Origin of the sequence: Nocardioides sp. NPDC004968, from assembly GCF_040608935.1 — a bacterium.
In the GTDB taxonomy this organism is placed as follows: domain Bacteria; phylum Actinomycetota; class Actinomycetes; order Propionibacteriales; family Nocardioidaceae; genus Nocardioides.
The window spans coordinates 1-175,450 of record NZ_JBEXJF010000009.1 but is presented as its reverse complement, the minus strand read 5'-3'; the positions used below and the strand labels follow the sequence as shown (position 1 = coordinate 175,450).

The 175,450-nt window shown below is 66.9% G+C and carries 151 protein-coding genes, 1 tRNA gene, 1 rRNA gene and 1 pseudogene; 77 read left to right on the top strand and 77 right to left on the bottom strand.

Annotated features, from left to right (window positions below; all coding sequences use genetic code 11):
- The first annotated feature begins 244 nt into the window (after positions 1-244).
- The 3 genes from rrf (at position 245) to ABZU72_RS12525 (ending at position 2,343) form a co-directional block, all read left to right on the top strand.
- Positions 245-361, top strand: a 5S ribosomal RNA gene (gene rrf, locus ABZU72_RS12535).
- Positions 362-474: 113 nt separating this feature from the next.
- Entirely contained in the window at positions 475-1,608 is a 1,134-nt protein-coding gene (locus ABZU72_RS12530; RefSeq protein WP_355019176.1) for a tetratricopeptide repeat protein, read from the top strand.
- 243 nt (positions 1,609-1,851) lie between these two features.
- The gene (locus ABZU72_RS12525; protein WP_355019179.1) at positions 1,852-2,343 is read left to right on the top strand and encodes a DUF3145 domain-containing protein; all 492 of its coding nucleotides are present in this window, start codon (positions 1,852-1,854) and stop codon (positions 2,341-2,343) included.
- Between the two features lie 91 nt (positions 2,344-2,434).
- Here ABZU72_RS12525 and ABZU72_RS12520 read toward each other — a convergent pair whose 3' ends face one another.
- The 7 genes from ABZU72_RS12520 to aceE all read right to left on the bottom strand — a co-directional run bounded on the left by ABZU72_RS12520 (position 2,435) and on the right by aceE (position 11,882).
- Positions 2,435-3,877 carry a carboxyl transferase domain-containing protein gene (locus ABZU72_RS12520; RefSeq protein WP_355019175.1) on the bottom strand — a complete coding sequence of 481 codons (1,443 nt, stop codon included), beginning with the start codon at positions 3,875-3,877 and terminating at the stop codon, positions 2,435-2,437.
- Positions 3,877-5,145 (bottom strand): beta-ketoacyl-ACP synthase II, encoded by a 1,269-nt coding sequence (locus ABZU72_RS12515; RefSeq protein ID WP_355019174.1) that lies wholly within the window; start codon positions 5,143-5,145, stop codon positions 3,877-3,879. The genes ABZU72_RS12520 and ABZU72_RS12515 overlap by 1 nt, the downstream gene beginning before the upstream one ends.
- A gap of 91 nt (positions 5,146-5,236) precedes the next feature.
- Positions 5,237-5,488 (bottom strand): acyl carrier protein, encoded by a 252-nt coding sequence (locus ABZU72_RS12510; RefSeq protein WP_091051955.1) that lies wholly within the window; start codon positions 5,486-5,488, stop codon positions 5,237-5,239.
- Between the two features lie 54 nt (positions 5,489-5,542).
- Positions 5,543-6,529, bottom strand: coding sequence for a beta-ketoacyl-ACP synthase III (locus ABZU72_RS12505; protein WP_355019173.1), 987 nt, complete (start codon positions 6,527-6,529; stop codon positions 5,543-5,545).
- Positions 6,526-7,716, bottom strand: coding sequence for an acyltransferase domain-containing protein (locus tag ABZU72_RS12500; RefSeq protein WP_355019172.1), 1,191 nt, complete (start codon positions 7,714-7,716; stop codon positions 6,526-6,528). Before ABZU72_RS12500 ends, ABZU72_RS12505 begins: the two co-directional genes overlap by 4 nt.
- A gap of 103 nt (positions 7,717-7,819) precedes the next feature.
- Positions 7,820-9,001, bottom strand: a complete 1,182-nt coding sequence (locus ABZU72_RS12495; protein ID WP_355019171.1) for a helix-turn-helix domain-containing protein — start codon at positions 8,999-9,001, stop codon at positions 7,820-7,822.
- Positions 9,002-9,080: 79 nt separating this feature from the next.
- Positions 9,081-11,882, bottom strand: coding sequence for a pyruvate dehydrogenase (acetyl-transferring), homodimeric type (gene aceE / locus ABZU72_RS12490; protein ID WP_355019170.1), 2,802 nt, complete (start codon positions 11,880-11,882; stop codon positions 9,081-9,083).
- Between the two features lie 124 nt (positions 11,883-12,006).
- Between aceE and ABZU72_RS12485 the strand changes: the two genes are divergently transcribed.
- Positions 12,007-12,900 carry a carbohydrate kinase gene (locus tag ABZU72_RS12485; protein WP_355019169.1) on the top strand — a complete coding sequence of 298 codons (894 nt, stop codon included), beginning with the start codon at positions 12,007-12,009 and terminating at the stop codon, positions 12,898-12,900.
- Here ABZU72_RS12485 and ABZU72_RS12480 read toward each other — a convergent pair.
- Both ABZU72_RS12480 and ABZU72_RS12475 read right to left on the bottom strand, forming a co-directional pair.
- Positions 12,897-13,856, bottom strand: a complete 960-nt coding sequence (locus ABZU72_RS12480; protein WP_355019168.1) for an FAD-dependent oxidoreductase — start codon at positions 13,854-13,856, stop codon at positions 12,897-12,899. The genes ABZU72_RS12485 and ABZU72_RS12480 overlap by 4 nt on opposite strands.
- A complete protein-coding gene (locus ABZU72_RS12475; RefSeq protein ID WP_355019167.1) occupies positions 13,853-14,965 on the bottom strand; it encodes a glutamate-cysteine ligase family protein in 1,113 nt (370 codons plus the stop codon). Before ABZU72_RS12475 ends, ABZU72_RS12480 begins: the two co-directional genes overlap by 4 nt.
- Before the next feature lie 67 nt (positions 14,966-15,032).
- On the opposite strand from ABZU72_RS12475, the gene ABZU72_RS12470 reads away from it, so the two are divergent.
- Positions 15,033-15,818 (top strand): siderophore-interacting protein, encoded by a 786-nt coding sequence (locus ABZU72_RS12470; RefSeq protein ID WP_355019166.1) that lies wholly within the window; start codon positions 15,033-15,035, stop codon positions 15,816-15,818.
- A gap of 191 nt (positions 15,819-16,009) precedes the next feature.
- Positions 16,010-17,203: a Cmx/CmrA family chloramphenicol efflux MFS transporter gene (locus ABZU72_RS12465; protein WP_355019165.1), complete on the top strand. Its 1,194-nt coding sequence runs from the start codon at positions 16,010-16,012 to the stop codon at positions 17,201-17,203.
- Between the two features lie 39 nt (positions 17,204-17,242).
- On the opposite strand, the gene ABZU72_RS12460 is transcribed toward ABZU72_RS12465, so the two are convergent.
- Positions 17,243-18,436 carry a glycosyl hydrolase gene (locus tag ABZU72_RS12460; RefSeq protein WP_355019164.1) on the bottom strand — a complete coding sequence of 398 codons (1,194 nt, stop codon included), beginning with the start codon at positions 18,434-18,436 and terminating at the stop codon, positions 17,243-17,245.
- 86 nt (positions 18,437-18,522) lie between these two features.
- Between ABZU72_RS12460 and ABZU72_RS12455 the strand changes: the two genes are divergently transcribed.
- The 6 genes from ABZU72_RS12455 to ABZU72_RS12430 all read left to right on the top strand — a co-directional run bounded on the left by ABZU72_RS12455 (position 18,523) and on the right by ABZU72_RS12430 (position 26,200).
- A complete protein-coding gene (locus ABZU72_RS12455) occupies positions 18,523-21,489 on the top strand; it encodes a glycoside hydrolase family 38 C-terminal domain-containing protein (protein WP_355019163.1) in 2,967 nt (988 codons plus the stop codon).
- Positions 21,490-21,642: 153 nt separating this feature from the next.
- The gene (locus tag ABZU72_RS12450; protein ID WP_355019162.1) at positions 21,643-23,202 is read left to right on the top strand and encodes a TIGR03767 family metallophosphoesterase; all 1,560 of its coding nucleotides are present in this window, start codon (positions 21,643-21,645) and stop codon (positions 23,200-23,202) included.
- A gap of 132 nt (positions 23,203-23,334) precedes the next feature.
- The gene (locus ABZU72_RS12445) at positions 23,335-23,748 is read left to right on the top strand and encodes a DUF3052 domain-containing protein (protein ID WP_355019161.1); all 414 of its coding nucleotides are present in this window, start codon (positions 23,335-23,337) and stop codon (positions 23,746-23,748) included.
- 69 nt (positions 23,749-23,817) lie between these two features.
- The gene (locus tag ABZU72_RS12440; RefSeq protein WP_355019160.1) at positions 23,818-25,482 is read left to right on the top strand and encodes an AMP-binding protein; all 1,665 of its coding nucleotides are present in this window, start codon (positions 23,818-23,820) and stop codon (positions 25,480-25,482) included.
- A complete protein-coding gene (locus ABZU72_RS12435) occupies positions 25,479-25,943 on the top strand; it encodes a peroxiredoxin (protein WP_091051975.1) in 465 nt (154 codons plus the stop codon). Before ABZU72_RS12440 ends, ABZU72_RS12435 begins: the two co-directional genes overlap by 4 nt.
- 184 nt (positions 25,944-26,127) lie before the next feature.
- Positions 26,128-26,200: transfer RNA gene (locus tag ABZU72_RS12430), tRNA-Val, on the top strand.
- A gap of 83 nt (positions 26,201-26,283) precedes the next feature.
- On the opposite strand, the gene ABZU72_RS12425 is transcribed toward ABZU72_RS12430, so the two are convergent.
- Positions 26,284-26,556, bottom strand: coding sequence for a helix-turn-helix domain-containing protein (locus tag ABZU72_RS12425; RefSeq protein WP_355019159.1), 273 nt, complete (start codon positions 26,554-26,556; stop codon positions 26,284-26,286).
- 656 nt (positions 26,557-27,212) lie between these two features.
- Here ABZU72_RS12425 and ABZU72_RS12420 point away from each other — a divergent pair.
- Positions 27,213-27,458 carry a hypothetical protein gene (locus tag ABZU72_RS12420; protein WP_355019158.1) on the top strand — a complete coding sequence of 82 codons (246 nt, stop codon included), beginning with the start codon at positions 27,213-27,215 and terminating at the stop codon, positions 27,456-27,458.
- A 293-nt stretch (positions 27,459-27,751) separates the two neighbouring features.
- Here the strand turns inward: ABZU72_RS12420 and ABZU72_RS12415 are convergent, their stop codons facing one another.
- On the bottom strand, positions 27,752-27,889 hold the full coding sequence (locus ABZU72_RS12415; RefSeq protein WP_355019157.1) for a hypothetical protein: 138 nt from the start codon (positions 27,887-27,889) through the stop codon (positions 27,752-27,754).
- Between the two features lie 282 nt (positions 27,890-28,171).
- On the opposite strand from ABZU72_RS12415, the gene ABZU72_RS12410 reads away from it, so the two are divergent.
- Genes ABZU72_RS12410 through ABZU72_RS12350 form a run of 13 tightly spaced genes read left to right on the top strand, consistent with a single transcriptional unit; the run spans position 28,172 to position 37,902 of the window.
- Positions 28,172-28,882 carry a hypothetical protein gene (locus ABZU72_RS12410; RefSeq protein ID WP_355019156.1) on the top strand — a complete coding sequence of 237 codons (711 nt, stop codon included), beginning with the start codon at positions 28,172-28,174 and terminating at the stop codon, positions 28,880-28,882.
- 30 nt (positions 28,883-28,912) lie between these two features.
- Complete coding sequence (locus ABZU72_RS12405; RefSeq protein WP_355019155.1) at positions 28,913-30,409, top strand: YHS domain-containing protein; 1,497 nt, start codon at positions 28,913-28,915, stop codon at positions 30,407-30,409.
- Between the two features lie 14 nt (positions 30,410-30,423).
- On the top strand, positions 30,424-30,678 hold the full coding sequence (locus tag ABZU72_RS12400) for a toluene-4-monooxygenase system B family protein (protein WP_355019154.1): 255 nt from the start codon (positions 30,424-30,426) through the stop codon (positions 30,676-30,678).
- Positions 30,679-30,688: 10 nt separating this feature from the next.
- Entirely contained in the window at positions 30,689-31,030 is a 342-nt protein-coding gene (locus tag ABZU72_RS12395) for an MmoB/DmpM family protein (RefSeq protein WP_355019153.1), read from the top strand.
- Positions 31,027-32,022 carry a toluene monooxygenase gene (locus ABZU72_RS12390; RefSeq protein ID WP_355019152.1) on the top strand — a complete coding sequence of 332 codons (996 nt, stop codon included), beginning with the start codon at positions 31,027-31,029 and terminating at the stop codon, positions 32,020-32,022. Before ABZU72_RS12395 ends, ABZU72_RS12390 begins: the two co-directional genes overlap by 4 nt.
- A gap of 4 nt (positions 32,023-32,026) precedes the next feature.
- Entirely contained in the window at positions 32,027-33,049 is a 1,023-nt protein-coding gene (locus ABZU72_RS12385; protein WP_355019151.1) for a 2Fe-2S iron-sulfur cluster-binding protein, read from the top strand.
- Between the two features lie 12 nt (positions 33,050-33,061).
- Complete coding sequence (locus tag ABZU72_RS12380) at positions 33,062-33,397, top strand: Rieske 2Fe-2S domain-containing protein (RefSeq protein ID WP_355019150.1); 336 nt, start codon at positions 33,062-33,064, stop codon at positions 33,395-33,397.
- A 30-nt stretch (positions 33,398-33,427) separates the two neighbouring features.
- On the top strand, positions 33,428-33,658 hold the full coding sequence (locus ABZU72_RS12375) for a tautomerase family protein (RefSeq protein WP_355019149.1): 231 nt from the start codon (positions 33,428-33,430) through the stop codon (positions 33,656-33,658).
- Positions 33,659-33,702: 44 nt separating this feature from the next.
- On the top strand, positions 33,703-34,434 hold the full coding sequence (gene pxpA / locus ABZU72_RS12370; RefSeq protein WP_355019148.1) for a 5-oxoprolinase subunit PxpA: 732 nt from the start codon (positions 33,703-33,705) through the stop codon (positions 34,432-34,434).
- 11 nt (positions 34,435-34,445) lie between these two features.
- Entirely contained in the window at positions 34,446-34,688 is a 243-nt protein-coding gene (locus ABZU72_RS12365; RefSeq protein ID WP_355019147.1) for an acetyl-CoA carboxylase, read from the top strand.
- Between the two features lie 5 nt (positions 34,689-34,693).
- Positions 34,694-36,067, top strand: coding sequence for an acetyl-CoA carboxylase biotin carboxylase subunit (locus ABZU72_RS12360; protein WP_355019146.1), 1,374 nt, complete (start codon positions 34,694-34,696; stop codon positions 36,065-36,067).
- A complete protein-coding gene (locus tag ABZU72_RS12355; protein ID WP_355019145.1) occupies positions 36,060-36,941 on the top strand; it encodes a carboxyltransferase domain-containing protein in 882 nt (293 codons plus the stop codon). Before ABZU72_RS12360 ends, ABZU72_RS12355 begins: the two co-directional genes overlap by 8 nt.
- A complete protein-coding gene (locus tag ABZU72_RS12350) occupies positions 36,931-37,902 on the top strand; it encodes a biotin-dependent carboxyltransferase family protein (protein WP_355019144.1) in 972 nt (323 codons plus the stop codon). Before ABZU72_RS12355 ends, ABZU72_RS12350 begins: the two co-directional genes overlap by 11 nt.
- 48 nt (positions 37,903-37,950) lie before the next feature.
- Here the strand turns inward: ABZU72_RS12350 and ABZU72_RS12345 are convergent, their stop codons facing one another.
- Both ABZU72_RS12345 and ABZU72_RS12340 read right to left on the bottom strand, forming a co-directional pair.
- Positions 37,951-38,940, bottom strand: coding sequence for a hypothetical protein (locus ABZU72_RS12345; RefSeq protein WP_355019143.1), 990 nt, complete (start codon positions 38,938-38,940; stop codon positions 37,951-37,953).
- Entirely contained in the window at positions 38,937-39,815 is an 879-nt protein-coding gene (locus ABZU72_RS12340; RefSeq protein ID WP_355019178.1) for a carboxyltransferase domain-containing protein, read from the bottom strand. The genes ABZU72_RS12345 and ABZU72_RS12340 overlap by 4 nt, the downstream gene beginning before the upstream one ends.
- Here ABZU72_RS12340 and ABZU72_RS12335 point away from each other — a divergent pair.
- On the top strand, positions 39,762-39,890 hold the full coding sequence (locus ABZU72_RS12335) for a hypothetical protein (RefSeq protein WP_355019180.1): 129 nt from the start codon (positions 39,762-39,764) through the stop codon (positions 39,888-39,890). The genes ABZU72_RS12340 and ABZU72_RS12335 overlap by 54 nt on opposite strands.
- 116 nt (positions 39,891-40,006) lie before the next feature.
- Positions 40,007-41,137 carry a helix-turn-helix domain-containing protein gene (locus ABZU72_RS12330; RefSeq protein ID WP_355019142.1) on the top strand — a complete coding sequence of 377 codons (1,131 nt, stop codon included), beginning with the start codon at positions 40,007-40,009 and terminating at the stop codon, positions 41,135-41,137.
- Here ABZU72_RS12330 and ABZU72_RS12325 read toward each other — a convergent pair.
- Positions 41,128-41,541, bottom strand: a complete 414-nt coding sequence (locus ABZU72_RS12325; protein WP_355019141.1) for an SRPBCC family protein — start codon at positions 41,539-41,541, stop codon at positions 41,128-41,130. The genes ABZU72_RS12330 and ABZU72_RS12325 overlap by 10 nt on opposite strands.
- 150 nt (positions 41,542-41,691) lie before the next feature.
- On the opposite strand from ABZU72_RS12325, the gene ABZU72_RS12320 reads away from it, so the two are divergent.
- Complete coding sequence (locus tag ABZU72_RS12320) at positions 41,692-43,008, top strand: hypothetical protein (protein ID WP_355019140.1); 1,317 nt, start codon at positions 41,692-41,694, stop codon at positions 43,006-43,008.
- 458 nt (positions 43,009-43,466) lie between these two features.
- On the top strand, positions 43,467-44,351 hold the full coding sequence (locus ABZU72_RS12315; RefSeq protein ID WP_355019139.1) for an alpha/beta fold hydrolase: 885 nt from the start codon (positions 43,467-43,469) through the stop codon (positions 44,349-44,351).
- 372 nt (positions 44,352-44,723) lie between these two features.
- Here ABZU72_RS12315 and ABZU72_RS12310 read toward each other — a convergent pair whose 3' ends face one another.
- Positions 44,724-45,413 carry a type 1 glutamine amidotransferase domain-containing protein gene (locus ABZU72_RS12310; RefSeq protein WP_355019138.1) on the bottom strand — a complete coding sequence of 230 codons (690 nt, stop codon included), beginning with the start codon at positions 45,411-45,413 and terminating at the stop codon, positions 44,724-44,726.
- Positions 45,414-45,723: 310 nt separating this feature from the next.
- On the opposite strand from ABZU72_RS12310, the gene ABZU72_RS12305 reads away from it, so the two are divergent.
- From ABZU72_RS12305 to ABZU72_RS12280, 6 genes are all read left to right on the top strand, one after another.
- Positions 45,724-49,038, top strand: coding sequence for a BTAD domain-containing putative transcriptional regulator (locus tag ABZU72_RS12305; RefSeq protein WP_355019137.1), 3,315 nt, complete (start codon positions 45,724-45,726; stop codon positions 49,036-49,038).
- A 704-nt stretch (positions 49,039-49,742) separates the two neighbouring features.
- Entirely contained in the window at positions 49,743-50,789 is a 1,047-nt protein-coding gene (locus ABZU72_RS12300; RefSeq protein WP_355019136.1) for a hypothetical protein, read from the top strand.
- Between the two features lie 144 nt (positions 50,790-50,933).
- Positions 50,934-52,007, top strand: coding sequence for an NAD(P)-dependent alcohol dehydrogenase (locus tag ABZU72_RS12295; protein WP_355019135.1), 1,074 nt, complete (start codon positions 50,934-50,936; stop codon positions 52,005-52,007).
- A 10-nt stretch (positions 52,008-52,017) separates the two neighbouring features.
- Positions 52,018-53,394 carry an NADP-dependent succinic semialdehyde dehydrogenase gene (locus tag ABZU72_RS12290; RefSeq protein WP_355019134.1) on the top strand — a complete coding sequence of 459 codons (1,377 nt, stop codon included), beginning with the start codon at positions 52,018-52,020 and terminating at the stop codon, positions 53,392-53,394.
- 2 nt (positions 53,395-53,396) lie between these two features.
- Positions 53,397-53,924, top strand: a complete 528-nt coding sequence (locus tag ABZU72_RS12285; RefSeq protein WP_355019133.1) for a YbhB/YbcL family Raf kinase inhibitor-like protein — start codon at positions 53,397-53,399, stop codon at positions 53,922-53,924.
- Positions 53,925-54,067: 143 nt separating this feature from the next.
- Positions 54,068-55,414, top strand: a complete 1,347-nt coding sequence (locus ABZU72_RS12280) for a low temperature requirement protein A (protein ID WP_355019132.1) — start codon at positions 54,068-54,070, stop codon at positions 55,412-55,414.
- A gap of 180 nt (positions 55,415-55,594) precedes the next feature.
- Here the strand turns inward: ABZU72_RS12280 and ABZU72_RS12275 are convergent.
- Positions 55,595-56,321: pseudogene (locus ABZU72_RS12275) on the bottom strand (DDE-type integrase/transposase/recombinase); the annotation flags it as partial.
- A 179-nt stretch (positions 56,322-56,500) separates the two neighbouring features.
- Between ABZU72_RS12275 and ABZU72_RS12270 the strand changes: the two are divergent.
- From ABZU72_RS12270 to ABZU72_RS12200, 15 genes are all read left to right on the top strand, one after another.
- The gene (locus tag ABZU72_RS12270) at positions 56,501-57,520 is read left to right on the top strand and encodes a membrane dipeptidase (RefSeq protein ID WP_355019131.1); all 1,020 of its coding nucleotides are present in this window, start codon (positions 56,501-56,503) and stop codon (positions 57,518-57,520) included.
- A gap of 47 nt (positions 57,521-57,567) precedes the next feature.
- Positions 57,568-58,731 carry an amidohydrolase family protein gene (locus ABZU72_RS12265; protein WP_355019130.1) on the top strand — a complete coding sequence of 388 codons (1,164 nt, stop codon included), beginning with the start codon at positions 57,568-57,570 and terminating at the stop codon, positions 58,729-58,731.
- 100 nt (positions 58,732-58,831) lie between these two features.
- Positions 58,832-59,779 carry a helix-turn-helix domain-containing GNAT family N-acetyltransferase gene (locus ABZU72_RS12260; RefSeq protein WP_355019129.1) on the top strand — a complete coding sequence of 316 codons (948 nt, stop codon included), beginning with the start codon at positions 58,832-58,834 and terminating at the stop codon, positions 59,777-59,779.
- Positions 59,780-59,919: 140 nt separating this feature from the next.
- On the top strand, positions 59,920-61,158 hold the full coding sequence (locus ABZU72_RS12255) for an acyl-CoA dehydrogenase family protein (protein WP_355019128.1): 1,239 nt from the start codon (positions 59,920-59,922) through the stop codon (positions 61,156-61,158).
- Positions 61,155-61,727 carry a flavin reductase family protein gene (locus ABZU72_RS12250; protein ID WP_355019127.1) on the top strand — a complete coding sequence of 191 codons (573 nt, stop codon included), beginning with the start codon at positions 61,155-61,157 and terminating at the stop codon, positions 61,725-61,727. Before ABZU72_RS12255 ends, ABZU72_RS12250 begins: the two co-directional genes overlap by 4 nt.
- Before the next feature lie 12 nt (positions 61,728-61,739).
- A complete protein-coding gene (locus tag ABZU72_RS12245) occupies positions 61,740-62,708 on the top strand; it encodes an ABC transporter permease (RefSeq protein ID WP_355019126.1) in 969 nt (322 codons plus the stop codon).
- The gene (locus tag ABZU72_RS12240) at positions 62,705-63,538 is read left to right on the top strand and encodes an ABC transporter permease (RefSeq protein WP_355019125.1); all 834 of its coding nucleotides are present in this window, start codon (positions 62,705-62,707) and stop codon (positions 63,536-63,538) included. Before ABZU72_RS12245 ends, ABZU72_RS12240 begins: the two co-directional genes overlap by 4 nt.
- Positions 63,535-64,344 (top strand): ABC transporter ATP-binding protein, encoded by an 810-nt coding sequence (locus ABZU72_RS12235; protein WP_355019124.1) that lies wholly within the window; start codon positions 63,535-63,537, stop codon positions 64,342-64,344. Before ABZU72_RS12240 ends, ABZU72_RS12235 begins: the two co-directional genes overlap by 4 nt.
- A complete protein-coding gene (locus tag ABZU72_RS12230) occupies positions 64,335-65,126 on the top strand; it encodes an ATP-binding cassette domain-containing protein (RefSeq protein WP_355019123.1) in 792 nt (263 codons plus the stop codon). The genes ABZU72_RS12235 and ABZU72_RS12230 overlap by 10 nt, the downstream gene beginning before the upstream one ends.
- Before the next feature lie 82 nt (positions 65,127-65,208).
- Positions 65,209-66,747 (top strand): ABC transporter substrate-binding protein, encoded by a 1,539-nt coding sequence (locus tag ABZU72_RS12225; RefSeq protein WP_355019122.1) that lies wholly within the window; start codon positions 65,209-65,211, stop codon positions 66,745-66,747.
- A 143-nt stretch (positions 66,748-66,890) separates the two neighbouring features.
- Positions 66,891-67,472, top strand: a complete 582-nt coding sequence (locus ABZU72_RS12220; protein WP_355019121.1) for a MarR family winged helix-turn-helix transcriptional regulator — start codon at positions 66,891-66,893, stop codon at positions 67,470-67,472.
- 1,791 nt (positions 67,473-69,263) lie between these two features.
- On the top strand, positions 69,264-70,061 hold the full coding sequence (locus tag ABZU72_RS12215) for a hypothetical protein (RefSeq protein ID WP_355019120.1): 798 nt from the start codon (positions 69,264-69,266) through the stop codon (positions 70,059-70,061).
- Between the two features lie 4 nt (positions 70,062-70,065).
- The gene (locus tag ABZU72_RS12210) at positions 70,066-71,157 is read left to right on the top strand and encodes an XRE family transcriptional regulator (RefSeq protein ID WP_355019119.1); all 1,092 of its coding nucleotides are present in this window, start codon (positions 70,066-70,068) and stop codon (positions 71,155-71,157) included.
- A 287-nt stretch (positions 71,158-71,444) separates the two neighbouring features.
- Complete coding sequence (locus ABZU72_RS12205; protein WP_355019118.1) at positions 71,445-73,433, top strand: AAA family ATPase; 1,989 nt, start codon at positions 71,445-71,447, stop codon at positions 73,431-73,433.
- Between the two features lie 3 nt (positions 73,434-73,436).
- Positions 73,437-75,002: a UvrD-helicase domain-containing protein gene (locus ABZU72_RS12200; RefSeq protein ID WP_355019117.1), complete on the top strand. Its 1,566-nt coding sequence runs from the start codon at positions 73,437-73,439 to the stop codon at positions 75,000-75,002.
- A 921-nt stretch (positions 75,003-75,923) separates the two neighbouring features.
- Here ABZU72_RS12200 and ABZU72_RS12195 read toward each other — a convergent pair.
- The 8 genes from ABZU72_RS12195 to ABZU72_RS12160 form a co-directional block, all read right to left on the bottom strand.
- Entirely contained in the window at positions 75,924-77,231 is a 1,308-nt protein-coding gene (locus ABZU72_RS12195) for a hypothetical protein (RefSeq protein ID WP_355019116.1), read from the bottom strand.
- Entirely contained in the window at positions 77,231-77,554 is a 324-nt protein-coding gene (locus tag ABZU72_RS12190) for a hypothetical protein (RefSeq protein WP_355019115.1), read from the bottom strand. Before ABZU72_RS12190 ends, ABZU72_RS12195 begins: the two co-directional genes overlap by 1 nt.
- Positions 77,555-77,690: 136 nt before the next feature.
- Positions 77,691-78,263: a hypothetical protein gene (locus ABZU72_RS12185; RefSeq protein WP_355019114.1), complete on the bottom strand. Its 573-nt coding sequence runs from the start codon at positions 78,261-78,263 to the stop codon at positions 77,691-77,693.
- A gap of 8 nt (positions 78,264-78,271) precedes the next feature.
- Entirely contained in the window at positions 78,272-78,694 is a 423-nt protein-coding gene (locus ABZU72_RS12180; RefSeq protein ID WP_355019113.1) for a single-stranded DNA-binding protein, read from the bottom strand.
- A gap of 298 nt (positions 78,695-78,992) precedes the next feature.
- Positions 78,993-79,364, bottom strand: a complete 372-nt coding sequence (locus ABZU72_RS12175) for a hypothetical protein (protein WP_355019112.1) — start codon at positions 79,362-79,364, stop codon at positions 78,993-78,995.
- A gap of 254 nt (positions 79,365-79,618) precedes the next feature.
- Positions 79,619-81,394 carry a TraM recognition domain-containing protein gene (locus ABZU72_RS12170; protein ID WP_355019111.1) on the bottom strand — a complete coding sequence of 592 codons (1,776 nt, stop codon included), beginning with the start codon at positions 81,392-81,394 and terminating at the stop codon, positions 79,619-79,621.
- Positions 81,391-81,747: a hypothetical protein gene (locus ABZU72_RS12165; RefSeq protein WP_355019110.1), complete on the bottom strand. Its 357-nt coding sequence runs from the start codon at positions 81,745-81,747 to the stop codon at positions 81,391-81,393. Before ABZU72_RS12165 ends, ABZU72_RS12170 begins: the two co-directional genes overlap by 4 nt.
- A gap of 134 nt (positions 81,748-81,881) precedes the next feature.
- Positions 81,882-83,006, bottom strand: a complete 1,125-nt coding sequence (locus ABZU72_RS12160) for an ArdC-like ssDNA-binding domain-containing protein (RefSeq protein ID WP_355019109.1) — start codon at positions 83,004-83,006, stop codon at positions 81,882-81,884.
- 254 nt (positions 83,007-83,260) lie between these two features.
- Between ABZU72_RS12160 and ABZU72_RS12155 the strand changes: the two genes are divergently transcribed.
- A complete protein-coding gene (locus ABZU72_RS12155; protein WP_355019108.1) occupies positions 83,261-83,800 on the top strand; it encodes a hypothetical protein in 540 nt (179 codons plus the stop codon).
- 167 nt (positions 83,801-83,967) lie between these two features.
- On the opposite strand, the gene ABZU72_RS12150 is transcribed toward ABZU72_RS12155, so the two are convergent.
- Positions 83,968-85,452, bottom strand: coding sequence for an ATP-binding protein (locus ABZU72_RS12150; protein ID WP_355019107.1), 1,485 nt, complete (start codon positions 85,450-85,452; stop codon positions 83,968-83,970).
- Positions 85,453-86,444: 992 nt separating this feature from the next.
- On the opposite strand from ABZU72_RS12150, the gene ABZU72_RS12145 reads away from it, so the two are divergent.
- Both ABZU72_RS12145 and ABZU72_RS12140 read left to right on the top strand, forming a co-directional pair.
- Positions 86,445-86,789, top strand: coding sequence for a metalloregulator ArsR/SmtB family transcription factor (locus tag ABZU72_RS12145; protein ID WP_355019106.1), 345 nt, complete (start codon positions 86,445-86,447; stop codon positions 86,787-86,789).
- Positions 86,790-86,801: 12 nt separating this feature from the next.
- Positions 86,802-88,244 carry a substrate-binding protein gene (locus tag ABZU72_RS12140; RefSeq protein WP_355019105.1) on the top strand — a complete coding sequence of 481 codons (1,443 nt, stop codon included), beginning with the start codon at positions 86,802-86,804 and terminating at the stop codon, positions 88,242-88,244.
- Here the strand turns inward: ABZU72_RS12140 and ABZU72_RS12135 are convergent.
- The 12 genes from ABZU72_RS12135 to ABZU72_RS12080 form a co-directional block, all read right to left on the bottom strand.
- On the bottom strand, positions 88,225-88,632 hold the full coding sequence (locus ABZU72_RS12135; RefSeq protein ID WP_355019104.1) for a (2Fe-2S) ferredoxin domain-containing protein: 408 nt from the start codon (positions 88,630-88,632) through the stop codon (positions 88,225-88,227). The two genes, ABZU72_RS12140 and ABZU72_RS12135, sit on opposite strands and share 20 nt — an antisense overlap.
- Positions 88,633-88,645: 13 nt before the next feature.
- Positions 88,646-89,434, bottom strand: a complete 789-nt coding sequence (locus tag ABZU72_RS12130; protein WP_355019103.1) for a CbtA family protein — start codon at positions 89,432-89,434, stop codon at positions 88,646-88,648.
- Positions 89,434-89,634: a CbtB-domain containing protein gene (locus tag ABZU72_RS12125; RefSeq protein WP_355019102.1), complete on the bottom strand. Its 201-nt coding sequence runs from the start codon at positions 89,632-89,634 to the stop codon at positions 89,434-89,436. Before ABZU72_RS12125 ends, ABZU72_RS12130 begins: the two co-directional genes overlap by 1 nt.
- A 23-nt stretch (positions 89,635-89,657) precedes the next feature.
- Complete coding sequence (locus ABZU72_RS12120; RefSeq protein ID WP_355019101.1) at positions 89,658-90,086, bottom strand: nitrile hydratase accessory protein; 429 nt, start codon at positions 90,084-90,086, stop codon at positions 89,658-89,660.
- Complete coding sequence (gene nthA, locus ABZU72_RS12115; RefSeq protein ID WP_355019100.1) at positions 90,083-90,682, bottom strand: nitrile hydratase subunit alpha; 600 nt, start codon at positions 90,680-90,682, stop codon at positions 90,083-90,085. The genes ABZU72_RS12120 and nthA overlap by 4 nt, the downstream gene beginning before the upstream one ends.
- Positions 90,679-91,383 carry a nitrile hydratase subunit beta gene (gene nthB / locus ABZU72_RS12110; RefSeq protein ID WP_355019099.1) on the bottom strand — a complete coding sequence of 235 codons (705 nt, stop codon included), beginning with the start codon at positions 91,381-91,383 and terminating at the stop codon, positions 90,679-90,681. Before nthB ends, nthA begins: the two co-directional genes overlap by 4 nt.
- On the bottom strand, positions 91,380-92,921 hold the full coding sequence (locus ABZU72_RS12105) for an amidase (protein WP_355019098.1): 1,542 nt from the start codon (positions 92,919-92,921) through the stop codon (positions 91,380-91,382). Before ABZU72_RS12105 ends, nthB begins: the two co-directional genes overlap by 4 nt.
- A 146-nt stretch (positions 92,922-93,067) precedes the next feature.
- On the bottom strand, positions 93,068-94,129 hold the full coding sequence (locus ABZU72_RS12100) for a phenylacetaldoxime dehydratase family protein (protein ID WP_355019097.1): 1,062 nt from the start codon (positions 94,127-94,129) through the stop codon (positions 93,068-93,070).
- 85 nt (positions 94,130-94,214) lie between these two features.
- On the bottom strand, positions 94,215-95,201 hold the full coding sequence (locus ABZU72_RS12095) for a helix-turn-helix domain-containing protein (protein ID WP_355019096.1): 987 nt from the start codon (positions 95,199-95,201) through the stop codon (positions 94,215-94,217).
- 679 nt (positions 95,202-95,880) lie between these two features.
- Positions 95,881-97,338: an SCO6880 family protein gene (locus ABZU72_RS12090; RefSeq protein WP_355019095.1), complete on the bottom strand. Its 1,458-nt coding sequence runs from the start codon at positions 97,336-97,338 to the stop codon at positions 95,881-95,883.
- Positions 97,335-98,648 carry a conjugal transfer protein TrbL gene (locus tag ABZU72_RS12085; RefSeq protein ID WP_355019094.1) on the bottom strand — a complete coding sequence of 438 codons (1,314 nt, stop codon included), beginning with the start codon at positions 98,646-98,648 and terminating at the stop codon, positions 97,335-97,337. Before ABZU72_RS12085 ends, ABZU72_RS12090 begins: the two co-directional genes overlap by 4 nt.
- Positions 98,649-98,651: 3 nt before the next feature.
- The gene (locus ABZU72_RS12080) at positions 98,652-98,960 is read right to left on the bottom strand and encodes a DUF6112 family protein (protein ID WP_355019093.1); all 309 of its coding nucleotides are present in this window, start codon (positions 98,958-98,960) and stop codon (positions 98,652-98,654) included.
- Positions 98,961-99,214: 254 nt separating this feature from the next.
- Here ABZU72_RS12080 and ABZU72_RS12075 point away from each other — a divergent pair, with 254 nt between their 5' ends.
- On the top strand, positions 99,215-100,795 hold the full coding sequence (locus ABZU72_RS12075) for a DUF4236 domain-containing protein (RefSeq protein ID WP_355019092.1): 1,581 nt from the start codon (positions 99,215-99,217) through the stop codon (positions 100,793-100,795).
- 105 nt (positions 100,796-100,900) lie between these two features.
- Here ABZU72_RS12075 and ABZU72_RS12070 read toward each other — a convergent pair whose 3' ends face one another.
- From ABZU72_RS12070 to ABZU72_RS12045, 6 genes are all read right to left on the bottom strand, one after another.
- Complete coding sequence (locus ABZU72_RS12070) at positions 100,901-101,383, bottom strand: hypothetical protein (protein ID WP_355019091.1); 483 nt, start codon at positions 101,381-101,383, stop codon at positions 100,901-100,903.
- A complete protein-coding gene (locus ABZU72_RS12065) occupies positions 101,364-102,548 on the bottom strand; it encodes a M23 family metallopeptidase (RefSeq protein WP_355019090.1) in 1,185 nt (394 codons plus the stop codon). Before ABZU72_RS12065 ends, ABZU72_RS12070 begins: the two co-directional genes overlap by 20 nt.
- Positions 102,549-102,560: 12 nt before the next feature.
- A complete protein-coding gene (locus tag ABZU72_RS12060; protein ID WP_355019089.1) occupies positions 102,561-103,235 on the bottom strand; it encodes a cell wall protein in 675 nt (224 codons plus the stop codon).
- A gap of 90 nt (positions 103,236-103,325) precedes the next feature.
- Positions 103,326-104,180: a helix-turn-helix transcriptional regulator gene (locus ABZU72_RS12055; protein WP_355019088.1), complete on the bottom strand. Its 855-nt coding sequence runs from the start codon at positions 104,178-104,180 to the stop codon at positions 103,326-103,328.
- Complete coding sequence (locus tag ABZU72_RS12050; protein ID WP_355019087.1) at positions 104,161-104,679, bottom strand: DUF6879 family protein; 519 nt, start codon at positions 104,677-104,679, stop codon at positions 104,161-104,163. Before ABZU72_RS12050 ends, ABZU72_RS12055 begins: the two co-directional genes overlap by 20 nt.
- A complete protein-coding gene (locus ABZU72_RS12045; RefSeq protein ID WP_355019086.1) occupies positions 104,660-104,881 on the bottom strand; it encodes a hypothetical protein in 222 nt (73 codons plus the stop codon). Before ABZU72_RS12045 ends, ABZU72_RS12050 begins: the two co-directional genes overlap by 20 nt.
- A 148-nt stretch (positions 104,882-105,029) precedes the next feature.
- Between ABZU72_RS12045 and ABZU72_RS12040 the strand changes: the two genes are divergently transcribed.
- Positions 105,030-105,788 (top strand): helix-turn-helix domain-containing protein, encoded by a 759-nt coding sequence (locus tag ABZU72_RS12040; RefSeq protein ID WP_355019085.1) that lies wholly within the window; start codon positions 105,030-105,032, stop codon positions 105,786-105,788.
- Positions 105,789-105,870: 82 nt separating this feature from the next.
- Here ABZU72_RS12040 and ABZU72_RS12035 read toward each other — a convergent pair whose 3' ends face one another.
- From ABZU72_RS12035 to ABZU72_RS12020, 4 genes are read right to left on the bottom strand one after another with little or no spacing between them, the layout of a single operon-like run.
- Positions 105,871-106,875, bottom strand: a complete 1,005-nt coding sequence (locus ABZU72_RS12035; RefSeq protein ID WP_355019084.1) for a ParB N-terminal domain-containing protein — start codon at positions 106,873-106,875, stop codon at positions 105,871-105,873.
- Entirely contained in the window at positions 106,865-107,716 is an 852-nt protein-coding gene (locus ABZU72_RS12030; RefSeq protein WP_355019083.1) for a serine/arginine repetitive matrix protein 2, read from the bottom strand. Before ABZU72_RS12030 ends, ABZU72_RS12035 begins: the two co-directional genes overlap by 11 nt.
- A complete protein-coding gene (locus tag ABZU72_RS12025; RefSeq protein WP_355019082.1) occupies positions 107,713-108,039 on the bottom strand; it encodes a hypothetical protein in 327 nt (108 codons plus the stop codon). The genes ABZU72_RS12030 and ABZU72_RS12025 overlap by 4 nt, the downstream gene beginning before the upstream one ends.
- The gene (locus ABZU72_RS12020; RefSeq protein ID WP_355019177.1) at positions 108,036-108,959 is read right to left on the bottom strand and encodes a bifunctional DNA primase/polymerase; all 924 of its coding nucleotides are present in this window, start codon (positions 108,957-108,959) and stop codon (positions 108,036-108,038) included. The genes ABZU72_RS12025 and ABZU72_RS12020 overlap by 4 nt, the downstream gene beginning before the upstream one ends.
- Before the next feature lie 327 nt (positions 108,960-109,286).
- On the opposite strand from ABZU72_RS12020, the gene ABZU72_RS12015 reads away from it, so the two are divergent.
- Both ABZU72_RS12015 and ABZU72_RS12010 read left to right on the top strand, forming a co-directional pair.
- Positions 109,287-110,840: an AAA family ATPase gene (locus tag ABZU72_RS12015; RefSeq protein WP_355019081.1), complete on the top strand. Its 1,554-nt coding sequence runs from the start codon at positions 109,287-109,289 to the stop codon at positions 110,838-110,840.
- Positions 110,815-111,693, top strand: a complete 879-nt coding sequence (locus ABZU72_RS12010) for an HNH endonuclease signature motif containing protein (RefSeq protein WP_355019080.1) — start codon at positions 110,815-110,817, stop codon at positions 111,691-111,693. Before ABZU72_RS12015 ends, ABZU72_RS12010 begins: the two co-directional genes overlap by 26 nt.
- A gap of 182 nt (positions 111,694-111,875) precedes the next feature.
- Here ABZU72_RS12010 and ABZU72_RS12005 read toward each other — a convergent pair whose 3' ends face one another.
- The 13 genes from ABZU72_RS12005 to ABZU72_RS11945 all read right to left on the bottom strand — a co-directional run bounded on the left by ABZU72_RS12005 (position 111,876) and on the right by ABZU72_RS11945 (position 125,161).
- Entirely contained in the window at positions 111,876-114,449 is a 2,574-nt protein-coding gene (locus ABZU72_RS12005) for a LysM peptidoglycan-binding domain-containing protein (protein WP_355019079.1), read from the bottom strand.
- Between the two features lie 422 nt (positions 114,450-114,871).
- Positions 114,872-115,300, bottom strand: coding sequence for a pilus assembly protein TadG-related protein (locus ABZU72_RS12000; RefSeq protein ID WP_355019078.1), 429 nt, complete (start codon positions 115,298-115,300; stop codon positions 114,872-114,874).
- On the bottom strand, positions 115,297-115,734 hold the full coding sequence (locus tag ABZU72_RS11995; protein WP_355019077.1) for a TadE family protein: 438 nt from the start codon (positions 115,732-115,734) through the stop codon (positions 115,297-115,299). The genes ABZU72_RS12000 and ABZU72_RS11995 overlap by 4 nt, the downstream gene beginning before the upstream one ends.
- Positions 115,731-116,090, bottom strand: a complete 360-nt coding sequence (locus ABZU72_RS11990) for a TadE/TadG family type IV pilus assembly protein (protein ID WP_355019076.1) — start codon at positions 116,088-116,090, stop codon at positions 115,731-115,733. Before ABZU72_RS11990 ends, ABZU72_RS11995 begins: the two co-directional genes overlap by 4 nt.
- 46 nt (positions 116,091-116,136) lie before the next feature.
- On the bottom strand, positions 116,137-116,337 hold the full coding sequence (locus ABZU72_RS11985) for a hypothetical protein (RefSeq protein WP_355019075.1): 201 nt from the start codon (positions 116,335-116,337) through the stop codon (positions 116,137-116,139).
- A 12-nt stretch (positions 116,338-116,349) separates the two neighbouring features.
- Positions 116,350-117,252, bottom strand: a complete 903-nt coding sequence (locus ABZU72_RS11980; protein ID WP_355019074.1) for a type II secretion system F family protein — start codon at positions 117,250-117,252, stop codon at positions 116,350-116,352.
- The gene (locus ABZU72_RS11975; protein WP_355019073.1) at positions 117,249-118,151 is read right to left on the bottom strand and encodes a type II secretion system F family protein; all 903 of its coding nucleotides are present in this window, start codon (positions 118,149-118,151) and stop codon (positions 117,249-117,251) included. Before ABZU72_RS11975 ends, ABZU72_RS11980 begins: the two co-directional genes overlap by 4 nt.
- Positions 118,148-119,644: an ATPase, T2SS/T4P/T4SS family gene (locus ABZU72_RS11970; protein WP_355019072.1), complete on the bottom strand. Its 1,497-nt coding sequence runs from the start codon at positions 119,642-119,644 to the stop codon at positions 118,148-118,150. The genes ABZU72_RS11975 and ABZU72_RS11970 overlap by 4 nt, the downstream gene beginning before the upstream one ends.
- Entirely contained in the window at positions 119,641-120,408 is a 768-nt protein-coding gene (locus ABZU72_RS11965) for a hypothetical protein (RefSeq protein WP_355019071.1), read from the bottom strand. The genes ABZU72_RS11970 and ABZU72_RS11965 overlap by 4 nt, the downstream gene beginning before the upstream one ends.
- A complete protein-coding gene (locus ABZU72_RS11960) occupies positions 120,408-121,073 on the bottom strand; it encodes an SAF domain-containing protein (protein ID WP_355019070.1) in 666 nt (221 codons plus the stop codon). The genes ABZU72_RS11965 and ABZU72_RS11960 overlap by 1 nt, the downstream gene beginning before the upstream one ends.
- A 25-nt stretch (positions 121,074-121,098) precedes the next feature.
- On the bottom strand, positions 121,099-121,566 hold the full coding sequence (locus tag ABZU72_RS11955) for a hypothetical protein (RefSeq protein WP_355019069.1): 468 nt from the start codon (positions 121,564-121,566) through the stop codon (positions 121,099-121,101).
- 482 nt (positions 121,567-122,048) lie between these two features.
- Positions 122,049-122,654 carry a hypothetical protein gene (locus tag ABZU72_RS11950; protein WP_355019068.1) on the bottom strand — a complete coding sequence of 202 codons (606 nt, stop codon included), beginning with the start codon at positions 122,652-122,654 and terminating at the stop codon, positions 122,049-122,051.
- A gap of 989 nt (positions 122,655-123,643) precedes the next feature.
- Positions 123,644-125,161: a hypothetical protein gene (locus ABZU72_RS11945; protein ID WP_355019067.1), complete on the bottom strand. Its 1,518-nt coding sequence runs from the start codon at positions 125,159-125,161 to the stop codon at positions 123,644-123,646.
- Positions 125,162-125,428: 267 nt separating this feature from the next.
- Here ABZU72_RS11945 and mobF point away from each other — a divergent pair, with 267 nt between their 5' ends.
- On the top strand, positions 125,429-128,959 hold the full coding sequence (gene mobF / locus ABZU72_RS11940; protein ID WP_355019066.1) for a MobF family relaxase: 3,531 nt from the start codon (positions 125,429-125,431) through the stop codon (positions 128,957-128,959).
- 198 nt (positions 128,960-129,157) lie between these two features.
- Here mobF and ABZU72_RS11935 read toward each other — a convergent pair whose 3' ends face one another.
- The 5 genes from ABZU72_RS11935 to ABZU72_RS11915 form a co-directional block, all read right to left on the bottom strand.
- Entirely contained in the window at positions 129,158-130,552 is a 1,395-nt protein-coding gene (locus tag ABZU72_RS11935) for an FAD-dependent oxidoreductase (RefSeq protein WP_355019065.1), read from the bottom strand.
- Between the two features lie 3 nt (positions 130,553-130,555).
- Complete coding sequence (locus tag ABZU72_RS11930) at positions 130,556-131,854, bottom strand: MFS transporter (protein ID WP_355019064.1); 1,299 nt, start codon at positions 131,852-131,854, stop codon at positions 130,556-130,558.
- A 118-nt stretch (positions 131,855-131,972) separates the two neighbouring features.
- Positions 131,973-133,610, bottom strand: a complete 1,638-nt coding sequence (locus tag ABZU72_RS11925) for a hydantoinase B/oxoprolinase family protein (protein WP_355019063.1) — start codon at positions 133,608-133,610, stop codon at positions 131,973-131,975.
- Positions 133,607-135,610, bottom strand: a complete 2,004-nt coding sequence (locus ABZU72_RS11920; RefSeq protein WP_355019062.1) for a hydantoinase/oxoprolinase family protein — start codon at positions 135,608-135,610, stop codon at positions 133,607-133,609. The genes ABZU72_RS11925 and ABZU72_RS11920 overlap by 4 nt, the downstream gene beginning before the upstream one ends.
- Positions 135,611-135,640: 30 nt before the next feature.
- The gene (locus ABZU72_RS11915) at positions 135,641-136,255 is read right to left on the bottom strand and encodes an XRE family transcriptional regulator (protein WP_355019061.1); all 615 of its coding nucleotides are present in this window, start codon (positions 136,253-136,255) and stop codon (positions 135,641-135,643) included.
- Between the two features lie 208 nt (positions 136,256-136,463).
- Between ABZU72_RS11915 and ABZU72_RS11910 the strand changes: the two genes are divergently transcribed.
- Positions 136,464-136,688: a DUF2630 family protein gene (locus tag ABZU72_RS11910; protein ID WP_355019060.1), complete on the top strand. Its 225-nt coding sequence runs from the start codon at positions 136,464-136,466 to the stop codon at positions 136,686-136,688.
- Between the two features lie 727 nt (positions 136,689-137,415).
- Here the strand turns inward: ABZU72_RS11910 and ABZU72_RS11905 are convergent.
- A complete protein-coding gene (locus ABZU72_RS11905; RefSeq protein WP_355019059.1) occupies positions 137,416-137,637 on the bottom strand; it encodes a UBP-type zinc finger domain-containing protein in 222 nt (73 codons plus the stop codon).
- Positions 137,638-138,319: 682 nt separating this feature from the next.
- Between ABZU72_RS11905 and ABZU72_RS11900 the strand changes: the two genes are divergently transcribed.
- Positions 138,320-139,984: an FAD-dependent oxidoreductase gene (locus ABZU72_RS11900; RefSeq protein ID WP_355019058.1), complete on the top strand. Its 1,665-nt coding sequence runs from the start codon at positions 138,320-138,322 to the stop codon at positions 139,982-139,984.
- A gap of 100 nt (positions 139,985-140,084) precedes the next feature.
- Here ABZU72_RS11900 and ABZU72_RS11895 read toward each other — a convergent pair whose 3' ends face one another.
- Entirely contained in the window at positions 140,085-140,708 is a 624-nt protein-coding gene (locus ABZU72_RS11895; protein WP_355019057.1) for a TetR/AcrR family transcriptional regulator, read from the bottom strand.
- Between the two features lie 127 nt (positions 140,709-140,835).
- Between ABZU72_RS11895 and ABZU72_RS11890 the strand changes: the two genes are divergently transcribed.
- Together ABZU72_RS11890 and ABZU72_RS11885 are read left to right on the top strand one after the other, a co-directional pair.
- Complete coding sequence (locus tag ABZU72_RS11890; RefSeq protein WP_355019056.1) at positions 140,836-144,159, top strand: BREX system ATP-binding domain-containing protein; 3,324 nt, start codon at positions 140,836-140,838, stop codon at positions 144,157-144,159.
- A gap of 732 nt (positions 144,160-144,891) precedes the next feature.
- Positions 144,892-145,911 (top strand): alcohol dehydrogenase catalytic domain-containing protein, encoded by a 1,020-nt coding sequence (locus tag ABZU72_RS11885; RefSeq protein ID WP_355019055.1) that lies wholly within the window; start codon positions 144,892-144,894, stop codon positions 145,909-145,911.
- Between the two features lie 712 nt (positions 145,912-146,623).
- Here the strand turns inward: ABZU72_RS11885 and ABZU72_RS11880 are convergent.
- The 3 genes from ABZU72_RS11880 to ABZU72_RS11870 all read right to left on the bottom strand — a co-directional run bounded on the left by ABZU72_RS11880 (position 146,624) and on the right by ABZU72_RS11870 (position 150,849).
- The gene (locus ABZU72_RS11880) at positions 146,624-147,877 is read right to left on the bottom strand and encodes an MFS transporter (protein WP_355019054.1); all 1,254 of its coding nucleotides are present in this window, start codon (positions 147,875-147,877) and stop codon (positions 146,624-146,626) included.
- A gap of 268 nt (positions 147,878-148,145) precedes the next feature.
- Entirely contained in the window at positions 148,146-149,474 is a 1,329-nt protein-coding gene (locus tag ABZU72_RS11875; protein ID WP_355019053.1) for a tyrosine-type recombinase/integrase, read from the bottom strand.
- Positions 149,475-149,523: 49 nt separating this feature from the next.
- On the bottom strand, positions 149,524-150,849 hold the full coding sequence (locus tag ABZU72_RS11870) for an MFS transporter (protein WP_355019052.1): 1,326 nt from the start codon (positions 150,847-150,849) through the stop codon (positions 149,524-149,526).
- 84 nt (positions 150,850-150,933) lie between these two features.
- Between ABZU72_RS11870 and ABZU72_RS11865 the strand changes: the two genes are divergently transcribed.
- Positions 150,934-151,857 (top strand): LysR family transcriptional regulator, encoded by a 924-nt coding sequence (locus ABZU72_RS11865; protein WP_355019051.1) that lies wholly within the window; start codon positions 150,934-150,936, stop codon positions 151,855-151,857.
- Here ABZU72_RS11865 and ABZU72_RS11860 read toward each other — a convergent pair whose 3' ends face one another.
- Positions 151,858-152,760, bottom strand: coding sequence for a LysR family transcriptional regulator (locus ABZU72_RS11860; RefSeq protein ID WP_355019050.1), 903 nt, complete (start codon positions 152,758-152,760; stop codon positions 151,858-151,860).
- Between the two features lie 211 nt (positions 152,761-152,971).
- Here ABZU72_RS11860 and ABZU72_RS11855 point away from each other — a divergent pair, with 211 nt between their 5' ends.
- The 7 genes from ABZU72_RS11855 to ABZU72_RS11825 all read left to right on the top strand — a co-directional run bounded on the left by ABZU72_RS11855 (position 152,972) and on the right by ABZU72_RS11825 (position 161,878).
- Positions 152,972-154,081 (top strand): PrpF domain-containing protein, encoded by a 1,110-nt coding sequence (locus ABZU72_RS11855; protein WP_355019049.1) that lies wholly within the window; start codon positions 152,972-152,974, stop codon positions 154,079-154,081.
- A gap of 58 nt (positions 154,082-154,139) precedes the next feature.
- Positions 154,140-155,339 (top strand): hypothetical protein, encoded by a 1,200-nt coding sequence (locus tag ABZU72_RS11850; protein ID WP_355019048.1) that lies wholly within the window; start codon positions 154,140-154,142, stop codon positions 155,337-155,339.
- Between the two features lie 10 nt (positions 155,340-155,349).
- Positions 155,350-157,413: a tripartite tricarboxylate transporter permease gene (locus ABZU72_RS11845; protein ID WP_355019047.1), complete on the top strand. Its 2,064-nt coding sequence runs from the start codon at positions 155,350-155,352 to the stop codon at positions 157,411-157,413.
- A gap of 46 nt (positions 157,414-157,459) precedes the next feature.
- On the top strand, positions 157,460-157,834 hold the full coding sequence (locus tag ABZU72_RS11840) for a universal stress protein (RefSeq protein ID WP_355019046.1): 375 nt from the start codon (positions 157,460-157,462) through the stop codon (positions 157,832-157,834).
- 95 nt (positions 157,835-157,929) lie between these two features.
- The gene (locus tag ABZU72_RS11835; protein WP_355019045.1) at positions 157,930-160,017 is read left to right on the top strand and encodes an MMPL family transporter; all 2,088 of its coding nucleotides are present in this window, start codon (positions 157,930-157,932) and stop codon (positions 160,015-160,017) included.
- Positions 160,014-161,264: a sensor histidine kinase gene (locus tag ABZU72_RS11830; protein WP_355019044.1), complete on the top strand. Its 1,251-nt coding sequence runs from the start codon at positions 160,014-160,016 to the stop codon at positions 161,262-161,264. Before ABZU72_RS11835 ends, ABZU72_RS11830 begins: the two co-directional genes overlap by 4 nt.
- Positions 161,261-161,878: a response regulator transcription factor gene (locus ABZU72_RS11825; RefSeq protein ID WP_355019043.1), complete on the top strand. Its 618-nt coding sequence runs from the start codon at positions 161,261-161,263 to the stop codon at positions 161,876-161,878. The genes ABZU72_RS11830 and ABZU72_RS11825 overlap by 4 nt, the downstream gene beginning before the upstream one ends.
- Positions 161,879-161,893: 15 nt before the next feature.
- On the opposite strand, the gene ABZU72_RS11820 is transcribed toward ABZU72_RS11825, so the two are convergent.
- Positions 161,894-162,553, bottom strand: coding sequence for a response regulator transcription factor (locus ABZU72_RS11820; RefSeq protein ID WP_355019042.1), 660 nt, complete (start codon positions 162,551-162,553; stop codon positions 161,894-161,896).
- Positions 162,550-163,800, bottom strand: a complete 1,251-nt coding sequence (locus ABZU72_RS11815; protein WP_355019041.1) for a histidine kinase — start codon at positions 163,798-163,800, stop codon at positions 162,550-162,552. The genes ABZU72_RS11820 and ABZU72_RS11815 overlap by 4 nt, the downstream gene beginning before the upstream one ends.
- Positions 163,801-163,978: 178 nt before the next feature.
- Here ABZU72_RS11815 and ABZU72_RS11810 point away from each other — a divergent pair, with 178 nt between their 5' ends.
- Positions 163,979-164,851 carry a type II CAAX endopeptidase family protein gene (locus tag ABZU72_RS11810; protein ID WP_355019040.1) on the top strand — a complete coding sequence of 291 codons (873 nt, stop codon included), beginning with the start codon at positions 163,979-163,981 and terminating at the stop codon, positions 164,849-164,851.
- Here the strand turns inward: ABZU72_RS11810 and ABZU72_RS11805 are convergent.
- Positions 164,848-166,107 (bottom strand): MFS transporter, encoded by a 1,260-nt coding sequence (locus tag ABZU72_RS11805; RefSeq protein ID WP_355019039.1) that lies wholly within the window; start codon positions 166,105-166,107, stop codon positions 164,848-164,850. The two genes, ABZU72_RS11810 and ABZU72_RS11805, sit on opposite strands and share 4 nt — an antisense overlap.
- 104 nt (positions 166,108-166,211) lie before the next feature.
- Here ABZU72_RS11805 and ABZU72_RS11800 point away from each other — a divergent pair, with 104 nt between their 5' ends.
- From ABZU72_RS11800 to ABZU72_RS11780, 5 genes are read left to right on the top strand one after another with little or no spacing between them, the layout of a single operon-like run.
- On the top strand, positions 166,212-167,651 hold the full coding sequence (locus ABZU72_RS11800; RefSeq protein ID WP_355019038.1) for an aspartate aminotransferase family protein: 1,440 nt from the start codon (positions 166,212-166,214) through the stop codon (positions 167,649-167,651).
- Positions 167,648-168,985, top strand: a complete 1,338-nt coding sequence (locus ABZU72_RS11795) for a SidA/IucD/PvdA family monooxygenase (protein ID WP_355019037.1) — start codon at positions 167,648-167,650, stop codon at positions 168,983-168,985. The genes ABZU72_RS11800 and ABZU72_RS11795 overlap by 4 nt, the downstream gene beginning before the upstream one ends.
- Complete coding sequence (locus ABZU72_RS11790; protein ID WP_355019036.1) at positions 168,982-171,234, top strand: GNAT family N-acetyltransferase; 2,253 nt, start codon at positions 168,982-168,984, stop codon at positions 171,232-171,234. Before ABZU72_RS11795 ends, ABZU72_RS11790 begins: the two co-directional genes overlap by 4 nt.
- A complete protein-coding gene (locus ABZU72_RS11785; protein WP_355019035.1) occupies positions 171,231-173,228 on the top strand; it encodes a penicillin acylase family protein in 1,998 nt (665 codons plus the stop codon). Before ABZU72_RS11790 ends, ABZU72_RS11785 begins: the two co-directional genes overlap by 4 nt.
- Positions 173,219-173,716, top strand: a complete 498-nt coding sequence (locus ABZU72_RS11780; RefSeq protein ID WP_355019034.1) for a GNAT family N-acetyltransferase — start codon at positions 173,219-173,221, stop codon at positions 173,714-173,716. The genes ABZU72_RS11785 and ABZU72_RS11780 overlap by 10 nt, the downstream gene beginning before the upstream one ends.
- Before the next feature lies 1 nt (position 173,717).
- On the opposite strand, the gene ABZU72_RS11775 is transcribed toward ABZU72_RS11780, so the two are convergent.
- On the bottom strand, positions 173,718-174,053 hold the full coding sequence (locus tag ABZU72_RS11775; protein WP_355019033.1) for a DUF1048 domain-containing protein: 336 nt from the start codon (positions 174,051-174,053) through the stop codon (positions 173,718-173,720).
- A gap of 128 nt (positions 174,054-174,181) precedes the next feature.
- On the bottom strand, positions 174,182-175,450 hold a 1,269-nt coding region (locus ABZU72_RS11770; protein ID WP_355019032.1), incomplete at its 5' end, for a DUF222 domain-containing protein.

Here is a 175,450-nt window from a genome sequence, read left to right as displayed (position 1 = left end):
GTTGATAGGCCGGAGGTGTACAGCAGTGATGCCCAGCCGACCGGTACTAATAGGCCGAGGGCTTATCTTTCATAAACCCTCAACAAAAACAACAACCATCGAAGACTGCATCTTTGATGAGACTGTTCGCGTCCACACCAACTAGCAACAAATGCTAGAACTGAACAATGGCTTGGCCACCCCAAGCAGCTCTGCACGGCAGTGAAAGCGCCGGCAGATGAGTGCGGGGGTGAGTCGATAGAGTTACGGCGGCCATAGCGAAGGGGAAATACCCGGTCCCATCCCGAACCCGGAAGTCAAGCCCTTCAGCGCCGATGGTACTGCAACCGAGAGGCTGTGGGAGAGTAGGACGCCGCCGGACAAAATTTCAGGTAGAGGCCGCCCTTTTGGGCGGCCTCTACTGCTTTTACTGGCGAATTGATCTGCGGATCGTTCGAATTCGGCTGCGGGTACGCAGCAGTGAGGAAGGCAGCTATGGCTGACGAGCGCCGTAGCAACAGAGGCGGAAAGCCCGCCGGACGCCCCGGGCGTCCGAAGAGCTCAGGGTCGTCGTCCGCCGGCGGCCGTGGCGGCCGATCGGGTGACGGCAAGCCGAGCGCTGGTCGACCGAGTGGCGGTCGGCCGGGTGCTGGTCGGAGCAGCGATCGCCGTGATGGCGCCGCTGGCGGCGGAGGTCGCGGAGGCGACCAGCGTCGTGACGGTGGCCGCGGAGGCGACGAGCGTCGCGACGGCAAGCCATCGACCGGACGCAGCGGCCCCCGCGCCGGCGGCCGCCCTGACGGCCCGAAGCGCTCTGACGGCCCGAAGCGCGGTGGCAGCAGCGACCGCAAGGGTGGCTACTCCAAGGACCGTGGCGGCAAGCCCGGTGGCAAGCCGCAGCGTCGCTTCGACGAGCCGCGCGAGGAGCGTACGGCGGATCAGCGGATCTACGACGGTCCGGAGCTGCCGGAAGAGGTGACCGGCAAGGAGCTGGATCGTGCGATCTCGGCTCAGCTGCGAGGCCTCCCTGAAAAGCTGGCGGCACGGATCGCCCGCCACCTGGTCGCTGCCGACATGTTCATCGACTCCGACCCCGAGCTTGCCTACCAGCACGCGAAGGCGGCGAAGTCGCGTACGCAGCGGATCGCTGTGATTCGTGAGGCGCTGGGCGAGGCTGCGTACGCTGCCGGCCACTACTCCGAGGCGCTCGCCGAGCTGCGTGCGGCGAAGCGGATGAACGGCGCGACGGCGTACCTGCCGATCATGGCGGACTGCCACCGCGCGCTCGGTCAGCCCGAGCAGGCGATCAAGCTCGCACACAGCCCGTCGGTGGCGAACTTCGAGGCGCCGGCGAAGGCCGAGATGACGATCGTCGAGGCCGGTGCTCGTCGGGACATGGGTCAGTTCGACGCTGCCCTGCGGATCCTCGAGCAGTCGCCGCTCAACAACAAGGGCCGCGAGGCCTGGGTCGTGCGGTTGCGCTACGCGTACGCAGACACGCTCCAGGACGCCGGCCGGGACAAGGACGCGCTGACCTGGTTCCACCGCACCTACGCGATCGACTCCGAGGAGATCACCGACGCCGCGGCGCGGGCCGAGGTCCTCGAGAAGACGGTCGAGAGGGACTGAGGTCCGCCTCAAACGCGCAAATCAGTGGCGATCGGCAGCAATGCCGGTCGCCACTGGCCGTTTTGCTCCGATACTGGAGATCCTGGGCGCGGTAGGTAAGAATAGAAGTACAACTACATCCGTGTGATCACCGAAATGTTCCTTCACGCATGATCGAGCCCGCTGGGGAAGGCGTAGCTCGCGCCGCAACGAAGGAGATATTCGGTGACCACTCAGATCAAGGACCCGAGCGCCTCGCGTGGCATCGCACGAGGCGTAGTGTTCGTGCATTCGGCTCCCTCCGCGCTCTGCCCTCACATCGAATGGGCCGTCGCGGGGGTGCTAGGTGTGCCGGTGAACTTCGACTGGACGGCGCAGCCCGCCCAGGCCGGCACCTACCGAGCCGAGCTCTTCTGGTCCGGTGCGGTCGGCTCCGCAGCGGCGATCGCGTCGGCGCTGAAGGGGTGGACGCACCTGCGCTTCGAGGTCACCGAGGACGGCACGTCGACCTCTGAGGGTGCGCGCTACTCCTTCACCCCCGACCTCGGCGTCTTCCATGCCGTCACCGGGATGCACGGCGACATCATGATCCCGGAGGACCGGCTCAAGGCCGCGGTCGTCAAGGCGGCCCTCGGTGACACCACGCTCGAGCTCGAGGTCGACAAGCTCCTCGGCAAGCCGTGGGACGACGAGCTGGAGACGTTCCGTCACGCGGGGGAGGGTGCCCCCGTACGCTGGCTGCACCAGGTCGTCTGAGCGACCCCGTCGGCCGCAGAGCACGGCCGACGACGACTGAGGCCCCGGAGCGCGAGCTCCGGGGCCTCAGTCTGTGTCTGAACGGTGTCGGTCAGAGTGGGATGTTGCCATGAGCACCGCGGCGGACGCCGACGGTCTGGATCGCTTCCTCGAAGGCGGCCGCGATGGCGCCGCGGGTCGCCGACGGCTCGATGACTTCGTCCACGACACCGATCTCGACAGCCCTGTCGACACCGCCGGCGAGACGCTCGTGCTCGGCCGCGAGCTCCGCCTCGACCTGAGGACGGAGGTCGGGGGCGACCTCGGCGAGCTTGCGGCGGTGCAGGATGCGGATCGCGGCGACCGGGCCCATGACCGCGACCTCCGCGCCCGGCCAGGCGAAGACCTTGGTCGCACCGAGGGAACGCGCGTTCATGGCGATGTAGGCGCCACCGTAGGTCTTGCGGGTCACCAGGGTGACCCGGGGGACCACGCACTCCCCGAAGGCGTGCAGGAGCTTGGCGCCACGGCGTACGACGCCGTCCCACTCCTGGCCGACGCCCGGCAGGTAGCCGGGGACGTCGACGACGACGATCAGCGGGACGCCGAGGGCGTCACAGAGGCGTACGAACCGGGAGGCCTTCTCCGCGGAGAGGGAGTCGAGGCAGCCGCCGAGCCGCAAGGGGTTGTTGGCGACGACGCCGACGGTGCGGCCGCCGAAGCGACCGAGGGCGGTGACGATGTTGGGGGCCCAGCGGGCGTGCAGCTCCTGCGCGGTGCCCTCGTCGAGGATGTTCTCGACCAGCGGGTGCACGTCGTAGGCGCGCTTCTTCGACTCGGGCAGCTGCTCGGCGAGGTCCTTGTCCTCGACCGCGGCGACGTCGAGGCCACCCTGGGAGCCGAGGAGAGAGGCGACCGTGCGGGCCTTGTCGAGCGCCTCGCGCTCGGACTCGGTCAGGATGTGCACGACGCCGGAGCGGCGGCCGTGCGGCTCGGGACCACCGAGGCGGAGCATGTCGACGTCCTCACCGGTCACGGAGCGTACGACGTCGGGACCGGTCACGAAGATGCGGCCTTCGGGGCCGAGGATGACGACGTCGGTGAGGGCCGGACCGTAGGCGGCGCCGCCGGCTGCCGGGCCGAGGACGACCGAGATCTGCGGGATCTTGCCGCTGGCCTGCGTCATCGCGTGGAAGATGCGGCCGACCGCGTGGAGGGAGAGTACGCCCTCGGCCAGCCGGGCGCCGCCGGAGTGCCACAGGCCGATGATCGGGATGCCGTCGGTCATCGCGCGGTGGTAGGCGTCGACGACCACACGGCAGCCGAGGTCGCCCATCGCACCGCCCATGACGGTGGCGTCCGAGCAGAAGGCGACCGCCCGGGTGCCATTCAGCTCGCCGACGGCGGCCAGCATGCCGGAGTCGTCGTCGGGGGAGATGAGCTGGACGGTGCCCTCGTCGAAGAGCGCCCTGAGGCGGGTCAGCGGGTTCCGCGGGTCCTGGTCGCGAGGAAGCTTCTGCTGCTTTCTCGCGGGAGCAGGCGCCGTGATGGTCATCAGATGCTTCCGTAGACGACCGCTACGTTCGCGCCACCGAAACCGAAGGAGTTGTTGAGGGCCGCGATGTCGCCGACCGGCAGGTCGCGTGCCTTGGTGGCGATGTCGAGCTCGACCGCGGGGTCGAGGTTGTCGAGGTTGATCGTCGGCGGCGACTGGCGGTTGTGGATCGCCAGGACGGTCGCGACGGTCTCGAGGGCTCCGGCGCCACCGAGCAGGTGGCCGGTCATCGACTTGGTCGAGGTGACCACGACGTTCTCGACCTGCTTGCCGAGGGTGGCGTGGAGCATCAAGCCCTCGGCGATGTCGCCCTGAGGGGTCGAGGTCGCGTGGGCGTTGACGTGGACGATGGTGTTCGGGTCGATGTCGCCGTCCTCGAGCGCGCGCTTGATGGCGCGGCTGCCGCCACGACCCTGGGGGTCGGGCTGGGCGATGTCGTGGGCGTCGGCGGTCACGCCGGCGCCGAGGACCTCGGCGTAGATCCGGGCGCCGCGGGCCTGGGCGTGCTCGAGCGTCTCGAGCACGACGATGCCGGCGCCCTCACCGAGTACGAAGCCGTCGCGGCCGGTGTCCCAGGGGCGGCTGACCGCGGTCGGGTCGCCACCATCGGGACCGGAGGCGGTCTTGGACAGGGCCATCATGTTGGCGAACGCGGCCATCGGCAGCGGGTGGATCGCTGCCTCGGTGCCACCGGCGAGGACGACGTCGGCGCGGCCCAGACGAATCTGGTCGGCGGCCAGGGCGATCGCCTCGGAGCCGGAGGCACAGGCAGAGATCGGGGTCTGAGCCGCGGCGCGGGCGCCGTAGATCAACGAGATGTTGGCTGCCGAGGCGTTGGCCATCAGCATCGGGACGGCAAGCGGGCTGACCCGGCGCGGCCCCTTGGCCAGAAGCGTGTCGTAGTTGTCGAGCAGGGTGGTGACGCCGCCGATGCCGGTGGCGACAGCGACACCGAGGCGCTCGCCATCGAGGCCGGCCTCGGTGGCCGTGCCCTCGAAGCCGGCGTCCTTCCAGGCCTCGGCCGCGGCGACCACGGCGAACTGCGCGGAACGGTCCAGGCGCCGGGCCTTGACCCTCTCCAGGACCTCGGACGGCTCGACGGCGACACGGCCGGCGATGCGTACGGGAAGGTCCTGGGCCCACTCCTCGGTGAGCTCGCGGATGCCGGAGCGGCCGGCGATCAAGGCATCCCAGGTGGTGGCTACATCTCCGCCTACCGGGTTGGTGGTGCCCAGTCCGGTGACGACGACTCGGGTGCGGCTGCTCATGTGGTCTCCGTGTGAGGTGTTGGCGCGTTGGGTCAGGTGAAGCAGATCCGGCGGCTCGGCCTGGGAGGGTTGGCCGAGCCGCCGGGGCGCGTCAGGCGTTCGCGGAAGCCTTCTCGATGAAGCTCACCGCGTCGCCAACGGTCTTGAGGTTCTTGACCTGCTCGTCGGGGATGGAAACGCCGAACTTCTCCTCGGCAGCGACGACGACCTCGACCATGGACAGCGAGTCGACGTCGAGGTCATCGACGAACGACTTGTCGAGCTGAACGTCGGCGACATCGATGCCGGCGACCTCGTTGACGATCTCGGCGAGGTCGGAGCGGATCTCTTCGGTGGTGGCCATATGTGGTGCTTCCTCTCGGATTTTTGTGTGGTGAAACTCTGGGGTGGTGCGAGACTACGGAACGACGACGACCTGGGCTGCGTAGACCAGTCCGGCGCCGAACGCGATGAGCAGGGCGGTGTCGCCCGACTCAGCCTGACCCTCCTCGATCATCCGCTCAAGGGCAAGCGGGACCGAGGCGGCCGACGTGTTGCCCATGGTGGCGATGTCGCGGGCGATCTTGACCGACTCCGGAAGCTTCATGGAGCGGGCCAGGGCGTCGACGATGCGCATGTTGGCCTGGTGCGGGACGAAGCAGTCGAGCTCGTCGGCGGTGATGCCGGCCTTCTCGAGCGCCTCTTGACCGACCTTGGCCATCGCGAAGGAGGCCCAGCGGAAGACAGCGTTGCCCTCCATCGTCAGCCAGGGAGTCTCCTTGGCTTCGTTCGCCTCGAACCAGTCGGGGGTCTGGATGTGGTTGGCCTTGTCGCCCGAGGAACCCCACACGACCGGGCCGATCCCGGGCTCATCGCTCGGGCCGACGACCGCGGCGCCCGCGCCGTCGGCGAAGATGAAGGCGGTCCCACGATCGTGCGGGTTCGTGATGTCGGAGAGGCGCTCGACACCGATGACGAGTACGTTGCGGGCGCTGCCGCCGCGGATGAAGTCGCTCGCCATCGCGATGCCGTGACAGAAGCCGGCACAGGCCGCCGAGATGTCGAAGGCGGCCGGGTGTTCGGCACCGAGCTCGTCGGCGACCAGCGCGGCGACTGCGGGCGTCTGGCGCATGTGGCTGACGGTGGCGACGATGACGCAGTCGATCTGATCGATGCCGATCTTGGCGTGCTCGAGCGCCTTGCGGGACGCGGCGACCGACATCATCTGTACGGTCTCCTCCTCGCCCGCCCAGCGACGCTCGGTGATGCCGGAACGGGTGCGGATCCACTCGTCGGAGGAGTCGATCAGATCGACGATCTCGCTGTTGGGAACCACCCGGGTGGGGCGATAGCCGCCTACGCCGAGGATGCGGGCGTGCGGGGAACCTGTCGGGGCTGAGATCACGAGTGCTGGACTCCTGTCGGGTGCAGACGCAGCAGCGGCTGACCGGGGGAAACGAGGTCGCCGTCCTCGACGAGCCACTCTATGACCTCGCCGCCGTGGGCGGACGTGATCGCGATCGTGTCGCGGAGGCTGGCGATGGCGCCGATCTCGGCGCCGGCCGGAATCACGTCGACCCCGGACACGGTCTTGGAGAGCTTGAAGGTGCCCTTGGACGGGGAGACGACCATGCGCCAAGTCGGCGTGGTCTCGATCGGGTTGGCCTCGCCGTGCTTCTCGACGAACGCGCGGGCGTCCTCGAGTTGGTCGGGAGTCTTCAGGGCGAAGGTCTCGACACCCTTGAGGGCGCGCTTGGCGATCCCGGTCAGGGTGCCGGCCGGCGGCATCTCCAAGATGCCGGTCACGCCGATGTCGGACATGGTCTCGAGGCAGAGGTCCCAGCGCACCGGGTTGGCGATCTGGCCGACGATCCGGTCCAGCGCCTTGGCGCCGTCGTGGACGATCTGGCCGTCCTTGTTGCTGATCAGGCGCGTACGCGGGTCGTGGGTCGAGACGCTCTGGGCCAGCCGCGCGAGGTGGCCGACGGCGGGCTCCATGTGCTTGGTGTGGAAGGCGCCGGCGACACTGAGCGGCATCAGCCGGGCCTTGGCGGGCGGATCGGCGGCGAAGGCCTCGAGCTGCTCGAGGGTGCCCGCGGCGACGATCTGGCCGGGGCCGTTGTCGTTGGCGGGGGTGAGGCCGTGCTTCTCGATCGCGGCCAGCACCTCTTCGCGGACGCCGCCGAGGACCGCGGTCATGCCGGTCGGCGTCTTCGCGGCGGCCTCGGCCATGGCCTTGCCTCGCTCGCGGACGAGCACCATCGCCTGCTCGGCGCTGATCGCGCGTGCGCCCGCGGCGGCGGTGATCTCACCGACGCTGTGGCCGGCGACGGCCCCGATCTTGCCGAAGGCGTCCGCGGGCTGCGGGAAGAGCTCGAGTGCCGCGACCAGGCCGGTGGCGACCAGCAGCGGCTGGGCGATCTCGGTGGCGCGGATGGTCTCTGCGTCGGCATTGGTGCCGTAGTCGATCAGGTCGATGCCTGCGACGGTTGAGAGCCACTCCATACGAGCGGCGAAAGCGGGGTCCTCCAGCCACGGGGTGAGGAATCCTGGTGTCTGAGCACCTTGTCCTGGGGCGACAATGACGAGCACGCAACGATAGTCCCGTCTGGAGGGGGGTCGGTTCACCTTCAGCGGCAACGAATATCTATCACGCAATCTTGTAGGGGTTCTACAACTTGCGTCGCTGCCAGACTCAGTGGTCCTGTTGCCGGCCGAGAATCAGGGCAACCTGGAGGGCGAGAGCGTCGCGGGAGTCGGTCGGGAGGAACCCGGTGAGCTCCGCGACCTGCTTGAGCCGGTAGCGCACGGTGTTGGGGTGCACGAAGAGCGTGCGCCCGGTGGCCTCGAGGCCGCCTCCGGCGGCGAAGTACGCCGCCAGCGTCTCGATCAGGGTGCTGCGGGCCTCCACCAGCGGCCGATAGAGATTCTCGATCAGGTAGCGGTGGGCCCACGCGTCGCCGGCCAGGGCACGCTCGGGCAGGAACGACTGGCTGCGTGCCGGGCGAGGCGCGTCGGGCCAGCCGGGCGCGGCTCGGTAGGCGGAGAGCGCGGCCCGGGCGGACTCGGCTGCGGTGGCGAGCCCTGCCGCCATCGGTCCGACCACGACGGGCCCGTCGGCGAAGAGGTCGGCGATGCGCTCGGCGGCCTCCAGCGGGTCCTCGATGCCGCCGAGCAGAGCGACGAGGCGGTCACCCTGGACCGCGCACAGGGTGTGCAGGTCGTGGGCGCGGGCGCGGCGGCGTACCTCCTCCATGGCGGCGTCGAGACGGACGCCGTCGGGGGCGTGGCCCAGCACCGCGCACAGCGGCAGGTCGGCGTCCCATCCGAGCGCACTGGCCCGGGAGAGGACGACCTCGTCGGTCTCGGCACGCAGGACCGCGTCGACCACGAGCGCCTCGAGCCGGGCGTCCCAGGCGCCGCGCTGCTCGGCGGCGCGTGCGTAGACCTCGGCGGTGGCGAAGGCGACCTCGCGGGCATAGCGGCCGATCGCCTCGTGGACGTCGGCGGCGTCCTCGGGCCCGAGGAGGTGGTCGATGTTGGCCTCGACCACCTCGATGGAGAGGCGGACGAGGTCCACGGTCTGCTGGAGCGTGATGATGCCGGTCAGCGCACGGGGCGCGACGCCGAACATCGACGCTGCCAGGTCGGGCTTGGCGGTGTCGGCGGAGGCACCACCGCCATACCAGCCCACGAACTCTTTGATGCCCGCCTGCACGATCAGGCCGACGAGCGAGCGGTTCTTCGCGGAGAGGTCCTTGAACCACGGCATCGCGTCGTCCATACGCGACGTGGCGGCCGTCGCCAGCCGGCCGGTCGCGCGCCGCAGCGCCGTTGCCGTCCGCCGACGCGTATCGAGGGTCGCCTGATTGGTCACACTGCTGATCCTTCCACCTGGAGATGCGGCTGGGGGCCCGGAACAGTCGCTCCGAGCCCCCGACCTGACGGACTGACGCTCAGGCGTCTCCGCCCTCCTGCATGATGCCCTTCGTCGACGTAGGGTCGTCGATCCGGTAGGTGTCGAAGGCCTTCTTCACCAACGCGGCGTCGATCTCGCCGGCCTCGGCCAGCGCCTGGAGGGCCTGGACGACGACGGACTGGGCGTCGATCTGGAAGAAGCGACGCGCGGCCGGGCGGGTGTCGGCGAAGCCGAACCCGTCGGCACCGAGGACGCGGTAGTCGTCTGGCACCCAGCGGGCGATCTGCAGCGGGACGGCCCGCATGTAGTCGGAGACCGCGACGACGGGGCCGTTGGACGCCGAGAGCTTCTCGGTCACGTACGGCGTGCGCGGGGTCTCACCGGGGTGGTTGAGGCTCCACTGCTCGGCCTCGATGGCGTCGCGAGCGAGCTCGTTCCACGAGGTGACCGACCAGGTGTCGGCCTTGACGCCCCAGTCCTCCTCGAGGATGCGGGCAGCCTCCTCGACCCACGGGAACCCGACGCCGGAGGCCAGCAGGCGGACCTTCGGGCCCTCGCCTTCGGCGGTCGAGACCTGGTGGATGCCCTTCAGGATGCCCTCGAGGTCGACGTTCTCGGGCTCCTTGGGCTGGCTGACCGGCTCGTTGTAGACCGTCAGGTAGAAGATGACGTTCTCGCCGTGCGGGTGCTCCTCGGAGGTGCCGTACATCCGCTCGAGGCCGCTCTGCATGATGTGCGAGACCTCGTAGGCGAACGCGGGGTCGTAGTGCACGACCGCCGGGTTCGTCGCCGCCAGCAGCGGCGAGTGACCGTCGGCGTGCTGGAGGCCCTCACCGGTCAGCGTGGTGCGACCGGCGGTGGCGCCGACCAGGAAGCCGCGGCCCATCATGTCGGCCATCGCCCAGATCGAGTCACCGGTGCGCTGGAACCCGAACATCGAGTAGAAGATGTAGAACGGGATCATCGGCTCGCCGTGGGTGGCGTACGCCGTGCCGGCAGCGGTCGCCGAGGCCATCGCCCCCGCCTCCGAGATGCCCTCGTGCAGCATCTGGCCCTGCGCGGACTCCTTGTAGGAGAGCAACAACTTCCGGTCGACACTCTCGTACTGCTGACCACCCGGGTTGTAGACCTTCGCGCTCGGGAACATCGCGTCCATGCCGAAGGTGCGGTACTCGTCCGGCGCGATCGGCACGATGCGCTTGCCGATCTCCGGGTCACGCATCCAGTCCTTGAGGAGTCGGACGGTGGCCATGGTGGAGGCGATCTTGTTCTTGCCGGAGCCCTGCTTGAGCTCGGCGTAGACCTTCTCGCCCGGCAGGGTGAGCGGCTTGAACTCGACCCGGCGCTGGGGGAGCGGGCCGCCGAGCTGCTTGCGGCGCTCCATCATGTATTCGATCTCGGCCGACTCGGGACCCGGGTTGAAGAACGGCGCCGCGCCGGTCTGCTCGTAGGTCGCCTCGAGCTCCTTGTCGGAGATCGGCAGGAGCAGACGGTCGCGGAACTTCTTCAAGTCCGCCATGGTCAGCTTCTTCATCTGGTGGGTGGCGTTCTTGCCCTCCAGAGCGTCGATCGTCCAGCCCTTGATGGTGTGGGCCAGGATGACGGTCGGCTGCCCGACGGTCTTGGTGGCCGCGTCGAAGGCGGCGTAGACCTTGCGGTAGTCGTGGCCGCCGCGGGGGAGCTTGCGGATCTGCTCGTCGCTCATCTGCTCGACCATCTTGCGCAGGCGCGGGTCGGAGCCGAAGAAGTTCTCCCGGACGTAGGCACCGGTCTCGACCGAGTAGGTCTGGAACTGGCCGTCGGGGGTGGAGTTCATCTTGTTGACCAGGGTGCCGTCGACGTCCTTGGCGAGCAGCTGGTCCCACTCGCGGCCCCAGATGACCTTGATGACGTTCCAGCCGGCGCCGCGGAAGTTGGACTCCAGCTCCTGGATGACCTTGCCGTTGCCGGTCACCGGGCCGTCGAGCTGCTGCAGGTTGCAGTTGATCACCCAGACCAGGTTGTCGAGCTCCTCGCGGGCGGCGACCCGGATGGCGCCGAGCGATTCGGGCTCACCCATCTCGCCGTCGCCGAGGAAGGCCCACACGCGCTGGTCAGAGGTGTCCTTGACGCCGCGGTTCTGCAGGTAGCGGTTGAACCGCGCCTGGTAGATCGAGTTGATCCCGGTCAGGCCCATCGAGACCGTCGGGAACTCCCAGAAGTCGGGCATCAGACGCGGGTGCGGGTAGGACGAGATGCCCTGGCCGACGCCGTGCTGCACCTCCTGCCTGAAGCGGAAGAGCTGCTCCTCGTTGAGCCGGCCCTCGAGGAACGCACGCGCGTAGATGCCGGGGGAGGCGTGGCCCTGGATGAAGACCTGGTCGCCGCCACCGGGGTGGTCCTTGCCGCGGAAGAAGTGGTTGAAGCCGACCTCGTAGAGGCTCGCGGAGGACTGGTAGGTGGCGATGTGGCCGCCCACCTCCAGGCCCTTGCGGTTGGCGGAGGAGACCATGACGGCGGCGTTCCAGCGGATGAAGGCCCGGATGCGTCGCTCGATGTCCTCATCGCCCGGGAACCACGGCTCTCGGTCGGAGGGGATGGTGTTGATGTAGTCGGTGCTGCGCAGTGCGGGGACCCCGACGGACTTCTCTCGGGCTCGCTCCAGCAGACGCAGCATCATGTAGCGGGCTCGCTCGCGTCCGCTCGACTCGAGCATCGCGTCGAACGAGCCGAGCCACTCACTGGTCTCTTCGGGATCGATGTCCGGAAGCTGGGTCGGTAGACCCTCGTGGATTACGGTCGGCTGGGCGGGGGTCGGGCCCTGCGGACCACCAGTCGTCTCGGTGGATTCTTCGGTCACATCCTCAATGGTCGCACGCGGTCGAGAGCGGTCACCCACCCGCGGTGGGTTACTGGACAGTAGGCGATTTCTGCTGGTCAACCCCGGAAAATTCGTTCGTACGCCGAGTTGCTAATCTGCCGCCGTGACTAGCCTGGATCGTGACAATGCCGCTGCTGACGTCTTGGTGGTAGGTGAGGCACTGGTCGACGTGGTCACGACGGCCGATGGCGTGACCCGGGACCACCCCGGCGGGAGCGGCGCCAACGTCGCGGTCGCGCTGGGCCGGCTCGGCCGTCCGGTCCGCTACGTGGCCTCCTACGCCGACGACGCCCGTGGGCAGGCGCTGGCCGCCCACCTGGCCGACTCCGGGGTCCGGATGGCGTGCGACCCGCACGTGCTGACCCGCACCTCGACCGCGCAGGCCACCATCACGGCGGACGGGTCAGCGACGTACGTCTTCGACCTGGAGTGGAAGCTCGGCGAGATCGCGGTGGGGACGCCGCGGTTCGTCCACGTCGGCTCGCTCGCGCCGGTGCTGTCGCCGGGCGCCGAGACGGTCTTCGCGCTGCTCGACGGGCTCCCCGACTCCGTCCGGGTCCTCTACGACATCAACATGCGCCCCACGCTGACCGGAACCGGCCAAGAGGTCGTCTCGCGGATCGAGCGGGCGGCGGCGTACGCCGATGTGGTCAAGGCGAGCGACGAGGACCTGGAGACGCTCTACCCCGGGGTCGGGCTCGACAAGGCGGCCGCGCGGCTGCTCGAGCTCGGTGCCGGTGCGGTCGCGGTGACCCGCGGCGGCGACGGCGCCAGCTGGATCACCGCATCCGAGCGGATCGACGTCGCGGCCGAGAAGGTGACCGTCGTGGACACCATCGGCGCCGGCGACACCTTCTCCGCGGGCCTGGTCGACGCGCTCTGGGACGACTTCGAGCGCGACCGTCGCGAGGTGCTCGCCCACGGCGTCCGGGCGGCGGCGGTCACCGTCTCGCGCGCCGGTGCCAACCCGCCGACCAGGGCCGAGCTCGACGGTTAAGCCGCGAGCCGCTCGGCGAGCGTACGTCCCAGCCAGGCCGCGGAGCGGATGGCGCTGCCGCAGTTGGCGACGAGGACGCCTGGGCTGGGCTCGTCGACCACCAGCGTCTTCTGTGCGGTGTCGACGCCCCAGAGGATGTCGTCGACGCGGGCATCGCGGAGCCAGGGGAGCGTCGTGGCGAGCCCGCTGTCGAGGATCTGCTTCCAGTGGTCGACGGGGCCGGAGGTGTCCTCGTCCTCGACGATGTCCTCCTGCCCGACGACGACGCGCAGCTGGCCGTCGATGAGCTTCACGAAGACGTAGCCGAAGCCGTCGCCGATCGGCACGATCGTGTGGGGCAGCTGCTCCCGTTCGGGGGGAACCGGGAGGTCGAGCACGAACAGCTGGCGCTTCTCGGCCTCCGCGCTGACCTGCGGGAACATAGAGGCATTCGCCGCGCCCATCGCGCCCAGGACCCGGCGGGCGCGGATCGCGCCGCGCGAGGTCTCGACCACATGACCGCTGCCGTCAGGGCGTACGCCGGTGACGAGCGCGTCGACGAACGTCGCTCCAGCTTCCTGCGCCTGGTCGCGCAGGAGCCCGACGAGCCCGGTCGCGGAGACGTTGAGCGCGGGGATGTGCTCTCCGGTGTGCAGCAGGTGGTAGGTGTTCTCGATCATGTCCAGCTCCGCGCCGGCCGCGGCTCCACGGATGAACTGCTCGGTCTGGGTCGTCATCTCACGCTTCACCGGATCGGGCCACGTCCACCGGATGCTGCCGCCCGCATAGCGGTAGGTCGCGACATGGGCGGGGTCGTCGGCGGGGTCGTGGTCGATGAGGACCACGCGCAGGTCGGATCGGGCCAGGAAGGTGGCTGTCGCAGCGCCGATCGGGCCTGCTCCACAGATCGCCACGTCGGCCTCTGCGGGCTGAGTCATGAGTTGGTCAGCGGTCAGGTCGGCGGGGAGATCAGTCAACGAAGTCCTTCCGGGAGGTACATCAGGCCTGTGCGCGAATATTCGTCCAGAAGGCTATCGGCTGGGGTGCGCCCCGCGCTCAGCAACTGGTCCAGACAGTCGAGGTGGCCGGCCTCCGGCATGCCGGCGAGCGCTCGGCGTGCGGCCGCGAGCACGTCGCGCGCACCGGCGGCGATCTCCGGGTCGGCGAACGCGTCGGTCGCGGAGCGTTGGTGCAGGTCACGGCTGGGTTTGTCGGCAAGTCCAGGCAGGTCGCCGGCGAGGCAGACGCCGAGCGTCAGCGCCGCGCCGGCAAGTAGAAGGTCGCGGGAGAGGAAGGCGTCGTAGGCCTTGAACTCGATGCGTCCCTCCTCGCGCGGGATCCGCGGCGGGTGGACCATGGTGGGCTCCGCGCCGGCGGGCGGTTTGACGAAGCAGCGCGCCGCGACGCGCCGCCAGGTGCGCTCGTAGGTGCGCTTGCTGGGGCCCCGCCACGCCCGCCCGGCGTGGAAGGGCGAGCTGAAGCTGAACGGCACCATGAAGGGGCTGTAGTAGGTCAGCCGACGGGTCACCTCGACGACCTGTTCCGCGGAGAGCCCGGGAAAGGAGAGGTTGATGTCGGGGCCGTAGCTCAGGTTGGAGACCTCGGCGTGGTCGTACTCACGATGCTCGGCCCGCATCTTCTGCTCCCACTCGTTGAGCGGCGGGTCGAGGACGTACGCCTCGCGGATCGGGTTGAAGCCGACGATGCCCAGGTGCAGGCCGATGGGAGCGAGGCGCTTGGAGATGTCGTCCTGCAGATCGATCAGCCGGCCGGCGGCCTCGGTGGTGCTCGAGCAGACCGGGGTGCGGATCTCCACCCCCTTGACCAGCATCGACGTGAAGGTGCCGTCGGCGTCGAACCGCTCGTCGCCCTCGAGGTACCAGTAGCCGCTCTTGATCCCCAGGTCACCGCGGACGAGGTCCTCGTCGGTGGTGCCGGAGCCGTCGGCAAGGGCGCGTTGGAGGGTGTCGAAGTCGAGATCCACGAAGTCATGGAAGGTGCCCATGTCGCGAAACGTGCCCGCGCCTACGTCGGGTGACTCCGTCACCAGGGCATACTCGAACTCGAACCCGGCGGAGTAGAGCACGGCGCAACTCTAGGGTAGTGCGCGGGCCGGCATCCGCATTTCTCGGAAATTAGGTTAGGCTCCCCTCATGTTTCGCGCGGTGAAGCCGGAGTCAAAGCCGGAGACGAGGGTCGTGGTCACCTCGACCCGGCGTCTCAGTGCTGGGATGACCCGCGTCCACTTCCGCGCCGAGGACCTCTCCGCGTTCGAGGGCAGCGTGTGCACCGACCGGTTCGTGCGTCTGGAGATCCCGGTCATCGACGGCTCGACCGTCTGCCGCACCTACACGGCGCTGGACCCCTCGGTCGCCGAGGGCACCCTGGCCATCGACTTCGTGCACCACGGCGACGAGGGCGTCGCCGGCCGGTGGGCGGCGACTGCCGGCCCCGGTGACGTGCTCGCCGTGCGCGGGCCGGGCGGGACGTACGCTCCGGACCCGGCCGCCGACTGGCACCTGCTCGTCGGTGACGAGTCCGGTCTGCCCGCGATCCGGGCGGCGCTGGCGGCGCTGCCGGCCGACGCGGTCGGCTACGCGGTGATCGAGGTGCCCTCCGCGTCGCATCTCCAGCAGGTCGAGGCGCCGGCCGGGGTCGAGGTGCGCTGGCTGGACGCCACCGTCGACCCGCCCCTGGATGCCGTCGTCCGCGAGCTGCCCTGGCTGCTCGGCCGGGTGCACGCCTTCGTGCACGGCGAGGCCGAGGTCACGATGCAGCGGATCCGTCCCTACCTGCTGCGCGATCGTGGGGTGCCACGTGGCGACCTGTCGACCTCCGGCTACTGGCGACGCGGGAACAGCGAGGACAGCTTCCGTACGTGGAAGCGCAGCCAGGCTGCCGACCGCCAGGTGGCCTACGCCGGCCGGGCGCTGCGGTAGCCTGCGGACCATGACGAGCCCTGAGGCAGACACCGTGGGGGCTTTCGGTCACGCCGTCAGCCCCCTGAACCACTGAGGTTCTAGCTTCCCGCCCTGCCGCTTTTTCTGGCGTGGGCGATTGATCTGCATCCCTGGGGTGCTGGCCGTGGTGACGAGACGCCTTCCGTCCGTTTCTGCCTCGGAGTTCTCTCATGCCTCTCGCGCTCTACCTGCTTGCCCTGGCGGTCTTCGCCATGGGCACCTCTGAATTCATGCTCGCCGGCCTCGTGCCGGACATCGCCGCCGACCTCGACGTCTCGGTGGGGACCGCCGGCCTGCTCACATCCGCCTTCGCCGTCGGGATGGTCCTCGGCGCGCCGGCCATGGCCACCTTCGCCCGCCGGTGGCCCGCACGGGCCACGCTCCTCGGCTGCCTGGCGCTCTTCGCCGCCTGTCATGTCGTCGCCGCGACCACTCCGTCCTTCGCCGTGCTGTTCGGAACCCGGGTGGTGGCGGCGGTCGCGAACGCCGGGTTCCTGGCGGTCGCGCTCAGCACCGCGACCCGCCTCGTGGCCCCCGACCAGAAGGGACGCGCGCTCGCGGTCCTGCTCTCCGGTACGACGCTCGCCACCGTCGCCGGCGTGCCCGCCGGCGCGCTGCTCGGCGCCGCTCTGGGGTGGCGTGCGACGTTCTGGGCGGTGGCGCTGCTGTGCGTACCTGCGGCGTTCGGGATCGCCCGCGGCGTACGGTCCCGCACTCGGGGGACACCTGATGGGCCTGGTCCCTCCTTGGTCTCCGAGCTCGCCCAGCTCAGAGCGCCACGCCTGCTCGTCGCGATGCTCCTGGGTGCTCTGGTCAACGGTGGAACCTTCGCCGCGTTCACCTTCTTGGCACCGATCGTGACCGGGACTGCCGGGCTGGACGAGGTGTGGGTGTCGCTGGCGCTGGTGCTGTTCGGCGCCGGCTCCTTCGTCGGGGTCGCCGCTGCCGGGCGGCTCTCCGACCGGTACCCACGTCTGACCATCGGCGTGGCTTCGCCCGCCCTGCTGCTGGGCTGGCTGAGCCTGGCGCTGCTCGCGGACCATGCGGTGCCACTGCTCGTCCTGGTGTTCGTCCAGGGCGCCCTGGCGTTCGCGGTCGGAAGCAGTCTGATCGCGCGGGTGCTCTACGCGGCCTCCGATGCGCCGACCATGGGCGGCTCTTACGCGACCGTGGCGCTCAACGTCGGCGCCGTTGTGGGTCCGGCGATCGGTGCGGCAGCCCTGTCTGGCCACGGCGACCTGGGGCCGGTGTGGGTGGCAGCCGCGCTCACCGGGGTCGCGCTGCTCGCCATGGTGCCGTCGCTGGGTCGCGTGACGGGTTTCGCGGATACGACGGGACGTTCCTGTCGCCCTACCTATCGGTAACGGACAGAAACGTCCCGTCGTATCGCCGCGGGACGACGGTCAGTTCGTGACCGATGGCGGGACTATCTCGACCGGACCCTCGCACCGCGCCCGTACCCAGGCGCGGTGGAAGTCGCTGCCGGGGGCGACCTCGGCGCGGCGCTCGGGTTCGCGGATCAGGTCGACGGGGCACTCGAGCTGCTGTCGCGGCGTGGGTGTCGGGCGAGGGCCGCCGTGCTCGGCGATCGCCTCGGCCAGCGCTTCGGCGACAGGCTTGCGCCGGTGGTCGACGGTGAAGAGACCGAGGTCGTACTCCCGCTCGGGGAAGTCGACCAGCGATCGGTCCAGGTCGTGGGAGCACCACCAGGTGATGCCGTACAGGGCCGGGTTCCGCACGACGTGGTCGACGGTGCCGGTGACGAACTCGCGCACGCTGTCGGGTCCGATCTCCGGCAGGGGAGCGCCGATCTCCTGGAGCCAGACCGGACGCCCGGGCTCGGCGGCGTACGCAGCGGCGAGCTCGACCAGGTAGTCGGCATGCGTGAGCGTGGCCGGCCCCAGGGGCGCGTCGATCGCGCCGACGCCGTTGAAGACCCAGGAGTGCACGGTGCTGAGGTCGCCGAGCGTGGTGACGTCGGCGGGCCCGAAGGGGTGGTCGGGTGCGTAGAAGGCGTCGTCGAAGAGCGAGTGGAGGCAGAGCAGGCTAGGGGCGGCCTTGCGGGCGGTCTCGAGGAGCTCCTGGGCCCAGGAGCGGGACTCGGCGATGGTCGTCGGGTTGGACGGCCACAGGTTGTTGACCTCGTTCCCGAGGGTCAGCGCGAAGACGTTGTCCCTGGAGGCGACCGCGCCGGCGAGGGCGTCGACGTAGGTGCGCAGACCCTCGCGCACCTCGAGGTGGCTGAAGAGCGAGCGCTGGTGGTGGGTGAGCACCCAGGAGGGCAGGAAGTCGAAGCTGGACAGGTGGCCCTGGATCAGGTCGACGCAGACGTCGAGCCCGCGGGCGGCAGCCAGGTCGATGGTGGTGAGCACGTCGTCGACTGCCGAGGACCGGATCAGCGAGCGGTTGGGCTGGATCCACGGCCAGACCGGGAAGATGCGTACGTGGTCGAGGCCGAGACCGGCGAGGTCGTCGAAGTCGCGCGCGATCTGGTCGGCGTCGAAGTCGAGCCAGGAGTAGAACCAGCCGGATGAGGGCACGTGGTTGGCGCCGAAGCGCAACGGGGCAGTCGTCGAGGGTGTCGGAATCGCTGGCACCCGCGCAATATATGGACCTCGACGCTGCGGCGCGAGGTTGAAGACGACCGTGAAGTGAGAATTCTAGTGAGCGAGGACGAGCACTGATGCACGACGACGTACACCTCACCGAAGGCCGAGTGAGCCGGGTCCTCAAGGAGCGCCTGTGGCCGGCGGTCCACACCATCGCGGCGCCAGTGAGCGTTGAGTGGCACGAGCTGCCGGGGGAGCCGATCCCTCCCACGGGCGGGTTGGCCCTTACGTACGAGAAGGTCGAGGTCGGCACCGACTGGGGGCCGGCCTGGGGGACGACCTGGTTCCGGATCACCGGAACGGTGCCCGCGGAGTGGGCCGGTAGGCGGGTGGAGCTGGTCTGCGACCTCGGCTTCGACGTCAACAAGCCCGGCTTCCAGTGCGAGGGGCTGGTCTACACACCCGACGGCGAGCCGATCAAGAGCCTCAACCCGCGCAACCAGTGGGTGCTGGTGGCTTCGGAGGCGGTCGGTGGTGAAGAGGTCGAGCTCTTCCTGGAGGCCGCGGCCAACCCGGTGCTGCTCGACTACCACCCCTTCCTGCCCACCCAGGAAGGCGACATCCGGACCTCCTCGCCCAAGAAGCTCTACACGACCCGTCGGATCGAGCTGGCCGTCTTCGAGGAGGACGTCTTCGAGCTCTGCCTCGACCTGGAGGCGCTCCACGAGCTGCAGGTCGAGCTGCCCGAGGGGCCGCGGAAGTCCCGCATCCTGCAGGCCATCGACGACGCCCTCGATCGGGTCGACCTGCAGCAGGTCGCGGAGACGGCGGCTTCGGCCCGCTCGGCTCTCACTGGGGTCCTCGAGGCGACCTCGCACGACTCCGCCCACCAGATCGCCGCGATCGGCCACGCCCACATCGACTCGGCCTGGCTGTGGCCGGTGCGCGAGACGATCCGCAAGGTCGCCCGCACCACCTCCTCGATGACCGAGCTGCTCGGCGAGGACCCCGACTTCCGCTACGGGATGTCGTCGGCCCAGCAGTACGCCTGGCTCAAGGAGCACCGCCCCGAGGTCTACGCCAAGGTCAAGGCCGCGGTCGCCGAGGGCCGCTTCATCCCGCTCGGCGGCATGTGGGTCGAGTCCGACACCACGATGCCGTCGGGGGAGTCGCTGGTACGGCAGTTCCTCTACGGCCAGCGGTTCTTCGAGACCGAGTTCGGGATCCGCTGCCGTGGCGTCTGGTTGCCGGACTCCTTCGGCTACTCGCCGGCGCTGCCGCAGCTGATGAAGCGGGCGGGGTTCGAGTGGTTCTTCACCCAGAAGATCTCCTGGAACCAGGTCAACAAGTTCCCCCACCACACCTTCGAGTGGGAGGGCATCGACGGATCCCGCATCCTGAGCCACTTCCCGCCGATGGACACCTACAACTCCCGGCTCTCCGGCCAGGAGGTCGCCAAGGCGTCGCGCCAGTTCCGCGAGAACCGTCTCGCCACCGGGTCGATCGCCCCGGTCGGCTGGGGCGACGGCGGTGGCGGAACCACCCGCGAGATGGCCGGCAAGGCCCGCCGGCTCCGTGACCTGGAGGGCTCCGCCCAGGTGTCCTGGCGCCACCCCGACGACTTCTTCTCCGAGGCTCGCGACGAGCTCACGGAGCCGCCGGTGTGGGTCGGCGAGCTCTACCTCGAGCTCCACCGTGCCACCCTCACCTCCCAGCACCTCACCAAGCAGGGCAACCGGCGCTGCGAGCACCTGCTCGTCGAGGCCGAGCTGTGGTCGGCCACCGCCGCTCTGCGCGGCCTGGCCGACTACCCCTACGACGAGCTGGACGCGCTGTGGCAGCAGATCCTGCTGCAGCAGTTCCACGACATCCTCCCGGGCACCTCGATCGCCTGGGTCCACCGCGAGGCAGCTGCCCAATATGCCCGGGTCGCGGAGGCGGCCACGGCCCTGATCGAGCGTTCCCTCACCGCCCTTGCCGGGGAAGGCACGGTCGCGCTGCGTGCCGACGGTCGCTCGGGTGCGGTCACGGCGGCCGAGCCCGTGGCGGCGGCCTCCGTGATCGAGCAGGACGGGACGTACGTCTTGGGGAACGGCCTCGTCCAGGTCACGGTCTCTGCCGAGGGGCTGATCACCTCGGCGCTCGATCTTGCGACCGGGCGCGACGCGATCCCGGCCGGGGCCGAGGCCAACCTGCTCCAGCTCCACCAGGACTTCCCGAACATGTGGGACGCCTGGGACGTGGACCGGTTCTACCGCAACCGGGTCACCGACCTGCGCGAGGTCACCTCGATCTCGGTCACGCCCGACGGGCTGGTCATCGAGCGCCCCATCTCCGCCGACTCCTCGACCACGCAGGTGCTCTCGCTCGCTCCCGGTTCGCGGGTGCTCGACATCTCCCAGAGCACCGAGTGGCACGAGACCGAGAAGTTCCTCAAGGTTGCCTTCCCGCTCGACGTCAAGGCCGAACAGACGCTCGCCGAGACGCAGTTCGGCTACCACCGCCGCCCGACGCATACCAACACCTCCTGGGAGGCGGCGAAGTTCGAGACCTCGATGCATCGCTGGGTGCTGGCTTCGGAACCTGGGTTCGGCGTCGCGCTGGTCAACGACTCGACGTACGGCTTCGACGTCACCCGTCCTACTGCGATGACGACGGAAGTACGGCTCTCGCTACTGCGCGCGCCGCGCTTCCCCGACCCGGAGACCGACCAGGGCGTGCAGACCCATCGCTACGGCCTGGTCATCGGGGCCTCGGTCGCGGCCGCGACCGAGGCGGGCGCTGCGCTGAACACGCCTCCCCGTCCTGTGTCGGGAGCCCGTGCGGTCGAGCCGTTGGTGACCGTCTCCGGCGAGGGTCTGGTGATCTCGAGCGTGAAGCTCGCCGCCGACCGCTCCGGCGACCTGGTCGTACGTGTCTACGAGTCGCTCGGTGCGCGCACCAGCGGCGAGCTGAGAGTTTCGGCTGCGTACGCGACGGTGAGCGAGGTCTCCTTGCTGGAGGACTCGATTACCGCTGTGACCAGCCAGGATCGTGTCGTCCCGCTCCGGCTGGACGCCTTCGAGATCCGCACGTTGAGGTTCCACCGGGTAGAGGAGTAGGTGCGCGAGCGCCTGTGTCTCCGACGTCACCTGCGACATCCACGGCAAGAGACCGTCTGCACCGGCTGACCCGTGGTCCGGCCGCCGCGTTCTGGGAGTATCGTTCGCCCACGAACCGCGGCGGCCGGTCGTGAGGGAGAAGAGGCGGCTTAGATGGGTGTCACGAGCGAGAGCGGGCGGATCGTCGCGGGTGGCCGGAAGGGCACCTACGTACGTCTGGCCGAAGGGCCGCAGGAGCGCCACGTCTCGCGCACCGATCTGGCGCGGAGGCCCGAGGATCTGGGCGACCCGGTGCTGACCGTCGCGCACCTGTCCGACATGCACATCTGCGACCACCAGTCGCCGGCGCGGGTCGAGGTCCTGGACAGGCTCATGGACCCCGACGCCACGACCCGCGAGCTGATCGACGAGATCGGGACGTACCGGGCCCAGGAGCTGCTGACCGCCCAGGTCGGCGCGGCGATGGTCGAGGCGGTCAACGAGATCACCGAGGGCCCCATCGGCGGCGGCCCGCTCGACCTGGCGATCGCGACCGGCGACAACACCGACAACGGGCAGTACAACGAGCTCGACTGGTATCTGACCCTGCTCGACGGCGGCCGGCTGACCCCCGACTCCGGCGACATGCTGCACTACGAGGGCGTCGCAGCCCTGCCGGACAAGCGCTTCTGGCACCCCCAGGGCGAGACGTACGACATGCGCCGGGGAGACCACGGCTTCCCGCTCGTCCCCGGGCTGCTCAAAGCCGTGCGCAAGGCGATCGACTCACCCGGGCTGGAGGTGCCCTGGCTGGCGGTCAACGGCAACCATGACGGGCTGCTGCAGGGCACCGTGCCGGGCAGCTCCGCCATCGGCGAGATCGCGGTCGGCGACCTGAAGGCGATCGCCATGCCCGAGCACTGGACCGACGAGGCCAAGGCGAAGCTCATCGCCGGGCTGATCTCCGGCGACCCGGTGGCGCTCGGGATGCTGGCCGAGCTCGAGCCGTACGAGGTGACCCCCGACCGGCGCCGCCGGCAGACGACGCTGCAGGAGTTCGTCGACTCCCACGTGCACGACGAGGCGAAGCCGCCGGGCCACGGCTTCAAGGCGGGCGGCAAGCCCTACTACCGCTACGACGTCAACGACGAGGTCACCTTCGTCGTCCTCGACACGGTCAACCCGGCCGGCGGCTTTCAGGGATCGATCGATGCCGAGCAGCTGGAGTGGCTCGATGCCGTGCTCGCCTCCACGGACTACGACGAGCGGCTCGCGGTGATCGCCAGCCACCACGACGTGGCCTCGCTGGTCAACGACATGAGCGGCGCCGGCGGCACCCGCCGGGTGCTCAGCGACGAGGTCGAGCAGACCGTCTCACGTCATGAGAGCGCTGTGCTCTGGCTCAACGGGCACACGCATCGTACGTCGGTGAAGCCTCGTGGCTCGTGGTGGGAGGTCACCGCTCCGTCCCTGATCGACTGGCCGCAGCAGGGCCGGATCGTCGAGCTGATCTCCGACGGAGACGTGCTCACCATCGCCACCACGATGCTCGACCACGCCGGTCCCGCCCGCTGGAGCGGCTCGATCGAGGAGGTCGGCCACCTCGCTTCGCTGTCTCGTGAGCTGTCCGCCAACGATTGGCAGGGACCGAAGGTGCGCCTCGCCGAGCACCCGTCGGCAGGGACGGCGCAGGATCGCAACGTACTGCTCCATCTGCTCGATCCGAGGGCCTGAAAGGCCTCCGACACGCCGTTATCTAGCGTATGACAGGCGGGTGGGGTTGCGTGGACCAGCGTTCTCCGCTGGACTACCACCAACCAAGTTCATGCAAGCGGCGTGGACATCAAGCTTTTGGAGGAACGACACGTGAGCTCGACCGCAGCCACAGGGCCTGCGGACCGGCTGGGCCTCAAGTCCGGCATGGTCATCCAGGAACTGGGCTGGGACAACGATACTGATGACGAGCTGCGGGTCGCCATCGAAGATTCCGTCGACGCGGACCTGGTCGACAGCGACTACGGCAACGTGGTGGACGCCGTGCTGCTGTGGTGGCGCGACGACGACGGCGACCTCGTCGACGGTCTCGTCGACGCGCTGACCGACCTCGTCGGAGGTGGGGTCATCTGGTTGCTGACGCCGAAGGTGGGCCGCCCTGGCGCGGTCGACCCGGCCGACATCGCCGAGGCCGCGCCGATCGCCGGACTGTCCCAGACCACCACCGCATCTGTGAGCAAGGACTGGGCCGCGACGCGTCTGCTGGCGCCGAAGACTCCGGTCTGATGCCGGCGAGTCTCGGTGCCTCTGGACACCCACAGGAGACCTAGCGTGAGCCTGGCTACACTCCCAACGGTGTTCTCGACTACGGCTGCCAAGGCGCGCACCGCCGGATCCGCGGCGAAGATCCTGGCTGGCTCCGGCATCGTCCGGCCGGTCAACCCCCTCGGGCTCGCCCGGACCGGCCTGGCGCTGGCGCGCTGGGGCACCGGGCCGGCTGGCGGTTTCATCGGACTCGCCCACCGCTACCCGCGGCGCACCGCGCTCATCGACGAGCTCGGCTCGTTGACGTACGCCGAGCTCGACCGCCGCTCCAACGCGATCGCCCGGGCCCTGGCGGCCCGGGGGGTCGGTGAGGGCGACGGGGTCGCGATCATGTGCCGCAACCACCGCGGGTTCGTCGACGCGACCTTGGCGGTCGCGAAGCTGGGCGCCGATGTGCTCTACCTCAACACCGCCTTCGCCGGTCCGCAGCTCGTCGGGGTGCTGGAGCGGGACAAGCCCGCCCTGATCATCCACGACGAGGAGTTCACCGGGCTGCTGTCCTCGGCGGCCTCGGCCGAGCGCCTGGTCGCGTGGGTCGACTCGGCCGATCCTGGGGAGACCCTCGAGTCGCTGGTCTCCGGCGACGCGCGACCGGTGGCGCCGCCGAAGCGGCACGGGAGGATCGTGATCCTCACCTCCGGCACGACGGGAACGCCCAAGTCGGCGCCGCGTCCGGAGGCTGGGTTCGACGCCGCCGTCGCGCTGATGTCGCGGATGCCGATGAAGGACGGGTGGCGGTGCTTCATCGCCGCGCCGCTCTTCCACACCTGGGGGCTCGCCCACCTGCTCTTCGCCGAACTGCTCGGCACCACGATGATCCTGCGCCGCCGGTTCGACCCCGAGGACGCGCTGGCGACCCTCGCCGAGACCCATGCCGACTCGTTCGTGGTCATCCCGGTCATGATGCAGCGGATCCTGTCGCTGCCGGAGGAGACGCTGGCTGCGTACGACCTGGAGGGGATCGCATCCCGGCTCAAGGCCGTCGCGTCCTCCGGCTCGGCGCTGCCGGGCGATCTCGCGCTGGAGTGGATGGACCGGTTCGGCGACAGCCTCTACAACATCTACGGCTCGACCGAGGTCTCCTACGCCTCGATCGCCGACCCCGTCGACCTGCGGGAGGCGCCGACCTCGGCCGGCAAGATTCCGTGGGGCACACAGATGAAGATCCTCGATGGCGACGGCGTCCCGGTGCCCGATGGTGAGGCCGGCCGGATCTTCGTCGGCAACGGGCTCCTCTTCGAGGGCTACACCAGCGGCGGCGGCAAGGAGGTCGTCGACGGTCTGATGGCGACCGGCGACGTCGGGCGGTTCGGGCCCGACGGTCGGCTCTACGTCGAGGGCCGCGACGACGACATGATCGTCTCCGGCGGCGAGAACGTCTTCCCGCAGGAGGTCGAGGACTGCCTCATCCGCCACCCGCTCGTCGCCGACGCTGCCTGTGTCGGGGTCGACGACGCCGACTTCGGCAAGCGGCTGCGCGGGTTCGTGGTGCTGGTTCCTGGCGCCGAGGGCGACGTCGATGCGGCGTTGAAGGACTGGGTCAAGGAGAATCTGGCTCGCTTCAAGGTGCCGCGCGAGATCGTCGTGACCGACGCTCTGCCGCGCAACGCGACCGGCAAGGTGCTCCGGCGCGAGCTGGCCACCTGGGACAACGAGGCGGCAGAGTCGAACGGCGAGAGGGCGGCAGGGCAGTGAGTGGACTCGAGATCGGTGGTCCGGCTCCGGACTTCACGCTGCGCGACCAGTTCGGTGCCGACGTCACCCTCTCGGACTTCCACGGCAAGAAGGCGGTGGCGATCTTCTTCTTCCCGTTCGCGTTCTCCGGCGTGTGCACCGGTGAGATGAGCGGCCTGCGTGACCGGCTCGACGAGTTCGTCACCTTCGACACCGAGGTGCTGGCGATCTCGTGCGACCCGGTGTACGCCATGCGGCAGTTCGCCGACACCGACCGGCTCAACTTCTCGGTGCTCTCCGACTTCTGGCCGCACGGCGAGGTCGCTCAGGCCTACGACGTCTTCAACGACCGCACCGGCGCCCCGCGGCGCTCCTCCTACATCATCGACAAGTCGGGTGTCGTGCGGTGGGCCGTTCACAACGACAACGCCGACGGCCGCGACCTCGACGAGCATCTCCGGCAGCTCCACGCCGCGGTGTGACGAAGTAGTTTACGGGTCATCAAAGGTCCGTTAACAGGCTGGTTACATGGCTTTTCCTATGCCCTGGGTGGGATCTACTCTTTAGATGTTGAGCCGCTGATGACCCGAGACGTCAGCGGCTCAACTTCCATTTACGGCCCGGTTCGTCGGGCCCGCCCCTGATCGCGTACTCTTGGGGCGCTTCGGACGCATAGCTCAGTTGGTAGAGCGCCTCCCTTACAAGGAGGATGTCGGGGGTTCGAGTCCCTCTGCGTCCACCGCCATCGAAATCGCCATCTGACCTCGGCATAGGCGAAATCCCGGTGGCTGATCTCGGTACCGTACTGCGGATTCTCCCTACTCAGTCCCTACTGGGTTGGGAGTTTGTGTCCAACTTCGTCCCTCTCAGTTGCCGACCGTCCAACGTAGATGGCGTCCGTGCGTTTGGGATTCTTTCGGCGATCGCGTCCAGATCGTGCAAGCGGACTCGGATCAACCGAGGGCCGAAACGGTAGGCAGGTAGGGCTCCGGCTGCGATCCTTCGCCGCAACGTCTTGACCGACTGTCCTAGGTACTCAGAAGCCTGGGCGAGGGTGAGGTAGGGGTTCGAAGTTGTAGCGTCGGTCGGTGCCATGATTGTGTCCCTCTTCTCGTGATCTCCGCGCGAAAGGTCGGTTGCCCATAGGTGGGCACGGGTGTCCAGATGCGTGTCAGTCGCCGATTGCCGGAGCGCGCAGGTCGGTGCAGTGTCGGCGGCCGTCGAGGGGGCGTGGCGTACGCGTGCGGGCGTGATGAGACGTGGGCTGCTTTCGACGCCGCGTGGGACATGGGCTCGCGGCGGTTCCACCGCATGGCGAGGGTCGTTGACGGGCGCGGATTGCAAGGTCCGCGCTGAGCACCCACTGGGACACTCAACGACTCGTTTGAGAGCCTCGGGCTGGGAAGGGCTCGAGCGCTTACGAGGATGTTGTGCTCTGCCTGACGAGAACGCCCATGAGTCCGGCCGGGGCTGGGCGTGAATTTAGCGCGCGGGCGGTCGCCGGCTACGTAGGCCGAAAACTGAAGTGGGTGGTTCGAAACTCGATTCCAGAGCGGTCGCTATGGCGGCCCACGCGAGTCGTCCGCGCGTAGGATGGGCTCCCAGTCAGGGGGTGGCCTCGGAACGTCGACCGAGCATCACTACTGCTTGCGCCACCGCCGCGGCGTCTTTGAGCAGGGTCACGCCCTGCTGGGTCGAGAGAGCGTCGGATTAAGGCCGGCGTGGAAGTCGTGTTTGCCGAGTGCTGCGTCTTGACCCGTCGCGATCAGTGGGGATCGGATCATCGGCTCTACGACGACGCGCTGGCCCTGCAGAGCCCCTCGACCGAGGTCGTCGACCAGGCCCGACGCCACAGCGACACCGGGCCTGGTCGACGGACACCTGCCACGCCCTTTCGGATGACCGCCTTCGTCGGCGCGGACCTCTTCGGCTGCCGCAACCTCGACGACCTGCGTACCGAGCTTGCGGGCGGCCTGTCGGGCAGGGACGGCGGGTGACCGGCTCGGCTTCGATCACACGTCTTCGGTGGTGCAACGATCACCAACATGGTGCTGGAGGACGTGCTCCCGGGTATCCCGGTAGTCGTCCCGCGCTGCGGGTGAGTAGGGCATGCTGTGCCTCTGCATCACCGTCAAATGGTGTACGTCGACCGGGCGGATCATGTCGGCGTGAAGCTGTCGAGCTGGCCGCTCCCGCTCGAGGACGAGAGGTCGCAGGCGGACCTTTCGGCGTTCCGTGAGATGTGCAACGCCCTGGCCTGAGCAGGCCCTGATCCAGGGCCTCGAGGCATTCAGCCGGCCGAGAAGTACGTCACCTGGCAACGGTCGCCAAGCGGACAGCAGCGGGTGATCGTGCCGCCCATCCGCCGGATGCGGGCGAGTTCTGCCAGCAAGGTGCTGACTGGGATCGTGATGGTCTTCCAGGTCATTGGGATCACCTCTGGTGGGTGCGTGTCGGTGGATCGTGGAATTCCAATGAAAGCGACCCACCCTGGAACGTGCGCTGCGCACCTTGGCCAGCCTTGCGGCGCTCGTTGGCCAGGACGTCCACATCTCAGCGGGGCGCGCATCTACCTGTCCTCTCGCCTCGCTGCCCGAATGTCCAACGGGTCCTGCCAACTTGTACAGAACGCGCATCTTTCGCTGTGGCTCACACCACTGAGAGTGATCTCAGTCGCAGCAACATATCGGCACCGACCTCAGGGAGAGACATGACCAGCGAACTCCACGCTCCACAGCTGATCTTCGACAGTCAGATGCTGTACCTCGTCTGGATCCCCGCGGAGCCGGACATCGTCGCCAAGCTCGTTCCCGAGGGGCTCATCCCGCGTGCGGACGGTGCGGTCTACCTCAACCAGTACGTAGTTCAGGATGGCATGCAGACCTCGAACGGCGCGGAGCCGGTCGACACCTTTGGGGCGTACTCGCTTACCTACCTCGGAGCGGACCTTGCCGACCTCGACACCGAGGCGGGCGTGCCGGCGCGGTGGTGGACCCACTACTTCAACAGCTCCGAGGCGATGAACCGCTACGCCGCCGAGCGTGGGGTCCCGACCGGTGTCGGACGCACGACGCTCGAGGTTGTCGACGGGCGAGTCGAGGCGACGACCTACCTTGACGAGCGTCCTGTCATCCGCACGGTCGCGCGTATCGACAACGGCCCGACGGTCCGGTCGACGGGCCAGTTGCGCTACATCACCCGCGGAGATGGCGACGGCTTCACTAGCGGCCGCTACCCGTTCGTCGCCGACCTCGCAAGCGGGTTCGTGGTCGAGTCGCTGGAGTTTCTCGACCCCGAGCACGAGCTCTACGCCTTCCGCCCTGCGGACCCGCTGCAGGTCACCTTCGGCTTCTACTCCCCGAGCATCACCTTCTGCTACCCGGGTGGCGAAGGCCCCCTTGGCAGTTTCCACGGCAGCTGATCCAGCCCAACCCAACAGGAGACAACTGACATGGCACTACTGGAACGAAGCGCCTGGTATGACCTGGCGCGATCGACCGAGTGGACTCCCTCGTACATCAGCGAGGAGGAGCTGTTCCCCCCGGAGATGTCCGGCGGGGAGGGCATTCCAGCCGAGGTGTGGTCGACGTACGACGAGCCGTACAAGGTCACCTACCGCGAGTACGTCGACGTCCAGCGTCAGAAGGACGAGGGGGCCTACTCGGTCAAGGCAGCGCTTGAGCGCGCCGATCTGTACAACAAGGCCGATCCCGGTTGGGTGAGCATCCTCAAGGAGCACTACGCAGCAGTCGCGCTGGTCGAGTACGGCGCCTCCTTCCAGGAAGCCCGCTACGTGCGCTGGTCGAAGGCGCCGGGTATGCGCAACATGGCGACCTTCGGGATGCTCGATGAGATGCGGCACGGCCAGATCCAGTTGTACTTCCCGCACGAGTACATCAACAAGGACCGGCAGTTCGACTGGTCGCACCAGATGATGTGGTCCAACAACTGGGTCGCTCTTGGCGCGCGCCACTTCTTCGACGACATGCTGATGACGCGGGGTGCCGCGGAGACCTCGATCTCGGCGAACTTCGCATTCGAGACCGGCTTCACCAATCTGCAGTTCATCGGTCTGTCCGGCGACGCCGCGAACGCGGGGGACTTCACGTTCTCGAAGCTCATCCAGTCGATCCAGTCCGACGAAGCACGCCACGCCCAGCTCGGCACCCCGCTGCTGCAGATGATGATCGAGAACGGTCAGAAGGCGAAGGCGCAGAACCTGATCGACATCGCCTTCTGGCGCTCCTATCGGCTCTTCACGGTCCTCTCCGGCATCCCGATGGACTACTACGTGCCGCTTGAGGTCCGCGAGTCCTCATTCAAGGAGTTCATGGAGGAGTGGATCGTCACCCAGTTCATGAAGTCCATCGAGGACCTCGGCCTCTCGAAGCCCTGGTACTGGGACATCTTCCTGCGCGACCTGGACGAGCACCACCACGGCCAGCACCTCGGCACGTACTCCTGGCGTCCGACCCTGTGGTGGAACCCCGCCGCCGGCGTCCGCCCGGAGGAGCGCGACTGGCTGGAGGAGAAGTACCCCGGATGGAACGACACGTTCGGGAAGGTCTGGGACGTCATGATCGACAACTTCGTCAGTGGCCGACCAGAGAAGACGGTGCCGGGCACGCTGCCGATGATCTGCAACGTCTCCCAGCTCCCCATCGTCGGGACCCCAGGGCGCTCGCTCAAGGACACCAGCATCGTCTTCGAAGGACGCAAGTATCACTTCGCCTCTGAGGTCGACAAGTGGATCTTCGAGCAGGACCCCGAGCGCTACAAGCACCACAAGAACCTCATCGACCGCTTCCTCGGAGGTGAGATCCAGCCCGCCAACCTCGACGGCGTTCTGGAGTACATGGGTCTCGGCGTGATCAGTCCGGGCGGCGACGACGCCCACGGATACGCCTGGCTCGAGGCCTACAAGACCGCGCTCGCGCCGGTCGGTTGAGAAAGGAGTTAGTCATGGCACTGTTCCCCATTTCCTCGAAGTTCGAAGGCGACTTCGTTCTCAAGCTCGTGCCCGTTGACACCGAGAACACGATGGCGGAGGTGGCTGTGGCCGCCGCCGAGCACTCGGTCGGGGTCCACGTCCCCGACCAGCCCGGCAAGGTCATCCGGGCCCGTGCTGAGGGCACGAGCGAGCCGTACCCGCTCGACATGCAGCTGTCCGCAACCGGCCTTGGACCGACCGACACGGTCGAGTTCTACTTCGAGTGAGAGACCCGAGATGACCACCGACACCAATACCCAAGGCCCGATCAAGGATCCGGTCGGTCCCGTCGTGCAGGCTGGCGAGCTTGCGGACGCGGTCGCCGACGCAGTCCGCATCGACAACGAGACCAAGCGGGTTGACGTACGCAACCGCGGCTCATACGTCCGCATCGAGGTCGAGGGCGGGGAGTGCATCCTGCGCCGGCAGACCATCGAGGACCAGCTCGGCCGTCCGTTCAACATGCGCGACCTCGAGGTCAGCATGCCGTCCTTCGTCGGTCGCATCGAGACCGGCACCGAACAGTTCCGCTTCTGGCTCGGGCAGCAGCCCGCCACCACCAAGGAGGTTTCCTCATGACCACCGCCCCCGTGGCCCTCCGGCCCCAGAAGACCTGGAGCCACCTCGCCGCTCGGCGTCGCAAGCCCAGCGAGTACGAGATCGTCTCCACCAACCTGCTGTGGCACATGCGTGACCAGGAGCAGCCCTGGGACGTGGCCCACGAGGGTCCGATGGCCGACTGGTATCGCCAGTACCGCAACGGCAGCGCAGTCCAACACGAGGACTGGGACGGGTTCCGTGATCCTGACGAGCTCGTCTACCGGACATACAACATCCTCCAGGACGGACAGGAGACCTACGTCGAGGGCCTGCTCGACCAGCACAACGACGAGGAGCACGACAAGGGCCTCGACGCCGAATGGGTAAGCAGCCTAGCCGCGCACTACGCGCCCGGGCGCTACCTGCTGCACACCGTGCAGATGGCCAGCGCCTACCTGGTCCACATGTCGCCGGCGAGCACCATCAGCAACTGTGCGGCATTCCAGTCCGCCGACCAGTTGAGGTGGCTGTCCCACGTCGCCTATCGCACCGCCGAGCTCGCCCAGACGCATCCGTCTGTCGGGCTCGGGACAGCCGAGCGCCCGCACTGGGAGCAACTGCCCGCCTGGCAGCGATTCCGCGAGATGATGGAATGCGTCCTCGCTACCCGGGACTGGGCCGAGGCCTTCGTCGCGCTCAACCTGGTGGCGAAGCCCGCGATCGACGAGGCGTTCTACCGGCAGCAGGGCATCAGCGCGCGGCGCCAGGGTGACACTCTGTTCGCCCTCACCGCCGAGGCCGCGCTGCGTGACAGTGAGCGTTCGCGGCGTTGGTCTGTCGAGCTGGTGCGGCACATGGCCCAACGTCCGGAGAACGTGCTGGTCATCGAGCGGTGGATGGACACCTGGGTGCCGCTCGCCGACGCGGCGATCGAGGCCTACTGTGCGGAACTCCCGGACAACCCGGATGCGGCGAGGAACGCGATCGCCGCCACTCGGACCTTCCGCAGTTCCCTTCCGCTACGGGGCTGAGGCCATGAACCACTCGGAGGCCGCCACCCGTCGTACTTTCCACGTACGCGACGGTGAGGCCCACCAGTTCAACTGCACTGATGGCGACACTCTGCTGCGGGCAGCGCTCCGTGCTCGGGTGCCGGCGACCTACGAGTGCAACAGCGGCGGCTGTGGTAGCTGCAAGTTCACGCTCATCGACGGTGAGGTCCGGCAGGTGCAGGACGCGCCTGCCGGTCTCACCGACCGCGACCGTCGTAAGGGCCGACTGCTGGCTTGCCAGTCGGTGCCGGAGTCCGACTGCACCGTGTCGTTGCTGGTCGACCCCGATGACAGGGGCCTGCCCGTCCCGGCACGGTATGAGGGCGAGGTCATGGCAGCGCGCATGCTCACGCACGACCTGCGGGAGATCAGCGTCGCCGTCGACGCCCCGTTCCTCCCTGGGCAGTTCGCGATGCTGCGCCGGCCCGGCGGAGAGGAGCGGGCGTATTCGATGTCGAACGTCCCTGGCGACGGCGGCATGTGGCAGTTCCAGGTCAAGCGAGTTCCGGGTGGCGCCGAGTCCGGATTCTTCGTCGACGACGTAGCGGTCGGCGACCGGATCGAAGTCGACGGTCCTTATGGCCACGCCCATCTCAAGCCCACGGGCAGGGACGTCGTCTGCATCGCGGGCGGATCGGGGCTTGCCCCCATGGTGTCGGTCGCCCGCGGACTGTCCGCGACGGCGACCGCTGCCGAGAGGCGCCTGCACTTCTTCTACGGCGGCCGGGCGGCACGTGACCTGTGCGCAGGGGAGTTCGTCGGTGAGATCGCCGATCAACTGGCCGAGGTGACCCTCGTCGATGTCATTTCCGACGAGGTCCCCGATGGCTGGGCGGGCGCGCATGGCTTCGTCCATGAGGCAGTCGCCGCCGCGGAGTTGCCCGACCTCGTGGAACGCGACATCTATGTGGCTGGGCCACCGCCGATGACCGACGCCGTGACAAGGCTACTCGTGCGTGAGCTCAAGGTGCCTGCCGATCAGATCCACTACGACCGATTCTTCTAGGAGACAAGACCGATGGCATTCCAGCTCGTGACCACCCTGGACGACCTCTGGGAAGGCGACATGGAGTCCTTCGAGGTGGGCGACAAGGAGATCCTCGTCGCCCACCTCGAGGGCGGCGAGGTGGTCGCCACCCAGGCGATCTGTCCTCACCAGCAGATCGAGCTCGTCGAAGGCGAGCTCGAGGGCGCCGAGCTCACCTGCAAGGCCCACCTGTGGCAGTTCGACCTGCGGACCTGCAAGGGCATCAACCCGGGACACACCGAGATCGCGAGATACCCAGTCCGCATCGACGGCGACGACGTCTACATCGACCCCGACGGCGACACGCCTCGCATCGCGCATTCCTGAGCCGACGACCGACGACAGAAGGAGAAACCCGTGCCGTTCATCCGCATCGACATGTTCCCCGGCCGCACCCTGGAGCAGAAGCGGGAACTGGCGGAGGTGCTGACACGTGAGGTCAGCCGCATCGCCAAGTGCAAGCCGGAGACCATCAACTTCATCTTCACCGACGTCTCCCGCGACAACTGGGGCCGCAACGGCTCCCTCTTCTGCGACGAGTACGAGTACGAGAACGACCCAGAGGACGAGGCTGCCCCAAGCAGCTGAGCTCGCCTGCCACGACCACCCCACCACAAACAAGGAGAACAACCATGGTCAGCCTCAATGCCGACATGGGCGAAGCCTTCGGCATCCACTCGTTCGGCCACGACGACGCGCTGGTCAGGCTCATCGACACGGCCAACGTCGCCTGCGGCTTCCACGCCGGTGATCCCACGGGCATTCGCGAGACGGTCCACAAGGCGGCGGCCGCCGCCGTCACGGTCGGGGCACACCCGGGACTGCCCGACCTGGTGGGCTTCGGACGTCGCGAGATGAAGCTCCAACGCGATGAGACCGCCGACCTCGTGCGGTATCAGGTCGGCTCCCTTGTGGGCTTCCTGGGCGTAGAGGGCATCCCGCTCGACCACATCAAGCCTCACGGCGCGCTCTACGGCATGGCAGCCAGGGACGAGGACATCATGGACGCCATCTGTGATGTCGCCGTTCAGTACGAGGTCCCGGTGTTCGGCATGGCCGGCACCGCGCACGAACGCGTAGCCGACAAGCGGGGTGTTCCGTTCGTCGCTGAGTTCTACGTTGATCTCGGCTATCGCGCCGACGGCAGCCTTATCATCGCCCGCCGGCCGCGCGCCACTCCCGTCGAGGAGGCGCGGGTCCGCGCTCTCAAGGCCCTGACCGAGGGTTTGGCCACCGCGGACACTGGTGAGGACTTCCCGATGCGCGTCGACTCCGTCTGCGTGCACTCCGACACGCCCAATGCCGTCGAGGTGACGGAGGCCGTCCGGGCCGTCATCGACTCCGTTGCCGCACCTGCGATCTGAGAGGAACCATCATGAGCGAGCATGCTTTGACGTCACCAGTTCCAGGTGTCTTCTACCGATGCCCGGCGCCGGGTGAGCCCCCATTCGTCGAGGACGGCGCCGCCGTCGAGGCTGGTCAGGTGATCGGCCTCGTGGAGATCATGAAGCAGTTCACGGAGATCCGCTCCGATGCCGCGGGCGTCCTCAGCTTCGAGGTCGACGACCAGGGCATGGTGGAGCCCGGCGCGACCGTCGCCGTGGTGAAGGCAGGGTGATCGCGATGCGCAAGATCCTCATCGCCAACCGCGGCGAGATAGCGGTCCGGATCGCCCGGGCCGCACGCGAGCTCGGGATCGCAACGGTGGCTATCTATAGCGAGGCCGACGACAACGCGGTCCACCGGAGGGTCGCAGATGAGGCCATCCACATCGGTCCCGCACCGGCAGGTGCCAGCTACCTCAACGTCCCCGTCCTTCTCGAGGCGATCAAGGAGACGCAGGTCGATGGTGTGCACCCGGGCTACGGCTTCCTCAGCGAGAACGCCGACTTCGCCGAGGCTGTTGCCTCGGCAGGGGTGACATGGATCGGACCGGATGCAGAATCGATCCGGCGGATGGGCGACAAGGTCGCTGCCCGTAGCAGCGCTCAGGCGGCCGGGGTACCCACCGTTCCCGGCTCAGACGGAGAGGTTCACGACGTCGCCGAGGCGCTCGACGTCGCTGCGGTCACCGGCTACCCACTGGCTATCAAGGCAAGCGCCGGGGGAGGGGGACGGGGCATCCGCGTCGTCCAGGACGAGTCCGAGCTCGCAGGCGCGATCTCCACCGCCCAGGCCGAGGCCCGAGCGTCATTCGGCAGTGCCGCGGTCTACATCGAACGCTTCGTTCCCCGGGCACGGCACATCGAGGTCCAGATCTTCGGCGACGGTGAGCGCGCCGTGCACCTCGGCGTACGGGACTGCTCGATGCAGCGCCGCCGCCAGAAGGTCGTGGAGGAGGCGGGCGACATCGACCTCCCCACGAAGATTCTCGACGAGATGACCGGTGCTTCCGTGCGGCTCGCACAATCCGCGGGTTACACCGGGGCCGGCACCGTGGAGTACCTCTACGACGAAGACCGCGTGGAGTTCTACTTCATCGAGATGAACACGCGTATCCAGGTCGAGCACCCGGTCACCGAGATGGTCTACGGACGTGACCTGGTGGCCGAACAGCTCAAAGTCGCCTCTGGGCTACCGCTGTCCTTCACGCAGGAGGAACTGGTCCCTCGCGGCCACGCGATCGAGGTCCGTATCAATGCCGAGAACGCCGCCGACGGATTCATGCCAAGTCCCGGCAGGATCACCCGCTTCGACGCGCCCGCCGGACCCTTCGTTCGGGTGGACAGCGGCTTCATGACGGACTCGGTCGTCAGCCCATACTACGACTCAATGATCGGCAAGATCATCGTGTGGGCGGAGGACCGAGACCGCGCCATCGCCCGCCTCGACCGCGCCCTGCATGAGTTGACGGTCGAGGGTGTGGTGACGACAGCGCCGTTCGTGAAAGCGATCATCGACACCGACGAGTTCCGCAAGAGCGCCTACCACACCACCTGGCTTGAGGGCTGGATGGCTGAGCAGGAGCGCCTGGGCCACGGAGTTTGTGATGGCTGAGAGCAGATACTCATGGGGCGCCGATGAACACCTCGTCGTCCAGATCGACGAAGAGATGAATCTCGCAGCGAACTTCAAAGCGATGGCGATCAGCTCTGCGCTGGCAAGCCGCAGCATCGACGGCATCTGGGACATCTGCCCCGCGAACGCCTCGCTTCTCATCAGGTTCGACCCCGACCGGCTGGCTCCGGCGGTGCTCGAGCAGACAGTGCGGGAGATCGAGAGCACGGTGGGTCGGGAGACGTCCCCGTCGCTCAAGACCCGGTTGATCGAGGTGCCGGTCTGGTACGACGACCCTTACACGCGAGAGGTCGGGGCGAAGTTTCGCGACCGGCATCAACGTCCCGAGGGCACCGATCTCGAGTACGCCATGGCCGAGCTCCGGCTGAACAGTGTCGAGGAGTTCGTCGAGCGTCATTCCGCCTCGCCTTGGATCGTGTCCATGGTCGGCTTCGTGTCCGGTCTGCCCTTCATGTTCCAACTGGTGCCTCGCCAGCGACAGATCGATCTGCCGAAGTATCTTCGTCCCCGCACAGAAACGCCGCGGCTGACCGTCGGCCACGGCGGGTGCTTCGCTTGCATCTATTCGGTCAAGGGTGCTGGTGGGTACCAGATGTACGGACTGACCCCACTGCCGATCTTCGACCCGGCTCAGAGCCACGAGGTGTTCGCGGACTCGATGGTGCTCTTCCGCCCGGGCGACATCGTGAAGTTCCGCGCTGTCGACGAGGCCGAGTACCGCGAGCTCGAGGCTGCGGTCGATCGCGGTGAGGATGTCTACCGAATCGTTGACGTCGACTTCGAGCTGGAGGCCTTTCTCGCCGCACCTGACGCCTACAACACTGAACTGTTAGGAGCGCTCGATGTTCATTGAGGTCATCGAACCGGGTCTGGCCACGACGATCCAGGATCTCGGACGCATCGGAGCCTACAACGTGGGCATTCCGCCCTCCGGCGCTCTCGATCAACGCTCCGCCCGCATCGCGAACATGCTGGTCGGCAATCCCGAGACCGCGGCAGTGCTCGAGGCGCCGTACCTGGCGCCCAAGCTGTCCTTCGCGGGGCCGGCGATCATCGCGGTGGCCGGTGCTGTCGCGCAGGTGTTGATCAATGGCGACGAGCGGCCGGCGTGGAGCGCGATCGAGGTCGGTGAGGGCGACGTCTTGTCGTTCGGCTTCGTCTCGGCCGGCGCGCGAATCTACATCGCGGTCGCCGGTGGGATCGACACGCCGCCCATGCTCGGGTCGCGCTCGACCTATGCGCTCGGCGGCCTCGGTGGTCTACACGGCAAACCTCTGGCGGCCGGTGACCAGTTGCCCATCGGTGACACGGCCGGCGTCTTCGTGCCCCGCGAGCTGCCCGAGGAGCACAGACCGCTCTGGAGTCGGCAGGTCGAGCTGCGGGTCGTCCTCGGGCTCTACGACTACCGCCTGACCGACCTCGCACGCGAGGTGCTGTTGAAGTCCGAGTGGAGGTTGACCCCGGTCGCGGACCGCACCGGGTTCCGTTACGACGGACCTCAGCTCGATTTCATTGAGCGGGAGCAGCCATTCGGTGCCGGGTCAGACCCGTCGAACATCGTCGACGCGGGCTACCCGATCGGATCGATTCAAGTCCCGAGCGGATCAGAGCCGATAGTGCTGCATCGGGACGCCGTCTCCGGCGGCGGCTATGCCCAGGTCGGCACTGTGATCAGCGTCGACATGGATCTGGTCGGGCAGTGCGCTCCGGGTACGATGACCCGGCTCGTTTCCGTCACCCTCGATGAAGCCCTCGAGGCCCGGGCCCAGGCCCACGAGCGTCTCGACAAGGTGCGTGCCATTCTCACCGGCTGAGCCTCGCGCGGTTGCCCGCGGCCCGGTTGGAGTTGTCCGGCCGGGCCGCTAGGCATTACCAATCATGCGGGCGGGATCGATGGAGAAGTCGACTCGAGCGTTGAGCGCTCTGGCCTCGTCGTAGCTGACCTCGCGGAACCGGAGCTGATCACGTCCCGGGCGCATCTGGCCGACCTTCCACAGGCCGCAGCGCGGAACCGTTGCCACGACGGCGAAGCCGCCGGACGTGTTGCTGTCGGCCCCGAGGATCGTCAGGACGTCGCCATTGGCGAGAACGCCGCCGGCCGGATAGCTCGTGTCGAGAAGGTTCGACGGATGGCCGCCCCAGACGCCGCCATCTGGGCGCGCCCAGGCGAAGCGGTGAGGGTGCAGGCGCGTGCCGATGCGGTCCGAATTCAGGTCGACGCGCCAGACGGTGCTCGTCAACGTCTCCCAGTCGTCGGCGGTCAGGAAGTCAGGCTGTCCATGTGGCCCCTGGATGACCTCGATCTCCCAGTCGGTGGTGAATCGGGGCCGCATGGCTTCGGGGAGGCGTCGCCGACCGATTCTGGCCCTGCCGTGGCTGCGCAGCACGTCGCCACGGCCGAGGGCGCGACCTTCGACCCCTCCGATACCGGAGACCAGTGAAGTGGCGGCCGAGCCCAGAACCTCTGGAACGTCGAAGCCGCCCGCGACGGCGAGATAGACACGAAACCCCGGCCCGCTGGTGCTGACCGTCGTCAGCACGTCTCCGACCTGGACGTCGAGCGTCTGCCACATCGGTACCTCGACGTCATTGCGGAGCAGGCGTACGCCCTCCGGCCCGGTGACCGCGACCTGGGTGTCCTGGAGCATAGCGACGCTCAGATCGAGCATGGGGACCTCCAACGCGGGCACGCCTGGCTGGTTGCCAGCCAGGGCATTGGCCGCCCGGAAGCACACGTGATCCATCGGGCCAGAAGCGGCATGGCCGAACGCGCGCAGTCCGAGTCTTCCGGGCCAGGCCTGCACTGTCGTCTGCAGCCCGGGGTTGACGACCTCAACCGTCTCGATGCTCACGGGATCTCCACCCCTGCCGCGGCGTCCTGTCGGAGTCGTGCCACGACCGCCGCATCGTCGCGGGTCCGCTCGACCTCGTCGAGGTATTCGGCCACGACGAAGCGGTCCTCGGTGACCTGCCAGGGGTAGGATCCTTCGAATGCCTGGAGCCGGAGCACGCGCAGCTCCGACTCACTCACCCTCCTGAACCTCACGCGGTCGCAGGGCCGGAAGACCTGAAACTCGGTCACATCGGCATCGCCCGTGACCGGTCGCCAGATCGGGAGCGTCCGACCGAACAACTCGTAGCCCCCAGGAGACTCCATGGGGTAGAGCACGATCGCGGATCCTCCGATGCCGACGGCGCCCTCGGGCGTCCACATCCGAGTGGGGTTGTATTTCGGGGCAGAGAGCTGGGTCAACGGGTCGAGCGCGAGCAGTGACGGCAGGCCTGGGAAGTAGCCGATAGACGCCGTCCACCACACGGTGCTCAGGAACCGTTCGAAGAATGCCTCGCGGTCGGGGAACCCGTTGTATTGGACGATGTAGTCGACGTTGTCGCGGTCGCGGACGTTCGGTGCATCCATGCGGGTAGTGATCCGGTATAGGTTCACTGCGTAACGGGTCGCTTCGTCGTCAAACGCGATCGGCAGCTCGAGCACCCGACTGCTGAGCACCAGCGAGTTCAGGTCCGCCGCGGCCGCCTCGCGGTCGTTGAGCTCGTCCAAGAGTCTCTCGCGCTCGATCACATCGGGGTCAAAGGTCACCATGACGGACCGAAGGCCGGGCGAGGTCTCGAGGACACCAGGCACCGGGTTCTGGCGCAGCTCCTGAAGGAGCGCGTGCACGCGGAAGTTGAGCGAGACGACCTCGTCGGTGGTGTCGTACTCGACCAGGACCTGGTCGTCTCCAGCCTGGCGGATCCAGGCGGTGGGACGGTCGGATCGCTGGTCGAGGGTTCGGAGGACTGATGTTCCTGACATCGTTGACCCCTCGGATGGGATGGGATGGGATGGGTGCGCGGGACTGCTGGCTCTGGAATGCTGGGACCCGATCGATCCCATGTGGAGAGGATGCCGCATCTCTGATGCCTGACGTCGAATCTGTCGCCCACGCGCACCGCGAGCTCGTTCGTGTCGCTGTCGCGACCCACGGTGCCCGAGGGATCGCCGATCGGGTCGCCTCCTCCATCGGTGGCTGGGTTCTCCTTCTCGATGAGCACGGCGCGCTCCGCGCGTCGGTACCCGCCACGGCCCGCGTGCATCTTCCCAGGATCCAGACCGAGCTGACCAGGTTCGGCGCGGCGAACCCGCTCTCGACGCTGACGGTGTCGATGCCGGGCGAGTTCGTCGCCATCCGACCGGTCGTGACGGCCGGTCGGGCGCGCGGGTTCCTCGCCATCGGACGTCCCGAGCCTCTCGACCCGATCGAGCGGTCCTTGGTCGACACCGCGACTTACCTCATGGCCGAGGACCTGCGACGCACCGACGAGTCCCGTCAGGCAGCCCGCAACGACCGGCGGGCGGTCCTCCAGTTGATGCTCGATGGCGACGTTGACAGGGCTCGCCGACCCGCAGCCACCCTGGGTGTCCCGGTGCCGGACGGACCGATGAGGGTCGCTCTGCTCGGTGTTCCCCGCAACCACGGTCCCGAGCTCCTCGAGACCGCGGAAGAGGATCAGGCGCTGCGTCGGCTCGTGACACTCATCGCCGAGCTCCGCCCCGGGCGTGTCGCCATCCTGCTCCCGACCGCAGAGGGAGACACCCGGACCCTGGAAGCCATCCTGCGTCGAGTGCCACACGGCCGCGGCGCTGTGAGCGAGGCGACCGACGCGACCGAGCTCCCGGGCGCCTGGGCCAGGGTCCGCTCCGTATTTCGTGCGGCGCTCGACGAGCCGGGCCGACTCTACGAGGCCCGCGATGTCACCGACGCCGGCCTGCTGCGGTACCTGGACGGACCTGACGCCAAGGCATGGGCGGATGCGACCCTCGCCGGCCTGATGGTGCTCGACAGGGGCTCGAAGATCGACTTCGTCCAGACCCTGCGGACCTTCCTGGCGAACAACGGCCGAGCCGACGCCTCGGCGAGCGCGCTCGACATCCACCGGCACACCTTGCGCTACCGGATGTCGCAGCTGGCAACGGCGCTCGACCGTGACCTCGACGACCCGACGGTGCGTGCCGAGCTGTGGATCGCCCTGCAGTTGGGTCAAGAGTGAGCCGTCGCGATCTTTCGATCCAGGAACCCACCGAGGCCGGCGACAGCCTCTGAGATCGCGGCCTCGAACGCGGGTGCCAGCTCCGCGGGTTCGATCTCAGTGCCGTAGACGACGACCGTCCTGTCCGATCCGAGGTCGAGCACGTCGACCGTGCCGAGGTGAGACTCGACCGCGAGGTCGCCGCCGACCGCGCGGTACTGGAGACGGCACAGGACGTCGTCTCTCGTGACGATGTCCTCCTCGAGCGTGCTGCCGTCGCCGAGCACGACGGTGCGGTGCTTCTCGTCGCCCGACGAGGAAGCCATGGCAGGGAACCAGGACGCTACTCGTGCGACGTCCCGGACCACCTCCCAGACGCGGGCGGCAGGGATGTCCAGGACGATGTGAGAGCGAAGAGTCGTCATGCCCTAAGGCTGATGGAATCCGGCTTGGCGGTGATTGCCCGACTTGGACAGGTCGGCCCGCCGATTTGTACGAACCGGCGCACTGTGGCGAGGTCAATTCGACGTCACTCTCCTCGATAAGCAACCTGCTCACGAGAAGAGGTCACCCCTATGCCACCCCTCGGCATCCACGACATCGAAGAGTCCGCCCACGAGACGCAGGTAGGCCGTTGGCCGCTCGCAATGGCATGGTGGGCGTTGTTCAGCGCCATGTTCTGGCTCTACGTCGCGACGGCGTCCACCGCGGCGTACGGCGCGCGCAGCACTCTCGTCGGGATGGTGTTGGCGATCGTGACCTTCGGGGTGATCAACCGCGTCCTCGCGGCCTACGCCCTGCGAACTGGGAGTACGGTCGAACGCATCTCGCAGGCGCTTTTCGGGGGCATCGGCTCGACGCTTGCAGCGTTGCTGATCGGGATCACGGCGCTGTACTACGGGGTCTTCGAGGGTTCGGTGATCGCCGCAACCCTGCAGACGTGGTTCGGCGGAGACATCAGGGTCTGGTACTTCGTCTGCGTCGCCTACGCCCTCCCGCTCGCCTTCGGGGGCGTGCGGAACTGGCTGGACCGCCTTAACGGCTTCCTGCTCCCGTTCTACTGCGTGGGCTTGGTCGCCCTTGTCGTGGTGAGCTCGGTCGACCGTGGGTACCCCAGTGGCTGGCTCACCGTCGCCGGGCCTGAGTCGGTCGTGCCTGGCTGGGTCGGGTCGTACCTGATCTACATGGGCATCTGGGTGATGATGCTCTTCACGATGGACTTCGCCGCCCTCGGGCGGGCGGAGGACACCCGGTTCCACCAGCGCGTCACGTTCGGTCCCTTCTTCTACCTGTGCACCTTCGGGATCAACGGCCTGGTGGGCATGTACGTCGTCCACGCCTACGGTGTTGAGGGAACCGAGACCGGCGTCGTCCAGGCAGTCACCGGCTCGCTCGGGCTGGCTGGCGTGCTGCTGATCGTCATTTCCCAGACACGGATCAACACGGCCAACTACTTCCTCGCCTCGAACAATCTCGAGGTCGTGGCTGAGAAGGTAGCTGGAGTTCGGCTGCCGCACATCGCATGGGTCCTCATCTGCGGTGCCCTCGCCTACCTCTTCATGCTGACCGACGTCCTCAGTTACTTGCTCGAGGCGCTGGCATACCAGGGCGTCCTCATCATGGCTTGGACGGGAGTGGTGCTCGTCCACGTGTTGATGCGCGGATCGCGTGACGACGCCCGCGGCCTTGCCTGTCGTCGGCCGAACCGGCGGCTCTTCGGCACCTGGGTCGCATCGTCTGTGGTCGGCATCATCCTGCTCGAGCAGGATGCCAGCGCCACCCTCGCCACGCTGTCGCCGGCCGTGACCGTTGCGCTGGCCGTCGTCGGTGCACTGCTCATCAGTCGGCGGGCTACGAACGATCAGAGCAAGGTCACCGCTACGGTTCAATGACCAGGGATTTGCCGTCATTGTCCCGGCGTGCGGCATGCCACTACTCTCCGGCTCAGCATCCCTCTAGTACGGCCGAGGCACACCGAGTCCTTCGCGGAACACTGGGGCGTTTATGTGATCCGTCCCAGTGTTGGCGCAGGTGACAGTTCGATGTCGGGGCGAGATTCTTCGAGACGAGCAGCGCCGAGTGCCTGGGACAGGCGCTGGGTCCTCGATGGAGTCTCCGCGGTGCCGAGTACCGCGTCAACCGCGCTTCGTGCGCTCCACTCTGTCCTCGACCAGGTGGACGTAGGCGTGCACGATGAAGCCAGGGGCATCGACATTCGTTATCGGTCAGGCTCCGGGTCTGGCTGATCGGGATGTGGCGTCAGGGGTCGAACGGTCCCCGTCATACGGAAGTCTCGTAGACCGTAGTCCGACGGAGTGCTCCCGGAGCGGCTGCACGAGCAAGCGGTGCGATGAGCGACTTCACTCCCGTTCCACTGGCAATCAACCGAACGCTCATAACCTGGCGGACGTTGGACGTCCCTTCTGTGCAGATGAGGTCAGCGATGAGACGCCGCGTCTTGTTCATACACGGTTTGTGGATCCACTCCACGTGCTGGGTGCCATGGCAAGAGCACTTCAGCACGGAGGGCTACGACACTCTTGCGCCCGGCTGGCCCGGGGAAGCTGATACTCCGGAGACCACCCGTTCCAATCCGGTCGGAATGGTCGGTTTGGGCGTCGACCACATCACCGACAGCTACGCCGAGATGATCGCCGGCCTGGGGGCACCACCCATCGTGATTGGCCACTCCTTCGGTGGCTTGGTCGCGCAGAAGCTCCTCGTGCGAGGTCACGCCGCCGCCGTCGTCGCGATCTCGCCTGCGCCGATCAAGGGTGTACGCGTCGTCACGTGGAGCCTGCTCCGATCGAGCTTCCCGGTGCTGTCCAACCCTCGCAATAGGCGCCGGACGGTCGCGCTGACGTCCGACCAGTTCGCCTACGCATTTGGCAATGCACTGCCTCGAGCCGAGTCCGACGAGCTCCACCAGCGCGTCGCGATCCCTGGGCCCGGGCGCCCGCTGTTTGAGGCCTCGTCGGCCAACTTCACGCCCGGCTCGCCCACGACAGTCGACACCCGTCGAGCGGACCGCGGACCATTGCTGCTCATGGCCGCGGGCAAAGACCACACCGTGCCTGCCGTCGTGGTCAGGGCTGCCTACAAACTCTACTCCGCCTCGAGCGCGGACACAGAGCTGGTCGAGTACCCCGATCGCGGCCACAGCGCGGCGTTCGACAAGGGCTGGCTCACGCTCGCGGATGCCGCACTCGACTGGCTCGTCCGCCGCGGGCTCTAGTCGCGTGCACTCGCGGAGACGTTGACTGCTCGACGCAACTTGGTGTTTTGCCCATGCCGCTTTCAGCGAGCGCCGGAATGAGCTTCGACGCGTGTTAGGACCCGGGTGGTTTCAGCAGGTCTGTTTGAAGACCTCAACTTGGGTTCATCGAGTTTTGCTCGGTCGAGCTAGAACCGGTAGGCAACCTGTTGGGTGTCGTCCTTCAGTGCTGAAAGGGCGCTTTGTCCCGCAGGTGGACTGGGACGCCGCCGAACTGCGGTGCTCGCCACCGGCGGCAGTGCCGCGCTCGCGGCGAGGTTTCCTACCGTCGCCCGACGGAGAACCGGGGAGTGGTCGGCGTCCATCTTTGCGCCACCGCTATCAGCGACCGAGTCACGTCTCGAGGTTTCGGACAACCGAGATCAGTTCAACGGCGGCGGGGCCGGATGAGGCAGGGTTCTGACCGGTGATGAGTGAGCCGTCAACGACCACGTGAGGTTCGAAGTCGCGGACTCTGGAGAAGACGGCGCCGTGCGCGACGAGCTCGTCCTCGACGAGGAAGGGCACGACCTCGGTGAGGCCCATCACGGCTTCCTCGCTGTCGGTGAACCCGGTTACCTGTCGGCCTGCCACGAGAGGTGTCCCGTCGGCGGCCGTGGTGTGGCGCATGGCTCCGGGAGCGTGGCAGACCAGGGCGATCGGCCTGCCAGCTCTCACCATCTGTTCGATCAGGGTGATCGAGGTCGGGTCCTCGGCCAAGTCCCACAGCGGTCCGTGACCTCCCGGGTAGAACACTGCGTCGAAGTCGTCGGCGGACACGGAGCCCAAGCGGTCCGTTGCACCGAGCAGTGCCTCCGCCTCTGCGTCGGCCTCGAACCGTCGGGTCTGGTCCGTCTGAAACTGCGGTTCGTTGCTCTTGGGGTCGAGCGGTGCGCGTCCACCGTGCGGTGATGCGAGCGTGATGTCCCAACCCGCGTCACGGAAGTGGTAGTAGGGTGTGGCGAGCTCTTCGAGCCAGAATCCCGTCTTACGCCCCGTGCTTCCTAGCACGTCGTGTGATGTCAGTACGATGAGGATCTTCATGCCTCGGACGGTATGACGGCCCCCTGGATAGTCCGTTGACCGTCCGTTGACGATCGGTGGACCGTCTCCTCCGTGCCGACGCTTGCGTGCATTCTCCCGCTCTATGGAGGCAGCCTGGACGTTCTTGGCGGCGCCAGGTTGGGCACGCGCGAGCGTCTGTGGCGCTGTCCGGCGAAGCCGGGTGATTTTCTTCTCCCGGAGTCGTAGACTGCCGATTCACAGTAGCCTCGGGCGCTGCGTCGCGCGGGCGGGGTCAAGCAGCGCTGCTCGCGATTGGACATCTGTCGGCTCGATCTAGGTGTTGATAGACGTGGGCATCTCCACATCGCGCGTTGCCGCCACCGCGGGTACTCACCTAGCTCAGGGCGCCGCGCTGCGAATCCAGATCCTCGGTCCACTGCGTCTGTGGCGCGGCGACGTCGAGCTGGATGCCGGTCCGCGGCAGCAGGCCTACCTGCTCGCACTGCTTCTGGCCCACCAAGGGGCACCTGTCAGCAAGGCCGAGCTGATCGACCTGATCTGGGGGGAAGAAGCACCGGACAGCGCGGTCAACGTCATACACAAGTACATCGGCGCACTACGGCGCCTGCTGGAGCCCAACCTTCCTGCCGGTGGCACCAGCTCGTATCTGGTACGGCGAGGCGACAGCTACCTGTTTACCGCCGGGGAAGGGGTGCTGGACCTAGCGACCTTCAGAGCCCTGGTGAATTCTGCGCGCAGTTCCCTCGCGGGCGGGCGCCTGGAGGTGGCGCTCGATCAGTACGAGGAGGCGCTCCAACTCTGGCAGGGTTCCGCGGGCGACGGGCTGATTCACGGGCCCCGGACAACGCCACTCTTCGCTGGACTGAACGACGAGTTTTTCGATGCCTGCGGGGCGGCGGCCGAACTCGGCCTATCGGTCCGCCGACCTGAGAGAGTGCTCTCACCGCTACAGCTCGCCGCCACGATGGGGCCGTTGCACGAGCCGCTGCAGGCCAGTCTCATCACAGTTCTCGGTGCTGCTGGCCGACAGGCCGACGCACTGTCTACGTTCCAATCCGTACGCGCGCGACTAGCGGAGGAACTCGGCATCGGCCCAGGGCCTGCGCTGGAGCGGGCTTATCTTCAGGTCTTGCGACAAGACGTCCCTTCGGCGATCGAACGGCACCCCACGCACGGTACTGTCGAGATCGAGAGCGCCGGAACCGAGTTCGAGAACTCGTTGCGCCTCCTCCGCGAGGCCGGCGCCGGTTTGATCGGTCGGACCGGGGAACTCGCGATGCTGCGGGCAAGCCTGGAGCAGGCCTCTGGTGGCAGCACCGGTCTCGTCATCGTCGAGGGTGAGCCAGGCGTGGGCAAGACGCGTCTTATGGAAGAGGCGGCCCTAGAAGCAGCCGATCAAGGGTTCCTTGTTGCGTGGGGCCGCTGCCTAGACGGTGAGGGTGCCCCGCCGATGTGGCCGTGGGTGGAGGTCATCCGGACACTTCTTGAGGCCGCCCCACCCGCGGAGCGGGCGACATGGACGGCGGGCGACCTCGGCCGCCTCCTAGAACCTCACGAGGACGTCGTGACCGGGCAGGTACTGCCGGGCGGCAGCGGACAGTTCCGCCTGTTCGAGAACGTCCACGCCCTGGTCGCTGAGACTTCGGCGCGGCGACCGGTCATGGTGATCGTCGACGACCTCCAATGGGCGGACTCCGCCTCGCAGCAGCTCTTCGGACATCTGGCCTCGCGGTTGCCGTCCGGAACCGTTCTCCTCGGAGCCGCCCGCGACCGCGCGCCCTTGCCAGGCCCGGATCTGGCAAGGACACTTGCGAAAGCCAGCCGGTCGATGAGTCATCGCCGCTTCCGGCTCGGCCCACTCAGCGTGCATGACGTCGCGAAACTCGTCGGTCGTGAGATGGGGCGAACCCCCGATCCGGACAGTGCCCTGAACATCCATACACGGACAGCCGGCAACCCGTATTTCGTCCAGGAACTGGCCAGGCTGCTTGCTGGAGCTGGGTCGCTTGGCGGGGATGGGTTCGCGCGCACGAGCGTCCCCTCGACAGTGCTTGACGTCGTGCGTGACCGGATGGCGGGCTTGGATGGAGACGCTTGCGACCTGCTCGAGATTGCTGCGGTGATCGGCCGAGAAGTGGACCTGAGGCTGCTCGCCCGTGTAGCTGGCGTTGACGTCGTGACATGCCTCGCGCGCCTCGAGCCTGTAGAGGCCCTTGGGCTGCTGGCGCCCGTCCAGGGCAACCCGTACTCTGTCCGGTTCGCGCACGACCTGGTGCGAGAGTCCGTCTCCGAGGCGACGTCGCCACGGCACGCGACCCGCTTGCACCTGCGGGTCGCGAATGCCCTGGAAGCGACTGCCGCGCTGGGCGTATCGGTGTCTGACCAAGTGGCTTATCACCTGTGGGCGGCCGGGCCGCTGGCCGAGCCACGACGCACTGCGGCAGCGTTGGTGCGCTCGGGCCGGCAGGCCGCGGCTAAGTCCGCCCTAGAAGCGGCCGAGCAACAGTTGCGGCTGGCAGCTCAGGTGGCACGAACCGCGGGCCTGGCGGAGTCCGAGCTTGCTGCGTTGTCTGAGCTCATCGCGGTGATCGGCATGCGGTCGATGTACGCGGGTGCGGAGCTGGAGGTGCTCGAGCGCGCGGAGAACTTGGCTCGCGACATGGGCCGGGAAGTGGAAGCCGCCGGATTCCTCTACTCCCGCTGGGCTACTTACGCCCAATGCATCGACCTCAACCAGACCGGCGTGTTGGCGCAGCAACTCCTCAAACTCGGTAAGTCCTCGCCGCACCCCATCGTGCGCACCTATGGCCTCCACGCGTGGGGGATTCACCAATGGGACATCGGCAACATCGGCGAAGCGTTCCGATATCTCAGTCAGTCCGAACAGACCCTCCTTGCAGACGCCACCGGCTCTGAGGAAAACCCGGTTCAGCATGACCTTCGTCTGCTCATGACCGGTCTGTTGGCCGAGACGACGGCGCTGCACGGTGACGTCGCTGGCGCGCACTTGCTCTTGGACCGGCTAGAGGCCGCCGGCAACGACCGCTACTCCGTCACCATATGGGCGACGATGGCCGCGAGGATCGCGGCTATCGCGGGCGACCCGGTTGCTGCGATGCGCGCCGCCGACCGTGGCATCGCAGTCGATCCCGACTTCTCTTACGTCTTCCTTGGCACCTACCAACGTCTCGCACGGAGCTGGGCCGAGGCCCTCACCGGGTCTGATCCAGCCGCAGCCGCAGCTGAGGCTGAGCAGGTGATCGAAACGAACCTGCTCAACCCCGTGCGCTCATGCGTCACTACCTGGTACACACTCCTGGGCGATATGCAGCTGGCTGCCGGGGAGATAGTGAAGGCGGCTGCGGCCCTGGACCGGGCCGATCATTACCTGCGCAGCCATGGCCAGCGCCACTCGAAGGGTCTACTGCTGCTCATGCGAGCCCGGCTGCTACAGGCGCAGGGGCGGCCGACGGAAGCGGTGCGGGCTGCGGCTATCAAGGCTCGAGAAGAGTCGGCAAAACAGCAGGCTTACCTATTTTCTCAGCGCGCCGCCGACTTCCTGGTTCAACTCGATCACGCTCAGCCAGGGATTAACGGCATAGCATCCCTGACATCCCACTACCCGGCATCAAATCCGCCCTAGGGGCCAGATGCAGGAATGTCCATGTCCGGGTAATTGAGGTGCTGGAGTCGGCGCCGCCGCACGGTGAACTGCCCGTGAAACCTCCCTGCACCGTTTCTACGAGAGCGGGTGTATGGCATGCCAGCGCATGACGACCCGCCACTGGTAGCCGGCATCCACGGGTTCCTTACGAGTTCCTTCATGTTCCGCAACCTCATCCCCGCGTTGGCGGACTGATCGCACGCTACGCCCGCGATCTACTGGGTTTCGGCTAGGCCGATGCGCGTCGGCGAACGACTTCTCGCACACTTCCGACGCAATGACCGAGCTGACTCTTGGTCTGCTGGACCAAGTCGGCGTGCATCGGCGCCAGCGCTGGATGGACCATTAATCGGCAGTGGACAGTGATTTCACGGGCATCGCAGAGACGGCCAATCGGCAGATTCCGGGTTGAGTGTCGAACGCTCAGGTCTCGGCCCAACCAGCTTCACGATCACAGTCCAGGCGAACGCTTTCGTGGCCGTCGAAGCCAATGAGTGGAGGTCAGCGGAGAGCCCATCTTCCTCGGCGGTGTATTGAAGCAGCCAAGTCATTGTCCGCCGATCCAGTGATTCGTCACTCGAAGGGAGCAGTCTGAGTTGCCCTCGACCACTACACGCCGCAGGGGGCACGGAGCGCTAGTAATCGGTGTCAGCCCGGCGGCGTCTGTCCGGAATGGCAACATCATGCTGAAGCTAGCGTCGCAACCCGCCTCCGGCTTGGCCGGCCTGGTGGTGGTCCTGCCGCTTACCGCGGCGATCGCGTTCGCCGCGGGTGACCCAGAAGTCGCGCTGCGGGTGGTTGGACCGCTCGTCACGTTCGGCCTGCCCGTCCTCCTGATGATCGCGTTCTGGTGGGACGACTGGCCCGGGACGTTGCTGCCTGGTCGTTGGTCGGCGCTGACCGACACGCTCGGGACAATGGTCGCTGCGTTCGTCTTCGCCACCCTCGGCCAGGCGGTGGTTGACCGGATCGACCCCGGCGCCTTGATCGACCCGTTCCCAGGGGTGGGGCGTGCGGCGACCTTCCCTGCCACTCTTCCACTGGCGGGCGGGGTCGTGGCGGCGATGCTTCAGCTCACCCTCGTTCATGAGGGTCGGCCGGTCCATGGCCTGCCCAGGGGCGTGGCCGGGCCGGCTGCCCTGATCACCTCCTGGATCGTGGGCACGGCCGCCTACCTGTTGCTGGTTCGAGGCGGCCTGGTGTCCGGATCCGCGTACGGGGCGTGGCTTGCGGTGCTCGGCATCTGGCAGGTGGTGCTGTACTCGACGCTGCGGGGCTGGCCGGCCGCTCGCATCGTTCGGATCTGGCTGCGCCACCTTGCCGGGAGCGTGCTCGTCTTTGGTGGCGCCACGGTGTCGTATGTCCTGATCCGTCTGGTCGCTGAGCCGCCCCGGATAGCCGCGGTGAGCGGCTGCGTAATCGCTATTGCTCTGCTCGTGGGCCTGCTGCTTGGCTCGTGGCCACTGGACAGTCTGCCCCCGGTTGCCGGGCGCCTAGCCGTGCTGGGGCTCGTAGCGGCGCTCTCCGCATTGACATACTTCGTGTTGCGCGCCGCCGCGCTCGGACACAGGTGGCAGGCCGGAGCGAGTACGGACGACTGGATAAACTTTGCCGCCCTCTGTGCCCTCGGCCCGGCGGTCATCCTGCACGTCGCGGTCTGGCGGCGTTGGCCTGTCATTCCCGTCGAGCAGCGGGAGACGGCCCCGCATCGGCGTCTCGTCGAGCCGTGAGTGCGGGCCGCGGGTGATGAGCGCGGAGACGAAGGATAGAAGGCCGTTTCTTGACGGGAACTGAACTTCCGCTTGTCCACTGTCTGTCCACTGATCGCTCCTACGTTGCTTTCTGACAGACAAGCACCCACGAGGGAGAACGTCATGGCAAAGATGAAGGCGGCATTTATCTGGAAGTTCGGAGAGCCGCTCCGGTTCGACGAGGTCGACATTCCCACGCCCAAGGCTGACGAACTGCTGATCAAGGTCGGCGCCTGTGGGATGTGCCGCAGCGATTACCAGCAGATGCACGGTTACTTCGAGGTGGCCCTGCCGGCAGAGCTTCCGATCATCCCGGGCCACGAGATCGCCGGCCGCGTCGTAGGCAAGGGTTCGCTCGTTCCCGACGGGCAGCTCGGGGAGGGGGACCTCGTCTTGGTCGATCCCGGCTGGGGCGACGGCACCTGCGAGCAGTGCGTCAAGGGCAACACACAACTGTGCACGGGTGCCGGCCGCTGGCTGGGGTTCGGCCCGCCGGGAGGCTACGCCGAGTACGTGGCCGTGCCCTACCAGCACGCCATCAAGCTGAACCCCGCCGAGGGGCAGGGCCCGGAGTTCTTCGCTCCGTTGACCGATGCTGGCGCTACGCCCTACCGGGGCATCAAGAAGCTGGTCGAGCGAGGCAAGTTCACCGCGGGTCACACGGTGGTCGTCACGGGTATCGGCGGTCTTGGCAGCTACGCCGTGCAGTACGCACGGCTGTTCAGCGGCGGCGCGGATATCGTGGCCTTCTCCCGCACACAGGACAAGCTCGATCTCGCCCTCAAGTACGGGGCCGACCACGCGATCAACACCAGGGACGCCACGCCCGAACAGGTCCAGGACCAGCTCGAGGAGCTCACCGGCCGTCGCCGCGTCGACGCCATCCTCGACTGCGCCGGCGGCCAGGACTCGCTTGATCTCGACTTCCGGATCCTGAACTCGGGTTCCGACGTGGCGCAGGTGGGACTGATGGCCAGCGACGCCACGCTCCCGGTCAACCTCGTGGTCGGCAGCGAGCAGACCTGGCACGGGTCGTTCTGGAGCAATCACCAGGACATCTCCGAAGTAGTCGCCCTGGCCACGGCCGGCAAGATCCAGAACACCATCACCCCGGTGAAGTTCGAAGACATCAACGAAAACCTTGAGAGGGTCGCCCGCGGAGACGTCGTCGGCCGCCAGGTGATCGTCTTCGACTGAGGAGGTCTCCGTGCCCATCGCAACGATCAATCCGACCACGGGTGAGACGGTCGAACAGTACGAGCCGCACGATACGGCCGAGGTCGAACGCCGGTTGACCCAAGCCGCCGCAGCTTTGGCCATGCTGAAGCACACCACCTTCGCCCAGCGGGCGGCCTGGATGAAGGCTGCGGCCGACGTGCTCGAGGGGGAGGCCGACAAGGCCGCCGCGATGCTGACCCTCGAGATGGGCAAGACGCTGGCCTCGGCGAGATCCGAGGTGGGGAAGTGCGTGCACAGCATGCGGTTCTACGCCGACAATGCGGAGAAGTTCCTGGCTGAGACCCCGGTGGACGATCCGTCGTCCATCGGGGCGGTCAGTGCCCGGATGGTCTGGCAACCCATCGGCACCGTCCTGGCCGTGATGCCGTGGAACTTCCCGCTCTGGCAGGTAATGCGCTTCGCGGCGCCTGCCCTTATGGCCGGTAACACCGGGGTGCTCAAGCACGCGTCCAACGTGCCCCGGGCAGCTCTCTATCTGGACACCCTCTTCGAACGCGGCGGCTTCCCGGTCGGCTCGTTCCGTGCCTTGCTGATCCCTTCGGCCGATGTCGAGAACATCATCAAGGACCCGCGCATACGGGCGGTGACACTCACGGGGTCCGAATCGGCTGGCCGCTCGGTGGCCGGAACGGCGGGCCAGCAGGTGAAGAAGTCGGTGTTGGAGCTCGGCGGCTCCGACCCGTTCATCGTGATGCCGAGCGCCGACCTGGATGCCGCGTCCACCACCGCCGTGCGGGCTCGGATGCAGAACAACGGACAGTCGTGCGTCGCGGCCAAACGCTTCATCGTGCACATGGACATTTACGACGATTTCATCGAACGGTTCCTCGCCCAGATCGGCAAGCTGGTGGTGGGTGATCCGATGCAGGAGTCGACCGATGTCGGTCCGCTCGCCACCGAAGGGGGCCGTCGCGACATCGCGGCGCTGGTTGACGACGCCCGTGATAAGGGCGCTCAGGTGCTGGCCGGCGGATTCGCCCCGGACGGTCCGGGGTGGTACTACTCCCCGACCGTGCTGGCTGGACTCACCGACGACATGCGCATCGTCCAGGAGGAGGCGTTTGGGCCGGTGGCCTCCGTCTACCGGGTCGCCGACCGGGAGGAAGCCGCCCGAGTGGCTAACCAGACCTCCTTTGGTCTCAGCTCGGCCGTCTGGTCCGACGACGAGGAGGAACAGGAGTACTTCGTGCAGGAGCTTGGGGCCGGCGGAGTCTTCCTCAACGGCATGACCGTCTCCTATCCAGAACTGTCCTTCGGCGGCGTCAAGAACTCCGGCTACGGCCGGGAACTGTCCTTCGCGGGCATCCGCGAGTTCTGCAACCTCAAATCCGTCTGGAAGGCCTGATTATGGCGATTCCCTACAACCCGTACGATTTCCTTCCGTCGCTGCCGAGCTTCTCGCTCACCTCGACCTCGTTCAAGGACGGGCAGCAGCTCCCACTGGAACAGGTGGGTGGCGTGCTGGGTGGGGACGGCAAGGACATCTCGCCTCAACTGAGATGGTCGGGTTTTCCGACGGAGACCCGGAGCTTCGCAGTTACGGTCTTCGACCCTGACGTGCCGACCGCCTCTGGCTTCTGGCACTGGGCGGTGGCCGACCTTCCGGTCACCGTGACCGAGCTGGCTGCAGACGCCGGAAACGGCTCGGCTCTGCCCGGCGATGCTCGTACTCTCGCCAACGACGCCGGCTACAAGCGTTACCTCGGCTCGGCGCCGCCGCCAGGCAACGGTCCTGATCGCTACTTTTTCGCCGTGCACGCGGTCGACGTTGAGCACATCGATCTCCTGGAGTCGGCCACGCCGGCGCTCCTTGGTTTTCGGCTGTTCACCCATGCGATCGCCCGGGCCACCATTGTCGGCACCTACGAACGCTGATGAGGTATATAGTCGTCCGGCTCTCGCAGATACGGATGGTGCGAGCCGAAACGACTGACTTCCCCGTGGCTGCGGGCGGACCTTTCGCGGTTCGCGGAGACGTCACCGCCCGTCGGTGTCAGGACCCAAATGAGGAGACAGCGATGTCATTCGACCCGGTGGCCCTAAGGTCACAGCTCAAGCACGATCTCCACCATCGGCTACGGCCGATGGTCGGCCGAGATCCTGCTGAGCGGGGTCGCTCGGTCACACCCTTGGAACTGTTGTACGACTTGGTCTACGTCGTCGCCTTCGCGGCCGCCGCTGATGAACTGGCCCACCACGTGAGCGAAGGGCACGTGGTTGCGGCCCTGACCGGATACGCATTCGCTGTCTTCGCGCTCAGTTGGGCGTGGATGAACTTCACGTGGTTCTCGTCGGCCTACAACAATGACGACGCCCTCTTCCGCATCGTCACCGCCACTCAGATGATCGGGGCGGTCGTCTTCACGGTCGGTTTGGCAGACGGCTTCGAGGATGCCGTACACGGGCATATCCCGCAGAGCGACATCATGCTGATCGGCTACGTCATCATGCGGCTACCGCTCGTCGCTCTGTGGTTGCGTGCTGCGCGTGAAGACGACGAACGACGCCATATCGCCATCGGCTACGCCTCGACCATCGCGGCCGCCCAGGTGTTGTGGATCCTGCTCGCCGTCCTCCCGCTCCCAGTCGGCCTCACGGCTGTCGGTCTGGTGGTCTTGGCGATCAGCGAGATGGTCGCGCCCGTGATCTTGGAGCGGCGACTGGGGCGAGCACCTTGGAATGCGGGTCATGTGGCGGAGCGATTCCACCTCCTCACCTTGATCACGTTGGGCGAGGTCGTCGCTGCGACGGCCGCTGCGGTGACCGCTCTGGCTCAGACGGACGGCTGGTCGCTGGCGGCCGTCACCATCGTTTCGTCCGGGCTAGTGCTCACCGGGGCCCTGTGGTGGGCGTACTCCCTCATTCCCTCACGAACGATCCTGGAGGAGTGGCCGGACCGCGTCTGGCTCTGGCGATATGCCCACCTGCCGATCTTCGGCAGCATCGCTGCTGTCGGGGCCGGCTTGCGCATTGCTTCCACAGCAGTGCATGAGGAACACCTGTCGGTCTTCGATGTCGCCGTCTCACTCGCGATCCCGGTCGGGGCGGTGCTGCTGACGGTCTTCCTGACGTGGAGTGTTCTCATGCGCGCATACGACCTGTCCCATGTGCCCCTGTTCTTGTCGACCTTGGTCCCCTTGGCCCTGGCGCTCATCATCGGCGCCCTTCTGGGTGTCGACCAGCCCTTGGACCTGTCGGACCGCGCAAGTCTGGTGGCGTTGGTGTCGGTTATCGTCCTGGTGGCCCTCAGCGCCGTCATCGAGGTCGTCGGGCACGAACTGGTCGGCTTCAGTCACACCGTCCGCGTTCTGGAAGCCGACACGAATGGACTGGATCCCGCCCGATCCACGTCCCTTTCGGAATAGCGGTACGCACCGCGGTTGGAGCAACTACCCGCGCTGTCTGATTCGCCCTGGGTTTCGTTCCTATCGGTTTCCCTGTCCGGCAATCGCCGGGTGGGCTGAATCGTGGTCAGCGTAGTAGGCCTGCTCGACCTCGATGGGTGTGCGGTAGTCGAGCTCGCCGTGAAGCCTGCTGTTGTTCCTCCACCACACGTACTCCAGGGTGGCCAGATCGACCTGTTCCACGGTGGGCCAGGGTCCTCGGCGGCGGGTCATTTCGGCCTTGTACAGACCGTTGACGGCCTCTGTGAGGGCGTTGTCGAAGGAGTCGCCAACCGTGCCGGTTGAGGGCTTCGCGCCGAGTTCGACGATCCGCTCGGTGTAGACGAGGGCGGGGTAGTTCGACCCGTGATCGGCGTGGTGGACCAGGCCGGCCAGGCCACGGCCGTTACGGGCCGCGTCCCAGGCAGCCATGTCCAGTGCCCGTAGCGGGAGGATGTCGGCTTTCAACGTCGCTGCGACGTTCGAGCACACGATCCGTCGCGAGTACGCGTCGGTCACGAACGCGACGTAGGCGAACCCGGACCAGGTCGCCACATAGGTCACGTCAGCAAGATCATCTCGTCGTGGGACGGTCGAGTTCCTTGGCGAAAAACACGCTGGCCGACTTCAAGATCTCATTGGCGCGCCGCAGCTCAGCGTTCTCCCGCTTGAGGCGCTTGATCTCTGCGGCGGCGTCCGTGGTCACGCTCGGCGCCAGACCGCCGTCGACCTCGGACTGTCAGAGCCAGCCACGCAACGTCTCGCTGTTCATCCCCAGCATGCCCGCCAGGCGACGGATCGCGGCCATCTGGTTCGGGTGGTCCGGACGAGCCTCCGCGAGCATCCGCAACGCCCGCTCACGCATCTCGGAGGAGTACTTCTTAGGCATCTTCCGAATCCTCTGAATGATGTCGGAACGAAACCCAGGGCGAGTCGGTCGAGCCCACCCGCCTCCGAGCACCCACGGTACGCGACACCGCCACCACCACCCGCTCTGCCACGGCTTCGCGCCCCCAACGACAGCAGCGTCGTTCACACTTCAACCGTCTCAGGATATGCATCTGCCACTTGCATCATTGCAAATCGCAATTACTCTTAGCGAAACGCAATGATTGGATTCTCATGAACAACCTCATCGTCGACGGGTGCAACCCGAGCAACTGGGATTCGCCCACCGTGTACGCGCACATGATCGAGGGCGGTGTCGCGGCCGCTAACGCCACCACCGCGATCTGGGAGGGGCTGCAGAGCTCGATCGACGTGCTCTCGGGTTGGCACCGTCGCTTCCGCGAAGAAGCGGACACCGTGCTGCAGGTCCGCACCACCGACGACATCCGAAAGGCCGCCGAGACCGGGCGCGCCGGTGTGATCCTCGGATGGCAAAACATCTCGCCGATCGAGAATGATCTGGAACGGCTCGAGGTCTTCCGAGTCCTCGGGATACGCATCGTTCAGATCGCCTACAACGTGCGCAACCTTGTAGCCAACGGTTGCTACGAACCCAACGATGACGGCCTGAGCACGTTCGGTCTGCGGGCCGTCGAGAAGCTCAACGAGATGGGGATGTTGATCGACCTCTCCCACGTGGGCGACCGCAGCTCACGCGACGCGATCGAGGCATCAGAAAGGCCCGTGGCGTTCACCCACATCGGACTCCGCGAGTACTCAGACCACCCCCGGAACAAGCCTGCCGAGCTGATCCGCGCCTGCGTCGAGCGTGGCGGTGTCGTCGGAGCGAACGCCTTCCCCAGCTTCTTGCCCGGCAAGTGGGATGCCGACCTGGAGGAGTACCTCGACTCGCTCGAGCGTCTCGTGGAGGTAGCTGGCGTTGCCAACGTCGGCATCGCCTCGGACTTCTGCGAGGGCCGAGACATGCCCTTCTGGGACTACCTGCGCCGCATTCACGGGACCACGGCGACCGTGCCGCCCGAGGTACCCGACCCCAATCCCCGCATCAAGGGCCTAGCCGGCAGTCACGAGCTTCCGCGCATCGCAGAAGGGCTCTCGGCCCGCGGATATGCAGACGACGACATCGCCGCCGTCATGGGCGGCAACTGGCTGCGCCTATTCGACGAGGTGTGGACCTGAACTCGCAACGACGCCCGTTCGTTGCCTGAAAACCGAAGGAGAATGACATGAAGATCAATGCAGGGCGCCTCATCGACGCGGTCGACGGCAACGTCCGTGAGGGCGTGGCCGTGGAGTTCGGCTCAACGGTCGACGCGATCGATGATGCGCCGGCTGCCTCCGGCGCCGAGCAGTACACCGTGATGCCTGGCCTCGTCGACGCCCACGTCCACCTTTCGCTGTCGAAGGAGCGTTTCGTGGGCTGGCGCAACGACCTCTCGCACGCCTACTACGCCTTCCAGGCTTGGCGCAACGCCGCCTCGCACCTCGACCGAGGTGTGACCACAGTGCGCGACGTAGGTTCCATCGCCGACGTCAGCCTGCAGCTGAGGGCTGCCATCGAGGACGGCGTCATGGAGGGCCCGACCATCAAGGCGGCCGGTCAGTGGCTCAACGTCACCGGCGGCCACGGCTCGGTCTACGGCTCCGATGCGGACGGCGCCGATGGTTTCCGTCGAGCCGCGCGCGAGCAGATCCACCACGGGGCCGATCTCATCAAGGTGATGGTGACCGCCGGAGCGATCGCGGAGGAGGGGCGCGACCCCGACACGACCGAGGTCACCGAGGAAGAGCTCGTCGCCGTCGTGGATGTCACCGAGAAGAACCGCATGCCGTTGGCTGCTCACGCCCACTCGAGCAGCGGAATCATGCTCTCGCTGCACACAGGGGCGCGCTCGATCGAGCACGGCACCTGGCTGCCCGACGAGGGAATCGAGTTCATGGTCGGCAAGGACGTATGGCTCGTCCCGACCCTCGCCGTCATGAAGGAAGCCGCCTCCGATGGCAACCAGAAGCAGGCCGAGATCATGGAGCGGATGCTGGCTGACAAGCTTCCCCGACTGCGCAAGGCGATCGAGTCGGGCGTGCGCGTCGCCGTGGGCACGGATGCGGGCGCACCGGGCACCGGTCACGGACTCGCTGCGATGGAAGCCAGGCTGCTTGTCGAGCAGGCAGGCATGAGCCCTCTCCAAGCGGTGCTTGCTGCAACCCGCGAAGCCGGCGAGCTCGCCACCTTCGGCGAGCGCGGCACCCTGCAGGTCGGCAAGCCCGCGGACATCCTCATCGTGCGCGGCAACCCGGTCGAGGACATCACCGCGCTCGAGAACGTGGAGTGCGTCATCAAGGACGGCGTCGTCGTCCGCGGCGCAGTGCCCTCTGAACTCCGCGCCTGAATAGCGCCCTGGCTTGCAGCATGCCGACGCTCAACCTGCATGGCAGACTGAGCGTCGGCATGCGTCCGAGTCGTGCCGCCACCGTGAGGGGAGAACGAGCGTGAACGACGCCCACGCGGCGCCGGGCGACGACATCGCCGTCCGCATTCGAGAGTTCGGACGCTTCTGGGCCTTGCGGATGGGCCTGGTGCGCTCGCGAGTCTTCGGAACCTCCTACTCGCTTGCTGAGACCCGAGCCCTCATCGAAATCCATCTACGACGTCACCTGTCCCAAGGTGATCTCCGGCGGGAACTGAACCTGGAGCCCTCCGTGATGTCCCGAATGGTCCAGAAGCTTCAGGGCCAGGGACTGGTGACGGTGGCTACCTCACCTGACGACGGTCGGCAACGCATGCTCGCGCTTACCGATCGCGGCGAAGAAACTGCCGAGCTCATCGGCCAACGCGTGATCGCCGACATCAAGCAGGCCATCGAGGGACTCTCTGAGGGCGACGCCCGGCATCTCGCGGATCTGCTCGAGAACGCTCAGCGATTGATTGAAGGCACGGAAGCCAGAACGCCGCTGCAGGTGAGGGGAATTGGTCCCGGAGATCTCGGCTGGGTTGTGTACCGGCAAGGCGAGGTGTATGCCGACGAACACAGCTGGAACCGGCGATATGAGTCCGGGATCGCTCGTCTTGTCGCCGACCACATCGTGGCCGGTCACGCGGTGATGGAATCGGCATGGATCGCCGAGATTGCGGGGCAACGCGTCGGGAGCTGCTTCTGCACCCGGGTCAACGACGAGCGCGCCCAGATCGAGAACCTGTTCATCGAACCTCGCTATCGAGGGCGCGGCGCCGCGGTACGGCTGCTTGAGGAATCGATCCGATTCGCCCGCGGAGCCGGCTACGCCGAGCTCTTGCTCGTCACCATCGCCGATTGGGCTGCCTCCGAACGCATCGCACTCGACCTAGGTTTCCGGCCGACCGAGGACGCAGTCTCGGCCAGCCTTCCCCCAGGATCGGCCCAGCGCAGTTGGCTGCTGGATCTGCGCGGTCCCCGCTAGCGCTGAACCGCGAATCCGTGGCTGCGAGGCGGTACTGCAGTGATCGATTCGTGAACTGACCCTTGACGACCGGCGAACAACGGCCTACCGTTCTAGTCAATAGTTCACGTTGTGTAACACAATCCGAAAGAGTTGCCCAAATGCTCTACGACTACACGCTCGGACTCCGTGAAGACGAGATCGAAGCGATCAACCGAGCCCGCGACCTGGCCCCCGGCTTCGCTGAGCGCGCTGCTCACCACGACGAGACCGGCGAGTTCCCGCACGAGAACCTCGCCAGGCTGGACGCGGCCGGGCTCATGGACGTGGTTATCCCTCGCGAGTTCGGCGGCACCGGGTCGCCGGAGCTGTTCTGCGGCGCCGTGCCTACCTTCGTGGTCTTCGAGATCGCCAAGGCGTGCGCCGGCACGGCCTGGTGCCTGCTCAGCCACTACCACGCGACCGGACAGGTCGCAGGTGTCGCCACTGCGGAACAAGCCAAGGAGATCTTCGGTCGCGCAGTGGCAAACCGCGAGCGGTTCGCCACCATCGGTAGTGAGATCAACATCCAGAACGCGCAGACCAGCACCGAGGCTGCGCTCTCGATCGACCAGGACACGATCACTGACGACGAAGGCCTCATCATCCGGTCAGGCTTCAAGGGCTTTACCTCAACCGCAGCGTTCGCCGATCGCATCGTCTGGTGGCACAAGGACCCAGAGTCGATGGGGCTCGCGGAGGGACTGCTGCTCTCGCTCGTTCCGCGGGACCGTTCCGGCTGGAACTTCCTGCCTGGCTGGGAGAACGCCATCGGCATCCGTTGCTCCGCGTCCGGTCCGGCCAAGGTCGAGAACCTGCGCATCTACCGCGACGAGATCCTGGGTGGACCCGGCGACTGGACCTACAAGCATCCCTACACCCACGAGTTGCTGTACGCCGCCCTGCTCACGGGCATCGCTGCGGCTGCCTACGACGGCACCCTTGAGGCCGTACGCGGACGCACCGAGCTGCACACCGACCGCGCCCTGATGAACTACATCGGCGAGATGAGCAGTGCAGTCCAGGCGGCCATCGCCGGCCTGCGATACGCGACCGAGGCGTGGAAGGCGCTGCCGTCGGGCGACGCGCACCACATCACGATCCGGGCGCTGCACACCGCCAAAGAGACGGCCCAAGAGGCGACGCGGCGTAGCTTCGAGCTCGTCGGGACCCGGGCGGCTATGCGCAAGGCGCCATTCGATCGCTACCGACGTGACTCTCGGGTGGCCTCACTGCACACCCGCGAGTGGCAGCACATGGAGTGGGTCGCCCGAGGCGACCTCACAGGCGAGCGCTTCGCCAAAGAGAAGTACGGGCCCGCTCCCTCCGCGGCCGCTGTCGAGGCGGGGACTGGACGATGACCACCATGCAGTCGGCGCGAAAGAGTCAGCGGTCCCGGCACGTGGCACCCGAACAACGGATGCCCACCGATCCCGCTCCCACGTCGCCGGACCTCTCCGCGGCCTTCCGTCGGACCATGGGTCGGCTGGCGTCCACAGTTGGCGTTCTCACCGTGGCGCGCCACGGTGGCGACCTGCAGGGCATGACGGTCAGCCCGATCGTGCGTCTGCCCGAGGCCGAGCCGAGCTTGGCAGTCGCGTTCCGTTCGGACACGCGGACCCTGGCACAGGTGATGGCAAACGGTGCGTTCGCGATCAGCATCCTGCGCGACGACCAGGCGCCGATCGCGGAAGCGATGTCGCGTCCGGGCGAGGACCGCACGCACCTGATGCCGCTCTTCGACGAGAGCGGAGGGATTCCGGTGGTTCGGGAGGCGCTCGCGGTCATCTGGTGCGACGCACGCGAGTCGTTCGTGCTGTCGAACACCACAATGGTGGTCGGCGCCGTACAGCGGGTCGAAGTGCGTGACGACAACCCGCTGATCCACTTCCGGGGGGCGTTGCGCCCGCTGGGGCAACTCGACGGATAAGGCGCCAAGGACGTGCGAATCACCCTCTATATAGGCCGACGCCTCATCGCGTCGGCGGTCATGCTGCTCGCGCTCGCTTCGGCGCTGTTTGTGCTAGTCGCCTCCGCGCCGGGCGATCCGCTGCAAGTACTGACGGGCGGATACGCTGTATCGCCAGAGTTCCGTGCGGCTATGAACGAGCGCTTCGGTCTGGGGCTGCCGCTGTGGGAGCGGTACCTGCTGTTCATGAAGGGAATCGTCACCCTCGACCTGGGCGATTCGTTCTCGCAGGGCGCCCCAGTGCTGGACGTGGTCGTGAACCGTCTCGGGGCGACGATGATGCTGGTCATTCCGGCATTTGTCATCTCGACACTTGTCGGAACGGCCCTCGGCGTTTACATCGGAACTCCCACTAACCCAGGGTGGCTGCGCGGGTCGGGTAACGGAATCGCGCTTGCGCTGTACTCGACACCTTCTTTCTACGTCGGTCAGCTCCTGATCTTGCTGTTCGCCCTCTCGCTGTCATGGTTCCCGGTCTCCGGCATGCGAGACGTGAGGGCGGCGCAAACTGGCGTTTGGGATATCGTGTGGCATGCAGTTCTTCCGATCATCGCGCTATCGCTGCGCGAGCTAGGACTGAACGCTCGAGTCACCCAGGGGTCGCTGCGCGACACTCTCTCTATGGAGTACATGGTGACCGCGCGCAGCAAAGGTCTCAAACGCTCGACTGCAGTGCGTCGACATGGCCTGCGTAACGCGATGATGCCCGTCATCACGACCCTCGGTTACAACTTCGGCGCACTGCTGGCTGGGAGCGTGCTGGTCGAGGTCACGTTCGGGTGGCCCGGTATCGGACGCCTGATGCTCGATGCGATCCAGGTCCGCGACACGATCCTGCTGATCGCCTGCGCGATGGCCGTCGGATTGATCGTGGTCATGGCCAATCTCGTCACCGACCTCATCTACACCAAGGTCGATCCCCGCGTAAGGACGGTGGAATGATGTTTCGTGCGCTATCGCGTGATCTTCGGCAGAGCCCCGGCAGCTACGCCGCATACTTGTTCCTTCTACTGCTGCTCGTGTGCATCGCCGCCGGCGGCTTGATCTCTCCTTTCAAAGCGAACGAACCGGTCGGAGAGATCCTGTCAGCCCCGGGTGGCGCCCACCCGCTCGGCACCGACTCCCTCGGGCGAGATGTGCTGTCCTACCTCATCGCCGGCGCTGCCACGAGTCTCGGGGTTGCTGTCGCGGTCGCGATCTGCAACCTGATGCTGGGCCTTATCCTCGGATCGGTCGCAGGCTTCTTCCGCGGACCGATCGACGCGGTCATTTCGCGCGTCATGGAGTTCTTCCAGATCGTGCCGGCCTTCGTGGTCGCACTCGTAGTCGTGGCGGTGCTCGGCAACGAGTGGCGCAACATCATCATCGCGCTGGTCATCGGCATGTGGGTGCGCATGGGTCGCCTCGTGCGATCGCAGTATCTGACCTATCGAGAGCGCGACTTCGTAGCAAGCCTCCAGAGCCAGGGCTTCCGCGCGCCAACCATCATGGCGGTCGACATACTGCCCGCAGCCCTGGTCCCGATCCTGGTGCAGTTCGCCCTCGATGTGGGCCTTGCACTGCTGTTCTTTTCTGGCCTGACCTTCCTCGGCTTGGGCGACCCAGACGTTCCCAGCTGGGGCCTGATGCTCAACTACGGCCAGTCCCAGCTCCTGCGGGCGCCCTGGATCTCGGCGTTCGCCGGAGCCGCCATCGTGGCCACCGTGATCGCCTTCAACTTGGTGGCCGATCACATCTCCGCCAAGCTCGATCGTCGAGAGGTGCTGGTATGACCGCGCAGAGCCTGCCGTTGCTGGCCATCGAGGACCTCACCGTCGACTTCGACGGTCGCCGACTCCTCGACGGCGTCAACATCTGCGTCGAACCGGGTCAACGGGTCGGTCTCGTAGGCGAGTCGGGTTCGGGGAAGTCGCTCACCTCCAGGGTGGTGATGGGTGTGCTTCCCGACTCCCGTCGCTGGAAGACGAACGGATCGGTGCGATTCAAGGGTACCGACCTGCTCGCGCTTCCCGACCGTGAGTACCGCAAGGTCCGCGGCGATCGCTTAGCCATCGTCTTCCAGGAACCCAGCGCGTACCTGAACCCGACGGTCCGGGTCGTCGACCAGGTCGCGGAGGTGTTGCGCATCCACCGTCAGCCCCGCGACGCGAAGGCTCGAGCTGTCGAACTGCTGGAGCGGGTGGGGCTGGAGATGACGCCGCGCATGCTCGCTGCGTACCCCTTCGAGCTGAGCGGTGGTCAGAAGCAGCGCGCAATGCTGGCAATGGCGATGATCTGCACTCCAGACCTGCTCATCGCCGATGAACCCACCACGGCCCTGGACGTCACCGTTCAGGCGAAGGTACTCCGCCTGATGCGCGACGTTACGGGCGAGTCGAGCGCTGGCGTCCTCTTCATCACCCACGACCTCGGCGTCGTCGCGCAGTTCTGCGAGTACGTCTACGTGATGCAACACGGCCGCATCGTCGAGCACGCGCCGGTCGAGCAGATCTTTCAGCAGCCGCGCGAGGAGTACACCCGAGTGCTGCTGAACTCCGCCCGCAAGATCGCCGGAATGGAGGAGAGGACATGGGCTTGAACGACTCGACACTCCGCGCACATGGTGTGACCTTCACGTATCCGCGCACGAGCACGGCAGCGCTCACCGACATCACCGTCGAACTACCTGCTGGGCAGGCGCTGGCGGTCGTCGGCGAGAGCGGCTCAGGCAAGAGCACACTCGGACGCTTGCTCTCCGGTCAGACAGCACCCGACGAGGGCTCGGTCTTCATCGAACGCGCTGACGGCGTCGCACTTGCCTCAGGACACCTGCCGTTTCGGCGCGCGGTGCAGGTCGTGTTCCAGGACCCGAGTACCTCATTCTCGCCCAAGACTTCAGTCGGAGCCGTCCTACATCGGCCGCTTCGATTGATTGGTGTGCGCTCGCGCTCAGAACGAGACGCGCGCGTGACGGACCTGCTCGCGCGGGTCTCGCTGCCTTCTGATCCCGCCTTCCTGCGTCAGCAGGCGGCCTCACTCAGTGGCGGCCAGAAGCAGCGGCTCGCGATCGCCCGCGCACTTACGGTCGATCCCGAGTTCCTGATCGCCGACGAGGCGATCTCCGCGCTTGATGTGACCGTGGCCGCGCGTCTGATCGACGTGTTCCGCCAACTCATCAGCGATCTCGGTGTCGGAGTGCTCTTCATTACGCACGACCTCGCAGTGGCCCGGTCGCTGTGCGGCGACGTTCTCGTCATGCGCAACGGCGAAGTCGTAGAGCAGGGCAGCACGGCGACCGTGATGTTCCGGCCACAACACCCGTACACCAAAGAACTGATCGCAGCCCATCCCGTACCCGAGTTTTCTTCCGATTCACATTGAGCAAGGGACCGTCATGTTCAACAACAACCGAATGACACGGCGGCTCGCAGCCGTCGTGATCTCAGCGCTAGCGACACTGCCGATGGTCGCTTGCTCCGGATCAATAGGCGCAGGGGAGGGGCAGGCCACCAACGAGACGTTCGTCATCGGCATCACCTCGACGCCATCCACGCTCAACCCGGCGCTGTCGTCGGCGGCTGACACCTCGCTCGTGGGCGACCAGGTCTTCGACGGCCTCGTACGAATCGATCGTGAGGGTATCGCGCAGCCGATGCTTGCGACCGAGTGGGACCTCTCCAAGGACGGTCTCACTCTCCACATGCTTCTGCGCGACGAGGCGACCTTCCACGACGGCGAGCCGGTGACGGCCAACGACGTCAAGTACTCCCTGGAACAGGCGGCCCCGGTCGGCGCGTACGGCGCCTGGATCAAGGGGGTGCTCGATGAGGTTGAGGTCGTGAGCGACCATGAGCTCAACATCCGCCTGCAGAAGCCGTTCGCTCCGTTGCTCAACGCGCTCGCCCGCGAGCGTGTCCCGGTGCTCCCCAGTCACCTGTACGAAGGCACCGATGTGACCGCGAACGAATACAACATGAAGCCTGTCGGCTCCGGTCCGTACAAGTTCGACTCCATCGGAAACGACGGGACCATCACGCTGGTCGCGAACGACGACTACTGGGGAGAGGTCGGCGCGGTGAAGACGATCATCTTGCGAACGATCCCCGACCCGACGGTGCTGGTGCAGAGCCTCCAGCGCGGCGAGGTCGACTTCGTCTCGGCGTTCTACCTTCCCAACCAAGAGGTGGAGCAACTGCAGAGCAATGCGAACGTTCACGTCGAGGAGGGCCGGATCTTCCCCACGTACACCTACCTGGCCTACAACGTGGAGAACGGGCCGCTGCAGTCCCCCGAGGTCCGTCGCGCCATCTACAAGGCCATCGACCGTGACTACGTCAATAAGACCGCCTTCATGGGGCTGTCCAAGCCAGCTCAGAGCTTCATCCCCTCAGTGTACTCGTGGGCGCAGCAGGACCAGGTGCCCTTTGCCGAGGAGCTGGCCTACGACCTCGATGAGGCTGCTGAGCTGCTCGACGAGGCCGGCTACCCCGAGGACGGCAAGGGGAAGCGTTTCACCGTGCGCTTCCTCTACAGCCCCGACCTCAACCCGACGATCGCGACCGTCGCGGATGCCATCAAGGCGAATCTCGCCGAGGTAGGCATCACCCTCGACGTCCAGACTACTGACGCAGCGAACTACATCACCCAGGTGTACACCGACCGTAACTACGACATGACGGCAGTGCGCCTGAACACCGGCGGCGACCCGTCGTTGGGCATCTCACGCGTCTACGTGTGCAACGAGGAGAAGGCCGCCTACCGCAACGCCTCGGCGTTCTGCGACCCCGACGTGGACGCCGGATGGGCTGCCGTGGCCGGCACCAACGGCGACGGGCGCGGCGATGCCGCACAGCAGGTGCAGCTGGAGCTGTTGGACACGCTTCCTTCAGTTCCGCTGATCGAGGAGGTCACCTACGACGGTGTCTCCTCACGATTCGACAACCTCGAGGAGTACTTCGACGCCTTCGAGTACTTCACACCGCGCGTCAATCTGCTGCAGTAGCCGACGTTCACAACAACGTGATGGGTCCCTGCTGTCGCCGGTAGGGGCCCACCCGCGTTCCCTGAGTCGGCCACGTGCGAGGCTGGCGCCGAGCTCCGAATGCGAGAATCCCCATGTCCCAATTACCTCGAGGAAAGCCGCTCATGCCCTCCGAACCTTTCGAAGCGCCGGTCGACAATTCCGTCGCCCCATTTCCAACGTCGGTAAGCCTCCCGGCTCTGCTTGAGGACGGCACCGATGACACGTTCCGTCGCATCGCAAGCGACTTCCTCATTCTCCGAACGATGTCAGCCACCTGGCGCAACAATCAAGCTCGTCTGCTTCGGGAGCGCTACGGGCTGGACCTGACCGCGAGCGAGGTGACGTTCCTGTCCGCGGTACTCAAGACCCAATCGAACGGGTCGACCACGGCCGCACGATTGGGCGAGTACCTCAAGATCGGCACATCAGCGGTGTCTAACTCGCTGAACCGGATGGTGACCCGCGGGTATCTCATGCGTCTGCCAGATCCGGTCGATAGTCGCCGCCTTGTCATTCGGCTCACCGATGAGGGGACCGCAGCGATCCGGACGTCGTTCATCGAGCAGCGGCGTGTGAACGACCTTATGTACGCCGACTTCGAATGGCAGGACCTTCTCACCTTCGGGAAGCTTCTTGCCACCCTCATCGAGGGAGCGGAGGCAGCGATCACGATGCAGAATCGCATCCTGAACGAGTCCGCGTGACGTCTTGGCGCGCGTGGTTATCGCGCGCTTCCGCCCCGCCGTTCTTGACACTAGTCCCTCGCCGGGTTCCTCCATGGGCCGAGGCGGCCGACCGCCTCTGGGGTTGAATTCCAAGCCGGAGAGGGGAAGTCGATCAAGTTCGCCGCCTCGAGTTGGATCGTTGAGACTCGCAGTTCCTTTCCGATTACGACCTCTTCAGGTAGGCGATGGCGTCCAGTCGGCGCAAGCATTCCGCCACGCCGGCTCCCAACTGCGAGGTGAGGACCACCTCCTGCCGGCCCAGGCCCCACCACAACACCCAGTCACGGACATTCTCAGGCGCTGCGGCGTGAAGATTTCTACCTGACAGCGCGCCCCGGATGGATCCGAGGAACCGGTCGGGCAGAAACGGCTCATGCGGGACGCCGGCGAAGGATGGAGTCATCAGCGAAGCGGCGGAGCCTGAGTTGAGCTCAGCCATTCGCTTTCGCACCAGCTGCAGGAGGCCGGCGACCTCGTCGCCGTAGGTTGCGGTGCCGCTTGACCCACATGGATCGGCGTTGTCGGGGGCCGGGCGAGAGTCGCCACCATCCGAGGGCGCTCGCAGCCCACACCTGCGGCGCTTTGTTCCATGTGGCGCGGCAGGCCGACGGGGCAGCCCCTATCCCGGACTGTCCGCAATCCGTCCTTCGGAGCCGAAGGGGTCATGCGGAGTCCGAGCGGAGTCTCCGGGCGCCAATGCCTGCGGTCCGGGCGGGACACTCAAGCGACCCCAGCCAATCCGAGCTGGGCACTTTGGCGTCCAGTCGAGACACTCCGCCGTTCCAGTCGGGACACTCGACGCGCTGCACGAGCCGACCGAGGTGATCGCGAGCCCCGCTTGACGAAGACCGCAGGGTCAGGTGTCGAGCAGGTAGGCCAGTAGGCAGGCCGGGACGGCCCAGGCGGAGTCCTTGTCCTCGGTCTCGAGGACAATGCGTGTGGCCAGGATGCCGTCCCAGGTCGACGCGTTGACCGTCGCGGCCTCCGAACGCCAGGCACCCTCGGTGTGAATCGTCCCGGGTCTGATGGAGCCTCCACGAAACCCGGGGCGATTCAGCCGTGGGTTCTGGGAGGGATGGACGGAACCGGTGGGGGCTGGCTCGACTCCAAACGATGCCTACCTCGACCTAGCATCGAAGGTGGGGTAGGACGGCAACCTCAACCGTCATGTCGCGTGCGACTCGCCGCGCGCTTCGCGCCCCAGGCCCGGAGGGCTTGTCCCCGACGGACCGCTCAACGCTTGCTGAGCGGGTCCCACAGGCGGCGGTATGGGGCATTCTGGGATCGATGGGACTCTCCATCGCCTTAGCCGGGCGCAGGGCCGGTCGAGGCCCTAGGAGGGTCCACCCTCGCGTGGGTTGTCTTTGTTCAACCGACATGAGCTGCGAACTCGCGGTGCAGCATTGCCTCCACCTCGACGGGGCGTCATCGCTGAAGAACAACGCGTGTACGTCGAGGGTGAACGGCACTGAGGCATCGCCGAGCTCGCGGACTCGGCAGTCGCTGACGATCTCCTCGAGGTGACAATGGCGCCGCGCAGTTGTCCCCGTAGTTGTTGGCGTAGGTATGAGGGGTGCGCCGCGGCGCGCCGGCCGATCGGCGCCTGCTGCACCCTGATGTAGGCGATATGATTGACTCGAAGCTATCGACTGAGGTTGTTCTGAACTAGCAGCCGCACATCATGAGTGCCAAATGACCGTCTGTATTGCGTTTCTAAAGTTTTGCGCTAGGGTGACCTTGTCAGAACGCAATCAACTGGGGGGCAGGGACGTGACCGAGGCTTTCGACAGCGAGACGTTCACGGAGCGCGTATTCAAGGCGGACAGTGCGGAGGTGTCGGTTGCGTTGGTTGCTGCTGGCTTGAAGGCGCATAACTGGTCGTCGGCGGCGCAGCACGGTTCTGGGCGTTCGACGGGTGAGCCGTACGGCGCCACCTTCTGGAAGGCGCTGCCCGATGAGGTCGGAATTCTGCTCTGCGACCTGCTGGACGGCGCCAGGATGTACCGCCCCCGTGGGGCGCAGTACAGCCTCATCCTGTGGGACGGGACGCTGATCCTGCCGGTCAAGATCAAGCCACGCGGGAAGCGTGACCCGCGGCTGCGCGTCACGACGTCGCACGTGCGTCAGACCCTGACCCAGGTGAACATGCCAGACGCCCCGCAGGCTGACCTGTTCATCAGCGACGAAGAGAAGGCCCTGCGGGACTTCGAGGAGGCGGCGATCGCGGTCGTCGAGAAGGCCAAGTTCGAGTTGGAGAACATCGTGTCCCAGGTCATCATCGTCGCCTACGAATGCAACCGGCACGGTGGTCTCCAGATGGTCGAGGTCGGCATCGGCAACCTCGACGGGGATGGGTACATTGAGTTCACCGACAGTGAGCGACTCTCCCTAGTCGCGGCGCCCGCCGTGGGAACCAAGCCCGTCGAAGCCGTGGGCGAGAGCTGGCACAACGTCCCGAGGCCGGCCGCGAAGTTGGAGGCCGTCGACGAGGACGTCACTGCCACCGGCGAGGGTGAGCCCGTCGGGGAGCAGGACGATCCAGAGAACCCCAGCAACGCGAAGGAGTAGGACCGTGACCTCGAGCATCACTTTCGAGGGCGACCGACTCCGCCAAGCACGTCAGCTGGCAATGATGACGAAGAAGGACGTCGCCGAGCTGGCGGAGGTCTCCCAGGCCGCTGTCGGTCAGTACGAGGCCGGGGTCGCTGTGCCTCGTCCTGACACGTTGGAGCGGCTCGCGACTGCGTTGGACGTTCCAGTTGGATTCTTCGCACCGGGTCGGCCGCATCAGCGACTCGACACGAGCGAGACGTTCTTCGAGAGCCTGCGGGCAACCACTGCGCGACAACAGCACCGCGCGACCTCGTTCGCAGAGCAGGTCTGGGAGTTGTCGAACGCGCTCGAGGCGCACGTCAGGTTCCCCCAAATCAACCTCCCCGACCTCCACGCAGAGGACCGGACCTACTCGCCTCAAGAAGCAGCACAAGAGGTGCGGAAACTCTGGGACCTGGGTGCCGAACCGATCGGGCACCTTGTCGCTCAGATGGAGGCCCACGGCATCATCTGCGCGATGGCACCGCCTTCAGACCGCGAGGACAAGAAGCGCATCGACGCGTACTCGACCAGGGCATTCAGCCGGCCGTTAGTCATCTTGACCGCTGACCGGGCAGATGACGTGCTTAGGCACCGGTTTAGCGCCGCTCATGAGCTCGGGCACTTGCTGCTTCATAATGGTGAAGCATCAGGGGAGTTGGTTCTGGAGCGGGAGGCTGACGCGTTCGCAGCAGAGTTCCTGACCCCACGGGCGGTACTTCGTGAGGAGCTTCCCCAACGTCTGGACTTTGCGAAGCTGTACCGGATCAGCGAGCGTTGGGGTGTGGAGGTCCGAAGCCTCATCTACCGCAGCCAAGAGCTCGGGCACATCTCCGAGAGCACTGCGCGACGTGCCTACATTCGGCTCAACGAGGCGAAGCAGCCGCCTCGGTCCATCAGGCAGTACGACGGGGAGGTGCCGTCCATGCTGAACGCCGCCTTCGAGCTCGCGGCCGGCCGTGGTGTCACCGTTGGGACGCTTGCCGACCAGCTGAAATGGAAGCCCGCGCGCGTCCGCGAACTGCTCGGCCAGGAAGACGATCCGCGTCCCGCGCTTCGCCTGGTCATTTGATGAGCACAGCGCGGGAAGACGTCCGGTAGCCGCACACCGTCCGCAGTCAGCGAGGATCTGGCTGCTCGAGTAGCCGGGCAGGTCGTCCTCGGCGGCGACTGGGTGCTCGTCCGTTTGGCCTTTGCCAGTAGGCACAACGGCGTCGCGCACCGCATGGGCCCCGCTCCGTTCCATCCACGCCATACATGGAGTTCAGCGCCCGAACTCTGTGATACCCCGTACAGTCAGCGGGCAACGAACATCGCTCCTCAGTTGCGAGGGGCTGACAGTCGAAGGAGTCGACCGCCGTGCACCTGAGTAGGTTGCAGGTGCAGGGTCTGAGAGCGACCGCCGACGGAGCCCTCGACGCAACGATTCCCGGCCGTTTTGCCGTTCTCATCGGCGCCAACGGCGCCGGGAAGACGACCCTGGGAGACGCGATGTACCTCAGCCATCGCCGCACGTTCCCACGCCTTCCCCGACCAACTTCGGCGACCCTCGGTGCGATCGACCGACAAATCGTGGTCGAGTACGCCTTCGCCGACGCCGACCAGGTCGAGGGACCTCTCGGGTTGAGTCTCCAGGCACAGAGCGGAGTAACGGCACCCGGAGAGGTCGCCGCGACCTGGACGAGAACCCTGCACCGCGACATGGGCCGCGTTCGCGCGGAGTCGCTGGTGAGCTCAGACGTCGAAGATGCGATCCGCCTCATCTACCTGCCGGCATGGCGCAACCCGCTCGACGAGCTCGCTCGCAGAGAAGCCCGGATTCTGGTCGAGTTGTTGCGCGCGCAACAGCAGAATCTCGGACACGGGCGAAACCTCGCAGCGCTGCGAGCTCGAGCTTCGGCGCTGCTAGAGGCGCTCGCACAAGACGGACTGCTCCAGTCACTCGAAACGCGCGTCCGCACCCATCTCCACGCTCTGTCATCCGGCGTGGGCAAGAACTGGCCCTACATCCGAGGCCAGGTCATCGACGACCAGTACCTCGCGCGGGTGCTTGAGCTGATGCTCGCAACAATCGAGGGCAGAGAGAACGCTCTCCCGCTCGAGGCGGTTGGACTCGGGTACGTGAACCTCCTCCATATCGCAGTCGTTCTCGCCGCCATCCCCGATCTCACCAGGGCCGCTGCCGCAGCGGAGAGCGAGGAGGTCGCGGCGGCGCCCGACGGCGAAGCAGCGGCAGACCTCGCGCCACCGGCCTCGGCGACCGCTGCGCAACCGCCGCCACCGCTCCCAGACGACTCACCAGTCGATCTTGACGACGCCGACGACCGCCTTCGTCAGTCCATCGCTGAGTCGGAGAGCGCGGAGGACTCGTTCTTTCCCGATGACGCGTTCCACGTGACGGTCGTGATCGAAGAGCCCGAGGCGCACCTACATCCGCAGTTGCAGCACTCGCTGGTCAGATACCTCAAGCGTGAGGTCGACCGACGCCCTGAACTCCAGGTCATCTTGTCTTCCCACGCCACCGACATCATCTCCTCCTGCGACCCAGAGGATCTCGTCGTCGTGCGCCGCGGCAGGGCAGGGCAACACGTGGCGCAGAGCGTGAAGACCATCCCTATGGCCGAGCGGGCCGACGTGATGCGAAAGACCCGACTTCACCTCGACGCCAGCCGATCCGCAGCGCTCTTCGCCGAGCGTCTGCTCCTGGTCGAGGGGGTGACCGAGGCTGCGCTCGTGCGGGAGCTCGGCTGGGTTTGGGCCGGGGCAGACCGGGACCGTCAGGCCTTCATCGACGCGCTGAGCATCGTGGCGATGGGAACGAAGGTCGGGTCATGGGCTGTACGGCTTCTCGCAACCAAGGATCACGAGCTGTGCCGACGCCTGGCCGTGCTCCGCGACAGCGATCTGAGGTTCGAGGACACCCCGACGGCACCGGCTTGGGCCGCCGCTCACGACCCCGATATTGTCCTGATCGAGCACAGCCACCCAACTCTTGAGCCGGAGCTCACCAAGGACAACGCTGATCTAGTCAAGGTGGCCCTTGGCGCGTTGGGTGCGACCTACGACGATCCGTTGACGCCACAGACCGTCAACGCACTGTTCGCCTCTGCCAAGAAGGGAAAGGCAGCCAAGAACGGGGACCCCGAGGTTCCGTCCGTGCCCGCCGGGCCCCTGGCCAGACGCAAGGGCGAGTTCGCCCTTGAGCTCGCCGGCATCCTCCGGCAGGCGCGCCTCTCGGGTGCGCCAGTCGTGCCTCCTGCCCCTCTGGTGACCATATTCGACTTCCTGTTCTCTGACCTGCACGCCCAGTCGACTGGAACGGACGATCCCGGAGAGCGGCCGAGGTAGACGGTGACCAGCCCATCGCCTGACGCGACAGCACCCACGCCGGGCTTTGGCGGCGGCGACCGAGGGGGCCCCGGCGGGCTCACCCTCGAACAGAGGCGAGCGGCAGGAGCGCCTTCGCGGCGGCTGAGCATCGCCGCCGGGCCCGGCACCGGAAAGACGACCGTCTCGGCTCGCCGCTTCGGAGTCGAGCGGTTCGCTCCCGACGACCGACACGACGCCCGTGCAGTGGTGGCAGTCAGCTTCACACGATCGGCTACGCGCACCCTGGTCCGGCGAATCCAACGTCTCTGGGGGCCGCACGCTATCCGCTGGCCCCATCGAGTCATCACCCTCGACACCATCATGGTCGACCTCGTCCACGACCTGCTGAGGGCACAGCTGCTCGTCTGGCCAGATGACCACACCGAACTAGACGTCGAGGACAGCTGGGCGTCGTACGGAGCCCGAGACCGGTCCTTCCTAAGGTACGAACTCAGGTTGCAGGGCGCGAAGGTCGAGATCCACGGCATCAGGCTCAACAAGGCGATCTTCGTCGTTGACCCGAAGCGCTGTGCTCAGCTCATGCGGCAAGGAATCTGCACCCACGAAGATGTTCGGGCAGTTCTGGCCATGGCCATACAGCGAGACGATGTCCGCGCCTTCGTCCAGACCAGGCTCGCACAAACGATCAGAGCTCTGATCGTCGACGAGGTCTACGACGCCAACGATCTCGACATCGACGTCATCGAAATCGCAGTCGAGGCCGGTGTGAACGTCACAGTGGTCGGCGACATCTGGCAAGCGATGTACGTCTTCCGCGGAGCGCGCCCAGAAATCGTCCCGCAGCTCCTCGATCGCCAAGGTTTTCGCACGCTGAGGCTGACGCACTCGTTTAGGTGGCAGACCGATGAGCAAGCTCGGTTGGCGGACGGGTTGCGCAGCGGCGCGAGCACGACGCTTCCGGAGGTCACCGGTGAGCAAGTCGCCGACCTCGACGTCGTCCTCGCATCGAAGTGGGCATCGCTGTGGGAACTGGGTCCCGGAGTGTTCCCCATCGGCTTCCAGGCATTCAAGGGAGGGCCCGAGGAAGCGGCCGCCATATTAGTGCTGAACCGCGTGACCAGAAGCCTCTTCAGCACCGACGCGATCTACGTCAAGGAGGCCATCACTTCCCTCGCCATCGCCGAGGAAAACTTCCCCAACGTCGCCGAGCCCCGACTCCAGGAGATCGTGGACGTATTGAGCAGAGACGCGAAGCCCGCCCAACTCAAGGTTCACGTGAAGACGGCCTACCAGCTGTTGAGCGAGCTGGTCGAAGACCACTCTCCACGCCGCCTGAAGCCCGTGCGAGCCAACTACACGAACCGGCTGAGGGACATCCAGACCCGGCTGCTCCATCCGACCAGACCGGTCCCCGGCCTGACCGCGCATCAGGCGAAAGGTGCCGAGTGGGACGCCGTGGGCGTCTGCCTCGACGACAGCGAGCGCGCCCGCCTCGCCAACGGACTCAGCGTCGAGAGCGAGACCGACCGTCGACTGTACGTCGCTTGCACTCGCGCCCGGGGTCGGACGGTCGAGGTAGTTGCCTGAAGAAAATGGCCTGCACCCTAATGCCTGCGGCTGCGCACCCTCATGCCGAGCTCGGCGTCCCGACAGAAGCGCCGGACGAGCCGGCGTTCTCGACGTAGCCCCCGTCCTCGGGGAACCGCCCGCGCCAGCCTTCCCCGTTGGCCAACCCCGTCCGAACCCGCGTCAGGCGGGGGGGGTACTCGAACACTCACCGTCGTCTCCGACCTTCTGGACCTGCCCGCCTGGTTGGCGATGGATCCACAGCTATTCGGCCGCTTCTTCATGGTCGCCGACGTTGAGGCGGGACATGGCGAAGGCCAGGTCGTCATTGTGGATGGTCCGGAGCCGTTCAGCAGGTGGTGGCGGTCAAGTTCGGTGGAGACGTCGTTCAGAAACGGCTACTGCTTGGATGCGTCGATCTGCGCGTCCGCCCAAGCGCCGGCCCGCGCACACCGGAACGACTGCAAGGTTTCGCTATGGTCGGCGCCGTTTCACATTCTCCGAGACGACTTCGCGACGCCGAAAAGAAGACCAAGAACGTGCAAACTGGCGCGTCATAGTGGAGCCGAAGTGACGCATGGACATGGACGCAGATCCGTAGTTTCGCGATCGCCGCTGACAGGACATCGGAACTACGGAGCACGTACTGGTCCAGGCCAACCAGGGAGTCCTTCGGGATTGAACCGCGGAACGCGCGTAGTCGACGTGCACCTCGACGAAGGCAGCCTCTTTCGTCGATGGTTCAGGCCCGCCGCTGGGTGAATAGACACGCCGCCCACCCAACGCCCCTCGTCCTCGGCAACGACCTCGTAATGATCCACTCGGTAGCGGCGGCTGCCGAAGGTTTGGGTACACCCGGGATACTTGCTCGATCGCTGGGGCTCCCGTGAACGACTTCGGCGGAGGACGCCGAACTGCGCAACGCTACCTCGCGTCCCATGGTCAGAGCGAGATTGTGCTGCCGCGTGACCGGCGCTGGGTTATTGCGGCGTGGAAGTCGGCGCGGGTGACGGCGGTGCTGCCTGGCGCGGCCGTGCGTACTGGATTGGTGCGGAGGTAGCGTCGCGCGATGGTGATGAGTGGGGTGCGGCCTTCGCGTTGGAGCGGGTCGAAGAGCTCGCGAGCTTGGTGCGTGAGGTGACCGTCGGTTGGATCGATGCGCGGCAGGGCGCGGCGTACGAAGTAGAGGCGGGCGCCAAAGCCCTCTTCGATCGCTGCGCAGAGGGCGTTGTCAACCTGGCGAAAGAGCGTGTCGAGTTCGTGCAGGGAACCGAGGGGGATAGGAGAGACCGCCGAGATGCTTACCAGGCGGTTGACGGCGTCGGCGCTGTGACGGGTGGCTTCCGCTCCGGTCCCGACAAGGCCCGCGGCTGTCCGGGAAGCGCGGAGGAGGGATCCGTACGCGTGTTCGCGACGGTGAAACCGGTTGGCCAGTTCGCGATCGTGGTCACGCGTCCGGTCCACGGCGAGGTGGGAGACCTCGCGTTGGGATGTGAGGAGATGGCGGAGGTTGGCCATAGACGGGACCGAGCCGAGCGAGTTGAGAAGGCGCCGTTCAGCGGCGATCACGTGGACGATGGGTTCTGCGCTAGGCGGGACCTCCGGGTCGGGCGGGCGCCAGGCGCGCCAGTCGAGGTTGGAGTCGAGCTTGACGGATCGCTCTCTGACATGGACGACGCAGTCGTCGAGGTACCGGTCGAGCAAGCGGATTCCTCGGAGAGTCTCCCATTCGGGGAGATGGCGGTAGCGCTTGTCGAGGATGAGCAGCGCCCTGGTGATGTCGGCGACGTCGCCGACGAGGGTGAGCCACTCGCGGTGGCTGAGGAGGCCGTCGCCGGTCCCATGGCCGAGGTCGTGCTCGGCGAGGGCGGTCATCTTGGCGGCCTGTCGCCAGGACTCGAGGGCAGCGACCGGTTGGGGTGTGGTCAGTTGCTCCAGCCTGGGCAGCGGCGCGGGATTCTTGGAGACGACTCGGCCGAGCGACTGCCGGAGTCGATCGGGCGGTTCGAGGAGGTTGGCGCTGTGTTCCGCCTTGGGGTTGGGGTCGCCGTGGGCCATGGCCTGGTAGCACCAGTTGAGCACACTGTGGCGATAGCTGCGGATCAGCGCGACGACCTCTCCTCGGGAGTCCACCACGCCTGGACCGGGGTAGGCGCGTGCGAGGTCGCGGTCGATCCGGTGGCTGACGTGATACTGGCGAAGGAGGTGTGCGAGCTCGGTGCGCAGGAGGCCGATGTTCTCGCCGTACATCACTGCCGCCCGAGGTGGCCGTTCATTCGGGTATCTGTGTCGCGGGCGTCGAGCAGATTGGCGAGGACGAGCTCGACCTGGAGGGCATCGACGCCGTGGCGTACGAGGTCCTGAATGGCTTTGACGGCGAGCCGGTAGAGCAGATCAGCGGCGAGCGATCGGGGGAGTTCCTCGGACGCGGGGGCTTGGTCGCCGTGGACGAGGTCGACCTGGAGGAGTACGCGTTCGTAGGCGATCGAGCCTTCGACCGTGTGCGCGGTGTCGGCGAGCGCCGCGAGATAGGAACGGGCCTCGGCGAGTGTGATGGCGTGCGCGAGCTGCATCGCGGTCTCCTTCTGAGTGCGGAGGTGTGCTCTTCAGGTGCACGGTCACGGCCTCGGGGCGTGGTCGTCGAGCGGTGACAGGCGACCCTGATGGAGAGAGCGCGTTCGAGCACGCACGGTCCGGCCCGGCAGAGCCTTACTGACCTCCGAGGTGCCATTGGGTGGGTTCGGAGGGTTCCCCCAAGCGGTCGACGAGGTTCTGAGCCAGCTCGTCGGCGACGCTTCGCGCTTCCTTCTCAAGCTGCTGTCGCCTCGCCAGGTCCTCATGCATGAACCGCTCGAAGTCGGCTTCGCGGTCGTGGATTGGCTGCTCGACGGGCGAGGCCCCCGGACCTTCGCCAGGCCAGGCGACACGCCTTGTGGGTCGGTCGCGGTCGGCTCGGGTGCCGCAGGCGGCTACCCAGTCACGTAGCCGCTGGCGCGATTCTGCGAACTCGCGATGCCAGGCGAGCGGCGCGCTAGGGGGTGCGTCGGGGTCGTACGCGTTGAGCCAGGCGGTGTGGAGTGCAGAAAGCTCCCAGACGAGCTCGTCATGCCGATGCCACAGAGGCGGAACGATGGCGGGCTGGAGGCCGTAGGCGTACCTGAGCCAGTGGACCCAGGCGTTTAGATCGAGCCATTCGCTTTCGGCTTCCTCGGCGGTGAGGAGGTTCCAGTTGAGCGGTCGGAGGATCTCGCTTGTGGCTCCGCCGTCGTACGTCGTGGCCATCGTCGGCCTCAGAGACTGATGGCGTGGTCGACCGCGTCGGTTGCCGTGGCTGGTGTCGTGTCAGAGACAGCAGCCGCGCGGCGATGAACCTCGTAGTGGGTGCGGGCGAGGTCGTGGCCGATTCTGCGCGCCACGAACTCCTGCCGAGGGACCTTCTGGCCGTCGCGGTCGACTTCGTAATCGTTGATGTAGCCGGCGGCTACGAAGGAGTCCCCGACGCGGAACCGTTCGAATGCCCGCTCGGCGGCGGTGTCGTAGGAGACGAGGTCGCAGTGGACCGGATCGAGCTTGGTGAACGATCCGTCGGGTTCCTTGCGAAACTCCTCGATGCCGATACGTGCATGGAGCCGCGGGCTGCCGTCACGGGTCTTGGTCAGCTGCGGTGCTGTCGCGATGTAGCCGTGCAGGCTGAGCTGGGTGGGGATCGACATGACGTACCTTCCGATCGCACGACACCGCTTGCTCGGCGTCGCTCTCGGAAGCCAGGTGCGCGGTGGTGCCCTCACCGGCGGCCGTGATCAGGAAGGTCCGGTTATGGCGATGTGGCAGAAGAGGCGGTTGGTCGCTGGCGTGCGTTGGCCAGTCGACCTTCTTGGTAATGAGGCGCTTCCTATCGGCCTTCGAAGGCGGGGTCGAGCATCAAAACGCACTCAGCCCTGGTTGCTATGACCAGGGCTGAGCAGCTTCGCCGACGAACTCACGGCCCGATGTCGCCGGGTCTTCCCGGATTCAGACCTGCCAGTAGTAGCTCGGAACCGTGCCTGCACCCCAGCACAGAGAGTTGCTGCACTTCTGCTTGTGGACCTTCACAGTCCCGCTTCGCTTGCCCTTGAGGATGGTTGCCGTAGCTTTCTTGGTGGTGGTCAGGGTCGAGTTGCATCCCTTGGAGTTCCGGATCTGGACCGAGTCGATGTAGACGCCTTCGTCGTCGTAGAACTGGAAGTTCAGCGCGGGAGCGCGGCGATCGCAAGCTGTGTCCTTGACCAGCCCGTACAACTCGACGTGGCTGTTGCTGACACTCTTGACGCTCCACCTGAACTGAGCCCACTCGAAGTAGGCCGAACCACCGCCGTCGGCGTGTGCTGGAGACGTGTTGGTCACTGCGAATGTAGACAGAGCTGCGATCAGCGAGATCAAGATGGTCGTTAATCTTCGCATGCTTTCCCCTTCTCAGCGCAATTGGTACATCCGTCTCTTCTACAGGCGGGCACCCGTCGAAGAGCGAAGTCACGGCTCGAGGACGTTCCCCAAGGCGTTAGCACTCAGACTCCCGCAAGACCTTGACGTCCGAGACCCGTACCTTTCCCGCACTGTTCCCGTACCCCGTAGCCGATCCTTATCGACAGCTGCGCCCGTCATGACCTCGTCGACGGGTATCCCAATAGCTGCTCGGTCGTGGCGCGGAGTCGGGCGAGCTCGTGACCGTCGGGGCGGTCGGTCCAGCGGCGGAGGTCGGTGACGATCGGTGGTATGGATCGGAGCAGCACGAGACCGGTGCCGAAGGGGAGGGTGCGGATGGTGTCGGGCGGGAGGATGGGTACGCGGCGCGTGGAGCGTTGTAGTCCGCGGGAGCCGTGATCGCCGATGGTGATGGTGTCGGTGCGCTCGTCGCGGTCGCCGATAAGAGTGGAGAGGTCTTGTAGGTCGCGTGCGGAGGCCGTGCCCCCGAGGATGACCTTGACGATGGCGGCGTCCCAGATGGCATTGGCCGCGTGGTCGCCCCACTTGTCGCGTGCCTGGGAGAGTGACTGGAGGACGGGCATGGTGGTGATGCCCGTTCCGCCGCCTTCGGCCATGAGGGTGGGGAGTGAGGGGAGTGGGGCGAGGTTGCCGATCTCGTCGAGCGCGAGGAGCACCGGTGGGTCGAGGCGGGCGCCAGAGGAGCGGGCGGCCAGGTGGCGCGCGGTCTCGACGAGGTCTTCGATCAGCGCGGCGACCAGTGGCCAGGAGGCGCCAGCGCCGGCTCCGGTGGCGAGCAGATAGAGGGTGCCGTTGTCCTCGAGGAACGTGGCGGGGTCGAACGCCTCGTCATCGGTGGGGCTGACGGCTTCGAGGACGCGTGGGTCGGCGAGCGCGGACAAGGCGAGGGAGACGCCCATCCAGATCGAGTCGCGGGTACGTGGGTCGGATTCGATCATCGAGTCCAGCGATTCTGCCCACCCGGTCGCGGCGTCGGAGTGGCTGGCAAGGATGGCCACGGCGTCCGCTGCTGCGGAAGGAGCGAGGGTCCAGGAGAGAAGCTCCGCAGGGGTGCGTCGGTCAAGCGCCGCGGCGTGGAGGAGTGCTTGAAGGGCAGTACGGGTCTTGCCTTCCCAGAACCCGCCGCTCTCGACCCCGCCGGCGGAGAGGCCCGTGGCGGAGGCAAGGCCGGTGGCGCGGATCATCGCAGCGAGGGGGTCCTCGCAGCCGCGTACGGGGGACCAGCGAAGGCCACTAGGGAGGCCCTCCGCCAGGCGTTGGGGGTCGAAGATGGCGACTGGTCCGCGCTTGCGGCGGGCCTCGAGCGTGATGGTGATGTTGTCGGGACGGGTAGCAGTGGTGACGACGGCCCCGGGAGCATCGAGGATCGCGTTGACCACCAGGTGGAGGCCCTTGCCGGAGCGAGGTGGGCCGAGCACGAGCACGGAGTCCTCGACCGAGGTCCACACGCCTCGCCCTCGGGCAGTGCCGAGGAGGTATCCGACGTCGTGGGCGTCTGGGCTGGGAAGGCTGGGGCGAAGGTTGTGAGCGCGCTTGAGGAGGGCAGACTCGGAGGCGACGCGCGTGACATCGCGGCGGGTCGCGACGCCATCGACGCGGCGTACGTCTCGCTTTGACGTTTCTCGTATGGTGCTGAGCGCCCGCCAGCCTGACCAAGCGATCGCCCCAATGAGGGCGAAGAGTGCCGCAACCACGAACCAGTAGGCGATGGGCGAGAGACCGTGAGCGCCGAGGGCAGCACCAGGATCAGTCGGAGTGGCGATCACACCGCGTGCGCCATCGAGCCCTCGCTGAGGTCTGGTCGCTCTTGTCAGCCATGCCGCGATTGACCCGGCCAGGCGGAGCAGTCCCAGGACGACAGCGCCGCCGAGCAGAACGATGAGGCCGAGATTGACCAGCTGGTCGTCGACCTGGCGCGGACCGGGGTTCACGACCTCACGCCTTCACCGCCGTCGGCAAGAGCGGCCGACACCTTCGTGTCTCGTCCGATGAGGAGCACGTCGTTGCCGTATCTCTGCAGGAACGCCGGAGGCATTCGCATAGGAACGGTGCCGTCGGTCTCCGCGGTTCGCCGCGCCACCACGACCGCGACCAACACGTCCTCACCGGCATCGAAGCGTCCGCGGATTCCGTGGGATGCCGGGCGGCTGGGCGCGGGGGCTGGCGGTGCGGGGTCGTGATCGCCAGGTACTTGGATGTCGATGTACTTCTCGCCGTTGGACTCGGTGATCTCGACGCGGATCGGCCCAAGGTCACGAGCTAGGTCTCGGAGCAGTCCTCGCACATGGTCACGGTCGAATCCGGGAGGGATCGCGCATGGCTCCTTGTCGATGGTGACTGTGAGTGCGCCGTCGGCGTCGACTTCGATCCGGACGGTTGGGAGAGCGATCGGGACGTCGGTTCTTGAGTGGCTGGCCATCACAGACCTGGCTGTTCGACCGAGGTGGTCTCGGGCGTCGGGCGGCTCAGGTCGCGCCCGTTCGGCATCGAGCGGGCGGAATCGTCGCGGTCCAGTCCTGGTGGCGTACCGTCGGGGACCTTCTCGGTGTCGAGATGGTTCAGGATGCTGATCGCCGCGAAACGGACGCGCGCAGCGGTGTCCTGGACGACTTGCACCGGATCGGTGCCTGGCACCTGCGAGGCCCAGGTCGACACGTACGGGACGCTGTACTGGCTGCTGTCCATCCCGTGAGCCCCCGTGATCATCATCGAGACGCCCTCGGCCTCGACCTCCTTGATGCCGCGGTGCAGAGCCGCATCCTCTTGCATGTCGAAGGGGGAGTGCAGCAGGACATGGCCGGCTTCGTGGGCGAGCGTGCGGACCATCGCAGCGTCATCCATGTCCACACGGACCGAGACCGAACGGGTCATGAAGTCGGTGAGCCCGTTCGTGCCGCCGATCGCAGCCGCGTTAGACACCAGGCGCAGATCGAACCCACGCTCGGTGATGTGCTCGGCCAGGGCCTCCCACAACCCCTCGGGAGCAGCACCCTCGAGCAGCTTCGGCTTGGGTGGCTCGGGAATCGGATCGCCCTCGGTCTGCGAGATGTCCCAAACGTACGCCGGCCGCAGCCCGGCCATCTTGTATCTCGTCGTCTCCCCAGGCTTGGCCCGCTCGCCGCCCGCGAGACGCCGCCACGAGCCGGGGTCCTGCGGGGTCATCGACGCGACCCTGACTTTGACCGGTGCCATGATCTGCGTGCCGGGCTGACCTTTCATCACTGACCGTCCAAGCGTCTGCCATTGGCGGTACCCGGCGACATAGGTCGGTATTGGGGTCGGCACCAACCCCTGCGCGTAGGCCTCTTCGTGTGCCCGGTGGATCAGGAGGACGTTGTGGAAGCTCCTGCTCCGGAACTTGGTCGCGAACTCGAGCGCTCGACGCCAGTCTTCGCCCGTGACCAACTGTTCGACCTCACCGACCATCCGCTCGTGCATCACCTCGAGCTGCGCTTGACGCTTCGCCCGCGCTTGCGCCTTGTTGTCAGCCCGACGCATGCGCCGTGTTTGGTCGTCGTTCCATGCCATGTTGATGAGGTGCACACCGGTTGACCTCTGGACATGCTGAACGGGTCTTGGAGCTGTGGTCCCTACCAGCTGGTTCGGGGGTGCGGCGTACGCCTGGCGCGGATCGACGGCGCGGCTCCGTGTCCCCGATCCCGGGTATCCAGTGTTCGGATCACCAGCGAGACGATTCTACGGTCGCGAGTATCGCCGCTATGACCGCCTATCCTCCGGGCCCTTCGATGCCACCGCCCTCTGGGCCACCTCCGGCGCCCAGGAAGCGCCGGCGCAGGTTGGTCGTCATCGTTGTAGTGGTCTCCGTGCTCGTCATCGGCGCAGCAGGTGTCGTGATCTGGCGCGGTGTCGAAGCGATCATCGACTACAGGCAAGAAGCTGCGGCGGCCGCGAAAGTCAAGGCCAACCAGGATGCCTGGAGGACGTGCCAGAAGGAGATCGGGGACTTCGTCGACGCTGTCTATGCGATCGACAGCCAGCTCGACGTCGGCGTAACGAACGGTGAACTTAGGGAGGCGGCAGGCGACGCGGCCGTCGAGCGGGGAACAGTTCAGTCGTACGACCTGGCCGACGGCTGCCAGAACATCTACAACTTGGCCTCCGGCGCACTGGCCGTTTACGCCTCCACGGCGCAGGAGTGGAACGACTGCATCACCGACTGGTACTGCACCGTGAACACCGACGACTACCAGCTTCAGTGGGCTGGTGCATCCGGCGACATCAACAAGGCGCGCTCCGGCCTCTCCGGAGGGTACGACCCGGACGACCCAGACGCTGAACCAGCGTTTCCTGGACGGACCGAAACCGGGTCCGCTTGATCCGAGACACTGGTCAGTTCTCGTCCGCCTCGGCAATAGACCCCTGCGCGTCTACAGCAGGATCCACTTGATGGAGCTCTCACGCTGTTCCGGAGGAGCAGGGTCTGAACCCATGGCGTCGGGGCCATGCCCCCGCGTGCAGGCGCAGCGGGTTCTGCGGATCTCGGCTAGGAGTCGGTCGTTCCGGATGCTCTGCGTGAGGTGTCGTATAGCGAAAGTTCGGCCGGATGTAGTTGCGCCTGAACGAGAAAGGATCGGTCTTTGATCCGCCAGAGACCTTGGCCGGTTCCGAGCGTCGGGAGCAGGGACTGCTCGGTGCCCGTGAGACCGAGGGCCGACGCAGTGTGACCGAGTTGATCCGTCTCTTGTCTGTAGACAACACGCGTCTCGGCATTCGCGAGGAGCGAGGATGCCAGCGCGCGGGCGGCGGAGCCGTGGTCGCCGACGTTGTCGAGGTCGGTGAGCTTGTGAAAGATCAGCATGTTCGCGATCCCGTAGTGCCGGGCGAGACGCCAGTGGGCGTCCATCCGGCGGAGGAGCGCTGGGTGTTGCATCAGGCGCCAGGCCTCATCGTAGATCACCCAGCGTTGGCCGCCGTCAGGATCGAGGAGGGCGGACTCCATCCAGGCGGAGGCACAGGTCATCAGGACGGAGATCAGAGTGGAGTTCTCGGAGACCCGGGAGAGGTCAAGGGAGACCATCGGCAGGGACGGGTCGAAGCGTACGGTCGACGGACCGTCGAAAAGGCCCGCAAGATCGCCGGCGACCAGGCGCCGAAGACCGTGACCGGCCAGACGACCGTCTTCGATTAGACGTCCGTCGGGATCGTCTCTGGGGTCGGGAGAGAGGAGTCGGTCGACAACAAGCGGCAGGACCGGAACGTCAGTCGCGCGCGAGGCAGCGGTCAGGGCGATGTCGATGGCAGTGTGCTCCAGTGGGGTGAGATGTCGACTCAGCATCGTCTCAGTCAGCGCACCGATCAGGTCGCGGCGGCGGGCAGTCACCTGACTCGCCCATTGGGCGTCGTCGACGCCACGTGGCCGGTGGCCCTCGTCGAGTGGATTGAGTCGGTTGGACAGGCCATGGCCGAGTGCGATGGCTTGGCCGCCGACGGCTTTCGCGACTGGTGTGTGTTCGCCCTTGGGGTCGCCCGGGACGTACACGCGTCGCCCGAAGGAGATCGATCGTGCGTACAGGCTCTTGGCGAGGGCTGACTTGCCTGCGCCGACGATGCCGGCGAGCACCACGTTGGGGGCGGTGATCAGGCCGCGGGCGTAGAGGACCCAGGGGTCGTAGACGAACGAGGAGCCGGAGTAGAGGTCGGTGCCGACAAAGACGCCATCGGCGCCGAGTCCGCCTTCGGCGATGAAGGGATACGCCCCAGCTAGGGTTGCGGAGGTGTCCTGGTGGCGGGGGAGCCGGAGCCTGCCAGGAGTCCGGAGAGCCGCACGGCCTGGCTCGCCGGACCGCGGTAGCGGTCGTGTCGCGCGGCGCTCTGCTGCGAGGGCTTCGAATTCGGCCCGCCTCTGTGTGCGTAGCTGGGTCCGGTCTTCAGAAACGAGGTGCTTGGCTAGTTCGCGGCGTCGCTTGCGGTCGCGGCGTGACTCCCGTCCTGGGGAGACCAGCGTGGCTGATTGGAGGCGGTCGGTCATCGCTGGATTCCGGTGCCTGCGATGGCGCGACTGCCGCCGATCGGTTGGTTGAGGGTCGGATCCGGTGGCGCGTACGAGATTCGTGCCTCGTTCTGACATGCACGGTCGATTCCGCTTGCGGCCTGGGTGAGGATCTCGGCAGATCGGTGGACTTCCCAGGAGACCGCGTATGAGGTTGCCCTTCCGCTGCGAGTGCTCTCGGCGACGCGGGCGCGGCCGGGGTCGAGAGCGTCGTGGACTCGGGCAATCTGGTGAAGGGCCTGTGACATCGAGCTGAGTGCGAGCGAGATGTCGCCAAGCAGGTCGTAGAGCTCGCCGGGGTCCTCGATCCTCCGGCTGCTGTGGGCGAGGTGGCGCAGGCTTTCGCGTGCTTGGGCTGCGTGGGTGCTTGAGTCGCTGGTTGGCATGGTGCGTCTCCAGTTCTGATACGGGGCGTTTCAGCGAAGAGGTGCATGTAGGGGACCTTCGGGTGGTCAGCGTGCTGCTATGCGGAGTCGCCGCCGAGTCGGATGATCTCGCCGTTGACGTAGTCGTTGCGGACGACGGCCAGGAAGAAGTCGGCGTATTCGTCGGGGGCGTCGAGCCATGGTGAAAGGACACGCCGGCCGGCTCCTGCCTCGTCTGGGATACGTGGTCAGCATCGGTGTGTCCGTGATCTCGGGCGCGATGGTGCAGACCCTTGATGCTGGGCGCGGCCAGGTCGCGCGCCGAGGCAGGGTCATCGCGACCACTCCCTTTGGGATGCGGCGAGGCGGGCGGCCCGATCCCTCCGTCGAACGCGGCCATGGATGCGGTGTTGATGACGACCCCGCGTTGGCCACCTCATCGGGTGCAGTGGCCGCAATGTGCTGAGCGGCGAGGGTCATGAATTGAGCTGGAGGTCGTCGACCATCGGCTCTTAAGGAGTACTGCTATGAGGACTTCTTCCCGCGCAGCTCGTCAGTGGGATATCGTCGATATGTCATCATCCCTCGACAGATCAGGAGCCCGCTGTGGCGCCGCAAGGTGGGCTCGTTTTCGACGCCCTCGCCGACCCGAGCCGACGCGAGATCCTGCTCGCGCTAGCGGACGGCGAGCTCGCGGTCGGCGACATCGCCGAGCGGGTCCAAGGCGTGGGCCGGACGACGGTGTCCAGCCACCTTCGGGTGCTCCGTATGGCCGGCCTGGTGACCGAGCGTCGTGAAGGCCGTTTCCGTTTCTACAGCATTGACCCGACGCCTGCATCGCAGCTGGTGGGGTTCGTCGCCCAGGTCTACCGGGACTCGCTTGATGAGTTGAGGTCCGACGCCGGGGTGGCTCCGCGGAGCGCAGAAGGGCGCTCTTCCGCTACCGGCTGACAGGGGTCGCCCATGGGCGAGATCATCCTCGCGGACAGGGAACAGCTCCCGTGTCCGCCCGAGCAGGCCTTCGAGGTGATCGCAAGAGGTGGCCTGCCTGGCTGGCGCCTGCCGAGGGGTCAAGCGCTGCGACTCGGTGTGCCGGTGGCCATCCCGTTGACCCTCCCCGCCGCGCTCGGCGGTCAGCGTGTCGAGATCTTGGGGCGCGTCGTCAGTGTCGATCGTCCCCGACGCTTCGTACTTCATCACGACCTCCCCTGGACCGGGCGGGTGTCTGTGAGCGTGCGCCCCGACGCCCCTGGATGCTCCACGGTGCGGATTGCCGTGGAGTTGGATGGAGAGATCTTGGACTGGGCGCGGCGCATGGTGATCACGACGGTTCCTGCCTCCGGTGATGTGTGGCGGCTCGGTTTGATCTTCAGCGGCACGGGTCCCGGCAGCGTGTTCTCGGTCGCGGCACGGAATACCGCGCGGTTGGCGGTCGAGCAGATCAATGCAGACGGTGGTGTGCTGGGTCGTCCGCTGGAGCTGTTGACAGGTGACGATGGCACCCATCCGGGCCTCGGGGCGGCCGAGCTGGTCCGGTTGGCTCACGCGGGGTGCCGGGTGGTGCTGGCCAATGTCACTTCCGCGGTCTTCCAAGCGCTGCGCCCGGTGGCACGCAAGTACGGGGTCTTGATCATCCACACACCGGTGAACGAGGGCGGTGCCGGCGGGGCAGAGCTTCTTCGTCTCGGCGAGCGCCCCGCCGCCCAGGCGGCCGCCGCCATCCCAGCTCTGATGCGTGCGACGAGTGGGTCCCACTTCTACCTGGCGGGCAACGACTACTGCTGGTCCCGGGGCGCCAACCGGGCGGTCCGAAAGGTGGTTGAGCGGTCCGGTGGCTCGGTGGCTGCGGAGGCGTACGCCGAACTGGGGACGACCGACTTCGCCTCGCTCATCGCCTCCATCCGCCGTAGCGGTGCTGATCTCGTCGTCTCTTCGCTCGTCGGTGCCGACGAGGTCGCGTTCGAGCAGCAGATGCACGCCGCTGGTCTACGTCAGGAGGTGGCGACGCTGGCGCTCGTCCTGGACGAGTCGACGCACGAGTTCATCGGGCCGGATGCCAGCGAGGGGCTTTGGACGGCGTTCTCGTACTTCGAGAGCCTCGACTCCGCGGCCAACCATGCGTTCAAAGCCGAGTACCGCCGGCGGTTCGGGTCCGGGGCGGCGCCTGTGTCGAGCATGACCGAGGGGCTCTATGAGGCGGTGCATCTGGTCACCCGGGCAGCCGCAGATGGTGGGTCCTGGGATCCGGGCGTGGTGGGCGAACGGCTTCGTGAGGGAGTGACGTACGACGGTCCGCGGGGGAGGGTCAGCACGTCGTGGCGGGGTGTGCATCAGCCGATCTATCTCGCCACCTCTCAGGGCGGGATACTCCACGTAACCGAGCAGCTCACGCATCTGGCGAGGTGAGCCGTACCTGCTTCCGGCGGCGTCGGAAGGGGAGGGTGAGGTGCTGTTCGAGCAGTTTGGGGAGTGGGGCGCGCCCCGGTCCTCCCGCATGGACCCACGTGGCGATGGCCGCGTTCTCTTTGGGGCGGAGGATGCGTGCGAACCAGACCGGCCGGGCGCCGGAGCGCCGAGCGTCGGCGCCTGGTGAGACGACGATGACGTTGGCCGCGCCGCAGACCCATAGGCAGCCGGTCACGCGGAGCGAGGCGCGGCTTCCGAGACGGTCGCCGAGGTCGGTGACGAGCGCTGCGTGGTTCACGTCCGGATGGACCTCGGTGCTGCCGCAGCAGCAGCCGCGGCAGACGGTGACGGTGCAGCGGTCACCGCCTGCCGCGGATGTGGTGTGCATGCCGGTCGGCCGCTCAGACGGCCACAGGGCTGGGGTTTGCGTCTCGGCGCCGGCTTTGGGCGGTGAGCAGCCGGGTGGTGAGCACGCCGTGTGCAAGGCCGAGGACGCCCCACATGGCCGCGAGTTGCCCGAGCGAGGTGAGGCGGAACTCCCAGATGAGCGCTGCTGGGACCTCGTGCGGGATCGCGCTGTCCACCCGTGGGAACAGCGTGAGCAGGGCGACGGCGCCGGCGACGCCGAGCAGGCAGCCGACGACCCAGCGTGCCTCTGGGCTGACGCCGCGCTCGGCCAGCGAACGGGTGAGCGCGAACACTGCGATCGTGAGCAGGATCGTCAGCAGGATGACCAGAAGGTAGCCGGCCGTGCGCTGGTTTACCGTGTCCGGGTCGCCGACCGCAGGCGGGTTGGCAGGCAGTATCAGCGCCGGTGCGAGGGCGAACGCCGTGAAGCCGAGTACGCCGAGTGCGACCGAGCGGCCGACCTCTGTCGAGCCGGGCAGGCGGTGTCGCACCCGGGTGTAGACCACGGCGAAGGCGAGCCCGAGCAGCGCGGCGACGATGATGACGGTGACTGCGCCGCCGATCTGCTGTTGCAGCCGGGTCACCAGTTCGCCGTGGTCATGCGCTCCCGCGGTCGCCTCGTGAGCATGGCCACCCGAGGTGCCCTTCTCGATGGCGATCGCTGCGTCGATGCGGGGTTCCACTGCCAGCAGGAGGACCGCTGTGGCCGAGAGCCCGGCAGCGGCGCCGGCGGCCAGGCCGGTGAGCATACGGGTGCCCCAGCCCGCCTTCGCCGCGGACATCAGTGGCAGGGCACGCCGAGTGCGTGCCGTCCGTCGTGGGTGACCTCGTGGAGCCAGGTGGCGGCGTCGGCCGAGAGGATGGCGCCGTTCTCCTGGACCAGGAAGTACACGGCGAAGAGGGCGATGGCGGCGACCGCCCAGGCCCAGAGAGGGACGCTGGCGGACTGTGCCGGAGCGAGCGATGTGGTCGAGTTGCTCATGGGATTCTCCTTTGGTCGATGGCTCAGCTGCGAGCAGGGTCGATGGCGATCGGCTCGAGGTGAGCCTCGTGGTGGTTGCGGTTGGCGGGGGTGGCCAGAACCTCTTGGGTGCGCTCCTCGACCGTCGAGGACTCGATGACCCCGGCCTCGCCGAGGACCGTCTCGAGGGCGGTGACCCAGTGCTCGTAGTAGGACCATGACGGGTCCGTGAGGCCCGGGTTCTGGGTCTCCCATTCCTTGATCGAGTCGATGAGTGCTCCCTGGAAGGCGGGCCACCGGTACTCGCCGGCCCTGTGAGCCGCGACCGCCAGTGCGAACGCCCGGATCTCCCACGGCTGCTCGAAGGACAGTTCGCCGGGGCGGCCACCCGGGAGGCCGCAGACCAGTTGCTCGACGACCTGACGGCGTGCGTCGACGGGGAGTGTGTGGAGGTCGGTCATGGTGGGGGTCATGACGCGGCCTTCACCGGGCCGACGCCGATCATGGAGTCGCGGGTGACGAGCTCGGCGAGCTGGTCCTCGGACCAGTCGTCGGTCCCGGCGGGACGTTGGGGCAGGACCCAGTAGCGCATCTCCGAGCTCGAGTCCCAGATCTGGATCTCGGTGGAGTCAGGGACCACGTACCCGAACTCGTCGGCGAGCACCTTGCGCGGCTCTCGTACGATCCGGGCGCGGTAGGCGGGCTCCTTGTACCAGTTCGGCGGGAGACCCAGCACCGGCCACGGATAGCAGGAACAGAGGGTGCACACGATGGCGTGGTGGACGTCGTCGGAGTCCTCCAGAACGACCATGTCCTCGCCTTGGAGGCCACTGATGCCGAGCTCCTTGCACGCCTCGGTGGCATCCTTGAGAAGGCGGGCCTTGAACTCGGGGTCGCTCCACGCCTTGGCGACGACCTTGGCGCCGAGCTGAGGGCCGACCTCGTTCTCGTAGATCTCGACCATCCGGTCGACCATCGAGGTGGTGATGACGCCCTGCTCGATGAGCATCGACTCCAGGGCCTTGACGCGCGCGGAGATCTCCTCCTGGCTGGGGACGAGACTGCTCATGCTGCTGCTCCTTCGGTGGTGGTGACGAGGGTGAGGTAGGGGTCCCATGCGTCGAAGCACACCGTGCCGTTGGCATCGCCGTGGGCGCCCCACAGCTCGGTGGCGTCGAACTTGATCGTGTAGACGTGCTGGGGGTCCTCGCCGAGGTTGTTGCCGGCGGTGTCGGGGTAGATGAAAGAGCCGTGGTGGGAGATGACCGTGCCGACCTTGCCGCGGGTGTAGCCCGCGATGCGGGTGTGGCCGAACGGGACGTCGGTGCTCATCCGGACCGTGTCGCCGACCTTGAAGCGTGGCTCCTTGTCGGTCGGGCGGAGGGCGCTGGCACCTGCGGGCACCACGGCGTTGGCGAAGTCGAGCAGCTCCTGGCTCTGCTCGTGCTCGGGGAGCGGAGCATCCGGGTTTGCCAGGTAGTGCGCGGTTCGGCGGTCCAGTTCGGCGATGTCGAGGTTGCCGGTGCGGGCGCCGTGGTACTCGAAGCTGGCGAGCCAGTGCTCGTAGTAGGGCGCCTTGAGGTAGACCGCGGGATCCATGTTCTCGATGCCGTGGCGGAACGCGTCCACGCCGAACCAGCCGGCACGGAAGAGTGCGGCGAACATGGTGAAGATCGGCTTCTCCCACTCGGCGCGGAAGACCGGTTCCTCCGCCGGCGGATCGATCGGACCGATTCCATCGGTGCCGCCGAGATCGAACACTCCGTTCATGCGTTGCTCCTTACAGTGGTCGGCAGCGGGAAGCCCCCGACTGCGGTTTCCAGGGCCTGCGCGACGCGCAGGACGGTGGCGTCGTCGAACAGCTTGCCGACGATCATCAGGCCGACGGGCAGGCCGTCGGCGAGCCCGGCCGGCACCGAGCACGCGGGGTGGCCGGTGACGTCGAACGGGCAGGTGTTGGCGACCATCTCCAGCGCGCGGCCGAGGATTTCCTCCACCGAGGCGTCCGGGCCGGGGATGACGCTGGCGCGGATCGGGACGGTCGGGAGGACGAGGACGTCGTACGTCGCCAGCGCCTCGTCATAGGCCTCGCGGAGCGACGCCTCCAGGGCGCGTGCCATCGCGTAGTGACGGCCGTACTCCGTGCCGAGGGCGTGCTTGCCCGCGAGTGCGACGAGCTTGACGGTCTCCGAGAACGCGTCGGGATGTTCGCGCCACTGGCGTCCGTAGTGAGCGATCAGCTCGGGGTCGTAGTAGCCCTTCCAGTTCATTCCGTAGCCGTTGCCCTCGACCATCTGGAAGGTGGCACCTTCGACGGAGATCACGTCCCAGATGGCGGCTCCGTGCCGGTGCCAGGGGATCGAGACCTCCTCGGCGACCAGGCCGGCGCCCTCGAGGATGGCGATGGCGTCGCGCACGGTGGCGTCCACCTCCGGCTCGGAGTTCGCCAGCCCGAAGCCCTCGGTGATGACGCCGATGCGCAGACCTGTGGCCGGTTCCTGCAGGGCCGCAAGGTAGTCGACGGAGGTAACCAGGTCGGGCTGTCGAGGGTCGAGACCGTCGGGGCCGGCGAGCACGTTCAGCGCTAGCGCCGCGTCGGCGACGGTGCGGGCGATCGGGCCGAGGTGGTCGATGGACTGTTCGATGGGGAAGGCGCCGGTGTAGGGCACGAGTCCGAAGGTCGGCTTGTGCCCGACCGTGCCGCAGAAGGCCGACGGGATGCGGATCGAGCCGCCCTGGTCGCCGCCGATGGCGACGTCGACCTCCCCGCTGGCGACCAGTGCGCCGCTGCCGCTGGAGGAGCCGCCCGCGGAGCGGGTCGTGTCCCACGGGTTTCGGACCGGGCCGGTCTTCGACGTGTGCGATCCGCCCGAGAAGCAGAGGTCCTCGCACACCGCCTTGCCTGCGATCGTGGCGCCTGCCTCGAGGAGCCTGGCGGCCACGGTGGAGTCGGTCGCCGGGACAAAGCCCTCGACGGTCCTCGACCCGTTCATCATCGGGATGCCTGCAACGGCAGTGTTGTCCTTGATCGCCACACGCCGGCCCGCGAGCGGACCTTCGGGAGCGCCGGTGATCTCGGTCGTGACGTACCAGGCGCCGAGCGGGTTCTCCTCCTCCGAGGGGCGAGTGCACGCCCGCTCGGGGATCACGGGAGCGATCTCGGTGTAGAGCTCCTCCACGACATTCCAGGACTGCAGCAGGCCGGTCGCGGCACCGAGATAGGTCGAGAGATCGGTGGGGTCGATGGCGAGCCGGTTGGCCGTCGCGAGGGCTTCGAAGCCCTGCGCATCTGGCTGGTCGATCGGCATGGGATTCCTCCAAAGGGTGATGCGTCGGGTGGCTGGGAAGTCACCCGGTTGTCCGGAGACTGTGGCCCTGAACACAACGATATGTCAATGGTTGTCGACGTATTGGGGTGAAAAGTCACGCCGACGAAATTCGCAAGGGGCCTCGCTCAGGCGTCGGCCGGGACCTCGGAGTCGCGCATCATCCCCGTGGCCGGGTGGCAGTTGATGTACTCGAAGAGTTGCTGCCGCCCGTCGGAGACCGACACCTCGTGGTAGAGCCGCAGCTTGTCCAGACGGGTGGCGACCTTGAAGAACGTGGTGAAGATCCGCAGGTGGGTGGGGTGGGACTCCGCCCAGCGCTCGAGCCGGTCCAGCGAGGCCCAGTGGCCGATGTTGTAGCTCTCGTCGAGCAGGTTCCCGTCCAGGTCGATGCTCTGCACGAAGCGGTTGCTGTAGCAGCCGACGTCGGCGCCGTTGTCTCGCAGGAAGTCCATGCCCGCCCGCAGGGTCGGCAGGATCTCGTCGAGATAGAGCGCCCGCTCCTCCGCGCCCGCCTCGATCCAGTCCTGGCCCGAGCGGATGAGGGCGATGTTGTCGTGGCCCTGCACCACCACGCGGCCGCCGGCGGCGGGGTCGCCAGAGACGACCGTCAATGAACCGCGGCCCTGCATCCAGTCGGTCTGGGAAAGGGGAAAGCGCTCCCGCATCGAACCCCAGTAGCCATGCTCGTTGATCTCGCCGCTGATCCCGTCCATGACCGCGCCGACGCCGGGCAACTGGTCCTGGAAGGCGTACAGCGTCTCGAACTGGTCAACCCGCGGTGCCACCACCTCACGGAAGTAGCCGAGACCCTCGGCGAGGCGCTCCTCCGAGCTCCACCAGCCAGAGATCTTGTCGGAGAGTAGCCAGCGGCAGTACGCCGCGGGGTCGTTCCAGTAGCCGACAACCATGAGGTTGTGGTGCCCCTGGTTGTCGACGTGGTAGGTGAGGTCGTGGTGGGAGGCGCCGTCGGTGCCCTCGAGGCTGCTGACCAGATGGCGCAACGCGGCGAGCGCGGCGGGACGCTGTGCCTCGTCCCGGAACTGCACACCCAGGTAGGCCATCACGACCTGCTCCACGGTGGCGTCGGCACGCCCGACCCACATCGGGAACGGTGGCTCGTAGCTGTCGGGGACGCGGCGGGACAGGGACCTCGGACAGGTCAGGTGCTGGTCGATCGCGGACTCCATGGCTTCCTCCTGGCGGTGTCGGGTGGGTCGTCGTGACCCCGTGACCGACACTAGGAAGGCAGGCGCATGCCAGCGTAGGACGCGGCTATCCAGCCGTTGACGATGGCTCCACATTCGACCCTGGCAACGCCCCTGACGTCCGGCGCAGCTCCCCGGGCGGCAGGTCGAAGCGCGCCTTGAAGAGCCGACTGAAGTGTGACGGATCGACAAGCCCGCACCGATGGCCGACAGCGGAGACCGGCTCGCCTGGGTTGCGACCGCCCGCCAGCTCTTCGTACGCGGCCTGAAGCCGCCGCTCACGCAGGTACCCGGCCACCGTCCAGCCGTCATCAGCGAAGAGCCGGTGCAGGTAGCTCACCGAGATACTGCAGGCAGCTGCGATGTCGGCAGGGGATAGGTCGGGGTCGCCGAGGTGGTGCTCGATGAAGGATCGGGCAAGCCGGCGATGGATGGCGCCGGAAGGGGTCTGGGCTGCCTCGCCAGGAAGGAGTGCAGCGAGGAACCCGACCAGCGTGTGCTGGAGCGCGAGTTGCCTCTCTGCTGCGTCGCTGATGGCGTGCCGGGCGAGGGCGCGGGCCAGGTCGCGGGCGACAGCAGGCAGCCCTTCGTTGCCGCTGAGGGTGCGGGCCGTGCCGGACCGCACGCTCTGCTCGGATACCGGTAGAAGGCGCTTGGGGAGCAGTGCGATCGTGTAGTCGAGGGCGTTCGGGGTGATGAATCGGAACGGTCGCGAGCTGTCGTAGAAGAGCAGGTCGCCCGGATGCAGTGTCGCGGTGCGTCCATCCTGGTCGACCTGGGTCACACCACGGTTGAGAACCATGAAGTGGAGAACCTCGGGGTCGCTACGGCGGATGTCGGCGGGGCGTCGTTCGAATTCGTGGCCGACGGCCCGGATGCGCCGGACGTGCGTCTCCGCGAGCGACGATCCGGCGATCCGGCCGCCGATGTCGTCACAGGCGGGCCGCACTAGTAGGGGGACGAAGGTGTCGCAGACGTTCGCACGCCAGTAGTCGGCACGCTCGGCCTCGGAGACCTGCTGCGTGTCGATCGCGACGAGCTCCTGCGATGGCATGAAACTCTCCCTCCGGTCTCGGCGCTGGTATGTAACCGTCAACCGTGCGCTTCTCCGAAGCTGCTGTCAACGGTCCTCTGCCCACTCGCGGGAGATTTCACCGTGCCGAAACATGCGGTGCTGGGGTGGCCGGTTGGCCTCAGGCGCCTGCGGGTGTGGATGTGCCGCGCCGGAGGTTGCGGGGTGGGCCGCCGAAGCGGTTACGCACGATGCGCTGAAGTGGGCGGGATCCTTGAGTCCGCATGCGAGGCCGATCGCGGCGACCGACTCGAACCCGTGCGCCGGTTGGGTCCGGCGCCGCAATGCGGCCTGGAGCTGCTCCTCGCGGGATGAGCACGGCAACTTGTCTCGTCCTCGCCGGTGAGAGGCGGTGACCAAGATGTCGCAGGCGGCTGCGGCCGCGATCGGAGAGATGTCTGGGTCGGGGCGGCGTCGCCTGAGCGGGCGAGGGCAACGACGGTGTCTGTTGTTGGTGCGATCCCGGTCGCCAGGGAGCAGTGTGGAGACGGCACTTATGGCCGATTCCTAGAAGGTCGTGTCACGGTCAATGTCGGGACTCTGCGTCCGGCCGAGGAGGGATGCCACCAACGTGGGGTCTCGCAGCCCGCGAGATCTGGGATTGACGTGACGGTCACCGTGACGCGAACTAAGAGCCCGGAGCAGCCCGTAATGTACTGGGTCACACTGTCCGGCACAGGGGAAGAGATCCGGCAGCGAAAGTGTGGGCCTGTTGTCCCCACAGCCGACGTGTTTCACAGGATGCCTGTATGGCTACCTGCTCGAGGGTGGCGATGACGCGTTCAAGCTCGTCTGGGTCGCCGGCCGAGAGTGTCAGGAGGCCGGTGAGACGGAGGAGCCCATGGCCCGCGGTGAGGTCGGCTTCTTGGTGGAGGACGTCGGCGTATTCGGCGGTCTGTTGGGCGTCTTCGATCTGGCCGATGCGTTGGCGTTGGGCGGCGTCAGAGATGTACTCGGTCTTCTTGCGGCGCAGGTCACGGGCGGCGAGATCCGTACGTATCGGCTTGTAGTGGAGCGAGATCGCGCGGCGTACGCCGGTGGTGTGCACGAGCGGAGCGAGGAAGCCGGGGTAGACCTGAGATCTGGGCCACTCGCTGATCCAGAGGACGGCGTGGTGGGCGGAGTCGGAGCGCAGCGAGCTCCAGGATTCGTTGATGGCGATGGGGCCGGCGGTGGCGAGGTCGCGGCCGAGGGTGCCTTGGCGTTCGAGGGCGGTGGCGACGCCGGGGTCGTAGGCGGTGCGGAGTATCAGGGCGAGGTCGCCTGGGGTGAGCCAGTCGCCGGGAGTGAGGTCGGCGGCGCGTAAGGCTGCGGTGAGGGTTGTCATCTCCTGGCGAAGCACGGCTGCTGCGCCTCGGATGCCGTTGCCCGCTGCACGGATGGCTCGCCCGGCGGCTTTCATGTCGAGGGCGATGGAGATCGTGGTGGCGTGGCGTTCGCCGGCGGGTCCTGCTTGGTCGATGAGCTCGGCGTAGGTCTTGGAGGCCCAGGTGTCGTCGTGGGTGCCGTGGCTGTTCCACCAGTTGGCGAGGCCGCGGCCGGAGTCGGGCAGGGTGCGTTCGAGGACTTGGAGAGAGGCGATGCGGCCGGAGCGACAGGTGGTGGCGAGTACGCGGCCCCAACCGGTGACGCGGCGTTGTTGCTCGGTCGGATCGAGGAGCGTGAATGCTGGATGGGTCACGCCGATGATCGCGGTCAGTGTCGCTGCATGCGGGTCATGAATCATGACCGCCCCGGTCTCTTCGTCGTGCCACTGGCGTAGCGAGGCTGCGTCGCCCGGGAGTGCGAGGGTGCCGACTGGGCGCGGGCGGGTGATGCGGCGTCTGAACTCGCGTTGGTCGGTCGCGGTGCGCCAGGCCCAGGTGGCGGTGATCGGGAGCCAGGCCACGATCCGGCGCCCGCCGACGCTGCCCCACGCCAGGGCCGCACACGACACCAGGACTGGCGACGCGATCGCCAGCCCGGCGCTGCCGGCGGTGTAGAGCGCCAAGACGAGGATAAAGGCGCCGGTGCCGAGTACGACGAGCTGGCTCAGGGAGAGGCCAAGGATGATGCCGCGCTTGGGGAGACGGGAGAACTTGACCGGGGTGAGCTCGTACGGCGTCGGGTCGACGCTCATGGCTGGGTCCTGGGCTTCGTGGCTGGTGTCGGATCAACGACGCGCGGCAGCGGCGCCTGCGGCGGCACGTCGGAGGTCAACGGCACAGCGCGGCTCTTTGAGGCACTGCCCTCGGCGGCATCGCTTTCGTTCTGGGCAGCGGAGGCGACGTACGTACCTGCCTTCGGGCCGGCGGTGGCGCTCCCCTTCGCGACTTGGATGCCGGCCGCTGTACCGGCTGCCACCGGCATCGCGGAGTTCGCCGCGGCGGTCCCTCCCTGCGTACCGGTTGTCGTCACTGCGCCGCCGGTCGGCGCGGTTGGAGAGGGGGTTTGTTGCGGCGTATTCCCTTGGTTGTTTCCGACGCCGAGGACCTTCTGCGGTTGCGGGAAGGGTTGGCGGATAGGGAGGGGGAGTGGGCGGTTGAGGGCGTGTTTGGTCTCTTGCTCGGCGGACATGGCGTGGTACATGTCGAAGCCCATGAAGTTGATGGCCTTGTAGGTCAGGTAGGGCGCGAAGCCGGCGATGAGGAGGAGTACGACGCCGGAGAGTGGCTCCGAGAGACTGGTCAGGTCGGCGTTGATGGGTGCGGAGACCTGGCTGGTGGCGAGTAGGAAGATCACCACGACGACGAGCTTGGACAGGATCAGGGCGATCACGAACGATGCCCAGCGGGAAACCCAGGTGCGGGTGTGGTCCCAGGAGGCGCCGGCCAGGGCGAAGGGGGCGAGAACGACCGCGACCAGGAGCAGGGCTTTGCGGGCCAGCAGGCTGAGCCAGACCAGGAAGGTGGCGCCGATGAAGAGGCCGGCCATGATGATGGTGAGGATGATCCCGACGCTTGGGTTCTTCGTGCTGATCGCGCCGACCGAGGCGGCGAGGACGGCCATCTCCTCGCCCATCTGATCCATGTTGGTGCCCGCTGCATGGACGATGCCGTGGGCGAGCTGGTCGGTGATCTCGAGCGCGGTGGCGAGGAGACCGACGGCGAGGAAGGACCCGATGACCGACTTGGCCAGGCCGAGGATCGCACGGGTCAGGGCTGCGGGTTCGCGTCGGATCAGTCCGGTCACGACCTGGAGCAGGAAGAAGCCGAGCATGACCACGATCGCGATGCCGAAGACGATGTTGTAGATCCGGGTGAAGTGGCCGGTGGTTAGGTCGACCATGGTGGTGTCGTCGATGATGGTCCAGGTCGTCTCGATCAGTGCCGTCGCGGTGGCGGCCAGGGCGTCGGCGAGCCATTGGAACGGCAGCGTTGCCACATTCACGGCCTGCTCGCCGGCGGTGTTGCAGACCTCGCTGATGCCGGGTACGTCGCACACACTCATCGCTCACACCGACCGTCCGACGTTCCAGAAGAAGTTGATCAGCGTCACGCTGGCGCCGGTGACGATCGCTGCGCCTAGGGCGACTAGGACGCCGATCTTGCCTCTGCCGGCGAGGTGGGGGTTGCTTGAGTTCGCGCCCAGTGCCCAGATGATTGCGGCGACGAGTAGGGCCAGGACCGAGAGGATCAGGGCAACTGTCATCATTGCGCCGACGATCTCGCGGAGCTGAGCGATGCCGGGAAGTCCGTTGGTGTTGGGCGTGACGTTGACGCCAGCGGCGAGGGTCGTAGGTGCGTGAGGTGGGTGGCTCATCACACGTCCTTCGAGTAGGTGTAGTTGACCTCCATTAGGTGGGCGGGCCGCGCCAAGGCTCTTCGGGTTATCGGCATGGCGACCGTTCGTTGTAGACACTGTGAAGAGTTCGCACGGCGGATCCCGTAGACCGGACCTGCGCATCCGCCGGGAGCTCGGTATCCCTGATTCCCTCTGCCGGCGGTCGACCTCGCCTCGATGCACGCTTCCGCCTGAAAATCCGGCGCATCGCGACTAGCGTCTGATCCAAGCGAGTGTTCGTGGGGAGGACAACAACCGTGGGCTTCGTTGCGCGGAAGAGTTTCAAGGTGATGCCGGGCGTCCGGATGACCGTTAGCAAGTCCGGGCTGAGCGCCTCGGCCGGCGTGCGGGGCGCACGCGTCTCGGTCAACAGCACAGGCCATGTCCGAGGCACTGCCAGCGTCCCGGGGACCGGTATGTACTACACACAGCGGCTCGACTCAGGGGCTCAACGCACCGCGACCTCGCGACCGCAGGCTGCAGCAGTTCCTGCGCCGCGACCGCCGGCGAAGCCTGGTCTGGGGGCGCCCAAGTGGGAGAAGGAGCTCTACAAGGCCATCGAGGCAAACCGGATGCAGGACCTCGCGAGAATCGCCCGGGCCTACCCGGTTGCAGCGCCTCTCATCGGGGCCCTGGACGGCCTGAACGCGATGAGCACGGACGACAACGCTCGGGCGCGCGAGATCCTGCGTTGGGTCTGGTCGACCCCGATCAGACCGGAGGACGAGGCATTCGTACGCACCTACCTGCACACTAGTAACGTCACCATCAACATCGCGAACGGGGTCTCCGGGATGTTCCCGATCAGCCGAGACGCCGTGGGCATGGCGCTGGTCGAACTTGAGCAGGAAGCAGGAGACCTGGACGCAGCCATAGCCATGGCCGAGCAGCTCGACCCCTCGGTGTTCGCCGCTGTCTCCCTGTGCGAGCTCTACCTCGCGGCCCGGATGAACGACGAGGTCATCGCAACGACCAACCGGCTCACCAACGACGACGACCCCACCTGTCTTCTGATCGCCTACCGAGGTGTGGCGCTGCGAGAGCAGGGCAACCTGACGGCCGCACGCGAAGCGTTCAAAGAGGCGCTCAAGTCGAAGAGCCGCGACGCCGCGATCAGACATTTCGCTCTGGTCGAGCGCGCCAAGACCCAAGCACTCGACGGTAAGAAGGGGATGGCTCGAAAGGACCTCGAGCGAGTGCTGGCCGAGGACGCATCCTTCCCGGGCGTACGCGAACTACTTGACGAACTCGACGCGACCAACTCCCCAGGCACGACTGGCTCCACCTCCGATGAACCACCGAGCTCGGCGCCCGTGGGTGGCGGCGTCGAGGTGGAGTTGCCACGCCCGCCGGCCCCAACGGAGGTACCGCCGCCACCGCCGGCAGGGCAGGTACCTGCGTCATCGCCACCTCCACCGCCGCCCACCGCGGCAGTACCGCCGCCACCAACACCACCACCAGCTGCGGCAGCACCACAGGCACCCACGCAGAGCAATGTGACCCCGCGACCTCCAAGCCCACTCCTGCGCCTGGACGGTTACGGCAGCGAGGCCGAGTTCGACGGTCAGAACCTGACAGTTCGGGCCAAGGGCGGGGCAAGTGCCATCGCGCTCTTCGGGACCTCGAAGCAGAGGGAAGTGACGATCCCGCGGACCCGGATCTGGTCGGTGAAGTTCGCCGAGGCCTCCCGCATGATCAACGGCAGGCTCGACCTCACCGCCGACGACGGCACGCGGTACCAACTGCACTTCCGATGGGGCCAACGCAACCAGCCTTGGCGCGACCTGGCCGAGATGCTCAACCCGAACAGCTAGCCCCCGCCGACACCCAGACGATCAACATCCTGGGATGCGGATTGGTTGTCCTTACTACTAGCACGTCGACTTCGGCGAGATATCCGATGGCCGCTTCACGGCCGATTAACGGGTCAGTCCATTCGTTCCGGGTCCGCTGGACTCGGAACGTGTCGATGTGTCCGCGGTCAACGGTGAGGCCGGCGAGCTCGTCGTGCGGGGCAGCGCGTCACTCGCGTCAAGAGTTAGGATCGCGAGCTCCTCGCCGTTCATGTACGCGGCTTCGCTCACCCAGATCGGGAACATCCGCCTGCTCTCAGGGTCGGCGCCCGGGTTCGCCATCGTGTGCTGGTACCCCTCTCCGGCGGCGGTCATGAAGCTGATCAGGGTCGACAGCGCTGCGTGTACGTCGATCTCGGAGCCAACTCCGGACTCGAGGTCGGTGCGTTCGCAAGCAGTGTGGGAGGGGTCGCTGTCGGCGATGCGATATCCGTAAGCACGACGCGTTCTGCCATCGTCGTCGCGGCGGTCCTCGCAGTACCAGACATCGATTCGGAGTGAGCCGACCGTCACGGTCGCCAGCGGATTCTCATGGGAGTACATGGGCATCAGGTGCGCTGTCCGGGCCTGGCATAGCGGTCGGACATCCGTTCGCGGACCTAGCCGCGTCCGGTAGGTCTTGGGAACCGTTGAGCCAGCTGGTGGGGTATGTCGAATGGCCGTTGAGTCGGATCTCGAAGTGGAGATGGGGCCCGAGGGACTTGCCGTCGGAGCCGACGTCGGCGATGTGTTGGCCAGCGGCGACGCGGTCGCCGATGCGTACGTGGATGCCGTTGCCGTACATGTGGGCGTAGCCGGAGGTGACCTTGCGTCCGCGGATGGTGTGGTCGATAAGGATGAGGTGGGCGTAGCCGGAGGGGTGTGCGCCTGCGTAGGTCACGGTGCCGTCGCCGATTGCGAGGATCGGGGTGCCGAGTGGGGCTGCGTAGTCGTTGCCGGTATGGAGGGAGTTAGCGCCGGTGACAGGATCGATGCGCCATCCGTAGGGACTGGTCGCGTTCCAGGTGCCTTTGGGGAGAGGGAACACGATCCTGCTCGTCTCAGGGACCTTCGACGGCTGGCCCTTCGTGCGGCTGGCGAGGGCGTTGATGATCGCATCGGCGACGGGTTCGAACTGGGCGTACCGATCAGGGAACGCGGAAACCTCGACCGCCTGTGCGGCCACCCCCGGCGCGAGCTGTCGCCAGCCGGGGATGTCGAGCAGTCCGCGCGGTGAGCCGTGGTTTGGACCGTTGTCCCCACCGAAGAATGCGCGGGCTTGGTAGGTCGAGTTCATGAGTTGGGCGACGGTGCCCCAGCCGGCGAGTGGTCGCATCTGGAAGAGGCCGAGTGAGTCGTGGTCGCCGCCGTTGCCGTCGTTGGGGAAGCGGGTGGATTCGGGCCAGGCGCTGGTGTTGGTCAGCATCTGCAGGCTCGACTCGGTCAGGGCCGCCATGAGGGCGATGCGTACGCCTTCACGGCCGATGCCGGGTGTGCGGCTGCCGATGGTGGCGATCGTTGCGGCATGGGTGAGCTGGGTGCGGTCGAGAGTGATCGTGATGCCGTTGGCTGTGCGCGTAGTGAGGTGATCGGGTACGTCGCCGACCTCAATCGAACCGCCGCAGCTGCTGCTCGGCAGAGCTACCGCTTGCACGACGATTGCGACGCTCGAGAGGCAGGCGACGGGGGAGAGGAGCAAGGCCACGAAGATGGCGGCGACGACTGCGAGGCGCATCTGGTTGCTCGCTCATCGCAGCGGGTTGTTGAGCTGGGAGATGCGGAGCAGCCGGCAGGTGTCGTACGTCGGTTTGCAGGTCATGAAGATGGTGAAGGCCACGTCGTCGACCGTCTTTGCGGTCTCGCCTTGCCAGATGCCGGAGCGGCGTCGGAGGCCGGTGATCGTGTAGGCGGTGGTGCCAGCGGCGATGTCGGGGCTCTTTGCGTTGTCCTGTGCGCTGTTCCAGTCGCGGGGGACTTCGTAGGAGGTGATGTCGATCCATTGCCGGGTCTCGTACGTCTTCAGGTCTTCCCAGGATTCGGGTGATGGCAGGTACGTCGTCAGGTCCGTTGCCAGGCCGGCGGACTCCTCGCCGCTGGGGTCGGCGACGGCGAGCAAGCGTCCGGTGTACTCGTTGAGCGGCGTCGACTCGGTCGTGTCCCAGGCGAAGAGGACCCGGGCCACCGAGACCGCGAAGGCTGCTGGGTCGCTGGTGTCGACGACCTGGCCCGCCGGCGCTACTTCCGTCGAGGATTTGGCTGAGGTGTCCCGCGAGACCGCTGAAGGACGCGGTTGCGGTGCTGAGTCGCTCCCGTCGCCAGCGATGGCAAGAGCTGTTCCTGCGCAACCCAACGTGACAGCGGCGGCCACGGCAGCGAGCGCGGTCTTGTTGCGGGTGAGGTTGGCGAGGTGGGGAGCGAGCATTGCAGCCTCCTGGCAGTCCGAGCGGTCTGCGAAGAGGTGTTCCGAGTGTCCCGCCGCCGAGGCGATGCGGCTGCTTTGACCGTTAGGAGGTCAGGGTCGCGATGGGGTCGCTGCGCGGATGAGTTCGCGTGCGTCGTTGCCGTACACGGCACTGTTCTTGAGTATGTCGAACATGCGTGTGTAGAGGTGAATCTCTTGAGGCTGTGTGACCTCGATGCTGGCCGTGGGAGTTTCGAGGGCGACGAGGGCGTCGTCGAAGATCCAGAAGCCGGCCGAGGCGACGGCCTGACGTTCGCTCATCAGCGGGATGACGCCGAGGGAGATGTTGGGCCGGGTGCTGATCTCGATGAGATGCTCGAGTTGGTCGGCTTGGGTCTCGGCGGTTCCGAACCAGGTACGTAGTGCTTGTTCCTCTATCAACACGGAGAAGCGTTTGCGTGACTGGTTGAGGACCTTCTGCCTTTGGATGCGGATGGCGACGGCCTCGTCTACGTCGTTGGGGGTGTTGAGGAAGTCGATCCAGAACTCCAGCATCGCGGCGGCGTAGTCGCTGGTCTGGAAGAGTCCGGGGATGACGTTGTGCTCGTAGATGCGGAAGACCGTGGTCTGGTCATAGCGGCTGAGGGTGTGGGCTCCCAGGACTCGTTTCATGCCGGCGCGACTTTGGCGTCGGTACTCGAGGTAGGCCGACTCGACGGCACGTAGTGTCGCGATCAGGTCCGCGGTCTGAGTCTGAGCTCCGCATGCGCTGCACCAGTCGCGGATGTCTTGGTCGGTGGGGGATTGGACGCCGTTCTCGATCTTGCTGATGCGTGTGTAGTGCTGGGCGGTCAGCTCGGCAAGCGCTCGGGCGGTGAGGCCGGCGTCCTTGCGGATGTCGCGTAGCCGTTGGCCGAGCGCTTGCCGAGCTTGTTTGGCTGCTGAGCTAGACAGGTTGGTAGTCACGGTGAGGGATGGCGTACTTCCAGACGTTCTCGAACGCCGTTCGGCACAGTTCGATGTCGTGCTGGTCGGTGGAGGTGACCTTGTCGATGCCGAGCCCGTTGCCGGTGTAGATGAGGAAGACCACCAGCTCGTTGTCGAACAGGTAGAAGTCGTTGCCGGGGATCGCGACCGACGACACCGTGCGACGTGGCACCCAGCGGATGTCCTCGCCGGCATCGACCATCGGCTGGGCGATGCTGTGGGACCAGTGCTGGTAGTCGCTCAACGGCTCCGAGACGATCCGGGCGCGACGCACGGTCTTCCCAGCGTTGGTGTGTTTTTTGAGGGTGATGCACCAGTCGTTGAGCCAGGCCAGGTCGTCGTGCTCCCCGGCGTCCCACTTGGCCATGTAGGGGAGCTCGACTGCGGTGCCATAGGCGTCGCGGGTCTCTAAGTGGACGGAACTGTCGGCGAAGTTGCGAAGCAGGTCGTCGAACTCGTCATCGGTTATCGAAGCCACTGTCTCCCTGTCCAAAGAACTGAAGCATCCTGTCGGGGATCTCGACGCAGGTCTCGCCTTCGGGGATGTTCATCTGGGCGAGTGCGTCGGTGTCGTCGACGACCCATCCCTGGACAACCCATGATCCCGTCTCCGTGCGGTAGATCGTCGGTGACCCCGTCGGGTTCGACTCCGGGTCCTTGCCGATGAACGTTAACTGCATGGTCTTCCCACCTGCCTGATTTGGTTGCGATCTGTTGCTCGATCTCTTCCATCTTCGGGGCGCGCTCAGGGGGCGTCAATACATCTCGACTCGCAACATTTCGCAACATTCTTCCAATGCGTGTCCCCCAGACTTAGCGTCATCGGACATGACGTACGCGATGCGGGGCGCCGAGAATCCGACCATCCAGCGCGGCGAGTTGGTCGCTCGCCGGGCAGGTCGTCCACGCGTCCTGGCCCAGATATCCGGTGGTCGGCGGTCGTGGTTGGAGCCGCGGGAGGAGATCCTCGACATCGCCGCGGGCCTGTTCGTGGACCGCGGCTTCGCCGCGACGTCGACCCGGGACATCGCCGAGGCGGTCGGGATCAGGCAGGCCTCGATCTACTACCACTTCCCTTCTGGGAAGGAGGAGATCCTCGGTGAGCTGCTTCAGCGTTCGATCCGGCCGACGCTGGACAGGATCGAGAAGATCGAGATCCTCGGCGCCGAGACCGGCGCCGGGACTGAGGTGCTGCTGTATCTGCTGGTGGTGCTCGACGTGCGTACGCTCGCTGCCGCGCCACGCAACGCCGGGGTGCTGAGCAGGCTGCCGGAGGTGCAGCGCAGGGAGGTCTTCGGGCCGTTCGGGTCAGCGCGTAAGGAGCTCCAGGCGGCGTACGCACGGTTGGGTGGACAGGTCGCGGCTTCTCGCCCGAGTACGGCTTTGATCCCGGAGGGCAATCTGCTCGGCATGTTGCTGCTCCAGTTGGTCGAGGTCGTCATCGGAATGCGCTCCGACGGGCACCGGATCAGCCAGATCATCGAGGGCGTGGTCGCCGCGTCGTGCCTGCGGGTCTGTCTGGCCGACCAAGAACGAATCGACGAGGCCGCCTCGCGAGCGGCCGATCTGATCGGGGTCTTCGAGTAGACCCGATCCCATGAACCGGTCGCCGGCCCACTCACAAACTGGCGGGGGTGGGTCGGCGCCTGCAACCCCGGTGGCGCGATAGTCATGCGGACTCGTGGGTTGCTCGGCGCGTGGCACCCAGGCGGTCGCGGAAGGCGACGGATTCCGAGATCACTCGGTCGAAGCGGGCGCACTCATCGTCGGTGAGTTCGCGAGCGAGCTCGTTCAGGTTGTAGTGAGCGGTCCAGCCTTCGAGCTCGGCCCAGGTGAGGAGGAAGGACCGGAGGGTGCGGTACCGCGGCGATGTGTCAGGGCGATCCCGGCTTGACGATGGCTCGGGTGGTGTCTTAGTGCCCCGGCGCGCCTTGGTCTGCTTGACCCGCTCCATCGCTTCGGTAGCGAGGCGGTCGAGGTTGTCGTCCTCGGCGGATGGATGGGCCGCCAGTTCAATGGCCGCTTGGACCTTTCGGTAGGCAGGCTCGACGGGGCTGCCGGACTCGACGGCCGCCAGCTCAGCCGTGGCCAGCTCGCGGACGGTTGGTGGCTGGAACGAGTCGGCAGCGACGGCCTGGAGGAACTTGATGTGGTCTAGCCGTTGGTAGGAGCCGGATCCGGTGACCATCTTGGCGGCCTGGTAGCGGGACTCGCGGGAGTTAGGTAACGGTTCCGGTGAGTCACCGGAACCGTTGACTCCGGCCGAAGAGGCCCTGCTGTCCACGTCGTCGGCGCCGAATCGGCTGGCCTCTTGGCGGCGTTGGGCTTCCTCGGCGTAAAGGGCCTTGAGCTCGGTGTAGAGGTCGGCTTGTTCGGTGGGAGAGAGGGGCTTGTGGAGGCTGTTCTCGTCTTGTTGGGCGAGGAGCTCGGTGAGGCGGTTGGAGATGCCGGAGCGGATCCAGACCTTGACGGTGCGCCAACCGAGGCGGCGCACGGCTTCGAGGCGGCGGTGGCCGCAGACGAGGACGCCGTCGGGAGTGATGGTGATCGGCTGGAGCATGCCGATCTCGTTGATGGAGTGAGCGAGCTCGTCGACGTCGCCGAGGTCCTTGCGGTGGCGTACGCCGACGGTGATCGCATCGAGGGTGCGTTCGGTGTGGGTCTCAGGAGACATCGGCAAGCAACCTCTCCAGGCGCGGGTGGGGGTCGACGGTGGGCGCCGATGCAGAGATGGCGTGGACGAGGTCGTCCTCGTCGAGCAGATCGGCCGGTGTCTCGCCGAGCAGGAAGCGATACCAGATCCCGTGACCGCGCCGGGTGTGCTCGTGCTCGGGGCGAGGGTTGCCGAGCACTGTGGTGAGCAGGGTCGTCCAGCTGGACTGGGTGAGGTCGAGCGTGTGCAGCGCGAGCCGGTCCTTGCGCAGCCCTTCGTGTGTGGTGGCGCGGTTGCCGGAGTCCATGAGCCGTGAGGAGACGTAGGTGATCGCGTGTCGGACGGCATGTTCGGGCCAACCCAGTGCGGTGAAGAGCCTCACGGTCATCTCGAATGCGTCGTGCATGGTCACCTGTGGCGCTTCTGGAACCTCCAGATCGAGGTTGTCCACCTCGGGCTGGACGTGGAAGGCGGGGTGGTAGTCGAGCAGGGAGGTTTCGTGATCGCCGAACCGATCGGCGTCGTGATGGGCGGAGACCTCTGCGCGGCGGGCCTGGTGGGTGGAGCACAGGAGCCCGTTTGCGCGCTCGTCGTAGATGAGGGCGACCTGAACGGCTCGAGTGGTGACGGCCCAAGGGTCGTGGGCCTTGCGGACTGCATCGGTGCGAAGCACGTTGAAGGCCGCGTATGCCGCATCGTCTGGTTCGAGGCCGTGCTTGGTCGCGAGACTGGCGTACTTGTCAGTGGCGTACCGCATCAGTGCTCCCGCGTCAGGGTCGTGACGCCATGCGTCGGGGCCGGCGTAGTGCAGTTCGGTGAGGAGCATCCGAAGGCCGGTGGCGGTGGTGAAGTCCAGGCTCATAGCGAGATCCCTCCCGGGCGGTGGGTGATCGACGGTGGCTCGGAGGCTGCGATCGCGGTCCTTGTGGTCCGTGCCCGAGGCGCGTGCGGTCGGATTGGGTGCTTGGCACGGCGTACGAGTTCGGCCTTGAGGTCCAGTCCCCGTCCGATGACCCGGCCGGCGATCATGGTGGGAAGGTCGCTGGGACGTACCCAGGCGATGCCGTTCTTCGAGATCTGAATCGGGCCCGACTGGGCCTGACCTTGGGACGGGTCTCGGTGCACCGCCAGTGGTGTCGGCTCAGTGCCGTGGTCCTTGGTGTCGTGGATAGGTTCGGTACTCACATCGCCACCCCCTCAGGTCTCGTAGGGCCCGGGCGGCTCCCGGGGGTGTCGCTCGGTCCGAGCCGGCTGGCGATTCTGTAGGCCGACTTGATCGTCCGGAACGCTTCGGCGTCAGGGAGCCCAACCAACTGTGCTGCATCGCCGAGGAGTTGGGAGGTCTGGGAGAAGTCGTGGCCGGCCTCGGCCATCCGGCAGGCAGCCCAGAAGAGACCGCCGTTACGAGCGCCCTCAGGTCGCTTCGCGACCCACGACGCAAGGCGATCGGGAGAAGACCCTGCGCCCGGCATGCTCGTAGGCGATCCGCTTCGAGGCGGCGGCGGTTTGGGTGGGGCGAGGACATGGTTGAGCTCGACAGAGTCGACGGTCCCGGCGTCTCGCCCGAAGGTCACCAGCGAGTACCGCCGGGTGATCCCGTCCGGGTTCGCCACCGCTGATGGCGGTGCAACGATGTAGCCGCCATCGCCACGGAAGTCGATGTGCCTGGAGGGGACGGACCAACATGGCTGTTCGACGCCGGGAGTGGCTGCGAAGTAGGCGTGCATGCCACCCGACGGCGTACGCACCAGCCAGGCCCATCGCTGCGTGAGTCCCATCTCGGTGACTCGGGAGAAGGCTCGGAAGCCATCGCCGCCGCGGTGTACGTCGACATCAACCACGACCAACCCTGAGGCGCTTCCGGTTGGGATACCGATGTTCGCCTGCGGCATCCGTGACCACCATTGGTGGACCTGACGCGGCTCGTTCGAGGCGGAGTGGAATCCATGCGCTGTTAGCGGTTCCTTCCCGCCACTAGCGCACGGGAAGACGGGTACGCCCGCCAGCGCGAGCGTCAGGGCAGCGCTCGGGACATCGCTGCGACGTGAGGCATCGCGGATCGCGGTGGTCACCCGGAGAGACGGGCGATTCTTCGAGTTGTCCATGATCTCGACTGTCGTCCACCAGGTTGCCTGGTTTGTTACGACGTTGGACTCAGGCTCGTCTTGGTGGAGAGGGAGCAATAACTGTTCGCCCAGTTCAGAGGGATGCTCCCTGGAAATTCGAGAACGTCGTCGAGGATGGAACTCAGGCACTGACGGGCTGCTCTGCAGATCAGTGGCCGCGAGCCGGACGCATGGATGCTCCTTTCTCATCCAGTCCTTCCTCCCGCAACGCGATCCCATCCCTTCACCAAAACTGGGAAGAGTGGCGGGAACGTGTCCGCGGCATCGCCAGACGTACTAGCCTCCAGGCCGTACTGGGCGTGAGAGGTGAGTGCCATTCGGTTTCGCGTAGTTGGTAGTGTCGCTGAGGGTGGATCGTCTACGGATACGGTCTACCTTGTTCGCGCGAGTTGGGACGATTGGTTCTCGTTCCAGACGCTGTTCAACGCGTACTACGTTGACATCGATGGTGAACGCCACCGGATTGGTGGTACCAAGATCGGGCAACGGGGGCTGAAAGCGGCGCGCGACACGGAGTCGCCTCGGAGCGGGTACAGGGTTCCGGAACCGTCATCGCGGTTCAGCGAGCTGACGAGCGACTTCTTCTCACTTGGTCAAGATCCAAGCTACTACGAAGCGTTGACCAAGATCGGAAATTCTTTCCGGGAAGAGTACCTACGCCGCGTACGTGACCTAGCCTTCGATCCCGAATGGCTGGATGCGGTGAAAGATGAACCTGTTACGCGCATTTCGCTGCTTCGAGAGATTCCAATCTCGACGATCCGAGACCAGTTCGCGCGGTTGGCCCGTGGTGGTGCTCGTTTGACTCGCTTCGACCTTCATTTCGAATACGTTCACCCTGAGTCCAAGGCCGAACCCGTCAATGTCACATTCGCCGTTGACCCTGCATCCAAACTGCCGAGCAACATCCACGTCATCATCGGGCGTAACGGAGTGGGCAAGAGCAGCTTCTTAAATTCCTTCGCGGAGGCAATGATCCGGGATTCAGTGGAGATGCAGCGCATCGAGCCTGGTGTGACGCGGGTCGCCAACTTGGTCCAGGTGTCATTTAGTGCCTTCGACGCCTTTGACCCGCTCGTGGTTCCTAAGAATCGATCGGATGAGTTCAAGTACCACTTCGTTGGCCTCCGGAAGACGACAGGCAAGGACGAGGCGCCAACCCCGAAGACTGCGGCCGGCCTGTCTGCTGAGATGACGCGCTCGGCGAAGGTCTGCCTCATCGGTGCTCGGCGGCAACGCTTACTGCGCGCGCTGCAACTGCTTGAGGGTGACCCACTCTTTGCCGAAGCCGAACTCCCTGCGCTGTTTGAGGACGCGACGGAAGATGGCGACGGGCTGGAGGAACTACCACGCAAGTTCAGGCGGTTGAGTTCAGGACACAAGATCGTACTACTCACCGTCACGCGCCTCGTAGAGACGGTCGAGGAGAAGAGTCTTGTTCTCCTCGATGAACCGGAGGCGCACCTCCACCCCCCGCTCTTGTCGGCGTTTGTGCGAGCGTTGAGCGACCTCCTTACGAACCGCAACGGGATCGGCATCATCGCGACTCACTCGCCCGTTGTTCTTCAAGAAGTCCCGAGGACCTGTGCCTGGAAACTTCAGCGATACGGCTTCGCCATGCGGGCAGACCGCCCGCAAATCGAGACGTTCGGCGAGAACGTCGGCACACTTACAGACGAGATCTTCGGGCTCGAGGTCACTGCGACTGGTTTTCACCGCATGCTCTCGGAGGCGGCGTCGACTGGCCGTCCGTACGAGCAGATCGTGAGTGACCTCGATGGACAGCTTGGAACTGAAGGAAGAGCGATTCTCCGCTCGATGACCCGCGCGCTGAGTGAGCCTCGCGATGTGGCCGACTGACCCGCCTCAGGTCACCGCCGATGACGCGGCGAAGGCGTGTGCTGCAGGTATCCGCGATAAGGCGCTACGCGACGCGGTGACGGCAGCCCGCCAGGACTTTTCGGCCAACAGCATCAGGTTTCAGGCCGTCGCGGCCATCGACGAACTGCACACTGTAGTCTCGGGTGACTATGCAGTGACCAACCTGAGTAAGGCAGAACTCACAGACCTGTATAGTAAGCAGATTGCTCGGTCCAACAGTCCCGCCCGTAAGGCGATTTACGAGGTTCTGCTAGGCGCAGCCCCAATGGGCCGATGCGTCTACTGCCGTGAAGGGGATCCAAGAACCCTGGACCACTACGTTCCCAAGGCACTGGTGCCGGGGCTGGCCATTGATCCGTGGAACTTGGTGCCAGCTTGCCGCGACTGCAACATGCAACTTGGTGATGGCTACAGCGGCGAGGCCCAAGAGCAGTTTTTACACCCGTACTTCCTTGGCCCACTTGGTCGATGGCTGCGCGCTGAGGTAGTGCAGACTACGCCGCCAGACCTGAGATTCCATGCAGATCCGGACGCTGGGCTGTCGACGGAGGTCGCGACTAGGATTGTGTACCAATTCAATCGTCTAAAGTTGGGAAGTCGTTACAGCAAGCGGTGCGCCACAGAGGTAACTGGACTCGGACGCATTTTGCCCTCTCGGTTCGACGGTTGCGCTCCATGCGAAGTGCGCGACTTTCTGAAGGAACAAGCAGAGATCGGGTTTGCAGACGACGACAACGATCGACGCGCGGTCATGTTCGAGGCGTTGGCGGCCAGCGACTGGTACTGCGAGGGTGGCTACCTAACGCCGGTTACGCGACCGCCGACGCCCTGACGGTGCCTTACGGTTCATCTTTGACCATCCACCAAACTGAAACAATGAGGTGCCACCGCTCGTTGCTCTGGGCCGCTGGGCGGACACTCCCGATGATTGTGTGTTGATCCTGCCGTTGCAATTAGCCCTGCGCTCGGGCCGGCCGAAGGCAACGGCGTGAGGAACAAATGCTAGGGCCCCAGTTACCCAGTTGCACGCTTGGAGCGGGCTGGAGGCTCAACGGGGCCGTCGCCGTCGTCACGGTTGTAGATGTGTTCTGCGGTGTGTTCCGCTGCAAGTCTCGAGTGGCCTGTGGCTGAGAGGACTCGCGAGAAGTCGAGACGTGGGACGTCGTCGTACGGCGCTGCTTTGGAGGCGATCTCGGCTGCTTCGCGAGCGATGTCGTGCTGACTGTCGGTCAGTGCCCGGTTCACGACCAGGTGAGCGGTGTCGACGATCATCGATACCGCGATGTGGTCGTGGCGTTGGCCGTCGAGCAGCCAGGACCAGCCGTTGTCGCGCAGCCGTGAGAATGGTTCGCCGGAGACCAGGCGGAGGGCTTGGTGCAGGTCGGTGATGCCGTCTGCGCCGCGGGCTTGGCCGCGGGTTCGGAGGCGGCGGAAGAGGTCGAGGTCGACGAGGATGTCTTCGGCTTGGTAGGCGGGGTAGCCGAGTCGCTGAGAAGCGGGTGTTTTGCGTGCGTCCTGGAGATGGTCCTTGCCGGTACGTGGGTTCTTGCCCAACCAGTTACGCAGTTTGCCCAGATCGATGGTCAGGCGACTGCGGCTGATTCCAATGGCGTCGAGGAACTCGTCGGTGCGTACGCCATCAGGGTGCAGGGTGAGATAGGCGAGAAGCTCGGCGAAGTATGGCCGACGGGCTGGCGGCACGGCGCCGCACGCGCGTAGGTGGACGGGTCCCAGGAGGGTGAGTTTCGGGAGGCGCGGGTGGAGCGAGAGCCACTCCGCAACGTCGGCGTCGAGCATTGGGTCCAGGGTCGTGACGGTGTCGCGAGTCGCATTATCGACGACTGGAGCCAGATGATTTACGTCGTCTGCGGTGGTGGCGCATTGGGCGACGTACGTGTCGGTCGGCTCGGGCAGCAACGAGTCTTGGCCCGCCGGCTCCTGGTCGGAGGAAGGGCGCTCGTGGACGTACTCCGGGCGCAGCGCGCCGGCCGCGTCGATGAGCGCTTCCATGCCGGCGGTCGCCGCCTCGTTCTGTGGCATAGGTCGGGTCTGCGCTTCGCGGGTCGCCTCGACGATGGCGGTACAGGTGGAGGCTTCTTCAGCGGTGAGGCCAGCCGCGGTAAGGCGTAGGTCATGGAGTGCCGGATGGGCGAGGGTGAGGTGGCCGTCAGCGGTGATGGTAATCGTGACGGCGTCGAGGTCGGGGAGGGCGTCGAGAATGACGACCGCGACTCCGGAGCGGTCGTGGTCGGCGGTGATGGTCGTGGTGATCGCGCGCAGGGGTTCGGAGTCTTGAGCGGCAATGACGGCGTGGTATCGGTCGGGGTCGAAGCCGGGGAGCCGTCCCGTTGGGTCGAGGTCGGCGGCGAGCGGTAGCAGCGAGTCGGGGTGGTCGTGGTAGTGAAATCGGAGAGGGTCGAGGCCTGTCAGTTCTGGTGCGACGCTCTGGGCGTCTACCTGGACGAGCATCGACCAGGGTGTGACAGTGAGTTCGGCGGCGATGTGACGGCCTAGCGCCTTGGTGTGTTGGCGGTCGCCGGTGAGGTTGATGAGGTGGAGTTCTTCGAGGTTCAGCAGCCACAGGTGCCCGTCATCGGATTGGCCGATAGAGGCGAGGAGTGGGTAGAGGGCGTTGTCTCCGGCATCGGTGGATTCGATGTCAGCATCGGTGACCCAGACAGTGGGACCGCCGGTCCAGGGGTGGGGGAGTGCGGCAGGTTCGGTGAGGTGGAGGGTGATGCGGTTGTCGCCGAGCTCTGCGGCGAGGAGGCGGGGTTGCTCCCCTTGAGGGAGCATGCGGAGGAGGATGTCGAGGCGTTCGATGAGTGCCGCGGTGCCGGCGCCCCCTACGTGGATGGTCTTCTCCGTGGGGCGAAGCTCGGCCGGGGGTGTTGTGATTTCGTAGCCGGGCAGCCGGTGGCGCCGTTTGGATCGGTGGTGCTGGCGAAGCAGGAGCATCAGGCCTCCGGCCAAGACTGCCCCTGAACCTGCTAGCCCGGGGAGCACCCATGAGGGTGCGCTTTCGACTTCGTCGGACTCAGCTGTGAGCTCTTGTACTGTCGTCGGGGAGGTTGGCGCCGGCGCTGTCGGTTTCGCGTCGGGCGTTCTGATCAGCGGCGCATCGGATTCAGGCGTCGGCGCCGGAGTTGATGCCTCCTCTTCAGCGAAGTCCGGGTCTGGGATGGTGAGAGTCCAGCCCGGCCGGATCACGTCTGGATCACTCAGGTGGCCGCCGTCGGGCTGGATGGTGTTGCGGGAGGCCTCGAAGATCTCGGGGTAGCGGTCGGGATCGTTGAGCTCGGTCGCGGCGACTTCGGTGATGGTGTCGCCTGGTTGGACGACGTACGTCTCGTCGTCTGTGTCGTCTGGGTGAGGGGCCGGGAGGTGGAGGACGAGGCCGACCGGGAGGAAGTCTGGGTCACCGCCGAGTGCCTCGGGGTTGAGGTCGATGATCTCGGTGAACCGGGTTCCCGTACCGAGGTGTGACTGGGCGATGCGCCAGAGACTGTCGCCCCGCTTGACGGTGTATGAGACAGTCGGTGGCGAGTTGTCAATCCTCGGTGCCGGTTGGGCGGGAGCGACCTTCATAGGTGCGGTGACGGGCGGCGGCGGAGTTTCCGGGATCGGGGGTGATGCCGCAGCCCGAGCAGGTGTCAGGGCGGGGGCGGCTGCAGGGACGGCGACGAAGAGGAGAGCTGCGGCTCCGACGAGGCGAGTTGCGGTCGCTTGGGGGAGGCCGGGCAGGCGTGGTGTCCGGATGCCTCGGAGTCGGGCGCCGACCTCGAGCAGGATCGTGAGGGCGCACCAGGCCCAGGTGATCCATGCGGCGGTGGCGATGGCTTGGAGGGCGAGGGTGCCGTCGTCTTGGCGGAGTAGGTCGCGCCAGGTGAGTCCCTCGAGCGTCGGGAGAGCGCCGAGGAGCAGGAGCACGGCGGGTGCGCCGAGGAGGAGGGCGAGGATCGCGAGGCACGCCAGCGAGCCACGTATGCGGGTTCCAATCTCGGTGTCGGTCATCGTTCCTCCCCGTTGAGGCTGCGGACGAGTTCGGCTTCAGCGTCACCGTGGACGCGGACGGAGTTGATGCCGATGATGGATAGGAACCGGGTGCGGTAGGTGTCGGTGGCGCGTACATGGATCCGATCGCCGCGAACTCGTACGGCACCGTTGACTCCTGACTGGGCGAGGTAGGAATGGGCGGCCCGGCCAGCCGCGGCTGTGTCTATGTGGGCATACCTGCCTTCGATGGCTGGCGCAGCTTGTACTTCTTCGGCGCCGGTACGTGCAGCCTGGGCGGCGAGATCGTGGGTGCGCTGCTGTGCGTGGGCCTGCCCGCCGAGGTCGACGGCGAGTCCGACCAGGATGCTCATCGCGAAGGCGGCGGTGACCATCCAGATGGTCGCTGTGCCGCGCTCGTCTCGGATCCGGGGAGGCTGTGTCATTGCAGGCCTCTTTCCCGCCACGTGTCGATCGGGCTGCTCATTGTGGCGCGAATCAGGCGGCTGCCGGGCACACCCGGGACGGAGAGATCGGCGAGGTCGACGCGACAGGTCAATGTCACGGTGACGTCGGCGGCCTGTCCGGTTGGCACCCGGAATCCGCTGGTGTCGACGCTGACCTGGGCACTGCGGCAGCGAAGGTTCTGATTGTTGAGGCTGGTGGTCGTCTCGCGTCGTGCCGCGGAGTCGGCCTCGCCGGCGTCACGGGCGATGGAAGCTGTCCGTGCTGCGTCAGCGGCCGCTGACTGGAGGGCTTGGTGGGCGAGTGCTAGACGTCCGCCAGCGATGATCAGCCCGAGGAAGAGGAGGAAGGCGGACAGGCCGATCGCAGCCTCGATCGCCGCGGATCCGCGCTCGTCGCGCGGCCGGGCGGTCATCGGGTCTCACCTGGCGCCGTGAGGCGCTCGACCTCGGCACTTGCCCGCTGTGTGATGACCGGTCGCCAGCCCGGAATCACCGATAGCGCATGACCTCGAACGGTCACGGTCGCTGTTGTCGCGGTTCGCCGTGCGGAGGCCTTGGAGGACGCCAGAGAATCGCCGGCATCGGCAAGGTAGGCGTGCGCAGCCGCAACCCCGTCCTCGGATCCGGCTTGGTTTGCGGCAGCGGCCCGGGCGCCTTCCTGCGCGGCCGCGATGGCGATCGTGCGGGCGTGGTAGTAGAGCGCAGCCTGCATTCCGAGGAAGAGCACGGCGAACAATGCGGGAAGCAGAACGACCATCTCGATCGACATGGCACCCCGCTCATCTCGCCTGTAGGTTCCTCGGGACATGGGCGGTCTACCTGATCTTGCCCGACTCACTGGTGACGAACGCCCGTATCGCGGCAACCACGATCGCCACGATCGCAATGACCGCGACGGCCCAAAGCACATTCTCGATCGTGACCGAGCCGCGTTCGTCCTTGCGGCCGGGCGGCCGAAGCAGCCGCGCGCTGATCGCGAACCAGACGACGGAGAGGTTCGTGTAAAGACGGAGCATCAGATTGTCCTTTCAGCCGGGGATCATCCGGAGTAGCGACGGGGTGAGCAGGATGGCCATGAAGATGACTCCGAGTAGCGAGCCCGGGATGGACATGCGTTCACCGATGGCGTTGGCCTCGGTGAGCTCGTCGTTGAGCATGGCGGTGCGCATCGCTGCAGAGCGGGCGCGGAGGGTGGCGTAGGTAGCGGTTCCTTCCTCGCCGGAGAGGCGCATGATGTCGGCGAAGTCGTCGAGGTCGGGCAGGCCAAGGTCTCCTGCCAAGGTGTGCAGTGCGTCCCACGGCGGTAGCCCGGACCAGCGTGACCGGTTGAGCTCTTCGGTCAGCCGGGTGAAGACCCAGGAATCCCCGACGCTCGCGGCAGTCTCCATGGCCTGGCGTACGCCGGATCCGTTGGTCCGTTCGAGGGCGACCAGGTCGATGTAGGCTCCGAGTGCTCGGTTGAACTCGATGCGGGCCTTCTTGGCGTCGTCGATCGCGTTGTAGTTGGGAAGAAAGAACATGACCACTGCCAGTGCGATGCAGGCGATAGCGGGGATCGGGAACGACAAGCCGAGCCCGAGCACGGAGAGGAACGTTGCCAGCCCGATGGGGATCACGAACCCGAGCGCGGCGTATATGACCTTGTCGCCGTAGAACCGGGCCAGCGGGATCCGCAGCAGCGCCAGCTCGCGGGACGGCGTCCTGGCCCAGAAACCGACCGGGAGCGTACGCATCGCCCAGACCCCGACCCGCTCCTTGCCGCTCACGGTGCTCGTATCGGTCTCGGGTCGGTGGGTCGAGGTGTCGGAGAGGCGCTTGACTGCGTCGACGAGGTCGGGTTGGGCAGGGGTGAACCAGATGACCAGCAGCGCTAGGCCAAGGCCGATCAGGCCACCGGCGAGCATCATCAGCATCAGTGTCGAAGGAGTCATGCTCGCCCTCCCGGGACAGGCGTCAGGTTGCCGCGGCCCGGCTTGGGCGAATTGCCGCCGGGTGGGCCGATGATGCGCGGGAGCCGGCGGCCCCCGGCCATGCGACGCATCCACAACAGTGTCGCGACGTACGCGGTGAGCAACACTGCGAGGATGGCCTGGCCGAGTGGGCTTCCATACGGTTCGATGTAGGACCCGGCCAGGCCGAGCACGACCAGGACAGTCGTGCTGATGATGGTTACCCAGCGTGCTGTTGCGCGTGGTTTGGCGCGGTCGGCTTCGACCTGGCGGCGAGCTCGCACGTCGGCGGCGACCGACTCGGCCAGCCCATCGAGCACCTTGGCGAGGCCGGCGCCGCGGCGACGAGCGGCAAGGATGAGGTTGCCCGCGACCAGGTCACCGGTGGCGTCGTCGAGGTCGTTGGCGAACGCACGGATGGCGTCCTCGGTGGCCCACCGTGCCCTGAGCCTGGCGACCAGAAGGCCAACTTCCTCGGCGATCGGCGCGGGCGTCGACCGCGAGGTCGTGATCAGGGCCTGCTCGAGGCCCAGGCCGACAGTGAGTACGCCGGAGAGGGAGCGGGTCCACTCATCGAGTGCCTCGAGGACTTCGATGCGTTCCTTCGCGTCGGGAGCAGAGAGAAGATAGGGGAGGCCGACGATGGCCGCAGGCGCTATCACCAAGGCGAGGGGCCAGCCGGTCAGAAACCAGCCAAGGACGCCAACAGCGATGCCGGTGACCAGCAGGAGCCGCGTGCGGCGGGAGAAATGTGGCAGGCGTAGGAGGTGTCGGCGTGGCTCATCGGGGACCTCGACGCCGCGGAGTTCACCGATCAACTTGGCGATGCCGCCAGCGATGAGTCCGCCGCAGAGCGCGGCGATCAGAAGCTGGGTGGTCATCGCGGTTCTCCCGGTGGCTGTGTGGCGATGTAGGCGCCGAGGTCGAACCCGTGCTTGGCAAGTGCGCGGTAGTCCTCGGGCAGCACGGCCGGGACTGCGGTGCCGGCCCGGTCGGGCGCGAAGACGTGGGTGGTGGCGTATCCGGTCTCACGCTCACCTGGTGCGAGGGAGATGATCTCGGCGACCCGGCGGGTGCGCCGCGAGGTCCCGTTAGTGATCTCGGTCTCCAAGGAGAGCTGGACGATCAGGTCGACGGTGGCGGCGAGCTTGGAGGTCGCGAGCTCTTGGGTCACATGCGGCCCGGCCTCCATCGCACAGGTGACGAGCTTGCGGACGGCAGCGACGGCGTCGGAGGCGTGGGTGGTGGAGATGGAGCCGGTGCCGGACTCCATCGCCTTGATCATCGCCCAGATCTCCTTGCCGCGGACCTCGCCGACGATCTGCCGTGAGAGGTTGAACCGGAACGAGTCGACCAGCGCCTCATCCAGGCTGAACTCGCCGGCCTGGCGTCCGTCGGGGCCGCGTTCGCCGGAGCCGGGGCGGGCTTCCCAGGGGTGCACGATCGGGTGCCGCTCGGGGAGTAGGTGGAGGTGGAGCTCGTACTCGGTCTCGAAGGTCCCGATCGCCTCGGACGGGTCGATCTCCCCACAGAGCGCGCGGACGAGGGTGGTTTTGCCGGCACCCTGTGCGCCGGCGACGACGATCGACTTGCGGGCCCGGACTGCGGCTCGGAGGAAGGAGGCAGCGACCGGGGTGAGCATGTCGCGGTTCACGAGATCCTTCAGCGTCACCTCCATGAGTCGGTGGCGGCGGATGACGACCGAGGGGCGGGGCATTACCCAGGCAGCAGCGGCCAAGCGGGAGCCGTCGTCGAGGCGCAGGTGGAGCTTGGGTTGAGCCTCGGAGAAGCCGCGGGCGTTGACCTCGCTGCGGGAGGCGAGGAAGACCAGGAAGTCGATGAGCTCTTGGTCCGAGTCCGCCACCGGGGGACCAGGTATCTGGGTGCCGTCGACGAGGTCAAGGGTGACGTTGTCGTGGCCGCAGATGATGATGTTCTCGACTCGGTCGTCGTCGACCAGCGGTTGTAGCCGGCCGAGCCGGAACAGCGAGTCGAACACCGCCCGCGCAACGGCGTCTTGGAACTCCTGGTTCCACGACGGGTCACCGGCGTCGACGGCGTCGGCCATCGCGGCCTCGATCAGGTCCAGCACGATCGAACGACCGAGCTCTTCCTGTGCCCGACGGTCCAGGGCATCTGACTCTGCCGCGACGGCCTGGGAGAGCTGTTCAGAGGCTTGGGCGCGTAGCGACCCGACCAGCGCCCAGTCCATGTCTCTCGACGGCTCGGCATCGCGGCGGTTGGGCACTAGGGGAGCGGTAAACGAAGGACGTCCATTCGGCTGTGCCGACCCGTCATCGACCGCCCGGAGCGTGGGCGCGAACAGGGGAAGGGTGGTGACGTCAGGACGGTAGGGCTCCCACGGGTTGGTCATCGTGCAGCCTCCGCTGCCACCGCGGCGCGGGAGCGACCGACCTCGGCCTGTAGCTCCTCGGTCGTTGCCCGCAGTGACCGGGCGTACGGCCCGGTGCTGAAGTGCCGCGGCCGCGGCGCGCCGCGGTGGAAGACCGCCGCGCCCGCCGGGTCGTCGGCGATCTCAGCGACGGTCGTGAGGCCGAGCAACCTTGAGACCTCGCGAGACGTATAGGGCATGCCCTCGCCGACGAGCAGGAGGCCGGGCCAGCGCCATCCGACCCCGGGTCGGGTGACGCTCTCTGCCCACGACTGCGCGGCCACTAACGCGGGGAGGTCGGTGCGTATGACAAGAAGGGTCAGATCAGCCGCGCACAGCAGAGGTTCGGGAGAACCGATCAGCCCGAGTCGGCCCGCATCGACGATCACGTCCTGGCCGGTCGCCTCGAGCTCAGAGAGCACCTCGGCAAGGCTCACCCAGTGGTCGCGAAGGGCTGCGGCTTGGATGTGGGTGCGGGTCCCCGCGACGTACGAGATCGTCGTGCCCGGGATCGGCGCAGCGATCCGCGGCAGCGTCTCCGCAGCCCCGAGAGGCGACAGCAGCAGGTCAACCAGATCGGGCCCGGGCTGGGTGTGCCCGCGCAAGTAGCCGGCCAGGATCGATGACCCGCCGGTCGGGTCGGCCTCGACGACGAGCACTGGCCGGGGCCACTCCATCGCGAGTCCGAGCGCTGTGGTGGAGACGCCCGGTGACCCGGAGGCGGAAGCGAGTGCGATGACGGCCATCAGCGCTCCAACGGGTCTACTACGAGGGCGATGTTTCCGGTGCTGGCCCGATCGGCGAGCACGGCGGCGTCGGCGTAGGGAACCAGCACGTTGACCACGGTGTTGCCCGAGACCTCATCGGTACTCGAGTCGATGACCTCGGCACTCGTAGTCAGCGGCGCACCCGACGAAGTCTCGCCGCCTTCGCCGGTCGTCGCCACGAGCCGAACCTTGTCCCCGCTGCGTGGCGTGATTGCCGGCACCTGCGCGGGAGTCAACGAGATGCCGACGATCGACTGACCAGCCGGGGGCATGTTGTCGTCCGTTGCCATCTCCGGGGTCAGCAGCCCGCCGGCTGCGACGTCGAGAGCCGCTCGCTTGCCGACGAGCTCGTCGACGTCGTCGCCAGGGATGACCTTCAGGGTGTTGTCGCCAGAGATCTGCGTGGTGGTGAGATCGTCGGCCGTGATGACGGCTCCGCGAGGGATCGTGGTTCGGGCGGCTACTACCGCCTCGCTCGTCGTCGTGGCTGTCCATCCCCATGCGGCGATGGCGGCACCGATGAAGATCGCCGCGATCGTCGCGACGATGTGGACGGGTCGGCGCCGGATCTTGGGCGGTGGAACCAGGCGCGGCACAGGCGCCTTCCCGATGAACCTGTTCTCCTCGCTTGCTGCCTTAGTCATGCCCTACCCGCCCCCTTGTGCCCGGCTATCGCACGAGCACCTGCGCTTCCCCGACCGCGATCTCAACCGAACGGCTCAACCCGTCCAGCCGGATCGTCCCGGTCTGTCCAGCTCCCTCCCAGGTGATCACCCACGCTGAGGTCGCCGTGACGGTGTACGTCCCGCCCGACTCCCTCGCAGAGGACAACCTGTAGACGTGGCCGCAGTCCGGCGACGCCTTCTTCCCGAAAGACGCCTCATACGGCGTCCCCGCGGTACGGCACTCAACCGTGGTGCCGTCTCCCATGTCCCAGGTGATCTCACGCACCCGCGCCGTCGCGGTCACCGTAATCCCACCCGCCGATGCCGACGCCGTCGCCGGGCCGAACGTGTGGCTGTCCGGCGTCCTCGCCCACAGCCACACCGGCATCCCGACCAGACCGACGCTGTCCTGTCCAGGCTCGGGCGTGATGCCGATGTCGATCGCCGAGAGATTCATCTTCTCGACCGCCATCTGCGCAACCTCGCGCGGACTCGGTCCTGCCGCAGCGCCAGGTGGTGGCACGGCTGCCCAGATCTGAACAAGAAGGTTGGTTTGCGGCTGGAAGCAGTCATAGACAGACCCGTCGCCAGGCTCGTGTCCCCGCCACACCGGGTCACCGGCTGGCGGAGCCGGGCTCGATGGCTGGATGTAGCAGTTGTACGCGTTCGTCCATGACCCGTACGGCGAGCTGCACGGCACCGTTGCCGCGCTTCCCGGCACGCCCTGCTTGGACGGGTCGAAGTAGCACGAACTGCCGCTACCGGTGTCCTTCGGTCCGTCATTGCCGGTCTGATCGTTGTGGCCAGACCCGCCATTGCCACCGGGAACTTCGACCGAGAGTTTGCACTGTCCTGTGAGCGGATCAGTGACTCGGCAGACCGTGTCCGCGTACGCCTGGCCCAGGCCGAGCACCGCCAGGCCTGCGGCGACGCAGACCAGGACGAGTGCTCGGATCAGGATTCGCATGGTGGCTGCTTGAGATCCTGTGCGGAGGCGACGCGCCAACCGGTCAGCGGGTCGGTGCGGTAGTCGTAGTTGGCCACGATGTAGCGCGTCCACCCGATGTCGGCGCGGCCTGGGCTGACCACCGACTTGCCGCTGGCGTCGACGAGATCGGCACCGCTGACGTCCCAACAGACATCGACGGTCACGGTCGGCACCTTCCCCGCTTCCGGGTCGGAATTGTCGAGGTTCACGCTCTCGACCGACGTGTCAGCCACCTCGGTGTCTCCGACCTGGCGCAGCTTCTGCGTCCGCTCACCCTCCAGCAGGTGGCGGTCGGCGCTCAGTTGTGTGCTCGTCTCGACCTTGGACAGTGCGTCGATCGACTCGCTGTGGTCTTGGCGAAGGCGATCGAGAGTCGCGTAGTAACTATGAACAGTCGTCGTTGCCGCCTTCCCGGCGGCTTCGGAGTCGGACGTTTGACTCGCGGTCGGCTCTGTCGTGCTGTGCGCCCGCGGACTCGACGGCGACGTACTGGGGCCGCTCTGGGCACACGAGGTGACGGCGGCAAGCGCCAGAACGCAAGTCGCGACGATCGGAATTCGGCGGGGTCGCATCAATGGGTTCACCTTCCTCGCTGAGCGGGTTGGGCTCTTCGAGGCTGTGTATCGTTCCGGACCGAGGGCCCGAGATTTCTGCGTATCGGTCTATTAGGCACCTGTAGTTTCCCTTTACGCAACAGCAAATTTCGTGGTCATGTCATCCAGTTACACGACCGAAACGCGAGCCATGTCGTTGAGCGGCGCTCGGCATCCTGTCGCACCCATGCTCCCCCTGCGCGGCTTAACACCGGGGGAGCAACTCGGGGGTGCATAGCGTTTTCGCTGGTCAGCCGGATGCTCCTCAAGATGTCTCACGCCTTCACCAGCACGACGAGGAGGGCCTGCAGAGCATCGTCGCGATCGCGAGGGTGTCTACTTGGAAGGGATCCGGCTACGCCCCTGGGCGCGTAAATCCACTTGACTGAAATCGGAGAAAAATCCGAACGAGAACCGGCTTTGGGGGAGAACGGCGTGTCTCGGTTGGGCGCCTTCGTGAGGCATCGGCCGCTCGGTGTCGACTGGTGGGTCAACGGATCATGGTGCACGTCGAGTGCCTGCTCGACCAACTGACTAAGAAGGTTCGACGAGACATCACTCGCGAGGTGTCCGCTCGTGACCTGACGCCACGGCGGGCTGACTTCGACCGAGCTCACGACACCGAAAGGACCTATGGGTCGGGTACAAAGATGGCTGACTGACTCCGATGGGGTCGTACCGTTGCGGCTGCGCCGTTGGCGTCCCCGATGATGATCAGCCATCCTCCGCCTCGCCAAGACCCGATCCCCACCCTTCTTCAGCGTCACACACTTGCAGATCGAGGGATAAGGCCGCGGATTGGCTCCTGGATTAGTCGTCCCGGGCTTGATCGGGCGCGCTGCAGTGATGGCGTCGTGGCAGGAGTGACGAGGGTTCCATCACGCCGAGGGAGCAAGTTGGCCAGTCGCCCAGTACCGGTTCCGTGGCAAGAAGCATCCTCCCAGCGGTCCCTACGAAGACGATCACGCCTAGAGGACAGGTCCGAGCGGCGGAGGTAGCGTCATCAGGATACGGAGGATCTCCGGGGCTACCACGAAATGGGTTGCTCGAACGCCAGACTCATACTCAGCGCGAAGTGGATCAGGTGCGGTTGACGGAAGGTAGCCTTCGCGAACGAGGTCGGCGCTGATCCGTCTGGTCGGGCGAGTGAATCCCCGTAGTGATCGCGACGGTGGGTAGTCCGCCAAGCGATACACCGCGGCGCGGTCTATCGCGCCGCCGTTTGCGGCTGCTGTCCGGAGCACGTCGAACTGGGCCGGATGCGAGCCCTCCAAACGCCTCAAGAGTTCGGTCACGGCCTGGGTGGTCCATGTGCCCAGTGGCGCCCCTGGAGCCGTCTTTGGGTCGTCATAGGTGGGCGGGAGCTCCACAGTGGCATCTGACCAGACGAGGTCAATCCGTCGCTTGGCGCGGAGTTCTGATGGTGCACCCGCGTGGGTCGGCACCTCGACCTCGAAGTCGGGCGTACGGGGTTCGTTGCTTGTGGGGACAAGTCGCACCATGTGGTCCTCGAGGAAAAAGGTGACATCTGTGAGGGTGTTCGACAGGTGGTCGTCAGCCCGCTGAGACTTGTCGGTGAGTAGCCACGACTCCAAGATCCCAGGCAGGCCTAGCGTTAGACGTACTCCCGGACTTCGGTCGTCGTACAGGACCCACTCGCCTGCGGCACCCTTGCGGTGGCCATGTCGGTTGAAGTTGGTCTTGACTTCAATGGTGTGCCTGTCGGCCACGGCTTCGGCAAGCTCCTCGATGCCGGCGGGGAGCATGGCCAGGATGAATGGTGACCGCGTGAATCCGAGCAGCAGCCCTTCGCCGGAGGGCCCAGCGTCGAGATTGCGCGCCAGACACGATGCGACATCCAGGACGAGGTTGGAGTCGAGGCCGGCGAAGTCATGACGACCGCTGGCCTCACCTGAGGCGCCGAGACTCTCGCGGATGGCTGAACGCACGGAGCGAGTCGGGAATGACCGAAGTCGCGATGCCTCGGCGCTCTTGCGGAGGTAATCAGCAGCACCGCGTACGGCGTCCCGCAGGTGGTCGAACGCCTGGCCGGAGAGATCGATCAGCGAGATGTGGTGCGCCAGCGCGAACTTCTGGGCAGGAGCGGTGAATCCAGAGACCGAGAAGAGAGCGTACCGATAGTGGAAGCGGCTCAGGTAGTGACGTGCTGTGAGCCGGCCCCCGTCGCTGCGGTAGTACTCATTGACGTCGTAAACGACGCCATGTGCGTTGCGGACGGTCGGTAGATCGATTGGCGAGTTTCTGAACTTGGCCTCGACGAAGAGGCGGGTTGGGAATGTGAACGGAGTTGGGGACAGCAGGTCACCCAGGACGTCGACCTGGTGCTCGGCGCCGCGTCCGCGAACCAGCAGCCCGTGACTTCCGTCGCGGAGGGCTTCTGGGTCGTCCGCCTCGCTCTCAAGGAGCCTGTAGCCGTTGCGACGGATCAGGCGTGCGAGGACCTCCTCGAGGATGTATCCGGCCAATGCGCTCGACGAAATCACCGATGGGGCCCTTGCGTCCGGTCGAAATTGGGATTCGCTGGCGGGTAGTCGAAGGTACTCGCGTCATCTGTCGCGACGACGAGTTCGATGATTCGAGGGCTGGTGATCATCGAGGTTGAAGTGGGCGCCGTCAGTCACCTAAGCATCGTAGGGGGCACGGTCGTGAGGTGACTGACATTCCCCCGATCTCGAATTCGGCTCGACGCCACACGGGGGTGCTTGCGCACCTCGGTCTTGGAGGTGTGAGTCGTGGTTGTCTCGATGCGGGTGATGTCGGCGGGGACTGGATATCAGTACCTGTTGCGCAGCGTCGCCGCTGGCGAAGGGGAGCGTTCGCTGTCCGCTCCGATCACTCGTTATTACGCAGAGGCCGGTACGCCGCCGGGGCGATGGCTGGGGTCGGGGCTGGGCGCCCTCGGGTCCGGTGAGCTCTCCTCGGGTGACCCGGTGACAGAGCCTCAGCTCGCATTGTTGATCGGGCTTGGGCGGGACCCGATCTCGGGGGAGCAGCTTGGACGGTCCTATCCGGTCTACGGGTCGGTGGAGGAACGTGTTGCTAGGCGCGTGGCAGCACTCGATGGTGGCCTGATAGGGGAGGAGCGTGCCTCTGCGAAGGCCAGGATCGAGGCGGAGGAGGCCGTGGTCTCGCGTCGTCGGCCGGTGGCCGGCTACGACGTGACTTTCAGCGTCCCCAAGTCGGTCTCCACGCTGTGGGGTGTGGCGGACGCCAACCTGCAAGAGATGATCCTCGAGGCCCACCACGGTGCGGTGGCCGAGGTCCTCGATTATGTCGAGAGGGAGGTCGCCGCCACGCGCACCGGGGTCGCAGCAATCAACGGCGCCGTTGCTCAGGTCGGCGTGCGCGGGATCATCGCGTCCGCGTTCGACCACTGGGACTCCCGATCTGGCGACCCTCAGTTGCACACTCACGTGGTGATCTCGAACAAGGTTCAGGCGGTGCTGGACGGACGGTGGCGCAGCCTGGACGGCCGGCCGATGCATGCGGCGATCACCGCTCTGTCCCCGTACTACGACGCGCTGCTCGCCGACCGGCTGACCGGCATGTTCGGCATCGACTGGGAGCAGCGTGTACGCGGCACCAACATGCACCCGCACGCCGAGATCTCTGGCGTGCCAGAGCGTCTCCTCGCCGAGTTCTCCAGCCGCGCCCGAGACATCGACCGAGCTGTCGAGCGCTTGGTCATCGAATACGTCGCCAGCCACGGACGTCATCCGAGCAACGCGATCAGGATCCGGCTGCGAGCTCAGGCCACCATCGAGACCCGTCCCGAGAAGGAGATCCGCTCTCTTCGGGATCTGACCCGAGAGTGGCGTGCCCGCGCCGGTCGTGTTCTCGGCACCGACCCGGTTACTTGGGCGCGAGCAGTCGCCACCACCGGCACACCTTCATGCTTGTTGCCGCAGGACATCTCGACCGAGGCCATCGCCGAAGTCAGCGCGGAGGTGGTGGCTGCGGTTGGCAAGAAGCGGTCGACCTGGCGGCGCTGGAACCTCTGGTCCGAAGCATCGCGCCAGACGATGCACTGGCGCTTTGCAAGCGCCGAGGATCGGGAACAAGTCATCACCCGAGTCGTGGCCGCAGCCGAAGACCTCTCGGTCGCCCTGACGCCGGCCGAACTGGCCCCGTCTCCGCCAGAGTTTCGTCGCGACGACGGCACCAGCGTCTTCCGCCCGCGCCACTCAACGCTCTACTCCTCGACCGAGATCCTCGCCGCCGAGGACCGCCTCCTCGCCCGCGCCGAGTACCTGTACGCCCCACGCGTACCCGCCCGGATCGTCGAGCGTGTCGCCCGCCACGCACGCGACGGCCACCGTCTCACCACCACCCAAGGCGGCGCCCTCGTCGCCGTCGCGACCTCAGGGCGTCAACTCGACGTCCTCGTCGGCCCGGCTGGCGCGGGAAAGACCACCGCGATGAACGCATTGCGGATCGCTTGGCGAAAGGTGCACGGGCCGGGCGCCGTGATCGGGCTTGCTCCGTCGGCCGCCGCTGCCGCGGTCCTCGCCGCCGACCTCGGGATCCCGTGCGAGAACACTGCCAGATGGCTGACTCTGCACGCCCGCGGCCGGACGGCGTTTCGCCGTGACCAGCTCGTCATCATCGATGAAGCGACCCTGGCCGACACCGCCACCCTCGACCGCATCACCGCCCTAGCGGCCGAGGCCGGCGCCAAGGTGCTTCTCGTCGGCGACTGGGCCCAGCTCCAGTCGGTCGACGCCGGCGGCGCGTTCGGCATGCTCGCCCAAGCCCGCCCCGACATGCCCGAGCTCACCGAGATCCACCGGTTCACCCACGACTGGGAGAAGACCGCCTCCCTCGGCCTCCGCGCTGGCCGGCCCGAGTCCATCGCGGCATACGCCCGCAACCATCGCCTACGCGACGGCACCACCCAGGAGATGCTCAACAGCGCCTATGAGTCGTGGACGCGCGACACCGAGCTGGGTCTCAGGAGCGTCCTGGTCGCCGAGTCCACAGACCTGGTCCGCTCCCTGAACGCCCAGGCGCGCGCGGACCGCGTCCTGTCCGGCGCAACGGAAAGTGCCCGCGAGGCAGCTCTCTCCGATGGCAACCGCGCCTCGGCGGGCGACTACGTCATCACTCGCCACAACAACCGCCGGCTGCGTACGTCGTCCGGCCTCTGGGTCCGCAACGGCGACCTTTGGCGGGTCAAGTTTGTGCGCCGCGACGGCGCCCTCGTTGTACGACCAGGCTCTGGCGGCCACCGGGCGGCGATCGTCCTCCCGCCAGAGTACGTTGCCAGCCATGTAGAACTCGGCTACGCCATAACGACCCACCGCGCCCAGGGACTCACCGTCGACACAGCCCACGTCCTGGCCTCTTCGCGCACCACGAGGGAGAACCTGTACGTTGGGATGACCCGCGGACGCGAGTCAAACCAGGCGTACGTCGCCCTCGACCAACCCGACGAGAGCCATGCCGCGCCGATGACTGATGAAGACCTCACCGCCAGCAACGTTCTCTATGGGGTCCTCCAGCACGCCGGCACCGAGCTATCCGCCCACCAGGCGGCCGCCGCAGAGGCATTGGCAAGTGGGTCGATCGCGCAACTCGCCGCTGAGTACGAGACCATCGCAGCCGCCGCACAGCGGGGACGGTGGACGGCCCTGGTGCATTCCTCTGGACTGACGAGAGCTCAGGCAGACGCTGTGCTTTCCTCCAATGCATTCGGCCCGATGAGCACCATGCTGCGCCTTGCAGAGACCCTCGGTCATGACGTGGCTCAACTGCTCCCGAGTGTCGTCGCACGGCACAATGTGGATGACGCCGCGGATATCGCGGCCGTCCTCAGGCACCGGTTGCGACTAACGACACGCAGCGCTCCTCACCCGTCAGGCCGCTTCGTCGCCGGCCTAATCCCAGCTGCTCTTGGGCCAATGACCCAAGAGCATCGCGAGGCCCTTGACCGCCGAGCAGAGTTGATCGAACAGAGGGCACACGAGCTGGTGGAGCAGGCCCTGCGTTCCCGCGAGCCTTGGGTTGTCCGCGCAGGGAGTGCTCCAAGTGAGAGCCAAGATGCGGAGCGCTGGAAATCACTCCTCTGTGTTGTCGCCGCATACCGTGACCGCTACCACTGCGACAGCGACCTGCCGGTCGGCGTACGTTCTGCAACGGAGGCTGAGCACGCTGACAGAACGCGCGCACGTCAAGCTTGGTTAGTTGCGGCGGAACTCGGATACCGGGATCGTGTGCCGCCAGTTCAAGGTCTACGCCTCGATCGGCCAGTCATGCCGGGTTGATTCGCAATTGCTCATCAACACCGGCCGCGGAATCGATGGAGGATCGATCTTGGGTACGACCAACACCGACGTCCCTTCGGTTTGCCGACAGTTCAAGGAGCCTCTTCGTCCGCTCGCAGGCTAGAGGCGGCAAACGCGGTAGCTTGGCGTTCTCAGGTCGGAGACACGCTTGATGGACGCAGACTGCCGCGGCGCACCTCACTGCCCGTCGAGGCCTGCCAAGCGTGCACCGAATCGGGCCAACAGAGATGTGCGCTGTTGTTGCCGTTGTCGTTCCCACGCGTCCGCAGTCTCGAACAGGTGGTACATGGTGTGGACTCCGAGCCAACGCAGGGGCTCCGGTTCCCATCGGGGTGATCGGTGCCCTACGAGGGGGATGCGAGTGAGTTCGGTTGCGCGGTTGAGGGTCAGGTCCACCATCGCGCGGGCGGCCAAGTTTGCGCTTGTGACGCCGTGACCGGCGTAGCCGTAGGCGGCGGTCAGGCCGCGCGGGTCGTGGGTGATCTTGGCGCACCAGTCACGTGTAACCCCGAGAACTCCCGACCAGCTCGAGTCGGCCGTTAGATGAATGTCGGGGAAGTAGTCGGCCAGCCTAGCCAGGAGTGCTCGGGTCGTGCTGGCTGGCGTCCGGCCCTTTAGGTTCGTGTTGGACGCGAATCGGTATGGGTTTCCTCGACCCCCGATGGCGATGCGATCGTCTTGCGTGCGTTGCGCATAAACGAAGGTGTGCGCCGCGTCGCTGAAGCATTCTCTGTTCTCCCAGCCGATGTGCTGCCACGCGTCTTGGCTGAGCGGTGGCGTGACGATCATTGAGCTGTTGATGGGAATCACTTGCCGTTTGCCGAGGAGGGCACCTCCGTAGCCCTCGGTGCAGACGAGTACGTGGTCGGCCTCGACGGACCCCGTCGGAGTCGTCAGTCGTCCCGGACTCACGGTCACGGCCGGAGATCGCTCGAAGATGCGGACGCCCGCGTCTTCGACAGCTGTGGCGAGTCCATCGACGAGCTTGGCTGGATGGATTCGGGCGACCGTCGGGTAATAGAGGCCGCCTATTGCGCCATGAACGTTGATGCGCTGCTTTGCTTCGCTGGCGCTGACCAGACGGCACTCGACATCGGTGAGTCCGAACTCGCGATCGGCGCGGCAGCGAGCTTTCAGTCGATGTAGTTCGGCGGGGGTCGATGCGACAACGAGGTTGCCGCCCTGGACGGCATCTATGGCGAGGTTGAGTGATGCGGCTTCACTCAGTACCTCCTCGACGGCCTCGATCATGAGCCTCTGCAGGGCGAGGGTGCGGTCCTTCCCTGCCTGATGGGCATACACGCTTCGATTGCCGGGAACGAGATGGGAAAGCCAGCCACCGTTCCTACCCGATGCCCCGGCACCCACATGGTGCGCTTCGAGGATCGCTATGCGGGTGCCAGGTGCATTTCGGAGTAGGTAGTGCGCTGCCCACAGTCCGGTGTAGCCACCGCCAACGATCGCCACGTCGTAAGCGCGATGTCCGTGCAGGGGTGTGCGGGATGAGCGTGCTGGGTTGACGTCATGTAGCCAGTGGGATGCAGGCGTGCCGGTGCGGGTGGGCAGAATCATGGTTCAGACGAGTTCGGCTTCGTGCTTGGGCAGGGCGAAGCAGGCAATGGCCATAAGGATGGCGACGAACGCAGCCAATCCGGCGACCGGCCAAACGGATTCGTATCGTCCGAGGAGCCAGGTGGCGGTGATCGGTCCCAGGCCGCCGCCGATCGCGCCTGCGAAGTGGTAGCACAGACTGGTTCCGCTGTATCGGACGGCAGGATCGAAAAGCCCGGACACTTCGCCGGCCAGAACGCCATAGGAGGTCCCGACAAAGACCATGGACACTCCGACCGCCAGGTATAGCGCGGGCGCCGTGGCGGCGTTCATGAGCACGAAGGCCGGGGCTGCCCACAAGAGCATGCCGAGCGCCGAGTAGATCGCGACTTTCCGGGCGGTGACCCGGCGAGCAAGGAAGACGCCTACGACGATGGAAACAGACTCGACGACGGCCGCGAGAATATTGACTGGAATGACGACGGAACGTGACATGCCCAGCGTCTGAGTGGTGTAAGTGAGCGCGAAGGTGGTCAGCATGTAGTAGGTAAGGAACACGCCCACGAAGGCGAACGTGCCGATGAGAACGAAGCGCCCTTGCCGGCGGAACACCTCCAGGATGGGGAGGCTGCTGCGTTCCTGCTGGTCGAGCGTCCTCTGGAACTCCGGCGTCTCGGCGATCTTGAGTCGAATGGCAAGCCCGACGGGGATGAGGAGTGCAGAGGCGAGGAACGGGATCCGCCACGCCCATTCGACGAGTGCGTCGTCAGAGGCAGACGTTGACAGCACGGTGAACACGGCCGTGGCGATCAGCAGTCCGCCGGGTGATCCGAGCTGTGCGAAGGACCCGTACAGCACCTTCTGACGCGGGGATGCGTACTCAGTCGCGATGAGGACTGCTCCGCCCCATTCGCCACCGACTGCGAGCCCTTGCAGGATGCGTAGGAGGATAAGCGCCAGCGGCGCCAGGTTGCCGATTGTGGCGTGGGACGGGAGCAGTCCGATGAGGAACGTCGAGGTGCCCATCAGCAAGAGCGTCACGATGAGGGTGGACTTGCGGCCGATTCGGTCACCGAAGTGTCCGAAGAGCGCCGCTCCGAGCGGGCGGACAACGAAGCCGACGCCGTAGGTCATGAATGCGAGGAGGGTGCCGATCAGTGGCGTAGTCTCCGGGAAGAACACCTCGTTGAAGACCAAGGCGGCGGCGGTGCCGTAGATGAAAAAGTCATACCACTCGATTGTCGTTCCGATGAAGGAGGCGCTGGCTAGGCGCGGCAATGAGACGGAGCTCTTATCTTTGTGATGGGTCGCAGAAGTGGACATGGCTGCCTCCGGGCATGGTGGATGGCTTGGTTGGACTGGGGGCGATTAAGCAACGCAGGCGGCGGGCTGGTGCCGGCGTGAGCGAACCTGCTTGTTCTGTAGGTCGGCGGGCAGTGGGTCAGATGAGATCGAACCGCTTGTCACGGTCACGAAGCGCCGCGTCGCGGTCCTGAGCGGGCTTGTAGCCGCCGCCTCCACCGGTCTGAATGACGATGCGGTCGCCACAATTGAGGATCGCCTCGTAGACGTGCGGCAACACTTCGTGGGTGCCGTCGACGCGTTCGACGTGGAAGGAACCGGTTCCACCGTCTTCGCCGCCCTGGAATCCCTGAGGCCCCCGTTCATGGCGGTCGGCGTATCCGGACACTCGTACGCCGTCACGGGTGGCACGGTAGATTCGGCGGATCCCGTGTCCTCCGCGGAATTTTCCATCGCCAGCGGAGCCGCGCAGGAGCGAGTACTCGTCGATTTCGAAATGGCCGTAGTCAGTCTCGAGTGCCTCGATAGGCGCGTTGGCGCAGTTGGAGATCGGGTTGTCGAGAGCGTCGGCGCCATCGTGATCAGCGCAGCCTCCCCAGCCACCTCCCAGGATCTCCAGGGCGACCTCGTAGACGCCGTCGGGGCTGAGATTGCTCACGGCGATCGCCGTGGTTGTGTCGAATCCCGTGGCGACGGCCCGCTCCGGCAGCGCCTCCCCGAGCGCTCGGATCACGGCATTGAACACACGGGAGGCTGGCGTGAGTCGTGCGCGGACGGCGGCCGGGAACCGAGGGTTGAGGATCGACCCGTGTGAGGCGCTCACGGTTAGGACGCGGTTGCATCCCTCGTTGAAACCGATGTCGGGTACGTCGAGCATGCACCTGACTGCGGATTGGACTGCGGACACGGTCGACGCGAAGGGGCAGTTGATGTTGCCCAGCACCTGGACGGCGCTACCGCTGAGGTCGACGTCGATGTTCGTGCCATCGACGGTGACCCTTGCGTGGATATCGACCTCACCACCACCAAAGGCGCTGGTCTCCAGATGTTCGGTTGCCGTGTAGACACCGTCAGGGATGCGAGACACGGCGTCGCGGACGCGGAACTCGGAGTGGTCCTTGAGGAACTCCATCGCGTCGAGGCAGGTCCGAGCTCCGTGCCGCTCCATCAACTCCAGGAGCCGGCGTTCAGCGGTGTTGCTCGCAGCGAACTGGGCCTGAAGGTCACCAATGACTGCATCGGGGACGCGCACGTTGGCAGCAATCACCTGTCTGACGAACCCGTGGGGGTCGTCGAAGTCTCGGGCGACCGAGAATCGCGCCGGCGCAAGTCGAAGTCCTTCTTGGAAGATCTCAGTGGCGTGCGCGGACAGTCCTGCATGCGACCCGCCGAGATCAACGTGATGGGCGGTGGACGCGCCGAACGCCACCAGGGTGTTGTCTTCAGTGAAGATGGGCGTGAAGAGGTAGATGTCCTGCAGGTGCTGTCCACCGCTGTAGGGGTCGTTCATCAGAATCGCGTCGCCACGGTCAAGGGACGACAGGTCGATGACCTTTGCTACCTCCTGCAGCGCGATCGAGATCCCGGCGGTCATGATCGGGATGCATTCTGCCTGCGCGACCACTTCGCCCTTGGGATCGGTGAGCGCCACGGAGAAGTCGCGCGCTTCGCGGACGATGGATGAAATGGCTGAGCGGCGAAGGTTGACCGCCATCTCGCGCGTGAGGGCGTCCAGCCCTGCCTTGATGACGCCAAGTTGAGCAATGTCGGTGCTCATCGCGTGCTCCTTTCGAGAATCACGTTGGTGTGGTCGTCGACTCGGGCCGTCCACCCCGAAGGGATGAAGATCGTCGAGGTGTCGTCCTCGATGACCGCCGGTCCAGCCAGGTGCGCCCCAACCGCGAGGGTGGAGCGGTGCTTGAAGGGGGCGGACACTTCCTCGCCACCATCGATGATGGTGCGGACGTCGTGCTCATCGGTCGCCTCAACATGGATGCGAGGGAGCGCCGCCGGCGGCCGCGGCTTGCGGACCGTCAACCGCAGCGTTACCACCTGCACCTCGCGTTCGAGCTCGGCGTGGCCGTATCGGCGGGCGTGCACCTGATGGAACTTGTCAACGAGGTCTCTCACGGTGGCGACATCGTCGGAAAGGTCCACCGTCACCTCGAATCCCTGTCCGCGATATCGCATGTCCGCAGCGAAAGTGAACTCGGCGTCGGAGAGGTCGATGCCTTGATCGGCGAGCTCTGTTCGAGCCTGCTCGGTGAGCGCTGCGCGGGGCTCGGAGAGGTCAGCGACTGCGGTGGCTGCGATGAGGTGCGTCTGCGCATACTCCCGCTGGAAGCCGGCGGTCAGCAGCCCGTATGCCGATGCAAGACCGGCGTGTGGAGGAACCAGCACGCGAGGCATGCCCAGTTCCTCGGCAACAGCCGCCGCGTGGAGAGCGCCTGCACCTCCGTAGGCGACGAGTGTGTAATTCTGGACTTCGTGGCCGCGCTCGGTTGTGGCGATCCGGATGGCGCTGGCCATGTGGATGCTAGCCAAGCGACTGACATCTTCAGCGAATTCCTCCGCGGTCTTGCCGACTGTCGCGGCCAGGTCACCCAGCAACTTCACGGAGGCCTCGCGGTCAAGTGGATGGCGTCCTCCGAGGAACGCCTCGGGGCGGATGAGGCCACGCACAAGGTTCGCGTCAGTGACGGTCAGCTCTGTGCCGCCCTTGCCGTAACACACGGGTCCGGGGTCGGCGCCTGCCGACTCCGGACCGACTGTGAGCAGCCCGCCGCTGTCGACGCCGACCAGGCTTCCGCCACCGGCGCCGACGGCAACGATGTCGACCATCGCTACCCGCACCGGGAGTCCGTCGGCGGTGGACTCGGCCGTCTGCTCGGGGCGGCCGTCGTGAACCACGGCCACGTCTGTACTAGTTCCGCCCATGTCCATCGTGACGATGTCAGCGAATCCGGCGTTAGTGGCCACAGCGATAGCACCGGCGACGCCAGCCGCAGGACCTGAACGCAGCATACTCAAGGGGTTCGCGGCAGCCGTAGCGACCGGCACGATTCCGCCATTTGACTGCATGACCTGCAGATCAGCGATGCCGAGATCGGCGGCTTCGGTTTCCAGGCTGCGCAGGTACCCCGAGACGCGGGGGCGTAGGAAGGCGTCGACGGTGGTGGTGGTGGTCCGCTCGTATTCGCGGAACTCGCGCGCCGAGGTACTGGACACCGCGACGGTCAGGTCAGGGTGGCTTTGGGCTGCGATTTCCGCGATCCGTCGTTCGTGGGTGGGGTTGACGTAGCTGTGGAGCAGGCTGACTGCGACCGCCTCCACCCCCCTCGCGACGAGTTGTTCGATGGCTTCCTTGACTGATGCCTCGTCGAGGACGGTTCGGACCGTTCCGTCGGCGGCGATGCGCTCGGTCACTTCGACGATCCGGTCGCGGGTCACCAGCGGCTGAGGGCTGACGAGTGTGAGGTCGTACATCTTGGCTCGGTCTTGACGCTGCAGAAAGACAAGGTCTCGGAAGCCGCGGGTGACGATGAGACCGATCGTCGCGCCCTTACGTTCGATGAGGGCGTTGGTTGCGACCGTGGAGCCATGTAGGAGCGCGGTCCCGTCGCGGAGTTCGTCAGGTAGCCGGCGCAGTCCGTGGCCGACCGCCTCAGACGGGGCGGACGGGGTCGAGAAGACCTTGTCGGTCGCGCGCAGGTTCCCCTCGTCGTCCAAGACAACGACGTCGGTGAACGTGCCGCCGCACTCGATTCCGATTCTCATGTGTGTTCCTTCTGATGGGGACGTGGTGTGTCAGTAGCTAGGCGGGGAGATGGCCCATAGGACGTGTGCAGGTTCGTCGGAGATCGCCACGACCCGGTGAGCGAGTCGGCTGGAGTAGGTGATGGAGTCCAGGGCCGACATGCGGTGGACGGCGTCTCCGACAGTCACCTCGACCTCGCCGTCGATCACTAGCATGAGTTCTTCTGAGTCACCGTGGGCGTAGGGCTCCAAGCCAGTCGACCCACCGGGCTGGAGCGTTCCGAGGAAGACCTCTAGGTGCTGGAAGGATTTCGGCGTTAGTCGTGCCTTGCGTGCATCCACTCCAAACGCGAATCCCTGGGACTCGGTGAATCGGTGCACCGCCGGGGTTGAAGACCAGCTCTCCTCGAATAGGTCTCCGACCGTGAGGCCGAGCACCGCGGCGATGCGCTGCAGAGTGGCGACGCTGCCCGAGTGGACCCCCCGCTCAATCTGCGAGAGGAATCCCTCGGACAGTCCTGCCTCGCCCGCGACTTCCTTCAAGGTGAGGCGCTTCGCCAGGCGCCGGCGGCGCAGGCGTGCGCCAATCGTGTCGGCTTCCGGGTCATCGGTGGTGGTCGCTCCGGACGGAGCGGCGGACTTCGTAACGGCCTCACGCTGGGTCATGGCCGGGACGCTACACATCACTGCGGTGATCCACAAGAGTTCTGAGATATAGTCTCAGTTCTCTGAGGTGTCCTGTTCTGCTGGCCAGCGACCGGAACGGTCCAGCGCCTCCATCGACCGTCCACTGACCCTTCACCGGCAGGGACGAGGCTTGAAGTGTCTACAGGGGTGGCGCCCCAGTGAGGCCACATTGGAGGAAGGAAGGGTCATGGAAGATGTAGACGTCCTCGCGGGCATTCGTGGACTCATCGCGGCTGAGCATGAGCTCCGACAGACTCCTGCGAAGGACGAGCAGCAGGTGGTCGAGATCGAAGCATTGCTGGGTCAGTGCTGGGATCTGTTGCGCCAGCGCCGAGCGCGACGCGACTTCGACCAAGACCCGACAACGGCGCAGGCGCGTCCACCGTCCGTGGTGGAAAGCTACCTGCAGTAGCTCCGCCGCCTTCGGTCCTCACCATCCGTGTTCCGCGACCGTGCCGTCGCAGATGCACGGCGGCCAACACGTGCGAGTGGCCGAAGGTCGCCGCGTGTGGCTCATTGGACAAACTGCCGACCGCGTCGTGGCGAAGTCTCGACAGTAGTCTGACCATACGATCGAGAGCCGTCGCGCCGGATCGAGTCACGCACCCTCGGGGTGGGCGACCGACGGTGCGTCCGACACCAGAGTCCCGTGTAGAGAACTGCTGGGGCTGCAGCGTCGTTGCGGCCAGACACATCAACGGCGTTCTAGCCCGCGAATGCTTCTTCGCGCTTCTTGATTGGCTAGCGCCTGCCTCCGGCGGATGGCGTGAGCGTCCGAATCAGATCCGAGAGCGTGGGATCACGTCCAATCAGGCCCTCGAATTTCTCTGCCGCGGGGCCTCGGAGGCCCTCGCGCCAATAGCGACATGTCCGAAACTGCTACGTCACCCCACTAGCAAGTCGGAGGCAGCGGCCGGCCTCGACGTCTCCCGCCCAGTCTTCTGTGACCGCATCGCGAAAGCCGGGCGACTTCTGAACCCGGATCTCGACGACCCCGGAGATTCGCGTGTCACTGCACATCGCCCTGCTTGCGCACGAACTCGCGGTTGCTCCTGCAACCGAAGGCTAGATGCAGGCCCCGAGACGGAGGCGAGAGTGGCCTTCGCAATATGCTGGGTGCGACGTCAAGGTCGGACTTGTCAGGGCCGGCTCTGCGGGGGCCGAAGTGTTGGCCCTTCGAATGTGGTGTCAGTGCGATAGTCGTAGAACCATGACTCTCCCGGCTCGAAGCTCCGGATGATCGGATGGCCTGATGAGTGCACATGTTGTGTCGCGTGTCTCGACGGGGAAGAGTCGCAACACGCCACGAGACCACACGTGGCGCATCGGCGCAGGTGCACCCACCACCCGCCGGTCTCCATGCATGGCTGGCATCCATCCCCACTCGGTGGTACATGGGGATAGATCCACGGGTCATCGCGCTCCATGACTGCTTCCTCCCCGCGACTCGCCGTAGTGACGCTCGCTGTCAACAAGCGATTCGACCACGGGGGCGATCTCGATCAGCCGGTGTTCCGATCGCGTCGGACCGATGAACTGCACGCCGACCCCATTTGCCGCCACTTGCTCGACATTCATATGCACGAGCGTCGGGCCAGCCTCTTCTCGGTCTTTGCAGGTTCGAGCGGACGCCTCGTTCGCCCTTCGGCGACGCCAAGGTGATGTCCCAGCTGGCATCTTAGAACTCGCAATATGGGGCTGCGAGGTCTTCAAGTTAGAAGCCCGTCCTCGTCCGGCATTGCCCAGTTCGTCATGGGACGTGAGAACGACGAGTACCTTCATGCAGCACGACAGTACGTACCTGTAGTGGACGATGTGTTGACGCCTGGTGAACGGGCGTGGTTGTGAGCGTCCCCAGACTCGGGCTCCGTCTCACCGCTGCCGCCGTCCGAGCACTTGACCGCACTAGATTCGCCCCGATCGCGTACTCGTCCACCCATTGAACGTATGTTCGCGAGTCCATGAGTCCACTGAACGTCAATGACGAACCTGAAGGGTAGGGACCGAAGGTGTAGCACAAGCTCAGGTAAGGAGTCTGACCTGGTGTCGACTCATCCAAACGACGTGAATCTCGGTAGATCCGCCGCGCCGGGGGAGCCTTCGCTGACCCCCGAGCAGTTCGCCAGGGCGAGAGCCTACGGCGATCGAGAAATGGTCGCCGCAGGAGACGTCCTGTACACCCCGGGGGACCGCACCTATGACTTCTTCCTTGTAGAGGATGCGGGCATCGATATCGTGCAGTTGGCTGCGGACACTCGACCGCAACACGTGGTCTATTCGCGGGGGCCGGGTGACTTCACTGGCGAGCTCAGCATGCTCACGGGGCAAGCAGTGTTCCTTCAAGCACGGGTCACCCACCCCGGGTATGTGGTGCGCGTGGGGGCCGGGCAGCCGTTGCGTCGCCTGCTCGCCGAGCAGGTCGACATAGCCGACGTCCTCATTGACGCGTTCACCCGACGTCGGCACCAAGTGCAGGAGCAAGCCGGAAGCGTGCTGGAGATCATCGGCCAGGCCTCCACGCTAGCCACACGCGCGTTGAGTACCTACGCCGCGCGACTGCTGCTGCCACATGTCATTCTCGATGCATCTGGCCCAGGCGCTGAACTGCTCGCAAGACACCGTCTAACCCACGAAGACCTTCCGGTCGCCATCGTGGCAGACAAGGCGATACCTCGGGCCACCCCTGGAGATGTCGCAGCGGCTGTTGGCCTCTCCTTCGACGCAAGCGGGCAGGATGTCGACCTCGTCGTGATCGGAGCCGGGCCCGCGGGCCTCGCCGCTGCCGTGTACGGCGCTTCGGAAGGACTGTCCACGATCGTCTTGGATGCCAAAGGAGTGGGAGGGCAAGCGGCCGCCAGTTCGCGCATCGAAAACTACCTTGGCTTCCCGCAGGGGATCAGCGGCGACGACTTGACCAAACGCGCACTAGTTCAAGCGCTGAAGTTCGGGGCGCAACTGTTCACCCCGTGCGAGGTGACGGCGCTCGAGACCGCTGATCCTGACCAGATCACCGCCATCCTGTGCGACGGAACCCCGGTTCGCTCGCAGGCAGCGATCATCGCCACGGGCGCTCGCTACCGGCGGCTCGCCGTGCCCCGCCTGCGAGACTTCGAGCAAAGCGGTCACATCCGGTACAGCGCTACCGACATCGACGCACGCGACTGCGCGAGCCGCCCGGTCACTGTCGTGGGCGGCGCAAACTCAGCAGGACAGGCTGCGCTCTTCCTCGCTTCAAGAGGTTGTCATGTTGAACTCGTTGTACGGGGCGACTCGATCCGCCGAACGATGTCTGACTACCTAGCAACGCGCTTGGAGGCACATTCAAGGGTCAAAATCTGGCTGAACACCACAGTCTCAGCGTTGCACGGCGACGAATCATTACGAGGCGTCAGTCTCGCTTCTTCTTCCGTGGGGCGCGACGCGCACGAGACCGACGAAGTGGAGAGCGCAGCCGTCTTTTGCTTCATCGGAGCCGAACCCGAGACCTCGGCGTTGACCAACCTTCGGCGGGATGACCACGGCTTTTTGCTGACCGGACATCGAGCGTCCGCCGAACTCCCGTACCAGACCAATGTGCACCGTGTCTTCGCGGCAGGCGACGTACGTGCCGGATCGATGAAACGGGTCGCTTCCGCCGTTGGCGAAGGTGCCGGCGCGGTCGCGTCCGTGCACCAGTACCTCGCGAACCAGATAGGCAGCCGTCGCTGAGCCTCACGCGCCTCGACACGCCGGTCCGTGGGCTCGAGCGAGCCCTGCTCCGCAGCACAGGCTGAATCGCTCGCGGATGAACCGTGCGGCTGCCAGAAGATCAAACGGTCTGTCGAAGGATGGCGGTCGCGACTTGATGTGTTAGCCAACTCAACGTGCGCTCTTCGCCCCAGGCGAACCGTTCTGCGCATAGGACGTACTGGTCGTACCGGAAGTGAAAGAAGATGATACTGGCGGCGTCTTCGGTGCCCAGTCCATCAGCAAGGTCGCCTGCATGACGGATCTGCGCCGCGACCGCCGTGAGGGCGGTCAGGTGCTTCGCCGTCGCGACGTTCATGTAACTCTCGGCGACAGGCGCGGTGGCGGCCGCGCGAGTGACGATCTGAAGAATGTCGCCGCACTCTACGTATGTGGCGCGGTACCAATGGCATAGCGCGTCGAGCTTCTCGCGTCCGGTGGGAACAGAAGCACAGGAAGCGATCAGGTCGCGGTTGAGTGGACCGGCGGCCCACAGGTCGATCAGAGTGGTGAGCAAACCCTCCTTGCCTCCGCACTGCGCGTAGACGGTTGCGGGCGATACGCGGGCCGTGTGCGCGATCTTCGCGACCGTCGTACCTTCGTAGCCGTACTCGGCGAATAGTGCCCTAGCCGCTTTCACGACGTCTCGGCGTGTCATCTCTGCGTACTCGTCGCGGCGGGATGGACCCACGGCTTCGTCTCGCACTCGTTAGCCTCCTCGATTCCGTCAGTGGCGGCGGGCAAACACTACAGAAAGGAGTCGCCAGAGGAAGTGTCCAGAGGCTAGAGTGCAACTCCAGCGAACTGTTGTTGACTTGCATTAACGGACGGTGATGGCTCTGAACGCAACCATGTTCCCCGTCTTGAGCGAGGACGGCAATGAGTCGACTGCACCCTCACCCGACCTCCGCGTGCAAATTCTGGGTCCGCTCCGCGTGTGGCGCCGTGGCGTCGAGGTCGAAGCTGGCCCGCGTCAGCAGGCGTACCTGCTGGCCTTGCTTCTTGCTCGTCAGGATCAGCCCCTGAGCAAGGCGGAGCTGATCCAGTTGATCTGGGGAGAGCGGGCCCCCGACAGCGCACTCAACGTCATCCACAAGTACGTCGGCGCGCTTCGGCGTGTGCTTGAGCCCGACCTACCCGCAGGGTCCACCAGCACCCTCATCATGCGGCGGGGAAGCAGCTACGTCTGTGCGCTTGGGTCAGAGTCCTTGGATTTGGCCGACTTCCGGGCGCTCGTCGCCTCAGCTCAAGCCCAATTGAGCCGAGGCGATGAGCGCCGCGCTCTCGATCTTCTGGTGGACGCGCTCAGCTTGTGGCGTGGACCGTCCGGAGAAGGTCTGTCTCACACTGCAGCCGCGATTCCGATCTTTGCCGGAGTGGATGAGGAGTTCTTTGCGGCCTGTGTCGAGGCTGCTGATGTGGCGATACGACTAGGGCGCCCCGACGCGGTACTCGTGGCCGTGCAGCTCGCTGCCACGATCGCCCCCCTGAATGAGCCGGTACAGGCGGGCCTGATCTCCCTACTTGGAGCCGCCGGCAGGCAAGCAGAGGCGCTTTCGGTGTACGCGGCTGTCCGCACACGCCTGGCCGACGAGCTCGGAATCGACCCAGGAGCCGCAATCGAGTTGGCCCAAGCGCGCGTGCTTAGACAAGAATTGATGCCAGCAATCAATGACGACTCGCGGACGCCAAGCCTGGCCGCCATCCCGGTGCCACCGCAATCATTGGCGCCGCCTCGAACCGCTTCCGGGCACGTCACGCACCGCTCGGCGCCAGAGCGCATCACTACTGCTCAATCTGACGAGGATGTTGACACGGACGATTCGCCGCTTGCGCCGATCGGCCGTGATGATGAGCTTGCGACGCTGCATGCGGTGCTGCGTCGGACGGCGAAGGGGGCGCCGGGATTTGTCGTTATAGAGGGCGAGCCGGGGTCAGGAAAGACCTACTTGCTGGAGCACGTCGCCGCTGAGGCGTCTCACGCGCAGTTCTCAGTTGCGTGGGGTCGTTGCCTCGATGGTGCGGGTGCGCCTCCCATGTGGCCGTGGGTCGAGATTGTCCGAAGTGTCGTCGACGCGCTACCTGTGTCGCAGCGCGACGAAGTCAATGGTGACTTGCTCCGCCTCATCGAACCTGCCGAGGACCCGCTGCACGAACAACTGCGTCATGGAGCCAGCGGACAGTTCAGATTGTTCGAACAAGTCGTGGAACTTCTTGCGGACGTCGCGCGCAATCGACCAATAGTGCTCATGCTCGACGACCTTCAGTGGGCAGACGTTGCAACTCTCCATTTGCTAGGGCACCTCGCCACGCGCCTGCCTCGCCGCGTCGCGCTAGTGGCCGCCCGACGCGATCGAGCGCCCGATCATGGGTCAGAACATGCACGCGTACTTGCCCTTGCAAGCCGCACCGCGGGTCACCGACGAATCTTCCTGGGGCCGTTGGACCTGAATTCTGTCGCCGCGCTGGTGCATCGGGATGTCGGCGAGGCGATTGGAAAGCAGTCAGCACAGACAATCCATGCCAGAACAGCGGGCAATCCCTTTTTCGTGAGGGAACTTGCACGCATGTTGGCCGAGTCACAAGGTGTTCGCGCATCGGACACGGTCCGCCCCGCCGTTCCGCTGACAGTCCGCGACGTCGTTTGCGACCGCCTCGTGGGCCTCGACGAGAGCACCAGAGACCTGCTTGGCATCGCCTCGCTGATCGGACGCGAAATCAACTTCAGTCTGCTCGCCCACGTCGCTGACGTCGACGTCGTAACGTGCTTGGCTCAACTCGAAGCAGTGCAAGCGCTCGGGCTTCTCGCTCCAACGCCTGGCGACCCGAGGTCGATACGATTCGTCCACGATCTTGTGCGTGAAGCTGTCGCGGAAACCGTGCCTTCGACCCGTGCCGCGCATCTGCACCTCCGCGTCGCCAATGCACTCGAGCTCATCGCGCCGGACGGTGAACCGGAGATGGTTGCTCACCACCTCTGGATCGCAGGACCGCTGGCTGACCCCCGACGAACGATCAACGCCGTTCTCCGATCAGCCCGCCGCGCAGCGGAACGCTCAGCTCTCGAGGCAGCTGAGCAGCAACTGAGGATGGCGGCCGGAGTCGCTCGACGATCGGGGCTCGCGGAATGCGAACTGCTTGTTCTCGCCCAGCTCACTGCGGTCATTGGCATGCGGTCCATGTATGCCGGCGCCGAAGCGTCGCTCCTTGAGCGCGCCGAGGATCTGGCGCGGTCACTGGGCCGTGAGCTGGAGGCGACAGGCTTTCTCTACTCCCGCTGGGCCACACACGCGCAAGGCATTGAACTCGACCGCAGCGCCCCGCTCGCCCGGCGCTTGCTACAGCAAGGCGAGGCCTCCGCGAATCCGGTCATCCAGGCGTACGGACTCCAAGCATGGGGTATCCATCAGTGGGATGTCGGGCACATCGGCGAAGCCTTCCGTTACCTCCGTCGCTCGGAGGCCGCACTCCTCGCAACCGCTACCGAAGAGGATCCGCTCCGCCGGGACCTTCGCCTCCTCATGCTGGGACTTCTCGCCGAGGTCAGCGCTCTTCACGGTGACGTTCCCGACGCCATGGAAATTCTCGCTCAGATTGAGGCCGGAGGCACCGACGCCTACGCCGTCACGGTGTGGGCCACGATGTGCGTGCGTGTCGCCGTCATCACCGGAAACGTTGCTCTGGCCATAAGCGGCGCAGACCGGGGGATTGCGGTCGACCCCGACTTCTCGTTTGTCTTTATGGGCACGTACACGCGACTGGCCCAGTGCTGGGCACAAGCGCTGACTGGACCCGACCCCGCCGCTGCCGCGGAGAAAGCCGAACGGCTCATCGCAGCGAACCTGCTCAATCCGGTTCGCTCGTGCGTCTCCACATGGCATGGGCTCTTGGCGCAAATGTGGATCGCGGCCGGCGACCTCGAACAAGCAGAAGCTGCGCTCGATCGCGCCGACTACTACTTGCGAACGTACGGCCAGCGCTACGGCGAGTCGCTCATCCTGCTCATCCGCGCCGAACTGCTTAAGGCACAGCGCGCGCCGCGCGCCATCATTCGTGACGCAGCTGAAGCAGCGCGCCGCACCGCCGCAGAGCAGGAGGCGCATCTCCTTGAAGCCCGAGCCAGAGAGTTCTTTGCGGACCTGAACCGATCGAAATAAGAAGCGTCGACGGCCCCTCCCGCCGCGGGTCCGTTGCCCGTTCCTGCACCGAGGTAACCCCGGGCTCCCTGTCGGATCGCGGCCGCCACGACCGACTTTCGAGCAGTGACCACCCGCACCGTCTACGCGGCTCGGTGGCGGCTGTGGGAGCAGCGGCGCGCGGCATCGAGCCGCTGGGTGGGATTCAGCCCGGCGCCTGCTTCACGAGAGTGCCCGCATCTGGGCTGCCATTGGTCGTGCTCGACGTGACCTGCTCCGCCATCCGCGCCTCTCAACTCGCCGCCGAGTTGCTCACCCCGACCGACCATCCCATGGCCGAGCGGTCCGGTCCCAGAGAATGTGGGATTGGCGGGTCGTCATAGCGAGGACGACGGTCGATCGACACGATCTCGCGCGAGTGACCGATCAGATGCTGGCAGATTGCCACGCTGAGGCTATTGGAGCGAAGATGCGCAGCTCAACGGTGCGCGCTCGAATCCACTGGACGTCAACAAGCACGCCGGCCTCCGCCAGTCGCCTTTCAATCGTCCTCCCTGGTCACCATGAGATGCACCGTCGCCACGGACAGTCACTGATGCCCGGGCCCCAGCGTGCAGCGATTGTCCACTCATTTTCAATGACCTGCTCCTAACTTCACGACAGTAGGGAGCTCCACCCGAACTTGAGGAGGCTTCCTCCCGCGGAACGCCTCGTCGCCATGACCGAGGGCTGCGGCCAGTACGAGGAGCGAACATGACAACGATGAAGGCAGCGGTCGTCCCTGCCGCAAAGGCTCACTGGGAGCTCCAGGACGTCCCCAAGCCCGAGGCCGGCCCTCACCAGGTTCTGGTGAAGATCCACGCCTGCGGGATCTGCTATACAGATGCGCTGCTCGCTGAGGACGTCCTCAACTTCCGCCCGTTTCCGTTCGTCACCGGGCACGAGGGCGTAGGTGAGGTCGTCGCGGTGGGCGAGGGGGTCACTAGCCGTCAAGTCGGCGACCGCGTGGGACTGCCCATTACGCAGAAGCCGTGCGGGCGGTGCGACTTCTGTCGCGAGAGACACCCATACAGCTTCGTCACTGCCAACAACTGCGCCGCCCCGACCCTCACCGGCGTCAACGTGGATGGCGGCCAGGCCGAGTTCATCGCTGCCGACGCGAACGGAACGGTCCTCCTGCCCGACGGCATCTCCTACGAGCTGGCGGCCCCCACGGTGTGCGCTGGCTATACCGTGTGGGCGGCGCTGCGTCGTGCCAACCCGAAGCCGGGAGCGCGGATCGCGATCCTAGGTGTGGGAGGTGTCGGCCACCTGGGTGTCCAGTTCGCCAAGGCAGCAGGATTCCACGTCATCGCTATCACGCACTCCCCCGATAAGCACGACCTGGCCCGCGAGCTCGGCGCTGACGATGTCGTCGCAAACGGTGCGGAGCTCAAGCAGATCGGTGGGGCGGACGTCCTCCTCCACACGGCCCCCACGCACGAACCGGCGATTGACGCACTGCAGGGACTCAAGCCTTGGGCGAAGATCATCCTCATGGGAATCTCCGCCAACGACACGTTTGCCTTCCCTGCACTCGCGCTCACGGGCCACAGCTTCGAGATCATCGGTTCAGCGCACAACAGTCCCGAGTACCTGGCGGAGGCGCTGGAGATCGTCGCCAGAGGTGCCGTAAAGCCGATGGTGGAGGTGTTCCCCAAGGAGCGCGTCGACGAGGCCTATCAACGCCTCCTCAACGGCGAGCTCCGCTTCAAGGCCGTTGTTACCTACTAACCGGTCCGCCGTGGAGCGGGTCTGTCACGCCGTCCGTGCGAGCGATGGCGAACTGAGACACCCGCTCCACGGTTCTCAGTGAACAGTTTCGGCATCACCCGGTGAGGGACGAAGGTATGCGGATCTGAATCGGACCACCTCGACGTGGTACGCAACAACCTATTTGATCGGAGGTGACTGGCGTGTCGAGTCCGCCGGCGGCACCTTCGAGGTCAGCGATCCTTCGCCGGGCCGTGAAGAAGTGCGTGTTCATAAGTGCCGCCGACCCCTGGACCGAGGGTTGCGTACACCGCCAGAGGGATGGTGGCGATCACGGCGATGACGGCTGACGAGTAAGACCAAAGCTTGATCGAGTCAGCTCCGGCAACGCCGACCGTGGCGACGACGAGCTGGACGGTGAGGGCAGTTGTCGCGCCGCCGTCGCCAGGATCGCGGTCTTGCCGAGGAACGCGCTTCGGTGGGAGAGCGGCGTACGGCCGACATGCGACAAGTCGACCGACCGCCCTGGGGATGAAACCCCAGGGCGGAATCGACGAGCGCGGCGCCGATAAATCCCCGGATGACGAGAATCAGCGAGTGTTACCAAAGGCGCTGGTTCCCGTCCCGGAGTTGTCGGGAGATGGGTCGTAAGAACTCGAGACGATGTCGAAGGACTGGGACACCAGCGACGTTCGCGGCAGGTGGCCCGGTACGACAGCGTGCTCGTCAACCCTTAGGCCGCCGCAGGTGCGGTGGCAGCCAGCGGCTGCGGTGGGGCAACGCGAAGCACCGTGGCCGAGAAGAGCAGCAGACCGGCGGCGGTGAGCGCCAGACCGGCCCACGCGGTCGAAAGCGCACCCCATCCGGCGCTGAGGACGAGGGCACCACCGATCGCGCCGATCGCATTGGCAAGGTTCAGCGAAGCGAGGTTCATGGCCCCCATCAAGGTCGAGGCCTCGGGCGCGTAGCGCGTCAGGAGAACCTGAATAGTCGGGATCGCCATCATCGTCGAGGCGCCGACCCCGAGCAGGCAGGGGAGCAGGACGCCGAGGTTCTCGCCTCCGACCGCGATGATGGTCAAGAAGACCAGCACGACGGCATAGCCCAGGATCAGGCCTCGATACTCATATCGGTCGGCGAGGTGGCCACCGACCCAGTTGCCCAGCGCCATCCCGACTCCGAAGACCGCCAAGGCGACCGGGATCCAGGCTTCGTCTACCGCGACGGCGTCGGTGATGTACGGGCCGATGAAGGTGTAGACGGCGAAGATGCTCGAGATCCCCAGCGCGGCGATGGCCATCGTCGCCCACACCATCGGCCGCCTCAGGGCTCCTAGTTCCTGCATGATCGATCCGCCTGCCAGCGCGCTTGTCCGTGGGACGAAGACCCAGATGGCGGCTCCGGCAAGCAAGCCGACCATCGACACGACGAGGTACAGCGCCTGCCATCCGACCTGCTGTCCGATGAAGGTGCCTACGGGGGCGCCGAAGATCGTCGCGATCGTCAGGCCGGCCATCACCGTGGCGAACGCCTTTCCACCCTTGCCTGGGCCATAGGCGTACGCCGCCACCACCGCACCGGCACCGAAGAACGCTCCCTGCACGGTGCCGGTGATGAAGCGCGCCACGACGAGAACACCGAGGTCGGACGCCGCGGCGGACAAGAGGTTGCCGACGATGAAGAGGCCCACCAGGCCGAGCAGGAGCGTGCGTCGGTTGAGTCTTGCTGCCGCGATGGTGAGTGCCGGCGATCCTATGACCACACCGAGGGCGTAGGCGGTGATGGCATTCGTCGCAGTCGGCACCGATGCGTCGAGGTCAGCCGCGAAGAGCTGGACGATGCCATTGCTTCCGAACTCGCCGGACCCGATGGCGAAGGTGCCGAGCGCTAGTGCAAACAGGATGAGCGCGTCTCGCTGTTTCGGGGCCTGTGCCGGATGCCGCTTCTCCTCGGCTCTGCATTGCGCGTTGTAGGCCTGTTCGTGCATCTCCATCTCCAAACTGCCGACGTGTGTCCGGTCAGTCGGCGAAACTACGGAGCGACGCTGGATGGTCAGTGGAGATTTCGTGGAGCCTGCTCATCGAAGACGGCTGCGCCGAGATCGGCATGCGCAAACGCTGATACCGAGGCCCGGTCGGGTGTGGGTAAGCCGCCGAATTCCCTGGGACTCACGATGAAACACTCCTCGATCCCCGAGAGATCGGATCAGCGGAGTCCAGTGCGCCTTCAGTCTCTCGGCCCGTTGTGAGCGGCCTCTAGGTGGAGCCTTCAGCAAGATTGGATAGGCGCCGCGCGATTTCGCGGTCGCGGTCGCGCGTGCTGTGCTGGTAGAGCATTGCCATGGCGGGCGTGGTATGTCCCAAGCGGTGCATGAGCTCGGCTATCGATGCGCCCTGTTGGCCGGCAAGCGAGGCGCCGGTGTGGCGGAGATCGTGAAAGTCGAGGTCCTCCCGTCCTGCGACGCGGCGGGCTTCAAGCCAGCCCCAACCGGCACGCAGGACAGATCCGTCCTCCTTGAACGTCGTTGCTCGGCCATAGAAGCTGCCATGGGCCATGTGCTTGCCGCCATCTGGTGTGTTCTCGTCCTGGCGCGCGGCTGGGAACAGTAGGCCGTTCGGCCCGCTGGCAGCGTGATCGCGAAGATGATCGTGCACGGCCGGAAGCAGAAAAGGTGGGATCGCCACATCACGTTCGCCCGCATCTGTCTTCGGCGGACCGACCAGGCATCCCTTGCGACACGGGCAGATCTGCCACCCCGATTCAAACAAGTCGGGAATCTCGCTTTCGGTGGCCTCTACGACCCCTCGGCGTACACGCAAGGTTCCACGTTCCTCACCGTTGTCGTTCTGATCGAACTCGAGATCGGCGCGGCGAAGCTCACGGAGCTCACCGGAGCGAAGGGTGGACCAGGTGGCTAGTGGGATAAGCAGCTGGTGCCGCTTGGGCATCGCCTCGACGATGGCGGCGAGCTCGTTCAGGGTGGCTGGGACCACCTTCTTGGTGCGGTGACGTTGGCCGGCGCCTCGGATCTTGACCGGGTTCGCGTCGATCAGTTCGTCTTCGGAGTGGGCCGACTCCAAGAGGTCGTGCAGAAGGTTGTATGCGTGAGCGCGAGTCGTCGGGATGTTCTTCGAGGCCATTGCTTCGTACCACTCGCGAACGTCGGCTCGGCTGATCGTCGACATTGGGCGGTCGCTTAGCGGGTTGAGATGATTCGACAGGAGGCCGCGGTACTTCTTGACGGTAGATGGTGCAAGCGGGCGACCCTTGGACGACCGCCGTGTTCGGAGCCATGTTGCTGCGTACTCACCGAGGGTAGGGACTGCGCTCTTCGCCGCTGCGGCGCGTGCTCGGTGACGCTCATCCGGGGGAGTCCAGTTTCCAGATGAAATGAGCCGTTGTTCATCGACCAGCCACGCCTCTGCGTCCTGCTTGGTCTGGAACCGATTGGGTGCGTAGCAGCGAACGGGAGTCTCGTTGCCATTGCGCGACAGGCGCGTTCGCCCGAGAGGATCGCGATAGAACGCGGCCCAGACCTTGCCTTCCTTGACGACCGAGCCGAAGCCTCGCCTTGTCTTCGTCATTGCATCCCCTTCGATCCAGACGCGGTACGCGCTCCCTACTGATTCCCTACTAGAGTGTCCGCGTATGGCTCCGCGTGGGCAACTGTTGACCGCGACATCGGCGTCGAACTTGGGAAGTGGGCCGAACTATAAGGGGTTCGAGTCCCTCTGCGTCCACCAAGTCTCGCCTCGGGACTGGATCCTGCTTCGGGGGATGGGGCAGGAGCGCACGGGCGGCGGCGAAGGCGATGAGGGTGATCGCGATGACCATGCTTGCGGTGCCGGCCCAGCCGGCCGCGAAGGCGAGGCCGCCGAGCCAGCCGAAGAGGCTGGAGCCGGCGTAGTAGAACAGCGTGTAGAGCGAGGTGGCCTGCGCGATCCCGCTGGTCGCCATCGGGCCCACCCAGCCGGATGCGATCGAGTGTGCCGAGAAGTAGGCAGTGGTGAACAGCAGCAGCCCGATCAGGACCGACGGCAGCCGGTCGGGGATCGTCAACGCGGCTCCGGCGACCATGATCAGGGATGAGGCCTGGAGTACGCGTCTGCGGCCGAAGCGTACGGCGAGCGTCGCCGCGAGCCGGGCGGAGACGGCACCGGAGAGGCCGGCCAGGAAGATCACCGCGGTCAGCGCAGGCGGCAGGGAGAACGGCTCCAGCTCGAGTCGGTAGCCGAGGTAGTTGAACACGGCCACCTGTGCGCCCATCAGGAAGAACGCCTGCGCGTAGAGCGCGAGCTGGCCGGGGTTGGTGAGGCTGGCGACCATCCCGGGCCATACGCCGGCTGGTTGTGGTTGTGCTGTTGCGGGACTTGGGCGTTCGCGGCGTTCGCGCGGCAAGGTGGTGACCGCGATGGCGGCGCCGAGCGTGCTGACGACTCCGGCCACGAGCGCCGCCACGCGCCAGTCGCTCACGTCGGCGATCGGTGCGGCGATCAGCCGTCCGACCAGACCGCCGACGACGGTGCCGGAGATGTACGTCGCGCCCGCGGCCATCGCGTCGCGTCGGCTGACCTGCTCGCTGAGGTAGGCAAGTGCGAGCGCAGGGGTGCCGCCCAGGGCGATGCCCTGTGTGACGCGGAGGAGGATGAGGACGGGGAACGAGGTCACGAGCGGGAGGGCCAGCCCGATGGCCGCCGCGGCGACGATGGCGATCGTCATCGCCCTGGCTCGGCCGATCCGGTCGGCGACCCACGACCAGCCGAGTGCGGCGACGGCGAGGCCGATCGTCGCCCCGGAGACGGTCAGGGCAGCCTGCGAGGCATCGACCGCGAAGTCGCGGCTGATCGCCGGGATCAGCGCCTGGGGGTAGTAGAGCTGCACGAACGTCGTCATCCCGATCGCGACGAGCGCGACCAGCACGCGTCGATGTCCCGGGTCGGTCGCAGCCTGATCGCTCACCCTCGTCACGCTAAGGACCTCGAAACCGTGCGTCCAATGCATCGGTGATGCATGAATAATGCGGATTCGCATACGATTGTGGGTGTGGATGCCGCCGCACGAAACGTCCTGCCGATGCTTCCTGCCCTCGCCGCCTTGGCCGAGACGGGGCAGACGCACGCTGCCGCCGACCTGCTGCAGATGCCGCAGCCCACGGTGAGTCGCATGCTCGCGCGCCTAGGTCGGGAGCTCGGCGTGGACGTGGTCGAGCGGCACGGGAGAGGCCTGCGGCTCACCAGGGCGGGGGAGGCGCTGGCCCCGCACGCCGCCGCCGCGGTCGCGGCGGCCACCGCGGGCATCGAGGCGGTCCAGGCACAGGAGTCAGGCGCCCGCGGACGGATCGCCCTCGCGTTCCAGAGCACCCTCGGCGAGCGGGTCGTACCGGCGCTGGTCAAGGCGTTCCTGCAGGAGCATCCGGGCACATCGGTCGACCTGATCCAGACCTCGCGTCCGCGGTGCCTCGAGGCGGTCACCGACGGCACCGCCGAGGTCGCGCTGATCTCGCCGCTCGAGGAAGGCTCCGGAATGCGCCAGTGGCGGCTGCACACCGAGCCCCTGGTCCTGGTCGTACCGCCCGGCCACCGCCTGGCGACACGCGCCCGGGCGAGCTTCGAGGAGGCCGCCGAGGAGACGTTCATCTGCATGAAGCGCGGTTATGGGATGCGTACGCTGCTCGAGGGTCTCGCTCAGGCCAGCGGCGTCACGCCGACGATCGGCTTCGAGGGCGACGACCTCGCCACCCTCCGGGGGCTCGTCTCGGCCGGCCTCGGGGTGAGCCTGGCTCCCCGCGACCCGCACGGTGCCGCGGGCTGCGTCGAGGTGCCGTTGACGAACCCGGAGGCCGTACGGCACATCGGCGCCTGCTGGCTCGATCGCCGTCCGTCGACGCTCGCCGCCGCCTTCCAGGACCTGCTCCGGCGGCGGGGTCGGCGACTGACCGAGATCGGCCTGCGGCCTCTGGGTGGCTGATCAGGAGTAGGTCGACGAAGTCTCCACCAGCACGTCGTGCAAAGCGAGCTCGGCAGCGCTTCGGACTCGACCCCCTCGGTGCGCGACGAGCACGCGCCGGGGCGGCGCGGAGTCGCCCAGGGAGATGACGCGTACGTCGGGATGCTGGTTGACGGTGGCTGTCCTGGGAGCGAGCGCGATCCCGAGGCCGACGCTGACCATGGCCTGGGCCTCCTGGTAGTCGTTGGCCTGGAACGCGATGGTCGGGTTGAAGCCCGCGGCGACGGCGCTCCGCTGCAGCACCTCGACGACCGGGTGTCCTCCCGCGCGGATGATCCAGGGCTCCTCGGCGAGGTCGGCCATCCGGACCGTACGCCGCCGGGCCAGGCGGTGGGTGGCGCCGACGAGGAGCACGGTGGGGTCGGTGAAGAGCTCGGTCAGCACCAGCTCGTCGTTGTCGACCCGCTCCCAGGCGTAGTCCCACAGCAGCGACATGGCGACCTTGCCCTCCTCCAGCATGCGCACGAGGTCGTCCTCGCGGCCGCTGTGGATGGTCAGCGCGATGTTGGGGTAGAGCTCGCGGTAGCGGCGGACGGCCAGAGGCAGGAACGAGCTGCCGATGGTGGGAAATGTCCCCAGGGTGACGCTGCCGCGACGTACGCCGGCGATGTCGGCGAGGTCCGACTCGGCGGCGGCCAGCTGGCGCAGGACCTTGCGGGCGTGGGTGGCGAGCACGAGGCCGGCGTCCGTCGGGGTCATGCCCCGCGCATGGCGGTCGAGGAGCGGCTGCCCGGCCTCACGCTCGAGCCTGAGCAGCTGCTGCGAGATCGCCGAAGGCGTATAGCCCAGCGCCGCGGCCGCGCTGGTCACTGACCCTTCCTCCACGATCGCCAACAGGATCTGCAGCCGTTTGATGTCGAGCACGGCCCCAGTCTGCATGAAGTCGCGCTACATGGCCATGAAGGGGCATGCAGCGCTGCTTCAGCCGCACGTCGTCCGCGATCGGCGCACGCGCCCGAATTGAGCGTGCAGTTCTGCTTCATGGTCGTGTGCAGATTCGTGATTGTGCTACACGTCACCCGGCTCCAGTCTGAGTGCGTCCGGAACGCCCGGACGACTCGGCCCAGGAGGCAATATGCGCGAGATCGCCGCGACTTGGATGCGGGGTGGCACCAGCAAGTGCTGGGTCTTCCGTCGCGACGACCTGCAGGTCCCGGACCTGTCCGTCGACGAGGTGCTGCTGCGGATCTACGGCAGCCCTGACCATCGCCAGGTCGATGGCGTCGGCGGCGGTACGTCCACCACGAGCAAGGCGGTCATTCTCGCCCCTTCGGCGACGTCCGGGGTGGATGTGGAGTACACGTTCGCCCAGGTCGGCATCGAGGAGGCCAAGGTCGACTGGGGGAGCAACTGCGGCAACTGCTCCGCGGTGGTCGCCTCGTTCGCGATCCGCGAGGGATGGGTGCGGACCGGCTCGCCGGAGACGGCTGTCCGGGTCCTCAACACCAACACCGACCAGCTCATCGTGCAGCGCGTGCCGACCCCCGGAGGCGTACTCGACGAGGATGCCTCCGAGGCCATCCCCGGCGTTCCCTTCCTCGGCGCGCCGGTGCGGATGGGCTTCGTCGACCCGGCGGGCCGGAGCACCGGACGGCTCTTCCCGACGGGTCATCAGCGCGATGTCCTGCCGGAGGCCGTGGGCGGGGTGACCGTCACGCTCATCGACGCCGGCGCGCCGGTCGTCGCGGCCAACGCCGCCGACTTCGGTGTGCGCGGCGACGAGGACATCGCCGAGCTCGACCTGGTGCCCGGCCTCCTGCCCCGCCTCGATGCCGTACGCCGGGAAGCGGGTGTCCTGATGGGGCTCGCCCCGACTCCCGATGCCGTCGCCCGGGCCGTCCCGAAGCTCGCGCTCGTCTCCGCTCCCGATCCGGCGAGCGAAGAGGGCGCCGACCTGACCGTTCGCATGCTGTCGATGGGGCGCTTCCATCCGGCGGTGCCGGTGACCGGCTCGGTTGCGCTGACCCTGGCCGCCGACGCCCCCGGAACGGTGGTCCACGACCTCGTCCCGGCGGGGCGGCCCGCCACCGGCCTGCGGCTCGGAACTCCCGCGGGCAGCGTGAGCACCTTCGCCGAGGAGCACAACGGCGTCCCGGTCGTCGGCGTCGTACGCACCTACCGCCGCCTCGCCCACGGATCCGTCGTGCTGCCGGATCCGCCGCTCCTGCCGTCCGCATCGGCTTGACCATCTGACCCCTTGACACGGGATGCCCGTGTGAGGCTCGCTACACCTGGAGGAACTCATGACCCAGCACGTCGAAGAAGAGGACGTGGCCACGACCGCAGACGAGGATGCCGGCCCACCGCAGGACCCGCCGGAGCGACCTGCGCCGACCCCACGACTCGCCGGAGCCGTCCTCGCCGGCTTCACCGCGTTGGCGGTGGGCGTCTCCGTCCTGGGCGGGGACTTCCTGAACCCGGCCGCCTCCACGGCCGACGGCGACTACTCGGGTGAGACCGTCGAGATGATGATCCCGCTGGCCGAGGGTGGTGGCACGGACACCTGGGCCCGGTTCGTCGGAGCCGAGCTGACCGAGGCGGTGCCCGGCTCCCCGGGCCTGGCTCCGGTCAACGACGACGGCGGCGAGGGGATCCTCGGCACCAACCACTTCATGTCCTCGGCGAAGACCGACGGCACCGAGGTGTTGGTCAGCACTGCCTCGACGGTGGTGCCCTACCTCCTCGACATGCCGGCGGTGCGCTACGACTTCAACGAGCTGCGGCCCGTCCTGGCCAACGGCACCGGCGCGGTGGTCTACGCCCGGACCGGAGCCGGGGTGGACGGCATCGAGGACCTCGTCGACCGGGACAAGCCGCTGATCTTCGGGGGCATCGCGGCCACCAGCCTTGACCTCACGACGATGCTGGCCTTCGACCTGCTCTCCGCCGACATCGACTCGACCTTCGGCTTCGAGGGCCGCGGGCCGGTCAACCTCGCGCTCCAGCGCGGCGAGGTCGACATCGACTACCAGACGACCTCGTCGTACGAGCCCGCGGTCGAGCCGCTCGTCGAGGACGGCACCGCGGTGCCGCTCTTCTCGCTGGGGCAGGTGAACGAGGACGGCGAGATCGTGCGCGATCCCAACTTCCCGGACCTGCCGACCGTCGTCGAGGCGTACGAGAAGCTCCATGGCGAGCAGCCGGAGCCCGAGGCGCTGGAGACCTACCGCGCCATCCTGGCGCTGACCTACACGTACCAGAAGGCGCTCTGGGTGCCCGAGGACACACCTGACGAGGCGGTCGAGCTGCTGCGCTCGACGGCCGACGACATGGGCGCCGATCCCGCGTTCCAGAAGTCGGCCGCCGAGGTGCTCGGTGGCTATCCGCTCGACGCCTCACCCGACCTCGCCGACCGGATCGGCGAGGCGTACCAGGTGGACGAGAGCGTCCGCCAGGACGTCCTCGAGCTGCTCGAGACCGACTACGACATCACGATCGACTGAGGGCAGACACATGACTGACGCAGCCTTCTCTGCCCTGGCCTCCCTGGCCGATCCCTCGCTCCTCATGATGCTCGCCGTCGGCGTGGTGGCCGGTCTGGTCATCGGCCTGATCCCGGGTCTCGGCGGCACCGGCGCGGTGGCGATCCTCCTCCCGGTCACGTTCGGAATGGAGCCCGAGCCCGCACTCGCGATGCTCATCGGAGCACTGGCCGTGGTGCACACCTCGGACACGGTCGCGGCCGTCCTGCTCGGCGCGCCCGGCTCCGCCTCGGCGAGCGTGACGATGCTCGACGGCTACTCGATGGCGCGACAAGGACAGGCCAAACGCGCCCTGTCGCTCGCCTTCCTCTCCTCGATGGCCGGCGGCCTGATCGGAGCGGTCGGGCTCACCCTCGCGATTCCGCTGGCCCGGCCCCTGGTGCTGTCCTTCGGCAGCCCGGAGCTCTTCATGCTGACCATCCTCGGGGTCTCGCTCGCCGCCGTGCTCTCGCGCGGCAACGTCGTCAAGGGCCTGACCGCCGGCCTGCTCGGACTCCTGCTTGGTCTCGTCGGCACCTCGCCCACGACCGCCGAGGAGCGGTTCTCCTTCGGGTCGCTGTTCCTCAGCGACGGCATCTCCCTGGTCGCGGTCGCGCTGGGTGTGTTCGGGCTCGCCGAGATCGCCAGCCGGGTCGGGCAGCGACGAGTCACCGAGAAGCCGGTCGAGCTCACCGGCGGCTGGGGATCCGGCATCCGCGAGTGGCTGACCCACTGGACACATGTCATCCGAGGTGCGCTGATCGGCATCTGGGCCGGCGTGCTGCCCGGCGTCGGCGCCACCGCCGGCACCTGGCTCGCCTACGGGCAGGCCGTGGCCACCGCCAAGGACAAGCGGAAGTTCGGCAAGGGCGACCCTCGTGGCATCGTCGGTCCGGAGAGCGCCAACAACTCCGTCGAGGCCGGCGACCTGATCCCGACCTTCCTCTTCGGCATCCCCGGCGGCGTGCCGTCGGCGATGCTGCTCGGGATGCTGCTGACGTACGGCATCCAGCCGGGGCCGGCGATCGTCACCGACCATCTCGACCTCATGTACCTGATCGTGTGGGCGTTCGCGATCGCCTCGGTCGCCGGAGCTTTCCTCTGCTTCCTGGCCACCGGCTCGCTCGCCAAGCTCACCAAGGTGCCCTTCGCCGTGCTCGGGCCCGGTCTCCTCGTGGTGATGCTCCTGGGTGCGTTCCAGGAGGGTGGCCAGATCGGCGACCTGTGGGTGATGGTCGCGCTCGGCGTGGTCGGCTTCTTCCTCAAGGCCACCGGGATGCCGCGGGCTCCGTTCCTGATCGGCTTCGTCCTGGCCATCCCGATGGAGCGCTACTACTACCTGACCGCCAGCCTGTACGACGGTGCCTCCTGGGTCGCGCGACCCGGCGTGCTCGTCTTCGCCGCGCTGCTGATCGTGCCGCTGGCGTGGTCCCTGATCAAGAGGCTTCGGCGAGCCTCGGGGGCTGCCGACGACGGCCACCGGGACGAGCACGAGAATGACGACAAGGACGGCGACGAGCTCGAGGGTTCGCTGGCCCGTACGCCCTGGTCCCTCGCCGTCGCGATCGTCGCGGTGCTGGTCTTCGCCGGCGCGCTGTGGGTGAGTGGGTCGTTCTCCGCAGAGGCCGCGCTGATGCCGCGACTCGTAGCCGTCGGCGGCCTGGCCGCGGCACTCATCCTGACCTGGCAGGAGCTGCGCGCGAGGCGGCAGGTCACCCGGCGCGACACGGTCGATGACAGCCTCGAGCCGACGGGTGGGTCCGGTGCCACGATGGTCGCCACCCGTGTGGACCATGCGGTCGACGCCCGGGCCCTGGCTCGGCGTCACGACCTGGTGATCGCCATGCGCACCTTTGTCGCGATGGCCGCGTTCCTGGTCCTCGTCATGCTCGGCGGCTACCTCGCGGCGACCCTGGTGTTCACCCCGGTGTTCCTCCTGTACGCAGCCCGCACCCGGCCACGTACGGCGATCATCTACACCCTCGTCCTGGGCGCCGTGCTGCTGGCCCTGCCGTCCCTGTTGCCGGTCGACCTGCCGATGGGCCTGCTGCAGTGACGACGTCGACCTCCCGCCCGTCCACGCACCATCGAAAGGAACGCCGATGACTATCGTCGTCGCCTACGCCGACACCCCGCCCGGACACGCCGCCGTCACGGCCGCGGTCGCCGAGTCCAGAGAGGGCGAGACGGTGGTCATCGTGCCCGCCGTGCGCGGCGAGCGGGTCCCCGATGTCGCGGAGCTCGAAGGTCGGTGGCCGGAGCTCGCCGGCCGGGTCGAGGTCGAGCGCGGAGACCTGGGTGACCCCAGCGACACCGTCATCCAGGTCTCCCAGCGACTCGACGCGCGCCTGGTCGTCCTGGGCCTGCGCGCGCGGACGCCGGTCGGCAAGCTGGTCTTCGGCAGCACCGCTCAGCGGATCCTGCTCGACGCCACCTGCCCGGTGCTCGCGGTCAAGCCTTCCGTGGCTGCTTCCTGAGCCGCCCGGCCCCGCCGGCATCAGCCAAATGGATGATTCCTGGTTCAGTCCTGCTCGCGATGATCTGAGCCGCCGCCGCTGGTGGAGTTGTCGGCATGGCAGATTCTCTGGTTCGTACGCGGTCGGGTGCTCGTCCGCATCTCGCAGACAGGTTGACCTCGCGTCGTGGGGCCTGGGTGGCGCTCGGTCTCGCGGTGGTCGTGATGGGGGTGCTCTTCGGGGCCTTCGCCGGGGCGGAGGCCCCGGCGCGGACCGGGCAGGCGCCGGCGGGGTCGGAGTCGACGCGGGTGGGCGAGCTCCTGGAGGAGTTCCCCGGTGCGGATCGACAGTCGGTGCTCGTCGTCGCCTCTCGCGAGGACGATGGTGCTCTCTCCCGCGGTGATCTCGACGACCTCGAGCGGCTCGGCGTCCAGGTCGGTGCGCAAGCCGCGCCGGGCTCCGCCGGCCCGATGCTCAGCGAGGACGGGAAGGCAGCGGCCCTCGTCGTCCCGATCACGGTCGGCGCCGACAACGCCGAGACGTCCGCGGTGGTCAAGGCCCTGCGTACCGATATCGCGGCGCAGACGCCCGACGGGCTCACCCTGCAGGTGACGGGCGGACCGGCGTTCGGGGCCGATGCGGCCGCGGCCTTCGACGGCGCCGACTTCACGCTGCTGCTGGTGACGGTCCTGATCGTGGCGGTGCTGCTGATCCTCACCTACCGCTCGCCGGTGCTGTGGCTGATCCCGTTGGTCGTGGTCGCCCTCGCCGATGCGCTCGCCGGGCGGGTCACGGCGGCAGCGGGAGCGCTGTGGGACTTCGGGTTCGACGCCGGCATCGTCAGCGTTCTCGTCTTCGGCGCGGGGACGAACTACGCGCTGCTGTTGATCTCGCGGTACCGGGAGGAGCTGCAGCGGACCGAGGACGACCGGCTGGCGCTGAGCACGGCCTGGCGGAAGACGGCGCTCGCGATCCTCGCGTCCAACCTGACCGTGGTGCTGGCCCTGCTGACGCTGGTCCTGGCCACGATCCCGATGACCCGCGGGCTGGGCGTTCCTGCGGCGATCGGTCTGCTGATCGCCCTCGTCGCGGTGCTGTTCGTGCTCCCGCCGGCCCTGGCGGTGTGCGGGCGTCGACTCTTCTGGCCGTTCGTCCCTCGCCCGGGTGAGTCGCGTGAGGAGGGCGGGGTCTGGCGCGCGGTCGCGTCGCGGGTGGTGAAGCGTCCGGTGGCGAGCCTGCTGGCTGGGCTCGCGCTGCTCGCGGTGATGGCCTCCGGCCTCTTCGGTACGTCGGTCGGACTCGACCAGATCGAGAAGTTCCGGGTGCAGTCCGAGTCGGCCGCCGGCCTGGAGACGCTCTCGGCGCACTTCCCGCCCGGCGAGGCCCAGCCGGTCTACATCCTCGCCGACACCGAGGCCGCCGCCGAGGTGGCCGCGGTCGCGGGTGACGTGGAGGGCGTGGTGCGCGCCCAGCCGGCCGGAGTCACCGACGACGGGTCCCTGACGAAGATCATGGTGACCAGCGACTACTCGCCGGGCACAGAGCGGAGTCTCGACCAGATCGTCGACCTGCGGGAGGCGGTCCATCCGATCGAGGGCGCGGATGCGCTCGTCGGTGGTGCGGTCGCGACCGAGCTGGACGCCGCCGAGGGGAGCGAGCGCGACCTGTTGGTGATCGCGCCGCTGGTGCTCGCGGTGAGCTTCCTCGTGCTCCTGGTCCTGCTGCGCTCGCTCATCGCACCCGGTCTGCTTCTCCTGGTGAACCTCGCCAGCGCGGTCGCCGCGATCGGCGCCGGGGCCTGGCTGAGCCGGGTGCTGTTCGATCAGCAGGCGCTCGACCGGCAGGTGCCGATCCTGGCATTCCTGTTCCTGGTCGCGCTGGGGATCGACTACACGATCTTCCTCGTCCACCGGGCGCGTGCCGAGGCGGCGCAACTCGGCACCCGAAAGGGCGTGGTCGAGGCGGTCGCCCACACCGGCGGTGTGATCACCAGCGCCGGCATCGTCCTCGCCGGGGTCTTCGCCGCTCTCGGTGTGCTGCCGCTGGTCACTCTCGGACAGCTGGGCCTGATCGTCGGTGTGGGCGTGCTCGTGGACACCCTGGTGGTGCGTACGGTGATCGTGCCGGCGATCTTCGCCCTGGTGGGCGATCGCATCTGGTGGCCGGGACGACTGCAGCGGGCCGGGGGAGAATCGAGCACATGAGTGTCGTACACGCACCGTTGAGGCAGCTCGGCGTCTCGCATCAGGCCCCGGCCGCCTCGACGGTGCGGGCGATGGAGATCGGGCAGCACGTCATCGCGGTCGTGCTGACGGCGATCGGCGTCAGCAGGGCGATCGGCGAGGGGGTGCCGCTTCCTGCCGCGGTCGTCTCGGGGCTGGCGATCCTCGGGTGGCACACCGCCGGCACGATCCTGCCGGTCAGGACGGACTCGCGGCGGCTCCCGGTGTGGTGGCTGCTCGGCTTCGCGGTGATCTGGGTCGCCGCGGTCGCGGTCTCGGACGAGTTCGTCTGGCTCGCGTTCCTGCTGTGGCTGCTCGCCGGGCATCTGCTGCCGCTGCGCTGGGGCCTGGTCTTCTCGGCGGCGATCCTCGTGGTGGTGGTCGTGGCCCCGATCCTGCACCGTGGCTCGACCAGCTATGCGGACGTCTTCGGCCCGCTCATCGGCGGCATCTTCGCGTTCGGCATCTCCCGCGGATACCTGCAGCTCCTCCGCGACGCCGCCGAGCGAGAACGGCTGGTGACCTCGTTGCGGAAGGCTCAGCAGGAGATGGCCGAGCTGCAGGACGAGCTCCTGCTCGCCCAGCGCCACTCCGGAGCGATCGCCGAACGCACCCGGATCTCGCGAGACATCCACGACACCATCGCGCAGGCGCTCTCCTCGATCCGACTCCTCACCCACGCCGGAGGCAACCGCACCACGGACCCGGAGTCGTCGCGCACGTTCGCGCAGGTCGAGGCGCTGGCGGGCGACAGCCTCGCGGACGTACGCCGGATCGTCGAGGCCCTGGCACCGGCCGAGCTCGAGGACGCCGCCCTCGCTGCGGCACTTCGGCGCATGCTCGACCGCACGAAGGACGAGGCCGGGCTGCACGTCGACCTCCATGTCGACGACACGCTCCCGCTGCTGCGGACCGAGGTCGAGGTCGCGCTGCTCCGCACCGCTCAGTCGGCCCTCGCCAACGTACGTCTCCACGCCGGCGCGACGCGGGTCGTCCTCACGCTGATCGACGACGGTGACTCGGTGCGTATGGACATCAGCGACGATGGCGACGGGTTCGATGTCGCCGCCTGGGAGCAGGACGCCGATGCCGGCTCGTCCAGCTATGGCCTGCGTTTCATGAGGGCCCGTCTTCGCGAGCTCGGAGGTGGACTCGACGTGGAGAGCACGCCCGGTGAGGGCACCGCTGTCTCCGCGCATCTCCCGATCCACATCGAGGGGTCGCGATGACCACGGTGCTCCTCGTCGACGACCACCCGGTCGTACGCAGCGGCCTGCGCGCCGTGATCGAGGCGGGCGACGCCCTGACGGTCGTCGGGGAGGCCGCCACCGGCGAGGAGGCGATCACCCTGGCCGGTCACCTCCATCCCGACGTCGTGCTGTGCGACCTGCGTCTGGGAAGCGGGATCGACGGCATCCGGACCACGATCGCGCTCCGCGCCCTCGACCCGGCGCCGGCCGTGCTGATCCTGACCACCTTCGACCGCGACGCCGAGGTGCTCGGTGCGATCGAGGCGGGTGCCGCCGGCTACCTGCTCAAGGACGTCGACCCCGAGGTCATCGTCCAGGGAATCCACCGCGCCGCCGCCGGCGACATTGTCCTCGCGCCCGACCTGGCCACCCGGGTGCTCAAGGGCATGCGCAGCCCGCTGCCGCGGCTCACCGATCGCGAGATCGAGGTGCTGCGACACCTCGCCAGGGGCGCGACCAACAAGGAGATCGCGCGCACGCTCTTCGTCACCGAGGCCACCGTGAAGAGCCACCTCGCGCACATCTTCACCAAGCTCGACGTCGACAGCCGCTCCCGGGCCATCCACGTCGCGCAGGAGACCGGCCTGATCTGACCGACCGGGCCCGCCTCAGGTCTCGACGAGTCCCGACTGGTAGGCCCACACGGCGGCCTGGAGACGGGACTTCACGCCGAGCTTCGGCATCATCCGAGCCAGGTGGGACTTGACCGTGGAGACCTCGAGGACGAGCGCCTGGGCGATCTCCTCGTTGGACATGCCCTCGGCCAGGTGGAGAAGGATGTCGAGCTCGCGGGTGGTGAGGACCTCGCTGGCGCGCGCGGCGGTCACGGGCTGCGTACGCCTGCGGGTGACGACCTCGCGGAGGACGCGGCGGGTGAGGGAGGTGTCGAGGGTGCCGTGGCCGGCGGCGACGGAGCGTACGGCGGCGACGATGGCGTCGGGGTCGGCGTCCTTGAGGAGGAAGCCGGAGGCGCCGGCCTCGAGGGCGCCGAAGACGTAGTCGTCGATGTCGAAGGTGGTCAGGACGAGCACCGGGATCGGGTCGGTGACGTCGGGGCCGCAGAGCTCGCGGGTGGCGCTGATGCCGTCGCGGCCGGGCATGCGGATGTCCATGCAGACCACGTCGGGCCGCAGCGCGAGCGCCCGCTCGACTGCCACGGCACCGTCCTCGGCCACCGCGACGACCTTGATGTCGGGCTCGGTCTCCAGCAGCGTACGCAGCCCGGCACGCACCAGCGGCTGGTCGTCGGCGACCACGACCCGGATCATCCGGCCACCTCCGCGGTCGCCGTGGCGGGGATCCGCAGCCGCGTCTGCCAGCCGCCCTCGGCGGTCGGTCCGGCCTCGAGGGTCGAGTCGGTCAGGTCGGCGCGCTCCTGCATGCCGACCAGGCCCAGGCCACGCCGACGCGGCGTCCCTGCAGGGGTGATCGGCGGCGGCCCGTTGTGCACTGTCACCACCACCTCGGCCGGATCCCGAGCGTCCAGGACCACCTCGCACCGAGCACCCGGCGCGTGCCGGGCGGCGTTGGCGAGGCACTCCTGCACGGTGCGATACGCGGAGAGCTGGGCGAGCGGCCCGACGGTCTCGGTGACGGAGCCGGCCCCCAGGGTGGAGAACGACACCTCGAGCCCGGCACGACGGGCGTCGTCGACGAGCGAGCCCAGCTGGGACAGGCGCTCGTGCCCGCTCGCCTCCTCGGCCTGCCCCGGGCTCCGCAGCAGCGAGACCAGTCCGCGCAGCTCGCGCAGCATCGCGGTGCTCTGGGTGCGGACCTGGCGTACGGACTCCTTCGCGCCCGCCGGGTCGGTGTCGATCTGCCGCTCGACCGCGCCGGTCATCACCGCGATGCCGGTCAGATGGTGGGCGGCGATGTCGTGGAGCTCGCGGGCCATCGCCGTACGCTCCTCCGCGATCGCCGCGGCGATCTGGGCGGACTGCTCGCGGTCGACGGCGTCCGCGAGGTCGGTCCGGGCCGACCTCGCGTCGCGGCGTGCGCGGACGGTGGCGGCGAGCAGCGCCGGCGCTGCGATCACGCCCGCACCCTGGACGAGACCGGCCAGGACCGCGGTGCCGACCGGAAGGCCGATGCTCGTCTGGCTCAGGCAGGTGCCGAGCGCGACCAGCAGTCCGGCACCGGTCAGCGCCCCGGCGAGGGCCCGGGCTCGGCGGGGGAGCGGCGTCGCGGTCACCGCCGACCACACCGCGACCAGCACGGCCGCCGAGGCGAGGCTGGTGGTGTCGCCAGCGCCGCTGACCGCCAGCACGACCGAGGCGGCGGCCACGACCAGCAGCACCGCCAACGGCCGCGAGCGCCGCTCGAGGAGCACCGCCGCCTGGGCGGTGAGCACCACCAGCGCGACCCACCAGCCACCGCTGCCGAGCGCGGGGCTGCCGCCGATCTCGGCGTCGGCCGAGTCGAGGCTCGGCGCGGCCACCAGCAGCGCCGTGGTGACCAGCCAGACCACCACGGGAGGGATCAGTCGCGGCACCATTCGGGTCGTCTCGTCGTTCACGCCATCATCCTTTCCGCAACCGGTCCCGGTCGCCAGCATCTTTCGATGCAAGTGCGAAGGTTCGCTCTTTTGCCAGGCGCGACCGGTTCGGTCCCGTTCATAGGTTCAGGTCCGCCAGGAAAGCGACCCCCGCCGAAAGGGAACGACCATGACCACGACCCAGCCAGAAACACGGCCGATGACCGAACCGGATCAGGGCCTACGAGGATTCGTACGCCGCCACCAGCTCTCCACCTTCTTCGTGCTCGCCCTCGCGGCGAGCTGGCTGGCCTGGACACCGTACGTCCTCTCCAACAGCGGCCTCGGCCTCTGGGGCCTCACCTTCCCCGGCGGCATGATCGGCGGCCAGCTCCTCGGGATGCTCCCGGGCGCGTACCTCGGCCCGATCGGCAGCGCCGCGCTGGTCACCGGCCTCGTCGGCGGCCGGGCCGGCCTGCGGGCCTGGGTCGTCGGGATGTGGCGCTGGCGGGCGAGCTGGCGCTGGTACGCCGGCATCCTGATCGGCGTCCCGGCCACGATCATCATCGCGACCCAGGCCGTCGGTGGGCAGATGGCGGCGCCGTCGCAGGCGTGGCTGTTCGTGCTGGTGGCGTACGTCCCCGGGCTCATCCTGCAGATGATCACCACCGGCCTCGCCGAGGAGCCGGGCTGGCGCGACTTCGCCCTGCCCCGCCTGCAGCGGAAGGTCGGTCCGCTCGGGTCCGCCTTCGTGCTCGGCCCGATCTGGGCGCTGTGGCACATGCCGCTCTTCCTGACCGAGTGGGCCGGCTGGCCCGACGTGAGCTGGTACGCACCGCTCGTCTTCGCGGCCTTCTGTGTCACCTTCGGGATCGTGATGACCTGGGTCTTCAACCGCACCGGACAGAGCCTGCCGCTGGCGATGCTCCTGCACACCAGTGTCAACAACTACGCCTCGGTGGCCTCCACCGAGCTCTTCCCGGGCGTCGACGCCGACCGGTTCCAGCTCGCCGTGCTGCTCGCCGCGGGGATCGGCGCGGCGATCGTCATCGTCGCCACGCGCGGCCGGCTGGGATACCCCTCCGAGCGTTAGTCGGCGGCCGCCTGGACGGGCTCCCGGAGGGTCTCTGCCTCCGGGGCGCCGTCCTCGGCCGCGGTGAGCAGGAATCGGAGCCGGGTCAGCACCAGGCCCGCGGTGAGGGTGCCGCCGATCACGACGACCGCCCACAGGTGGCCGAGGCCGCTGCCGATGAGGGAGCCGGCCAGCGCCGGCCCGAGGATCTGACCAAGGGTGAGGGTGAGACCGAGGGACGCGTTGTAGCGGCCGCGCAGGTGGTCGGGGGCGATGGTGTTCGCCAGCCCGGTCACGATCGGCGCCCACAGCGTCTCGCCCAGGCCGAAGATGGCCAGGCCGATCACGACGGCAGCGATCGCGCCGGCGACGGGCATCAGGTCGGCGGCCGCGAGCACGGTCCAGGCCAGCGACCAGGTCAGCACGGCGCACGCCAGCGCGGTCGTACGCCGCCATCCGGAGGTGAGTCGCAGCAGGATCACCTGCCCGCACACGATCACGGCGGCGTTGGCGGCGAAGGCCCAGCCGAGCGCGGTCGCCGGCACCCCGGCCACGTCGACGGCGTAGGCGGTCGCGCCGGCCTCGAGCTGTCCGTAGCCGAAGGTCACCGCGAGCACGCCGCAGGCGACCAGGGCCACCGCCCGCCGGTCGCGCAGCACCTCGCCCCAGGATCCGGCGGTCGCGTCCTCGGACTCGTCCTCGCCGGTCCGAGCGGGGGAGCGGACCAGGAAGGCGAGCACCGCGGCGTAGACGAGATAGGCGACGGCGTCGCACAGGTAGAGCACCTGGAAGGTCTCCGGGCGGGTCACGTCGATGAGGAACGCGCTGACCAGACCACCCACGCCGATGCCCGCGTTTAGCCCCAGGAAGGCGAAGCCGTAGGCCCGTTCGCGGTGCTCGGCCGGGACCATCCCGGCCAGCAGCGTCGTCGTGCCCGGCCACAGGGGAGAGGCGCCCACGACCACGCCGGCCAGCACCGCCATCGTCGGCACGGTCCCGTCGACGAAGCCGAGCGACCCGATCGAGATGGACTCCACGACCAGCGCGGCGATCAGGACCGCGCGAGGCCCGAAGCGGTCGAGGAGCGCTCCGACCCCGGGGGCGGCCGCCAGGCCGACCAGACCCATCCAGGCGAACATCCAGCCCGCGGTCGACGACCCGAGGTCCTGGACCTGGGCCATGTAGACGTAGAGGAACGGAAGGGTCAGACCGTTGCCGACGGAGGCGAAGGCGAAGCCTGCGAGCACGCGACGGGCCTGGGTGGGGGAGTGCGGCACGGGTGTGATCGTCCTCTCTCTGGCCCACCTGTCTGGCGGGGACGTGTTTAGGGTAGCCTCACTTAGGTTCGCCTAACCTAATCCCCCCGTGTCGAAGGAGACCAGTGAGCGCACCGCACTTGGAGCATCTGTTCCACCCCGACAATGCTCGTGAGTACACCAGCGGCATCACCGAAGCCATCCGGCTGCTCGTCGACCAGCTCGCCACCCTCTCGGGCCCCACCACCGGAATCTCGCCCGAGGAGGCGGCCGGACCGGTCGCCGAGGTCGACCTGGACAACCCCCTCGTCGACGGCGCCGCCGCGCTGGCCGAGGTCAGCAAGCTGTGGCTCCAGGACGCCGTCTGGTTCCACGACCCCTCCTATGCCGCCCACCTCAACTGCCCGGTCGTGATCCCCTCCCTCGTCGGGGAGCTGCTGATCGCGGCCGTCAACACCTCGATGGACACCTTCGACCAGTCCGTGGGCGGTACGTTCATGGAGCGTCGTCTCATCGACTGGACCGCGGCCCGCGCGGGCTACCCGGAGGCGACCCGCGACGGCATCTTCACCAGCGGCGGCAGCCAGTCCAACCTGCAGGCGCTGCTCCTGGCCCGCGGTGAGGCGGAGCGCCGCGGCGTACCTCTGGACCGGCTGCGCTTCCTGACCTCTGCGGACAGCCACTTCTCCATCGCCAAGTCGGCCCGCCTGCTCGGCATGGGCGACGCGGCCGCGATCGCGATCCCGACCGACGCCGAGCACCGGATGGACGTCGTCGCTCTGCGCGAGGCGCTCGACGAGTGCGTCGTCGACGGTCTCGTCCCGGCCGCGGTCGTGGCCACCGCAGGAACCACCGACTTCGGCGTCATCGACCCTCTCCACGCCATCGCCGACGCCTGCCAGGACTTCAACGTCTGGTTCCACGTCGACGCGGCGTACGGCGGTGGGCTGCTCGCCTCGCCGAAGTATCGCCACCTGCTCGACGGCATCGAGCGGTCGAACTCGATCACGATCGACTACCACAAGACCTGGTTCCAGCCGGTCTCCTCCAGCGCGCTCCTGGTCCGCGACCTGGCGACCATGCAGCACGCCTCCTGGTACGCCGACTACCTCAACCCGCGCGAGTCGGAGAACCCCAACCAGGTCGACAAGTCCCTGCAGACCACCCGCCGCTTCGACGCGCTCAAGCTGTGGCTGACGCTGCGCACGATGGGCCCCGACCAGATCGGCGCCTACCTGGAGACCGTGATCGACCTCGCGCGCGAGGTCTACGACATCCTCAGCGTGCAGCCCGACATCGAGGTCATCACGCCCTCCCAGCTCTCCACGGTCGTCTTCCGCTACGTCGACCCGCACCTCGACGAAGACGCTCTCGGCGACCTCAACCGACGCATCCGAGCCGAGATGTGGAGCGGCGGCCGCGGCGTCGTCGCCGCGACCAAGGTCGACGGCAGGCAGTTCCTCAAGCTCACCCTGCTCAACCCCAAGGCCTCCGTGCAGGACGTACTCGACATCATCGAGCAGGTCCGCACGCTGGGCCGCGCCGTTCCGGAGGTCGCCCGATGAACGCACCCACCACCGTGTTCTCTGACCCGTCAGGTCACGTCCACGACCTGATCGGCATCGGCCTGGGCCCGTTCAACCTCGGCCTGGCCGCCCTCGCCGACCCGATCGACGAGCTCGACTGTCTCTTCCTCGAGGGCCGCGACCGGTTCGACTGGCACCCCGGGATGATGCTCGACGAGGCCACCCTGCAGGTGCCGTTCCTCGCCGACCTGGTGACGATGGCCGACCCGACCTCGCGGTTCAGCTTCCTCAACTTCCTCAAGCAGACCGGCCGGATCTACCCGTTCTACATCCGCGAGAACTTCCTGCCCCACCGTCGCGAGTACAACCAGTACTGCCAGTGGGTCGCCGAGCGGCTCGACTCCGTCCGCTTCGGCCAGCAGGTCACCTCCGTACAGCACGACGGGGAGACGTACGTCGTCACCACCGCCTCCGGTGAGACCCATCGGACCAGGCGGCTGGTGCTCGGGACCGGGACGAACCCACGCGTCCCGGAGTGTGCGGCCGAGGCCGTCGCCGCGGAGGGGCCGGCGCTGCACAGCGCCGAGTACCTGGCCCGCAAGGACGAGCTCGTCACGCGGCGCAGCATCACCGTCGTCGGCAGCGGGCAGTCGGCCGCCGAGGTCTACCTCGACCTGCTGACCGCCCAACCCGACCACGACTACCAGCTGGCCTGGCTGACCCGCAGCCCGCGGTTCTTCTCGATGGAGTACACCAAGCTCACCCTCGAGCTGACCTCCCCGGAGTACTCCGCCTACTTCCAGGCGCTTCCGAGCGAGAAGCGTGACCGGCTCCTGAAGGCGCAGCAGAGCCTCTACAAGGGCATCTCGGGCGACACCATCGACGCGATCCACGAGGCGCTCTACACCCGGTCGGTCACCGACCCGGCCGAGACCACGCTGCTGACCAACACCGAGGTGCGCGGCGTGACCCGCACCGACGGCGGCTACCACCTCGCGCTGCACCACGTGGAGCAGGAGGAGGACTACGAGATGGCGACCGAGGCGCTCGTCCTCGCCACCGGCTATCGCGCCGGCATCCCGGCCTTCCTGGAGCCCGTCCGCGACCGGCTCCGGCTGGACGAGCAGGGGCGCTACACCGCCAGCGCGACCTTCTCGGTCGACACCGCCGACCGAGAGATCTGGGTACAGAACGGCGAGGAGCACACCCACGGTTTCGTCGCCCCCGACCTCGGCATGGGCGCCTACCGCAGCTCGGTGATCCTCGCCGCCATCCTCGGCCGGGAGCCGTACCCGGTCGAGAAGCGGGTCGCCTTCCAGGAGTTCGGCGTGCCCGACCGTTTCAAGATTCAGCCTACGGAGGAGAACCGATGAGGATCACGATCGAACCGCTCGAGATCGAGGCCCACCTCGCCACCGTCCACTCCTGGGTGACCCACCCGCGCTCGGCGTACTGGATGATGCTGGACGCCACGCTGGAGGATGTCGCCGCGGAGTACGCGCGCATCGCCGGCCACCCGCACCACGACGCCTGGCTCGGCCGGGTCGACGGCGTGCCGGCGTTCCTGGTCGAGACCTACGACCCCGCCCGCAGCGAGCTCGCCGGGATCACTCACGTGCCAGACCTCGCCGCCGGCGACCTGGGCATGCACGTCCTGGTCGCGCCGACCTCAGGCGAGCCCGTCACCGGCTACACCACCCGGGTCTTCCGGGCGGTCATGCGGCACTGCTTCGCGGACCCCGGCGTGCGTCGCGTGGTGGTCGAGCCGGACGTACGCAACGAGGCGATCCGCCGCAAGAACACCGAGGCCGGCTTCGTCGAGCTGCGCGAGATCAGCATCGGGGAGAAGACCGCGATGCTCTCGGTCTGCACCCGGGAGATGTACGCAGCCGCCCACCTGCGCCCGGAGAACCTGCGCGTCGCCCACCGCCACCTGGTCGCCAAGGCGATCGCCGAGTTCAGCCACGAACGGATGATCGCGCCCGTGGCGACCGACACGGGCTGGGAGCTGCAAGGGCCGTCCTCGACGTACGCCTTCACCGGCCGCCGCTTCCAGCTCGAGCACTGGGTGGTGGACCCGGCATCGATCGTCCGGACGACCGGGGGTGAGGAGGCCGAGGTCGATGCGCAGGCGTTCGTCGCCGAGTTCGCGCCCGATCTCGGGATCCCGGACAAGCTGCTGCCGACCTACCTGGAGGAGCTGGCGGCCACGATCGCCTCGGCCTGCTGGAAGCTCGAGCACCAGACGTTGACCGCCGCCGACCTGGTCGATGCCGACCACCAGAGCGTCGAGGGCGCGATGAGCGAGGGCCACCCGGCCTTCGTCGCCAACAATGGCCGTATCGGCTTCGACATCGACGACCACGCGCGCTGGGCACCGGAGACGAGCAACGACCTGAGCCTGCTGTGGGTCGCCGTCTCGCGGGACCAGTCCCACCTGGCCCTGGGCCGCGGCGAGGAGGAGCAGGCTCTCTATGAGGCCGAGCTCGGCGAGGCGACGCTGGCCCGGTTCGCGGCGAAGCTGCGCGGGCTCGGGCTGGACCCGGACGGTTTCCGCTATCTGCCGGTCCACCCGTGGCAGTGGCGTCACAAGCTCGCGGTCACCTTCGCCACCGACGTCGCCGCGCGCCGGATCGTGCTGGTCGGCGAGGGCGAGGACGTCCACCGCCCGCAGCAGTCGATCCGGACGTACTTCAACACGAGCCGTCCGGAGCGGCACTACGTCAAGACCGCGCTGTCGATCCAGAACATGGGCTTCATGCGGGGACTCTCGCCGGCCTACATGGCGGCGACCCCGGCCATCAACGACTGGGTCGCCGACCTGGTGGAGGGCGACGCGGAGCTGAAGGAGCGCGGCTTCGGGGTGCTGCGCGAGCTCGCCTCGATCGGCTGGACCGGCGACGTCTTCCACTCCCTGCCGAACCCGTCGCCCTACCGGAAGATGATCGCCGCGCTGTGGCGGGAGTCGCCGGTGCCGCGCCTCTCGGAGGGGGAGCGGTGCGCGACGATGGCGGCGCTGCTCCACCGCGACGCCGCCGGTGCCTCGTACGCGGCCGAGCTGGTCCGCGCCTCCGGGCTGCCCGCCCGCGAGTGGGTGCGCAGCTACCTCGACGCCTATCTGCGCCCGCTGGTGCACTGCCTGCTGGCGTACGACCTGGTGTTCATGCCGCACGGCGAGAACCTGGTGATGGTGCTGCGCGACCACGTCCCGGTGCGGATGTTCATGAAGGACATCGGCGAGGAGGTGGCGGTGATGGGCGACCTGCCGCTGCCGAAGGAGGTCTCCCGGATCCGCGGGGAGTTCCCCGACGACGTCAAGGCGCTGGCCGTCCACACCGACATCTTCGACGGGGTGCTGCGCTATGTTGCCGCGATCCTCGATGATGAGGGGGTGCTACCAGAGACCGAGTTCTGGGCCGAGACGCGGGCCTGCATCGTCGACCATGCCGCCGACCACCCGGAGCTGGCCGATGCGGTCGCGCGCTACGACTTCCTCCGCCCGCGCTTCCGCCACTCGTGCCTGAACCGGCTCCAGCTCCGCAACACCCTGCAGATGGTCGACATCACCGACCAGGCCGAGTCGCTCATGTTCGCCGGCACGTTGGCCAACCCGATCGCATGAACTTTCTTCGGGACGAGTGGGGCATCCCGCATGTGCGGGGTGCCTCGCTCACCGAGGTGGCCCGGCTGCAGGGCTGGGCCACCGCGCGGGACCGCGCCTGGCAGCTCGAGATCGAACGGCTGCGTGGCGAGGGCCGTACCGCCGAGCTGCTCGGCCCGGCCGGGCTCGAGTGGGACGCCTTCGCCCGCCGCGCTCGGCTGGCGGCGGTGGCGCAGGCGGCCTACGCGCGGCTCGACGAGGAGACGCAGGGGTTCCTGACGGCGTACGTCGAGGGGGTCCGCTCCGGCCTGGAGGGGGCGCCCTGCCCGGAGCTCGACGGGCCCGACGGGCTCGGGCCCGCGCCGGGAACCTGGCAGCCGTGGACGCCGCTGGCGGTGTTCTGGGTGCAGCAGATCCTCTTCGGGTCGTTCCCCTCGAAGCTCTTCGGCGCCCGAGCGGCGCGGGTGCTCGGGGCCGACGCCGAGCTGTTTCGCACCGAAGGGTTGACCGGGGGACTGTCCGGCGGCTCCAACGCGTACGCCGTCGGCGGCGGCCGCACCCGATCCGGTCTGCCGCTCGTGGCCGGTGACCCGCACCGGGTCTTCGAGGCGCCGAACGTCTATCTCCAGGTGCGGCTGGCCTGCACCGACCCCGACGACGCCTTCGACGTCGTCGGGATGACGTTCCCCGGCGTACCCGGTGTGCAGCACTTCGCGCACGCCGGTCAGGTTGCGTGGGGGATCACCAACGCGATGGCCGACTACCAGGATCTCTACCGCGTCGACCTGCGCTCGGGCAGCGATGTGGTGCGGCGGAGCGTGGAGACGGTGCTCGTCCGCGACCAGGAGCCGGTCGAGGTCGAGGTGCTGGAGACCGACCGCGGACCGGTGGTCCTCGGCGGTTCCGACGAGGGCTGGGGAGAGGTGCTGCGCTCACCCGGCCACGAGCTCGGCGATCTCGGCTTCGGGGCGCTGCTGCCGCTGCTGCGGGCCCGATCGGTCGCCGATGTCGAGGCAGCGGTGGAGCACTGGGTCGAGCCGGTCAACAACTGGGTGATCGCCGACGTTGCGGGCGACGTCGTCCACACCGTCGGCGGCCGGGTGCCGCGGCGGGACGAGGCGGGGGAGTGGACCGGCTGGGTCGACCCGCTGCCCCGGCGTACGGCGTCGGCGGATGGTTCTGTCGTGACCGCCAACGACCGGTGCTTGCCGGAGTTCGACGTGCTCGCTGCCGGGTTCGCGCCGCCGTTCCGGGCGCACCGGATCGCGCACCTCCTCGACGAATCCGGACCCCTCGATGCGGAGCAGGCGGTGGCGCTGCTCGCCGACACCACCCAGACCGCGGGCGCTCCGCTGCTCGCGCTGGTCCCGGCCGATCTGCGGCCCCAGGCGCTGGCCGGGTGGGACGGCGCGATGGACGGCTCGCCGGGCGCGGCCTGGTACGCCGCGCTGCGTGCCGAGGTCGTCGATCGGATCTGCGCGGCACCGGTGCTCGCGCCGCTGCGGGAGCCGTCGGAGCACGGCCCTCTCTACGAGCCGTGGTTCAGCCTGTCCGCGCGGGTGGCCGGCGCGCTGCACATCATCCTGGCCGCCGAGAAACCCTTCGGTCTGGACCCGCGAGCGCTTGTCGCCGAGGCTGCGAAGGCCGTACGCGACGCTGGCAGCGAGCCGACGCCCTGGCCGGAGGAACACCGCTTCTGGCCGCTGCACGCGCTGGAGCAGTTCGACCTCCCGCACACCCGGACCGCCCCTGCCACCCCACTGCCCGGCGACACCGACACGGTCCGCTGCAACGCCTGGATCCCGGGCTCCACCGTGACCGTCCGGGGCTCGGTGGCGCGCTACGCCTGGGATCTGGCCGAGCGGGACAACAGCCGTTGGGTCGTTCCCCTCGGCGTCAGCGGATGCCCGTACAGCCCCCACCACACCGATCAGCACGACGCCTGGGCCAGGGGAGGCGCGGTCCGCGTCGTCACCGACTGGTCCCTGCTCACCGAGGAGAAGACATGCCCCTGACCATTCGTGACCTGGAGCCGTCGGCCGACATCGACCTGTTGTGCGGCTGGCTGCACGACGAGCGGGCCCGGTTCTGGGGCATGGTCGAGAAGCCGCGCGAGGAGATCGAGGAGATCTACACGTGGCTGCAGGAGCAGCCTCATCTGGCTGCGTACATCGTCGAGCTCGACGGCGATCCGGTCGCGCTCTTCCAGACCTGGGACCCCGAGGTCGACGAGCTCGGCACCTTCTACGATCGCCGCCCCGGCGACATCGGCGTCCACCTCTTCCTGGCCGACACCCCGACCCGCAAGGGCCGGACGGAGGATGTCCTCGAGTTCTTCCTGGAGGAGGTCATCTCCAAGTCCGGCGCCCGCCGCGCCGTCGTCGAGCCCGACGCCTCCAACGAGGCCTCCCTCGCCAGGCTCGACGACTACGGTTTCAAACGGGGCCCTGTCGTTCAGCTTCCGCACAAGGTCGCCCAGTACGCCTTCCTCGACCTTCCCTGACTCATGCCAGTTTCTCGGCGACCTCGTTGAGGTTCGCGCGGAGCTTGGCGCGGTAGGTGTCGTGCTGCTCGGGCAGCCGTGCGTCGCAGAAGGCGGCCAGGTCGGTTCCGGTGACCTCGATGACCGAGGTTCCGTTGGCGGCCTCGGTCTCGAACAGATCGAGGATCTCGCGGAGGACCTCGACGATGTCCATCCCGTCGCCGGCAGTGAAGCGCCACATGTAGCTCTTCATCTCGCCATAGACGGTGCGGTAGTCGGCGGGCAGCTCAGCAGCGCGGGCTTCCATGCGCTTCCAGTCCTTCTTGTCACCCACGAGGCGGCTCAGCAGGTTGTTCATGATCGTGCTCCCTTGGATCGGTTGGTGGCTCCTGTTTGGGGCCGTGCAAGAAGCGTGCAGCCCTGACGTAGCGTCAAGGTCAAGCACCGATCCGAAGAAAGTTCTCGGGACCCCGGGACCCCGGGGCCTCAGGCCGCGAGGCGGTGTATGTGGAGTACGTCGCGCAGCCTGCGTTCTGCCGGCGACAACAATGGTGGATCCGGTGGCCAGGTGTCTGGTGGCGGGCTGGTGTAGGTGTGGCCCGTGGGTGTGGTGGTGATGATGCTGCCGTCGGGTCTTGGCCTCGCTTGCCATCCGAGCGCCTCTTTGGCTTGGTTGCATCGTTCGCACAGGCCCTGCAGGTTCTCGGCGCTGGTGGTGCCGCCGTCTGTGTGGCGTTCGACGTGGTCGATGTTGCGGATCGGAGCGTCGCAGCCGTTGGTCCGGCAGATCCCGCCGTCGCGGGTGGCGATGAACTCGGCGAGCCCGTCGGGTGCCTTCCTGGCACGTGATTCCATGGCGACCAGTTGACCGGCGGGGTCGGTGAACAGGCGCCGGACGAAGACCTCGGCGTCGGCGAGCGCCTCGCGGGCCCACGTTGCGGGGACGGGTCCGTAGCCCTCGACCATGGCCGGCTGATCCGCGTCGTTGGTGTTGGCGAGGGCGTCGGCGGTCATCACGATCTTGACCTCGATCCGGGGCTTCGCGCCACCAGTCTCGCGGCCGGTGATCCGGTCGACGAGGGTGTCGGCCATGACCTGGCCCCGGGTCCGTTCGTCACCGGCGGCCGCAGCGGTCTTGGCTGCCTGATCGAGTGCGGCGAAGACGGCGACGCCGTCCTTGACCGGCAGCAGCGCGCCGAGCCAGGTCATCGTGTCCGGGGCCGGCCGGAGGCTGACGCGGCGGTCCTTCTCCGCGTTGGCGGCGCGGGCGACGACGGATTCCTGGTCCAGGGTGATCGCCAGCTTCTTGGCGGCGTTCTCAAGCTGGCGTAGCCCCATCGACACCGCCTTGGCGGGCTCCCCGCACGGACCGGTGGCGCAGAGGTCGTAGTCGATGACCCGACGGTCCTCCATCGAGAGACACGCCGTCTCACGGGCGAGGATCGTTGCTTGCCATTGCGAGAACAGCCCGGCTCTCATGAGAGCGAAGGTGTGAGGCATCTCGGTGGTCAGGATCTTCGCCAGCCCGAGCAGTTTGGCGCCCTTCTCGGGTGAGACCCGCCGTGCCAACGCGATCTGGGAGGCAACGCCCTCGCCAAGCCTGCGGGCAGGCACCCCAGCCTCTGATTGGCGCTCGCGAACGACTTCGTCGAGACGTACCGCCGCTTCTGCTTGGACCGCCTCAGCGGTGCACTTGATCTCTTCGAGACGCGAGATCCAGTCGACCAACTCGGCCTCGGACGCACCCGGAGGCGG

What these genes read in the sequence shown, in the direction of transcription:
- ABZU72_RS12530 (WP_355019176.1), top strand. Translation starts at nt 475, where the DNA reads ATGGCTGACGAGCGCCGTAGCAACAGAGGCGGAAAGCCCGCCGGACGC.
- ABZU72_RS12520 (WP_355019175.1), bottom strand. Translation starts at nt 3,877, where the DNA reads ATGACCATCACGGCGCCTGCTCCCGCGAGAAAGCAGCAGAAGCTTCCT.
- ABZU72_RS12515 (WP_355019174.1), bottom strand. Translation starts at nt 5,145, where the DNA reads ATGAGCAGCCGCACCCGAGTCGTCGTCACCGGACTGGGCACCACCAAC.
- ABZU72_RS12510 (WP_091051955.1), bottom strand. Translation starts at nt 5,488, where the DNA reads ATGGCCACCACCGAAGAGATCCGCTCCGACCTCGCCGAGATCGTCAAC.
- ABZU72_RS12470 (WP_355019166.1), top strand. Translation starts at nt 15,033, where the DNA reads ATGTTTCGCGCGGTGAAGCCGGAGTCAAAGCCGGAGACGAGGGTCGTG.
- ABZU72_RS12465 (WP_355019165.1), top strand. Translation starts at nt 16,010, where the DNA reads ATGCCTCTCGCGCTCTACCTGCTTGCCCTGGCGGTCTTCGCCATGGGC.
- ABZU72_RS12455 (WP_355019163.1), top strand. Translation starts at nt 18,523, where the DNA reads ATGCACGACGACGTACACCTCACCGAAGGCCGAGTGAGCCGGGTCCTC.
- ABZU72_RS12450 (WP_355019162.1), top strand. Translation starts at nt 21,643, where the DNA reads ATGGGTGTCACGAGCGAGAGCGGGCGGATCGTCGCGGGTGGCCGGAAG.
- ABZU72_RS12425 (WP_355019159.1), bottom strand. Translation starts at nt 26,556, where the DNA reads ATGGCACCGACCGACGCTACAACTTCGAACCCCTACCTCACCCTCGCC.
- ABZU72_RS12415 (WP_355019157.1), bottom strand. Translation starts at nt 27,889, where the DNA reads ATGACCTGGAAGACCATCACGATCCCAGTCAGCACCTTGCTGGCAGAA.
- ABZU72_RS12410 (WP_355019156.1), top strand. Translation starts at nt 28,172, where the DNA reads ATGACCAGCGAACTCCACGCTCCACAGCTGATCTTCGACAGTCAGATG.
- ABZU72_RS12405 (WP_355019155.1), top strand. Translation starts at nt 28,913, where the DNA reads ATGGCACTACTGGAACGAAGCGCCTGGTATGACCTGGCGCGATCGACC.
- ABZU72_RS12400 (WP_355019154.1), top strand. Translation starts at nt 30,424, where the DNA reads ATGGCACTGTTCCCCATTTCCTCGAAGTTCGAAGGCGACTTCGTTCTC.
- ABZU72_RS12395 (WP_355019153.1), top strand. Translation starts at nt 30,689, where the DNA reads ATGACCACCGACACCAATACCCAAGGCCCGATCAAGGATCCGGTCGGT.
- ABZU72_RS12390 (WP_355019152.1), top strand. Translation starts at nt 31,027, where the DNA reads ATGACCACCGCCCCCGTGGCCCTCCGGCCCCAGAAGACCTGGAGCCAC.
- ABZU72_RS12385 (WP_355019151.1), top strand. Translation starts at nt 32,027, where the DNA reads ATGAACCACTCGGAGGCCGCCACCCGTCGTACTTTCCACGTACGCGAC.
- ABZU72_RS12380 (WP_355019150.1), top strand. Translation starts at nt 33,062, where the DNA reads ATGGCATTCCAGCTCGTGACCACCCTGGACGACCTCTGGGAAGGCGAC.
- pxpA (WP_355019148.1), top strand. Translation starts at nt 33,703, where the DNA reads ATGGTCAGCCTCAATGCCGACATGGGCGAAGCCTTCGGCATCCACTCG.
- ABZU72_RS12365 (WP_355019147.1), top strand. Translation starts at nt 34,446, where the DNA reads ATGAGCGAGCATGCTTTGACGTCACCAGTTCCAGGTGTCTTCTACCGA.
- ABZU72_RS12360 (WP_355019146.1), top strand. Translation starts at nt 34,694, where the DNA reads ATGCGCAAGATCCTCATCGCCAACCGCGGCGAGATAGCGGTCCGGATC.
- ABZU72_RS12355 (WP_355019145.1), top strand. Translation starts at nt 36,060, where the DNA reads ATGGCTGAGAGCAGATACTCATGGGGCGCCGATGAACACCTCGTCGTC.
- ABZU72_RS12350 (WP_355019144.1), top strand. Translation starts at nt 36,931, where the DNA reads ATGTTCATTGAGGTCATCGAACCGGGTCTGGCCACGACGATCCAGGAT.
- ABZU72_RS12330 (WP_355019142.1), top strand. Translation starts at nt 40,007, where the DNA reads ATGCCTGACGTCGAATCTGTCGCCCACGCGCACCGCGAGCTCGTTCGT.
- ABZU72_RS12325 (WP_355019141.1), bottom strand. Translation starts at nt 41,541, where the DNA reads ATGACGACTCTTCGCTCTCACATCGTCCTGGACATCCCTGCCGCCCGC.
- ABZU72_RS12320 (WP_355019140.1), top strand. Translation starts at nt 41,692, where the DNA reads ATGCCACCCCTCGGCATCCACGACATCGAAGAGTCCGCCCACGAGACG.
- ABZU72_RS12315 (WP_355019139.1), top strand. Translation starts at nt 43,467, where the DNA reads ATGAGCGACTTCACTCCCGTTCCACTGGCAATCAACCGAACGCTCATA.
- ABZU72_RS12310 (WP_355019138.1), bottom strand. Translation starts at nt 45,413, where the DNA reads ATGAAGATCCTCATCGTACTGACATCACACGACGTGCTAGGAAGCACG.
- ABZU72_RS12300 (WP_355019136.1), top strand. Translation starts at nt 49,743, where the DNA reads ATGCTGAAGCTAGCGTCGCAACCCGCCTCCGGCTTGGCCGGCCTGGTG.
- ABZU72_RS12295 (WP_355019135.1), top strand. Translation starts at nt 50,934, where the DNA reads ATGGCAAAGATGAAGGCGGCATTTATCTGGAAGTTCGGAGAGCCGCTC.
- ABZU72_RS12285 (WP_355019133.1), top strand. Translation starts at nt 53,397, where the DNA reads ATGGCGATTCCCTACAACCCGTACGATTTCCTTCCGTCGCTGCCGAGC.
- ABZU72_RS12280 (WP_355019132.1), top strand. Translation starts at nt 54,068, where the DNA reads ATGTCATTCGACCCGGTGGCCCTAAGGTCACAGCTCAAGCACGATCTC.
- ABZU72_RS12265 (WP_355019130.1), top strand. Translation starts at nt 57,568, where the DNA reads ATGAAGATCAATGCAGGGCGCCTCATCGACGCGGTCGACGGCAACGTC.
- ABZU72_RS12255 (WP_355019128.1), top strand. Translation starts at nt 59,920, where the DNA reads ATGCTCTACGACTACACGCTCGGACTCCGTGAAGACGAGATCGAAGCG.
- ABZU72_RS12250 (WP_355019127.1), top strand. Translation starts at nt 61,155, where the DNA reads ATGACCACCATGCAGTCGGCGCGAAAGAGTCAGCGGTCCCGGCACGTG.
- ABZU72_RS12240 (WP_355019125.1), top strand. Translation starts at nt 62,705, where the DNA reads ATGATGTTTCGTGCGCTATCGCGTGATCTTCGGCAGAGCCCCGGCAGC.
- ABZU72_RS12235 (WP_355019124.1), top strand. Translation starts at nt 63,535, where the DNA reads ATGACCGCGCAGAGCCTGCCGTTGCTGGCCATCGAGGACCTCACCGTC.
- ABZU72_RS12230 (WP_355019123.1), top strand. Translation starts at nt 64,335, where the DNA reads ATGGGCTTGAACGACTCGACACTCCGCGCACATGGTGTGACCTTCACG.
- ABZU72_RS12225 (WP_355019122.1), top strand. Translation starts at nt 65,209, where the DNA reads ATGGTCGCTTGCTCCGGATCAATAGGCGCAGGGGAGGGGCAGGCCACC.
- ABZU72_RS12220 (WP_355019121.1), top strand. Translation starts at nt 66,891, where the DNA reads ATGCCCTCCGAACCTTTCGAAGCGCCGGTCGACAATTCCGTCGCCCCA.
- ABZU72_RS12195 (WP_355019116.1), bottom strand. Translation starts at nt 77,231, where the DNA reads ATGTACGGCGAGAACATCGGCCTCCTGCGCACCGAGCTCGCACACCTC.
- ABZU72_RS12190 (WP_355019115.1), bottom strand. Translation starts at nt 77,554, where the DNA reads ATGCAGCTCGCGCACGCCATCACACTCGCCGAGGCCCGTTCCTATCTC.
- ABZU72_RS12185 (WP_355019114.1), bottom strand. Translation starts at nt 78,263, where the DNA reads ATGGCCACGACGTACGACGGCGGAGCCACAAGCGAGATCCTCCGACCG.
- ABZU72_RS12180 (WP_355019113.1), bottom strand. Translation starts at nt 78,694, where the DNA reads ATGTCGATCCCCACCCAGCTCAGCCTGCACGGCTACATCGCGACAGCA.
- ABZU72_RS12150 (WP_355019107.1), bottom strand. Translation starts at nt 85,452, where the DNA reads ATGACCGACCGCCTCCAATCAGCCACGCTGGTCTCCCCAGGACGGGAG.
- ABZU72_RS12140 (WP_355019105.1), top strand. Translation starts at nt 86,802, where the DNA reads ATGGGCGAGATCATCCTCGCGGACAGGGAACAGCTCCCGTGTCCGCCC.
- ABZU72_RS12135 (WP_355019104.1), bottom strand. Translation starts at nt 88,632, where the DNA reads ATGCACACCACATCCGCGGCAGGCGGTGACCGCTGCACCGTCACCGTC.
- ABZU72_RS12130 (WP_355019103.1), bottom strand. Translation starts at nt 89,434, where the DNA reads ATGTCCGCGGCGAAGGCGGGCTGGGGCACCCGTATGCTCACCGGCCTG.
- ABZU72_RS12125 (WP_355019102.1), bottom strand. Translation starts at nt 89,634, where the DNA reads ATGAGCAACTCGACCACATCGCTCGCTCCGGCACAGTCCGCCAGCGTC.
- ABZU72_RS12120 (WP_355019101.1), bottom strand. Translation starts at nt 90,086, where the DNA reads ATGACCCCCACCATGACCGACCTCCACACACTCCCCGTCGACGCACGC.
- nthA (WP_355019100.1), bottom strand. Translation starts at nt 90,682, where the DNA reads ATGAGCAGTCTCGTCCCCAGCCAGGAGGAGATCTCCGCGCGCGTCAAG.
- nthB (WP_355019099.1), bottom strand. Translation starts at nt 91,383, where the DNA reads ATGAACGGAGTGTTCGATCTCGGCGGCACCGATGGAATCGGTCCGATC.
- ABZU72_RS12105 (WP_355019098.1), bottom strand. Translation starts at nt 92,921, where the DNA reads ATGCCGATCGACCAGCCAGATGCGCAGGGCTTCGAAGCCCTCGCGACG.
- ABZU72_RS12100 (WP_355019097.1), bottom strand. Translation starts at nt 94,129, where the DNA reads ATGGAGTCCGCGATCGACCAGCACCTGACCTGTCCGAGGTCCCTGTCC.
- ABZU72_RS12095 (WP_355019096.1), bottom strand. Translation starts at nt 95,201, where the DNA reads ATGCCATCGCAGGAGCTCGTCGCGATCGACACGCAGCAGGTCTCCGAG.
- ABZU72_RS12090 (WP_355019095.1), bottom strand. Translation starts at nt 97,338, where the DNA reads ATGAGCGTCGACCCGACGCCGTACGAGCTCACCCCGGTCAAGTTCTCC.
- ABZU72_RS12085 (WP_355019094.1), bottom strand. Translation starts at nt 98,648, where the DNA reads ATGAGTGTGTGCGACGTACCCGGCATCAGCGAGGTCTGCAACACCGCC.
- ABZU72_RS12080 (WP_355019093.1), bottom strand. Translation starts at nt 98,960, where the DNA reads ATGAGCCACCCACCTCACGCACCTACGACCCTCGCCGCTGGCGTCAAC.
- ABZU72_RS12070 (WP_355019091.1), bottom strand. Translation starts at nt 101,383, where the DNA reads ATGCCCATGTACTCCCATGAGAATCCGCTGGCGACCGTGACGGTCGGC.
- ABZU72_RS12065 (WP_355019090.1), bottom strand. Translation starts at nt 102,548, where the DNA reads ATGCGCCTCGCAGTCGTCGCCGCCATCTTCGTGGCCTTGCTCCTCTCC.
- ABZU72_RS12060 (WP_355019089.1), bottom strand. Translation starts at nt 103,235, where the DNA reads ATGCTCGCTCCCCACCTCGCCAACCTCACCCGCAACAAGACCGCGCTC.
- ABZU72_RS12045 (WP_355019086.1), bottom strand. Translation starts at nt 104,881, where the DNA reads ATGCAGTTAACGTTCATCGGCAAGGACCCGGAGTCGAACCCGACGGGG.
- ABZU72_RS12040 (WP_355019085.1), top strand. Translation starts at nt 105,030, where the DNA reads ATGACGTACGCGATGCGGGGCGCCGAGAATCCGACCATCCAGCGCGGC.
- ABZU72_RS12035 (WP_355019084.1), bottom strand. Translation starts at nt 106,875, where the DNA reads ATGTCTCCTGAGACCCACACCGAACGCACCCTCGATGCGATCACCGTC.
- ABZU72_RS12030 (WP_355019083.1), bottom strand. Translation starts at nt 107,716, where the DNA reads ATGAGCCTGGACTTCACCACCGCCACCGGCCTTCGGATGCTCCTCACC.
- ABZU72_RS12020 (WP_355019177.1), bottom strand. Translation starts at nt 108,959, where the DNA reads ATGGACAACTCGAAGAATCGCCCGTCTCTCCGGGTGACCACCGCGATC.
- ABZU72_RS12005 (WP_355019079.1), bottom strand. Translation starts at nt 114,449, where the DNA reads ATGAAGGTCGCTCCCGCCCAACCGGCACCGAGGATTGACAACTCGCCA.
- ABZU72_RS12000 (WP_355019078.1), bottom strand. Translation starts at nt 115,300, where the DNA reads ATGACACAGCCTCCCCGGATCCGAGACGAGCGCGGCACAGCGACCATC.
- ABZU72_RS11995 (WP_355019077.1), bottom strand. Translation starts at nt 115,734, where the DNA reads ATGACCGCCCGGCCGCGCGACGAGCGCGGATCCGCGGCGATCGAGGCT.
- ABZU72_RS11990 (WP_355019076.1), bottom strand. Translation starts at nt 116,090, where the DNA reads ATGTCGATCGAGATGGTCGTTCTGCTTCCCGCATTGTTCGCCGTGCTC.
- ABZU72_RS11985 (WP_355019075.1), bottom strand. Translation starts at nt 116,337, where the DNA reads ATGCTCCGTCTTTACACGAACCTCTCCGTCGTCTGGTTCGCGATCAGC.
- ABZU72_RS11980 (WP_355019074.1), bottom strand. Translation starts at nt 117,252, where the DNA reads ATGACTCCTTCGACACTGATGCTGATGATGCTCGCCGGTGGCCTGATC.
- ABZU72_RS11975 (WP_355019073.1), bottom strand. Translation starts at nt 118,151, where the DNA reads ATGACCACCCAGCTTCTGATCGCCGCGCTCTGCGGCGGACTCATCGCT.
- ABZU72_RS11970 (WP_355019072.1), bottom strand. Translation starts at nt 119,644, where the DNA reads ATGACCAACCCGTGGGAGCCCTACCGTCCTGACGTCACCACCCTTCCC.
- ABZU72_RS11965 (WP_355019071.1), bottom strand. Translation starts at nt 120,408, where the DNA reads ATGGCCGTCATCGCACTCGCTTCCGCCTCCGGGTCACCGGGCGTCTCC.
- ABZU72_RS11960 (WP_355019070.1), bottom strand. Translation starts at nt 121,073, where the DNA reads ATGACTAAGGCAGCAAGCGAGGAGAACAGGTTCATCGGGAAGGCGCCT.
- ABZU72_RS11955 (WP_355019069.1), bottom strand. Translation starts at nt 121,566, where the DNA reads ATGGCGGTCGAGAAGATGAATCTCTCGGCGATCGACATCGGCATCACG.
- ABZU72_RS11950 (WP_355019068.1), bottom strand. Translation starts at nt 122,654, where the DNA reads ATGCGACCCCGCCGAATTCCGATCGTCGCGACTTGCGTTCTGGCGCTT.
- ABZU72_RS11935 (WP_355019065.1), bottom strand. Translation starts at nt 130,552, where the DNA reads ATGATTCTGCCCACCCGCACCGGCACGCCTGCATCCCACTGGCTACAT.
- ABZU72_RS11930 (WP_355019064.1), bottom strand. Translation starts at nt 131,854, where the DNA reads ATGTCCACTTCTGCGACCCATCACAAAGATAAGAGCTCCGTCTCATTG.
- ABZU72_RS11925 (WP_355019063.1), bottom strand. Translation starts at nt 133,610, where the DNA reads ATGAGCACCGACATTGCTCAACTTGGCGTCATCAAGGCAGGGCTGGAC.
- ABZU72_RS11920 (WP_355019062.1), bottom strand. Translation starts at nt 135,610, where the DNA reads ATGAGAATCGGAATCGAGTGCGGCGGCACGTTCACCGACGTCGTTGTC.
- ABZU72_RS11915 (WP_355019061.1), bottom strand. Translation starts at nt 136,255, where the DNA reads ATGACCCAGCGTGAGGCCGTTACGAAGTCCGCCGCTCCGTCCGGAGCG.
- ABZU72_RS11910 (WP_355019060.1), top strand. Translation starts at nt 136,464, where the DNA reads ATGGAAGATGTAGACGTCCTCGCGGGCATTCGTGGACTCATCGCGGCT.
- ABZU72_RS11905 (WP_355019059.1), bottom strand. Translation starts at nt 137,637, where the DNA reads ATGGAGACCGGCGGGTGGTGGGTGCACCTGCGCCGATGCGCCACGTGT.
- ABZU72_RS11890 (WP_355019056.1), top strand. Translation starts at nt 140,836, where the DNA reads ATGGCTCTGAACGCAACCATGTTCCCCGTCTTGAGCGAGGACGGCAAT.
- ABZU72_RS11885 (WP_355019055.1), top strand. Translation starts at nt 144,892, where the DNA reads ATGACAACGATGAAGGCAGCGGTCGTCCCTGCCGCAAAGGCTCACTGG.
- ABZU72_RS11880 (WP_355019054.1), bottom strand. Translation starts at nt 147,877, where the DNA reads ATGCACGAACAGGCCTACAACGCGCAATGCAGAGCCGAGGAGAAGCGG.
- ABZU72_RS11875 (WP_355019053.1), bottom strand. Translation starts at nt 149,474, where the DNA reads ATGACGAAGACAAGGCGAGGCTTCGGCTCGGTCGTCAAGGAAGGCAAG.
- ABZU72_RS11855 (WP_355019049.1), top strand. Translation starts at nt 152,972, where the DNA reads ATGCGCGAGATCGCCGCGACTTGGATGCGGGGTGGCACCAGCAAGTGC.
- ABZU72_RS11850 (WP_355019048.1), top strand. Translation starts at nt 154,140, where the DNA reads ATGACCCAGCACGTCGAAGAAGAGGACGTGGCCACGACCGCAGACGAG.
- ABZU72_RS11845 (WP_355019047.1), top strand. Translation starts at nt 155,350, where the DNA reads ATGACTGACGCAGCCTTCTCTGCCCTGGCCTCCCTGGCCGATCCCTCG.
- ABZU72_RS11840 (WP_355019046.1), top strand. Translation starts at nt 157,460, where the DNA reads ATGACTATCGTCGTCGCCTACGCCGACACCCCGCCCGGACACGCCGCC.
- ABZU72_RS11835 (WP_355019045.1), top strand. Translation starts at nt 157,930, where the DNA reads ATGGCAGATTCTCTGGTTCGTACGCGGTCGGGTGCTCGTCCGCATCTC.
- ABZU72_RS11830 (WP_355019044.1), top strand. Translation starts at nt 160,014, where the DNA reads ATGAGTGTCGTACACGCACCGTTGAGGCAGCTCGGCGTCTCGCATCAG.
- ABZU72_RS11825 (WP_355019043.1), top strand. Translation starts at nt 161,261, where the DNA reads ATGACCACGGTGCTCCTCGTCGACGACCACCCGGTCGTACGCAGCGGC.
- ABZU72_RS11820 (WP_355019042.1), bottom strand. Translation starts at nt 162,553, where the DNA reads ATGATCCGGGTCGTGGTCGCCGACGACCAGCCGCTGGTGCGTGCCGGG.
- ABZU72_RS11810 (WP_355019040.1), top strand. Translation starts at nt 163,979, where the DNA reads ATGACCGAACCGGATCAGGGCCTACGAGGATTCGTACGCCGCCACCAG.
- ABZU72_RS11795 (WP_355019037.1), top strand. Translation starts at nt 167,648, where the DNA reads ATGAACGCACCCACCACCGTGTTCTCTGACCCGTCAGGTCACGTCCAC.
- ABZU72_RS11790 (WP_355019036.1), top strand. Translation starts at nt 168,982, where the DNA reads ATGAGGATCACGATCGAACCGCTCGAGATCGAGGCCCACCTCGCCACC.
- ABZU72_RS11785 (WP_355019035.1), top strand. Translation starts at nt 171,231, where the DNA reads ATGAACTTTCTTCGGGACGAGTGGGGCATCCCGCATGTGCGGGGTGCC.
- ABZU72_RS11780 (WP_355019034.1), top strand. Translation starts at nt 173,219, where the DNA reads ATGCCCCTGACCATTCGTGACCTGGAGCCGTCGGCCGACATCGACCTG.
- ABZU72_RS11775 (WP_355019033.1), bottom strand. Translation starts at nt 174,053, where the DNA reads ATGAACAACCTGCTGAGCCGCCTCGTGGGTGACAAGAAGGACTGGAAG.